This window comes from Variovorax sp. PEI5 (genome assembly GCF_056679935.1).
This window is the reverse complement of the sequence record NZ_JBWXPH010000004.1, coordinates 112,905-340,126: the sequence shown is the minus strand read 5'-3', so window position 1 is coordinate 340,126 and position 227,222 is coordinate 112,905. Positions and strand designations below refer to the sequence as shown.

At 67.9% G+C, this 227,222-nt stretch carries 196 protein-coding genes and 4 pseudogenes (2 of these 200 cut by a window edge); 106 read left to right on the top strand and 94 right to left on the bottom strand.

Annotation, left to right across the window (positions count from 1 at the left end):
- The 9 genes from AC1MLT_RS23270 to AC1MLT_RS23230 form a co-directional block, all read left to right on the top strand.
- Positions 1-757: the 3' portion of an ABC transporter substrate-binding protein gene (locus AC1MLT_RS23270; RefSeq protein WP_481036841.1), read on the top strand. Its footprint begins 584 nt before the window's first position; the window shows 757 of its 1,341 coding nt (coding positions 585-1,341); its start codon lies off the left edge, out of view; its stop codon occupies positions 755-757.
- Positions 758-776: 19 nt separating this feature from the next.
- Complete coding sequence (locus AC1MLT_RS23265; protein ID WP_481036840.1) at positions 777-1,673, top strand: branched-chain amino acid ABC transporter permease; 897 nt, start codon at positions 777-779, stop codon at positions 1,671-1,673.
- 173 nt (positions 1,674-1,846) lie between these two features.
- Positions 1,847-2,725, top strand: a complete 879-nt coding sequence (locus tag AC1MLT_RS23260) for a branched-chain amino acid ABC transporter permease (protein WP_481036839.1) — start codon at positions 1,847-1,849, stop codon at positions 2,723-2,725.
- Complete coding sequence (locus tag AC1MLT_RS23255; protein WP_481036838.1) at positions 2,722-3,498, top strand: ABC transporter ATP-binding protein; 777 nt, start codon at positions 2,722-2,724, stop codon at positions 3,496-3,498. Before AC1MLT_RS23260 ends, AC1MLT_RS23255 begins: the two co-directional genes overlap by 4 nt.
- Positions 3,499-3,517: 19 nt before the next feature.
- Positions 3,518-4,204 (top strand): ABC transporter ATP-binding protein, encoded by a 687-nt coding sequence (locus AC1MLT_RS23250; RefSeq protein WP_481036836.1) that lies wholly within the window; start codon positions 3,518-3,520, stop codon positions 4,202-4,204.
- Positions 4,201-5,877 carry a class I adenylate-forming enzyme family protein gene (locus tag AC1MLT_RS23245; RefSeq protein WP_481036834.1) on the top strand — a complete coding sequence of 559 codons (1,677 nt, stop codon included), beginning with the start codon at positions 4,201-4,203 and terminating at the stop codon, positions 5,875-5,877. The genes AC1MLT_RS23250 and AC1MLT_RS23245 overlap by 4 nt, the downstream gene beginning before the upstream one ends.
- Positions 5,878-6,107: 230 nt before the next feature.
- Positions 6,108-11,570, top strand: coding sequence for a putative Ig domain-containing protein (locus AC1MLT_RS23240; protein WP_481036832.1), 5,463 nt, complete (start codon positions 6,108-6,110; stop codon positions 11,568-11,570).
- A gap of 22 nt (positions 11,571-11,592) precedes the next feature.
- The gene (locus AC1MLT_RS23235; RefSeq protein WP_481036831.1) at positions 11,593-12,099 is read left to right on the top strand and encodes a hypothetical protein; all 507 of its coding nucleotides are present in this window, start codon (positions 11,593-11,595) and stop codon (positions 12,097-12,099) included.
- 85 nt (positions 12,100-12,184) lie between these two features.
- The gene (locus AC1MLT_RS23230; protein ID WP_481036830.1) at positions 12,185-12,760 is read left to right on the top strand and encodes an SCO family protein; all 576 of its coding nucleotides are present in this window, start codon (positions 12,185-12,187) and stop codon (positions 12,758-12,760) included.
- 45 nt (positions 12,761-12,805) lie between these two features.
- On the opposite strand, the gene AC1MLT_RS23225 is transcribed toward AC1MLT_RS23230, so the two are convergent.
- The 3 genes from AC1MLT_RS23225 to AC1MLT_RS23215 form a co-directional block, all read right to left on the bottom strand.
- A complete protein-coding gene (locus AC1MLT_RS23225; protein WP_481036829.1) occupies positions 12,806-13,990 on the bottom strand; it encodes an acetyl-CoA C-acyltransferase family protein in 1,185 nt (394 codons plus the stop codon).
- 40 nt (positions 13,991-14,030) lie between these two features.
- The gene (locus tag AC1MLT_RS23220; RefSeq protein ID WP_481036828.1) at positions 14,031-14,819 is read right to left on the bottom strand and encodes an enoyl-CoA hydratase/isomerase family protein; all 789 of its coding nucleotides are present in this window, start codon (positions 14,817-14,819) and stop codon (positions 14,031-14,033) included.
- 515 nt (positions 14,820-15,334) lie between these two features.
- Complete coding sequence (locus AC1MLT_RS23215; protein WP_481036826.1) at positions 15,335-16,018, bottom strand: GntR family transcriptional regulator; 684 nt, start codon at positions 16,016-16,018, stop codon at positions 15,335-15,337.
- A gap of 86 nt (positions 16,019-16,104) precedes the next feature.
- On the opposite strand from AC1MLT_RS23215, the gene AC1MLT_RS23210 reads away from it, so the two are divergent.
- The 3 genes from AC1MLT_RS23210 (at position 16,105) to AC1MLT_RS23200 (ending at position 19,174) form a co-directional block, all read left to right on the top strand.
- On the top strand, positions 16,105-17,055 hold the full coding sequence (locus AC1MLT_RS23210; protein WP_481036824.1) for a Bug family tripartite tricarboxylate transporter substrate binding protein: 951 nt from the start codon (positions 16,105-16,107) through the stop codon (positions 17,053-17,055).
- 81 nt (positions 17,056-17,136) lie between these two features.
- A complete protein-coding gene (locus AC1MLT_RS23205) occupies positions 17,137-17,958 on the top strand; it encodes an enoyl-CoA hydratase/isomerase family protein (protein ID WP_481036822.1) in 822 nt (273 codons plus the stop codon).
- Position 17,959: 1 nt separating this feature from the next.
- Entirely contained in the window at positions 17,960-19,174 is a 1,215-nt protein-coding gene (locus AC1MLT_RS23200) for a CaiB/BaiF CoA transferase family protein (RefSeq protein ID WP_481036821.1), read from the top strand.
- Between the two features lie 9 nt (positions 19,175-19,183).
- On the opposite strand, the gene AC1MLT_RS23195 is transcribed toward AC1MLT_RS23200, so the two are convergent.
- Positions 19,184-20,122: a LysR family transcriptional regulator gene (locus tag AC1MLT_RS23195; protein WP_481036820.1), complete on the bottom strand. Its 939-nt coding sequence runs from the start codon at positions 20,120-20,122 to the stop codon at positions 19,184-19,186.
- 123 nt (positions 20,123-20,245) lie between these two features.
- On the opposite strand from AC1MLT_RS23195, the gene AC1MLT_RS23190 reads away from it, so the two are divergent.
- Both AC1MLT_RS23190 and AC1MLT_RS23185 read left to right on the top strand, forming a co-directional pair.
- On the top strand, positions 20,246-21,283 hold the full coding sequence (locus tag AC1MLT_RS23190) for a glutamate cyclase domain-containing protein (RefSeq protein WP_481036819.1): 1,038 nt from the start codon (positions 20,246-20,248) through the stop codon (positions 21,281-21,283).
- 1 nt (position 21,284) lies between these two features.
- On the top strand, positions 21,285-22,286 hold the full coding sequence (locus AC1MLT_RS23185) for a Bug family tripartite tricarboxylate transporter substrate binding protein (RefSeq protein WP_481036817.1): 1,002 nt from the start codon (positions 21,285-21,287) through the stop codon (positions 22,284-22,286).
- A 25-nt stretch (positions 22,287-22,311) separates the two neighbouring features.
- Here AC1MLT_RS23185 and AC1MLT_RS23180 read toward each other — a convergent pair whose 3' ends face one another.
- The gene (locus AC1MLT_RS23180; protein WP_481036815.1) at positions 22,312-22,941 is read right to left on the bottom strand and encodes a DUF4142 domain-containing protein; all 630 of its coding nucleotides are present in this window, start codon (positions 22,939-22,941) and stop codon (positions 22,312-22,314) included.
- Positions 22,942-23,136: 195 nt separating this feature from the next.
- On the opposite strand from AC1MLT_RS23180, the gene AC1MLT_RS23175 reads away from it, so the two are divergent.
- Positions 23,137-23,598 (top strand): SET domain-containing protein, encoded by a 462-nt coding sequence (locus AC1MLT_RS23175; protein WP_481036814.1) that lies wholly within the window; start codon positions 23,137-23,139, stop codon positions 23,596-23,598.
- Between the two features lie 56 nt (positions 23,599-23,654).
- On the opposite strand, the gene AC1MLT_RS23170 is transcribed toward AC1MLT_RS23175, so the two are convergent.
- The 4 genes and pseudogenes from AC1MLT_RS23170 to AC1MLT_RS23155 form a co-directional block, all read right to left on the bottom strand.
- Positions 23,655-24,590, bottom strand: a complete 936-nt coding sequence (locus AC1MLT_RS23170; RefSeq protein WP_481036812.1) for an ABC transporter permease — start codon at positions 24,588-24,590, stop codon at positions 23,655-23,657.
- The gene (locus AC1MLT_RS23165; RefSeq protein WP_481036811.1) at positions 24,587-25,540 is read right to left on the bottom strand and encodes an ABC transporter permease; all 954 of its coding nucleotides are present in this window, start codon (positions 25,538-25,540) and stop codon (positions 24,587-24,589) included. The genes AC1MLT_RS23170 and AC1MLT_RS23165 overlap by 4 nt, the downstream gene beginning before the upstream one ends.
- 5 nt (positions 25,541-25,545) lie before the next feature.
- Positions 25,546-26,556 (bottom strand): ABC transporter ATP-binding protein, encoded by a 1,011-nt coding sequence (locus tag AC1MLT_RS23160; protein ID WP_481036809.1) that lies wholly within the window; start codon positions 26,554-26,556, stop codon positions 25,546-25,548.
- A pseudogene (locus tag AC1MLT_RS23155) lies at positions 26,553-27,629 on the bottom strand (ABC transporter ATP-binding protein). The gene AC1MLT_RS23160 and the pseudogene AC1MLT_RS23155 overlap by 4 nt, the downstream one beginning before the upstream one ends.
- Positions 27,630-27,927: 298 nt before the next feature.
- Here AC1MLT_RS23155 and AC1MLT_RS23150 point away from each other — a divergent pair.
- The 3 genes from AC1MLT_RS23150 to AC1MLT_RS23140 all read left to right on the top strand — a co-directional run bounded on the left by AC1MLT_RS23150 (position 27,928) and on the right by AC1MLT_RS23140 (position 33,884).
- Entirely contained in the window at positions 27,928-29,541 is a 1,614-nt protein-coding gene (locus tag AC1MLT_RS23150; protein WP_481036807.1) for an ABC transporter substrate-binding protein, read from the top strand.
- Positions 29,542-29,555: 14 nt separating this feature from the next.
- Positions 29,556-32,462, top strand: coding sequence for a DHA2 family efflux MFS transporter permease subunit (locus AC1MLT_RS23145; protein WP_481036806.1), 2,907 nt, complete (start codon positions 29,556-29,558; stop codon positions 32,460-32,462).
- A gap of 69 nt (positions 32,463-32,531) precedes the next feature.
- Positions 32,532-33,884, top strand: a complete 1,353-nt coding sequence (locus tag AC1MLT_RS23140; RefSeq protein WP_481036804.1) for an amidase — start codon at positions 32,532-32,534, stop codon at positions 33,882-33,884.
- Positions 33,885-33,893: 9 nt separating this feature from the next.
- Here AC1MLT_RS23140 and AC1MLT_RS23135 read toward each other — a convergent pair whose 3' ends face one another.
- Together AC1MLT_RS23135 and AC1MLT_RS23130 are read right to left on the bottom strand one after the other, a co-directional pair.
- Positions 33,894-34,667 (bottom strand): GntR family transcriptional regulator, encoded by a 774-nt coding sequence (locus tag AC1MLT_RS23135; protein ID WP_481036803.1) that lies wholly within the window; start codon positions 34,665-34,667, stop codon positions 33,894-33,896.
- 82 nt (positions 34,668-34,749) lie between these two features.
- The gene (locus AC1MLT_RS23130) at positions 34,750-35,256 is read right to left on the bottom strand and encodes an Lrp/AsnC family transcriptional regulator (RefSeq protein WP_481036801.1); all 507 of its coding nucleotides are present in this window, start codon (positions 35,254-35,256) and stop codon (positions 34,750-34,752) included.
- 184 nt (positions 35,257-35,440) lie between these two features.
- Here AC1MLT_RS23130 and AC1MLT_RS23125 point away from each other — a divergent pair, with 184 nt between their 5' ends.
- Positions 35,441-36,508 (top strand): SDR family oxidoreductase, encoded by a 1,068-nt coding sequence (locus tag AC1MLT_RS23125; protein ID WP_481036800.1) that lies wholly within the window; start codon positions 35,441-35,443, stop codon positions 36,506-36,508.
- A gap of 105 nt (positions 36,509-36,613) precedes the next feature.
- A complete protein-coding gene (ilvB, locus tag AC1MLT_RS23120; protein ID WP_481036799.1) occupies positions 36,614-38,479 on the top strand; it encodes a biosynthetic-type acetolactate synthase large subunit in 1,866 nt (621 codons plus the stop codon).
- Between the two features lie 60 nt (positions 38,480-38,539).
- Here ilvB and AC1MLT_RS23115 read toward each other — a convergent pair whose 3' ends face one another.
- The 5 genes from AC1MLT_RS23115 to AC1MLT_RS23095 are packed head-to-tail and all read right to left on the bottom strand — an operon-like array spanning position 38,540 to position 43,650.
- Positions 38,540-39,544: a Bug family tripartite tricarboxylate transporter substrate binding protein gene (locus AC1MLT_RS23115; RefSeq protein ID WP_481036797.1), complete on the bottom strand. Its 1,005-nt coding sequence runs from the start codon at positions 39,542-39,544 to the stop codon at positions 38,540-38,542.
- A 26-nt stretch (positions 39,545-39,570) separates the two neighbouring features.
- A complete protein-coding gene (locus AC1MLT_RS23110) occupies positions 39,571-40,434 on the bottom strand; it encodes an isocitrate lyase/PEP mutase family protein (protein ID WP_481036796.1) in 864 nt (287 codons plus the stop codon).
- Between the two features lie 5 nt (positions 40,435-40,439).
- Complete coding sequence (locus AC1MLT_RS23105; protein WP_481036795.1) at positions 40,440-41,450, bottom strand: tripartite tricarboxylate transporter substrate binding protein; 1,011 nt, start codon at positions 41,448-41,450, stop codon at positions 40,440-40,442.
- A complete protein-coding gene (locus tag AC1MLT_RS23100) occupies positions 41,447-42,454 on the bottom strand; it encodes a hydroxymethylglutaryl-CoA lyase (RefSeq protein ID WP_481036793.1) in 1,008 nt (335 codons plus the stop codon). Before AC1MLT_RS23100 ends, AC1MLT_RS23105 begins: the two co-directional genes overlap by 4 nt.
- Positions 42,451-43,650, bottom strand: a complete 1,200-nt coding sequence (locus tag AC1MLT_RS23095; RefSeq protein ID WP_481036792.1) for a CaiB/BaiF CoA transferase family protein — start codon at positions 43,648-43,650, stop codon at positions 42,451-42,453. Before AC1MLT_RS23095 ends, AC1MLT_RS23100 begins: the two co-directional genes overlap by 4 nt.
- 324 nt (positions 43,651-43,974) lie before the next feature.
- On the opposite strand from AC1MLT_RS23095, the gene AC1MLT_RS23090 reads away from it, so the two are divergent.
- Positions 43,975-44,769 carry an SDR family oxidoreductase gene (locus tag AC1MLT_RS23090; protein ID WP_481036790.1) on the top strand — a complete coding sequence of 265 codons (795 nt, stop codon included), beginning with the start codon at positions 43,975-43,977 and terminating at the stop codon, positions 44,767-44,769.
- Positions 44,770-44,781: 12 nt separating this feature from the next.
- Here AC1MLT_RS23090 and AC1MLT_RS23085 read toward each other — a convergent pair whose 3' ends face one another.
- Positions 44,782-45,645: an IclR family transcriptional regulator gene (locus AC1MLT_RS23085; protein WP_481036789.1), complete on the bottom strand. Its 864-nt coding sequence runs from the start codon at positions 45,643-45,645 to the stop codon at positions 44,782-44,784.
- 108 nt (positions 45,646-45,753) lie between these two features.
- Between AC1MLT_RS23085 and AC1MLT_RS23080 the strand changes: the two genes are divergently transcribed.
- From AC1MLT_RS23080 to AC1MLT_RS23065, 4 genes are read left to right on the top strand one after another with little or no spacing between them, the layout of a single operon-like run.
- A complete protein-coding gene (locus tag AC1MLT_RS23080; protein ID WP_481036787.1) occupies positions 45,754-46,524 on the top strand; it encodes an enoyl-CoA hydratase/isomerase family protein in 771 nt (256 codons plus the stop codon).
- A 16-nt stretch (positions 46,525-46,540) separates the two neighbouring features.
- A complete protein-coding gene (locus AC1MLT_RS23075; RefSeq protein ID WP_481036786.1) occupies positions 46,541-47,800 on the top strand; it encodes a CaiB/BaiF CoA transferase family protein in 1,260 nt (419 codons plus the stop codon).
- Positions 47,797-48,963, top strand: coding sequence for an acyl-CoA dehydrogenase family protein (locus AC1MLT_RS23070; protein ID WP_481036785.1), 1,167 nt, complete (start codon positions 47,797-47,799; stop codon positions 48,961-48,963). Before AC1MLT_RS23075 ends, AC1MLT_RS23070 begins: the two co-directional genes overlap by 4 nt.
- 51 nt (positions 48,964-49,014) lie before the next feature.
- Positions 49,015-50,010, top strand: a complete 996-nt coding sequence (locus tag AC1MLT_RS23065; RefSeq protein ID WP_481036783.1) for a Bug family tripartite tricarboxylate transporter substrate binding protein — start codon at positions 49,015-49,017, stop codon at positions 50,008-50,010.
- A gap of 34 nt (positions 50,011-50,044) precedes the next feature.
- Here the strand turns inward: AC1MLT_RS23065 and AC1MLT_RS23060 are convergent, their stop codons facing one another.
- The 4 genes from AC1MLT_RS23060 to AC1MLT_RS23045 all read right to left on the bottom strand — a co-directional run bounded on the left by AC1MLT_RS23060 (position 50,045) and on the right by AC1MLT_RS23045 (position 54,816).
- Positions 50,045-51,247, bottom strand: coding sequence for an acyl-CoA dehydrogenase family protein (locus tag AC1MLT_RS23060; protein WP_481036782.1), 1,203 nt, complete (start codon positions 51,245-51,247; stop codon positions 50,045-50,047).
- Positions 51,248-51,697: 450 nt separating this feature from the next.
- On the bottom strand, positions 51,698-51,919 hold the full coding sequence (locus tag AC1MLT_RS23055; RefSeq protein ID WP_481036780.1) for a hypothetical protein: 222 nt from the start codon (positions 51,917-51,919) through the stop codon (positions 51,698-51,700).
- 125 nt (positions 51,920-52,044) lie between these two features.
- A complete protein-coding gene (locus AC1MLT_RS23050) occupies positions 52,045-53,640 on the bottom strand; it encodes an NYN domain-containing protein (RefSeq protein ID WP_481036778.1) in 1,596 nt (531 codons plus the stop codon).
- Between the two features lie 393 nt (positions 53,641-54,033).
- Entirely contained in the window at positions 54,034-54,816 is a 783-nt protein-coding gene (locus AC1MLT_RS23045) for a DeoR/GlpR family DNA-binding transcription regulator (protein ID WP_481036777.1), read from the bottom strand.
- Between the two features lie 315 nt (positions 54,817-55,131).
- On the opposite strand from AC1MLT_RS23045, the gene AC1MLT_RS23040 reads away from it, so the two are divergent.
- From AC1MLT_RS23040 to AC1MLT_RS23010, 7 genes are all read left to right on the top strand, one after another.
- On the top strand, positions 55,132-56,124 hold the full coding sequence (locus AC1MLT_RS23040) for a Bug family tripartite tricarboxylate transporter substrate binding protein (RefSeq protein ID WP_481036775.1): 993 nt from the start codon (positions 55,132-55,134) through the stop codon (positions 56,122-56,124).
- A gap of 215 nt (positions 56,125-56,339) precedes the next feature.
- Positions 56,340-57,593 (top strand): four-carbon acid sugar kinase family protein, encoded by a 1,254-nt coding sequence (locus AC1MLT_RS23035; RefSeq protein ID WP_481036773.1) that lies wholly within the window; start codon positions 56,340-56,342, stop codon positions 57,591-57,593.
- A gap of 22 nt (positions 57,594-57,615) precedes the next feature.
- Positions 57,616-58,614 (top strand): 4-hydroxythreonine-4-phosphate dehydrogenase PdxA, encoded by a 999-nt coding sequence (gene pdxA / locus AC1MLT_RS23030; protein ID WP_481036771.1) that lies wholly within the window; start codon positions 57,616-57,618, stop codon positions 58,612-58,614.
- A 35-nt stretch (positions 58,615-58,649) separates the two neighbouring features.
- Positions 58,650-59,789: an iron-containing alcohol dehydrogenase gene (locus AC1MLT_RS23025; protein ID WP_481036769.1), complete on the top strand. Its 1,140-nt coding sequence runs from the start codon at positions 58,650-58,652 to the stop codon at positions 59,787-59,789.
- 32 nt (positions 59,790-59,821) lie between these two features.
- The gene (locus AC1MLT_RS23020; protein ID WP_481036767.1) at positions 59,822-60,715 is read left to right on the top strand and encodes a dihydrodipicolinate synthase family protein; all 894 of its coding nucleotides are present in this window, start codon (positions 59,822-59,824) and stop codon (positions 60,713-60,715) included.
- Between the two features lie 44 nt (positions 60,716-60,759).
- Positions 60,760-61,950, top strand: coding sequence for a sialidase family protein (locus AC1MLT_RS23015; RefSeq protein ID WP_481036765.1), 1,191 nt, complete (start codon positions 60,760-60,762; stop codon positions 61,948-61,950).
- Entirely contained in the window at positions 61,947-62,666 is a 720-nt protein-coding gene (locus tag AC1MLT_RS23010; protein WP_481036763.1) for an SDR family NAD(P)-dependent oxidoreductase, read from the top strand. Before AC1MLT_RS23015 ends, AC1MLT_RS23010 begins: the two co-directional genes overlap by 4 nt.
- 30 nt (positions 62,667-62,696) lie before the next feature.
- Here AC1MLT_RS23010 and AC1MLT_RS23005 read toward each other — a convergent pair whose 3' ends face one another.
- Entirely contained in the window at positions 62,697-63,725 is a 1,029-nt protein-coding gene (locus AC1MLT_RS23005) for a Bug family tripartite tricarboxylate transporter substrate binding protein (RefSeq protein WP_481036761.1), read from the bottom strand.
- Between the two features lie 211 nt (positions 63,726-63,936).
- Here AC1MLT_RS23005 and AC1MLT_RS23000 point away from each other — a divergent pair, with 211 nt between their 5' ends.
- Positions 63,937-64,719, top strand: a complete 783-nt coding sequence (locus tag AC1MLT_RS23000) for a DeoR/GlpR family DNA-binding transcription regulator (RefSeq protein ID WP_481036967.1) — start codon at positions 63,937-63,939, stop codon at positions 64,717-64,719.
- 97 nt (positions 64,720-64,816) lie between these two features.
- Here the strand turns inward: AC1MLT_RS23000 and AC1MLT_RS22995 are convergent, their stop codons facing one another.
- From AC1MLT_RS22995 to AC1MLT_RS22985, 3 genes are read right to left on the bottom strand one after another with little or no spacing between them, the layout of a single operon-like run.
- Entirely contained in the window at positions 64,817-65,533 is a 717-nt protein-coding gene (locus AC1MLT_RS22995; protein WP_481036759.1) for a Crp/Fnr family transcriptional regulator, read from the bottom strand.
- A 7-nt stretch (positions 65,534-65,540) separates the two neighbouring features.
- Positions 65,541-66,524, bottom strand: a complete 984-nt coding sequence (locus AC1MLT_RS22990; RefSeq protein ID WP_481036757.1) for a Bug family tripartite tricarboxylate transporter substrate binding protein — start codon at positions 66,522-66,524, stop codon at positions 65,541-65,543.
- Between the two features lie 38 nt (positions 66,525-66,562).
- Positions 66,563-67,333: an alpha/beta fold hydrolase gene (locus AC1MLT_RS22985; protein ID WP_481036756.1), complete on the bottom strand. Its 771-nt coding sequence runs from the start codon at positions 67,331-67,333 to the stop codon at positions 66,563-66,565.
- A 76-nt stretch (positions 67,334-67,409) separates the two neighbouring features.
- Between AC1MLT_RS22985 and AC1MLT_RS22980 the strand changes: the two genes are divergently transcribed.
- The 3 genes from AC1MLT_RS22980 (at position 67,410) to AC1MLT_RS22970 (ending at position 71,739) form a co-directional block, all read left to right on the top strand.
- Entirely contained in the window at positions 67,410-68,318 is a 909-nt protein-coding gene (locus AC1MLT_RS22980) for a LysR substrate-binding domain-containing protein (protein ID WP_481036755.1), read from the top strand.
- Positions 68,319-68,645: 327 nt separating this feature from the next.
- Positions 68,646-69,320, top strand: coding sequence for a class I SAM-dependent methyltransferase (locus AC1MLT_RS22975; RefSeq protein ID WP_481036754.1), 675 nt, complete (start codon positions 68,646-68,648; stop codon positions 69,318-69,320).
- 130 nt (positions 69,321-69,450) lie between these two features.
- Complete coding sequence (locus tag AC1MLT_RS22970) at positions 69,451-71,739, top strand: SdiA-regulated domain-containing protein (protein ID WP_481036752.1); 2,289 nt, start codon at positions 69,451-69,453, stop codon at positions 71,737-71,739.
- Between the two features lie 35 nt (positions 71,740-71,774).
- Here AC1MLT_RS22970 and leuD read toward each other — a convergent pair whose 3' ends face one another.
- The 6 genes from leuD to AC1MLT_RS22940 all read right to left on the bottom strand — a co-directional run bounded on the left by leuD (position 71,775) and on the right by AC1MLT_RS22940 (position 77,444).
- Positions 71,775-72,386, bottom strand: coding sequence for a 3-isopropylmalate dehydratase small subunit (leuD, locus tag AC1MLT_RS22965; protein WP_481036751.1), 612 nt, complete (start codon positions 72,384-72,386; stop codon positions 71,775-71,777).
- A 20-nt stretch (positions 72,387-72,406) separates the two neighbouring features.
- Entirely contained in the window at positions 72,407-73,873 is a 1,467-nt protein-coding gene (gene leuC, locus AC1MLT_RS22960; protein WP_481036750.1) for a 3-isopropylmalate dehydratase large subunit, read from the bottom strand.
- Entirely contained in the window at positions 73,870-74,418 is a 549-nt protein-coding gene (rraA, locus tag AC1MLT_RS22955) for a ribonuclease E activity regulator RraA (protein ID WP_481036749.1), read from the bottom strand. Before rraA ends, leuC begins: the two co-directional genes overlap by 4 nt.
- A gap of 19 nt (positions 74,419-74,437) precedes the next feature.
- The gene (locus AC1MLT_RS22950; protein ID WP_481036747.1) at positions 74,438-75,424 is read right to left on the bottom strand and encodes a Bug family tripartite tricarboxylate transporter substrate binding protein; all 987 of its coding nucleotides are present in this window, start codon (positions 75,422-75,424) and stop codon (positions 74,438-74,440) included.
- A 91-nt stretch (positions 75,425-75,515) separates the two neighbouring features.
- The gene (locus tag AC1MLT_RS22945; RefSeq protein WP_481036746.1) at positions 75,516-75,773 is read right to left on the bottom strand and encodes a hypothetical protein; all 258 of its coding nucleotides are present in this window, start codon (positions 75,771-75,773) and stop codon (positions 75,516-75,518) included.
- A gap of 759 nt (positions 75,774-76,532) precedes the next feature.
- Entirely contained in the window at positions 76,533-77,444 is a 912-nt protein-coding gene (locus AC1MLT_RS22940) for a LysR family transcriptional regulator (RefSeq protein WP_481036744.1), read from the bottom strand.
- An 87-nt stretch (positions 77,445-77,531) separates the two neighbouring features.
- On the opposite strand from AC1MLT_RS22940, the gene AC1MLT_RS22935 reads away from it, so the two are divergent.
- From AC1MLT_RS22935 to AC1MLT_RS22910, 6 genes are read left to right on the top strand one after another with little or no spacing between them, the layout of a single operon-like run.
- A complete protein-coding gene (locus AC1MLT_RS22935) occupies positions 77,532-78,008 on the top strand; it encodes a nuclear transport factor 2 family protein (protein ID WP_481036742.1) in 477 nt (158 codons plus the stop codon).
- Positions 78,005-79,192 carry an iron-containing alcohol dehydrogenase family protein gene (locus AC1MLT_RS22930; RefSeq protein ID WP_481036741.1) on the top strand — a complete coding sequence of 396 codons (1,188 nt, stop codon included), beginning with the start codon at positions 78,005-78,007 and terminating at the stop codon, positions 79,190-79,192. The genes AC1MLT_RS22935 and AC1MLT_RS22930 overlap by 4 nt, the downstream gene beginning before the upstream one ends.
- 43 nt (positions 79,193-79,235) lie before the next feature.
- A complete protein-coding gene (locus tag AC1MLT_RS22925) occupies positions 79,236-80,162 on the top strand; it encodes a TauD/TfdA dioxygenase family protein (RefSeq protein WP_481036739.1) in 927 nt (308 codons plus the stop codon).
- A complete protein-coding gene (locus AC1MLT_RS22920) occupies positions 80,159-81,427 on the top strand; it encodes an alpha-hydroxy acid oxidase (protein ID WP_481036737.1) in 1,269 nt (422 codons plus the stop codon). The genes AC1MLT_RS22925 and AC1MLT_RS22920 overlap by 4 nt, the downstream gene beginning before the upstream one ends.
- A gap of 28 nt (positions 81,428-81,455) precedes the next feature.
- Positions 81,456-82,478, top strand: coding sequence for a Bug family tripartite tricarboxylate transporter substrate binding protein (locus tag AC1MLT_RS22915; RefSeq protein ID WP_481036735.1), 1,023 nt, complete (start codon positions 81,456-81,458; stop codon positions 82,476-82,478).
- Positions 82,478-83,263, top strand: a complete 786-nt coding sequence (locus AC1MLT_RS22910) for a fumarylacetoacetate hydrolase family protein (RefSeq protein WP_481036734.1) — start codon at positions 82,478-82,480, stop codon at positions 83,261-83,263. Before AC1MLT_RS22915 ends, AC1MLT_RS22910 begins: the two co-directional genes overlap by 1 nt.
- A 21-nt stretch (positions 83,264-83,284) precedes the next feature.
- Here AC1MLT_RS22910 and AC1MLT_RS22905 read toward each other — a convergent pair whose 3' ends face one another.
- Complete coding sequence (locus AC1MLT_RS22905) at positions 83,285-84,580, bottom strand: GGDEF domain-containing protein (protein WP_481036733.1); 1,296 nt, start codon at positions 84,578-84,580, stop codon at positions 83,285-83,287.
- A gap of 289 nt (positions 84,581-84,869) precedes the next feature.
- Here AC1MLT_RS22905 and AC1MLT_RS22900 point away from each other — a divergent pair, with 289 nt between their 5' ends.
- From AC1MLT_RS22900 to AC1MLT_RS22890, 3 genes are read left to right on the top strand one after another with little or no spacing between them, the layout of a single operon-like run.
- A complete protein-coding gene (locus tag AC1MLT_RS22900; RefSeq protein ID WP_481036966.1) occupies positions 84,870-86,477 on the top strand; it encodes an MFS transporter in 1,608 nt (535 codons plus the stop codon).
- 14 nt (positions 86,478-86,491) lie between these two features.
- Complete coding sequence (locus AC1MLT_RS22895) at positions 86,492-87,961, top strand: HlyD family secretion protein (protein ID WP_481036732.1); 1,470 nt, start codon at positions 86,492-86,494, stop codon at positions 87,959-87,961.
- Positions 87,961-89,358, top strand: coding sequence for an efflux transporter outer membrane subunit (locus AC1MLT_RS22890; RefSeq protein WP_481036730.1), 1,398 nt, complete (start codon positions 87,961-87,963; stop codon positions 89,356-89,358). Before AC1MLT_RS22895 ends, AC1MLT_RS22890 begins: the two co-directional genes overlap by 1 nt.
- 22 nt (positions 89,359-89,380) lie before the next feature.
- Here the strand turns inward: AC1MLT_RS22890 and AC1MLT_RS22885 are convergent, their stop codons facing one another.
- Positions 89,381-90,343 carry an OmpA family protein gene (locus AC1MLT_RS22885; RefSeq protein WP_481036729.1) on the bottom strand — a complete coding sequence of 321 codons (963 nt, stop codon included), beginning with the start codon at positions 90,341-90,343 and terminating at the stop codon, positions 89,381-89,383.
- Positions 90,344-90,620: 277 nt separating this feature from the next.
- Here AC1MLT_RS22885 and AC1MLT_RS22880 point away from each other — a divergent pair, with 277 nt between their 5' ends.
- Positions 90,621-91,514, top strand: coding sequence for a DMT family transporter (locus AC1MLT_RS22880; RefSeq protein WP_481036727.1), 894 nt, complete (start codon positions 90,621-90,623; stop codon positions 91,512-91,514).
- Between the two features lie 617 nt (positions 91,515-92,131).
- On the opposite strand, the gene AC1MLT_RS22875 is transcribed toward AC1MLT_RS22880, so the two are convergent.
- Both AC1MLT_RS22875 and AC1MLT_RS22870 read right to left on the bottom strand, forming a co-directional pair.
- A complete protein-coding gene (locus AC1MLT_RS22875) occupies positions 92,132-92,914 on the bottom strand; it encodes a carboxymuconolactone decarboxylase family protein (RefSeq protein ID WP_481036726.1) in 783 nt (260 codons plus the stop codon).
- A pseudogene (locus AC1MLT_RS22870) lies at positions 92,892-93,333 on the bottom strand ((R)-mandelonitrile lyase). Before AC1MLT_RS22870 ends, AC1MLT_RS22875 begins: the two are co-directional and overlap by 23 nt.
- A gap of 148 nt (positions 93,334-93,481) precedes the next feature.
- Here AC1MLT_RS22870 and AC1MLT_RS22865 point away from each other — a divergent pair.
- A complete protein-coding gene (locus AC1MLT_RS22865) occupies positions 93,482-94,405 on the top strand; it encodes a LysR family transcriptional regulator (protein WP_481036725.1) in 924 nt (307 codons plus the stop codon).
- 139 nt (positions 94,406-94,544) lie between these two features.
- Here the strand turns inward: AC1MLT_RS22865 and AC1MLT_RS22860 are convergent, their stop codons facing one another.
- From AC1MLT_RS22860 to AC1MLT_RS22840, 5 genes are read right to left on the bottom strand one after another with little or no spacing between them, the layout of a single operon-like run.
- Complete coding sequence (locus AC1MLT_RS22860; protein ID WP_481036724.1) at positions 94,545-96,737, bottom strand: xanthine dehydrogenase family protein molybdopterin-binding subunit; 2,193 nt, start codon at positions 96,735-96,737, stop codon at positions 94,545-94,547.
- Positions 96,738-96,750: 13 nt separating this feature from the next.
- Entirely contained in the window at positions 96,751-97,743 is a 993-nt protein-coding gene (locus AC1MLT_RS22855) for an FAD binding domain-containing protein (protein WP_481036723.1), read from the bottom strand.
- Positions 97,730-98,560 (bottom strand): 2Fe-2S iron-sulfur cluster-binding protein, encoded by an 831-nt coding sequence (locus tag AC1MLT_RS22850; RefSeq protein ID WP_481036721.1) that lies wholly within the window; start codon positions 98,558-98,560, stop codon positions 97,730-97,732. The genes AC1MLT_RS22855 and AC1MLT_RS22850 overlap by 14 nt, the downstream gene beginning before the upstream one ends.
- A 44-nt stretch (positions 98,561-98,604) precedes the next feature.
- Entirely contained in the window at positions 98,605-99,066 is a 462-nt protein-coding gene (locus AC1MLT_RS22845; RefSeq protein WP_481036720.1) for a cyclophilin-like fold protein, read from the bottom strand.
- The gene (locus tag AC1MLT_RS22840; protein WP_481036719.1) at positions 99,063-100,286 is read right to left on the bottom strand and encodes an MFS transporter; all 1,224 of its coding nucleotides are present in this window, start codon (positions 100,284-100,286) and stop codon (positions 99,063-99,065) included. Before AC1MLT_RS22840 ends, AC1MLT_RS22845 begins: the two co-directional genes overlap by 4 nt.
- Before the next feature lie 195 nt (positions 100,287-100,481).
- Here AC1MLT_RS22840 and AC1MLT_RS22835 point away from each other — a divergent pair, with 195 nt between their 5' ends.
- The gene (locus tag AC1MLT_RS22835) at positions 100,482-101,381 is read left to right on the top strand and encodes a LysR family transcriptional regulator (RefSeq protein ID WP_481036718.1); all 900 of its coding nucleotides are present in this window, start codon (positions 100,482-100,484) and stop codon (positions 101,379-101,381) included.
- Between the two features lie 234 nt (positions 101,382-101,615).
- Here AC1MLT_RS22835 and lhpI read toward each other — a convergent pair whose 3' ends face one another.
- Complete coding sequence (gene lhpI, locus AC1MLT_RS22830) at positions 101,616-102,572, bottom strand: bifunctional Delta(1)-pyrroline-2-carboxylate/Delta(1)-piperideine-2-carboxylate reductase (protein ID WP_481036716.1); 957 nt, start codon at positions 102,570-102,572, stop codon at positions 101,616-101,618.
- The gene (locus tag AC1MLT_RS22825; RefSeq protein ID WP_481036714.1) at positions 102,569-103,489 is read right to left on the bottom strand and encodes a ketopantoate reductase family protein; all 921 of its coding nucleotides are present in this window, start codon (positions 103,487-103,489) and stop codon (positions 102,569-102,571) included. Before AC1MLT_RS22825 ends, lhpI begins: the two co-directional genes overlap by 4 nt.
- Positions 103,490-103,733: 244 nt before the next feature.
- On the opposite strand from AC1MLT_RS22825, the gene AC1MLT_RS22820 reads away from it, so the two are divergent.
- Genes AC1MLT_RS22820 through AC1MLT_RS22810 form a run of 3 tightly spaced genes read left to right on the top strand, consistent with a single transcriptional unit; the run spans position 103,734 to position 106,908 of the window.
- Complete coding sequence (locus AC1MLT_RS22820) at positions 103,734-104,837, top strand: TRAP transporter substrate-binding protein (protein ID WP_481036712.1); 1,104 nt, start codon at positions 103,734-103,736, stop codon at positions 104,835-104,837.
- Positions 104,837-106,000, top strand: a complete 1,164-nt coding sequence (locus AC1MLT_RS22815) for an alpha-hydroxy acid oxidase (RefSeq protein WP_481036711.1) — start codon at positions 104,837-104,839, stop codon at positions 105,998-106,000. The genes AC1MLT_RS22820 and AC1MLT_RS22815 overlap by 1 nt, the downstream gene beginning before the upstream one ends.
- A gap of 38 nt (positions 106,001-106,038) precedes the next feature.
- The gene (locus tag AC1MLT_RS22810) at positions 106,039-106,908 is read left to right on the top strand and encodes an IclR family transcriptional regulator (protein WP_481036710.1); all 870 of its coding nucleotides are present in this window, start codon (positions 106,039-106,041) and stop codon (positions 106,906-106,908) included.
- On the opposite strand, the gene AC1MLT_RS22805 is transcribed toward AC1MLT_RS22810, so the two are convergent.
- Entirely contained in the window at positions 106,797-107,369 is a 573-nt protein-coding gene (locus AC1MLT_RS22805; protein ID WP_481036708.1) for a 2'-5' RNA ligase family protein, read from the bottom strand. The genes AC1MLT_RS22810 and AC1MLT_RS22805 overlap by 112 nt on opposite strands.
- Before the next feature lie 232 nt (positions 107,370-107,601).
- Between AC1MLT_RS22805 and AC1MLT_RS22800 the strand changes: the two genes are divergently transcribed.
- The gene (locus tag AC1MLT_RS22800) at positions 107,602-108,306 is read left to right on the top strand and encodes a DUF2238 domain-containing protein (RefSeq protein ID WP_481036707.1); all 705 of its coding nucleotides are present in this window, start codon (positions 107,602-107,604) and stop codon (positions 108,304-108,306) included.
- Positions 108,307-108,378: 72 nt separating this feature from the next.
- Here the strand turns inward: AC1MLT_RS22800 and AC1MLT_RS22795 are convergent, their stop codons facing one another.
- The 4 genes and pseudogenes from AC1MLT_RS22795 to AC1MLT_RS22780 form a co-directional block, all read right to left on the bottom strand.
- Positions 108,379-109,077 (bottom strand): contractile injection system protein, VgrG/Pvc8 family, encoded by a 699-nt coding sequence (locus AC1MLT_RS22795; RefSeq protein WP_481036705.1) that lies wholly within the window; start codon positions 109,075-109,077, stop codon positions 108,379-108,381.
- Between the two features lie 128 nt (positions 109,078-109,205).
- Complete coding sequence (locus AC1MLT_RS22790; protein WP_481036704.1) at positions 109,206-109,442, bottom strand: hypothetical protein; 237 nt, start codon at positions 109,440-109,442, stop codon at positions 109,206-109,208.
- Positions 109,443-109,922: 480 nt separating this feature from the next.
- The gene (locus tag AC1MLT_RS22785) at positions 109,923-111,635 is read right to left on the bottom strand and encodes a PAS domain-containing hybrid sensor histidine kinase/response regulator (protein ID WP_481036703.1); all 1,713 of its coding nucleotides are present in this window, start codon (positions 111,633-111,635) and stop codon (positions 109,923-109,925) included.
- A 67-nt stretch (positions 111,636-111,702) separates the two neighbouring features.
- Positions 111,703-113,907, bottom strand: a pseudogene (locus tag AC1MLT_RS22780) (CheR family methyltransferase); the annotation flags it as partial.
- Positions 113,908-114,180: 273 nt separating this feature from the next.
- Here AC1MLT_RS22780 and AC1MLT_RS22775 point away from each other — a divergent pair.
- Positions 114,181-115,023 (top strand): shikimate dehydrogenase family protein, encoded by an 843-nt coding sequence (locus AC1MLT_RS22775; RefSeq protein ID WP_481036702.1) that lies wholly within the window; start codon positions 114,181-114,183, stop codon positions 115,021-115,023.
- Positions 115,024-115,043: 20 nt separating this feature from the next.
- Here the strand turns inward: AC1MLT_RS22775 and AC1MLT_RS22770 are convergent, their stop codons facing one another.
- From AC1MLT_RS22770 to AC1MLT_RS22755, 4 genes are read right to left on the bottom strand one after another with little or no spacing between them, the layout of a single operon-like run.
- Entirely contained in the window at positions 115,044-116,372 is a 1,329-nt protein-coding gene (locus tag AC1MLT_RS22770; protein WP_481036701.1) for an NTP/NDP exchange transporter, read from the bottom strand.
- Positions 116,373-116,406: 34 nt separating this feature from the next.
- Positions 116,407-117,276, bottom strand: a complete 870-nt coding sequence (locus AC1MLT_RS22765; RefSeq protein WP_481036699.1) for an EamA family transporter — start codon at positions 117,274-117,276, stop codon at positions 116,407-116,409.
- Positions 117,266-117,832: a phosphonate degradation HD-domain oxygenase gene (locus tag AC1MLT_RS22760; protein ID WP_481036698.1), complete on the bottom strand. Its 567-nt coding sequence runs from the start codon at positions 117,830-117,832 to the stop codon at positions 117,266-117,268. The genes AC1MLT_RS22765 and AC1MLT_RS22760 overlap by 11 nt, the downstream gene beginning before the upstream one ends.
- 6 nt (positions 117,833-117,838) lie before the next feature.
- Positions 117,839-118,600, bottom strand: coding sequence for a phosphonate utilization associated transcriptional regulator (locus AC1MLT_RS22755; RefSeq protein ID WP_481036697.1), 762 nt, complete (start codon positions 118,598-118,600; stop codon positions 117,839-117,841).
- A gap of 153 nt (positions 118,601-118,753) precedes the next feature.
- On the opposite strand from AC1MLT_RS22755, the gene AC1MLT_RS22750 reads away from it, so the two are divergent.
- The 5 genes from AC1MLT_RS22750 (at position 118,754) to phnX (ending at position 124,657) form a co-directional block, all read left to right on the top strand.
- Complete coding sequence (locus AC1MLT_RS22750) at positions 118,754-119,809, top strand: putative 2-aminoethylphosphonate ABC transporter substrate-binding protein (RefSeq protein ID WP_481036695.1); 1,056 nt, start codon at positions 118,754-118,756, stop codon at positions 119,807-119,809.
- On the top strand, positions 119,806-120,900 hold the full coding sequence (locus AC1MLT_RS22745) for a putative 2-aminoethylphosphonate ABC transporter ATP-binding protein (RefSeq protein ID WP_481036694.1): 1,095 nt from the start codon (positions 119,806-119,808) through the stop codon (positions 120,898-120,900). The genes AC1MLT_RS22750 and AC1MLT_RS22745 overlap by 4 nt, the downstream gene beginning before the upstream one ends.
- On the top strand, positions 120,897-122,621 hold the full coding sequence (locus AC1MLT_RS22740; RefSeq protein WP_481036692.1) for a putative 2-aminoethylphosphonate ABC transporter permease subunit: 1,725 nt from the start codon (positions 120,897-120,899) through the stop codon (positions 122,619-122,621). The genes AC1MLT_RS22745 and AC1MLT_RS22740 overlap by 4 nt, the downstream gene beginning before the upstream one ends.
- A 61-nt stretch (positions 122,622-122,682) precedes the next feature.
- Positions 122,683-123,807, top strand: coding sequence for a TIGR03364 family FAD-dependent oxidoreductase (locus tag AC1MLT_RS22735; protein WP_481036691.1), 1,125 nt, complete (start codon positions 122,683-122,685; stop codon positions 123,805-123,807).
- 28 nt (positions 123,808-123,835) lie between these two features.
- Positions 123,836-124,657, top strand: a complete 822-nt coding sequence (gene phnX, locus AC1MLT_RS22730; RefSeq protein ID WP_481036689.1) for a phosphonoacetaldehyde hydrolase — start codon at positions 123,836-123,838, stop codon at positions 124,655-124,657.
- Here phnX and AC1MLT_RS22725 read toward each other — a convergent pair.
- The gene (locus AC1MLT_RS22725; RefSeq protein ID WP_481036688.1) at positions 124,647-125,465 is read right to left on the bottom strand and encodes an NUDIX domain-containing protein; all 819 of its coding nucleotides are present in this window, start codon (positions 125,463-125,465) and stop codon (positions 124,647-124,649) included. The genes phnX and AC1MLT_RS22725 overlap by 11 nt on opposite strands.
- 159 nt (positions 125,466-125,624) lie before the next feature.
- Between AC1MLT_RS22725 and AC1MLT_RS22720 the strand changes: the two genes are divergently transcribed.
- Positions 125,625-126,035, top strand: a complete 411-nt coding sequence (locus AC1MLT_RS22720) for a helix-turn-helix domain-containing protein (protein ID WP_481036687.1) — start codon at positions 125,625-125,627, stop codon at positions 126,033-126,035.
- Between the two features lie 20 nt (positions 126,036-126,055).
- The gene (locus AC1MLT_RS22715) at positions 126,056-127,369 is read left to right on the top strand and encodes a type II toxin-antitoxin system HipA family toxin (protein WP_481036964.1); all 1,314 of its coding nucleotides are present in this window, start codon (positions 126,056-126,058) and stop codon (positions 127,367-127,369) included.
- 56 nt (positions 127,370-127,425) lie between these two features.
- Here the strand turns inward: AC1MLT_RS22715 and AC1MLT_RS22710 are convergent, their stop codons facing one another.
- The 3 genes from AC1MLT_RS22710 to AC1MLT_RS22700 form a co-directional block, all read right to left on the bottom strand.
- Positions 127,426-128,772, bottom strand: a complete 1,347-nt coding sequence (locus AC1MLT_RS22710; protein ID WP_481036685.1) for a M16 family metallopeptidase — start codon at positions 128,770-128,772, stop codon at positions 127,426-127,428.
- A 55-nt stretch (positions 128,773-128,827) separates the two neighbouring features.
- Positions 128,828-129,835: a DUF6454 family protein gene (locus AC1MLT_RS22705; protein WP_481036684.1), complete on the bottom strand. Its 1,008-nt coding sequence runs from the start codon at positions 129,833-129,835 to the stop codon at positions 128,828-128,830.
- 207 nt (positions 129,836-130,042) lie between these two features.
- The gene (locus AC1MLT_RS22700) at positions 130,043-131,332 is read right to left on the bottom strand and encodes an amidohydrolase (RefSeq protein ID WP_481036963.1); all 1,290 of its coding nucleotides are present in this window, start codon (positions 131,330-131,332) and stop codon (positions 130,043-130,045) included.
- A gap of 226 nt (positions 131,333-131,558) precedes the next feature.
- On the opposite strand from AC1MLT_RS22700, the gene AC1MLT_RS22695 reads away from it, so the two are divergent.
- Complete coding sequence (locus AC1MLT_RS22695; protein ID WP_481036682.1) at positions 131,559-131,867, top strand: hypothetical protein; 309 nt, start codon at positions 131,559-131,561, stop codon at positions 131,865-131,867.
- Between the two features lie 18 nt (positions 131,868-131,885).
- Here the strand turns inward: AC1MLT_RS22695 and AC1MLT_RS22690 are convergent, their stop codons facing one another.
- Positions 131,886-132,263: a thiamine-binding protein gene (locus tag AC1MLT_RS22690; protein WP_481036681.1), complete on the bottom strand. Its 378-nt coding sequence runs from the start codon at positions 132,261-132,263 to the stop codon at positions 131,886-131,888.
- Between the two features lie 134 nt (positions 132,264-132,397).
- Positions 132,398-132,964 carry a hypothetical protein gene (locus tag AC1MLT_RS22685; protein WP_481036679.1) on the bottom strand — a complete coding sequence of 189 codons (567 nt, stop codon included), beginning with the start codon at positions 132,962-132,964 and terminating at the stop codon, positions 132,398-132,400.
- A 286-nt stretch (positions 132,965-133,250) separates the two neighbouring features.
- Between AC1MLT_RS22685 and AC1MLT_RS22680 the strand changes: the two genes are divergently transcribed.
- The 6 genes from AC1MLT_RS22680 to AC1MLT_RS22655 all read left to right on the top strand — a co-directional run bounded on the left by AC1MLT_RS22680 (position 133,251) and on the right by AC1MLT_RS22655 (position 141,890).
- Positions 133,251-134,564, top strand: a complete 1,314-nt coding sequence (locus AC1MLT_RS22680; RefSeq protein ID WP_481036677.1) for a hypothetical protein — start codon at positions 133,251-133,253, stop codon at positions 134,562-134,564.
- Complete coding sequence (locus tag AC1MLT_RS22675; protein ID WP_481036676.1) at positions 134,561-135,949, top strand: hypothetical protein; 1,389 nt, start codon at positions 134,561-134,563, stop codon at positions 135,947-135,949. The genes AC1MLT_RS22680 and AC1MLT_RS22675 overlap by 4 nt, the downstream gene beginning before the upstream one ends.
- Entirely contained in the window at positions 135,930-138,044 is a 2,115-nt protein-coding gene (locus AC1MLT_RS22670; RefSeq protein ID WP_481036675.1) for a hypothetical protein, read from the top strand. The genes AC1MLT_RS22675 and AC1MLT_RS22670 overlap by 20 nt, the downstream gene beginning before the upstream one ends.
- Positions 138,045-138,057: 13 nt before the next feature.
- Positions 138,058-139,167, top strand: a complete 1,110-nt coding sequence (locus AC1MLT_RS22665) for an aminotransferase class I/II-fold pyridoxal phosphate-dependent enzyme (protein ID WP_481036674.1) — start codon at positions 138,058-138,060, stop codon at positions 139,165-139,167.
- Positions 139,164-140,459, top strand: a complete 1,296-nt coding sequence (locus AC1MLT_RS22660) for a hypothetical protein (RefSeq protein ID WP_481036672.1) — start codon at positions 139,164-139,166, stop codon at positions 140,457-140,459. Before AC1MLT_RS22665 ends, AC1MLT_RS22660 begins: the two co-directional genes overlap by 4 nt.
- Positions 140,460-140,552: 93 nt before the next feature.
- The gene (locus AC1MLT_RS22655; RefSeq protein ID WP_481036670.1) at positions 140,553-141,890 is read left to right on the top strand and encodes a peptidoglycan recognition protein family protein; all 1,338 of its coding nucleotides are present in this window, start codon (positions 140,553-140,555) and stop codon (positions 141,888-141,890) included.
- Positions 141,891-141,913: 23 nt separating this feature from the next.
- On the opposite strand, the gene AC1MLT_RS22650 is transcribed toward AC1MLT_RS22655, so the two are convergent.
- The 10 genes from AC1MLT_RS22650 to AC1MLT_RS22605 form a co-directional block, all read right to left on the bottom strand.
- Entirely contained in the window at positions 141,914-143,305 is a 1,392-nt protein-coding gene (locus AC1MLT_RS22650) for a sigma-54-dependent transcriptional regulator (protein ID WP_481036668.1), read from the bottom strand.
- Between the two features lie 199 nt (positions 143,306-143,504).
- A complete protein-coding gene (locus tag AC1MLT_RS22645) occupies positions 143,505-144,164 on the bottom strand; it encodes a hypothetical protein (protein ID WP_481036666.1) in 660 nt (219 codons plus the stop codon).
- Between the two features lie 469 nt (positions 144,165-144,633).
- Positions 144,634-144,834: a hypothetical protein gene (locus AC1MLT_RS22640; RefSeq protein WP_481036665.1), complete on the bottom strand. Its 201-nt coding sequence runs from the start codon at positions 144,832-144,834 to the stop codon at positions 144,634-144,636.
- A complete protein-coding gene (locus tag AC1MLT_RS22635) occupies positions 144,822-145,202 on the bottom strand; it encodes a hypothetical protein (protein ID WP_481036664.1) in 381 nt (126 codons plus the stop codon). The genes AC1MLT_RS22640 and AC1MLT_RS22635 overlap by 13 nt, the downstream gene beginning before the upstream one ends.
- Before the next feature lie 586 nt (positions 145,203-145,788).
- A complete protein-coding gene (locus AC1MLT_RS22630; protein ID WP_481036961.1) occupies positions 145,789-147,798 on the bottom strand; it encodes a TonB-dependent receptor in 2,010 nt (669 codons plus the stop codon).
- Between the two features lie 286 nt (positions 147,799-148,084).
- Entirely contained in the window at positions 148,085-148,639 is a 555-nt protein-coding gene (locus AC1MLT_RS22625) for a hypothetical protein (protein ID WP_481036663.1), read from the bottom strand.
- A gap of 25 nt (positions 148,640-148,664) precedes the next feature.
- A complete protein-coding gene (locus AC1MLT_RS22620) occupies positions 148,665-149,915 on the bottom strand; it encodes a HupE/UreJ family protein (protein WP_481036662.1) in 1,251 nt (416 codons plus the stop codon).
- Positions 149,902-151,059: a hypothetical protein gene (locus tag AC1MLT_RS22615; RefSeq protein WP_481036660.1), complete on the bottom strand. Its 1,158-nt coding sequence runs from the start codon at positions 151,057-151,059 to the stop codon at positions 149,902-149,904. Before AC1MLT_RS22615 ends, AC1MLT_RS22620 begins: the two co-directional genes overlap by 14 nt.
- Positions 151,060-151,164: 105 nt before the next feature.
- Positions 151,165-151,461, bottom strand: coding sequence for a hypothetical protein (locus tag AC1MLT_RS22610; RefSeq protein ID WP_481036659.1), 297 nt, complete (start codon positions 151,459-151,461; stop codon positions 151,165-151,167).
- A gap of 23 nt (positions 151,462-151,484) precedes the next feature.
- Entirely contained in the window at positions 151,485-153,002 is a 1,518-nt protein-coding gene (locus AC1MLT_RS22605; RefSeq protein ID WP_481036657.1) for a DUF4331 domain-containing protein, read from the bottom strand.
- Positions 153,003-153,226: 224 nt separating this feature from the next.
- On the opposite strand from AC1MLT_RS22605, the gene AC1MLT_RS22600 reads away from it, so the two are divergent.
- Positions 153,227-153,358 carry a hypothetical protein gene (locus AC1MLT_RS22600; protein WP_481036655.1) on the top strand — a complete coding sequence of 44 codons (132 nt, stop codon included), beginning with the start codon at positions 153,227-153,229 and terminating at the stop codon, positions 153,356-153,358.
- 54 nt (positions 153,359-153,412) lie between these two features.
- Here AC1MLT_RS22600 and AC1MLT_RS22595 read toward each other — a convergent pair whose 3' ends face one another.
- Positions 153,413-154,219 (bottom strand): FadR/GntR family transcriptional regulator, encoded by an 807-nt coding sequence (locus AC1MLT_RS22595; RefSeq protein ID WP_481036654.1) that lies wholly within the window; start codon positions 154,217-154,219, stop codon positions 153,413-153,415.
- Between the two features lie 245 nt (positions 154,220-154,464).
- Between AC1MLT_RS22595 and AC1MLT_RS22590 the strand changes: the two genes are divergently transcribed.
- The 7 genes from AC1MLT_RS22590 to AC1MLT_RS22560 are packed head-to-tail and all read left to right on the top strand — an operon-like array spanning position 154,465 to position 161,863.
- A complete protein-coding gene (locus AC1MLT_RS22590; protein ID WP_481036653.1) occupies positions 154,465-155,670 on the top strand; it encodes an ABC transporter substrate-binding protein in 1,206 nt (401 codons plus the stop codon).
- A gap of 20 nt (positions 155,671-155,690) precedes the next feature.
- Positions 155,691-156,551, top strand: coding sequence for a branched-chain amino acid ABC transporter permease (locus AC1MLT_RS22585; protein WP_481036652.1), 861 nt, complete (start codon positions 155,691-155,693; stop codon positions 156,549-156,551).
- An 8-nt stretch (positions 156,552-156,559) separates the two neighbouring features.
- Positions 156,560-157,567, top strand: coding sequence for a branched-chain amino acid ABC transporter permease (locus AC1MLT_RS22580; protein ID WP_481036651.1), 1,008 nt, complete (start codon positions 156,560-156,562; stop codon positions 157,565-157,567).
- Positions 157,564-158,343: an ABC transporter ATP-binding protein gene (locus AC1MLT_RS22575; RefSeq protein WP_481036650.1), complete on the top strand. Its 780-nt coding sequence runs from the start codon at positions 157,564-157,566 to the stop codon at positions 158,341-158,343. Before AC1MLT_RS22580 ends, AC1MLT_RS22575 begins: the two co-directional genes overlap by 4 nt.
- Positions 158,340-159,044 carry an ABC transporter ATP-binding protein gene (locus tag AC1MLT_RS22570; RefSeq protein ID WP_481036649.1) on the top strand — a complete coding sequence of 235 codons (705 nt, stop codon included), beginning with the start codon at positions 158,340-158,342 and terminating at the stop codon, positions 159,042-159,044. Before AC1MLT_RS22575 ends, AC1MLT_RS22570 begins: the two co-directional genes overlap by 4 nt.
- Before the next feature lie 39 nt (positions 159,045-159,083).
- Positions 159,084-160,379, top strand: a complete 1,296-nt coding sequence (locus tag AC1MLT_RS22565) for a Zn-dependent hydrolase (protein ID WP_481036648.1) — start codon at positions 159,084-159,086, stop codon at positions 160,377-160,379.
- A 2-nt stretch (positions 160,380-160,381) separates the two neighbouring features.
- Entirely contained in the window at positions 160,382-161,863 is a 1,482-nt protein-coding gene (locus AC1MLT_RS22560; protein WP_481036960.1) for a M81 family metallopeptidase, read from the top strand.
- Positions 161,864-162,022: 159 nt separating this feature from the next.
- On the opposite strand, the gene aptA is transcribed toward AC1MLT_RS22560, so the two are convergent.
- Positions 162,023-163,378, bottom strand: a complete 1,356-nt coding sequence (aptA, locus tag AC1MLT_RS22555) for an omega-aminotransferase AptA (protein WP_481036647.1) — start codon at positions 163,376-163,378, stop codon at positions 162,023-162,025.
- A 106-nt stretch (positions 163,379-163,484) separates the two neighbouring features.
- Between aptA and AC1MLT_RS22550 the strand changes: the two genes are divergently transcribed.
- Complete coding sequence (locus AC1MLT_RS22550; RefSeq protein WP_481036646.1) at positions 163,485-164,474, top strand: LysR family transcriptional regulator; 990 nt, start codon at positions 163,485-163,487, stop codon at positions 164,472-164,474.
- 134 nt (positions 164,475-164,608) lie between these two features.
- On the opposite strand, the gene AC1MLT_RS22545 is transcribed toward AC1MLT_RS22550, so the two are convergent.
- The 8 genes from AC1MLT_RS22545 to AC1MLT_RS22510 form a co-directional block, all read right to left on the bottom strand.
- Complete coding sequence (locus AC1MLT_RS22545; protein ID WP_481036645.1) at positions 164,609-165,688, bottom strand: DUF4434 domain-containing protein; 1,080 nt, start codon at positions 165,686-165,688, stop codon at positions 164,609-164,611.
- On the bottom strand, positions 165,688-168,771 hold the full coding sequence (locus AC1MLT_RS22540; RefSeq protein WP_481036644.1) for an NfrA family protein: 3,084 nt from the start codon (positions 168,769-168,771) through the stop codon (positions 165,688-165,690). The genes AC1MLT_RS22545 and AC1MLT_RS22540 overlap by 1 nt, the downstream gene beginning before the upstream one ends.
- On the bottom strand, positions 168,771-170,441 hold the full coding sequence (locus AC1MLT_RS22535) for a DUF2334 domain-containing protein (protein ID WP_481036643.1): 1,671 nt from the start codon (positions 170,439-170,441) through the stop codon (positions 168,771-168,773). Before AC1MLT_RS22535 ends, AC1MLT_RS22540 begins: the two co-directional genes overlap by 1 nt.
- Before the next feature lie 25 nt (positions 170,442-170,466).
- Positions 170,467-170,772, bottom strand: a complete 306-nt coding sequence (locus tag AC1MLT_RS22530) for a hypothetical protein (RefSeq protein ID WP_481036642.1) — start codon at positions 170,770-170,772, stop codon at positions 170,467-170,469.
- A gap of 11 nt (positions 170,773-170,783) precedes the next feature.
- Positions 170,784-172,307 (bottom strand): glycosyl transferase family protein, encoded by a 1,524-nt coding sequence (locus tag AC1MLT_RS22525; RefSeq protein ID WP_481036641.1) that lies wholly within the window; start codon positions 172,305-172,307, stop codon positions 170,784-170,786.
- A gap of 13 nt (positions 172,308-172,320) precedes the next feature.
- On the bottom strand, positions 172,321-173,529 hold the full coding sequence (gene wecB, locus AC1MLT_RS22520) for a non-hydrolyzing UDP-N-acetylglucosamine 2-epimerase (protein ID WP_296310911.1): 1,209 nt from the start codon (positions 173,527-173,529) through the stop codon (positions 172,321-172,323).
- An 809-nt stretch (positions 173,530-174,338) separates the two neighbouring features.
- The gene (locus AC1MLT_RS22515; protein ID WP_296310907.1) at positions 174,339-174,815 is read right to left on the bottom strand and encodes an RES family NAD+ phosphorylase; all 477 of its coding nucleotides are present in this window, start codon (positions 174,813-174,815) and stop codon (positions 174,339-174,341) included.
- Positions 174,812-175,393 (bottom strand): antitoxin Xre/MbcA/ParS toxin-binding domain-containing protein, encoded by a 582-nt coding sequence (locus tag AC1MLT_RS22510; protein ID WP_296310905.1) that lies wholly within the window; start codon positions 175,391-175,393, stop codon positions 174,812-174,814. The genes AC1MLT_RS22515 and AC1MLT_RS22510 overlap by 4 nt, the downstream gene beginning before the upstream one ends.
- A 388-nt stretch (positions 175,394-175,781) precedes the next feature.
- On the opposite strand from AC1MLT_RS22510, the gene AC1MLT_RS22505 reads away from it, so the two are divergent.
- The 8 genes from AC1MLT_RS22505 to AC1MLT_RS22470 all read left to right on the top strand — a co-directional run bounded on the left by AC1MLT_RS22505 (position 175,782) and on the right by AC1MLT_RS22470 (position 183,127).
- A complete protein-coding gene (locus AC1MLT_RS22505) occupies positions 175,782-176,672 on the top strand; it encodes a DNA/RNA non-specific endonuclease (RefSeq protein ID WP_481036638.1) in 891 nt (296 codons plus the stop codon).
- Between the two features lie 36 nt (positions 176,673-176,708).
- A complete protein-coding gene (locus AC1MLT_RS22500) occupies positions 176,709-176,984 on the top strand; it encodes a hypothetical protein (protein ID WP_296310901.1) in 276 nt (91 codons plus the stop codon).
- Positions 176,985-177,098: 114 nt separating this feature from the next.
- Positions 177,099-178,052: a DNA/RNA non-specific endonuclease gene (locus AC1MLT_RS22495; RefSeq protein ID WP_481036637.1), complete on the top strand. Its 954-nt coding sequence runs from the start codon at positions 177,099-177,101 to the stop codon at positions 178,050-178,052.
- Positions 178,053-178,335: 283 nt separating this feature from the next.
- The gene (locus AC1MLT_RS22490; RefSeq protein ID WP_481036635.1) at positions 178,336-178,599 is read left to right on the top strand and encodes a hypothetical protein; all 264 of its coding nucleotides are present in this window, start codon (positions 178,336-178,338) and stop codon (positions 178,597-178,599) included.
- A 159-nt stretch (positions 178,600-178,758) separates the two neighbouring features.
- Positions 178,759-180,327, top strand: a complete 1,569-nt coding sequence (locus AC1MLT_RS22485) for a recombinase family protein (protein WP_481036633.1) — start codon at positions 178,759-178,761, stop codon at positions 180,325-180,327.
- Positions 180,324-181,220 carry a plasmid partitioning protein RepB C-terminal domain-containing protein gene (locus tag AC1MLT_RS22480; protein ID WP_481036632.1) on the top strand — a complete coding sequence of 299 codons (897 nt, stop codon included), beginning with the start codon at positions 180,324-180,326 and terminating at the stop codon, positions 181,218-181,220. Before AC1MLT_RS22485 ends, AC1MLT_RS22480 begins: the two co-directional genes overlap by 4 nt.
- A 2-nt stretch (positions 181,221-181,222) precedes the next feature.
- The gene (locus AC1MLT_RS22475; RefSeq protein WP_481036631.1) at positions 181,223-182,101 is read left to right on the top strand and encodes a plasmid partitioning protein RepB C-terminal domain-containing protein; all 879 of its coding nucleotides are present in this window, start codon (positions 181,223-181,225) and stop codon (positions 182,099-182,101) included.
- Positions 182,102-182,321: 220 nt separating this feature from the next.
- Positions 182,322-183,127 (top strand): IS5 family transposase gene (locus AC1MLT_RS22470; RefSeq protein WP_481036630.1). Its coding sequence is split into 2 segments (ribosomal slippage): positions 182,322-182,652 and positions 182,652-183,127, totalling 807 coding nucleotides; the frame shifts between segments, so codons are not numbered across the junction.
- Positions 183,128-183,148: 21 nt separating this feature from the next.
- On the opposite strand, the gene AC1MLT_RS22465 is transcribed toward AC1MLT_RS22470, so the two are convergent.
- A complete protein-coding gene (locus tag AC1MLT_RS22465) occupies positions 183,149-183,388 on the bottom strand; it encodes a hypothetical protein (protein ID WP_481036629.1) in 240 nt (79 codons plus the stop codon).
- Between the two features lie 89 nt (positions 183,389-183,477).
- Positions 183,478-184,721 (bottom strand): IS3 family transposase gene (locus AC1MLT_RS22460; protein ID WP_481033218.1). Its coding sequence is split into 2 segments (ribosomal slippage): positions 183,478-184,424 and positions 184,424-184,721, totalling 1,245 coding nucleotides; the frame shifts between segments, so codons are not numbered across the junction.
- Positions 184,722-185,459: 738 nt separating this feature from the next.
- Between AC1MLT_RS22460 and AC1MLT_RS22455 the strand changes: the two genes are divergently transcribed.
- The 6 genes and pseudogenes from AC1MLT_RS22455 (at position 185,460) to AC1MLT_RS22430 (ending at position 191,177) form a co-directional block, all read left to right on the top strand.
- Positions 185,460-186,077, top strand: coding sequence for a LexA family protein (locus AC1MLT_RS22455; protein ID WP_481036627.1), 618 nt, complete (start codon positions 185,460-185,462; stop codon positions 186,075-186,077).
- Between the two features lie 232 nt (positions 186,078-186,309).
- Positions 186,310-186,453 carry a hypothetical protein gene (locus AC1MLT_RS22450; protein WP_481036626.1) on the top strand — a complete coding sequence of 48 codons (144 nt, stop codon included), beginning with the start codon at positions 186,310-186,312 and terminating at the stop codon, positions 186,451-186,453.
- Positions 186,450-187,532 carry a chemotaxis protein CheB gene (locus AC1MLT_RS22445; protein WP_481036625.1) on the top strand — a complete coding sequence of 361 codons (1,083 nt, stop codon included), beginning with the start codon at positions 186,450-186,452 and terminating at the stop codon, positions 187,530-187,532. The genes AC1MLT_RS22450 and AC1MLT_RS22445 overlap by 4 nt, the downstream gene beginning before the upstream one ends.
- 88 nt (positions 187,533-187,620) lie before the next feature.
- Positions 187,621-187,803 (top strand): annotated as a pseudogene (locus tag AC1MLT_RS22440) (hypothetical protein); the annotation flags it as partial.
- 279 nt (positions 187,804-188,082) lie between these two features.
- Complete coding sequence (locus tag AC1MLT_RS22435; protein WP_481036624.1) at positions 188,083-189,627, top strand: sensor domain-containing diguanylate cyclase; 1,545 nt, start codon at positions 188,083-188,085, stop codon at positions 189,625-189,627.
- A gap of 794 nt (positions 189,628-190,421) precedes the next feature.
- Positions 190,422-191,177, top strand: coding sequence for an SDR family NAD(P)-dependent oxidoreductase (locus AC1MLT_RS22430; RefSeq protein WP_481036623.1), 756 nt, complete (start codon positions 190,422-190,424; stop codon positions 191,175-191,177).
- 326 nt (positions 191,178-191,503) lie between these two features.
- On the opposite strand, the gene AC1MLT_RS22425 is transcribed toward AC1MLT_RS22430, so the two are convergent.
- The 3 genes from AC1MLT_RS22425 to AC1MLT_RS22415 all read right to left on the bottom strand — a co-directional run bounded on the left by AC1MLT_RS22425 (position 191,504) and on the right by AC1MLT_RS22415 (position 193,795).
- The gene (locus AC1MLT_RS22425) at positions 191,504-191,977 is read right to left on the bottom strand and encodes a metallophosphoesterase family protein (RefSeq protein ID WP_481036621.1); all 474 of its coding nucleotides are present in this window, start codon (positions 191,975-191,977) and stop codon (positions 191,504-191,506) included.
- Between the two features lie 585 nt (positions 191,978-192,562).
- Positions 192,563-193,039: a hypothetical protein gene (locus tag AC1MLT_RS22420; protein WP_481036620.1), complete on the bottom strand. Its 477-nt coding sequence runs from the start codon at positions 193,037-193,039 to the stop codon at positions 192,563-192,565.
- 333 nt (positions 193,040-193,372) lie between these two features.
- A complete protein-coding gene (locus AC1MLT_RS22415; protein ID WP_481036618.1) occupies positions 193,373-193,795 on the bottom strand; it encodes a Cd(II)/Pb(II)-responsive transcriptional regulator in 423 nt (140 codons plus the stop codon).
- A 97-nt stretch (positions 193,796-193,892) separates the two neighbouring features.
- On the opposite strand from AC1MLT_RS22415, the gene AC1MLT_RS22410 reads away from it, so the two are divergent.
- Positions 193,893-196,409, top strand: a complete 2,517-nt coding sequence (locus AC1MLT_RS22410) for a heavy metal translocating P-type ATPase (RefSeq protein ID WP_481036616.1) — start codon at positions 193,893-193,895, stop codon at positions 196,407-196,409.
- A gap of 59 nt (positions 196,410-196,468) precedes the next feature.
- Here AC1MLT_RS22410 and AC1MLT_RS22405 read toward each other — a convergent pair whose 3' ends face one another.
- The 3 genes from AC1MLT_RS22405 to AC1MLT_RS22395 form a co-directional block, all read right to left on the bottom strand.
- Positions 196,469-196,717: a hypothetical protein gene (locus tag AC1MLT_RS22405; RefSeq protein WP_481036615.1), complete on the bottom strand. Its 249-nt coding sequence runs from the start codon at positions 196,715-196,717 to the stop codon at positions 196,469-196,471.
- A 33-nt stretch (positions 196,718-196,750) separates the two neighbouring features.
- Complete coding sequence (locus AC1MLT_RS22400) at positions 196,751-198,682, bottom strand: FTR1 family protein (protein WP_481036614.1); 1,932 nt, start codon at positions 198,680-198,682, stop codon at positions 196,751-196,753.
- A gap of 353 nt (positions 198,683-199,035) precedes the next feature.
- Complete coding sequence (locus AC1MLT_RS22395) at positions 199,036-199,476, bottom strand: DUF305 domain-containing protein (RefSeq protein ID WP_481036613.1); 441 nt, start codon at positions 199,474-199,476, stop codon at positions 199,036-199,038.
- Between the two features lie 445 nt (positions 199,477-199,921).
- On the opposite strand from AC1MLT_RS22395, the gene AC1MLT_RS22390 reads away from it, so the two are divergent.
- Positions 199,922-200,356: a hypothetical protein gene (locus AC1MLT_RS22390; RefSeq protein ID WP_481036612.1), complete on the top strand. Its 435-nt coding sequence runs from the start codon at positions 199,922-199,924 to the stop codon at positions 200,354-200,356.
- Positions 200,357-200,415: 59 nt separating this feature from the next.
- Here the strand turns inward: AC1MLT_RS22390 and AC1MLT_RS22385 are convergent, their stop codons facing one another.
- Together AC1MLT_RS22385 and cueR are read right to left on the bottom strand one after the other, a co-directional pair.
- Positions 200,416-202,743 carry a heavy metal translocating P-type ATPase gene (locus AC1MLT_RS22385; protein ID WP_481036611.1) on the bottom strand — a complete coding sequence of 776 codons (2,328 nt, stop codon included), beginning with the start codon at positions 202,741-202,743 and terminating at the stop codon, positions 200,416-200,418.
- 165 nt (positions 202,744-202,908) lie between these two features.
- Positions 202,909-203,373: a Cu(I)-responsive transcriptional regulator gene (cueR, locus tag AC1MLT_RS22380; RefSeq protein WP_481036609.1), complete on the bottom strand. Its 465-nt coding sequence runs from the start codon at positions 203,371-203,373 to the stop codon at positions 202,909-202,911.
- Between the two features lie 256 nt (positions 203,374-203,629).
- On the opposite strand from cueR, the gene AC1MLT_RS22375 reads away from it, so the two are divergent.
- A complete protein-coding gene (locus tag AC1MLT_RS22375) occupies positions 203,630-203,881 on the top strand; it encodes a heavy-metal-associated domain-containing protein (protein ID WP_481036607.1) in 252 nt (83 codons plus the stop codon).
- A gap of 17 nt (positions 203,882-203,898) precedes the next feature.
- Here AC1MLT_RS22375 and AC1MLT_RS22370 read toward each other — a convergent pair whose 3' ends face one another.
- Genes AC1MLT_RS22370 through AC1MLT_RS22350 form a run of 5 tightly spaced genes read right to left on the bottom strand, consistent with a single transcriptional unit; the run spans position 203,899 to position 209,244 of the window.
- Positions 203,899-204,381, bottom strand: coding sequence for a DUF411 domain-containing protein (locus AC1MLT_RS22370; RefSeq protein WP_481036605.1), 483 nt, complete (start codon positions 204,379-204,381; stop codon positions 203,899-203,901).
- A 35-nt stretch (positions 204,382-204,416) separates the two neighbouring features.
- Complete coding sequence (gene copD, locus AC1MLT_RS22365) at positions 204,417-205,343, bottom strand: copper homeostasis membrane protein CopD (RefSeq protein ID WP_481036603.1); 927 nt, start codon at positions 205,341-205,343, stop codon at positions 204,417-204,419.
- Positions 205,344-205,346: 3 nt separating this feature from the next.
- Complete coding sequence (gene copC / locus AC1MLT_RS22360) at positions 205,347-205,718, bottom strand: copper homeostasis periplasmic binding protein CopC (protein WP_481036602.1); 372 nt, start codon at positions 205,716-205,718, stop codon at positions 205,347-205,349.
- Between the two features lie 29 nt (positions 205,719-205,747).
- A complete protein-coding gene (locus AC1MLT_RS22355) occupies positions 205,748-207,442 on the bottom strand; it encodes a copper resistance protein B (RefSeq protein ID WP_481036601.1) in 1,695 nt (564 codons plus the stop codon).
- Positions 207,439-209,244: a copper resistance system multicopper oxidase gene (locus tag AC1MLT_RS22350; RefSeq protein WP_481036599.1), complete on the bottom strand. Its 1,806-nt coding sequence runs from the start codon at positions 209,242-209,244 to the stop codon at positions 207,439-207,441. Before AC1MLT_RS22350 ends, AC1MLT_RS22355 begins: the two co-directional genes overlap by 4 nt.
- Positions 209,245-209,435: 191 nt before the next feature.
- Here AC1MLT_RS22350 and AC1MLT_RS22345 point away from each other — a divergent pair, with 191 nt between their 5' ends.
- From AC1MLT_RS22345 to AC1MLT_RS22315, 7 genes are all read left to right on the top strand, one after another.
- Positions 209,436-210,128 carry a heavy metal response regulator transcription factor gene (locus tag AC1MLT_RS22345; protein WP_481036959.1) on the top strand — a complete coding sequence of 231 codons (693 nt, stop codon included), beginning with the start codon at positions 209,436-209,438 and terminating at the stop codon, positions 210,126-210,128.
- Positions 210,125-211,480, top strand: coding sequence for a heavy metal sensor histidine kinase (locus AC1MLT_RS22340; RefSeq protein ID WP_481036598.1), 1,356 nt, complete (start codon positions 210,125-210,127; stop codon positions 211,478-211,480). Before AC1MLT_RS22345 ends, AC1MLT_RS22340 begins: the two co-directional genes overlap by 4 nt.
- A 122-nt stretch (positions 211,481-211,602) precedes the next feature.
- Positions 211,603-211,998 (top strand): hypothetical protein, encoded by a 396-nt coding sequence (locus AC1MLT_RS22335; protein WP_481036597.1) that lies wholly within the window; start codon positions 211,603-211,605, stop codon positions 211,996-211,998.
- 19 nt (positions 211,999-212,017) lie between these two features.
- The gene (locus AC1MLT_RS22330) at positions 212,018-213,307 is read left to right on the top strand and encodes a TolC family protein (protein WP_481036595.1); all 1,290 of its coding nucleotides are present in this window, start codon (positions 212,018-212,020) and stop codon (positions 213,305-213,307) included.
- Positions 213,304-214,842: an efflux RND transporter periplasmic adaptor subunit gene (locus AC1MLT_RS22325; protein WP_481036593.1), complete on the top strand. Its 1,539-nt coding sequence runs from the start codon at positions 213,304-213,306 to the stop codon at positions 214,840-214,842. Before AC1MLT_RS22330 ends, AC1MLT_RS22325 begins: the two co-directional genes overlap by 4 nt.
- Positions 214,839-218,003, top strand: a complete 3,165-nt coding sequence (locus AC1MLT_RS22320) for an efflux RND transporter permease subunit (RefSeq protein WP_481036592.1) — start codon at positions 214,839-214,841, stop codon at positions 218,001-218,003. The genes AC1MLT_RS22325 and AC1MLT_RS22320 overlap by 4 nt, the downstream gene beginning before the upstream one ends.
- A gap of 20 nt (positions 218,004-218,023) precedes the next feature.
- A complete protein-coding gene (locus AC1MLT_RS22315; protein ID WP_481036591.1) occupies positions 218,024-218,371 on the top strand; it encodes a copper-binding protein in 348 nt (115 codons plus the stop codon).
- Between the two features lie 107 nt (positions 218,372-218,478).
- On the opposite strand, the gene AC1MLT_RS22310 is transcribed toward AC1MLT_RS22315, so the two are convergent.
- Positions 218,479-218,901: a Cd(II)/Pb(II)-responsive transcriptional regulator gene (locus AC1MLT_RS22310; protein WP_481036590.1), complete on the bottom strand. Its 423-nt coding sequence runs from the start codon at positions 218,899-218,901 to the stop codon at positions 218,479-218,481.
- A 97-nt stretch (positions 218,902-218,998) separates the two neighbouring features.
- Here AC1MLT_RS22310 and AC1MLT_RS22305 point away from each other — a divergent pair, with 97 nt between their 5' ends.
- The 6 genes from AC1MLT_RS22305 (at position 218,999) to AC1MLT_RS22280 (ending at position 225,911) form a co-directional block, all read left to right on the top strand.
- Positions 218,999-221,527 (top strand): heavy metal translocating P-type ATPase, encoded by a 2,529-nt coding sequence (locus AC1MLT_RS22305; protein ID WP_481036589.1) that lies wholly within the window; start codon positions 218,999-219,001, stop codon positions 221,525-221,527.
- A gap of 150 nt (positions 221,528-221,677) precedes the next feature.
- Complete coding sequence (locus AC1MLT_RS22300) at positions 221,678-222,364, top strand: ZIP family metal transporter (RefSeq protein ID WP_481036588.1); 687 nt, start codon at positions 221,678-221,680, stop codon at positions 222,362-222,364.
- Positions 222,361-223,545 carry a phospholipase D-like domain-containing protein gene (locus AC1MLT_RS22295; RefSeq protein WP_481036586.1) on the top strand — a complete coding sequence of 395 codons (1,185 nt, stop codon included), beginning with the start codon at positions 222,361-222,363 and terminating at the stop codon, positions 223,543-223,545. The genes AC1MLT_RS22300 and AC1MLT_RS22295 overlap by 4 nt, the downstream gene beginning before the upstream one ends.
- A gap of 86 nt (positions 223,546-223,631) precedes the next feature.
- A protein-coding gene (locus tag AC1MLT_RS22290) for an IS3 family transposase (protein ID WP_481033218.1) occupies positions 223,632-224,875 on the top strand; the annotation gives its coding sequence in 2 pieces (ribosomal slippage) (positions 223,632-223,929 and positions 223,929-224,875; 1,245 coding nt in all).
- A gap of 60 nt (positions 224,876-224,935) precedes the next feature.
- The gene (locus AC1MLT_RS22285; RefSeq protein ID WP_481036585.1) at positions 224,936-225,424 is read left to right on the top strand and encodes a phospholipase D-like domain-containing protein; all 489 of its coding nucleotides are present in this window, start codon (positions 224,936-224,938) and stop codon (positions 225,422-225,424) included.
- 283 nt (positions 225,425-225,707) lie between these two features.
- Positions 225,708-225,911: a hypothetical protein gene (locus AC1MLT_RS22280; RefSeq protein WP_481036584.1), complete on the top strand. Its 204-nt coding sequence runs from the start codon at positions 225,708-225,710 to the stop codon at positions 225,909-225,911.
- A 144-nt stretch (positions 225,912-226,055) separates the two neighbouring features.
- Here AC1MLT_RS22280 and AC1MLT_RS22275 read toward each other — a convergent pair whose 3' ends face one another.
- Positions 226,056-227,222: the 3' portion of a phosphoethanolamine transferase gene (locus tag AC1MLT_RS22275; protein ID WP_481036582.1), read on the bottom strand. 501 nt of this gene lie beyond the right edge of the window; 1,167 of the gene's 1,668 nt are visible here — the last part of the coding sequence; its start codon lies off the right edge, out of view; the stop codon is at positions 226,056-226,058.

Below are 227,222 nucleotides of genomic sequence, written 5' to 3'. Positions count from 1 at the left end.
CATGATCAACCAGGACTACGCCTGGGGCCAGGACTCGCGCAAGGACTTCACGCTGTCGATGGCGCAGCTCTATCCGCAGGCCAAGCTGGGCGAGGACCTGCTGCCGAAGTTCGGCGCCGGCCAGTACGGCACTGAGATCTCGGCGCTGATGTCCAGGCGCGCCGACGTCACGCATTCGAGCCTGTGGGGCGGCGACCTGCAGGCCTTCATCCTGCAGGCCGGCCCGCGCGGCCTGTTCAAGCGCTCGCAGGTGGTGCTGTCGGCGGCCGACCACGTGCTGACCAACCTGGGCGACAAGATGCCCGATGGCGCGATCCTCGGCGCGCGCGGCTCCTATGGCCTGCTGTCGCCCAAGTCGCCGCTCAACGACTGGTGGTGGAGCATCTACCAGAAGAGCTACCAGACCTACCCGGCGCAGGCTCCCTACCGCATGGCGCAGGCGCTGCTGGGGCTGAAGATGGCGGCCGAGAAGGCGATGGCCGCCAATGGCGGCAAGAAACCCACGACCGAGCAGCTCGCCGCCGCATTGACCAATGCCGAATGGGATTCGCCCGGCGGGCGCATCCGCATGACCCTGGGCGGCGGCCACCAGGCCACGCAGGAGACCGCCATCGGCAGGACGCGCTACGACGCCGCCAAGAAGATGGTGGTGCTCGACGACATCCAGCGCTTCCCGGCCGCCTGCGTCAACCCGCCGGTCAACGTGAAGTCGGAGGACTGGATCAAGTCCGACTTCGCCGGCGCCAAGTGCAACTGACTCGATAACGCCAGGTCCCATGGCCACCGCCCTCACCATCCTGATCGACGGGCTGAGCTACGCCTCGTGGCTCTTCATCGTCGCGCTCGGGCTGACGCTGGTCTTCGGCGTGCTGAAGATCCTGAACATCGCGCATGGCAGCTTCTATGCCCTGGGCGCCTACGCGGCGGCCAGCTTCGTCGCCTGGTTCGCCAGCATGAAGTTCGCGCCCGAGTGGTCGCTGGTGGCGATGCTGTTCGCCGCCGTCGCCGTGGCGGTGCTGGTGGCGCCATTGACCGAGCGCGGCCTGATGCGCTTCTTCTATGGCCGCGACGAGGTGCTGCTGGTGCTGGTCACCTATGCGCTGTTCCTGGTGCTGGAGGACGTCACCAAGCTGCTGTGGGGCGCCAACCCGTACTACGTCTCGGAGCCCTATGCGATGTTCGGCAATGTCGAGATCGGCGACCAGGTGTATGTCGGCTACGACTTCATGCTGATGGGGCTGGCGGTCGCCGTCGGGCTGGCGGTGTGGTGGGGCCTCAACCGCACGCGCCAGGGCAAGATCGTGCTGGCCGTGATCCACAGCGAGGAGGTCGCCGCCAGCATGGGCGTCAACGTCTCGCGGGTCTACATGCTGGCGTTCGGCGTCGGCGTCTTCCTGGCGGCGCTGGGCGGGGCCTTCACGGCGCCGCTGATCTCGGTGCAGCCGGGCGTCTCGGTGGGCGTGATCATCGTCTCGTTCGCGGTGGTGATCATCGGCGGCCTCGGCAGCATCGAGGGCGCCGCCATCGGCGCGCTGATCGTCGGGCTGGCGCGCTCCTTCGCCGTCCACGTGATGCCCCAGGCCGAGCTGTTCTCGATCTACATCGTGATGGCGCTGGTGCTGATGGTGCGTCCCGAGGGGCTCTTCCAACGCATCCAGGCTAGAAAGATATGACCACCCCCAGTCTTCGCGCACTGCGTGTCGCTCCGTCAACCCCCTCGGAGGGGGCAACACCGGAGGACCGGCGCAGCCGGATCCTCGGTGTTCCTGGGCCTTCGCCGCGGCGCGGCGTCGTGCTGGGGAGTGGCGTTCTTCTGATCGTCGTGCTGTTGGTGGCGGGGGCGTTCATGCCGAAGTGGCTGACGTTCCTGCTGACGATGGCGGCGTCGCACGGGCTGGTGTCGCTGGGGATCGTGCTGCTGATGCGGGGCGGGGTGGTGTCGTTCGGGCAGGGGCTGGTGTTCGCGGTGGGGGGGTACGCGGCGGCACTGGCGTTCAACCGGCTGGGCTTCACCGATGCGCTGGGGCTGGCGCTGACGGGCGGGGTGGCGGCGACGCTGGTGGCGGCGCCGTTCGCGCCCCTGCTGTCGCGCTACCGGGGCATCTTCTTCGCCATGCTGACCCTGGCGATGTCGATGGTGGCCTATGGCGTGCTGGTCAAGACCAGCGCCCTGGGCGGCTCGGACGGCTTCAACATGGGTCGCGCGACCCTGTTCGGCCAGGCGCTGCCGGACGCGCGCTCGGGCTATGTGCTGTATGGCGTGACGATCGTCTGCGCCGGCGTGCTGGCCCTGCTGGCGCGGGTGTACTTCGATTCCACGCGCGGCCTGGTCACGCAGGCGGTGCGCGAGAACGAGCTGCGGGTCGAGTACCTCGGCGGCTCGGTGCGCCAGGCCATGAGCCTGAACTTCCTGCTCGCGGCCTTCGCCGGCGGCTGCGGCGGCGCCCTCACGGTGATGTCGCTCGGCCACATCGATCCCAACTTCAGCTACTGGACGACGTCGGGCGAGTTTGTCTTCGTCGCCATCCTGGCCGGCTGGCAGAGCGTGCTGGCGGTGTTCGTGGCCTCGACCCTGCTGGAGGTGGTGCGCTCGTTCTCCAGCCTGTACTTCCCCAACACCTGGCAGCTGTCGCTGGGCATCTTCCTGCTGCTGATGATCCGCTTCCTGCCCGATGGCATCGGCTCGCTGTGGGTCGATCGCGGCCGCAAGGGAGCACGCCGATGAGCGCCGGGCGCGAGATCCTGCTGCGCGCGAGCGGCATCGAGAAGCGCTTCGGCGCCGTGGTCGCCGCCAGCGGGCTCGACGTCGGCGTCGCCGTGGGCGAGCGCGTCAGCCTGATCGGCAGCAACGGCGCGGGCAAGACCACCTTCGTCAACATGATCACCGGCTACCTCAAACCCGACGCCGGCAGCATCGTGCTGGGCGGGCGCGACATCACCCGGCTGGCGCCGCGCGCGATCACGCGGCTGGGCGTGGCGCGCTCGTTCCAGATCCCGCAGCTGTTCACCGGCATGTCGGTGCTGGAGAACATGCTGGTGGCGCTGGCCTGCCATGGCGAGCGGCTGTCGTTCTGGCGCACCGCGCGCCAGGCCGACGCGGTGGCGCGCGCCGATGCGCTGCTCGAGCGCTTCAACCTCGCCGAGCATCGCCAGCGCCGCGTCGCCGAGCTGCCCGGCGGCGTGCGCAAGCTCCTCGACATCGCGATGGCACTGACCGGCGAGCCGCGCCTGCTGCTGCTCGACGAGCCCACCAGCGGCGTCTCGGCCGAGGAGAAGTTCCCGATGATGGAGATCGTCATGCGGGCCCTGGGCCAGGAGCGCATGGCGGTGCTGTTCGTCGAGCACGACATGGACATCGTCGAGCGCTATGCCGATCGCGTGATCGCCTTCTATGCCGGCCGCATCATCGCGGACGCCGCGCCAGGGGTGGCGCTGGCCGCCGACGACGTGCGCCGCTATGTCACCGGCACCCTGCGCGCCGACGCGCCACTCTCCTAGCCCTTCCGGAAGCATCGCCATGCTCGCCATCGAATCGATCCACGTCGCCATCGGCTCCGTCCAGGTGCTGCGGGGCCTGTCCCTCGACGTCGCCGCCGGCCGCATGGCCGGACTCATCGGGCGCAACGGCGCCGGCAAGACGACCCTGCTGCGCTCGGTCATGGGCCACCTGGCGCCCTCGAGCGGTCGCATCGCCTTCGACGGCCGGGACCTGGCCTCGCTCGGCCGCCACGAGCGCGCCGCCCGGGGCATCGGCTACATGCCGGAGGACCGGGGCCTGGTGCCGGAGCTGACGGTGGAGGAGAACATTTTGGTGCCGCTGTGGGCGACGCGCTCGCGCGCCATCGCGCAGCGGCTCGATTTCGTCTATGGCGTGCTGCCCGAGCTGGCGGCGATGCGCGAGCGGCGCGCGCTGCTGCTGTCGGGCGGCCAGCAGAAACTGGTCGCGCTGGCGCGCGCGCTCGCCGTCGGCACGCGGCTGCTGCTGCTCGACGAGCCCTTCGAGGGCGTGGCGCCGGCCCTGTCGATGCGCCTGGGCGAGGTGATCGCCGGCCTGCGCGGCGGCGATCTCGCGGTGCTGATCGCGCAGTCGGACCTCAACCATTCGCGCCGGCTGGTGGATGTGGAGTACGTGATCGAGCGCGGCGCCAACGTGGCGCCCGGGCCGGCCCCGGCCCCGGACGCGCTGCCGGAGGCGCTGGCGTGACGGCCGCCTCGCCGTGGGACGCGCTGCCCGGCGGCGTGCCGGCGATGCGCTGCGAGGGTCTGCATGGCGACCGCGTGGTGCGCTGCTTCGTCGAGCGCCCGGCCAGCGTGCATGCGCTGCTCGAGGCCGCCGTGCGGACCCGGCCCGACGCCGAGGCCGTGGTCTGCGGCGACCGCCGCTGGTCCTATGCGCGGCTCGACGCCGAGGTCGCGCGCCTCGCCGGTGGCCTGGCGGCGCATGGCATCGGCGCCGGCGACCGCGTCGCGCTGTTCATGGGCAACCAGCCGGCCTTCGTCGCCGTGCTGTTCGCGCTGCAGCGCCTGGGTGCCATCGCGGTGCCGATCGGCGAGCGCGAGCAGCGCCCGGGCCTGGCCTACATGCTCGGGCAGTGCGGCGCTCGTGCCATCGTGGCCGATGCCGCGCTGGCCGATCGCGTGCCCGATGTCGCCGAGGTGCCGGGGCTGCGCCTGCGGGTGGTGGCCGGGACGCAGGAGCCGGGAGCGGGGGTGGAGGCGGAGGCGGGGGCGGGCAGGGCGGCCTTCGTCGACCTGGCGACGCTGGCCGCGTCCGGCACGCCCCGCATCGAGCCGTGCGAGGTGCGGCCGGAGGACACGGCCTTCATCCTCTACACCTCCGGCACCACCGGCCGCCCCAAGGGCGCCATGCTCACGCACCTGAACATCGCGCATTCGGTGCGCCATTACGAGGTCTGCATGGGCCTGCGCGCCGGCGACCGCTCGGCGCTGGCGGTGCCGGCCAGCCACGTCACCGGACTGGTCGCCATCATCCTGGCGCTGGCGCACGTGGGCGGCACGGTCGTGCTGCTGCCGGAGTTCAAGGCCGCCGGCTTCATCGCCGTCATGGCGGCCGAGCGCGTGACCCACACCCTGATGGTGCCGGCCATGTACACGCTGTGCCTGATGAGCCCGGCGCTCGAAGGCGCCGATCTCTCGCGCTGGCGCGTCGGCGGCTATGGCGGGGCGCCGATGCCGGTGGCCGCCATCGACGCGATGGCGCGGCGGCTGCCCGGCCTGACGCTGGTCAACGCCTATGGCGCCACCGAGACCACCTCGCCCGCCACCCTGATGCCGCCGGGCCTGACGCGCGACCATGCCGACACCGTCGGCGTGCCGCTGCCCTGCGCCGACGTGCGCGTGATGGACGAGGACGGCCGCGAGCTGCCCGCCGGCGCCACCGGCGAGCTCTGGATCGCCGGGCCGATGGTGGTGCGCGGCTACTGGGACAACCCGGAGGCGACGGCCGCCGCCTTCACCGGCGGCCACTGGCATTCCGGCGACCTCGGCCAGGTCGATGCCGAGGGCTTCGTGCGCCTGGTCGACCGCAAGAAGGACATGCTCAACCGCGGCGGCTTCAAGATCTATTCGGTCGAGGTCGAGCATGTGCTGATGGCGCTGCCCGGGGTGGTCGAGGCGGCCGTGGTGGGGCGCCCCTGCCCGGTGCTGGGCGAACGCGTGCATGCCTTCATCCACGCGCCCGGTCTGGCGCGCGACGACGAGGCGGTGCGCGCCCACTGCCGCGCGCGGCTGACCGACTACAAGGTGCCCGAGACCCTGACCTGGGCCGAGTCCCCGCTGCCGCGCAATGCCGGCGGCAAGCTGCTCAAGCGCGAGCTGCGCGACCGGCTGGCCACGCCGGCCGACGACCGCGGCTGAGCCGCGCCGACCGCCCCGCGCGTCGCCGTCCGGCGGCTCGCCGTTCCCTTGTCCGACACGCCGTTGCATCGTTCGCCGATGGTGCGGTGACGCGCGCGCGCATCGGAAAAGTCATAAAGGCGAAAAAACAGATCATAAAGTAGTAGTTTTGTTTCCGAAACGGCCTTTTGATTTTTACAATGTCATACGTTAGTACACGTTTTGTCTGAAAAATCAAAAAAGGACGTGCCATGCACGCACAAGTTCGGGAATCCCGGGGAATTCCCTCTTACTGGATTGGGCTGATCTGCGCCCTGCTGCTGGTCTCCTGCGGCGGCGGCGACGGCGGCAATGCCACGGGAAGCACCGCGTCGACACCGGCCGTCGCATCCGTCGCCGGCGCGCCCACCCTGAGCTCCGCCGGCGCCCGCAAGCCGGCCCTGCCGAGCGCGGGGCGCTGGGGCGCGCGGATCACGCTGCCACTGGTGCCGGCCTCGGCGGCCCACCTGCCCGATGGCCGCGTGCTGTTCTGGTCGGCCAACGACCGCTTCGGCTTCACCGATGTCGGCCAGGCCTACACGGCCCTGTTCGATCCGGCGACCGGGCAGTCGACCGAACGCTTCGTCAACCTGACCGGGCAGAACATGTTCTGCCCCGGCACCACCAACCTCGCCGATGGCCGGATCCTGGTGAGCGGCGGCTCCAATGCCGACAAGACCAGTCTCTACGACCCCGCGACCGGCGCCTGGTCCGTCGGTTCGACGCTGCGCATCCCGCGCGCCTACCAGGCCAACACCCTGCTGCGCGATGGTTCGGTCTTCACGCTCGGCGGCTCCTGGGCCGGTGGGCAGGGCGGCAAGCATGCCGAGATCTGGACCGAGGCGACCGGCTGGACCCTGCTGGGCGGCGTGAAGGTCGACGATTTCGTCACCGGCGACCCGGCCGGCATCTACCGCGCCGACAACCACATGTGGCTGCTGCCGGCGGGCAATGGCCAGGTCTTCCACGCCGGCCCCAGCAGCCGCATGCACTGGATCGACACCACCGGCGGCGGCCGCGCGCAGCCGGCCGGACCGCGTGGCGACGATGCCGACAGCATGAGCGGCAATGCCGTCATGTACGACACCGGCAAGATCCTGAAGGTCGGCGGCTCGCCGGCCTACCAGGAGAGCAACGCCACGGCGGCGAGCTACGCGATCGACATCCGCGCCGAGGCCCGGGTGCGCAAGCTCGCGCCCATGGCCTACGCCCGCGCCTTCCACAACAGCTTGGTGCTGCCCAATGGGCAGGTGATGGTGGTCGGCGGCCAGAGCTACGCGGTGCCGTTCTCGGACAACACCAGCGTGCTGCCAGCCGAGCTGTGGGATCCGGTCGGCGAGACCTTCACCACCCTGGCGCCGATGAGCGTGCCGCGCAACTACCACAGCGTGGCGCTGCTGCTGCCCGATGCGCGCGTGCTCTCGGCCGGTGGCGGCCTGTGCGGCGCCGGCTGCGCCGCCAACCATGCCGACGCCCAGATCTTCTCGCCGCACTACCTGTTCAACGACGACGGCAGCGCCGCCACGCGCCCGGTCATCAACGAGGCGCCGACCAGCGCCGTCTATGGCAGCGACCTGTCCGTGGCCACCGACGGCCCGATCGCGTCCTTCGCGCTGATCCGCCTGTCCTCGGTCACGCACACCGTCAACAACGACCAGCGGCGCCTGACCCTGCGCCACGCGCCGACCGGCGACAACCGCTATGCCGTGAGCCTGCCGAGCAACCCGGGCTGGGCGCTGCCGGGTAAGTACATGCTGTTCGCGCTGAATGCCGATGGCGTGCCCTCGGTGGCCCGGATCTTCACGCTGGCGGCCGGCGGCACGCCGCGCCTGCTGCCGATCCTGGAGCAGTCGGCCACCGTCGGCCGCGCCGCGTCGCTGGCCCTGGCGGCCGCCGGCGCCACGCGCTTCGAGGTCACCAACCTGCCGCCGGGCCTGAGCTACGACAGCGCCAGCCAGACCCTGCGCGGCACGCCGACCGTGCCCGGTCGCTACACCGTCACCGTGCTGGCCGGCAATGCCGAGGGCGCCGTCAGCACCGACTTCCTGTGGCGCGTCGATGCCGCCGGGGCGGTGCGCTTCGTCAGGCTGGAGCAGCTCGGCGAGATCGGTGGCAATCCCTGGGGCTCGATGGCCGAGCTGAACCTGCTCGACGCCAATGGCCAGCCGCTGGCGCGCGGCGCCTGGAAGATCAGCGCCGACAGCGAGGAGCGCGCGGCCGAGAACGGCGCCGTCACCCGCGCCATCGACGGCGACGCCAACACCTTCTGGCACACGCAGTACGCCCCCACCTCGCCGCCGCCGCCGCACAGCGTCGTGGTCGACCTGGGCTCGGCGCAGCGCCTGGGCGGCCTGCGCTACCTGCCGCGCCCGGGCGGCGGCAATGGCACCTTCGCGCGCTTCCGGGTCTACCTGAGCGCCGATGGCGCGAACTGGGGCAATCCGATCGTCGACGGCGACTTCCGCCAGATCGCCGCCGGCACCACCGGCGAGAAGACGGTCTCCTTCAGTGCCGGCGTCACCACCAACTACGCCCCGGTCGTGGGCTCGCCGGGCGACCAGACCCACCAGCCGGGCGACACGGTGGCGCTGGACATCGTCGCCTCCGACGACCAGTCCGAGCCCTTGCGCTTTGCCGCCAGCGGCCTGCCGCCGGGCCTGACATTGCGCGCCGACTCCGGCGCCATCACCGGCCGCGTCACCACCGCCGGCACCTATGCGGTGACGGTCACGGCCACCGACCGGGCCGGCGCCGCCTCGTCCACCACCTTCACTTGGCGCGTGCGTTCGCTGGCGCCGCCGGCGCCCACCGTCGCCGCGCCGGTCATCTCCAGCGGCGGCACGGCCAGCTTCACGGCCCAGGTCGCCGGCGACACCACCGGCCTGCGCTTCGCCTGGGACTTCGGCGACGGCAGCGCGGCGACCGCCTTCTCCACCTCGTCCTCCACCACCCACCGCTACGACGCGCCCGGGCTCTACACGGTGACGGCACGCGTGCGCGACACCACCGGCCAGGAGACGGTCTACCGCTTCACCCAGGCCGTGGCGGGCACCACCACCGCCGGTGGCGCGGCGCCCAACGCCACCAGCGCCTTGGCGTGGGAGCCGGCCACCTCGACCCAGGGCGCCCGGCTGTGGGTGGTCAATCCGGACAACGATTCGGTCAGCGTCTTCGACGGCGCCACCTATGCCCGGCTGGCCGAGGTGGCGGTCGGCAAGGGACCGCGCACCGTGACCCTGCTGCCGGGCCTGCGCCAGGCCTGGGTCGCCAATCGCGACGGCGCCAGCATCAGCGTCATCGACACCGGCAGCCGCGCCGTGCTGCGCACGCTCGCGCTGCCACGGGCCTCGCAGCCCTGGGGCGTGGTGGCGGCGCCGGCCGGCGACCGCGTCTATGTGAGCCTGGAGGCGAGCTCGCGGCTGCTGCAGCTCGACACCGGCGGCGCCACCCTGGCCGCGCTCGACCTGCCCGGGGCGCCGCGCCACATCGCGGTGTCGGCCAATGGCGCGCAGCTGCTGGTCGCGCGCTTCGTCAGCCCGCCGCAGCCGGGCGAGGACACCGCCACCGTGGGCACCACGCGCGATGGCGCGGCCACCGGCGGCGAGGTCTGGGCCGTGGCGACCGCGCCGCTGGCGCGCAGGAAGACCATCGTGTTGGCGCACAGCGCCAGGGCCGACAGCACCACCCAGGGCCGCGGCGTGCCCAACTACCTGGGCGCCCCGGCCATCGCGCCGGACGGCCTGTCGGCCTGGGTGCCCTCCAAGCAGGACAACATTCAGCGCGGCCGGCGGCGCGACGGGCTCGACCTGAACTTCGAGAACACCGTGCGCGCCATCGACTCGCGCATCGCGCTGGGCACCCTGGCGGAGGACGCCGGCGCCCGCATCGACCACGACAACGCCAGCCTGGCCAGCGCCAGCGTGTTCCATCCGAGCGGCGCCTACCTGTTCACGGCGCTGGAGACCAGCCGGCAGATCGCCGTCGTCGATCCGGTCGGCCGGCGCGAGCTGTTCCGTGTCGATGCCGGCCGCGCGCCGCAGGCGCTGGCGGTCTCGGGCGACGGCCAGACGCTGTTCGTCGCCAACTTCATGGACCGCTCGGTCGGCGTCTACGACCTGCGGCCGCTGGTCGGCTTCGGCCAGACCAGCCTGCCGGTGCGGACCACGCTGGCGACCATCGCCACCGAGAAGCTCGGCGCCCAGGTGCTGCGCGGCAAGCAGCTGTTCTACGACGCCCGCGACACCCGCCTGGCGCGCGATGGCTACATGAGCTGCGCGAGCTGCCACTCCGATGCCGGCCACGACGGCCGCACCTGGGACTTCACGGGCCTGGGCGAGGGGCTGCGCAACACGGTCGCGATCCGCGGCCGCGCCGGCATCGGCCACGGCCTGCTGCACTGGAGCGGCAACTTCGACGAGGTGCAGGACTTCGAGGGCCAGATCCGCGACCTCGCCGGCGGCACCGGTCTCATGACCGACGCCCAGTTCGCCACCGGCACCCGCGCCCGGCCGCTGGGCGACCGCAAGGCCGGCGTCAGCGCCGACCTGGACGCCCTGGCGGCCTATCTGGGTTCGCTCGATACCTTCGCGCCCAGTCCGCTGCGCAACGCCGATGCCTCGCTGACCCCGGCGGCGGTTGCCGGCAAGGCGGTCTTCGCCGCCGCCAACTGCGCCAGCTGCCATGCCGGCGCGGCCTTCACGATCAGCTCCGACGCCAACGCGCTGCGCGACGTCGGCACCCTGCGCCCGAGCAGCGGCCAGCGTCTGGGCGCCACGCTCGGCGCGCTGGACGTGCCGACGCTGCGCGACGTCTGGGCCACCGCGCCCTACCTGCACGACGGCCGCGCCGCGACGCTGGCCGAGGCGGTGCAGGCACATGCTGGCAACACCGTCGCCGGCGGCGACCTGGCGAATCTGGCGGCCTACCTGCAGCAGATCGGCGCCGAGGAGGCCGCGCCGACGGCGGGCACCGGCGGCACGGGCGGCACCGGCGGCACCGGCGGCACGGGGGGTGGCACGACGCCGACCGCCACGCCACCGTCCACCGCCATCGCCTGCGGCAGCGAGGGCCAGACGTGCAACCTGCCAGCCGGCAGCACGGCCACCGTCTGGTATGGCGCCAACGACCAGTGGGCCGTCAGGACCGGCCTGACCGGCGCTGTCGCCTGCGGCAACGACCTGTTCGGCGATCCGGTCTGGGGCGTCGCCAAGTCGTGCCGCTACGTGGTCAGCACCGCCGGCAGCGCGCCGCCATCGACGGCGGTCGCCTGCGGCGGCGAGGGCCAGACCTGCACCCTGCCGACGGGCGCGACGGCCACGGTCTGGTATGGCGCCGGCAGCCTCTGGCGCAGCAAGACCGGCGTCACCGGTTCGATCGCCTGCGGCAACGACGTGTTCGGCGATCCGGTCTTCGGCACGGCCAAGACGTGTCGCTATGTGGTGACCGCCACGGCCACCCCGCCGAGCGCGCCCAGCGCGACGCCGCCGTCCACGGCCACGCTCTGCGCCGGCGAGAACCAGACCTGCGCGCTGCCCACGGGTGTGAGCGCCACGGTCTGGTATGGCGCCGGCACCCAGTGGGCCTTCAAGACCGGCCTGAGCGGTCGCATCGCCTGCTACAACGGCACCTTCGGCGACCCGGCCCCGGGCGTGGTCAAGTCATGTCGCTACCAGTGACGACGGCAGGGCGGAGCATCCCATGAAGCAGCGCCTGGTGGTGGCGATCATGCTGCTGGTGGCCGGCCTGCTGCTGGCGCCCCTCGCGCAGCGTCACCTGCAGGCGCGCCAGCGCACCGACCTGGGCGAGCGGCTGCTGCTGGGCCTCGGCGGCGCGGGTGATGCGGGCCCGATCGGCAGCGGCGACGCCGCCGCCGCCGGGCCGTTGCGCGGCCGGCTGGCTGGCCATCCGGACCTGCTGCCCGTGGTGGCCACGCGCTGCGTCAACTGCCACGCCGTCGACGGATCGAAGCGCCCGCCCAGCGCCGCCGCCTTCGGTCCGGCGCTCGGTCCCGCGACCCTGGCCCGGGCCCTGGCCCGGCGCGGCGGTCCGCCCTCGCGCTACGACGCCGACAGCCTGTGCCGCCTGCTGCGCGAGGGGGTCGACCCGGCCTGGGTGGTGATCGACGCGGCCATGCCGCGCTACGAGATCGACGCCGCGCAGTGCCAGGCGCTGTGGGCGCGCCTGTCGCATCCGCCGCCGTCCTGAATCCGCCACCGCCGCCGCCGTCGCCGTCCGGCCCACGTGCCATCCGCTTTCTCCGTTCCCGATCCATCCAGCGAGTCACATTTCCATGCAACGCCGTCATCTGCTCTGCGCCGCCGCCGTCCTGGCCGGCGCCACCCGCGTCGGACCGGCGCGCGCCCATGGCGGCCTGGTGCTGCCGCCGGAGGCGCCACCGGCGGTGCGCCTGCGGCTGCAGGATGGCCGCCAGCTGGCGCCGGCCGCGCTGTTCGGGGGCCGCGTGACGGCCGTGCAGTTGATGTTCACCGGCTGCAGCGCGACCTGTCCGATCCAGGGCGCGCTGTTCGCGGAGGCCGAGCGCCTGCTGCTCGCGCGTCGACCGGCGGTCGAGGACCTGCAGCTGGTCTCGGCCAGCATCGATCCCCTGGCCGACGATCCGAAGGCGCTAGCCGCCTGGCTCGGTCGCTTCGGTGCCGGCGGCCTGTGGCGCGCCGCCGCGCCGGCGGTCGCCGATCTCGATCGCTGGCTGGATTTCCTGCAGGGCCGGCGCGCCGGCGCCGATCGCCACACCACGCAGGTCTACCTGTTCGACCGGCGCGGCCGGCTGGCTTTGCGCAGCGTCGACCTGCCGCCGGCGGCCGAGGTGGTGCGCCTGATGACCGAGCTGGCGGCCCGGCCGGCCTAGCGCGGGCGTGGGCCTGGGCCGGACGGCGCGGCCGTCGCCCCCTCCTCAGACCCGCTCGAACACCGCCGCGATGCCCTGGCCGCCGCCGATGCACATCGTCACCAGCGCATAGCGTCCGCCGGTGCGGTGCAGCTCGGCGATCGCCTTGGTCGTGATGATGGCGCCGGTGGCGCCCACCGGGTGGCCCAGCGAGATGCCCGAGCCGTTGGGATTCACTTTGGCCGGGTCGAAACCCAGCTCCTTGATGACCGCGCAGGCCTGCGCCGCGAAGGCCTCGTTCGATTCGATGACGTCGAAGTCCGCCACCTTCAGGCCGGTGCGCGCCAGCACCTGGCGCGTCGCCGGCACCGGGCCGATGCCCATGTAGGCCGGCTCGACACCCGCGTGCGCATAGCCCACCAGGCGCGCCAGCGGCTTCAGGCCCAGGGAGCGCACCCGCTCGGCATTCGCCAGCACCACGGCGGCGGCGCCGTCGTTGATGCCCGAGGCATTGCCCGCCGTCACTGCGCCGTCCTTCCTGAAGGCCGGCTTCATCTTCGCCAGCGCTTCCACGGTGGTGTCGGCGCGCACGTGCTCGTCGGTGTCGAAGAGCGTCGTGCCCTTGCGCGTCCTGACCTCGACCGGGACGATCTGCTCCTTGAAGCGGCCCGCCGCGATGGCCGCCGCCGCGCGCTGCTGGCTGGTCGCGGCCAGCGCGTCCATCTGCTCGCGCGTGATGCCATGGCGCGCGGCCACGTTCTCGGCCGTGATGCCCATGTGGATCTTCTCCCACGGGTCGTGCAGGATCCCCAGCATGTAGTCGACCAGCACCGCGTCGCCCATGCGCGCGCCATAGCGCGCGGCGGTGTCGAAGTACGGGCCCCGGCTCATCGACTCGGAGCCGCCGCCGATGGCGATGTCGCAGTCGCCCAGGGCGATCGCCTGCGCCGCCGAGACGATCGCCTGCAGGCCCGAGCCGCACAGGCGGTTGACGTTGAACGCCGGCGTCTCGACCGGGCAGCCGGCATCGATGGCGGCGACGCGGCTCAGGTAGGCATCCTTGACGTCGGTGGGGATGACGTTGCCCATCACCACGTGGCCGATGGCGTCGGCCGGCACGCCGCTGCGCTCGATTGCGGCCTTGACGGCGGTGATGGCGAGCTGGGTGTTGGGCACGTCCTTGAGGGCGCCGCCGAAGGTGCCGATGGCGGTGCGGGCGGTGCCGATCACGAAGATGTCGGGCAGGGTCATGGGGTGGGGTCTCCAAGAAGGGTCGAGCGAAGGCGCGCGTTCAGCGGCCCGTGAAGGCCGGCGGCGTGCGCGCGCGGAAGGCGTCCACGCCGATGCGGAAATCGTCGGTGGCGGCGCAGGCCTGGAAGGCGGCGGCCTCGGCATCAAGCTGAGCCGGCAGGTCGCGGTCGAAGGACGAGCGCAGCAGCCGGCGCAGGTGGCCCAGCGCCACGGTCGGTCCGGCGGCCAGGCGGCGCGCCAGGGCCAGCGCCTCGGCCTCCAGGTCGGCGGCCGGCACCACGCGGTTGACCAGGCCGATGCGTTCGGCGGCCTCGGCGTCGAGGGTCTCGCCCAGCAGCGCGATCTCCAGCGCGCGGCGCAATCCGACCCGGCGCGGCAGCGCCCAGGAAGCGCCGACGTCGCAGCTGGCGCCGATGTTGGCATAGGCGAGGTTGAAGCGCGTGCCGGTGGCGGCGAGCACGAGATCGGCCTGCAGCATCAGGCTCAGGCCGGCACCGGCCGCCACGCCATGGACCTGGGCCACGACCGGCGCGTCGAGCGTGTCGAGCAGCGTCAGGGCCTCGTGCAGCGGACCGATCAGCTCGGCCGCGCCGCCTTGCGGGTCAGCGCTCAGCACGGCCAGGTCGCCGCCGGCCATGAAGCCCTTGCCGGACCCGCTCAGCAGCACCGCGCGCACCGTGCGGTCGGCGGCGATCTCCCGCACGGCGGCCAGGAAGGCCCGGGCCATCGGCGGATCGATGGCGTTGAGCGCCGCCGGCCGGTTGAAGCGCAGGGTGGCCACCGCGCCGTCGCGGCCCGTCAGCAGGGGGGCGTCGGTCGTCGTGGTCATGCGGGATGTCCGTGGGGGAGGGGATTCTTCGGCATGGGATTCGTCGGTTCGAAGCCGCCGGGCGGCATGGCGGGGTGCGCCGGGGCATGCCCGGGAGCCGGGCAAAGTATGAACCGCCGGATCGCGTTTGACGAGCCGGCAGCTGCACCGCCTGTCGCGCACGAGGCAGGCCGTTGAAATCGATCCGGGCCCATAGGCTCTTGTAGCGGCGTAGGTAGCCTGCGATCGTTTCTATCCTGGCCAAAGCGCGGGTTTCTCTGTGCGAGACAGCGATTTAGTTTGCGCATCCAATTAGCCGCGGATGTGCCAAGCTGAGTCAGTGAGTTTCTGAGGCCTTCTACGTCACCTATCCCCCCGTAGGTCAGAAACTTTGGTGATCTAGTTCAAAGCCTGCTTAAAAACTGCATTGGGAATGAGTCAGCAGCTAGATATGTCGACCTCAGCATCCTGAAAAGCTCACGCTGTGCGGCGCAGTGTTGTGCAGTGCGGCGTTTGGACTGCTCAGGGTTTTTGATTCAGCCGACGTAGGCCGGGGGCAGGCGACTGACGAATTCGGCGAAGTCGCGCCCGCCGATCGAGATGTGCTCCAGCATGGCGGCATGGCCGCGCGCCGGGTCACCGCTCTCGATGCCGGCGAGCAGATGACGATGCTCCTCCAGCGAGCGGCCGATGCGCCCGGGCGACTCGAAGCGGTCCTGCGTGTAGGCGGCGCAGCGCGTGCGCAGGATACGGATCTGGTGCGCCAGCATCTGGTTGCGCGCCGCCTCGTAGATCGCCTGGTGGAAGTGGTCGTTGGCGTCGTGGTAGGCGGCCGGATCGGCCGCCGCCGCCGCCACTTCGCAATGCTCGAAGGCCGCGCGCAACGCCGCGCGCGCCGGGGCATCGAGCCGGCGGGTGGCGAACTTCGCGGCCGCCGCCTCCATCTCCGCCAGCAGCTCGAGCAGTTCGCGCAGGCGCGCGATCGACAGCTTGGGGACCACCACGCCGCTGCGCGAGCCGGCCGTCACGAAGCCCTCGGCCGCCAGTTGCAGCATGGCCTCCCGCACCGGCGTGCGCGAGGCCTGGAACCGGGTGCACAACGCCTGCTCGTCCAGCGCCATGCCCGGCGCCAGCGCGCCCTGCGAGAGGTCATCGATGACCGTCTGCCGGATGTGGGCGGCGAGCGTCAGGCCGCTCTGAGGGTTTGCACTGTCATGCATACGGATGGGTCTTCGTAATATACAAATAGAACATCAAAGTATATCGAAGCATGCCATCGATCGCCTCTTTCTCCAGACGCCACGTCGTGGCGACGGGTCTCTTCCTCGCGGCCTGCGGCAGCGCCCTGGCCCAGGAGCCCTGGATGCCGACCCGACCGATCCGGCTGGTGCTCGGCTACACACCCGGCGGTTCGGCCGACCAGGTTGCGCGCGACCTGGCGCCGGTGATGGAGAAGGTGTTGGGGCAACCGGTGGTGGTCGACTACAAGCCCGGGGCCGGCGGCGCCATCGCCGCCGAGCTGGTCGCCGGCGCGCCGCCCGACGGCCTGACCCTCGGCCTGCTCGACGGCGGCCCGCTGACCATCGTGCCGAACGCGCGCAAGGTGCCCTACGACCCGGTGACCTCGTTCTCGTACGTGGGCATCGTCAGCCAGTCGCCGCTGGCGTTCCTGGTGCATCCCTCGCTGCCGGTCCGCGACATTCCCGAGCTGGTCGCGCTGATGCGCCGGTCGCCCGGCTCGCTGAGCTATTCGACCTCCGGCCTGGGCACCATCCACCAGCTCTCGGGCGAACTGCTCAAGTCCAGCACCCGGACCTTCATGGTCCACGTGCCCTATCGCGGCGCCGGCCCGGCCATGAACGACCTGATGGCGGGCGAGGTGAAGGTGTCGGTCGCGACCATCGGGCCGGCGGTGCCGGTGGTGCAGCAGGGCCGGGCGCGGGCGATCGGCGTGACCTCGCTGCGCGAGGTGCCGGCGCTGCCCGGCGTCAGGCCGGTGGCCGAGCAGGGCGTGCCGGGCTTCGACGCGCAGGGCGTGTTCGTCATCGCCGGGCCTCGGGGCCTGCCGGCGCCGGTGGTCGCCAGCCTGAATGCCGCGCTGAACGCGGCGCTCGCCACGCCGGCCGTGCGCGACCGCATGGTGTCCTTCGGCAGCGAGGTGGTCGCCGGCACGCCACAGGCCGCCGCCGACCTGATGCGGCGCGACTTCGCCCGCTGGGGCCGCCTGATCCGCGAGCAGAACCTGCGCTTCGACTGAGGCCGGCATCGCGGCCGGCGGTCCGCCACCGCCCGTGCGCGCTGCTTCTCCATTCCTTCATATTCCACCCACCCACCACCCATGACCGACTCCTCCGCCACCGATACGCCGCCCGCCACCGCCACCGCCACCGCCGCCGTTGCGTCGCAGCCGCCGGCGCTGGCCATCGATGGCGCCGTGGCGACCATCACCTTCCGCCGCCCGGCCACGCACAACCGCATCGAGCCCGACGACGTCGGCATCCTGCGCGGCTACCTGCGCGAGCTCGATGGCCGCGCCGATGTGCGCGTGATCGTCTTCGCCGGCGAGGGCCGCACCTTCAGCTCCGGCTTCGACCTCACGCGCCTGGGCACCACCGCGACGACCAACGCCGAGAACACCTTCGAGCTGCTGACCGACGAGATCGAGAACACGCGCGCCGTGACCCTGGCCCGGCTCGACGGGCCGGTCTTCGGCGGCTCGACCGACCTGGCGCTGGCCTGCGACTTCCGCATCGGCGCCGAGGGCATCCGCATGTTCATGCCGGCCGCGCGGCTCGGCCTGCACTACTACGGCCACGGCCTGCGGCGCTGGGTCTCGCGCCTGGGCCTGGGCGCGGCCAAGAAGCTGTTCCTGACCGCGCGCCAGATCGATGCCGCCGAGATGCGCGCCATCGGCTACCTCGACGCGCTGGTGCCGCGCGCCGAGTTCGACGCCGAGCTGCGGCGCTGGATCGACGAACTGCTGGCCATGGCCCCGGTGCCGCTGGTGTCGACCAAGCGCGTCCTCAATGCCATCGGCCGCCAGCAGTACGACGAGGAGATCGCGCGCGCCGACTACCGCGCCAGCCTGGCGACGGAGGACGTCGGCGAGGCGCTGGCCGCCTTCAAGGACAAGCGCCCACCGGTCTTCAAGGGCCGCTGAGATGACGCACCGCGACGAGCTGCCGCTGGCCGGCGTGCGGGTGCTGGAGCTGTCCCAGATCATGGCCGGCCCGACCTGCGGGCTGATGCTCTCGGACATGGGTGCCGAGGTCATCAAGATCGAGAAATTCCCCGCCGGCGACGATGCGCGCGGCTATGCCAAGCCGGGCGACCCGGGCCTGGCGCCGGGCTTCCTGATGCTCAACCGCGGCAAGCGCTCGGTCGCCTTGGACATCCGCAGGCCGGAAGGCCGGCGGGTGGTCGAGCGCCTGGTGGCGCGCTGCGATGTCGTGACGGAGAACTTCCGGCGCGGCAAGCTCGACGCGCTCGGACTGGGCTACGAGCAATTGCGGCTGATCAATCCGCAGCTCGTCCATTGCTCGATCAGCGGCTACGGCCCGGCCGGCCCGCTGGCCGGGCATGGCGGCTTCGACCTGGTGCTGCAGGCCTTCTCGGGCCTCATCAGCGTCACCGGCGATGGCCCGGGGCACTTCGCCAAGCCGGGCAACTCGGTCTCGGACATCAATGCCGGCATCCTGGCCGCGCTCGGCGTCGTCACCGCCTATGTGAAGCGGTTGCGCACTGGGCAGGGCAGCCATGTCGACACCTCGCTGCTGCAGGCCTCGATGCAGCAGATGTACTGGTTCGCGGCGGCCTACTTCTTCAACGGCGCGATCGCCGAGCCGATGGGCACGGCGCATCCGCTGATTGCGCCCTACCAGACCTTCGCCTGCCGCCAGGGCGCAATCGCGCTGGGCGGCGGCAACCAGGCCAACTGGAGCCGCATCGCGCAGGTCCTGGGGCATCCGGAGTGGATCGCCGACCCGCGCTTCCTGAGCGGTCGCGATCGCCTGGCCCACCGCCAGACGCTGGAGGCCATGATCACGGCCGAACTCTTGGCGCACGACGCCGAGCACTGGATCGCGGTCTTCGAGGCGCAGGGCGTGCCGGTCGGACCGGTGCACGACGTCGGCCAGGCCATGGAGCATCCGCAGGCGCGCGCCATCGACATGGTGGTGGATGTCGAGCACCCGGCGGGCGGCACCACCCGGTCGCTGGGTTGCCCGATCCATTTCGATGGCGTGGCGCCCTTCAACGGCTCCCGCGCGCCGCATGTGGGCGAGCACACGTTCGAGGTGCTGGGCGAGGCCGGCTTCGAGACCGACGAGCTGGCCGCGCTGGAACGTGACGGGGTGCTGGCGCAGTACCGCGCCTGAGTCGGAGCCTCAGGCGCCCTGCGTGCGCGCGATCTCGGCCGCGATGTCGAACAGGATCCGCGAGAAGGCGAGGGCGCTGGCGGAGCGGCCGCCGTTGTCGCGGTAGAGGACCGAGAAATTCAGCGAGATGCGCGGCACGAAGGGCTTCACCACCAGCTCCTCGCAGCCGGGGCCCCGGGCCGCGAACAGGTCCACCACCGAGATGCCGACGCCCTGCCGCACATAGCTGATGACGGTAGGCGAATGCACGATCTCCAGCCGCACCCGGGGCCGCGCGCCCGAGGCCAGCAGCGCCGCGTTGATCTGCATGCGCAGCACGCTGCGCAGGCCCAGCGAGATGAAATCCTCGCCGTCCAGGTCGGCGACCGTGACCTGCTTCCTCGACGCCAGCCGGTGCGAGGCCGGCATCACGCAGACCGCGTGCGTCACCGGGCAGGGATCGTGGTCGATGTCGTGGCGGTCCGCCGGCAGAACGCCGAACGCCAGGTCCAGCTGGCCGTGCGCGATCATCTCCACCAGGGCGAGCGAGTTGTCCGGATGTACCGAGACGACGACCTCCGGATAGGCCTGGCGGAACAGGCCCACGGCCTGCGGCAGGCAGCTCACCGCCAGGTTGGGCATCGCGCCGACGTGCAGGTAGCCGGCATTGGATTCACGGATCGCGCGTGCCGCCTCGCGGATGCGCTCGGCGCCCGAGAAATGGCGCTCGACCTCGCGATGGAGCTGCTGGCCCTCGTCGCTGGGCACCAGCTGGGAGCCATGGCGATGGAACAGCGACAGGCGCAACTCGTGCTCCAGGTCGCGGATCAGCCGCGTCACCGCCGGCTGGGAGATGCTCATGAGCTGGCCCGCGCGCGTCATGCTGCCCGAGAGCATCACGGCGCGGAATGCCTCCAGCTGGCGGAAGTTCAGGGGGCGCTGGGGTGTGGCATCGAAAGGCTTCTTCATCGATCGAAAAGCATAACATCCGCTTATTCCGACCGCCGCTATTTCGATTCGACATTATTGCGTCCCATGCCGATCATCACTGGCAGACGACCCCATCCCGGGGTCCTTTCCAGGAGCATCGAATTGGCAGACATCATTGGCGCGAACGTGGACCGGCTCGTCACCGTGGAGATGCGCAACCGTGCCATGAACCACCACATCATCGGACCGATCTACGACGAGGCACGGCGCGAGGGTGGTGGCCGTCCGATCACGGCGCGCGCCGCCGAGGCGCTGGTCGACCGCGTGCAGCCGGGCGACACGGTGCTCATCGTCACCGGCGCCGGCTATGCGCCCGAAGCGCCCAACGGCGAGAGCGACGGCCCGCCCGGTGCCGCCGCCCTGGCGCGGGCCCTGTTCTGGGGCCTGGAAGCGGTGCCGGTCTATGTCACCGAGGAATGTCATGCGCCGCCGGTGGTGGCGGCCAGCCAGGCGGCGGGCATCATGGTGCGCGACCACGAGCTGGCCAAGCAGCGGCGCATGGGCGCGAGCCTGGTCACCGCGCCGACCCGTCAGGACGCCATGGAAGCCTGGGCCCGCGAACTGCTCGACACCCATCGGCCGAAGGCCATCATCGCCATCGAGCGGCTGGGGCCGAACGACCAGGGGCTGGTGCACTACTCGACCGGCGTGGTGCCGAAGAACTATGTCGACTTCAGTCCGCTCTTCGCGGAGGCCGCACGGCGTGAGGTGCTGTCGATCGGCATCGGCGACAACGCCAACGAGATCGGCTTCGGTCGCATCCACGCCTTCATGCAGGACTTCCATCCCTACGGCCGTCGCTGCCAGTACGAAGGCGGGACCGGCGTGCCGACGGTGGTGCCGACCGACATTTTCCTGCCGGCCTCGGTCTCCAACTGGGGCGCCTACGGCATCGCCGCCATGCTCGGTTTCCTGAAGAAGAACATCGATCTGGTGCAGACGCCGGAACTGGAGCGCCGCATCGTCACGGCCTGCCTGGACGCCGGCGGCTGGGAAATGCGCTATTGCACCTCGCGCTTCATCGTCGACGGCACGGAGGGCGAAAGCTCGATGGCCATCGTGCAGCTGCTGCGCGACATGGTGCGCGTCAACATCGCGCCGCCGGACCGGGGGTTGTCGCATGGCCGGCTGGAGCGCTGAGATGGGCCCGTCCCTTCCGGGCCGCCGGCGCGTACTGGGCGGCGCTCTGCTCGCGGCATCGATGCTGGCGACGATGCGGGTCGGCGCGGCCGATGGCACCGGCGCCGACTATCCCGCGCGCCCCGTGAGGCTGGTGGTTCCGTATGGCGCCGGCGGTGGCGCCGACGTGGTGGCGCGCCTGCTGGCCGATGCGCTGGCGCCCCGGCTGGGGCAGCCGGTGGTGGTCGAGAACCGCCCCGGCGCGAATGGCGCCATCGGCACGGCCGCGGTCGCCAAGGCCGAGCCCGATGGCTACACGCTGGCCCTGGTGGTGAGTTCGCATGTCTTCGGGCGGGCCCTGGTGCCCAACCTGCCCTTCGATCCGGTCAGGGATTTCGCCCCGGTCATGCTGGCCACGCGCAGCCCGATCGTGCTGGTGGCCTCGGCGTCGCTGCCGGTGCGCAGCGTGGGCGAGCTGTTGGCATACGTGCGCGCAAGACCGGACCAGGTCGCTTTTGCCTCGGCGGGCAATGGCAGCAACGTGCACGTCTTCGCCCAGTGGTTCAACGACCTGGCGCGACTGCACATGATCCACGTGCCCTACAAGGGCAGCTCCGCCGCCCATCTCGACCTGATCTCGGGCCGCGTCGCGATGGCCTTCGACACCCTGGCGTCGGTCCAGTCGCACGTGGCGGCGGGCAAGCTGAGACTGCTGGCGGTGGCCGGGCCGCGTCGGCTCGCGCAGTATCCCGACGTGCCGACGGTCGCCGAAGCCGGTATACCCGGCTTCGAGGCCGAATCATGGACGGCGGTGCTGGCGCCAGCGGCCACGCAAAGACCGATCGTCGCCCGGTTGCAGCGCGAACTGGTGGCGGTGCTGCAGTTGCCGGCGGTCCGGGAGCGACTGCAGGGCGCCGGGGCACAGGTGGTGGGCGGTTCCTCGGACGAACTGGCGACTGTGCTGGCGACGGAAGAGAAGCGCTATGGTGATCTGATCCGCCGCCTGAACATCACGCTCGACTGACGGCGGAGCCGACCCGTCCGGACCCTTACTTGGCGGCGACCATGCCGTCGAGCTCGCGCGCGTGCTTGAGGTGGCCTTGCACCACCGGCAGCATCTTGCCGGCCAGGGCCTTCACATCGGCGTCGCGGGCGGTCGATTGGGTCTTCATGAGCAGCTTCTCGGTCGCCACGTGGTCGCCGACGCCGGCGTTCTTCACGTAGCTCTTGTCGAAGGTATTGCCGCTCATGAGCTTGAGCTTGGCCATGGAGGCCTTGTGCTTGAGGTCGGGCTCGGTCGGCAGCTTGACGTCCTTGGTCTGCGCCAGCTGGTTGACCTCGTCGAGCGCCTTGGTGTGGTCGTCGACCATCTGCTGCGCGAATTCCTTGACCTTGGGATTGGTCGCCTTCTCGGCCGCGAGCTTGCCGGTGGCGATCTCGGCCAGGTTGGCATGGGCGATGTCGCGCAGCATGCCGGCGTCGGCCCGCATGTTCTTGCCGGGCATGGCACCGGAGGTCGCGCCCATCGGCGCGGCGGTGGTGGCTCCCATCGGTGCCGCGGTGGTGGCCGCGCCGCCGGCCTGCGCCTGGGCGCCCGAGGCGAGGGTCATCAGAACGGGCAGCAGGACGGCGCCGCAGAGGGTGGCGATGCGGGTGGGACGTTGCAGAGTCTGGGTCATGATGTCGGGTCCTGTAAAAACCAAAAGACTGGTGAGCGCGCCACGGCCGGCTTGTCGGAGAGGGACTGCACCTGATGGCAGTCGGCAGGTGTCACACCCTGTGCGACACGATGCTGGCGCGGTCGTTGCATGCGTCCGGCCCGGCGCCGCTCGAGGCGCGCCTTCCGCCCTCTTCCTTCCTCCCGCATCGTCCTCATGGCCCCATCGACCCCACCCCTGATCGAGGTCCGCGCCAGTCCGGTGCATGGCCGCGGCGTCCATGCCCTGCGCCGCCTGCCCCGGGGCACCTGCATCGGCGTCTACGAGGGCCGGCGCTATGGCGAGGCGGCCTTGCTGGAAGTCGACTGGAGCCGCCGCCACCACGGCCTGACCTATCTCTTCAGCCTGTCCGATGGCACCACCATCGATGGCGGCGAGGGCGGCAACGCCACGCGCTTCCTCAACCACTCGTGCGAGCCCAACTGCCAGGCCGTCGAGGTGACGGACGCGCGCGGTCGCATCGACCTGCGGCTGGTCACGTTGCGCTCCATCGCCGCCGGCGCCGAACTGTTTCTGGACTACGCCCTGACCATCGACGAGAGCGAATCGCCCGCCGACTATCCCTGCCGCTGCGGTCGGCCGGCCTGTCGCGGCACGCTGGCCGCGCCACCGCCCTGAACGCGGCGCGCGGGCCGGGGGATGCATGCCATGGCGCCGATGGCCGGCGCGACGCCTCACTGACGGGCGTCCATGGCACCGCGGATGCCATCGCTCAGGATGTTGAAGCAGGTGCTGGTGACGAAGATGCACAGTCCCGGCAGCATCGCCAGCAGCGGCTGGGTGTAGATCGCGGTGCGCAGCGTGTTGAGCATCAGGCTCCATTCGGCCTCAGGCGGTCGGGTGCCCAGACCCAGGAAGGACAGGCCCGAGGCCAGGATCATCGATACGCTGATCAGGCTGGTGGCGTAGACGACGATCGGCCCGAGCACGTTGGGCAGCAACTGCACGCGCACAATGGTCAGGGCCGAGGCGCCGCTGGCCCGCGCCGACTCGATGTAGTCGAGGTTGCGCACGGCGGTGGTGGTCGACTCGGCCACGCGGATGATCTGCGGCACGAACACCAGGCACAGCGACAGCATGGCGTTGGCCAGCCCCGGGCCGAGCGCCCCGCTGATCGCCACCGCCAGCAGCACCGACGGGAACGCATAGAAGACATCGGTGGTGCGCATGATGGCCATGTTGACCCAGCCGCCGGCATAGCCCGCGACGATGCCCAGGGTACCGCCGATGGCCAGTGCGATCAGCACCGGCGTGATGCCCAGGAACCACGACAGCCGCCCGCCATACAGCAGGCGCGACAGCATGTCGCGCCCGAGCTCGTCGTTGCCCAGCCAGTGGCCCGGCGAGCCGATCGGCTTCAGGCGCTGTCCCATGCTGCCCTGGTAGGGATCGTGGGGCGCGATGAGCGGCGCCGCCAGCAGGGCCAGCAGCATCACGGCCAGGACGATGGCGCAGGCCAGCGTGACCGGGTCGCGCAGCACCCGGCCGGCGACGGTGCGCCAGTAACCGCGCTCCGGCGGCGCGGCGGCGCTGGTCGAGGGGATGGGGGAAAGGGCGGGGGCGGCGGTGCCGAGGGCATCAGCGTCCGGGTGCAGCACGGTGGCGTTCATTGGCGTTTGATCCGGGGGTCGAGCGTGGTCTGCATGAGGTCGACCAGCAGGTTGAGCAGGACGAAGATGAGCGCGAGCACGAGGATCGTGCCCTGCAGCACCGGGATGTCGCGCTGGAAGATGGCGCCGTTGAGCATGAAGCCGGTGCCCGGCCACGAGAACACCGTCTCGACCAGGATCGAGCCGCCCATCAGGTAGCCCAGCTGCAGGCCCATGATCGACAGCACCGAGGGCGCCGCGTTCTTCACCACGTGCAGCGCGATGCGGCCGCCGCGCAGTCCCTTGCCGCGCAGGGTGGTGATGAAGTCCTGGCCGAGGACGTCGAGCACCACGCCGCGCACGGTGCGCGCGACGATGCCCATCGGGATGATGCTCAGGGTCAGCGCCGGCAGCACCAGGTACTGCACGTGCTCCCAGTCCCAGCGCCAGGCCTCGGAGCCGCCGCCGCCCGCGCCCATCGACGGCAGCAGATTGAAGACGACGCTGAAGACGATCACCAGCACCATGCCCAGCCAGTAGTGCGGCACCGAGACGCTGGCCGCCGCCAGCGCGACGATGGACTTGTCGGGCCAGCGGCCGCGCGCCAGCGCCGCCGCCACGCCCAGCGCCGTGCCCAGCGCGAAGCCGATGGCGGCGGCGCCCAGCGACAGGCGCAGGGTGTTGACGATCGCCGGGCCCAGCTCGTCGAGCACCGGCCGTCCGCTGGCGATCGACTTGCCGAAATCGCCCTGCGCGACGCGGCCGAGCCAGAGCGCGAACTGCGTCGGCAAGGGCCGGTCGAGGCCGTACTCGCGGCGCACCTGCTCGACCACGTCGGCCGGCGTGTCGGCCGAGACGATGGCGTTGATCGGATCCCCCGGCGCCAGGTGCACCAGCAGGAAGCAGACGACGCTGACCGCCAGGGCGATCGGCACCGCGTAGAGGACGCGTCGCAGGAGATAGGACAGCATGGGGTTCAGGCCGCGAGGGCGGTGCGTGGAGGAGTGACGAGCAGGCAGCGCGCCGAGCGGTCGGCGCCGGCGGCGGCCAGCGCGGGCATGGCGTCCAGGCAGGCCGGCATCACGCGATCGCAACGCGCGGCGAAGGCGCAGCCGGCGGGCAGGCGGTCCAGGCGCGGCGGCGCGCCGGCGATGGTGACGAGCGGGCGGCCGCGCGAGCCCGCGTGCACGGTCGCGCCGAGCAGGCCCTGCGCATACGGGTGCATCGGCTGGCGCAGGAAGTCCGACACGCCGGCCTCCTCGACGAAGCGCCCGGCATACATCACGGCGATGCGGTCGGCCACCTCGCTCGCCACGCCCAGGTCGTGGGTGACGAAGATCAGGCCCATGCCCATCTCGCGCTGCAGCTCGCGCAGCAGCAGCAGGACCTGGATCTGCACCGTGGCATCGAGCGCGGTCGTCGGCTCGTCGGCCAGCAGCAGGCGCGGGCGGCACGACAGCGCCATCGCGATCATCGCGCGCTGGCGCAGGCCGCCCGAGAGCTCGTGCGGATAGGCGTCGAGCCGCCGCGCGGCCGAGGGCACCTGCACCAGCTCCAGCAGCTGCAGCGCGCGGCGGCGCGCCGCCGCCCGGTCGATGCCCTCGTGCCGGCGCACCGTCTCGGCGATCTGGGTGCCGATGCTGAAGACCGGGTCGAGCGCGGTCATCGGCTCCTGGAAGATCATCGCCACCGAGCGGCCGCGCACCGCCGTCATCTGCGCCTCGCTGGCGCCGGCGATGTCCTGGCCGGCGACCCGCACCGTGCCGGACATGCGGGTCGTGCGCGCCGGGTTGAGCCGCATCAGCGCACGCAGCGTGACCGACTTGCCGGAGCCGGATTCGCCCAGGATGCACAGCGTCTCGCGCGGCGCCAGGTCGAAGTCGACGCCATTGACGGCGGCCACCGTGGCCACGCCCGGCCCGCGCGATTCGAAGGCCACGCGCAGGTCGCGCACATGGACCAGCGGGGTGTCGGGAGCGCTCGTCATGCCAGCACCCGCGCGGCTTCGACGCGCCGCACCGGCGCGGCGCGATGGCCGCTGCCCGGGGCGTTCATCAGGCAGGCCGCCGCGTGCCCGCCCGCCAGCACGGCCAGGGCCGGCTCCTGGGCGGCGCAGACCGCCTCGGCATGCGCGCAGCGCGTGCGGAAGCGGCAGCCCGAGGGCGGATCGATCGGGTTGGGCGGATCGCCCTGCAGCGGTGGCCGCGTCCGCCGGCGCGCCGGGTCCATCGACGGCCGGCTCGCCAGCAGGGCGGCGGTGTAGGGATGCGCCGGCCGGCCATAGATGGCGTCGACCGCGCCGACCTCGGCCACCTTGCCCAGGTACATCACCAGCACGCGATCGGCCATGTACTGGACCACGTTCAGGTCGTGGCTGATGAAGAGGTAGCTCAGGCCGTAGCGCGCCTTGAGGTCGACCAGCAGGTTGAGCACCTGCGCCTCGACCGACTTGTCCAGCGCCGACACCGGCTCGTCCAGGATCAGCAGGCGCGGGCGCAGCGCCAGCGCGCGGGCGATGTTGACGCGCTGGCGCTGGCCGCCCGAGAGCTGGTGCGGGAAGCGGGCGCCGAACTGCGCCGGCGCCAGGCCCACCGCGTCGAGCAGCTCGTGCGCCCGCGCCAGCGCGTCGCGCCGCGCCAGGCCGTGCACCTGGGGCGCGAAGGCGATCGCGTTCTCGATCGACAGGCGCGGGTTGAGCGAGGCATGGCTGTCCTAGAACACCATCTGCACCTGCCGGCGATAGTCCTTCATCGGCAGGGCGCGGCCGCCGACCATCTGGCCGTCGAAGACGATCTCGCCGGCGGTCGGCGCGAGCAGCGACATGATCAGGCGCGAGGTCGTGGACTTGCCGCAACCCGACTCGCCGACGATGCCGAGCGTCTCGCCCTTGCGCAGGTCGAAGCCGAGGTCGTCGACCGCCCGCACCACGTCGCGCGAACGGCGCAGGCCGCGTCCGGCGAGGGCGAAATGCTTGGTCAGGTGGCGCACCGACAGCAGCGGCTGCGCCGGGCCGCCGAGGTCGGGCAGGGGAGGGAGATGCGCGGCGTGGTTCGTGGGCATGCCCCTGCCCAAGCAAGTCGCACGCCAGCCGGCTCCGAACCACTCAAGTTGTCTGTACTAATAAGTGGAGAACGATCATCCGGTGAGTGGGCACCCGATGCGGTCGTGGCGCTGCGTCATTTCGGTACGCGATGCACCATTCGACCGCATCGGATGCGGGCCGGCACGAAGGCGCGGCGGGCCTTGCTCCCCTGACTGGAAGGCTGCGGATCGGTCTGGCCCGCAAGTTGCATGTACAACTCGGTCGAATCCCGATCGACCTCTTCCACCGCACCACTCCCGACGGAACACCTCACCCATGCCAACTTCACTCCACCGCCGCGACCTCCTTCTCGCCAGCGCCGCCAGCTGGGGCACCTCGCTGCTGGGCCTCGACATGGCCCATGCCCAGACGCCGTCGGGCGTGCTGCGCGTGGGCATGACCGTGAGCGCGGTGCCCTCGACCAACGGCATCCCCGACCAGGGCGGGGAAGGCGCGCGGTTCATGAACGTGACGCTGTACGACCAGCTGGTGGCCTGGGACCTGTCGAGCGCCGACAAGCCGGCCAAGCTGATGCCCTGCCTGGCCACCGCGTGGAAGGCCGACGCCGCCAACCCGAAGCGCTGGATCTTCACGCTGCGCGAGGGCGTCCGCTTCCACGACGGCCACGTGCTGACCGCCGACGATGTCGTCTTCAGCTTCGACCGCGCCTTCAAGCGCGACGCCGCCTGGTTCGACCAGCGCGCCTTCAGCCAGGCCTTGCCACAGATCCCCGGTGTGGTCGCCTGGGGCGCGACCGACCCCCGGACCTTCTGGCTGGAGACGGCCACGCCCGATGGCACGCTGCCCTATGCCCTGACCTGGATGGGCATCGTGCATCGCGGCGCCTGGGAGGCCGCCGGCAAGGACTGGGTCGCGTATGCCACCAAGGCCGTCGGCTCCGGTCCGTGGAAGCTGGAGAGCTACAACCAGCGCGAGCGCGCGGTGCTGGTGCGCAACGACGCCTACTGGAACAAGGACCGCATTCCCAAGGCGGCCAGGTTGGTGCTGCTGCCGATCCCCGATGCCAACGCGCGCATCGCGGCGCTGCGCTCCGGGCAGGTCGACTTCATCGAGGCGCCGTCGCCCGATGCCGTGCCCTCGCTCAAGGCGGCCGGCTTCAGGATCGTCACCAACACCTATCCGCACAACTGGACCTGGTTCCTCTCGCAGGTGCCGGGCTCGCCCTGGACCGACGTGCGGCTGCGCAAGGCCGTGAACCTGGGCATCGACCGCCAGGGCCTGAAGGAGCTGCTGGGCGGCATGATGATCGAAGGCCAGGGCGTCGTGCCCGCCGGGCACCCGTGGTACGGCGCGCCGACCTTCAAGCTGGCGCACGACCCCGATGCCGCGCGCAAGCTGCTGGCCGAGGCCGGCTACTCCAGGAGCAAGCCGCTCAGGACCAAGGTCGCCATCTCCAGCAGCGGCTCGGGACAGATGCAGCCATTGGCGATGAACGAGTTCATCCAGCAGAACCTGCGCGAGGTCGAGTTCGAGGTCTTCGAGTGGCAGGCGCTGATCGAGTGCTGGAAGGCCGGCGCCGGCTCGCCGGCGGCACGCGGCTGCACCGCGCTGAACATCTCGCAGGGGCCGTTCGATCCGTTCCGCGCCTTCGCGCGCATCCTGCAGACCAACATGGCATCGCCCGCCGGCGTCAACTGGAGCAAGTTCAGCGATCCGGCGCTCGACCGGATCTTCCTGCAGATCCAGACCGAGACCGATGCCGCCCGCCAGGACGCGCTCCTGGCCCAGGTCCACACGCAGGTAGTCGACCGGGCGCTGTTCCTGTTCGCGGCCCACGATGTCAATCCGCGCGCCCTGTCCGGCAAGGTCAAGGGCTTCGTGCAGGCGCAGTCGTGGTTCCAGGACCTGACGCCGATCAGCGTGGCATGAGCGGGGTGACGCGCATGACTTCCGACCCCACGCCCGTCCCGTCGTCCGCCGCCGCCTGCGTCGCCGTCCCCGCAACGGCCGATCCGGACGGACCGACCGATCCGGTCGCGCGCACCCGGCTGCAGCTGGCCTTGATCGAGGCGCTCGATCCGGCGCTGCGCAGCCTGATCTCCGTCAATCCGCGGGCCCTTGACGAGGCCGGCGACGTGGCCCGGCGCCAGGCCCGGCTGCGCCTGCCGGCCCTGGCCGGGCGCACCGTCAGCCTGAAGGACAACATCGACACCGCCGGCTGGACCACCACCATGGGCTCGGCCTTCTTCGCCGACCACGTGCCGCTCGCGGACGCGCCGGTGGTGACCCGGCTGCGCGCGGCCGGCGCGGTGATCGTCGGCAAGGCCAACCTGCACGAGTTCGCCTTCGGCGGCACGACGCAGAACCCGCACCATGGCCGGGGCGGCAATCCCTGGCACGTCGATGCCATCCCGGGCGGCTCCAGCGGCGGCTCGGGCGCCTCGGTGGCCGCCGGCCTGTGCGATGTCTCGCTGGGCACCGACACCGGCGGCTCGATCCGCATCCCGGCCGCGCTCAATGGCGTCGTCGGCCTGCGCCCGACGCACGGCCGCGTGCCCAACACCGGCTGCTTCCCGGTCAGCGCCGCCTACGACACCATCGGCCCGCTGGCGCGCAGCGTGGCCGAGGTGGCCTGGGCGCACGAGGCGATCGCCGGCCACGACGCCGGCGACGACTGCTCGATCGAGCATCCGGTCGACAGCTGGAGCCACGCCTTCTCCCGGGGCGTCGAGGGCCTGCGCGTGGGCGTGCCCGGGCACTGGTGCCTGGCCGATCTCGAACCCGAGGTCGAGCGCCGCGTGCGCGAGGCCATCGACACCCTGCGCACGCTGGGCGTGGTGGTCGAGGAGATCATGCTGCCCGATGCGCACCAGGCCCAGGCGCGGCTGATGCCGATGGTGCATGCCGATGCCGCCGCGGTGCATGCCCGGCGCCTGGAGGAGCAGCCCGGGCGCTTCGGCGCCGATGTGCTCGACCGCCTGCGCCACGGCCAGGCCGTGACCGGCCCGGCCTATGCCGAGGGGCTGCGCTTCAAGGAGCGCTGGCTGCGCCAGCTCGACCGCGCCTTCGAGCGCGTCGATGTCATCCTGACGCCGACCTGCCCGGTGACGGCGCCGCTGCGCATCGACACGGCGCGCATGCTCGAGACCACGCGCGCGCTGTCGCGCTTCACCTATGCCTGGGCCCTGGCGGGCACGCCGGCGCTGTCGGTGCCCTGCGGCTTCGCGGCCAACGGCCTACCGGTGGGCCTGCAGCTGGTCGCGCCGTGCTGGCACGACGCGCGCGTGCTCGCGCTCGGCGCCCACTACCAGGGCGCGACCCGGCACCACCTGCGGGTGCCGGCGCTGGTCGAGGCCGCGCGCGCGGCTGGCGGCGGCCGGCGCCAGAGGCTGATGCCGGCCACGGATGCCGCACAGGCGCGCTATGCCTGGCGCGTGCTGTCGGTCACGGCGCTGGGCGTGATCCTGTGCTTCGTCAATGCCAGCACGCTCGCCGTCGCGCTGCCGGTGGTGGCGCAGGACCTGGGCGCCAGCCCGATGCAGGCGAGCTGGGTGCTGCTGTCGTACATGCTGGTCACGACCGCGCTGATCCCGGTGTTCGGCCGGCTCGCCGATCTGTTCGGTCGCCGCCGGCTCTACATGACCGGGCTGGCGCTGCTGACGCTGGCGAGCGTCGGCTGCGCCCTGGCGAGCGATGCGCCGACGCTGCTGGCGTTCCGCTGCCTGCAGGCGCTGGGCGCGGCCTCGGTCATCACCAACACCACCGCCCTCATCGTCGATGCCTTCCCGGCCCGGATGCTCGGTGTCGGGCTGGGCCTGAACTCGACCATCTCGGCCGCCGCGCAGAGCGTGGGTCCGATGCTGGGCGGCGCGCTGGTCGGCGGCCTGGGCTGGCGCGCGGTGTTCTGGATCAACCTGCCGATCGGCCTGTTTGCGTTGGTCCGGGCCCACCGCACCCTGCGCCGCACGCCCGGGCGGCGCCACGAGCGCTTCGATGTCGTCGGCGCCGGGCTATCGATGGTCGGGCTCGGCGGGCTGGTCTACGGGTTGTCGATGACCGGGCCGCTGGGCTGGGCCAGTCCCCAGGTGCTGGGCGGGGCGGCGGTGGCCGTCGTCGGCCTGGCGGCCTTCGTCGTCAGTCAGCGGCTGCGACGCGACCCATTGATCGACCTGGCGCTGTTCGCCGACCGCGAGCGCGCGGCGGCCTATGCAGCGGTGCTGCTGGTGTGCATGGCGCAGACCGCCAGCGTGCTGCTGATCGCCCTGTTCATGCAGGGCGTGGGTGGGCTCGACGCCTTCCAGGCCGGACTCTGCGTGGCGCCGGTGCCGCTGGGCATGATGCTGGCGTCGCCGATCGCCGGCCGGCTGATCGGCCGCTTCAGCGCCGCGACGCTGTCGACCTTCGGCGCCCTGCTGGTGGCCGTGGGGCTGGCGGCGCTGGTGGCGCTGCTGCAGCCGCGCATGCCGCGCGCCGAACTGGCGGTGGCGCTGCTGCTCGTCGGGCTGGGCACCGGCTGCTTCCTGACCTCCAACAACAGCGCCATCATGGCCAGCGTCGGGCCGCAGCGGCGTGGCATCGCCAATGCGGTGCGATCGACATTGCAGAACACCGGGCTGGTGGTCGGCGCCGCCCTGGGCATGAGCATCGCCATCGCCGGCCTGTCGCCGGCCAGCCAGCGCGCGGTCTACGAGGGCCGGCTCGCGCTGGCCGCGCCGGCCGACATCGCATTGTTCGTGGCCGGCTGCCGGCATGCCTTCGGCGTCCTCACCCTGGTCTGCCTGCTGGGCATCGGCGTGGCGCTGCTGAGCGGCCATGCCGCGCGCGCCCAGCGCGCCGGCCAGCCCGGCTGAGGCCGCCGCGCCCGCCATCCCTCCGCGTCTTCCTTCCTCCACCCGTTCCCACTCCACCAGGATCCCGCCATGACCTCCACCTCCGCGTCCGCCATCGCGCTGACGGAAGCCCACCTCGCGCAAGCCGAGCGGCTCAACCCGACCCTGCATGCCCTGATCGCCATCCGCCGCGAGCAGGCGCTTGACGAGGCCCGGCGCGCCGATGCGGCGGCCGCGCGCGGCGAATGCCTCGGCCTGCTGCATGGCATGACGATGACCATCAAGGACAACATCGACATCGCCGGCGAGCCGACCACCGCCGGCGCCGCCTTCCTGCGCGACAACGTGCCGGCCGAGGACTCGCCGGTGGTGGCGCGGCTGCGTCGCGCCGGCGCGGTGATGGTGGCCAAGGCCAACATGGCCGAGCTGGCCTTCGGCTCGCGCTCGTTCAGCGCCGTCGGCGGCCAGTGCCGCAACCCGTGGGACCTCGACCGCATCCCGGGCGGCTCCAGCGGCGGCTCGGCCGTCAGCGTCGCCACCGACATGTGCGTGGGCTCGCTGGGCAGCGACACCGGCGGCTCGGTGCGCCTGCCGGCCTGCTACAACGGCGTCGCCGGCCTGCGACCGACGCACGGCCGCGTGCCCAACCGCGGCGGCGTGCCGGTCAGCGAGCACAACGACACCATCGGCCCGCTGGCGCGCAGCGTCGGCGACGTCGCCCGCATTTTCGCGGTCATCGCCGGCTTCGATCCGCTCGACCCGTCCTCGGTCGACATGCCGCTCGCGAATTTCCTGCCGACCCTGGGCGACGGCATCGCCGGGCGCCGCATCGGCATCCCGAGGAACCACTATTTCGAGCGCTGCGAGCCGGCCGTGGTCGAGGCCGTGATGGCCGGGGCGCGCCGGCTGGAGGCCGCCGGCGCCGTGCTGGTGGAGGTCGACGTGCCGCTGGCCGGCGAGGCGCACCTGATGCAGACGCGCTCGGTGTTCGCCGATGTCTGCCATGTCTTCCACGACCGATTGCGCGACCGGCCGGAGACCATCACCGCCTCGGTGGTCGAGCGCATGCGCCACGGCTTCGATGTCACCGGCATCCAGTACGCCGAGGCGATGGCCTTCCGCACGCGCTTCCGGGTCGTGCTGCGGCAGCTGTTCTCCCAGGTCGATATCCTGCTGTCGCCGACCGCGCCGGCGGTGGCGGCGCCGATCGAGGATGGTGCCAACCTGCTCGAGGCCACCAAGGCCTCGACGCGCAATACCTATGCCGGCGCCATCGGCTCGATCCCCGGACTGTCGGTGCCTTGCGGCCTGTCGCCCGAGGGCCTGCCCATCGGCATGCAGCTCGAGGCCGCGCCCTGGCGCGAACCGCTGCTGCTGCAGGCCGGCGTGGCGTTCCAGGAGCGCAGCGACTTCCACCGGCTGCGGGCCCCGCTGGCGGGCTGAGCCGCCGCCCTAGGCCGGCCCGGCGCGGCGGCGCAGCTTCATGCCCAGGTTGAAGTTGTCGATCGGATAGAGGTTGGTCGACAGCTCGACCACCTTGCCGTCGTCGAGCCGGTAGGTGCGCAGGACCTCGATCACCGCCGCCTCGCGGCGCAGGCCGAGCAGCGGCGCCACCTCGTCCGGCACCGCGCGGCCGCGCACGCGCTGCTCGACCTCGCCGATGCGCACGCCATACATGTCCTCCATCAGTTCGAAGATCGGCGTGGTGCGGCGGTCCAGCAGGCGCGCGATGCCGGCGTAGTCGCTGTGGATCCAGGCCTGCGTCCAGTAGACCGGGCGCGGTTCGGCGCCGGCATAGCGGCAGCCCTCGAGCCGCAGCCAGCGCTGGCCCGGCGCCACCCCGAAGCGTGCGGCCAGCTGCTCGTCCATGGCTTCCAGGCGGGTCGTGTAGTCCCAGCGCGTGGAGGTGGCGTACTGCGTCAGGTCCTCCAGCGAGCCGCTCTCGTGCAGGTAGTACTGGGCGCTGTCCTGGCGCGCGACCGTGGTGCCGGAGCCCCGGCGCGAGGTCACCAGGCCGGCCTGGCGCAGTTCGCGCAGGGCCTCGCGCACAGTCTGGCGGCTGACGCCAAAGCGCATGGACAGGTCGTTCTCGGTCGGCAGGCGCTCGCCCACCGGGTGGATGCCCTGCAGGATCTCCTTGCGGACGATGTCGACGACCCGTCGGAACAGGGGGCCGTGGCCCTCGACGGCGAGGCCGTCGGGAACCGGGGTGCGCTTCGGGTTCATGCGTGGTGTCTCCGGCACGGATCTCTATTTGTACGTACACATTCTCACGCAGCGGCGCGGGCTGTCGGCCGGCGCGCGGCATTCACGGGTCCTGGCCGAGCAGCGGCACGCTGGCTTCCTTCAGCACGCGCAGCACGAAGCTCGACTTGCTGTGCCGGATGCCGGGGATCTTGTAGAGCTTCTCGCGAAGCAGGCGCTCGTAGTCGCGCGTGTCGCGCACGGCGATGCGGATGTAGTAGTCGTAGTCGCCCGAGACCAGATAGGCCTCCTGGATCTCCGGGATCGTCGCCAGCACGCGGCCGAATTCGTAGAGCGTCTCGTCGGTGTGACTCTCCAGGGTGAGCTGGACGATGACGAAGTCGTGGTAGCCGAGCCGGGCCGGATCGAGGTCGACGGTGTAGCGCCGGATCACGCCCTGGGCCTCGAGCTTCTTGATGCGCGTCCAGCAGCTGGTGGCCGACAGGCCGACGATCTGGCCGATCTCCTGCAGGGTGCGGCGCGAGTCCTGGGTCAGGACCCGGAGGATGGCCAGGTCGATCCTGTCCGACGATTCTTCGGGGCGATCGGCATCGGAGCGAATGGTTTTCATGGCGGAGGGCGCGATGGCGAAACCATGGAGCCTAGCGCGCGCGGCCGGCGAACGCTGGCGCCGGGGCGACCCGCCGCGGAGGCCGATGAAGGAGCACTCCGGTAGCCACACGCTGCGCTCTCCCACGCGCAGGCGTCGGCTTCGCGCCGCCGCGGCATCGGCCGGGCGGCTTCCAATGCAATGCATGAACACCACTCCAGACACTTCCCGTTGCGCCTCCGCATCCTCCACCCACCCCGGGGCGCCCGACGCATCCGGACGGCGCACCGTCGTCGTCACCGGCGCCTCCGCCGGCGTCGGCCGCGCCGTCGCCCGGGAGTTCGCCCGCCACGGCTGGCGCGTGGCCCTGCTGGCGCGCGGCGCCGATGGCCTGGAGGGCGCGCGGCGCGATGTCGAGCGCCTCGGCGGCGAGGCCCTGGTGATCCCGACCGATGTCGCCGACGAAGCCCAGGTCGAGGCGGCGGCGGCCCGCGTGGAAGCGGCCTGGGGCTCGATCGACGTCTGGGTCAACGATGCCATGGCGACGATCTTCTCGGATGTCATGGACATCGCGCCCGAGGACTTCCGGCGCGCCACCGAGGTGACCTACCTGGGCGCCGTGTGGGGCACGCTGGCCGCGTTGCGTCGCATGAAGCCGGTGGACCGGGGCTGCATCGTCCAGGTCGGCTCCGCGCTGGCCTACCGGTCGATCCCCATGCAGGCGCCCTACTGCGGCGCCAAGGCCGCATTGCGCGGCTTCACGGACTCGCTGCGCTGCGAGCTGGCGCACGACGACAGTCAGGTGCACGTGACCATGGTCCAGCTGTCGGCCTTCAACACGCCGCAGTTCGGCTGGGGCCGCACCACCATGGCCCGGCGGCCACGGCCCATGGGCAAGATCTTCCAGCCCGAGATCGCCGCCCGCGCCGTCTACTGGGCCGCGACCCACCGCCGGCGCGAGCTGTGGGTCGGCTGGCCGGCGGTGCAGGCGATCCTGGGCACGCGGCTGCTGCCCGGCCTGGCCGACCGGCTGCTGGGACGCTCGGCGGTCGAGGGCCAGCAGACCGACGAGCCCGTGTCCGCCGACCGCCCCGACAACCTGTATGCGCCCGTGCCCGGCGACCACGGCGCGCATGGCCATTTCGACGACGAGGCGCTGCCGCGCAGCACGCAGTTCTGGCTGACCACGCATCGCAAGACGACGGCGCTGGCGGCGCTCGCCACCGCGGGTGTCGCCTGGGGGATCGCGTCGCGGCTGCTGCGACGCCGGTGATCTTTCGGCAGAAAGCATCGACTGGACCCATGGCATTCGGAATTCGAGCCACGAAGGGCGAAAAAACGAAGCCTATTCGGTTCGTTTCACTGAAGAATCGAGTCCATGGAACTGCTCGACTCCGAATCCCCTTCTTCTTCTTCCGTCTCCTCTTGCGCCGACGCGTGGGCCGGCACCGGCCTGCCGGCCGGCACGCCGGCGCGGCCCGTCAATGGCGCGGTGGCATTGCTGGAGACGCTCATCGAATGCGGCGTCGACACGATCTTCGGCTATCCCGGTGGCGCCGCCCTGCCGCTCTACGACGCGCTGCATGGCGAACCCCGGCTGCGCCACGTGCTGGTGCGCCATGAACAGGCCGCCGTGCACGCGGCCGAGGGCTATGCGCGCACCACCGGTCGCGTCGGCGTCGTGCTGGTGACCTCCGGGCCGGGGGTGGGCAACACCATCAGCGGCCTGCTCGACGCCATGAGCGATTCGATCCCGGTGCTGTGCATCAGCGGCCAGGTCGCCACCGGCGTCATCGGCACCAACGCCTTCCAGGAGAGCGACGCGCTGGGCATGTCGCGCCCGGTCACCAAGTGGAACCAGCAGGCCCGCGCGGCCGACGAGATCCCGTCGCTGGTGCGCCGCGCGCTGGCGATCGCCGCCGGCGGGCGGCCCGGGCCGGTGCTGCTGGACGTGCCCAAGGACGTGCAGCAGCAGGTGGTGGGCGCGACGGCGCCGGCCGTGGCGCGGAGCCGGCGCCGGGCGGGCTGCGGCGTCGGCGCGCCGCCGACCGGCAGCCTGCAGCGCGCCGCCGACCTGATGTCGACCGCGCGCCGGCCGATCGTCTATGGCGGCGGCGGCCTGGTGAACTCCGGTCCCGCGGCCTGCGAGGCCTTCACCCGGCTGGTGCGCCGGCTCGACGCGCCCTGCACCCTGACCCTGATGGGCCTGGGCGCGTTCCCGGCATCGGATGCGCGCTTCGTCGGCATGCTGGGCATGCATGGCGCGCTGGAGGCCAACCTGGCGATGCACGAGGCCGACCTGGTGATCTGCATCGGCGCGCGCTTCGACGACCGCGTGACCGGCAAGCTCGACGAGTTCTGCCCGCACGCCCGCAAGATCCACGTCGACATCGACCCCGGCAGCATCAACAAGATCGTGCGCGTCGACGTGCCGATCGTCGGCGACTGCGCGACGGTGCTGGAGGCCCTGCTGGCGATGCCGCAGCTGGCGGCGCCGGCGGCGGGACGCCTGGCGCCATGGTGGGCGCGCATCGAGCGCTGGCGCGCCGAGCGCTGCTTCGACTTCGCGCCGCGCGCCGATGTCATCCTGCCGCAGCAGCTCATGCGCGGCCTGCAGGCGGCGGTCGAGGGCCGCGACGCCATCGTCTCGACCGATGTCGGCCAGCACCAGATGTGGGCCGCCCAGTACCTGCGCTTCGAGCGGCCCGGCCGCTGGCTGACCTCCGGGGGCGCCGGCACCATGGGCTATGGCCTGCCGGCGGCGATCGGCGCGCAGGTGGCGCATCCCGACGCGCTGGTGGTGTGCGTGAGCGGCGACGCCTCGGTGCTGATGAACATCCAGGAGCTGTCGACGGCGGTGCAGCACCGCACGCCGGTCAAGCTGGTGCTGTCGAACAACGGCTACATGGGCATGGTGCGCCAGTGGCAGGAACTCAACCACGGCAACCGCCTGAGCCACAGCTGGAACGAGGCCCTGCCGGACTTCGTGGCCCTGGCGCGGGCGTTCGGCTGGGGCGCGCGGCGCGTGTCCGATCCGGCCGAGCTCGACGCCGCGCTGGCCGAGTGCCTGGCCAGTCCGGGGCCCTTCTTCCTCGACGTCCAGGTGGCGGCGCAGGAGAACTGCTTTCCGATGATGCCCTCGGGCCATGGCCACCATCGCGTGATGCTGGCCAAGGATCGCTGGTACGACGACGACGAGGCGGGCGGCCTCGCGGCCGAGGCCGGCGACGACGCGGCGCGCTGAGGCGCGTCGATGCCGGGCCGCCCGGCCGGCCTGGCGGGTGGCCGGAGCCGGGGAGCGGATTCAGTCGATCCGGATGCCGGCCGCCTTCACGACCTCGGCGTACTTCTTCAGGTCGGCCTGGATCTGGGCTGCGAACTCGGCCGAGGTGTTGCCCACCGCCGCGATGCCCAGCTTGGCCAGGCGCTCGCGGATCGGCGTCTCGCGCACCACCGCCGCCAGCTCGCGCTGCAGGCGCTCGACGATCGGCGGCGGCGTGCGGGCCGGCGCGAGGATGCCGATCCACGAGCTGGCCTCGAAGCCCGGCAGCGACTCGGCCACGGTGGGCACGTCGGGCATCGAGGCCAGGCGCTGCGCGCTGGACACCGCGATGGCCCGCACCTGGCCCTTCTCGATGAAGGGCGAGGCGCCGGCGACCGCCGTGTAGAGCATCGGCAGCTGGCCGCCGACGACATCGGCCAGGGCCTGGCCGCCGCCCTTGTAGGGCACGTGGACGAAGTTGGCGCCGGTCCGCACCTTGAGCATCTCCGCCGCGACGTGCGGCGTGCCGCCGGTGCCGGAGCTGCCATAAGACACGCCACCGGGATGGCTCTTCGAATAGGCGATCAGTTCGGGCAGGGTGCGCGCCGGCACCGAGGGATGCGTGACGATCACCAGCACGGCGTCGCCGATCTTGCCGACCGGGACGAAATCCCGGATCGGGTCGAACGGCACCTTGGCGAACACGTGCGGATTGATGACCAGCGTGCCGTCGAAGCCGACCACCAGCGTGTAGCCATCGGGCGCGGCGGCCGCCACCATCTGGGTGCCGATGTTGCCGGAGGCGCCGGGCCGGTTGTCGATCACCACCTGCTGGCCGAGCCGCGCGCCCAGGCGTTCGGCGACGACGCGGGCGCCGGTGTCGGTGACGCCGCCGGGCGTGAAGGGCACGATCAGGCGGATCGGCTTGTCGGGGTAGTCGGCCTGCGCGCGCGCGGCGGGTGCGATGCCGCCCAGCACCAGCGCGCCGGCGCCGCCCAGCGCCAGCGACAGGACGCGGCGGCGCGGGAGGGGGGAAGTCGGTCTCATCGTGTGTGTCTCCATCGTTCTTCTTTTCAGCGCGCCCAGCGGCGCTCGAAGTCCCAAACCTCATGGAAGCCGATCCGGCCGCAGAACTCCTGGAAGTCGAACAGCGGCACCTCGGCGCTCCGGCTGTCGCCGGTGGCTTTCAGGCTGGCCAGCGCGCGCTCCATCGCGGCGGCCGCGCTTAGGCTGGTGAGCGAGGGATAGATCGCCAGCGCGAAGCCGATCTCCTCGAGCACCCTGGCCGGCAGGATCGGCGTGCGGCCGCCATCGGACATGTTGGCCAGCATCGGCAGGTCGAAGGCCTCGCAGGCCCGACGCATCTCGTCCTCCGACTGCGGCGCCTCGAAGAACAGGATGTCGGCGCCGGCCTCGGCATAGGCCTCCAGCCGCCGCAGGGCCTCGTCGACGCCGAGCTCGGCGCGCGCGTCGGTGCGGGCGATGATGAGGAAGTTCTCCCGGTCCTCGCGCGCCTCGACCGCGACCTTGATCTTGTCGACCATGTCGCGCGTCGGCACGCAGCGCTTGCCGGGCGTGTGGCCGCACTTCTTCGGGAACTCCTGGTCCTCCAGCTGGATGGCGGTGACGCCGGCGGCCTCGTAGCCGCGCACCGTGTGGTGCACGTTGAGCAGGCCGCCATAGCCGGTGTCGGCATCGGCGATGACGGCGCCCCGGCTGGTGCGCACCAGGGTCGCCATGCGCTCGAGCATCTGGGTGTACGTGGCGATGCCGGCATCGGGCAGGCCCAGCGCCGAGGCGGTGAGCCAGTAGCCGGTGCCATAGACGATGTCGAAGCCGACCTTGTCGGCCACGGTGGCGGCGATCATGTCGTGCAGGCCGGGGGCGACGATGAACTCGCCGCGGTCGAGCTTCTGGCGCAGGATGGGATGGGCCATGCCGCTCACTCCGCCGTGATGCCGCCGCGCTGCGCGACGCGGGCCCACTTGGTGGTCTCGCTGGCCAGGAAGCGCTGGAACTCGGCCGGCGGCGTCAGCATGATCTCCGCGCCCTGGTCGTGCATCTGCTTCTGCACCACCGGGTCGTCGGTGACCTTGCGCAGGGCCTGGTTGATCTGCGCGACGATCGCCGGCGGCAGCCCGGCCGGGCCGAAGAGCCCGTACCAGCTGAGCGACTCGACGCCATCCAGGCCGGCTTCCTTGAAGGTCATGGCCTCCGGGAACAGCGGCATGCGGCGGGCGTCGGCGACGCCCACCACCCGCAGCGCGCCGGAGCGCACGTGGGGCAGGGCGGTCAGCACGCTGGTCACGCCCATCGGCAGGTGGCCGCCGATGATGTCGACCATGATCGGCGCGCCGCCCTTGTAGGGCACGCCGGTGAGCTTGAGGTCGCCGACCTGGCGGATCAGCTCGGCCGTCAGGCGGGTCTGGCCCTCGGAGTAGCCGCAGCCCAATTCCTCCTTGCGCGCGGCGGCCAGCAGGTCGGCCAGGGTCCGGTAACGGCCCTGGGCCTGCACCACCAGCACGCAGGGCGAACTGGCGATGTTGGTGATCGGCGTGAAGGCCCGCGTGGTGTCGTAGGGCATCGACTTCATCAGCACCGGATTGACCGCGTGCGAGCCCACCACCAGCATCAGCGTGTGGCCATCGGCCGGCGCGCGGGCGACGCTGCTCGAGCCGATGACGCCATTGGCGCCGGTGCGGTTGTCGACCACCACCGACTGGCCCCAGGCCTCCGACAGGTGCTGCGCCATCAGGCGGCCGACGATGTCGGTGCCGCCGCCGGCCGAGTAGGGCACGACCAGCGTCACCGTCTTGCTGGGGAAGGCGGCGCCCTGCGCCAGGGCGGGGCCGGCGGCGGCCAGCGCGGCCAGGCCGCCCAGGCCGGTGAGCAGCCGGCGGCGGCCGAGACGGCCGGCGGATGTCGTCGGGATCGAGGGGATCGATGGGTTCATGGGAGTCTCCGGGTGTCGTTGTCGTTGTCGTTGTTCGTGGCGTCGTCGACCCGCTCGGCGCCGCGCCGCGCCTTGTCGCGCTCGCGGCGCAGCCAGGCGATGGACCGCCCGCCGAGCGGGCGCTGCAGGGCGTCCTGCGCGAAATCCACCGCGTCGAGCAGGCCGGCCAGCGAGATGCCGGTGGCCAGGCCGCTGCGCTCGGCCATCAGCACCAGGTCCTCGGTGGCGAGGTTGCCGGCCGCGCCGGGCGCGAACGGGCAGCCGCCGATGCCGCCGACGCTGGCGTCGAAGCGTCGCACGCCGGCCTCGATCGCGGCCCAGGCATTGGCCACGCCCATGCCGCGCGTGTCGTGCAGGTGCGCCGACAGGCGCGCGGGCGGCACCACCTCGCGCAGCGCCGCGAAGCGCTCCTTCACCTGGCCGGGCGCGGCCGAGCCGATGGTGTCGGCGATGACGATCTCGTCGGCCGCCGCGGCGTCCATGCGCCGCGCCAGGCGCAGCACGGCATCGAGCGGGGTCTCGCCCTCGAACGGGCAGTCGAAGGCGACCGCGACATAGGCGCGGGTGCGCAGCCCCAGGGCGCGCGCCGCCGCCAGGGTCTGCTCGCAGACCTCGGTGGCCTGCTCCAGCCCCATGTTGATGTTGCGGCGGTTCATGGTCTCGGTGGCCGAGAGCACCACCGCGATCTCCCGCGCGCCGGCCGCGTGGGCCCGCTCCAGCCCCTTCAGGTTGGGCACCAGCACCGAGGTGCGCAACGCGGCGAAGCGCGCCTGCACGCGCGGCACCAGCTCGGCCGCATCGGCCATCTGCGGCACCGCCCGGGGCGAGACGAAGCTGGTGGCCTCGATGCTGCGCACGCCGGCGCGCACCAGCAGCTCGACCAGGCGCAGCTTGCCGTCGGTGTCGAGATGCACCGCCTGGTTCTGCAGGCCGTCGCGCGGCGCGACATCGGTGATGTGCAGGACGGCGTCGCCATCGAGCGCGGTGTCGGTGGCGGCGCTCATGCGATGACGCCCTCCGCGCGCAGGGCCTCCAGCCGCTCGGGCGGATAGCCCACCAGGTCGCCCAGCACCTGTCGCGTGCTCTCGCCGAGCGCCGGCGGGCAGGTGAAGGTCGCCTTCGGATCGGCCGCCGACAGCTTGATCGGATTGCCCGGCATGCGCACGCGCTCGCCGGTCTTCAGCGCCACCTCCACCACCATGTCGCGCGCCAGCACCTGCGCATCGTTCAGGGCCTGGGCGAAATCGTTGACCGGCGCGCACGGGATGCGCGCCTCGCGCAGCCGCTCGAGCCAGTGGGCGGTCGGCCGCTCGCGTAGCTTGTCGCCGATCAGGGCGTCGATCTCGGCCTTGGCCGCGAAGCGCACCGGCTGCTGGCGGTAGTCGCTGCGGCGCAGCTCGGGCAGGTCGATGAACTCGACGAAGCGCTCGAAGAAGGGGTCGCCGATGCAGGCGATGATGACGTGGCCGTCGGCGGTCGGATAGCTGTTGTAGGGCACGTGCACGAAGTGGCCGTTGCCGATGCCCTCGGGCACGTGGCCCGACAGCAGGTGCATCGTCGCCATGTAGTTGAGCAGCGAGATCTGGGCGTCGAGCATCGAGATGTCGACATGCTGGCCGACGCCGGTGCGCTCGCGCTCGACCAGCGCCGCCAGCACGCCCATGGCGCCGAACATGCCGCCGCCGAGATCGCCGATCGGGATGCCGCTGCGGGTCGGGCCGCTCTGCGGCGTGCCGGTGATCGACATGCCGCCGCCCATCGCCTGCACCACCTGATCGAAGGCCGGGCGCTGGGTGTGCGGGCCGGTCTGGCCGAAGCCGGTCACCGAGCAGGTGACGATGCGCGGATTGACGAGGGCGAGCGCGGCGTGGTCGATGCCCAGCCGCTCGGTGACGCCGACGCTGAAGTTGTCGAACACCACATCGGCCTTGCGTACCAGGTCCAGGAACACCGCCTTGCCGGCCGGCGTCTTGAGGTCGATGCACACGCTCTGCTTGTTGCGGTTGAGCGTGAGGTAGTAGGCCCCCATGCCGTCGCGGGAGTAGTGCGGGTCGTGTTCCAGCAGGCGCCGGGTGCCTTCGCCGCCGGCCGGCGGTTCGACCTTGATGGTGCGCGCGCCGAGGTCGGCCAGCAGCATGGTGCCGTAGGGACCGGACAGCATGTGCGTCAGGTCCAGGACGGTGATGTGTTCGAGTGCCACGTGATGTCTCTCTTGATGGGGGTCCTGCCTTGGCATTGCAGAGCGCGTGCCAGGGCCTCGGACGCGCGCAAGTGGTTGATTCCAAAGGGCATCGCGGCCGTGCGTCGGATGGCGCACGTCGCGCTGCGACGGTCCTGAGACATCCGGACGTCTCAGTGCGACACGGAGTGCGAGCCGACCGCGCCGCAGGGTCGGCATCGCGTCGGCCGGCCGGGCGGTCGCGAGGTGACGTACATTTTTCGGCTCGCGGGGGTCGCGGCCACATGCCGCGCCCCGACCGATCGACTGAACGAGGGCGCGTCCAGGCGCCCCACGGAGACATCCATGGATCTGCGACTCAAGGACCAGCACGTGCTCGTCACCGGCGGCAGCAAGGGCATCGGCCTGGCCTGCGCCCGGGCCTTCCTCGCCGAGGGCACCCACGTCACGCTGATGGCGCGCAACGCTGAATTGCTCGAGCGCGTGCGCGCCGAGCTGCAGGCCGCCTTTCCGGATGCCGGGGTGCGCGTGGTGGCGGTCGACCTGACGCAGGCCGAGGCGGCGGCGGCGGCGGTCGCAAGCGCGGAGGCCGCGGGCGGCCCGATCGACGTATTGGTCAATTCGGCCGGCGCCGCCCAGCGCACCGCGCCGGCCGAACTGACGCCGCAGCACTGGCACGCCGGCATGGACGCCAAGTACTTCTCGTACATCCATGTCATCGATCCGGTCGTCAAGGGCATGGCCGCGCGCGGTCGCGGCACGATCCTCAACATCGTCGGCATGGGCGGCAAGATCGCCACGCCGACGCACCTGCCCGGTGGCGCCGCCAATGCCGCGCTGATGCTCGCCAGCGTCGGCCTGGCGTCGGCCTATGGGCGCCAGGGCGTGCGCGTCAACGTCATCAATCCGGGCATGACGCGCACCGAGCGCATGGAGGGCGGACTGGCCGCCGAGGCCCGCCGCACCGGCCTGAGCCAGGACCAGGTGCTGGCCCAGGCCAGCGAGCGCATGCCGCTGGGCCGCCCGGCCAGTCCGGAGGAGATCGCCGATGCCGCGCTGTTCCTGTGCTCGCCGCGCGCCGGCTATGTCTCCGGCGCGGTGCTGTCGATGGATGGAGCGGCGACCGCGACCGTGGTCTGACGGCCGGCGTCCTCAGGCCGGCGGCATGGCGCGCGCACGGGCCGTCCAGCGCGCGCCGATCTCCGCCACCAGTCGCAGCAGCATCGGCGCGTGGCGCGCCACCAGTTGCGCCTGCTGGTGCTCGGCGGCGTGGAAGCCGATGCTCAGGGCATAGAGCATCTGGTCCGGACCGCGCAAGGGCGCGGCCACGACCGTCAGCCCGGGCTGCCAGCTGGCGACGCAATAGCCGTCGCGTCCGATGTCGAGGCGCGCCCGGTCGATCCGCTGGCGCAGCGCGCGCCAGTCCGGACCATGCCTCGGCGCCAGGCGGGCCAGCAGTTCCTCGCGCGCCTCGCGGTCCATGCCGGCCAGGTAGGAGCGGCCGCCGGCGGTCAGCTCGATCGGGAAGCGCGAACCGCGCGCCGCCGTGCGGAACACGCCGCGCCGGCTCTCGCGCACCGACTCGAGATAGACCATCTCCAGCTGGTCCGCCGCCGCCAGCCCGACATTGATCCGTTCGCCCTCGGCCATGCGCTTCATCGGCTCGGCGGCGGCCTCCAGCACCGGCACGTCGTAGCGGAAGACATTGGCCAGGCTGGTCACCACCAGCCCCAGCCGGTAGCCGCGGCGCTCGATGTCGTGGACCAGGAAGTCGGCATCGACCAGCGAGCGCGTCAGCCGGCTGACGGTCGGGCGCGGCAGGCCGGTGCGCTCGGCCAGCTCGGCATTGGTCAGCAGGGTGGCGCCGGGGCGGAAGGCGCGCAGGATCAGCAGGCCGCGCTCGAGCGACTGGCTGCCGGGCGTGGCGCGCACGAAGCGGCCGGTCTCGCGCGTCTGGCGGCGGGTCGAGGCGGAGGGTGCCGACGATGTCGGCGGGGCGGGATCTCTGGCGGCCATGGGCACTATTTCGGAGAACGAAATTGCACTGTAGCGCGCGCCGGCCGCGCGGCCGAAGATGGACCTTCCACCACGAGACCCGCCGGTGCCCCGCGCCGGACCGCCGCCATGAACCAATCCGCCGACCTGACGGTCGAGAGCGATGGCCACGTCGCCGTCGTCACGCTGAAGCGTCCGCCGCACAACCATGTCGATGCCGATCTGATGCGGCGGCTGGCCGATGTCCTGGCCGAGCTCGATGGCGACGATGCCTGCCGCGCCATCGTGCTGCGCTCCGGCGTCCGGGCGTTCTGCGCCGGCGCCGACTTCAGCGGCGTGCGCGAGCAGGGCGCGCCGATGGATCCGTCGCCGTTCTACGCGCAGGCCATGCGGCTCTTCGGCACCCGCAAGCCGATCGTCGCGGCCGTGCGCGGCGCCGCGGTGGGCGCCGGTCTGGGGCTGGCGTTGGTGGCGGACTTCCGCGTCACCTGCCGGGAGGCGCGCTTCAGCGCCAACTTCACGCGCCTGGGATTCCACCCGGGCTTCGGCCTGAGCCTGACCCTGCCCCGGTTGATCGGCGAGCAGAAGGCCGCCCTGCTGTGCTTCACCGGCCGCCGCATCGATGGCGCCGAGGCCGTGGCGATGGGGCTGGCCGACGAGCTGGCGCCGGCGGAGGAGGTCGATGCCCGGGCGCTGGCGCTGGCGCGCGAGATCGCCGGCTCCGCGCCGCGCGCGGTCGAGAGCATCCGGGCCACGCTGCGGCGCGACCTGCACCAGCGCATCGTGGCCGCCAACCGGCACGAGCTGGCATTGCAGCTCGACCAGTTCCGCAGCGCCGACTTCCGCGAGGGCGTGGCCGCGATGGCGGAACGTCGGGCGCCGGTCTTCGAGCGGCGCTGAAGGCGGGCCGGCCATCATGACCACTCCCACTTCCACTCCCACTGCGCAGTCCTCGAGCGATCCCACGCCCGGCGCCTCCCCGGACGCCGCGCCAGCCACCGCCGCCGAGGCCCGGCCGGCGCGCACCGGTCCGCTCGACGGCATCCGCGTGCTCGACCTGACCTCGGTCGTGCTCGGTCCGCTGGCGACCCAGGTGCTGGCCGACTTCGGCGCCGACGTCATCAAGATCGAGGGCCCCGAAGGCGACCTGATGCGCGCCAATGGCGTGTCGCTGCATCCGGGCATGAGCTCGATCTTCATCGCCCTGAACCGCAACAAGCGCTCGGTCGTGCTCGACCTCAAGCGGGCCGAGGACGCGGCGGCATTGCGGCGGCTGATCCAGGGCGCTGACGTGCTGGTGCACAACATGCGCGTGGCGGCGATCGAGCGCCTGGGCTTCGGCTACGCGGCGGTGCGCGCGCTCAACCCGCGCATCGTCTACTGCGCCGCCACCGGCTTCGGCCAGGATGGTCCGGATCGCGACCGGCCGGCCTTCGACGACATCATCCAGGCCGCCTGCGGACTGGCGAGCGTCAACTCCCAGGGGCGCGAGGACACCGACTATGTCGCCAGCCTGATCGCCGACAAGACCACCGGGCTGGCGGTCTCGAATGCCGTGCTGGCCGCCTTGCTCCATCGCGAGCGCCATGGCGAGGGCCAGGCGGTCGAGGTGCCGATGCTCGAGACCATGGCCGCCTTCACGCTGGCCGAGCACATGGGCGGCCTGACCTTTCCCGGCTCGACGGCCAAGGCCGGCTATGCGCGGCTGCTGGGGGGCGGGCGACGGCCGGCGCGCACGCGCGATGGCTGGATCGGCCTGCTGCCCTACACCGCCCGGCACTGGGAGGCCTTCTTCCGCGTCGCCGGTCGCGAGGACCTGTGCGCGCGCTACGACGTCGCCGACCGGCAGGCGCGCAACCGCGACATCCAGGCGCTCTATGGCCACCTGCTGGAGATCCTGGCGACGCGCGACACCGACGAATGGCTCGCGCTGTGCGACGAGCTCGACATCCCGGCCACCCGCATCTACACGCTCGACGAACTGCCCGAGCATCCGCAGCTGCGCGCCGTCGGCCTGTTCCAGGACAGCATGCACCCGACCGAAGGCGCCCTGCGCGAGCTGCGGCCGACGACCCGCTTCGACCTCACCCCCACCTCCATCCGGCGCCCCGCGCCCACGCTGGGCCAGCACACCGCCGAAGTGCTGGCCGAACCCGGACCCCAGGAACGACCATGAACTTCCAACTCGACGACGAGCAGCGCATGCTCAAGGACCTGGTCGGGCGCTTCGTGCGCGACGACCTGCTGCCCCTGGAGGCCACCGTGCTGGCCCGCGAGGCCGAGAGCGGGCGCTGCGTGCTGCTGCCCGAGGAGCAGGAGCGGCTGGACCGGCGCTCGAAGGAGCTCGGCCTGTGGGGCCTCGACGCCCCGGCCGAGCTCGACGGCTTCGATCTGCCGGTGAGCACCATGGTGGGCGTCAACGAGGAGCTCGGCCGGACCATCACGCCCTACGACCTGCCGCCCGACTCGCCCAACCTGCGCATGCTGCTGGCCGCCGCCAGCCCGGCCCAGCGCGAGCGCTACCTGGGGCCGTACGCGCGCGGCGAGACGGTCTCGGCCATCGCGATCTCCGAGCCCGGCGCCGGCGCCGATCCGGCCGCCCTGGGCACGCGCGCCGTGCGCGATGGCGACGACTGGGTGCTCGACGGCCGCAAGATCTGGATCAGCCGCGCGGCCGCCGCCGACTGGACCATCGTCATGGCCGTGACCGACCGCGCCAAGGGCCCGCGCGGCGGCATCTCCGCCTTCATCGTCGATCGCGACACGCCCGGCTTCCGGGTCGAGCGGCGCATCCCGATGATCGGCGGAGCCTCGACCTACGAGGTGCTGCTGGAGAACTGCCGGGTGCCGGCATCGCAGCTGCTCGGGGTCGAGGGCGCGGGCTTCGGGCCGATGCAGACGCGGCTGTCGAGCCGGCGCGTGCAGATGGCCGCCTGGTGCATCGGCCGGGCCCAGCGCGCGCTGGACATGATGTGCGAGTACGCCCCGCAGCGCCGCACCTTCGGCGCGCCGCTGGCCGATCGGCAGACCGTGCAGTGGTGGATCGCCGATGCCGCCACCCGCATCCATGCCTGCCGCCTGATGACCTACGAGGCCGCCGCCCGCGTCGATCGCGGCGAGGAGGCGCGGACCCAGATCTCGATGATCAAGGTCTTCGCCACCGAGATGGCCTGGGATGTCATCGACCACGCCATGCAGACCTTCGGCGCCATGGGCATGACCAAGGAGATGCCCTTGCAGCAGATGGCCAACGAGACCCGGCTGATGCGCATCTACGAGGGCCCGACCGAGGTCCACCGCTGGGTGATCGCACGCGACCTGCTCGGGCTCAAGCGCTGAGGCCCGCCGAGCCCCCGAATCCCCGAATCCCCAAAAAGAAGGAGACATGAGATGACCGTGGACACGAGCACTTCGTCGCAGCGGCGCCGGCTGCTGGCGGCGGGACTGGCGCTGGCCGCCGGCCTGCCCGCGCCGGCCCGGGCGCAGGCCGAACCCTACCCGTCGCGACCGATCCGGTTCGTCGTGCCCTTTCCGCCGGGCAGTGGCACCGATGCCAGCGCGCGGCTGTTCGCCAAGGTGATCGGCGAGCTGTCGGGCCAGCCGGTGGCGGTGGAGAACAAGCCCGGTGGCAATGGCTTCATCGGCGTCCAGACGGTGCTCAACGCGCCGGCCGATGGCTACACCGTCTTCGTCGGCAGCAATTCGACCCTGTCGACCAATGCGGCCACCTTCAAGTCGCTCCCGTACGACCCGATCGCCGACTTCAGGCCGATCACCCTGCTGTCGCGCGGGCCATGCCTGATCGTGGTGCCGCCGGGCTCGCCGCACACGACGCTGGCCCAGCTGGTGGCCGAGGCGCGGCGCCGACCGACGGCCCTCAACTACGCCAGCGGATCGATCTCCTACACCCTCTACACCGAGTGGCTCAACGAGCTCTCCGGCATGAAGACCACCGGCGTCAACTACAAGGGCGCGGGGGATGCCATCAACGTGACGATGGCCGGCACGGTCGATTTCGCGGTGGTCGATGCCAGCGGCGCGATCGAGCTGGTCAAGGGCGGCCGGCTGCGCGCGCTGGTCTACACCGCGCCCGAGCGCTCGCCCCTGCTGCCCGACGTGCCCACGTCCGCCGAGGCCGGCGTCCCGGAATTCCTGGCCTACAACTGGGTGGCGGCGGCCCTGCCGGCCAGGACCCGGCCGGAGATCGCGACGAGGCTCGGCGAACTGTTCGCCAAGGCCGGAGCCAGCGCGGAGGTCAAGGCCTACTACCAGCGCCAGTCGACCACCCTGCTGCTGAGCAGCGCGGCGGAGATGCGCAAGTACCAGCTCGACGAGATCGCGCGCTGGAAACGGCTCGCCATGGTCGCGGGGCTGGAGCTGCAGTGACCACCGCCGGGCCGGTGCCGCCCGCCGGCGGCGCTCAGGCCGCGCGCGGGGCGCCGCTGCCCTGGGCGTCGCGCTTGATCTTCTTGGCGAGCGACCACTTGTGCACCTCGGTCGGACCGTCGTAGATGCGGAAGGCGCGCACCTCCCGGAACACCTGCTCGACGATGGTGTCGCCCGAGACGCCGGCGCCGCCCATCACCTGCACGCAGCGGTCGGCGACGCGGAACAGCGCATCGGCGACCGCCACCTTGGTCATCGAGCTCTCGGTGGTGGCCTGCGAGCCGCCATCGAGCACGCCGGCGCACCAGTCGATCATCAGCGCGGCCTGCTGCAGGTCGATCAGGTTGTCGGCCAGCATGAAGCCGACGCCCTCGTGATCGATCAGCGGCTTGCCGAAGGCCTGGCGCCGCACGGCATAGGCGGTGGCGATCTCGTGCGCGCGCACGGTCGAGCCGAACCAGCGCATGCAGTGCGACAGGCGCGCCGGCGACAGCCGCACCTGCGCATAGCGGAAGCCCGCGTGCAATTCGCCCAGCACCTGGTCGTCCGACACCCGCAGGCCGTCGATGGCGATCAGGGCGTGGCCGCCGGGCATGGAGCTGTCGATGGTGTCGAGCACGCGCTCGATGCGGATCGCCGGATCGGGCAGGTCGACCAGGAACATGGTCGCCTTCACGGGCTCGCCCTCGGCGCTGGTGCGCGCCATGACGATGCCGACCTCGGCCCCGTCGGCACCGGTGATGAAGTTCTTGCGGCCGTCGATCCGCCAGCCGTCGCCATCGCGCACCGCCGTGGTCCGCAGCATCGACGGGTCCGAGCCGGCGCCGCCCTCGGAAGCCGGCTCGGTCATGAAGAAGGCCGAGCGCGCATGGCCGCCGACCAGCTTGTGCAGGAAGCGCTCCTGCTGCGCCGGCGAGGCCGCCTTGCCGAGCAGGAACATGTTGCCCTCGTCGGGCGCCATGGTGTTGACGGCCACCGGACCGAGCGGCGAGAGGCCGGAGCGCTTGAGCACGGCGGCGGTCTCGAGCTGCGTCATGTGGCTGCCGTCGGGCAGGATGTGCGGGGTCATGAGACCGGCCTCGCGGGCGAGGGCGCGCATCTCGGCGACCAGGTCCGCCGACGGACCGTGCGGGCCGGCGCGCGGGTCGCGCTCGTAGGGCGCGATGACGTCGCGCACGAATGCCTCGACGCGCTCGGCCACGAGGCGGCTGCGTTCGGTGGGGCAGGGGGTGAACATGGGAGGCATTCCTTGTGACTGGAGGGGACGGGCGATGTCCCGCCATCTTCCGATGATCGGCCATCGAGGCCCTGTCACCTCCGGGGCTCGTCGGCCGGGAAGGGTCGTGGCTTGCCGATGGGAGCACGACGTGCGCGATGCTGTCGGCGGCATCGGCTCCATGCGAGGGTGAGCATGCAGATAGCCATTGCACCATTAACCGCTAACGCCATAACGACCGATCAGGAGACATCCAGTTGGCAATCAATAGAATCCCTGAATCCCTGAATCAATTCCTGGTGCCAATCCCGTTAGCAGACTACAAGTCCGGGAGTCATCGGGAGTCCCGAATGAGCAATCGGATGCGTCGATCCGACGTCCTCAAGGAAAAGGGACAGCCACTGTTCAATGGCTGTCCCCGGATGGACACCAGCGTGGCGTGGCGCGGCGCGATGCGACGCGCCCATGGACTCACTGGCCGGCGTCGTTCTCGCGATGATCCGGCTTCACGGCGGTGACATCCTCTTCCGCGTCCTTCTCGCGCTGCTTCAATGGCGTGTCGACACCGCGGCTCGCCTGCGACATCCCGTCCTTGAGTTGCTGCGGATCCGGTTCGCCGAGTTCGGCGGCCTCGCCGGACACCACCGAGGGGTCGTCGACGCGTTGGCCTTGGTCCGTGGGATTGCGATTCATGATGATGTCTGCCTGTCTGGAGTTGGAACCGGATCATTCTTTCCGGCTCGTCCGCCCGCCCTTGTAGGACGTCCGGCGAGTCGGCCGGCGCATCGCGCGGCGGCCGGCGACGGCCGAAGGCTCCTTCAGGCGTCCAGTCCCAGCCATTCGACCAGGCGATGGCGCGTGTCCTCGTCCGGTGGCGTCAGGGTCTCGCGCTCCCAGGCCGAGAGGATGACGCCCAGTGCGGCCGCCAACAGGTCGGCATCGTCGGCATAGGACCGGTTGGCATCCAACCCGCCGAAGATGAGGGCCTGCAGGATGACCGCCACGCGACGCGGCGAGATGCCCCGGTCCCGCGCCGCCATCGCCTCGACCACCGCGCGCGTCACGCTGGCGATCTCGAAGCGATCGGTCGTGCCCATGAAGGGACGCACGGCGGCGAGCAGGCCGACCAGTTCGGCGCCCTGGAGCTCGGGCAGCTCGGCGGCGCGCAGCATGCCGACGACCAGCCGATCGCCCACCACGCCCAGCGGCACCTCGTTGCGCGCCGGGTCGTAGAGCACGGCCGTCTTGCCGTTCTCCAGCACCGCGCGCCGCAGCGTGCCCAGGTCGAGCCGCGTCAGGAAGGCCGCCAGGGTCGGCGCGCCGGCCCAGCCATGCTGCAGCGCCGGGATCTCGCGACGCAGCACCTGGGCGATGGTGGCGAGATGCACCGGCTCCGGCGCGCCCTCGACCATGCGTCGGACGATGCGGCCGGCGTCCTCGTCGAGCGACCCGGGTCCGGATCCGGATGCCGGCGCGGTGTCGGGCGGGTGGCGCTCGGTCGCGGCATCGGAGCGTGCCGGGTCGCGCTCCGCCCACGTCGGCGCCGTCGCCATCGGCGGCGGCGGCGATCCGGCGGCCGGGCGGTCGGCGCCGCGTCGCGAGTCGATCGCCACGTCCTGCTGGAAATCGAACACCACGCCCGGGATGACCAGCTGGCGCATCAGGCCGGCGAAGGATCCCATGCCATCCCAGCGACTCTCGCGCAGACCGCCGATCCGGCGCTGCAGCGCCTGCGCGAGGAAGGGCAGCGGCACCGGCGCCATCGCATGCGTGACGATGCGATGGACCTCGTCGCCGCATTGCTGGCGCAGATCCTCGCCCGCGCGGCCGGCGCCGGACCCGACACCATCCGGCCCGAGCGCCGCGTCGCCATCGTCGCCATCCGCCATGACGTCGATCTCCAGGGCATCGCGCAGGAAGGTCTGCAGATCGACGACCCGGTCGGCCGAGGCCTTGTACGACTCCGACATCGCGCCCGCCGCGAAGACCACCGTGCGGCGGTCGTGGCGCCGCAGCCGGCGCAGCAGCGGCGAGAAGTCGGCATCGGCGGAGAAGACGATGAACTCGTCGAATCGCGTGGCGTCCAGCAAGGCATCCATGGTGTCGAGCACCAGGTGGATGTCGGTGGAGGTCTTGCCGGTGGCCGTCATGGGCGGGCAGTCGACGATCTCGAAACCGGCTTCCTGGAAGGCGCGGCGATAGGTCTGGTACATGACCGGATTCAGATAGCAGCGCCGCACCAGTACGCGGCGCTGGTCGGTCCCGACGTCGCCCGCCACGTCGGAGCCCAGGCCGTCGGTCAGCCATTGCAGCCAGCGCAGCGGCTGGCGGGAGAAACGTTCGGCCGCCTCGGCGCTGAGGCGCCGCAGGCCCGAATACACATTGTCGAAGTCGACGAACAGGGCAATCTTCATGTCGAGGGGAAATCGTGGTCGTGGTCGTGGTCGTGGTCGTCGTCGTGGACGTGGGCGCGATCCGGGTCGCGGAGATGGCCGGCGGGGTCCCGGCGCGGGTCGCCACGCGGGACGACGATCCGGCGTGGCCCGGGCGGTGCCATGGCCGCGGCGAATGCCGACGGACTTGCGCGACAGGCCCGGAAGGGTCCGCTCCCGCGGCGGCGGCCAGGGCTGTATCCAGGCGCAGACTGCAATCCTGGCCAGCATTACACCAGCAAGTCCGCCGGGATCGCCGCGATCCCGCCTCAAAGCGGGAAAAGATACGTCTCGCCAACTGCAACACAATAAGATTTATGTTAATTCAAAAGCATGGTCGGCACGGGCGATCGCGCCGCCAGCCGCAGCGCGGGCTCAACCGCCGTCTACCGGCGCCTGCCCCGCCACCACCTGGATCAGCACGTGGTTCATGAACGGCTGCAGCTGGTGATGCTGCGGCGGCGCATCGGTGACCAGGGTCCAGCTGCGGTTCAGGGGCGTCCAGTACATCTGCGAGCGCCGGCTCAGCTTCTCGGCGGTGGCCAGCACCACGAGTTCACGCGCCCGGCGGAACACCTTCTCCTTGAACCAGGCCTGCTCGGCCGAGCCCTCGCACAGTCCCAGTTCGGCATCGACGCCATCGGCGCTGGTGAAGACCTTGTCGAAGGTCAGCCGCTCCAGTGACAGGTCGGCCAGCGGCCCGAACACGCTCATGCTGCCTGCGCGCAGGTCGCCGCCCAGCAGCGACACCGACATGTTGCGGGCCGCGAAGACCTGCACCGCCAGCAGGTTGTTGGTGAAGATGCTGGCCTTCGAGTCGGCGCTGATCTCCCGGGCCAGGAACTGCGCCGTGGTGCCCGCGTCGATGAAGATCGTGTCGTCTTCGGACACCAGCCGGGCCGCCTGGCGGGCGATCTCCGCCTTCGCCACGTGGTGGTGCGACTGGCGGGATTCGAGCGACTCCTCCGGCTCGTGCTGGATCCGGTTGGCCACCGCGCCGCCATAGGTCCGCAGCAGGCGGCCCTCCTGCTGCAGGACCTGCAGGTCGCGCCGTGCCGTGGCCTCGGAGACCCCGAACTTCTCGCAGAGCGATCCCAGGTCGGAAATGCCCCGATGGACGGCGTCCAGGATGGCTTCTCGGCGGTTGGCGACTTTCATGCTTCGGATGGCTTCGGTGGAATGTGGAACGCGGGCGATCGACCGCGTGGTGGGTGCATTGTCACAGCGCCGCGCGTTCCTGCACGTCGCTGACGCTCGATGTCGTCATATCGGCTCGCTTTCATCGGTTCGATCATCAAAGGAAGGGAAACTACGGATTTTTTGCTCGAATAACTCATGATTTGATCGATGCAATCATTGATTGATCGAAAGCTGCAGCGCTCGACGAGCAATCCATGAGCCGTGGCCCGACCCTCGCCGCTCCTGTCTCAGGGCGGGCCTGTGTTCCGAGATCCTTTCCAACAGCCATCCACCATGACTCCGAACCGCTCCTCGAAGCGCCGCCTCCTCTCGGCGGGACTCCAATTCGCGCTGGCCGCGACGCTGGCCTCGGCCGCCCCGTTCGCGGTCGCCGCCGAGGCCTACCCGGCCCAGACGATCAAGGTCATCATCCCGTTCCCGCCCGGCGGCACGCTGGACGCCGTCGGCCGCGCGCTGGCGCAGCGCCTGTCCGAACAGCTCGGAAAGCCCGTCATCGTCGACAACCGCCCGGGTGGCAACGCGACCATCGGCCCGGTCGCCGTGGCGCGCGCCCCGGCCGATGGCTACACCCTGCTCTTCAACGCCTCGACGTTCCTGAGCGGCCCGATGATCTCCAGCGCCGTGCCCTACCGGATCGAGAAGGACTTCCAGCCGATCGCCCTGGTCGCCAAGGCGCCGCTGTCAGTGGCGGTCAACAAGAACCTGCCCTTCAACGACATTGCCGGCATGGTCCAGTACGCCAAGGCCAATCCCGGCAAGATGACCTTCGCCGTCGGCTCGATCGCCTCAGCCGGTCACCTCTCGACCGAGCAGCTCAAACGCTCTGCGGGCATCAACGCGCTGATCGTTCCGTACAAGGGCACCGCCCCGGCGTTTCAGGACCTGATCGGCGGGCAGATCGACGCCTTCGTCGATCCGGTGCTGGGCTCGCTCCAGTACCAGAAGGCCGGCATGCTGAAGGTGGTCGCGACGACGGCGAAGAGCCGCGTCGCCTCGCTGCCCGACGTGCCGACCGTGGCCGAGACCATTTCAGGTTTCGAATTCTTCAGCTGGTATGGCCTGTGGGCGCCAACCGGCACGCCCGCGGCCGTCGTGGCGCTGCTCAACAAGGAAGTGAACGTCGCCCTGAAATCCGAGGCGATGGCCAAGTTCTCCGCCCAGGGGCTGGAACTCGAACCGCAGTCGGTCGACGCCTTCATCCGGTTCCAGAAGGCCGAGATGGACAAGTACCAGAAGATCGTGACGGAAGCCGACATCAAGCTCTGAGGCGCGGATCCGGGCGGCATGCCCGGCACCGACGCGATCGATCCGTTGGAACGTAGGCCGGTGCTCCCGGCCTTTTTCCATGGCGCGACGGCGGGCGAAACCACGTCCTCATCGTACAAACCCTGAACATGATCGATTCAGTCGCAATGTATGATCGATTCAATCAAAACGACAGTCTTTCCACGGTTTTCCACCCGCCCCGCTCGACCCATCCCGTGACGCACCACTTCCTCATCATCGCGGACGACCTGTCCGGTGCCGCCGATTGCGCCGCCGGCTTCGTCTCGGCCGGCTTCGACGGCGCCGTCCTGCTCGGTGGGGCGGTGCGCGAGCCCACGCCCTCGGCGGCGGTGGTGACGGTGGACACCGACAGTCGGCGCGATCCCGGCGCGGCGGCGGCGGCGAAGGCGCGCGCCGCGCTCGAGCACCATGGCGCGGGGCGTCGCGTCATCAAGAAGATCGATTCCACCCTGCGCGGCGGCTGGGCGGCGGAAGTCGCCGCTTTGCAGCCCCTGCTCGGCCTGGCCCTGGTGGCGCCCGCTTTTCCCGGCCTGGGCCGCATCGTGCGCGACGGCATGGTGCGGGTCGATGGCATTCCGCTGGCACAGACATCGACCTGGAAACTGGAGCACGCGGGCCGCGAATCACGTCCGGCGAGCATGCTGGAAGCTGCGGGCCTGCGCGCCGGCTCGGTCCCGGCGGAACTTCTGGAGGGCCCGCCGGAGGCATTGCTGCGGCACATCGCGCGAGCCCGGGACCAGGGTTGTCAGGCACTGGTCGTCGATGCCGAGCAGCCGGCCCACCTGAGGGCGCTCGCCAGCGCGACGCGCGACCTGGCCGAGGTGTTCTGGGTGGCGTCGGCGGGCCTGGCCCACGAGATCGCCCGCTGCGTCACGCCGGCGCGGCCGGCCCGGGACGCGCTGGCGCCGCCGGTCGCGGGCCGCGGCGTGCTGACCATCGTCGGCAGCCTGTCGCCCATCGCCACGCAACAGATCGCCTGCCTGGGCGCGCGGCCCGGCTGTTCCATCCACACCATTCCCGCTCGCCTGCTGCGCACCGCGCCGGTCGACGGCGCCGGCGCGCCGTCATGGGCCGAGGCGGTCCACGCCGACCTCGCGCGCGGCCTCGATCCGGTGGCGTGCATCGGCGCCGATGTCGACCTCGACCCCGCCGAAGGCCCCCTGCTGGCCCGCCATCTGGCGCTGCGGCTGGCGCCATCGCTGCGCGCCGCCGGCGGCCTGGTCCTGACCGGCGGCGAGACGGCGCGCATCATGCTCGAGCAGCTGGGCATCGCCCGCCTGCAGGTGCTCGGCGAGAGCGAGCCTGGCGTGGTGCTGCTGCGTAGCATGGCGGACCGGCCGCAGTGCATCGCCACCAAGGCGGGCGCGTTCGGCGATGCCGGCTCGCTGGAGCGAGCACGGCAGGCCCTGCGTTCGCGCCTCGCCTGCGACGCGCCGGCCCATTCCTGAATCACCCCTTCGAAAGACCACCATGAGTGCTTACGTCCCCGCCATCGGCATCACCATGGGCGATGCCGCGGGCATCGGCCCCGAGATCATCGTCAAGAGCTTCGCCCATCACGACCTCTCGACCATGGCCCGCGCCGTGGTCATCGGCGATGCCGGCCGGCTGCGCAAGGTGGCCGACCTGCTCGGCCTCGACGTCCGCGTCCATGCGATCACCTCGATGGAGGAGGCCCGCTTCGCGCAGGGCGTCATCGACTGCTTCGACCTGCACCTGATCCCCGACGACCTGCCGTTCGGCAAGCTGTCGGCGGTGGCGGGCGACGCCGCCTTCCGCTTCCTCGAGAAGGCGGTCGACCTGGCCAAGGACGGCCGCATCGACGCCATCTGCACCGCCCCGCTCAACAAGGAAGCACTACACGCGGGCGGCCACAAGTTTCCCGGCCACACCGAGATGCTGGCCCACCTGACCGGCGTCGAGGAGGTCTCGATGATGCTGGTGGCGCCGAACCTGCGCGTGATCCACGTCACGACCCACATCGGCATCATCGACGCCATCCGCAGGATCGAGCCCGGCCTGGTCCAGCGCACGATCGAGCGCGGCTACGAGACCCTGCGCAAGGCCCGCATCGAGAACCCGCGCATCGCCGTCTGCGGCATCAACCCGCACGCCGGCGAGAACGGCCTGTTCGGCTACGGCGAGGAGGAGGAGAAGATCCTGCCGGCCATCGAGGTGCTGCGCGCGCGCGGCCTGGACATCGAGGGCCCGCTGCCCGCCGACACCCTGTTCTTCCGCGCCGGCCGGGGCGACTTCGACCTGGTGGTGGCGATGTACCACGACCAGGGCCACGGCCCGGTGAAGGTGATGGGCCTGGAAGCGGGCGTGAACATCACCGTCGGCCTCGACGTGATCCGCACCTCGGTCGACCACGGCACCGCCTTCGACATCGCCGGCAAGGGCATCGCCGACGAGCGCAGCCTGCTCGAGGCCCTGCGCCAGGGCGCCGAGCTCGCCACCCGCCGCTGATCCCCCGCACCCCACTCTCCCGGAGCCTTTCCATCATGCACATCCACAGCACCGTCCTCGCCGGCGTCGGTGTCCTCGACGACATCGCCTACCTGATCCGTGGCAAGCAGCGCGTCCTCTTCGTGAGCGACGCCAACATCATCCGCATCGACGGCGTGCAGCGCCTGCTGCAGCAGGTGCGCGGCCTGGCCGCCGAGGTCCAGGTGATCGACTCGGTGCCGCCCGAGCCCAGCGACGCCGACGTGCGCGCCATCCTGCGGGACTACCACCTCGACGGCCTGGACCTGGTGGTCGGCGTGGGCGGCGGCAGCGTGCTCGATGTCGCCAAGCTGCTGTCGGCGCTCGCCGCCCCGGATTCGCCCACGCTCGACGATCTGCTGGCCGGCGGCGTCAAGGTCACGCGGCGCATCGCCTCGATGCTGGTGCCGACCACCGCCGGCACCGGCTCGGAGGCCACGCCCAACGCGATCCTGGCGATTCCCGAGCGCGAGACCAAGGTCGGCATCATCTCGCCGGTGCTGCTGCCCGACTTCGTGGTGCTGGCGCCGGAGCTGACGACCTCGATGCCGCACCGCATCGCCGCCTCCACCGGGGTGGACGCGCTGTGTCACCTGATCGAGTGCTTCACCTCCAACATCTCGAATCCGGTCTGCGACAACTACGCCATGATCGGCCTGAGGAAGCTGTTCGGGAGCATCGAGCGCTCGGTCGCCGAGCCGGGCGACCTGCATGCCAAGCTCGACATGCTCTGGGCTTCCTACTATGGCGGCGCCTGCATCGCGCATGCCGGCACGCACCTGGTGCACGCCATGTCCTATCCGCTGGGCGGCAAGTACCACATCGCGCATGGCGTGGCCAACGCCATCCTGCTGGCGCCCTGCTTCGAGTTCGTGCGCCCGCTGGCGGTCGAGAAGCTGGCCCGCGCCTACGACCTGGTGCCCGGTGCCGACACCGGCCTGGACGTCGAGGCCAAGTCGCATGCGCTGGTGGCGTACTTCGCCGATCTGGTGCGGCGCCTGGAACTGCCCACCAGCCTGCAGCAGCTGGGCATCGCCCCGGACCACCTGCCCACGCTGGTGCAGGGCGCGCTCGACGTCCAGCGCCTGATTAAGAACGTGCCCGGCCCGGTGGCCGCGCCCGACATCGAGGCGGTCTACCGCCGTCTCTTCGCCTGACCCCGATACCCGACCCCCAAGGAGACGACCCCATGTCCAACAAGAAGATCGAAGGCGTGCTGACCGCCATCGTGACGCCCGTCGACGCCGACGACCGCTTCCACGAGAAGTCCTTCCGCGAACAGGTCGAGCGCCAGCTCGCCGCCGGCAACGGCATCTTCTGCGGCGGCACCAACGGCGAGTTCTTCGCCCTGACCGAGTCCGAGCGGCTGGCCGTGGCCGAGACCACCGTCGACCAGGTGCGCGGCCGCGCGCCGGTGGTCGGCCATGTGGGCGAGAACTCCACCGCCGAATGCATCCGCATGGGCCGGCGCATCGCGGCCATGGGCGTGGACGCGGTCGCCGCCATCACGCCGAACTTCGTGCCGCTGTCGCAGGACGACCTGGTCTGGCACTTCACGGCCATCGCCGACGCCCTGGAGCTCCCGGTCTATCTCTACAACATCCCGGCGCGCACCGGCAACACGATCGCGCCCGAGACCGCCCTGCGCCTGGCCGCCCATCCCCGGATCGCCGGCATCAAGGACAGCGCCGGCACCTACGAGAGCCTCAAGGGCTTCATCGACGCCGCGCGGCAGGCCGAGGACTTCGCGGTCTTCAACGGCCCCGACAGCCTGATCCACCAGGGCTTCGTCGAGGGCTGCGCGGGCGCCGTCTCGGGCCTGGCCAATGTCGCGCCGCGCGAGATCAACGCCATCTGGAGCCAGTTCAGGACCGGCGACGTCGAGGCCTCCCGCCAGGCCCAGGAAGTCGTGACCCGCCTGCGCGAATCGCTCTACAAGGTGGCCTTCGCGCCGGCGGTCGTCAAGCGCGCGGTGCGCCTGCTGGGCTTCGACGTCGGCAACAGCAAGTACCCGGTGCGACTCTCCGCCGAGCAGGACGACGCCATCCGTCAGGTGCTGCGCGACTGCGCCATCCAACCCTGAGCGACATCGGCCCGCCGCCCTGCATCACGACCACGAGCACGACCATGACCGAGACGAGCACCACCGAAGAGATCCGACGCGACGGCATCCTCGCGCCCCATCCGGACGACATCGCCCGCCAGCAGGCGATGCTGCCGACCGACCGGCCGCAGAACCATGCGTCCAACCTGCTGCCCCTGCCCGATGGCGATCTGCTGTGCGTGTGGTTCGCGGGCACCCAGGAAGGCGTGGCGGACATCTCCATCTTCATGTCGCGCCTGCCGGCCGGCGGCACGCGCTGGACGCCGGCGGCGCAGCTGTCGGACGACCCCGACCGCTCCGAGCAGAACCCGATCCTGTTCCTGGCCGGCGACGTGCTGTGGTTGATCTGGACCGCGCAGGCCTCCGGCAACCAGGACACGGCGGTGGTGCGCCATCGCCAGTCGACCGACCTCGGACGGACCTGGAGCGAGATCGGCACGCTGTTCGCGACGCCGGGCACCTTCGTGCGCCAGCCGCCGGTGGTCACGGCCAGCGGCCGGTGGCTGCTGCCGATCTACTACTGCCGCACCCGGCCCGGCGAGAAATGGAGCGGCAACCACGATGTCAGCGCCGTCAAGATCTCCGAGGACCAGGGCCGCAGCTGGCGCGAGGTGCCGGTGCCCGCGAGCACCGGCTGCGTCCACATGAGCATCGCGCCGCTGGCCGATGGCACCCTGCTGGCGCTCTATCGCAGCCGCTGGGCTGACTTCATCCATGCCAGCCGGTCGGACGACGACGGCGAGACCTGGTCGGCGCCGGTGCCCACCGAGCTGCCGAACAACAACTCCTCGATCCAGGTCACCACGCTCGCCAATGGCGACCTGGCGCTGATCTTCAACGCGAGCAGCGCCGCGGATGCCACCGAGCGGCGCGAGTCGCTCTACGACGAGATCGAGGACGAGAACCGCCACAATGACGAGTCCAACGTGCTGACCGAGGCGCCGGTGGTCGAGCGCGCGGCCTTCTGGGGCGCCCCGCGCGCGCCGATGACGCTGGCGATCTCGGCCGATGGCGGCCGGACGTGGCCGTGGCGGCGCCACCTCGACGAGGGAGACGGCTACTGCATGACCAACAACTCCGAGGCCAAGCTCAACCGCGAGTTCTCCTATCCGAGCATCAAGCAGTCGGCCGATGGCGCCCTGCACATGTCCTACACCTACTTCCGCCAGGCCATCAAGTACGTGCGCGCGGACGAGGCCTGGGCCAAGGCATGAGCGTGGAAGCATCGACACCGGCGCCCGCGCCCACATCCGGGCCACGGCGCGCGCTGGTCACCGGGGCCAGCTCCGGCATCGGCCAGGCCATCGTCCGCGCGCTCCTGGCGGCCGGCTGGTGCGTCGACGGCATCAGCCGCTCGGCGGTGGACGGCCTGGGCGAAGGCTTCCAGGGCCACCAGGTCGACCTGGCCGACCATGCCGCTCTCGCATCGCGCCTGGCCGGACTGGCGGTGCCCGACGCCCTGGTGCATGCCGCCGGCATCATGCACGCGGCTCCCCTGGGCGAGCTCGATCCGGCGGCCGGCGCACGGCTGTGGCATCTCCACGTCGTGACCGGCGAACTGCTCGCCGACACCTTCGCACCCCGAATGCGCGCGGGCGGGCGCATCGTGCTGGTCGGCAGCCGCACCTCGCGCGGCGCGGCGGGCCGCAGCCAGTACGTCGCCACCAAGGCCGCCATGGTCGGCATGGCGCGCAGCTGGGCGGCCGAGCTCGCGCCCCGGGGCATCACGGTCAACGTGGTGGCGCCCGGCGCCACCGAGACGCCGATGCTGACGCAGCCCGGCCGCGTGAGCTCGCCCCCCCGCCTGCCGCCGATCGGCCGCTACATTCAGCCCGGCGAGGTGGCCGATCTGGTGGCCTACTTGCTGTCGCCTTCGGCCGCCGCCATCACCGGCCAGGAGCTGGTGATCTGCGGCGGGGCTTCGCTCTGAGGTCACCGGCACGGGCGCCGGCGCGGCCGCTCAGTCGGCCCGGATGTCGGCGCGCTGGATGACCTTGCCGTACCTGGCGTACTCGGTCTGCGTGAAGGCGGCCAGTTCCTGCGGCGTGCCATAGGCCGGCGTGACCGCGAAGCCCTTGAGCTTGTCGATGACATCGGGCGACATCATGGCCTTGCCGAGTTCGGCGCTCAGCCGCTCGACGATCGGCGCCGGCGTCCGGGCGGGCGCGTAGAGGGCGTACCAGGCATTGACCGCGAAGTCCGGATAGCCGGCCTCGGCGAAGGTCGGCACGTTGGGCAGCTCCGCCAGGCGCGCCGGCGCGGCCACCGCGATGGGCCGCAGCTTGCCGCCCCGGATCAGCGGCATCGCGCTGGTGGTGGTGTCGAAGATCACCGACAGCCGTCCGCCCATCAGGTCCATCGTGTGGGCATTGCCACCCTTGTAGGGCACGTGCGTCATCTTCGTGCCGGAAGCCTGGGAGAACAGCTCGCCGGCCAGGTGCAGCGGCGAGCCGTTGCCGGACGATCCGTACATCACCTCGCCCGGCTTCCGCCGCGCCGTCTCGACCAGCTGGGCCAATGTCGTGTAGGGTGAATCCATGGCGACCGTGGCGATGGTTGGAGCCAGCCCGATCAGTCCGATCGGCGCGAAGTCCTTGCGCGCGTCGTAGGTGACGCCCGGCAGCAGCTGCGGACTGACGGCGTGGCTGGCGAGCGAACCCAGCAGCAGCGTGTAGCCATTGGGCGCCGCCTTGGCGACCAGGCCCGCGCCGATGGTGGTGCCGGCCCCGGGACGGTTGTCCACGACCACGCTCTGGTTCAGGGCTTCGCCCAGCTTCTGCGCCACCAGTCGCCCGATGGCGTCGTTGGCGCCGCCGGCCGGGTACGGCACGATCAGGGTGACCGGATGGTCCGGATAGGGAGCCGACTGGGCCTGGACGCCGGTCGCGGCGCACAGGCCCAGCGCCCACGCGACGGCCGCCGCCACGCAGGCGCGGCGGGAGACCGGCAGAGAATCGCAGGGGCGGAACGAGGTCCGGAGGGCGGGCATGGAAGGTCTCCTTTGTTATGGGTCGTTCTGGGTCGATCGGTGGCCGATGGCAACGGCTTGCACGACATTCCAAATTTTTTCACAATCGATCATCTTCAAGCAACATGCATCTTGCTATCTGGCGCCCTCATTGGTGGAAACACCTACCAATATCTACCAATCTCTACCTTGATCGATCATGGTCGCTCCCGTTTCCCTGTCCAGCGTGAGCATGCTGCCAGTGCAGCGCCGCGAGCGGATCGTCGCCTTCCTGCAGCGCCACGGCGCCGTCACGCTGCAGCAGCTCGCGCAGGCCCTGGATGCCTCGCTCTCCACCCTGCGGCGCGACCTGGACGGACTGGAGGCAGAGGGCGTGCTCGATCGCACCCATGGTGGCGCGATCCTCCGCCAGCAGCACTACAGCACCTTCGAACCCGATCCGCAGGCTGCGGCGGAACTCTCCCCGCGCGAGAAACGCGCCATCGGCCTCGCCGCCGCCGCGGCCCTGCAGCCTGGCCAGAGCGTGATCTTCGACAGCGGCAGCACCGTGCTCGAGGCCGCGCGCGCCGCCATGGAACGCCGCATCCCGCTGGTGACGGTGACCAACGACCTGGCCATCGGCCAGGTGCTGGGCGCCAGCCCGCTCGTCAAGGTCCACGTGCTGGGTGGTCACCTGCGCCCCGGCAGCCACACGCTGACGGGGGACGGCGTGATCGAGAGCGCGCGCGCGCTGCAGGTCGACGTGCTGCTGCTGGGCACGCACGCGCTGACCGGGGGCGTGCTGTCGGAGACCGATGCCGATGTCGCCGCCGTCAAGCGGGCCCTGTTGCAGGCGGCGCGCAGTCGCCGTCTGCTGGCCGATGCCTCGAAGTTCCGCCCACGCGCCTTCATGCGCGTCTGCGCCACGAGCGACCTGCACGAATTGATCACCGATGCCGGAGTCGATCCGGCCGAGGCCGAGGCCCTGCGCCGCGCGGGCCTGGTGGTGACGCAGGTGCAGGTGGGACCGGCCTGAGGGAGGCGCCCCGCCCGAGGACCGGCGCGACGGGGATGCACCGGGGATCCGATGGGGATGCGACGCGGATGCGGCGGCGAAGGTGCCTCGGATCGGACTACGGTCGATAGCCCCGATGGCTGTGGTCGAACAGCGCCGCGTAGTGCTCGATGTCGCTGCGATAGCAGTCACAGGTGGACTGCTCCAGCGCGCTCCGGTCGAGCACCCGCAGGTCGCCCCGGCAATAGGCGATGGCACCACGATGCTGCAGGGCCCGCGCCGCGGTGGTCACGCTCACGCGGCGCACGCCCAGCATCCGGCCCAGGGCCTCCTGAGTCACGTGGAAGCGGTCCGAGCCGGTCCGGTCCCGGCCCATCAGCAGCCAGCGCGCCAGCCGTGGTCCCACCTCGTGCTGGCACAGGCATTGCGCCCGCACCGCGAGCTGGTTGATCCGGAACGTCGCATAGCGGTCCAGCAGCCGCTTGGTGGCGGGATGACCGGCCAGGTGCTGGCGGAAGACATCCGTGGCCACGCGCCAGGCCCGGCCTTCGCCCTGCACCATGGCCTGGAATGGCGTGCTGCTGCAGCCCAGCACCGTCTGGATCCCCAGCATGCCCTCGCGGCCGACCATGGCCACCTCCAGGCCCGCCTGCGCGGGGCCCGGCGCGATCAGGCAGACCAGGCCGCTGGTCGGGAAGTAGACGTGGTCGATGGCCTCGCCGGGTTGCCACAGGACCTGCGACGCCGCCAGCGGCACGTCCTGCGCGCAGCGCACGAGATCCATGCGGTCGGGCTCGGGCAGCCGGGCGACCAGGGTGTTGACGGGAGCGTTCAAGATCGGATCACTGGCGTTCGATGCCGGCCAGGCGGATCCATTCCGCCCAGCGGTCCACGTCCTCGGCCACGAAGCGCTCGAACGCCGGGCCGGTCAGGCTCCGGGTCGTCAGGCCGCGCGCCTCCAGGGCACGGCGAAATACCGCGTCCTCCAGCGCGTCCCGCACCAGTCGCGCCATCCGGGCCACCACCTCCGGCGGCGTTCCGGCCCGGGCCGAGAGGCCGAACCAGCCCTGCACCTCGTAGCCGGGCAACGCGCTGGCGACCGGCGGCACCTGCGCCAGGCTCGGCAGCGCGCGCCCACTCGTCACGGCGAGCGCCACGAGCCGGTCGTTCTGCAGGGCCGGCGCGGCCGAGAGCGTGTCGACGAAGACGAAGTCGAGCTGTCCTCCCATGAGGTCGGTGAGCATCTGGGTGATGGCCTTGTAGGCGGCGCCGGAGAACCGCAGGTTCGCGCGGGTGCGCAACAGCTCGGCCGGCACCTGCGACGAGGAACTGTAATACCCGTAGTTGAGCCGGCCCGGATGCGCGCGCGCGAAGTCGATGAATTGCGCCAGGCTCCGATAGGGCGCGTCCCTGCGCGCAACCAGCACCGACGCGTAGGTGCCGAAGAGGCCGACCTGCGCGAAATCCGTCAGCGGGTCGTATCGCAGGTTGCGGTAGAGGCTGACATTGGCCGCGTGGGTCGAATTGGTCGAGACCATGAAGGTGTGGCCATCGGCCGGCGCCGCCTTGGTCGCCAGCGTGCCGATGATGCCGCCCGCTCCGGCCTGGTTCTCCACGATCGCGCTCTCGCCGGGCAGGACCGTGCCCAGGTACTGCGCGAAGCTGCGTCCCACGAAATCGGCGGCGCCGCCCGCCGCCGATGGCACGATGATCGTGAGCGGCCGGGACGGCCAGGCCTTGGCCGCCTGCTGCGCACGCGCCGCGAGCGGCAGTCCCGCGAGAACGGCGAGCGCGTCGCGCCGCCGCAACCGGACCGGTGTCTGCATGTTCGATGTCCTCCTGCGTGTCTGGCAATGGGTGGTGCTCAGGATGCGGCGCGCGCCGTCCGCGCGGTCGTCGCGGTCGTCGCGGGGCCGAGGAACTCCGCGACGGCGGCGCAGTACTCCGCCGTGCAGTCCACCATCGGGGTGTGGCCGCCCGGCAGCAGCGCGACGCGCGAGCGCGCGATGCCGGCGGCCAGGTCCTGGGCATCGCTCACCTGGCGCCGGATGTCGAAGCGCCCGTGCGCGATCAGGGTCGGGACCGCGATCCGGCGCAGGTGCAGATCCAGGTCCAGGGCCCGTAGCCCCTGGACCGCTTCCAGCAGCGCGGCCGGCGGAATGGCCGCCAGGTAGGCGCGCATGGCGTCCCACAGGGCACTCGGCGGACGATGCAGGAAGCACATCTGCAGGAAGGCCTCCTGCTCGTCCCCCGACCAGCGTTCCATGACGCGCCGGGCGAACCCCGGATCGCCATGGTTGCGGCTGTGCACCCCGGTGTTGCTCATCACCAGGGCCGTGATCGGCGTGTCGGCGCCGGCCATCGATGCCACCAGGGCCGCGATGGCGGCGCCGGTCGAATGCCCCAGCAAGGCGATCGGACCGGTGAACCGCGGCAGCACGTCCAGCACCCGCCGGGCGACCGACAGCGGATCGATCGGCCGGCCCGATCCGGACCAGTCCACGCCCAGCACCCGCCAGCCTTCGAGACGCACCGCGTCGTAGATGGCCGGACTGCAGCCGGTTCCAGGCAGGGCGAGCACGACGGGACCGTCATGGGGCGGCACGGATTGATCCAGCGGGATGAGCATCGACATGGGGAAAATTCTAGGAATGGCCATCCGATTCGCCAACATAATTAGACTAATCGTCCGATGAGCAAAGGTAATCGCCATGCCGAGCGAGCTGTCGATGGTCCAGGTCCGCCACTGCGTGCTGGTGGCCGATCTGGGAAGCTACCACCTCGCCGCCGCCAAGGCCACGCGCTCCCAGCCTGCGATCACCAAGTCGATCCAGGCGATCGAGAACCGGCTGGGCGCGGCCCTGTTCGAGGAAGGGCGGCGCACCGAGCTGACGCCCTTCGGCGCCGCCTGCATGCCGCGGTTCCGGGAACTGCTGGCCCATCACGATCGCACCGCCACCACGCTCGCCGACCTCGTCCGCAAGGACCAGGGCTCGCTCGCCATCGCCGCCATCGTGGCGGTGGCCGGGCACTGGCTGCCTTCGATCATCCGCATCTATGCCGCCGATTTCCCGGGCGTGCAGTTGCGCCTGCTCGACGACAACTCGCAGAACGTCGAGCGGATGGTCCTGAACCACGAGGTCGACTTCGGCATCGCCAGCCAGATCAGCGCCGACGACGGCCTGCTGTTCGAGCCGCTCTGGGAGGACAGCTTCGGCGTCGTCTGCAGTCGCGACCATCCCCTGGCGGCGCGTCGATCGATCGGCTGGGCGGAGCTCGCCGACCTGCCGCTCATCGGCACCGTCGCCCATCGGCAGCTCGATGGCTATCCGGAGAGCAGCTACCTCGCCCACCCGTCCATGCATGTCAGCACGATGCTGTCCCTGCTGTCGCTGCTGCAGGAGAACGTCGGCGTCACGGTGCTGGCCCGTTGGGCCATTCCGCGCCTGGCCGAGCCGGCGCTCAGCTATGTGCCCCTGGTGCGTCCCACGCGCACCCGGACCATCGGCATCGTGCGGCTGGCGCACCAGACCCCGAGTCCGGCGGCCGCCGAGATGCTGGAGCGGCTGCGCGTCGCTGCGGCGGCCGGCACGCTCCGCTCCCGCGCGATACCCGGGTGAAGGCCGGGCGGTCCGCCCGCGAGCGGACGTGATGGTCATCCCTTCGAAGACGAGATCGCCGCGCGGTCCGTGTTCGGCCGCCGACATCCGGAACAGTGCCGGCGATGCGTGGCCGGGTCGAGCCGAACCGCCTCGGGGTCGGATGTCGCATGCGCGGTGCCTGGGCCGATGCCGCCGACGTCGATCGGGTGCTGGCCCGGACGTCGCTTTCAGACGGATGGGGGACTGTTGCTCGATGTAAGAAGATACTATTAATAAAATTGGAGGCATCCCATGGAAATGGCTTCGATCCCCACGGGCATGACATGCGCCGGCGTGCATCGGGCCGTGATCGAACACCTCCTCCAGGAGGATGGGCCGGCCTCCGAGAAGCGCATCCTCGACATCCCCTGCGGCAATGCCGACCTGATGTGGTCGCTGCGTCGCTTCTTCCCGGGCGCCGACGTGCGGGGATGCGACCTGGCCAAGCCACCGACGCTGGACGACAGCGATTTCTCCGAGGTCGATGCCAGCCGGCCGTTCCATGTCTTCCCGGAGGGTCGGTTCGACCGCATCCTCTCGGTCAGCGGCGTCATGGAGTTCGACAACACATTGCAGTTCTTCGAGACCTGCCATGCCCACCTGAACGAGACCGGCCATCTGGTGGTGACCAACGACAACGTCGTGGCGATGCGCGACCGCATCATGTATTTCCTGCTGGGCAAGACCCGGCGCTTCCAGATGTTCGTGGACATCGATGCACCGACCTGGAAGGTCATCCCGCTCTACAACCTGATGCGCATCCTGACCATGGCCGGCTTCCGGATCCGACGGCTGCAATATGTCTCAGCGGGCTGGAAGGACTGGTTGCTCCTGCCCCTGGCCCTGCTCGTGTATCCCCTGCAACTGCTCTACATCAGGCTGACGCGCAATCCCATGCCACTGTCGCAGAAGCACCGCATGTATCCCTTCCGATCGCTGCTGTGCTCCCATTACGTCGTGGTCTGCGACAAGGTCGTCTGAGTCCCTTCGTCCGATCCGCCGCGCGAGGCTGGCGGATGGGTGCGTGATCGCGCGGTGCTGCATCGGTCGTGTCACGGCCCGGACATCCTTCGGTCATAACCTGGCGCCCCCCCCGGAAACCGATACCCACATGTCCATGCCTCCAGCCGATCGCCCATCGTTCGCCAGACAAAGGGCCCTCGGCCTGGCACTCCTCCTGAGTGGCGCCCTGGCCATCGCCGCCTGTGGCGGCGGCGACGACGCCACCACCACCGGGGCGACGACGCCGCCGGTCGCCCCGCCCGCCACGACGCCGGTCGCCCCGCCCACGACCGCGCCGGTCGCAGCGACGCCCTTGGGGACCCCGACCCTGTCCTTCGTGTCACCCCGCGAGAGCCTGGACCTGGCCAACTACACATTGACGAGCCGGGTCACCCTGCCGGTCAACCACGCCCCCGGCGCCAACCAGATCGCGGCCGAGGTTTCCGCCGTCACCTACAACGAGCAGACCGACAGCCTGTTCATCATCGGCGACGAGGGCACCTACATCACCCAGCTCTCCAAGGCCGGTGCGGTGATCGACACCATGAACCTGCCCTCGGGCCTGTTCGGCGATCCGGAAGGTCTCACCTGGGCCGGCGGCAACACCTTCGTGGTGGCCAACGAACGCGAACGCACCGCCAGTCTGGTGACCTACACGGCCGGCACGACGCTGAGCGCGAGCAGCGTGCGCACCGTCAAGCTCGGGACCACCGTGGGCAACATCGGCCTCGAGGGCGTCACGCGCGATCCGGCGACGGACGGCTACATCTTCGTCAAGGAAATGACCCCGCAAGGGATCTTCCGCACCGGCATCGATTTCGCCGCTGGCACCGCCACCAACGGCTCGCCCACCACCGCCAACCCGACCAACCTGTTCGATCCGGCCCTGCTGGCCATGGACGACATCGCCGACGTGCACGCGCTGTCCAACACCCTGGCGAGCACCGCGCCGGACTACCTGCACCTGATGGTGCTCGGCCAGGAGAACGGCCGCATCCTGAAGGTCGACCGCGCGGGCAAGGTGCATGGCCGTCTCGATCTGCCCAATGCCCCGCTGAACCTGGGGCACGAAGGCATCACCTTCGACAAGCAGCTCAACATGTACGTGACCAACGAGGCGGGCGGCGGCAGCCAGTCGCTGCCGCAGCTGTGGGTCTACACGCCCACCCGCTCGGCCGCGCGCGTCGGCCTGTCGAGCAACCTGTACCTGAACTTCACCGGTGCCGTGGCCGCCGGCACAGGCAACATCGTGCTGACGGGCAGCAACGGCGACACCCGCACGATTCCCGTGACGGATGCCACCCAGGTCAGCATCGCCGATGGCACGGTCAGGATCGACCCCAAGGCCGACCTCGACGCCAGCGTCACCTACGGCGTGCAGTACGCCGCCGGCGTCTTCAGGGATGGCACGGGCGCGGCGGTCGACGGTGCCCGGGGACTGAGCTTCGCCACCGCGCCCGACACCACGGCGCCGGTGCTGCAGGGCGCGACGCCGGCCGACAACGCCATGGGCGTCGCGCGCAGCGCCAACCTCAAGCTGACCTTCAGCGAAGCCATCCGCGCCGGCACGGGCACCATCACCCTCACCAATGGCTCGAACGACACGCGCGTCATCGACGTGGTCGACACTTCCCAGGTGAGCATCGACGGCGCGACCGTCACCCTCGACCCGGCGCTGGACCTCGTCGCCGGCTCGCCCTATGCCGTGCGGATCTCGGCCGGCGCGCTGGTGGATGCCGCCGGCAACGCCTTCGCCGGCATCCTGGACAGCACCACGCTCAACTTCAGCACCGAAGGCACCTCGGCAACGCCGGCTCCCCTGCTGCTGATCACCGAGGTCAACTCCAACGCGGCGGCCGGGCCCGACTTCTTCGAGATCTACAACTACGGCGCCACGACCGCCAACCTCATCGGCTGGAAGTGGGACGACGACTCGGCCAGCACCACCGATGCGGCCAGCGTCGCGCTGCCCGACATCACGATTCCCGCTGGCTCGCGCGTGGTGGTCGTGGCCGATGCCGACAGCGCGGCCTTCCTCGGCGCCTGGGGCCTGCCCGCGACCTTTCCGGTCGTGGCGGCCGGCGGGCCGGGTCTGGGGCAGAGCGACGCCGTCGTCCTCTTCGACGCGGCCGGCATGGTCGCGGCCGGCTTCAGCTACAAGGCCACGGCCATCACCGCGACCGATGGCACGGTGATCAACCGCGCCGCGGCCGCGACCGGCGTCACGCCGCTGGCGGCCGGACATGCCGGCGCGGTCTTCGGCGGCAACGCGGCCTCGTCGGCCGTGTGGGATGGCGTATCGACTTCCGCGCCGGCCTATCGCGCCGCCACGATCGGGGTGGCGGGCGGCTTCGCGCAGCCAGCATCGCCCACCTCCGTCGGTTCACCCGGCCAGTGAGCAGCGGCCGCCTCCTGCGACGCGGCTGACGCCGCTCAGGCCAGCCAGGGCTGGCGCGCGAGATGCCCGCGCTCGAAGCGCCGGATGTCGTCGGCATGCAGCAGGGTCAGCCCGACGGCGTCCAGGCCGTTGAGCAGCATGTGGCGGCGCAGCGGATCGAAGTCGAACGACAGCACCCGGCCATCGGCCGGCGTGGCGATGGTCCGCGCCACCAGGTCGACCGTCATGCGGCAGCGCGCCGGGTCCTGCGCCAGCGCCATCAGCCGTGCCGCTTCCCCGGCCGCCACGCCGATCGCCGGCACGCCGTTGCGGGCGCAGTTGTCCGCGAAGATGCCGCCGAAGGTGGTGCCGATGACGCAGCGCAGGCCCAGCTCGCGCAGGCCCCACACGGCATGCTCGCGGCTGGAGCCGCAGCCGAAGTTGGGGCCGGTGACCAGCACCTCGGCCTGGCGCCAGGGCGCGCGGTTGAGCACGAAGTCCGGACGCGGCCGGCCCGGCGCCTCGAAGCGCAGGTCGAACAGGAAGCCATCGCCCAGGCCCTGGCGGTCGACCCCGCGCAGGAACTGCTTGGGCATGATCTGGTCGGTGTCGAGATGGGCCTGCGGCAGGGCCGCCGCGATGCCGGTGAGCGTGGTGAAGGGTTCCATGGCGCGATGTCGTGTCGGTCCTAGCGCGGCAGCAGCCGGCGCACGTCGGTCAGGGTACCGGTAACGGCGGCGGCCGCGACCATCGCCGGGCTCATGAGATGGGTGCGCGCGCCGGCACCCTGCCGGCCCTCGAAGTTGCGGTTGGTGCTGGAGGCGCAGCGGTCGCCCGGCAGCAGGTGGTCCTCGTTCATCGCCACGCACATCGAGCAGCCGGCCTGGCGAAAGTCGAAGCCGGCGTCGCGGAACACCTGGGCGGTGCCGTCGGCCTCGGCCTGCCGGTGCACCGTGGTCGAGCCCGGCACCACCATGGCCCGCACGCCGGGCGCCACGTGGCGCCCGCGCAGCACCGCCGCCGCCGCGTGCAGGTCGTCGAGCCGGCCATTGGTGCAGGAGCCGATGAAGGCATGGCTGATGCCGATGCCGTCGAGCCGCTGGCCGGGGCGCAGGTCCATGTAGTCCAGCGCGCGCACCATGCCGCGCCGCCGGGTGGCGTCGGGCTCGGCGTCCGGATGCGGCACCACGGCATCGATCGTCGCGCCCTGGTCGGGACTGGTGCCCCAGGTCACCATGGGAGCGATGGCCGAGGCGTCGAGCTCGACCTCGGCATCGAAGACGGCCTCGTCGTCGCCGCGCAGCCCGCGCCAGGCCGCGACGGCCGCGTCCCAGGCCGCGCCGGCCGGCACGCGCGGGCGGCCATGCAGGTAGTCGAACAGGCGCTCGTCCGGCGCCACCATGGCCCCGCGCGCGGCGGCCTCGACGCTCATGTTGCACAGGGTCAGCCGGCCCTCGACGTCGAGGGCCGCGATCGCCGCTCCGGTGTATTCGATGACGTGGCCGCTCGCGCCGTCGGCGCCGATCCTGCGGATCAGCGCCAGCACCAGGTCCTTGGCGCTGACGCCGAAACCCAGGCGGCCGTGCACCGTCACCCGCATGTCGCGCATCACGCCATGGACCAGGGTCTGCGTCGCCAGCAGGTGCTCGATCTCGCTGCTGCCGATGCCGAAACCCAGCGCGCCCATGGCGCCATGCGTCGTGGTGTGGCTGTCGCCGGCGGCGATCACCATGCCCGGCAGCACCAGGCCCTGCTCGCTGGCGACCACGTGCTCGATGCCCTGGCGCGCATCCAGCATGTCGAACAGGTCGATGCCATGGCGCCGGCAGTTGGCCGCCAGCGTGTCCACCTGCAATGCGCGCCCGGCATCGGCCAGCCGCATGGTGAGGACGTCGCGCCGCGGCGTGGTCGGATTGACGTGGTCGACCACCGCCAACGAAGCCGCCGGGCGCCAGACCGCGCGACCGGCGGCATGCAATGCCGCGAAGGCCTGCGGGCTGGTGTATTCGTTCAGGACCTGGCGATCGACATACAGCAACACCTGGCGACCCGCGCCGCCGGCGCCGTTTTCACCGCCCTCCCCGCCGGCGCCGTCGTCCAGGACGCGCACCGTGTGGTCGTCGACGATGCGCCGGTAGAGCGTGCGCGCCGTCACCGCGCGGGCTCCGGCGTCGCGGCATAGGCCGCGGTGGCGGCCAGCGCATCCGCCGTGGCGATGTCGCGCTCGGTGACGCCCTCCGGCAGCACGATGACGCCGTCCTCGTCGGCCACCAGGCGCCGGCCCGGCGTGAAGACGACACCGCCGAACTCGACCGGCACGTCGATCTCGCCGGCGCCGGCACGCTCGCCCCGGCGCGGCACGGTGCCCAGCGCCTGGACGCCGATGTCCATGCCGTCGATCTCGACGGCATCGCGGATCGCGCCATGGATCACCAGGCCGGCCCAGCCGTTGCGGCTGGCGACGGCCGCCATGACGTCGCCGAACAGCGCGCGCGCCAGTGAGCCGCCGCCGTCGATGACCAGCACCTGGTCGTGCCCGGGCTGGTTGACCACGCCGCGCATCAGGCCGATGTCCTCGAAGCAGCGAATGGTGCGGATGGTGCCGGCGAAGGCGCGGCGGCGGCCGAAGCCGCGCCAGGGCAGCGCGCAGGCAAGCGCGCCGTCGCAGGCATCGCAGAGGTCGGAGGTCTTGAGGGTCATCGGTGCGGATTCCGGACGGCTAGTCGACACGGATGTCGGCCTGCTTGATCAGTTGCGCCCACGCGGCGACATCGCGCGGCAGGAAGGCGGCGAACTCGGCCGGCGTGCCGCCGATGATCTCGCCGCCCTGGGAGGCGATCTTCTCGACCACGTCGGGCTGGCGCAGGATGGCGACCAGCTCGCCATTGAGGCGCTGCAGGATCGGCGGGGGCAGGCCGGCCGGCCCCAGCACGGCGAACCACTGCAGCATCTCGGCATCGCGCACCCCCGCCTCGGCCAGGGTCGGCACATCCGGCAGCAGGGGCGAGCGCTGGGTGCTGGTGATGGCCAGCGCCCGCAGCTTGCCGGACTGCAGGTGCGGCAGCACGTTGGGCGGACTCTCGAAGTTGAGGTCGACGGTGCCGGCGAGCAGGTCGACGATGGCCTGGCCGCTGCCCTTGTAGGGCACGTGGGTCATGCGCGTCCCGGTGGCCAGCATGAAGCGCGCGGCGGCCAGGTGCTGCGAGCTGCCATTGCCCGACGAGGCATAGGAGAAGCCGTTCTGCCGCGTGCGCGCCAGGGCGATGAAGGAGCGCACGTCGGTGGCCGGGATGGCGGGGTTGATCGTCAGCAGCAGGGGCGTCGTCGCCACCCGCACGATGGGCGTGAAGTCGCGCACCACGTCGTAGGGCAGCTTCGGATAGAGCGCCGGGGCGACGGCGTTGGAATTGCTGTGGCCCAGCAGCAGCGTGTGGCCGTCGGGCCGGGCCTTGGCCACCTGGTCGGCGGCCAGCGTGCCGGCGGCGCCGGGCTTGTTCTCCACCAGCACGGGCTGGCCCAGGCGCTCGGACAGCTTCTGGCCCAGCAGGCGGGCCAGCACGTCGGTGAAACCGCCGGGCGCGAAGCCGACGATCAGGCGGATCGGCTTGTCGGGCCAGGCCTGCGCCAGCGCGGGCGCGGGCCCTCCGATGGCCGCGGCCAGCAGCAGGGCGACCGCGTCGCGGCGGGTCGGCTTGAATCGGGTCATGGTGTCTCCACGCATCGTTGTCGTGGCGCCATCATGGCGACGCGGGCCGGTGCCGGGTACCGGCGATTCCCTGAGACGCGTCGCGGCGGCGTCAGTCGTCGTTGTCGGCGTCGTCGGCGTCGTCGCTGCCGCCGTTGCCCACCGGGCCCACGGCCTCGTCGTCGACATAGGCCATCAGGGCCTCGTTGCCGGCCTCGTGGGCCTCGATCCAGGAGTCGTAGGTGTTGTCACCGGTCTCCAGGTCGAGCCAGACGGAGGGATCGTCGGTGCTCTCGATGATGACCCACAGGAAATGGTCCTTGCTCGGGTGGTCGACGAAGACGGCGAGACGGCGGTAGGGATCGTTCATGCGACCCAGCGTACCCGTAGGGGCCGGCAAAGACCAGCGGCGTTTGCGGCGGCTGGCCGCGCACTGGAACTCCGGGGCCTGGCCCGAGAGGACGGTGGAGGTTGGAGTGACGGACGCGCCGGTCTGGGCCGAAAAGAGCGCAGCGCCGCCGTCTCCGATGATCTGTTGGCAGGCCAGCTGAGGCGTCGCGCGGGTGCCATAGGGCAGCAAATAGGCCGACGCATTGGCCGCCACGTTGCCCGGCACCTTGCCCAGGAGGACCGAGAGCTTGGTGGGGTAGTTCGCGAAGCCGTCCGTGGGCGCGGGCAGGGCCCAGGCGGTGGGGGATCCGCCGCAGGTGAGCAGGGGCAGGGCGAGAAGGAGGGCGCGGGGGCGAAAGAGAAAAAGAGCGCGAAGGGAAAGAAGGATCGAGACAAGGAAGTGCGGAAGAACGGAGCTGTTTGCAAAAGAGCTCCTTGCAAAAGAGCCACTTTTCAATGAGCCGTTCGATGAGCCATTTATTCTTCCAAGAAAACCCAATCTCCTTTTTTCTATAAATAAAAACTTATCAACCCACCGCCATCCCGCAACTCTCAATTCATTCATTCTGTTGTCCGTCACGCCCAAAAGATTCATCGGTATTCCGATGCCGTAGCGGAGGTTTTTAGGCGCAATGCTCAAGAATGAATTTGAACAATTGGCAATTGCGGAACTTCGCCGATCGGCCATGGCGAATTTGCAACTCACCCGTCGGGTGGAAGAAATCGACTCGATCGTCTGCTATGGCTCCCGCGCCGCCCAGGCCGGCGGATGGCGGGCCCACTCCTTCAGGAATTCCAGCAGATGCCGCACCCGCGTGGGCATGTTGCGACGGGTCGAGAAGACGACGTGGATGTCCATGGCCTCGGGCTCCTGGCCGGGCAGCAGGGCATCGAGGCTGCCGGCGCGCAGTTCCTCCGACACCATGTAGTGCGGATGCACCGAGATCCCGGTGCCCAGCAGGGCCGCCTGCTTGAGCGCGTCGCCCAGGTTGGAGCGCACGGTGCCGCGCACCCGGATCTCGCGCGGCGGCTCGCCCTGGAACTTCCACAGGCCCGATTCCGACTTCACGGTGTGCACCAGACAGTTGTGGCGCGCCAGCTCCTCGATCGACTGCGGCCGGCCATGGCGGCGCAGATAGGCCGGCGCCGCCACCACCACCTGCGGCGAGCGCATCAGCAGCTGCGCCACGTAGCTCGCGTCCTCCAGCGAGGCGGCGATGCGGATCGAGAGGTCCAGCGCCTCGGCCACCAGGTCGGAGCGGCCGTCGTCGTGCACCACCGTGACCTCGATGTCCGGATAGCGGGTCGTGAACTCGGAGACCAGCCGCATCAGGTGGTGCGTGCCGAAGGACGGCGGCGTGCCGACCCGGATCGCGCCGCGCGGCAGGTGGACGGCGTCACGCACCTCGCCCTCCATGGCCTCGTAGCGCTCCAGCAGTTCGCGCGCCGAGGCCAGCACGCGCGCGCCGGCCTCGGTCAGGGCGACCTGCCTGGAACTGCGTTTGAGCAACTGCGCGCCCATCTCGGCCTCCAGCGCCGCGATCTGCTTGGTGATCGTCGCCTTCGACAGCGACAGCTGCATCGCCGCTCGGGAGAAGCTGCCGCAGCGGGCGACTTCGGTGAAGACCTGGAGGCATCGCAAGCGGTCCATGGCGTCGGTCTTGGTTTCGAGAATGGAAACCCCGGATTCTCGTATCGGGTGCTCAGCCTGCCAAGCGCGTTCCTAGACTGGGTTCCGATGCAACAAGCCCCCACCCCCGACACCCCCCGCCCACCGTGGAGCAGCGCCGCCGCCGCCGTGCTGCCGGCGCTGACCCAGCAGCTGCACCGCTTCTTCCACGGCATGGACACGCGCCGCTACGAGGACATGCTGGCCCTGTTCACCGACGACGCCCGCTGGCTGCGCCAGGGCCAGTGGCTGGTGGGCAAGCCGGCCATCGAGGCCGCCCTGCGGGCCCGGCCGGCCGACCAGGACACGCGCCATCTGATGAGCAATGCCCACGTGGCCGAGCTCGATGGCGACCACGCCGTGCTGGAGGCCTGCATGACCGCCTACCGCTACCCGGCCGCGACCGAGGGCGTGCTGCCCACCAGCACCGGACCGCTGCGGCTGAACCGGACCACCACCGTGTTCCGGCGCGATCCGGGCCAGGACTGGCGCATCGCCGAGCAGCGCCTGGTGCCGGCGCTGGACCTGGCGGGATCGGCCTCGTGAACCTCATCCCCGCCCTGCCCCCGGCCTTCGCGCACCAGACGCCGGCGACCCGCCTGGTGCTGGGCGATGGCGCCATCGACGCCCTGCGCACCGAGCTCCCGCTGCTGCACATCCGCCGGCCGATGCTGCTGGCCGGTGCCCGCACCCAGGCCTCGGCCCTGTTCGCCCGCGTGCTGGCGGCCCTCGACGGCCCGGCCTGCGTGCGGGCCGATGCGGTGCCGGCGCATTCGAGCAGCGGGCTGGTCGAGCGCCTGGCATCGCTGGCGCGCGAGACCGGTGTCGATGGCTTCATCGCCGTCGGCGGCGGCAGCGCCTCGGACACCGCCAAGGCCGTGGCGCTGCTGCTGGCCGAGGGCGGCCGGCTGGCCGACCACGCGGTGCGCTTCACGCCGCCGGCGACGCTGGTGGTGCCGCCCTTGCGCGCCGACAAGCTGCCGATCGTGGCCGTGCCCGGCACCGCCTCGGGCGCCGAGGTCACGGCCAGCCTGGGCGTGCGCGACAACGAGCTCGGCGCCAAGCTGCTCTTCACCGACCCGCGCCTGGCCGCGCGCCTGGTGCTGATCGATCCGCAGGCGAACCTGGAGGTGCCGGCCGCGCTGATGTGCGCCACCGGCATGAACGGCCTGGCCCACTGCATCGAGGGCCTGTACTCGCGCGAGCGCTCGCCACTGGCCGAGACGCTGGCGCTCGATGCCGCCGCCCGCTTCGCCGAGGCGCTGCCGGCGGTGCACCACGACCCCGCCGATGCGGCCGCGCGCGCCCGCCTGCTGTATGCGGCGCACCTGTCGGGCCGGGTGCTGCTCAACGCGCGCACCTGCCTGCACCACGCCATCTGCCATGCCATCGGCGCCGTCGCCGGTGTCGGGCATGGCGATGCCAACGCGGTGCTGCTGCCGCACAGCGTGGCCTTCAACGCCGATGGCGCGACCGCCGACACCGCCCGGGCCCTGGCGCGCGCCGCCGCCAGCCTGGGCGCGCCGGCCGAACCCGATGCGCTGGCGCCGGCCCTGGTCGCCCTGCAGGCGGCGGCCGGCGTGCCCACCCGCCTGCGCGACATCGGCGTGCCGGCGACCTCGCTCGACCGCATCGCCGCCAAGACGATGGGCGAGCGCGGCCTCCACTACAACCCGCGCCCTGTGAGCGGCGCGCACGAACTGCGCGCCCTGCTGGACGCGGCCTTCTGATCCACCCCCGTTCCCGACTCCCCATTCCCCGAGAGAGGCATCCATGACCTTCCGCATCGTTCCCTCCGGCGCCACGCTCGGCGCCCGCATCGAGGACCTCGACCTGTCCCGGCCGCTGTCGGACGAGGATTTCCAGGGCCTGCTGCAGGCCCTCGGCCGTCACGGCGTATTGAGCTATCCGAGGCAGGACCTGACGCCGTCGCAGCTGCGCGACTTCTCGCGCCGCTTCGGCGAGCTGGAGATCAACGTCTCCGGCCTCTACCAGGAAGCCGGCCTGCCCGAGGTGATGGTCCTGTCCAACATCGTCGAGGACGGCAAGCCGCTGGGCCTGTCGGATGCCGGCCAGGACTGGCACACCGACATGTCGTACAGCCGCATGATCGCCTTCACCAACGTGCTCCATGGCCTGCGCATCCCGCACCGCGACGGCCAGCCACTGGGCAACACCGAGTTCTGCAACATGCACGCCGCCTACGACGGCCTGCCGGAGGAGTTCAGGCAGCGCCTCGACGGCATGACCGTGCTGCACGACTTCGACAAGTTCTGGGAAATGATGCGGCGCGAGCGCGGCAGCACCCGCCCGCCACTGACGGCGGCGCAGCGCGCGGCCAAGCCGCCGGTGCCGCACCCGCTGTTCCTGACGCACCCGATCACCGGGCGCAAGGTGCTGTACTGCAACCCGGGCTATGCGGTGCGGATCCAGGAGCTGGACGAGGCCGAGAGCCAGCGCATGCTGGACTTCCTGTTCGAGCACCAGACCCGCCCCGAGTACCGCCATGCCCATCGCTGGCAGGTCGGCGACGTGCTGATGTGGGACAACATGGGCACGATCCACAACGCGATCCCCGACTACCGCCCCGACGAGCCACGGCTGATCAAGCGCTGCCAGGTCATGGCGACCCGCTTCTTCCACGACGACGGCACGCCGCGCGCCCAGGGCGTGACGCAAGCCGAGGCCCAGCCCGCGTGACCGCCCGCCGGACCCCGACGCCGCGCGACCCCGCCGGCTGCTACAGCATCGACGACCTGCGCGCCCTGGCGCGCCGGCGGCTGCCGCGCGCGGTGTTCGACTTCTACGATGGCGGCGCCGAGGACGAGCTGACATTGAACGAGAACCGTGGTGCCTATGGCGACTGGCGCCTGGCGCCGCGCGTGCTGGTCGATGTCTCGGAGGCCCACACGCGCTGCCAGCTGGTCGGCGCCGAGGCCGGCATGCCGGCGGTCATCGCGCCGACCGGCGCCGCGGGCTTCGGGCACCGGGGCGCCGACCTGGCGCTGGCGCGCGCGGCGGCGCGCATGGGCCTGCCCTACACCCTGTCGAGCAGCGCCACCACCGCCATCGAGACCATCGCCGACCAGGCACCCGGACGGCACTGGTTCCAGGCCTACGTGCTGCGCAACCGCGAGTTCTTCTGGCAGCTGGTTGAGCGGGCCCGCGCGGCCGACTACGAGGCGCTGGTCATCACGGTCGACCTGCCGGTCGGCGGCAAACGCGAGCGCGACTTCCACAACCACTTCTCGATCCCGTTCCGCTTCTCGGCGCGCAACGTGCTTGATTTCGCGTCGCGCCCGCGCTGGGCGCTGGACATGCTGCGCCACGGCATGCCGGTGATGGAGAACCTGCGCGGGCTGGAGGCCACGGCCACCAGCGCCACCGCCATCGCATCGTCGGTCGGCCGCAGCTACGACCCGTCTTTCGACTGGGCGCGCCTGGCCGAGGTGCGCAAGCGCTGGCCGCGCAAGCTGATCGTCAAGGGCGTGAGCAGGGGCGACGACGCGCAGCGCCTGCTGGCCCTGGGCGTCGATGCGATCGTGGTCTCGAACCACGGCGGCCGCCAGCTCGATGGCGCCATCCCGACCCTGCAGGCCCTGCCCCAGGTGCTGGCCGCCGTGGCCGGCCGGCTGCCAGTGCTGGTCGATGGCGGCGTGCGGCGCGGCAGCGACATCGCCAAGGCCCTGGCCCTGGGCGCGCAGGGCGTGCTGCTGGGCCGCGCCACGCTGTATGGCGCGGTGGCGGCCGGCGAGGCCGGCGCGCAGCGGGCGCTGCACATCCTGCACGACGAGCTGCTGCGCACCCAGCGCCTGTGCGGCGCCCCGACCCTGAACGACCTCGGCCCCGAATTGCTGCGGCCCTGGCCGGCGGTGCCCGCGCTGCCGGTGGTGCCGGCCCTGGCAGCCGCGCCGGCCGCCGAGGCCGAAGCGCCGCGCCGCGCGGGACTGTTCGTCGCTTCCTGATCCACCCATCCCCGAGGAGACACAACCCATGAGAACAGATCGCACATCCCCCGACGCTCCCCGCCACGCCTCGCGCCGTGCCGTCCTGCGCCTGACCTGCCTGGCGAGCGCGCTGGTGGCCGTTGCACCGCTGGCGCTGGCCCAGCCGGCCTATCCCGACCGCCCGGTCCGGCTGGTGGTCGGCTACAGCGCCGGCGGCCCGACCGACGTGCTGGCGCGCGTGCTGGGCCAGGACATGGCCCTGGCGCTCGGCCAGCCGGTGGTGGTGGACAACAAGCCCGGCGCCAACGGCAACATCGCCACCGAGTTCGTGCAGCATGCCGCGCCCGATGGCTACACGGTGATCATGAACACCATCTCGCACAACGTGAATCCGCTGCTGCAGCCCGAGCGCGTCAAGTACGACCCGGTCAAGGACTTCACGCCCATCGCGCAGGTGGCGGTGCTGCCGCAGATCATCGTGGTGGGGGCCGACTCGCCCTACAGGACGCTCGACGACCTGGTGAAGAAGGCGCAGGCCCGGCCCGAGGCGGTCACCTATGGCACCGCCGGGGTCGGCGGCTCGGCCCACCTGGCGGCCGTGCTGCTGGAGCAGCGCAGCAAGGCGCGCATGAACCACATCCCGTTCAAGGGCAACGCCCCGGCACTGACCGAGGTGATGTCGGGCCGGGTCGACTTCATGTTCTTCCCCATGATCGGCGCGGCCGAGTATGTCAACGCCGGCAAGCTGCGCGTGCTGGCCGTGGCCGCCGCCAAGCGGCATCCGGACTATCCGGGCGTGCCGACCACCACCGAGCTGGGCTATGCCGGCTTCGAGGACTATGCGCAGCCGATCGGCTTCATCGGCCCGGCCGGCCTGCCGGCGCCGGTGGTGGACAAGCTCGACAAGGCCATCGCCGCCGCGCTCGCCAGGCCGGCGACGGAGGCGCGCCTCAAATCGCTGGGCGCGGAGGTCAGGTACCGCGGACCGGCCGACTACCGCACCTGGCTCGGCCAGGACCGCGCCCGCTGGGCCCAGCTCATCCAGAGCGCCAACATCAAGGCCGAGTGATGCGCTGGATCCATTACGCCATGCGGGACGGCCAGCCGGGCGGCCATGCCCGGCTCGACGACGACGACCGCGTGCACGCCGTGCGCGGCACGCCCTGGGGCGCGCACGAGGACAGCGGCCAGGTGCTGCGGCTGGCCGACGTGCGCATCGAGGTGCCGCTGCTGCCGCGCACCTTCTATGCCGCCGGCCTGAACTACGTGAAGCACATCCACGAGTACGCCGCGCAGAGCGGCACCACGGTGGCCGTGCCGCAGCAGGCCGACATCGGCTATCGTGCCGTCAACGCCCTGGTGGCGCACGGGGAGGACGTGGTCATCCCGGCCGATGCGCGCCAGGTCGAGTACGAGGGCGAGGTGGTGGTGGTCATCGGCCGCCCGGCGCGCGACGTCAGTCCGGCGCAGGCGCTGGACTGCGTCTTCGGCTACACCATCGGCAACGACGTCAGCGAGCGGCTGTGGCAGAAATCCGACCGCACCTTCTGGCGCGCCAAGAACAGCGACACCTTCAAGCCGATGGGGCCGTGGATCGAGACCGACTTCGACCTCGGACGGGCCGAGACCACGGTGCGCCTCAATGGCGAGATCCGCACCCGGTTCCACACCGCCGACATGCTGTTCGACATCCCGACCTTCATCAGCCGCATGAGCCGCTACCTGACCCTGCATCCGGGCGACGTCATCTGGATGGGCACCGACGGCCAGTCGCCGCACCTGCGCGCGGGCGACGTGGTGGAGATCGACATCACCGGCCTGGGCCGGCTGCGCAACGCCTTCGTCGCCGCGTAGCGTCGGCGGGCCCCGACCGGCTCAGGCCGCGCGGACGCGGTTGCGGCCGTCGGCCTTGGCCTGGAACATCGCCAGGTCGGCGGTCCGCACGGTGTCGGTGACGGCGACGTCGCGCGCCATCGGCGCCAGGCCGATCGACACCGTCACCCGGACCACGCCACCGCGCCCGTCGCCGCAGGCCAGCGCCTCGACGCGGCGGCGCAGGTCCTCGGCGCGCTCGAAGGCCGCGCCGCCATCGACATCGGCGAGGACCACGCCAAACTCCTCGCCGCCCAGGCGCGCCACCACGTCGCCGGGCACCAGGCCCTGGCGCAGGCAGCGCGCGACCTCGATCAGCACGCCATCGCCGATGTCGTGGCCGAAGCGGTCGTTGACCGACTTGAAGTGGTCGACATCGACGATGCCGACGACCCGGCCCGCGCCGTCGTCGACCCGCGCCTGCGCATCGGACAGCACGGCATCGAAGCGGCGCCGGTTGGGCAGGCCGGTCAGGCTGTCGGTCTCGGCCCGGTCGCGCAGCTGGATGTTGAGCGCCATCATGTCGGCATAGGCCGCCTTCAGCGCCTGCTCGCGCTCCAGCAGGTCGGTGACATCGGTCCAGACCGAGGCGATGCCGCCGCGCCAGGCCTGCTCGGCGATGCGGAACCAGCGACCGGTGCGCGCCTTCAGCGTGGCGGGCGCGGCCAGGGCGCCGGCGTCGGGCCGCTCGCAGAGGGCGCGATAGTCGGCCGCGTCGTCGAACATCTCGTGGAAGCGCGGCCAGTAGGTCGCGTGCGCATCGCGCTGGCGGATGTCCGGCAGGGTCGTCAGCACATGCAGGAACATCTCCGAGAAGTAGCGCGAATTGGTGTAGACCAGCCGGCCCTGCGCGTCGTGGACGATCAGCCCGACATGGCCGACGGTCAGCAGCTCCAGCATGCCGAGGTCCTCGGACGGCGCCATCTGCGCGGTCGTGACGTCGTTCCAGATCTTGATGCGGCTGCCATCGGGCTGCGGGAACATGCGCAGTTCCAGCCAGCGCCCGTCGTCGCCACGCTGGTAGCGCAGCGGCCCCTCCAGGCGCCGATGGCGATCCAGCGCGGCGGCCGCGCCGGCCTCGATCTCCGCCGCGTCCACGTCGGGGTGCTGCACGCGCAGGAACGCGGTCACGCTGTCGAGGAAATGCATGCCGACCCGCAGGTGGGCGGCCACTTCGGGAAAGAAGGCGGGATAGGCGGCGTTCCAGAACAGCACGCGGTCACCGGCGTCATAGCAGCACAGGGCCGCCTGCGCGTGCTGGAACAGCAGCCCGCAGGCCGCCCGTCGCAGGGCCTCCATGTCGACTCCCTGGGCGGCGCCGGAATCGGAAAGAAGCCTTGTAGTCAATTTTTTCGCTCGCTGATTCGAGTCGCGACGACTCTTTTTAAGACCGTTCCGATGGACGCGATTCTAGTCATGGGTCATGGCCGCCGAGTGCCCCGCATCGCACGGCGGAGCGTCCGCATTGCTAGAGTCGGCGCCGATGCCGACCGCTCCGTCCTCCCTTGCGCCGCCCTGGCGCCGCCGCCGCGACCCGACCGCCCCGGCGGCGCCGGCCTATGAATTCAAGCCGCACGAGCGCGCGGCCATGCCGGGCTCGCCGGCGACGCCGGAACACCCGACCGGGCGGCGCGTCGCCTATTTCCTGGTCGCCATCCTGGTCGGCCTCACGGGTGGCTTCGGCAACGCGCTGATCGCGGCCAACCTGGTCAACGTGCAGGGCACGCTGGGGCTCTACAGCGACGAGGCGGCCTGGCTGGCGACGGCCTACCTGATGACCAACGTCTGCATGAACATGCTGCTGATCAAGTTCCGCCAGCAGTTCGGATTGAACGTGTTCATCAGGATCTTCCTGGGCGCCTATGTGCTGCTGACGCTGGGGCACCTGTTCGTGCACAGCTTCGCCAGCGCCATCGCGGTGCGGGCGGCCAGCGGCGTCTCGGCCGGCGTGCTGAGCTCGCTGTCGCTGTTCTATTTCATCCAGGCGCTGCCGGCGCGCTGGCGCATGAAGGCCATCGTGCTGGGCGTGGGCGTGCCGCAGCTGGCGACGCCGATGGCGCGCCTGTTCTCGTCGGACCTGCTGGAGTTCGGCGGCTGGCGCTCGCTCTACTACTTCGAGCTGGGGCTGGCCATGCTGTCGCTGGCAGCGGTGGCGCTGTTCCGGCTGCCGCCGAGCGAGCGCATCAAGGTCTTCGAGAAGCTCGACCTGGTGACCTTCGCGCTCTTCGCGCCCGGCATGGCGCTGCTGTGCGCGGTGCTGGGCCAGGGCCGCATCGTCTGGTGGACCGAGGTGCCATGGCTGGGCTGGGCGCTGTGCGGCGCCATCGCGCTGCTGTCGGTGGCGATGGTGATCGAGCACAACCGGGCCAATCCGCTGCTCAACACCCGCTGGCTGGGCAGCGGCGACATCGTGCGCTTCGCCCTGGTGGCGACATTGATGCGGCTGCTGCTGTCGGAGCAGAGCTTCGGCGTGGTCGGCCTGCTGACCGCGCTGGGCATCAACAACGACCAGCTGGTGGGCCTGTTCACCTGGGTCACGCTGGCCACGCTGGCCGGCATCGTGGTCAGCGCGCTGACCATCGACCCGCAGAAACTGGGCACGCCGATCGTGGTGGCGCTGGTCTGCATCGCGGTGGGCAGCTTCCTGGACACCCGCGCCACCAGCCTGTACCGGCCGCAGAACTTCTTCCTCAGCCAGTCGCTGCTGGGCTTCGCGGCCGCGCTGTTCGTGGGGCCGGCATTGCTGTTCGGCCTGACGCAGGCGCTGCGCAAGGGGCCCTCGCACCTGGTGAGCTTCTCGGCGCTGTTCGGCATCACGCAGAGCCTGGGTGGGCTGGCCGGCAGCGCGCTGCTGGGCACCTTCCAGGTGACGCGCGAGAAATTCCATTCGCACGAGCTGGTGCAGTCGATCAGCCTGGTCGATCCGCTGGTGGCCACCCGGGTGCAATCCGGCGCCGGCGCCTACGGCCGCGTGCTGGGAGATACCGCTTTGCGGCAGGCCGAAGGCGGGGCATTGTTGGCGCAGCAGGTCACGCGCGAGGCCAACGTCCTGGCCTTCAACGACGTGTTCCTGGTGGTGGGCGTGTTCGCCTGCGTGGCGGTGCTGTGGCTGAGCTTCCTGGTGGTGCGCAGCCGGCGCCGGGCGGCCGCCGCTCCCGCTGCCGCGCCCGCGCCCGCCGCCGCGCCCTCCCGTTGATGCTTCCGACTTCCATGCCCGATCCGAGCCCGCCTTCAGCTTCCACCCCAACGCCCCCGCCGACCCGCCGCCTGGAGGATCCGGTCGAGAGCGCCATCGACCGCGCGGCAGACGTGCGTGAACCGGTCGCCCCGGCGCCGGTGGCCGCTTCGCCAGCCACCTCGGCCGCGACGCCAGCCACCGCGTCATCGGTCGCCGCATCCACGGGCGCACCTGCCGCCGCCCCTGCCGCCCCGGTCGCGCCGACGCCGGCCGCGCCCACCGGCTGGGCGCCGCCGCGCAACGGCTGGATCGGCACCACGGTGACTCTGCTGGTCGCGCTGCTGGGCATCGGCGTGGTGCTCTATGCCTGGCAGCTGCCGCCCTTCACCAGCGCCATCGAGAGCACCGACAACGCCTATGTGCGCGGCCAGACCACGGTGGTCAGCCCGCAGACCAGCGGCTACGTGGCCCAGGTGCCGGTGCAGGACTTCCAGCGCGTGCGCGCCGGCGACGTGCTCGCGCGCATCGACGACCGCATCTATCGCCAGCGCGTGGAGCAGGCGCGCGCCACGCTGGCCGGCCAGCAGGCCAGCCTGGCCAACTCGGCGCAGACCCGGCGCTCGCGCGAGGCCACGGTGCTGGCGCAGGAGGCCGGCGTGGCCAACGCCCGCGCCCAGCTCGCGCGCGCCCAGGCCGACATGGACCGCGTCGACGTGCTGGTGGCCGAGGGCTCGGTCTCGTTGCGCGAGCGCGACCAGACGCGCGCCGCATTGCGCCAGGCCCAGGCGGCCGTTGAGCAGGCCCGCGCCGCCTCCGAGATCGCGCGGCAGGACGTGCGCTCGGTGGGCGTCAACCGCGCCGGGCTGGAGGCCGCCGTCGAGAGCGCCCGCGCCGCCCTGCAGCTGGCCGAGATCGACCTCGCAAACACCGTGATCCGGGCGCCCAACGACGGCCGGCTCAGCGAGGTCGGCGTGCGCGCCGGCCAGTACGTGACGGCCGGCACGCAGCTGATGTTCCTGGTGCCCGACCGGCTCTGGATCATCGCCAACTACAAGGAGGCGCAGACCGCCGGCATGGCGCCGGGCCAGCCGGTGAGCTTTCGCGTCGATGCGCTGGGCAAGGCGCGGCTGACCGGCCGCGTCGAGCGGCTGGCGCCGGCCGCCGGCTCGGAGTTCGCGGTGCTGAAGCCGGACAACGCGACCGGCAATTTCGTGAAGGTCGCGCAGCGGATCTCGGTGCGCATCGCCATCGACCCGGACCAGCAGGGCGTGGAACGGCTGCGGCCGGGGATGTCGGTGGAGACGCGGGTAGATACGACGGCGGGCCGGGGCGGGTCGGGTGACTCCGGCGCTGCTGGCGCTCCAGGTGTCGCTGGTGCCACCGGTGCTGTTGGCGTGACTCCCGGTCAGGGTGGCCAGGGCGGCAGTGCAGGCAATCCGGACGCGCAGGGCGCGCCGCAGTCACAGGGCACCGGCACGGCGCCCGCCGAGGGAGCGCGCTGATGCGCCGCGCCATGCGGGCGATGGCATCGACCATCGTCGCGAGCCTGCTGCTGTCCGCCTGCGCCGCCCCGCCCTCCCCGCCGCTGCCCGATGCCGCCGCCGTCACGCCGCCGATCGCCTGGCGCGGCGCCTCGGACGTCGTCGGCCCGCCACCCGATCCGCAGTGGTGGCGCGGCTTCGGCGATGCGACGCTGGCGCAGCTGGTCGAGCTCGCCATGGCCAGCAACACCGACATCGCCACCGCCGTCGCCCGCCTGGCCGAGGCCCGCGCGCAGGCCGCGCTGGCCCGCGCCCAGCTCAACCCATCGCTCGACGTCGGCGCCACGGCCAGCCGCACCCGCACCCTGAGCGCCGTCACCGGCCAGCCGGTGGAGAGCTCGTCGGCCCAGCCGCAACTGACCCTAGCCTACGAGATCGACCTGTTCGGCCGCCTCGCGGACCTCAACGAGGCCTCGCGCGCTGCCTACCTGGCCAGCGCTACGGCTCGTGACGCCACCGCGCTGGCGGTCGCGGCGTCCACGGCGGGCGGCTACCTCACCCTGCGCGGCCTCGACGCCCGGCTGGAGATCGCCCGCCAGACCCTGGCCGCACGCGTCGAAGCGCTGCGTTTCGCCCGCTCACGCGCGGAGGCCGGCTACACCTCCCAGCTGGAACTGCGCCAGGCCCAGGTCGAATACGAAACCGCCGTGCAGCTGGTGCCCCAACTGCAACTGGCCGTCGCGCGTCAGGAGAACGCCCTGCGCCTGCTGCTGGGCGACGTGCCCGGCGACATCCCCCGGGGCGCCACGCTGCTGGCCATGCGCCTGCCCTCGGTGCCCGCCGGCCTGCCCGCCGACGTGCTGCGCCGCCGCCCCGACCTCGCCCAGGCCGAATACACCCTGGCCGCCACCGACGCCACCCTGTCGGCCACGCGCAAGCAGTTCCTGCCCACCGTGCGCCTGACCAGCACCGCCGGCGTGCTGCTGCTGAATTCGCTCTCCGACCCGACGACCCTGTGGACCCTGGGCGGCAGCGTGCTGGCGCCGCTGTTCTCCGGCGGCCGGCTGCAGGCCCAGGTCGACACCGCCGTCGCCCGCCGCGACCAGGCCGCCCTCGCCTACCGGCGCACGGCACTCATCGCATTCAGGGAAGTAGAAGATGCGCTGGCCGGCGTGGATCGCCTGGCCGAGCAGAGCGCCAGCCTCGTGCGGCAGCGGGATCTGCTGAGCGACACCTTGCGGCTGGCGACCAGCCGGTATCGGGCGGGGTATGCGACCTACCTGGAGCAGCTGGATGCGCAGCGCGGGTTGCTGGGCGCGGAGTTGTCGCTGCTGCAGGCGCGGGCCGACCTGCTGAACGCGGCGGTGTCGCTGTATCAGGCGATGGGTGGGGGGTGGATGGCGAGCGGCGGGTCCTGATCGGACCGCCCGGCCCGCTCGTTCACTGGAGCACCAGCTCGACCCGGCGATTCTTGGCCCGGCCGGCATCGGATGCATTGCTGGCCAGCGGCGCGAGACTGCCGACGCCGCGCCCCGCCATCCGCTTCGCATCGATCTTGTAGCCACCCGACAGGGCATTCACCACCGCCGTCGCTCGCTGCTGCGACAGCGTCATGTTCGATTCCAGCGCGCCCTGGTTGTCGGTGTGGCCGACGATGTAGACGCGCAGCGCGGGTTGCGCCTGCAGCAGCTTGGCCATCTCGGCCAGCTGGTCCTTGGATTCGGGCTTGATGTCCGCCTTGCCCGTGTCGAAATAGAGCCCGTAGAGCGCGATCCTGCCGTCTGCCTTCAAGCCCTGGTCGAGCGCCTGGGCGTCGACCTTGACCTGCCCGGTGGGCATCGCCTTGGGTTCGACGATCTGCAGATAGGTGGCCGCCATCTGGGTGGTCTCGTTGCTGGCGGCGGCGGTGTAGACGAGGACATGGACCTCCTGCCCATCGCGCGGCAGCGTGCCGTACCAGAAGCGACCCTGTTCATTGCTGACAACGCCCGCGTCCAGGCTGTAGCGGCTTCCACCCGGATTGACGACGCTGCCATCGGCCCACTGGAGCCCGGAGGCATAGCGATCGCCGCCACGCATGGCCGAGTAGATCGGCCCGCACTGGCTCTCGCAGGAGAAGCGGCGCTGGAAGCCCGCGCCGACCAGCGCCTGCTCGTAGTTCCGGAACACCTCGAGCGGCGACTTGCCAGCGGGCGCCACATAGATGGCTTTGGTCAGGCGGCCCTCGACGACGACCGGATCGACCCACTTGCCATCCTTGACCGTCGCGCTCGCCGGAAACCGCGCCTGTTCCCAGTCGTTGGCCTTGTAGCCGACCAGCCAGGAGCCAGTGAAGCGTTGGACCAGCGGATGGTCGCGGCCTCCCTTGACATCGACCTGCGGTGCCGCTGCGGCGGCAGGCATGGCGGTCAGCAGCCAGACCATCGAAGCCGCCGTTGCGGCCGCCACCCTACTCAACCCACGTTGCCAAACCTGCATGCGTGCTCCGAAGCAAAGGGTCGCATCATAGGCAGGACGTCTGGTGGGCATGTCGGCTCATACGTCCGGCATATCAATCCGCATGCCAAATGCGATTGGATGCAATGAGACCCGCGCTCGATACTCGTGCATCCCGCACCAGCGCTCCCACGATATCGATCCTGCGAGTGCGATGCTGCGGCTTCAACGCGGGGGTGTTCCAGTGGGCGAAGGTGCAGGTGTTCTGGCGGCCGTGCTGTCGAGCGGCATCGGCGGTGCGTCGGTCGGGGTGACGCGATTCATCGCCGGGAGCCTGGATCCTCTTGCCATCGGCGCCTTTCGCTTCGGCATCGGCTTCGTGCTGCTCCTGCCGATCGCCTTGGCAGGCCGGCGAGCCTGGCCGGGACGGGACGACTGGCTTGGCGTCGCCATGCTGGGGCTCCTCTTCTTCGGCGGATTCCCGGTCCTGTTCAATGCCGCGCTCACCTACACCACCGCCGTGCGCGGCGCCCTGGCACTGTCCACGCTGCCGCTGCTGACGATGGTCGTGGCGGCGGTGTTCAAGGTCGAGCCCTTGACCCGGCGCAAGTCGCTGGGTGTGTTCATCGCCATGGCGGGTGTGGCCCTGGCGCTTCTCACCGGCTTTGCGGCTGCGCCTGCGGATGCCTGGCGCGGCGACGGGCTGATGGTGCTGGCTGCGCTGTGCATGGCGGTCTACAGCGTGGCCTCCCGGTCTTTCATCCGTCGCTCGGATCCAATCTCGTTCACGGTGATGGCGATGGGCGTGGGGGCGCTGGCGTTGGTGCTAATCTCGCTGGGGCGTGGCAGCTTCGAGCCGGTCGCGAGGCTGGGGCTGGGTCAGTGGGCGGCGTTGGGGTTTCTGGGGGCGTTTGGTGGGGCGCTGGGGTTCTTCTTGTGGGCCTTTGCGTTGCAGCGCACGACACCGACGCGGGTGGCGATCTCGATTGCGGTGAACCCTGTTGCTGCTGCGATTGTCGGTGCGCTTCTTGTCGGGGAGATGCTTCGGTGGAATGTGTGCATCGGCGTCGGTGCAGTGATTGCTGGGATCTGGATAGCGACGCGGGCGAATGACGTGGCCGCCCGTAAAGTGCCATAAGCGCGTTGATCCAGCGTTGCCGTGGCGCTGGTGACGGCACAACGATCAGACGGTGCAAGTTGCTGCCCAAGGGAATTGGGCATACCGCCGGTATCGAACACAAAGCTGCTCTAGGTCAACCATGACCGGTGTCTGCTTTGCAGCGGTAGCTGTCGTTGAAGTCGCCCTGATGAATGACTCTGAGCAGCCTGCAACCGGACATCCGTGAGAACCAAGGTCACCGCCGTTTACGTGCGGTCACTGAGCGTCGCAGACGCGGTCTTCTTTACACCTCGGGCATGTTCACCGCCCAACCCACGCGACGGCTGGGCGATCAGCAAGAGCATCGACCCAGCCCCCAAAAGTGGCAGAGAGGACCGTGGCGAGGGTTTCGGCTGCCCGAGCCGCCACAGCTCCATTCTGGCCCGCCATGGGCAGTCCGGGAGCCGCCTGCAGGCTTTTGGAGCTTTGACCAAGCTTGTATCTGCCCCCCATCGTTACCGGCGTTCGGTACGACCTGCCACTGCTTTAGTGCAACAGGTGTACGCCTGCCGGCAGATCTGATCACAGCGCCTGCTGCCCTATGAGGGTGTCTGAGCAAGCAGCATGCCGAAATCTGTCCGCAAGTCCTTCGCCAGTCAGCGCGGTAGCGCCTGAGACCGCGATGCCAACTGCCGGGCCAGTGCATCCCGAGCCCGACTTGCCGATCCTGCATCGACCTTTTCAACCAGAACTTGCGTCAACTGCTTGAGCTGCGCAGTGGTGATGCCGACGTTCATGCTAAAGCCCAGGTGCGCCTGAAGCTGCGCCTCGACGCCAGGGAGCGCGGACAGCATGCCAACGGTGGCGAGCTCGCGACTTTGCCAGTCGAGATTGTCACGTTCGAAAATAGCACCGAAGAGATGCTGCTTCAGATACTGGTCCACCGCAGGCACGAATTCATAAACGGCCGACTTCGAAGGGGCCCCCAAAATTCGGGTCTGGTTGGCGGTACCTGCTGCCAGCAGTGCGTCGCCCTGCGGAATGGGTCGTGACGGCGTTTTGCCCAGCTGATCCTGCACGCCACGTTGCTTGCGTGCTTCGAGCACATTCATCAACTCGTTCAGGGCGTTCAAGCTGCGTGGAAATCCTGCGTAGGCGTACAGCTGAAGCAACACCTCCTTAATGTCATTCACAGTCAGTCCTGCATCCAACCCTTGGTTCAGCGATGTAGAGAGACCGGCCATGTCACCGGCTGCGCCGAATGCCGCGATCGGGACGATGGTCTGCTGGCGAACGGACAGGGTTTCCGATGGCGCCTCTTGCCGTGGCGCGGCCGTGCCCTGAGCTGACGCAACGGTGGTGGCTTGAGCAGCCAGAAGACCGAATGCCATTGCCACGCCAACCTGGGTCAAGCGCTTAACGTGCCGTGAACTGTTCATCGCTGACTTTCTCCATCCATTCCACATTTTTCCCATCGAGCGACCCCGACACAGCAAGGTGTGTCATCGCGGTCGTGGGCGCGGCGCCATGCCAGTGTTTCACCCCGGGGGGGACACCACACGACATCACCAGCACGAAGTTCCTGAACAGGCTTACCCCATTCCTGGATGCGACCGACACCCGACACCACCACCAGACGTTGCCCGGCCGGATGCGTGTGCCATGCAGAGCGGGCACCGGGCTCAAAAGTGACATATGCCCCGCTCGCAGTAATTTGCGGATTGGCAGGCCACAGTTGCTCGACTCGCACACGACCCGTGAAAGTTGCGTCGGGTCCGACCGCAGCAGGTGTGCTGCCTGCTCGAACGAGCTGCTGCCCGCCAGACTGTAGAGCGGCAGGTTCGGTTGCGCCGGCCATACAAGCCTGCGCGATCGCGAGGCTGCCAACAACCCGCCGTAAACATGTTTTCACATCAACTCCTTGCATCAGTGCCTGGACTTTATGGAGAACTGATTCGTTCGAGAAGATGGCAAAATCGGGATGCTCATGTGCAAACCACTCACCAATGCCCAAAGCAAACCTCAATGACCTGCAGGCCTTCGTGGTGGTCGCGCGCGAGCGCAGCTTCACCCGAGCCGCTGCGCACCTTGGCCTGTCGCGTTCGGCGTTGAGCCACGCAATGTTGACGCTGGAGGCGCGCTTGGGGGTACGCCTGCTCACACGCACCACTCGCAGTGTTGAAACCACCGAAGCCGGCGCCAAGCTGCTCGCCACAGTCGCGCCATGCCTGCAGGAGATCGAGGTAGAAATTAACCAGCTCAGCGCGATGCGCGACAAGCCGGCCGGCATGGTGCGCATCACCGCGCATGACCACGCCATCGGCACCGCGCTTTGGCCCCGCTTGATGCCCTTGCTCAAGCAGTACCCCGACATCCAGATTGAGTTCAGCGTCGATTACGGCTTCACCGACATCGCGGCACAGCGCTTTGACGCCGGCGTGCGCGTGGGCGACCGCATCGACAAAGACATGGTGGCCGTGCGCATTTCGCCAGACATGCGGATGTCGGTGGCAGCCTCGCCCGACTATTTGCAGGGCAACACGCCGCCCAGGAAGCCGCAGGACCTGACCGAGCACCGATGCGTGAACCTGCGCCTCCCAACACGCGGCAACCTGTACGCATGGGATTTCGAAAAGGGCAAAAAGTCGGTCAACGTGAAGGTTGAAGGGCAGACCGTCTTCAACAACACGGCTCTGATGCTGCAGGCAGCGCTCGACGGCCTGGGCTTTGCCTACGTCCCCTTCGACCTAATGAAGCCGCACATCGACGCAGGGCGCCTAGTTCCGGTGCTGGAGGACTGGTGGCCGACCTTTCCCGGTTATCACCTCTACTACGCGAACCGGCGACAGATCGCGCCGGCGTTGACGTTGGTCATCGAAGCGCTCAGGTACCGCCCCCCTGAGCGCCTCTCTGCAACAGCGAAGCGCTGAACCGCCGCGCCTCCAAGGAGTGAAGCGGCTCGCCGCAGGTGACGACGTTGAGCGCGCAGTTCGGATGATGACGCAGTAGCTGTAGCCACTCAAGTTCCAGCGAGTGGCAACCCTAGGCTTCGCTCCAAACTGCGCACTGCTACAAGAGTTTTTCAGGTGTAATCGGCAGATCGCGCACCCGCTTTCCGGTCGCGTGATAGATCGCGTTGGCGATGGCGGCGGGAATCCCCACCATGCCCAGCTCGCCCATGCCCTTCACGCCAAGCGGATTGACGATGGTGTCTTCCTCCTCGACGAAGATGGTTTCGATGGCGTGAATGTCGGCGTTCACCGGTACGTGGTAATGCTGCAGGTTGGCGTTCATGATGCGGCCGTAGCGGTGGTCGATCTCGGTCGCTTCTTCCAGCGCCATGCCGATGCCCCAGACCACACCGCCGATTTCCTGGCTGTGGGAAGCGAGCGGATTCAGGATCTTGCCGCAGGCCGTGACCTCGATCACGCGGGTGACCTTCACGGTACCCAGGTCCGGGTCGACCTTCACTTCGACGAACTGCGCGCCGTGCGCGAGCGAGGCGTACTTTGCGCGCTCGGGGGAGGGCGTCGAATCGTAGGTCTCGGTGATCTCTCGGGTGCCGGTGCGGCGCATGACGTCGGCGATGACGACCGAGCGCGACGGATCGCCATTGCGGCGCAAGACGCCATCGAGCATCTCCACATCCGTGGCGCTCGAGCCCTTGAGCGGTGACGCGGGGTCCTGGTTCGCCAGATCGAGCAGCTTCGCGACGATGGTGAGCGCCGCACCGAGCACCGCCGAACCCACGCTGGAGGTCGTCCATGAGCCACCTTGCGCCGGCGCCTTCGGCTGCCTCGTATCGCCCAGCTCGAACTGCACCTGGTCCAGCCGGAGACCGAGGAACTCGGCGGCGATCATGGTCATCACCGTGTAGGTGCCCGGCCCGATGTCGCTGGTTGCGCTGGTCACGCCCGCCGTTCCATCGGCGCGGAAGGTGATGCGTGCGCTGGCGGGCATCTGCATCGCGCCCCAGACGCTCGAGGCCATGCCCCAGCCGACCAACAGACGACCGTCGCGCATGGACCGGGGCTCGGCCTTGCGGTGCTTCCAGCCGAACTTCTCGGCGCCCAGGCGGTAGCACTCGCGCAGCGCCTTGCTGGAGAAGGGCTTGCCGCTCTCCGGATCGACTTCGGCGTAGTTGACAAGGCGAAGCTCCATCGGATCGATCTTGAGCGCGTACGACAGCTCATCCATCGCGCATTCGAGCGCGAACATGCCGCTCACCGCACCCGGCGCGCGCATCCAGGTGGGCGTGGCTAGGTCCGTCGCCGCGACCTTGAGCGGCGCGTGTAGGTTTGGGCAGGCGTAAACCTGCCGCGTGAAGCTCGTGGTCGCGTCCGAGAAGACCTCGAACGACGAGGTGTTGTAGAACGCCTCGTGGATCATCGACGACAGCTTGCCGCTTCGATCGGCGCCGAGCGCGATCTTCTGGATGGTGTGTGGCCGGTAGCCGTGCCCGGTGAACATCTGCGTGCGCGTGTACACGACCTTGACCGGGCGCTTGAGTTCGCGTGCCGCCATCGCCGTCAACGAAGGGTAGTAGTTCGGCTTGAGCGACGCACCGAACGCACCACCGACGAATGGCGATACTACGCGGATGTTCCCGGCCGGCACGCCCAGGCTTTCTGCCAGATGCTTCTGCACGCCGAAGACCTCCTGGGTCTTGTCGAAGATCGTGAGCTGATCGGCCTGCCAGAAGGCGATGGCCGCGTGCGGCTCGATCGGGTTGTGGTGGTTGATCGGAATGCGGTACTCCGCTTCGACCTTGACCGCCGCGGCCTGCATCGCGGCGACAGGGTTGCCTCGGGGTGCGCCTTTCGCCGTGGCGGGGTCGGGCTTTGCGCGCGCCAGCACCGTCGAGAAGTCGGTGTTGTGCGGCTCGGTCTCGTAGGTGGCCTTCACCAGCCGCGCTGCGTACCGGGCCTGTTCGTAGCTCTCAGCCACGACGAGTGCGATCGGCTGAACGTTGAAGAACACGCGGTCAGATTGCAGTGGCCACGACCATGCCGGCAGCGCGCCGGTTGCAGGGGCCGGGCCGAGCTTGCCGCCGTTCAAATGCGTAAAGACGCGGATCACGCCGCCTGCCTGTTCGGCTTCGCGCGTGTCGATGGCCGAGATGTGGCCCTTGGCCACCGTGCTCAGCACGATGAAGCCGTAGGCGACGTTCGGGATCTGGAACTCGGCGGTGTACTTCGCCTTGCCGGTGACCTTCGCGAGCCCGTCGACCCGGGTCGTTTCCTTGCCTAGATAGCGTGCCATCTGATCTCCTTTCTCACGCCAGGCGCGAAGCGCACATCAGCGCCCGCACCACAGCACGATGACCAAGTTCTACTTTGTGGGCGTTGTGCGCGAGCGGTCGCGCATTGCGCAGCGCGGCTTCGACGGCGCGTTGAAAAGTCGCTTCGTCGGCACGCTGGCCCACGAGCAACGCTTCGGCCTCGGCACTGCGCCAGGGCTTGTGCGCGACGCTGCCCAACACCACGCGCGCCTGACGGATCTTGTTGCCGTCCATGTCCAGCGCGGCGGCCACGGACACCATGGCGAAGGCGTAGGAGGCACGGTCGCGGACCTTCAGGTAGTGCGAGTGGCCCGCGAAATCGCCTGAAGACACGGGCAGCTCGATTGCGACGATGAGGTCGCCATGTGCGAGGTTGTTGTCGTGCTCGGGCGTGTCGCCCGGCAGACGGTGAAAGTCGGTGATGACGATGAGCCGCTCGCGGCCGTCCGACGCGCGCACGCGCACCTTGGCGTCGAGTGCGTACAGCGCGGTGGCCATGTCGCCGGGGTAGGTCGCGACGCAAGCTTCGCTCCAGCCGAGGATCGCGCTGATCTTGTTGAGGCCCTCGCGCGCCCCGCAGCCGCTGCCGGCCTCCCGCTTGTTGCACGGCGTGGCCGTGTCGTAGAAGTAGTTGCAGCGCGTGCGCTGCATCAGGTTGCCGCCGTTGGTCGCCATGTTGCACAACTGCCCCGAGGCACCCGCGACGATGGCCTGGGTGAGCAACGGATAGTTCTCGCGGACCAGCGGGTGATTGGCCGTCTCGGTGTTGGTGGCCAACGCGCCGATGGACAGGCCAGCGCGCGTGCGCTGGATGTCCCGCAGCGGCAGGCGGGTGATGTCGACCAGGCGCGTCGGGCGCTCGATGTCTTCCTTCATCAGGTCCAGCAGATTGCTTCCGCCTGCGAGGTATTTGGCTTGCGGCATGGCCGACATGGCGGCGGTCGCGGAGGCTGCGTCCGTCGCCCGGACGTATTCAAACGGTCGCATGGCCGTCCTCCTTCTTGCCATCGATGGTCGTGGCCAGTTGCGTCTCGGTAGCGAAGCCCCAGGTCTGCGCGGCCTGGCGGCCCGAATGCACTTCCTGGATGGCTGCGACGATGCCCGGGTACGCACCGCAGCGACAGATGTTGCCGCTCATGCGCTCCTTGATCTCGTCGTCGCTCAGCCGCGTGGTGGTCTTGCCGACGTTTTCGGTGACGTGGCTGACCTGGCCGCGCTGGGCCTCGCCCAGCAGACCGACGGCCGAGCAGATCTGGCCCGAGGTGCAATAGCCGCACTGGAAGCCTTCGTGCTTGATGAACGCCGCCTGCATCGGATGCAGCTGATCGCCTTTCGCCAGTCCTTCGATGGTCGTGACCTCGCGGCCGTCCAGCGTCGCGGCCAACGTCAGGCAGGAGAGCACGCGTTGTCCGTCCACCAGCACGGTGCAGGCGCCGCACTGGCCCTGATCGCAACCCTTCTTGGAGCCTGTCAGCGCAAGTCGCTCGTGCAACGCATCGAGCAGCACGACGCGTGAGTCGATGTCCAGCGCAAGCGGTGTGCCGTTGACCCGGAAGCTGATCGTCACGACGTTCTGCGCCACGAAAGGTGCCGAGGCGGCGCCGGACACGGGCGCCAGCTGCGCGAGCGCGGACTCGGTGGCCAGCAGGTTCGCGGCAAAAAGGCCGATGCCGCTGCCACCGGTCTGCATCATGAAAGTGCGGCGCGCGTGCCCGACGTCGCTCAGCGCGGGCATTTCTCGCAGCAAGGCCGCTTCGTCGGCACTGAGCTCGGCCGGCGTGTCGTTCTGGATGTCGTGGGGCATGGACGGTGTCCTTTCAAAAAATGGGGATGCTTGGCAACTAGCGTTCAGTCCCTTGAGAACCGAACCCATGCGCTGCCCTGTCCAAGCGCTTGCGCCAGACCGTTCGGGTCATCCACCCGACCGAGGCGCGTGTACGCATACGGCGAATCGAAGGTCAGATAGAAAAGAACCACGGTGTTCGCGCCGAACAGCATGAGGTCACCGTTGCGGATCATTCCCGGTCGGCCGGGGTTCGCAGGCAACTCCCTCGGCAAGTCGAACTTCTTTTCGTTGCTGTTGAGATCGGTCATGTCGAGCGTCATCGGCAGTCGCGCAGTGAACGCGCGCGCGGCCTCCGTGTCGGCCAGGGTCACGGCCATGCGCCGTTCGCCGACGGTCATCCACAGGCGTGATTCGGCGTGGCTAGCGCCGACGGCGAGCAGGCCGATGCACAAACCCGCGAGGTGCAGGCGCCACGGCCGGCGAGGTTTGACCGTCGAGGCAGAAGGATTTCGGCTGGGGGTCATGTCGATGTCGTGCGGTCGGCACGCGCTGTCAGGAAAACCAGGAACGCGCCCACCAGCAACAAGCCGGCGCTGAAAGCGAAGGTGCCCCGGTAGCCGCTGCTGTCGAACAGCAAGCCGCCCACCGTGGAGCCGAGCGCGATGGAAAGCTGCACCACTGCCACCATGAGCCCGCCGCCGGCCTCGGCGTCTTGCGGCAGCGTGCGTGCGATCCACATCCACCAGCCGACCGGCGCTGCGGTGGCCACCAAGCCCCAAACACCCAGCAGGACCGTAGAGGCGGACACTGAGCCGCCGACGGCGATCAGCGTCACCGCGATGGCCGCCATCAACATCGGAATGATCGTTAGCGTTCGATAGAACCCCATCTTCAGAAACCGACCGATGACCGTGGTGCCGACGAAGCCCGCGACCCCCAACGTCAGCAGCACGAGCGACAGCGTCGAAACATCGATCCGCGTCACTGTCTCCAGGAAGGGCCGCAAGTACGTGAAGAGTGCGAACTGCCCCATGAAGAAGACGCCCACCGCCAACATGCCGAGCACGATCAGCCGGTTCTTTAAGAGCCTGAACACATTGCCCGAGCCCTGGGCACGTGTCTGCGCCTTCATGGCCGGCAGACTGAACCACTGCCAGACGAAGGCGATCACAGCGACCGGCACGAGACAGAAGAAGGCACCCCGCCAGCCGATGATCGAGGAGAGGAAGCTGCCGAGCGGAGCTGCCACAACGGTGGCCAGCGCGTTGCCGCCGTTGAAGATCGCGAGTGCACGCGGCACTTTGGACGGCGGCACGAGCTGCATAGCAGTGGCCGCCGACATGGACCAGAAGCCACCGACCACGACACCGATGAGCGCCCGGCCCGCCATGTAGGTCAGGTAGTTCGGCGCGAGCGCGACGATGGCCCCGGACAGGCACATCAGCGCAGTCAGCGACAAGAGAAGTTTCTTGCGGTCGATCCTCGTGGCGATCGCCGCGACTGACAGGCTGGTGAGCACCGCGAAGACACCGGAGATTGCGATGCCCTGTCCGGCCATGCCTTCGGTGACATGGAGGTCGGCGGCCAACGGCGTCAGCAGGCTGACGGGCATGAACTCCGAGGCGATCAGCGCGAAGACGCACAGCGTCATCGCGAAGACACCGCCCCAGTGGGCAGGCTGTGCGTCGCGTCGTTCGTCGATGACGGCGCTGCCCGCCAGCGTACCAATAACTTGTGCCGTCATCAGGCGCTCCTCGCGGCGACGTGCATTTGGAAGAACGAGGAAGGGTTCTCGCTGTAATCGGAGAGGGTGCCTGCGTCGGTGTTCATGGTCGATGTTCCTTGAGAGCAAGTCTGCCGACCAAGGAGGAAATTGACTAGGTAATGAATACTTAATAAATTTATTAGTTACACTAATCAATCAACGCTGGAGATTCACATGCCAAGACGCAATCTCAACGACCTTCTGGCCTTCGTGACGGTAGCCCGCGAAGGCAGCTTCACCAAGGCGGCCGGCACGCTCGGCGTCACGCAGTCGGCGCTCAGCCAGGCGATCCGCGGGCTGGAAGAAGGGCTGCAGATCCGGCTGCTTACGCGCACCACGCGCAGTGTTGCGCCGACCTCGGCTGGCGAGCGGCTCATGAAAGCGATCGGCCACCGTTTTGACGAGATCGAGGCCGAGCTCGATGCGCTGACAGAATTGCGCGACAAGCCCGCAGGCACCGTGCGCATCACCTGCGGCGACAACGTGCTGCACACCGTGCTGCTGCCCAAGCTCACTCCGCTGCTGCGCGAGTACCCGGAGATCAAGCTGGAATTCGACATGAACTACAGCTTTCGGGACATCGTGGCCGACCGCTTTGATGCGGGCGTGCGCATGGGCAACACGATCGACAACGACATGATCGCGGTGCCGATCGGGCCACCGTTGCAAATGGCGGTGGTGGCCTCGCCCGGCTACTTCGCTGTGCATCCCATCCCCAAGACGCCGGCCGATCTGACGAAGCACGCCTGCATCAACCAGCGAATGCCAACATCGGGCGGACTCTATGTTTGGGACTTCGAGAAGCGTGGTCGCAAGGTCAACGTCCGCGTGGATGGGCCGCTCATTTTCAACACGGCGCCGCCGCAAGTCGACGCATCGCTGGCTGGGCTCGGCATCTCGCTGCTGCCGGAAGATGAACTGATGGCTCACGTGGATGCGGGCCGGCTTGTCCGCGTGTTGCAGGACTGGTGCCCAAAATTTGCCGGCTACCACCTGTATTACCCCAGCAAGCGCCAGCCTTCTCCGGCCTTCTCGCTGGTAGTGAAGGCATTGCGCTTCAGCGCTTCGCGGTAGCGTCAACTTGCTCGGGTTTGCTGTACGCGACCACGCGAGCAGTGTCAGACTTGATACCACCGGCCGTCCGCTTTTGACCGCAGCGGTCGTTCATTGACCGACGGTGACCGGAAGCTCTCAGTCTGAAGCAGTCATCGAAGCTCAACACCAAACGTCTGTTTAGGTAAGACAACCACCGTGGGTTGGTTTCAGACAAGCTCATGAAGCCCCGTGCGAATCCAGATAGGTTAATGCTCACTCCACGTGCTCTACGACCAACCGCGCCGCCACGAGATCCTCCAGCGCCGTACCGACCGACTTGAAAACCGTGCGACGTATTCCCTCGCGATCGTGGACACTTCCTACCGCCATCCGCACCAGATCTGCGAAGGTGCCACGCACGTCCCCTGCCGAAAACACCTCCCGAGACATCGGCCCTAACAGATCACCGCTCTTCATCAACGCCTCCCCCGTATCAACCCATAGACCGACATCCCAGCCAAAGCAAGCATCGTCCGCCTCCCGCATCGCCGGCGTGAAGCCACCGATCAGATCCAAATGCGTCCCGGCGCGCAGCAGCGCACCGTGGATCAGCGGCTCCGTCGCCAACGTGGCCGTGCTGACGATGTCCGCCTCTCTCACCGCCGATGACAGATCGATGGCGGCATCGACAACACCCTCGAACCCACCCGCGCGCAACTCATCGACCAGCCCACGCGCAGCCTCCGGGTTCCGACTCCACACCGTGACCCGCTCGATCCCCGGCCGCACCACCTTGTAGGCTGCCGGCAGCAACCGCGCCACGCGTCCCGCCCCCACCACCAGCAGATGCCGCGCATCTTTCGGCGCGAGGTAGCTCGCCGCCAACGCCGATGCGGCAGCCGTGCGGCGCGACGTGATCTCGTTACCATCCATCATCGCCAGCGGCATGCCGGTACGGGCGTCGTACAGCAGGTAAGTCGAATGCAGCGCGGGCAGGCCCTGGCTCGCATTGCCAGGGAAGATGCCGACGGTCTTGATGCCAAGGTAGGCGCCGGGCTGCCACGCCGGCATGACGAGCAGCGTGCCGGCAAGCTCGCCATCGGCGCCAGCGACCGCGTGCACGTGCCGCGATGGCACTTCGCACCCGCTCTCGAACATGGCGCGCAGTGCCGGAATGAGCCGTTCGAATGGCAGCGCATCGCGGGTGGCGGCGGCGTCGATGACCCTCATGAGGAAGCCGCACCCTCCTGCTTCCCCGTCTGCTGTCCCGTCTGCTTCCCCTCCAGCAACTTCACCAACGCCCACAGCGTCCGGTTCACCGGCGTCGCGATCCCCAATGCCTCGCCCCGTCGCACCACCAGCCCGTTGAGGTAGTCGATCTCCGTCCGCTTCCCGCGCGCCAGGTCCTGCGCGGTGGAGGAAAACTGCGCGGGCATGCTCTTCACCAGTTGCGCCACGCCGGCATGGGCGTCGCCGGGCAGCGTCACGCCATCGGCGGCGGCCACGGCCAGCACCTCGTCGACCACGTCGCGCATCACGTCCTTCGCGCCCTCGCCTTCGACCACGCGGCCATAGGGCAGCTGGGTAATGGCGGACAGGGCGTTGTAGGCGCAGTTCATGATCAGCTTCATCCACAGCGCGCCGCGCACGTTGTCCGACACCTGGGTCGGCATGCCGGCGGCGGTCAGGGCGGCGGCCATGGCGTCGCTGGTGGGCGAGGGTTCGATGACCAGCTCGCCGCGCCCATGGTGGCGGACGTGGCCGGGGCCGGCCATCTCGGTGGCGACGTAGACCACGGCGGCGGCGACGTGCTCCGGCGGCAGCACGGTGCGCAGCCGGTCGGCGTTGTCGACGCCGTTCTGCAGGCACAGCACCAGCGCGTCGGATTTCAGGTGCGGGCGGATGTCGGCGCCGGTGGTCTCGGTGTCGCCGGACTTGACGCTGAACAGCACCAGGTCGGCGCCGGCCACGGCCTCGGGCTCGGTGCTGGCTTCCACCTTCACGTGCTCGTCGAAGGCGCGGGTCTCGATGCGCAGGCCGTTGGCCCTCATCGCCTCGACGTGCGCCGGCCGGCCGATCAGCACGACATCGTGGCCGGCGCGGGCCATGAGGCCGCCGTAGTAGCAGCCGACGGCGCCAGCGCCCATCACGGCGACTCGGAGACGGTGGGACGGGGAAGGAGCAGCAGCACCAACAGCCATGGCGTGGGAGTGATCGCGTTCGATCGTGGAGACGGAGGATTTCGATTATGGGGAGCGACCCCACCGGAGCGCCATGGCGGATTGACACCTTGACGACTCGAAAGATCGGGCCACGGACACGCGTCTCCCTACAATTTGATCGGCAGATCCTTGCCCCTATCAAGTTCGAAGAAGAACGACGGAGACATCCATGCAGAGACGCAATTTGCTGCGGCGCGCGGTCGCGGGCGGCGCCGTGGCGGCGGTGACGGCACCGGCCCTGGCGCAGTCCTCGGCCACGCCGGAGATCCGCTGGCGCATCGCCTCCAGCTATCCCAAATCCCTCACCTCCATCTACGCGGCCATGGACATGGTCACCAAGCGCGTGGGCGAGCTCACCGGCGGCCGCTTCAAGGTCTCGCTGCACGCGGCGGGCGAGCTGGTGCCGGCGCTGGGCGTGTTCGACGCGGTGGAGACCGGCACCATCGAGGCCGGCCACAGCGCGAGCTACTTCTACATCGGCAAGGACCCGGCCTTCGGCTTCGCCACGGCGCTGCCTTTCGGCCTCAGCCTGCGCGGGCAGAACGCCTGGCTCTACCAGGGCGGCGGGCAGGCGCTGATCGACCAGTTCATGGAGCGCTATGGCGTCTTCGCGCTGCCGGTGGGCAACACGGGCGCGCAGATGGCCGGCTGGTTCCGCAAGGAGATCAAGAGCGCGGCCGATCTCAACGGCCTGAAGTTCCGCGTCGGCGGCCTGGGCGGCATGGTGCTGTCCAAGCTGGGCGTGGTCACGCAGCAGATCGCCGCCGGCGACATCTATCCCGCCCTGGAGAAGGGCGTGATCGACGCCGCCGAGTTCGTCGGCCCGCTGGACGACGAGAAGCTGGGCCTGAGCAAGGTCGCCAAGTACTACTACTACCCCGGCTGGTGGGAAGGCTCGGCCACGCTGTCGCTGCTCGTCAACCAGAAGGCGTGGGCCGCCTTGCCGGCGCAGTACCAGGCGGCCATGAAGGTCTCGTCGGCCGAGGCCAACCAGTGGCTGACGGCCAAGTACGACGCCGAGAACCCGCAGGCCCTGCGCCGGCTGGTGGGCGCAGGGGCGCAGCTGCGCGCCTTTCCCAAGGACGTGACGCAGGCCTCGTTCAAGGCCGCCACCGAGCTCTACGACGAGCTGTCGACCAAGAGCCCGGCCTTCAGGAAGATCTTCCAGGAGTGGTCGAAATTCCGCAGCGAGCAGGTGGTGTGGCAGCAGTTCTGCGACCTGCCCTTCGACAACCTGATGGCCTCGCTGGTGCGCCCGCCCAAGAGTTCCTGATGACCGCCGCGATCGACCGGGCGCTGTCCATCGCGGACCTCCGCGAACTGGCGCGCGGCAGACTGCCCCGCTTCGTCTTCGAGTTCATCGACGGCGGCGCCGAGGACGAGATCACCCTGGCGCGCAACCGCCGGGGCTTCGAGGAGATCGCCTTGCTGCCGCGCGTGCTGGTGGATGTGGCGCGGCCGTCGCTGGCCACGTCCATCCTGGGCCGCCCCAGCGCCGCGCCGATGGTGGTCGCGCCGATGGGCTCGTGCGCGCTCGGCTGGCCCGATGCCGACGTGGCGATCGCCCGCGCGGCGGCGGCCCACGGCATCCCCTACACCCTCTCGACCATGGCCACGACATCGCTCGAGACCCTGGCCCGCGCGGTGCCGGGCCGGCTGTGGTTCCAGCTCTACACCCTGCGCGATCGCGCCTTCACCGCCGCGCTGGTGGACCGCGCCGCCGCCGCCGACTACGAGACGCTGGTGGTGACCCTGGACCTGGTGACCGGCGGCAAGCGCGAGCGCGACCTGCGCAATGGGGTCTCGGTGCCATTACGGCTGGGTCCGCGCCAGCTGCTGCAGATGCTGGCGCGCCCGGGCTGGACCTGGCGCGCCGCGCGGCAGGGCTCGCCCCGCTTCGAGAACGTGCGCGACCTCGCCGCCGATGGCGATGCCGGCCTGACCATCGCGGCCAGGGTCGGGCAGATGCTCGATGCCGCCTTCACCTGGGACGACCTGGCGCGCATCCGCGACCGCTGGCCGCGCCGCCTGGTGGTCAAGGGCGTGCAGCACCCGCAGGACGCCGACCGCCTGGCCGGCATGGGCATCGATGGCATCTGGGTCTCCAACCATGGCGGGCGGCAGCTCGACGGCGCCGCCGGCGCGGTCGACTCGCTGCCGGCGCTGGCGCATGCCGTGCGCGGCCGCGCGGAGATCATGATCGACTCGGGCATCCGGCGCGGGGTCGACATCGTCAAGGCGCTGGCGTCGGGCGCAGGCTGTGTCGCGTTCGGCCGGCCGGTGTTGTTCGGTGCCTGCGCGGCCGGCGAGCGCGGGGCGCATCGCGCGATCGGCATCCTGGTCGACGAACTGGAGCGCGCCATGAAGCTGTGCGGCACGCCGGACATCCCGGCCATCGACCGATCGCTCCTCCGGATGCCGGGCCGCCCGGTCTGAGGTGCCAGGCGCTCTTCCACAACTACAGACTCGCGTCAATGACCGACGAACCCAACCCCGACACCGCCACCGACGACCCGTCTCCCGCCGCCGAGGCATCCGGCGGCGGCGCCGCCACCAGCGGCGTCGCGGTGCTCGACCGCGCCTTCGCGCTGCTGGGCGCCTTCGGCAGCGCCGATGTCGGGCTCAGCCTGACCGAGCTGGCGCGCCGCACCGGCCTCTACAAGAGCACGGTGCTGCGGCTGCTGGGCGCGCTGGAGCATGGGGGCTACATCCGCCGCACCGCGCAGGGCCTGTATGCCATCGGCCCCGAGCCCCTGCGCCTGGCCGCGATCTACCAGGGCTCGTTCAGCGTCGCCCACGTGGTCGAGCCGCTGCTCAACCAGCTGAGCATGGGCCGGGGCGAGACCGCCTCGTTCTACATCCGGCGCGGCGACCGGCGCGTGGTGCTGTTCCGCGCCGAGCCGCCGCGCGCCATCCGCTTCTCGATCCGCGTGGGCGAGGAGTTCACGCTCGACCAGGGTGCCTCGGGCAAGGTGCTGGTGGCCTTCGAGCGCGGCATGCCAACCAGCGGCGGCCCGGAGCCGCTGTGGCGCGTCTCGCATGGCGAACGCGATCCGGAGACCGCTTCGCTGGCCGTGCCATTGTTCGGCGCTGGCGGCGGGCTCCAGGGCGCACTGACCCTGTCCGGGCCGGCCTCGCGGCTGGGCGGCGCCGAGGCGCTGCGCGATGGCTGCGCGCTGCTGCTGGAAGCCGCGCGCAAGGCCAGCGCCGCGCTGGGCGGCGGCGAGGCGGTCTACGACGCGGCGCTGGAGCGGCTGGCCGGGCTGGGCGCCGGCGCGTTCGCGGCCGCGCCGGGTTCGGCGAAGGGAAACGTCGCGACGTGCTCCCACGGGCCGCCGACGTAGTACCAGACCTGCAGGCCCGTCGCCTGGACGGCATGGGGCACGAACTCCAGCGCCAGCTCGGCATGCAGCTGCCGCGCGACGGCGGACTCGACCTTGTTCTGCACCGTCACGTGCAGCGGCCCGTGCCAGGCGCGGTCCTGCCGGCCGAGCAGCGGCGTCCAGCGCACGACCAGCGCATCGCGCAGTGCCAGGCCCGGCTCGGACGTCATCGCATAGGCCACGCCGCCGCCCAGGAACAGCACGCGATCGACCGCCAGCGCGAAGGCCTCGGTCCGGCCGGCCAGGTCCGCGACATCGGCCAGCACCTCGTCGAGCGCGGTCACCGGCAGGGCATGGAACAGCGTGACGTGGGCATCGAGCCAGTTGCGGTGGGCCGGGAAATGGGCCTGGCGCAGTCGGGTGAAGTGCTCGGCCGCCGAGTCCTCCATGCGCAGGGTGATGATGAGAGCGGTCGGGTCCATGGGTGCGTGGTCGTGACGGAGCATCGATTCTGCGGCCGGAACGGGCCCCGATGCCGCGCCGCCGGTGGGACGGACGTCCAGACGAGCCCCTGTCCGGCGTGGCGTGCGCTCGCTTCCGGCAAGAAAAGCGAAACGACGTCATGTCGCGCGGCCCCGGCGCCATCGATCCGGCGCCGCGGACACCGCGTCCGACCCGCAACCCCTCCCTCCGTCCGTCCGTCCGTCCGATCCCATGAACCCACTCGATGGCTCGTCTGCGGCACGCATGCCGCGCCCCCTGGTCTTTCTCAACGCCGCGGTCCTGGCGGCGATCCTGCTCTCGAGCATCGAACCCCACGACCGGCTGACCTGGCTGATGGAGATCGCCCCGCTGGCCTTCGTCCTGCCGCTGCTCTGGCTCACCTGGAAGCCGTTCCCGCTCACCACCGTCCTCTACCTCGGCATCGCGATCCAGTGCGTGGGGCTGGTGGCAGGCGCGGCCTACACCTTTCCGCGCGTGCCGCTCGGCCAGTGGCTCGTGGAAGCCTTCGACCTGGCCCGCAATCCCTACGACCGCATCGGCCACTTCGTGCAGGGCTTCGTGCCCGCGCTGGCGGTACGCGAGTTGTTCGTCCGCCGCACGAACCTGCGCTCGCGGTACCTGCTGCCATTCCTGACGGTGTGCGTGGTCATGACGTTCAGCGCCACCTACGAACTCGTCGAATGGATGGCTGCCGTGACGGTGGGCGCGGGCGCGGAGGACTTCCTGGGCATGCAGGGCGATCCCTGGGATGCGCAGGCCGACATGGCCTGCGCGCTCGTCGGCGCGATCTGCATGCTGGTGGCGCTGCCCCGCTTCCATGACCGGCAGATCCAGCGGCTCGCGGCATCGACACCGCGCGCGCAGGCGACGCCGGCGGGTCGCGGACTGTCGTCGCAGCGGCCGCAGGGGCGTTGATCACCGCTTTCTTCGTTCTGCTTTCTTCGCCTGCGTCTTCGTCTTCGTCTTTGTCCGCGACGGTTCAGTCCGTCACGGGCGTGTCGAAGCCTGACTCGCAAGCCACCCGGGCCCGCCAGTCCTGCGGTACCCGCTGGGCCACCGGCCAGCCCATGAAGTGCCAGGTGACGAAGTAGTGCGCCGTGTCCTCGTGCGGGATGTTGGTGTGACGAACTCGAAATCGCTCTCGTTGTACTGGACGGTGTAGTCGCGGCGCGGATACGTCTCGATGAGCCGCCGGTCGGCGGCGAAGGCATAGCGCGCGAGCACCGCCTCGATGATCTCGACGGGGCTCTGGTCCTGATAGACCCGGCAGTCGGTCGTCAGCGTGGCCAGATGCAGCCAGGGCCGCAGCGTGAGTTCGTACAAGGCGTGGCGGCTGCTCTCGCCGATGAAGCGAGCCCGCGTGATGAGCCCGGAGATCTCACGCTCGCCCGCCCCCTGGTTGGCACCAACGCCACCGGGCATCCCGGGCACGAAGCTGCCATGGCCTTCGAGCTCGATGCCGCAGGTGAGCTCCAGGCCGATGAAGCCATCCAGATCGAAGTTCGCCCCCTCGCCAGCCTTGAAGTTGTACGCGTCGGGCGTCTGCAGGATCAGTCGGTACTCGAACAGGTTGTTGACGCCCTCGCGGCCCTGCAGCTTCAGCGGCACCAGCGCCGGCGTGCCAGCCACTTCGGGGATCGCCGCGCTTCGCACCGTCAAGGCTCGGGGGGCATGGAAAAGAGTCATCTGCATCTCCTGAAGACCCATAAGTCAGCAATTGCCATTGCCTTCAAGACAACGTTTCCACAATGATCCTGGATGAGTGGATTCGCATCGAATTTCGCTCGTCCTTCGAGATGCAATTCCATTGCGACTCATGCGCTGCCTCTCGATCGATTGCATTCCATCGCCCAGCGACCCTGATCGAACCACATGCGCTTCTTGCCGCATGCCGACCCATCGATGGTTGATCCAGCATCGATGATGGGTGTCGTCGTCGCGGCAACCCGCACGCCCATGGGGCCGACGCCCGGAGCCGCCCTGGTCATGGTCCCGCAACGAATCTCGGAAAAGACCCAGGCGCACAGGAGATCAGCCGCAATGGATTTCATGAGGACGTTGCATTGACTCCACATAGCCGCAGTCCGACATTCATGTTTCTCAACCAAAGTATTCTTTTATTGAAATTCACTTACTCGCCCTCTCCATAAGTATTAATTTATCGAGATCAAGGATGTGGCATTGATGCACGTCCGAATTGAATTGCAGGCATTTTACGTGATGGATGCGGGCATGCATCCTGACAATGCTGCCGGTCATTGAAATTGCCGATGACTCTGGCGACATGCCCGACCTGAACCGGCATTCGCTCGCCGCGAGCATTGCCTCGCGATTCGTCGGTCGATCACCAATGACCGGACCCCCCCGTCACCAGGAAGTGATGCGGGATTCGCCCAGCCATGCAATGACCGGCGAGCGATGCCGCCGGCCTGTCGTGGTGCCGGCGGCGGGCCGGGGCAGCGGTGGTGACGCCAGCCTGGATGCGTGCACTCTTGCGATTCGTCCCGAGTGGATCGCCACCCGTGGAAGCCTCACGCCTGGCGCGGACTTCCCAGCACGCCGACCAGCGTCTCGGCCAGCAGGCCGAGGTCGACGGGCTTGTCGAGATGGGCATCGAAGCCCGCCGCCTGCGCCTCGGCGCGATCGACATCGCGCGTCATGCCCGACACCGCGATCAGCGCCAGCTGCCGCGTGGCATCGTGCCGGCGCAGCTGCCGGGCCAGCCAGTGGCCATCGCGCTCGGGCATGGCGAGGTCGGAGATGACGGCATCGAAGCCGCCCGCCAGGGCCAGCCGGACCGCCTCCTCGGCATCCCCGCACAGCGTCACCCGTGCGCCCTCGCTTTCCAGCAGGGCACCGAAGGCCTGCAGCAGCTGCGGTTCGTTGTCGACCACCAGCACGCGCAGGTCGCCCAGGAGATGATGGGCCCCGCGCTCCTGCGCCGCGATGGCCGAAGGCGAGTCTTGGAGCGGCAACCAGACCTTGAAGCACGCGCCCCGTCCCAGCCCGGGCGACTCCGCCGCCACCCGCCCGCCATGGAACTCGGCCAGCTGCTTGACCAGCGCCAGGCCGATGCCCAGGCCGCCGGTGCGGCGGTTCAGGCCGGTGTCGACCTGCCGGAACATCTCGAAGACGCCCTGCAGGTGCTCCAGGTCGAGGCCGATGCCCGAGTCCCTGACTGCGAGGCAGGCCATGCCGTCGGCGGTGGTGAGCTCGACCTCGATCGTGCCGCCCGGTGGCGTGAACTTGACCGCGTTGGTGACCAGGTTCCAGACGATCTGCTCGACCCGCACCGGATCGGCATGGATGGTCGCGGGCACGGTTCTCACCCGCAGGTGCTGCGACTTCTGCGCCGCGTCGTCGCCGATCGCCTCGACGATGTTGGCGATGGTCTCGGCCCAGTCGAAGAACGACGGCGTCAGCACCAGCTTGCCCATGTTGGCGCGCGAGAACTCCAGCAGGTCGTTGATGATGTGCAGCTGGCTGGTCACCGCCGTGTCGATCGACGCCGTCGCGCGCAGCGCGCGCTCGTGGCCCTGGAGCGCCGGCAGGCGGGCCAGCAGCTGGGCGTTCATCTTGATGACCGACAGCGGGTTCTTGAGCTCGTGCGAGACCACCGCCAGGAACTCGTCCTTCATGGTGCTCACCTCCTGCAGCCGGTCGCGCGTGGCGCGCTCGGTCTGCAGCGCGATCTCGCGCTGGCGCTCGCGCAGCTCCTCCTGGGTGAAGTTGCGGCAGATCTTGGCGAAGCCGACGATGCCGTCGCCCTCCAGTGGCACGGTGATGCCGCTGCAGAAGACCTTCTCGCCATCCCGGCGGACGTGCCAGTGGTCGTCCTCGGCGCGACCGGACTCGCGCGCGCGCTGCAGCTCGCGCTCCGGCAGCCCGGCGCGCCGGTGCTCCTGCGAGAAGATCAGACCGAAGGACTGGCCGATCGCCTCGTCGGCGGTGTAGCCCAGGATCTTCTCGGCGCCGGGACTCCAGGTGACGATGACGCCGGCGCCGTCCATGGTGATGATGGCGTAGTCGCGCATGCTCTCGGCGACCAGCCGCATGCGCTGTTCGCTCTGCCGCAGCCGGTCCTCGACCAGCCGGCGCAGGCTGATGTCGAAGAACGCCAGCACGGCGCCTTCGATGCGGTCCTCGGTGGTGCGGTAGGGCACCACCCGGGCCAGGAACCAGCGGTTGTCGTTGCTGCGCACCTCGCGCTCGCTGCGCGTGAGGTTGTGCAGCACGTTGCGCACGTCCCGCGCGCGACAGCTCCGGATAGTCCAGCCGATGGGTGATGTCCAGCAGCGGCCGCCCGATGTCGGCGATCAGCAGGTTGAACAGGGTCGCGGCCTGCGGCGTGAAGCGCTTGAGCTTCATGTCGCGGTCGATGAAGATGGTGCCGATCTCGGCCGAGTTCATCAGATTCTGCAGATCGTCGTTGAGCTTGGTGCTGTCCTCCACGCGCAGCGTGAGCTCGGTGTTGACGGTGGTGAGCTCCTCGTTGACCGACTGCAGTTCCTCGCGGCTGGTCTCCAGCTCCTCGGTGGTCGAGCGCAGTTCCTCGTTGATGGTCTGCAGTTCCTCGTTCGAGGCGCGCAGCTCCTCGGTGAAGGCGGTCGATTCGCCGACCGTGTTGCGCAGGCGGGCCTCGAGCTGCAGCAGCTCGGCCTCGAGCGCCTCGACCACCGGATCGCGTTCCGCGCGCTCGACCAGCGGCAGATTGAGGCTCTTGCGCACCTCGTTGAAGACGATCAGCATCATCCGCCCCGGCGCTTCGTCGAGGGCCGGCCGCACGGTCATGATCACGGCATGCGGCACGCCGTTGACGACCAGGCGCACGCGCGAGGCCTCGATGCTCGAACCGGTCTGCGCGGCCCGGTGGATGGCGGTGCGCAATTCGACCCGCAATTCCGGCCGGATCAGCTTGAGCAGCTTGTTGGTCGGCGCGCCCTCCGGCACGCGCAGCAGGTGCGACGCCCGCTCGCTGACGTGCAGCACGGTGTCGTCCTGGTCGACCAGGACGGTCGGCGGCGAGTACTCGCGCAGGATGCGCTCGTGCAGCATCTCGAGCGGCGGCTTCGGCGCCACCTCGCGCACCAGGCCTACCGGCCCCACGTAGACATCCGGGATGCGTGTCGGGATCGGCGGCAGCACGCGCGCCTTGGTCGACTTGGCATTGACGCGGTAGATGCGCCGGATCTTGTCGACGTCCTCGAAGTGACCCTCGGCGGCATCGACGGTCTCGGAGCTGCCCATGAACAGCAGCCCGTGCAGCTTCAGCGCGAAGTGGAAGCTGCGCAGCGCCTGGGCCTGAGCGGACCGGTTGAGGTAGATCAGCACGTTGCGGCAGCAGATCAGGTCCATCCGCGTGAAGGGCGGATCGCTCAGCAGGTTGTGCGCGGAGAAGATGACGCTGTCGCGCAGCTCCTTGTTGATGCGCAGGCCGGCGTCCTCCTGGATGAAGAAGCGCTGCAGCCGGCTCGGCTCGACGTCGGCCGCGATCGACAGCGGGAACACGCCGGTACGCGCCGACGCCACCGCGCGCTCGTCGATGTCGGAGGCGAAGACCTGGATCTGCGGCCCGTGCGGACCCAGCAGCTCGTGCAGCAGGATGGCGATGGAATAGGCCTCCTCGCCGGTGGCGCAGCCGGCCACCCAGGCGCGGAAGGGCTGGATGCCGGGCCGCTCCTCGATCAGCCGGCCCAGCGCCTTGCGCAGGGCCTCGAAGGCGTCGGGGTCGCGGAAGAAGTTGGTGACGCTGATCAGCATGTCCTGCAGCAGCGCCGGCGTCTCGCGTGGCTGGGTGTCCAGGAGCTTGCGGTAGGTGGGCAGGTCGGGGACGGCGTTGACCTGCATCCGCCGCTCGATGCGCCGCAGCACCGTGCCGCGCTTGTAGTCGGAGAAGTCGTGCCCGGTGCGCTCGCGCAGGATCGCCTTGATGGAGACCAGCGCCTCCTCGGCCAGCACCTCGGCCTCGCCGGTCGAGGACAGCACTTCCAGCTCGGCGGGCGGATGCGGCAGCTCCAGCCGGCGGGCGTTTTCCCAGAGCAGCACCAGCTGGGCCGGCATCTCCTCCAGCGTGAGCACGAAGTCGATCACGCCGGTCTGGATGGCGGCGCCGGGCATGCCGTCGAACTCGGCGTCCTCCAGGCTCTGCGAGATCGCGACGCCGCCCAGCTCCTTGACCCGGCGCAGCCCCTGCGCCCCATCGCTGCCGGTGCCCGACAGCACGATGCCCACGGACCGCTCGCGATGCGCCTGCGCCAGGGTGCGGAAGAACAGGTCGATGGAACTGCCACGCGCCTGCAGCGTGAGCAGGGGAGCGACGTGCAGGTGCCCGTCGCTCATGATCAGCTTGAGCGCGGGCGAGATCACGTAGATGTGATCGACCTCGATCCTCACGGATTCGGTGACGGTCCGGATCGGCAGCGCTGTCGCGCGCTGCAGGATCGCGCCGAGCATGCTCTCGTGCTCGGGGCTCAGATGCATCACGACGACGAAGGCCATGCCCGGCGCGGGCGGCATCCTCTGCAGCAGCTTCTGCAGCGCGCCCAGACCGCCCGCCGAGGCACCGATGCCGATGACGGGGAAGTTGAGATGGCTCTTGGCGACGTCGAATTCTTCGGGATCTGCTGTGCTTGAGAGCATCATGTTCTATAAGGGCCAAACAACGTCCGGACCCGAGTTTGAACCAAGAGGTCCGGCGATTCCCATCGAGGTCGGACGCAATTGAAACGTCGTGTTACGCGTCGTCGCGCCCGCCGCGATCGACGATATGACCGAAGGATATCCATGCCCATGCCCCATCTCCAGCGGGATCGCCCGGAGACCGCCGACGTGCCGCTCGCCATCTCCGGCGGCGCTACCCGCCTGTACGTCATCCTGGGAGATCCGGTGGCGCAGGTGCAGGCGCCGCGTCTCATGAACCGCCTGTTCCACGACGAGCACCGCGACGCGGTGATGCTGCCGGTGCATGTCGGCCCGTGCGAGCTGGCGAGCGTGATGCGCGGGTTGCGCGACATCCGCAACCTCGATGGCATCCTGGTGACCATTCCGCACAAGTTCGCGGTCCGCGAATTCGTCGACCGCCCGAGCGACATGGTGCGCCTCACCGGTGCGGTCAATGCGCTGCGGCGCGACGCCGACGGTGGCTGGTCCGGCGAGAACTTCGACGGCCGCGGCTTCGTCGCCGGCCTGCACGACCAGGGCCATGCCACCGAGGGCCGGCGCGCGGCGCTGGTCGGCACCGGCGGCGCGGGCGTGGCCATCGGCGCGGCCCTGGTCGCGGCCGGCGTGCGTTCGCTGGCGGTCACCGACCTGGCGCCCGACAAGGCGATCGAACTGGTCGCGCGCCTGGACACCCTGCGCCCGGGCGTGGCCCGCTTCGAGCCGGTGATCGACTGGCGCGAGGTCGACCTGGCGATCAATGCCACGCCCCTGGGGCTGCGGGCCGACGATCCCCTGCCCTTCGACGTGGCGGCCCTGCGCGCGGACGCGCTGGTCGCCGAGGTCATCATGAAGCCGGCGCGGACGGCGTTGCTGGAGGCGGCGGCCCGGCGCGGCCTGGCGACGCAGCCGGGCCTCCACATGCTGGCGTCGCAGATCGCGCTGTACCGGACCTTCTTCGGACTCGACGGCTGACCGGTGGGGGGCTCGCGGGTTCAGGCCCGCGGATCGGCGGGCCGGTCGCGCAGCCGCCGCTCCTGCTCGCGCGCCAGCCACAGCGACAACAGCGCCCAGGCCGCCGACAGCGGGATCGCGATCGCGGCCAGGCCGGCGAAGCCGATGCCGAGCGCGCCCAGGCCGCTCGACAGCCAGCCGCTGGCGGCATCACCGCCCCGGTAGACCACGGTCTCGATCGCGTTCTTGGCCTTGTACTTGGCCTCGCGCGAGACCACGGTGAACAGCACCTCGCGCGCCGGGCGCGCGATGGCGTAGTCGCAGGCCCGGCGCAGCGCCTGCGCGCCTGCCAGCACCAGCAGCGCCGGCGACCAGGCCACGGCGACGAAGGCCAGCGCCGAGGCCACCGGCAGCAGCAGCAGCGCCGTGCCGAGGCCCAGCCGCTTCATCAGGCGCCCGGTGACGAAGACCTGCAGCAGCAATGTCGACGTCGACACGCCCAGGTCGACCAGCGCGAAGAAGCGCGTGCGCGATGCCGTGTCGGCGAAGGCGTCGGCCACGATGCGGCCCTGCTCGAAGTACAGGAAGGTCGACGCCGCCGTGTGCAGCAGCAGGTAGCCGCACAGGCCCAGCAGGTAGGGCGAGCGCACGATCAGTCCGAGCCCGGCGAACACGCCGCCGCCCAGCGGGCGCGCGGCATCGCCCTCGCCCTCGCCCTCGCCCGCCCCCCGACCCGCGTCGAGGGCCGCCGACCCCGTCGCTCGCGGATGCAGGCCATGGAAGCACCGCAGCGCGGCCTCCAGCAGCAGCGCGGCGCCCAGCGTGAGCGCGACCGGTCCCACCGTCGAGACCAGCGTGGCGGCCAGCGCCGGACCGGCGAAGGTGCCGGCGGTGCCGCCCGCCGCGATGAAGCCGAACAGCCGGCGGCCCTGCGCGTTGCTGAACCGGTCGGCCAGCACGCTCCAGAAGATGCTGACCACGAACAGGTTGAAGACGCTGATCCAGACGAAGAAGACCCGGCCGACCCACACGCTCTGCACGTCCCGCGCGATCAGCACGCCGAAGACCACGATGCTGGCCGTGAAGAAGCGATAGGCCAGCGGCACGAAGCGCCGTGGCGGCAGGCGCGCCACCAGCGCGCCGAACAGCGGCACCAGCATCAGCATGGCGACGAAGGTGCCGGAGAACAGCCACTGCAGTTCCTGCGCCCCGCCGGCCAGGCCCAGGGCATCGCGCAATGGCCGCAGCAGGTAGTAGCCGCCCAGCAGGCAGAAGAACCAGCAGAAGCCGAGCAGCGTGGCCCGCACCTCGCCGGCCTCGACGTCGACGCAGCGGCGCAACAGGCGGTGCAGCGGCAGGCCGTGATGCATGGGAGGACGTTCCACCTTGGCGCGGCGAACGCGGCTAGCTGAAGCGCAGCGTGACGACGCCGGCCAGCACCAGCGAGGTGCCGGTGGCGCGCGACCAGCCGAAGCGCTCGCCCAGCAGGAAGGTGCCGATCAGCGCGGCGAACACCACCGAGGTCTCGCGCAGCGCCGCGACCAGCGCCACTGGCGCCTGCGTCATCGCCCACAGCGCGATCGCATAGCTGCCCAGCGATGCCGCGCTGCCGCCGAGGGCCAGCGGCACGCGACCCCGCATGTAGACCAGCGCCTGCCGCCGCCGTGGCCCGGCGCGCCACAGCACCAGCGCCAGGTAGGGCAGGCCGTCGAACAGGAACAGGGTCGCGACATAGGCGAAGGCCTCGCCCGCGACCCGCACGCCCAGGCCGTCGACCACGGTGTAGGCGGCGATGATGCAGGCATTGGCCAGGGCGAAGGCCAGCGCCTTGCGGCGCCCGGCGGCATCGGCCGGCGGGCCGCCGGCGCGCGCCAGCCCGACCAGCAGCACGCCGGCGCACAGGATGCCGATGCCGGCCCAGGCCTGAGACGAGAGGCGTTCGCCCACCAGCGCCGCGCCCGAGACCGCCACCAGCAAGGGCGCCGAGCCGCGCATGATGGGATAGGTCAGCCCCAGGTCGCCATGCCGGTAGGCGCCGGCGAGCGCGACGTAGTAGCCGACGTGGATCACGACCGAGGCCGCGAGGTACGGCCAGGCCGCGGGCGGCGGCGGGCCGAACCACAGCACCGCCGGCAACGCGAACAGCGCGCCCAGGCCGTGGATCAGGGCGGTGTCCAGGGCCTTGTCGCCGCCGGACTTGATGAGCGCGTTCCAGCCGGCGTGCAACAGGGCGGCGAACAGGATCGCCAGCAGGATCGGCGGGCTAAGCGCCATCTCGGACGCGCCGCGCGTGGCAGCGTCGGGCGATGGCGAGGTAGTGGTCGAGCCCGGGCGTGCGCAGGTCCCTGACCTTGGCCTGGTCGTCCCACAGGCGCAGCCGCACGGCATCCGACGCGTGCGGCCGCTCGATGAAGGCGCGCGCCTGCCGGGCCGTGAACTCGCCGCCCTGCAGCGCCAGGCTGCGCCTGGAATCGGCCGACAGCGCGGCCGTGTAGCCCGGCCGGGTCGCGCACAGGTAGCGCTTGGCATCGACATGCCAGCGGATGGCATCGAGCACGCGCTCGGAGAACAGCCCGCGCAGGAAGGGCACGACCGCGAACTGGTGGCGGTCGTCGATGCCGCGCTCGGTCGGCGTGCCGTCCAGGTCGTGCAGCAGGTGGCCGAGATCGTGCAGCAGGGCCGCGCAGACCAGGTCCTCGTCGGCGCCCTCGCATTCGGCCAGCCGGGCGCTCTGCAATGCGTGCTCGGTCTGGGTCACGGGCTCGCCGCTGTACTGGCCGCCGCCGCGCCGCTCGAACAGCCGCTCGATGTCGTCGAGGGAGAGCGCCATGGGGACTCAGGCCTCGGCGGTGGAGCGGCTCGCGCGCCGGCTGGCGGGCGCGATGGGCGCGGCACCGGCAGCCAGCGGCGCCACGGCCGGTGCGCCGCCATCGTTGTGCAGGGTGCGTTCACGACTGTTCATGACGTGGTCGAACATGGCCTGGCCGGCGGCCTCGGCATCGCGCGCCGCGATCGCCTTGACGATCTGGCGGTGCTCGCGGGTGTAGATGGCCATCGACTCGACGGTGAGGTTGCGGCGCCGGATCAGCGACAGCTCCTTGATCAGGCGGCGATAGGTGGCGGTGAACTTGGCATTGCCGGCCAGCCGCAGCAGGGCATCGTGGAATTCGAGGTTGAAGCGGTGGAATTCCTGGCCGTCGCCGGCGCGGGTCGCGCCATCCATGGCGTCGACCAGCTGGCGCAGTCCCTTGACCTGGGCGGCGGTGCAGGTCTCGGCGAGCTTGCGGCCGATGTACATCTCCATCACGGCGCGCAGCTCGAAGATCTCCAGCGCCTCGTGCAGCTCGACCGCGCGGACGAACACGCCCCGGTTCTTCTCGGTGCGCACCAGGCCGGCCTCGTCGAGCATGCGGAAGGCCTCGCGCACCGGGCCGCGCGAGACGCCCAGCCGCGTGGCGAGCGTCGCCTCGGTCAGCTTGCTGCCCGGCGGCAGTTCGCCCGACAGGATCATCCGCTCGATCTCGTTCTGCACCAATCCGGCCAGCGAGTTGCCCTGGAGTTGTGCGATGGCCAGGCTGGCGGGTGTCTCGATGCTCATTGGGGGCTCCCTGAAACAGGCAATTTTCCAGATTGTCTACGATCTGGAAAAAACAATCTACCAAAGCTGGCCTCCATTTTGCTTGCGGTCGATGTCACGCGGATGACATCTGCGGCCACCACAGTCCCGCCCGTCCCCACTTGGAGTAGTTCAATGAAACGCACGACACGGCAGCTTCTCGCGGCCATCTCCGGACTGGTCCTCGCCGCCACCACGGCCGCTCCCGCATGGGCGCAGAAGCAGCAGCTGATCGTCTACACCGCCCTGGAGACCGATCAGCTCAAGGCCTACCAGGAAGCCTTCAACGCGGTGAACCCCGACATCGAGATCAAGTGGGTGCGCGACTCCACCGGCGTCATCACGGCCAAGCTGCTGGCCGAGAAGGCCAATCCGCAGGCCGACGCGATCATGGGCGTGGCCGCCACCAGCCTGGCCCTGTTCGACCGCAACGGCATGCTCGAGCCCTACGCGCCGATGAACCTCGACGCCATCATGCCGGCCTACCGCGACCGCAAGAGCCCGCCGGCCTGGTTCGGCATGGATGTCTTCGGCGCCACGGTCTGCTTCAACACCGTCGAGGCGAAGAAGCGCAACATCCCCATGCCCACGACCTGGAAGGACCTGACCCGGCCCGAGTTCAAGGGCCAGGTCGTGATGCCCAATCCGGCCTCCTCCGGCACCGGCTACCTCGATGTCGTGTCCTGGCTACAGCTGTGGGGCGACGAGGCCGGCAAGGGTGGCGGCTGGAAGTACATGGACGCGCTGCACGAGAACATCGCCCAGTACACCCACTCCGGCTCCAAGCCCTGCAACATGGCCGCGGCCGGCGAATACGTGGCGGGCATCTCGTTCGAGTACCGGGCCCACGCCAACAAGGCCAAGGGCGCGCCGATCGAGCTGGTGTTCCCCAAGGAGGGCCTGGGCTGGGACCTGGAGGGCTTCGCCATCTACAAGGGCACGCGCAAGCCGCAGGCGGCCCGCCGGCTCGCCGACTGGGCCTCGTCGAAGGACGCGATGCGGCTGTATGGCAGGAACTTCGCCATCACGGCGCAGCCGGGCATCGCACCCAAGCTGGCCGGCATCCCGGACGACTACGAGGCGCGCCTGATCAAGCTCGACTTCGACCAGGCCGCCGCCAGCCGCGAGGCGACCCTGGCCGAATGGTCCAAGCGCTACGACGGCAAGAGCGAGGCGCGCAAGCAGCCATGAGCGACGACGCCTACCTCGCGCTCAGCGGCATCCGCAAGCGCTTCGGCGCCTTCGATGCGCTCGGCGGCATCGACCTGTCGATCCGCCAGGGCGAGTTCGTCTGCTTCCTGGGCCCCTCGGGCTGCGGCAAGACGACCCTGCTGCGCATCATCGCCGGGCTGGAGACGCAGAGCGCCGGGCGCATCGTGCAGGCCGGGCGGGACATCTCGGTGGCGCCGCCGGCGCGACGCGACTACGGGATCATGTTCCAGTCGTATGCGCTGTTCCCCAACCTGACGGTGGCGCAGAACGTGGCGTATGGTCTGGTGAACCGGCGCGAGGGACGGGCCCGGATCACCGCGCGCGTCGACGAGCTGCTCGGCCTGGTGGGCCTGCCGGGCAGCGGCGGCCGCTTCCCGGCGCAGCTCTCGGGCGGCCAGCAGCAGCGCGTCGCGCTGGCGCGCGCGCTCGCCACCTCGCCCGGGCTGCTGCTGCTGGACGAGCCGCTGTCGGCGCTCGACGCCACGGTGCGGGTCCACCTGCGCAACGAGATCCGCGCGCTGCAGCGCCGGCTCGGCGTGACGACCATCATGGTCACCCACGACCAGGAGGAGGCGCTGTCGGTGGCCGATCGCATCGTGGTGATGAACCAGGGCGTGATCGAGCAGGTCGGCACGCCACTGCAGGTCTATCGCGAGCCGGCGTCGCCGTTCGTGGCCGGCTTCGTCGGCAAGGTCAACCGGTTGCGGGCGGTGGCCGATGGCGACCACTGGTTCCGCTGCGGCGACAAGCGCCTGCGCTGCGCGCCCGGCGCCGGTGCCGACTTCCGCTCCGGCAGCGCCGTCGCGCTGTACCTGCGACCCGAGGACCGGGTGGTCGGCGGCGCGTCGGCGGGCGATCCGCTGCATTGCACCGGCACCGTGCGCCACATCGAGTTCCTGGGCGGCAACTGCCTGGCCGAGGTGGCGGTGGAAGGCCTGGACGGACAGGCCTTGCAGATCCAGTACTCGCTCAACCAGATGGACGAGTTCGGCGTCCGCGAAGGCGCCGCCGTGAGCTTCGCCCTGCGATCCGACCGGCTGCGGGTCTTCGCCGCCGGCGCCGCCGCATGAACACCGTGGCGGCGACCCTGCGCCCCCGGCCGCCGTTGCGGCGGCCGGCGCAGGCATCCGGGCGCCTGGCCGGCCTCGGCCTGCTCGGCGTGCTGCTGGTGCTGGGGCTCGGCCTGGTGGCACCCCTGGCGCTGATCCTGTCGAAGGCGCTGGATGCGCCGACGGGCTCGGCGGTCTCCGGGCCGGGCGCCTTCGCCGCCTACCTGGGCTCGACAGCGCTGCGGTCGAGCCTCTGGAACAGCATCCGGGTCTCGCTGACGGTGACGGCCATCGTGCTGCCGCTGGCCTTCGGGTTCGCCTATGCGCTCACGCGCAGCCGCATGCCGGCCAAGGGGCTGCTGCGCACCGTGATGCTGCTGCCGCTGCTGGCGCCATCGCTGCTGTCGGCGATCTCGCTGATCTACTGGTTCGGCAACCAGGGCCTGGCCCGCGACGTCTGGCTGGGCCTGGGCTTCTCCGGCATCTATGGCGCGCCGGGCATCGTGCTGGCCGAGTGCTTCGCGGTGTTCCCGCACGTGCTGATGATCCTGGTCACCGCGCTCTCGCTGGCCGACGCGCGGCTCTACGAGGCCGCCGACGCGCTGGGCACGGGCACGGTGCGCAAGTTCCTCACCATCACCCTGCCGGGCGCCAGGTACGGCCTGATCTCCGCCGGCCTGGTGTGCTTCACCCTGGTCATCACGGATTTCGGCATCCCCAAGGTGGTGGGCGGCAACTTCAACGTGCTGGCGACGGATGTCTTCAAGCTGGTCATCGGCCAGCACGACTTCCAGCGCGGCGCCGTGGTGGCGCTGCTGCTGCTGGCGCCGGCGGTCCTCACCTTCGCCATCGACGGCCTGGTGCAGCGCCGGCAGACCGCCACGCTGACCGCGCGCGCGGTGGCACTGGTGCCCCGCCGCTCGCCCGGCTTCGATGCTGCCATGACGCTCTACGCGCTGCTGCTGGTGGCGCTGGTGCTGGCGGTGTTCGGCATGGCGGTGTTCGCCTCCTTCGCCAGGCTGTGGCCCTACAACCTGACGCCGGGCCTGGACCACTATGTCGCCGGCCTGATCGACGCCGCGCTGGCCGAGGCCCTGGTCAACAGCCTGAAGCTGGCCGCCGGCACCGCGCTGGCCGGGACCGCCGTGGTGTTCGCCGGTGCCTACCTGCTGGAGAAGACCCGGGGCTTCGACGCGCTGCGGCCGGTGGTGCGCCTGGTGGCGATGCTGCCGATGGCGGTGCCGGGCCTGGTGCTGGGCCTGGGCTACATCTTCTTCTTCAACGCGCCGGGCAATCCGCTCAACGGCCTCTACCAGACCCTGCCATTGATGGTGCTGTGCACGGTGGTGCATTTCTACACCACCGGCCACCTCACCATGGTGACGGCGCTGAAGGCGCTGGATGCGGAGTTCGAGGCGGTGTCGGCCTCCCTCAAGGTGCCGCTCTACAAGACCTTCTGGCGCGTGACGCTGCCGATCTGCCTGCCGGTCCTGCTGGACGTGTCGCGCTATTTCTTCATCAACGCCATGACGACGATCTCGGCGGTGGTGTTCCTGTATTCGCCCGACACCCGGCTGGCCTCGGTCGCCATCCTGAACCTCGACGAGGCCGGCGACACCGGTCCGGCCGCGGCGATGGCGGTGCTGATCGCCGGCACGTCGGCGGTCGTCACGCTGCTCTACCTGGTGGTCGGCCGGCTGGTCGAGCGGCGCACGCAGGCCTGGCGGGCCCCGGCCCGCTGAACCCGCGCGACCACGCGAGCCGTGCCTCCCGCCCTCGTTTCCCACTTCCTTCCCGCGCTCCATGGACACCCGCAACTCCTTCGACCTGATCGTGGTCGGCGCCGGCATCGTCGGCCTGGCCCATGCCTACACCGCCGCGCGGCGCGGCCTGAGGGTCTGCGTGGTCGAGCGCGACGCCGCCTGCGTCGGCGCCTCGATCCGCAACTTCGGCTTCATCACCGTCACCGGCCAGGGCGCCGGCGACACCTGGCGCCGGGCCCGGCGCGCGCGCGAGGTGTGGGGCGAGGTGGCACCCCGGGCCGGCATCGAGACGGTGCACCACGGCCTCTACCTGACGGCCTTCCGGCCCCGGGCGCTCGACGTCCTGCGGGAATTCATGGGCACCGAGATGGCCGAGGGCTGCGAGCTGCTCGACGTCGCCGAGGCCGCGCGCCGCGCGCCGGCGCTGCGGCTCGACGATGCCCGGGGGGTGCTGTACAGCCCGCACGAGATGCGGGTCGAATCGCGCACCGCCATCGGCCTGCTGACACGCTGGCTGGCCGAGGCCCATGGCGTGGTGTTCCGCTTCGGCGAGGCCGTGCTGGAGGTCGCCACGCCGCGCGTGCGCACCTCGCGCGCCGTGCTGCACGCCGAGCGCGTGGCGGTCTGCACCAACACCGACCTCCACGGCCTGTTCGCCGAGCGGCTGACGCCCCACGACCTGCGGCTGTGCCTGCTGCACATGCTGCGCGTGCGGCCGCAGCCGGGCTTCCGGCTGCCGGGCTCGGTCATGGCCGACCTCAGCCTGGTGCGCTACCACGGCTACAGCCGGCTGCCGGCCGCTGCCGCGCTGCTGGCGCAGATCCGGGAGGAGGAGGCGGAGTCGCTGGCCCACGGCATCCACCTGATCGTGGTGCAGAGCGCCGACGGCTCATTGGTGGTCGGCGACTCGCACCACTATGGCGCCGCGCCCGAGCCCTTCGCGCAGGAGCGGGTCGACGACCTCATCCTGCGCCACCTGCGCGAGACCCTGCGGCTCGACGCCGCCACGGTGACCGAACGCTGGGTCGGCATCTATCCCTCCTCGGACCACGCCGACTGCCTGATCGACCGGCCCGACGATGCCACCCGCCTGGTGCTGGTGACCAGCGGCACCGGCGCCAGCACCGCCTTCGGCATCGCCGAGGACACCTTCGCCGGCTGGTGACCGGCGCCTCCTGCCCACATCTTCTCCAATGACCACGCCACCCTCCCCCACCCGACTCTCGGCCGTCGTCTTCGACTGGGCCGGCACCATCCTCGACTTCGGCTCCTGCGCGCCGATGGGCGCCTTCGTGCGTTTGTTCGAGCAGTTCGGCATCCACATCGACATCGCCCAGGCGCGCGGGCCGATGGGCATGGCCAAGTGGGACCACATCCAGGCCCTGGGTCGGCTGCCCGAGGTCGCGGCGCAATGGGAACGCCGCCATGGCCGGCCCTTCTCCGATGCCGACGTCGATCATCTCTACGAGGTCTTCACGCCGCTGAACGCGGCGGTGGTGGCCGACTTCGCCGACTTCGTCCCCGGCGCGCTGGAGACAGTGGCGGACCTGCGCGCGCGCGGACTGGCGATCGGCTCGACCACCGGCTACAACCGGCCGATCATGGAGGTCCTCGGCCCGCTGGCCGCCGCCGCCGGCTACCGGCCGGACAACCTGGTGTGCGCCGGCGACCTGGTCGCGGGTCGGCCCTCGCCGCTGATGATGTATCGCTGCTTCGCGGATCTCGGCGTCTGGTGGCCGGCGACCGTGATCAAGGTCGACGACACCGGGGTCGGCATCCTGGAAGGCCGCCATGCCGGCACCTGGACCGTCGGCGTGGCGGTCAGCGGCAACGCCATGGGGCTGCGGCTCGACGAGTGGAACGCGCTGCCGCCGGCCGAGCAGCAGGCGCGCCGCGAGGCCGCCGGCGCTGCGCTGCGCGCCGCCGGCGCGCACTATGTCGTCGACTCGGTGGCCGACCTGCCCGGCGTGGTCGACGACATCGCCGGCCGGCTCGCGCGCGGCCTCAGGCCCTGACGCCTCGGCACAGCGCGACCGCCACGGCGGCCTCCAGCGTCAGCTCGCCGGTCGCCACCATGCGGTCGATCCCGGCGTCGGAGACGCATTCGAAGCGCAGCACCTCGCCATCCTGGTTGCGCGGCAGCTGGCCGGGCGCCAGCGCGCAGACGAAGGCGAACACGGTCTCGACCAGATAGCCGTGGCTGCCGGCATCGTCCACCGGCCGGCGCACCGTGAAGCGGCCGGCCGCCACCGGCGCAGCGGCGAGCTCGCGCAGGCGCACGCCGGCTTCCTCCCAGCTCTCCCGCTCCAGCGCCACCTCCACGGACTCGCCCGCCGCCACCAGCCCGCCGGTGATGGTGTCCCACTTGCCGGGATCGGTCGCCTTGTCCAGCGCGCGCTGCTGCAGCCACCAGCCCCCGCCATGCGGTTCGCGCGCGTGCAATTGCACCGCCCGGGTGTGGATGCCGAGGTTGCGCACCGCAGCGCGCTCGACCACCGCCAGCACCGGGCCCTCGACGTCGGCCATGGCGCGCACGGCGATCGGCTCGTCGCGCCAGCGACCGGCATGACCAGCCCGGTGCAGCCATGCGGCCACCTCGCCCAACGCGTCCGAGGCATCGCCGCGCGGCGCGACATGGCCCGCGCGATGGTCGACCACCAGCGGCAGCCCGGCCTCGACCAGAAGCTCCACCAGGGGCCAGGCGACGGAGCCGGCGACCCGGCCATCGACCCGCAGGTCGGCGCGGGGCGAGGCGGGTTGCTGGTGGGCGCGATCGCGCAGGGATGGCCACCAGGGGGGCGAGCTGGAGAGCGGTTGCGACATGGGCATGAGCGTACGTCATCGACCGCGCGACCCGGCGCATCCATCGGATGCCAAATCGGCGATATCCGATATCTCGCATTCATGTACCAAAGCCGTTATCCTGCAATAATCGGTCCTGGCATATATCTCGGCACCGCCGCTCCTCCTTCCGATCTCTCCATGGACTTCCCCCTGCACCTGACCCGCCAGCTGCGCGAGCACCTGCGCTCGCTGCGCAAGGCGCGCGGCCTGACGCAGGCCGGGCTCGGGCGGCTGCTCGGCGTCGGACAGGCGCGCATCGCCGAGATCGAGAGCAACCCGGGCGCCGTGAGCGTCGACCAGCTGATGCGACTGGTCTCGGCGCTGCAGGCGACGCTGGTGCTGCGGGACGAGGCGACCGGTGCGGCCAGCGGCCCGACCGACCCCGATGCGGCCGCTGCGGCCGATGCGGCTGGCGTGCTCCGCGTGGCCGAGGCGCCGCCCACGCGGCGGCGGACGGCGCCCGCGTCCCGGGAAGCGGCTCCCGGCGCCGATGCCGCCCCGGCGGGTGGTCGAGGCTTCGTCATCCCGCCCAGGAAGGGCTCGTGGTGACGGCGGGCCTGGATGCCTGGATGAATGGCGAGTTCGTCGGCACCTGGCGCGTGCGACGCGGGGTGCATGCCTTCTCGTATGCCGCGTCGTGGCGCGATTCCGGCAAGTCCCGGCCGCTGTCCCTGTCGCTGCCGCTGACCCGCACCCTGGAACTGCGCGGCGAGGTCGTGGCCCACTATTTCGACAACCTGCTGCCGGACAACGAGCGCATCCGCGAACGCATCGGCCGGCGCTTCGGCACCCGGACGCTGGATGCCTTCGCCCTGCTGCGGGCCATCGGCCGAGACTGCGTCGGTGCCGTGCAGCTGTTGCCCGAGGGCGCGGCGCCCGAGGGCTGGGACCGCGTGGACTGCGAACCGCTGACCGACACCCAGGTTGCCGACGCCCTGCGGGCGGTGCCCGACGATCCATTGGCGCGTGCCGGCGACGACGCGCCGCCATTCCGCATCTCGCTGGCCGGCGCGCAGGAGAAGACCGCCTTCGCGCGCGTCGATGGCCGCTGGTGCCGGCCGCTCGGCGCCACCCCGAGCACCCACATTTTCAAGCTGCCGCTGGGCGTGATCGCCAACACGACCCGGGTCGACATGTTCGATTCGGTCGAGAACGAGTGGCTCTGCGCGCGCATCGTCCGGGCGCTGGGCCTGCCGATCGCCACGAGCGAGATGGCCACCTTCGGCGACCAGCGCGCCCTGGTCGTGGAGCGCTTCGACCGCGCCTGGATGGATGACGGGCGTTGGATCGCCCGGCTGCCCCAGGAGGACTTCTGCCAGGCGCTGGGCCTGCCGCCGCATCTCAAGTACGAGAGCGATGGCGGTCCGTCCGTCGCCGCCGGGCTGGCGTTGCTGGCCGGCAGCACGGATGCCGGGACCGACCGATTGGCCTTCCAGCTCGCCCAGCTGGCGTTCTGGCTGCTGGCGGCGCCCGACGGCCATGCCAAGAACTTCTCGATCTTCCTGCGCCAGGGCCATGCCTACGAGCTGGCGCCGCTGTACGACGTGCTGTCGGTCTGGCCGTATGTGGGGCGGGGCCGGGGCCAGCTGCATGCGCGCCAGGTGCGGCTGGCGATGGCGCTGCGCTCGCGCAACGCGCACTATGAGATCCGCACCATCCGGGCCCGCCACTGGCACGACCTGGCCCTGCGCCAGGGCGGACCCCGGGTCTGGCAGGCCATGCGGGAGCTGGTCGAGCGGGTCGCGCCGGCCCTCGACCGCGTCGGGCGCGAGCTGCCCAAGGGTTTCCCGGAGCGCATCCGGGCACCGATCTTCGAGGGCCTGCGCGGCCAGGCGGCGCTGTTCCTGGCGGATGCCCGAGGCATGGACGACAGGGCGGACTGACCGGGCCCGGCCCGGCGCGCCGGGGCGGATGTCGCCGACCCCGGCGCTCGACGCCGCTAGCCGGCGGCCAGGGTCGTGGCCAGGCGCCGCGCGGTGCGCGCGCTGGCGCCCTTGCCAGTGATCGCCAGGGCCGGCGGATGCGCCAGCATGCGCTCGAAGACCGCCCGCACCTCCTGCGCGTCGATGGCGTCGATCAGTGCCAGCGCCTCGGCCAGCGGCGTCACGCCGCCGCTGGCGAACAGCTCCTCGACGGCCTGCTCCATGGTCGCGTAGGTCCGTTCGCCGGCGCGCACGCGGGCGACGCTCAGCTGGTTCCTGGCGCGCTCCAGGTGCACCGGATCGATGGCGCGGGCCTGCTCGCGCAGCAGCGTGCCGGTGGCCGCCACCAGCGCGTCGAGCTTGTCGGGCGTGGTGACGGCCTGGACCATGAAATGGGCCCAGACGTCGCCGCTGTCCATCAGCGAATGGGTGGTGTAGGCCAGGCCGAGCCGCTCCCGCACGGTGTCGACCAGCGGCGAGGACATGCCCTCGCCGAACACGTGGGCCGCCAGCGCGGCCGCCACCCGCCAGCGTCGCTCGGGCAATTGCTCCGGGGACGACGGCGCCAGGGGATAGGCCAGGTTCAGGAACACCTGCGAGACCTGCGTGAAGCGCTGCGCCAGGGCCTGGCCGACATAGGGCGCCGGCACCGGCGCCGGCGGCGCCGCGCCCAGTGCGGCCGGATCGGCCGCCGCCGGCATGGCCGCGAACAGCTCGCCCGCGAGCGCCAGCCAGGCCTCGACATCGAAATTGCCGGCCGCGACGACGACGGTGTGCGACGCCACGTGGTGGGCCCGGACGTGGCGCACCAGGTCCTCGCGCGTGAAGCCCTCGATGTTGCCGACGGTGCCGATCACCGGCATGCCCATCGGGTCGTCGCCCCAGATGGCCCGGTCGAGCAGGTCGCTGGAATGGTCCTGCGGGTCCTCCTCGTACTCGATCGCCTCCTGGCGGATCACCTCCAGCTCTCGTCGCAGCTCGGTTTCCGGGAAGGTGCTGTCGAGGACGATGTCGGCGGTCATGCGCAGCAGCTGCTGCGCGTGGCGCCCCAGCCCGGTCATGAAATAGCCGGTCATGTCCTTGCCGGTGAAGGCATTGACCTCGGCGCCCAATCGTTCCGCGTCCAGGTTGATGGCCTGCACCGAGCGCGTGCGGGTGCCCTTGAACGCCATGTGCTCCAGCACGTGGCCGATGCCGTTGGTCGCCGGTGTCTCGTCGCGCGAGCCGACGCGCAGGAACACGCCCACGCTGACGCTGCGGACCTGCGGCATGGGAATGGCGAGCAGCCGCGCGCCATTGGGCAACGCGCGCAGTACCGGGGTGTCGTCGATGATGTCGTTCGAGATGTGTGTGCCATGGACCATGACGCGATTGTCACGGGCCCGGCTCGACGGGTCCACGACGCACGCCGGGGACCTCCTACACCGTGACTTCGTAGATGTGGACCCAGGCCACATCGTCGTCGGGCACGAAATGGGCGCGCACGCCGGTGGCGATCGACTCGAACCAGGTGGCGTTGGTGGTCATGGGCCGGCGGCTCGCGGCCCAGAGCTTCACGGGCACCTGGTGCACCGGCAGGCCCGTCTCGAGATTCACGATCTCGAAGCCGCCCAGGGCGAAGGCGTTGCTGTTGGACGTCGCGGCGAAGGACGTGAGGCCGGTGTAGAGCATCTCGTGGTTGCCCAGGTACTGGTTGTCCTGGTAGTCGACATAGAAGGCGTGGTTCAACCGGCGCAGGTCCTTGGTCGGAACGAGCGCTTCGGGGCTGCCGGTCTGTCTGGCGTCCAGGGAGAAGCGATAGAAGCGTCTGGACCCCCAGCTGATGCCATGCAGCGAGTTGTCGTCGGTGTTGCGCGAGAGCCCCCCGATGTGGTCGCCAAAGCCGAACACCTGGGTCGCCCGCATGGCGGCCGGATCGATCTTGTAGAGCAGCGCCCGGCTGTCGGGGCGGTACTCCGCCACCGGCACCCAGAGGTGGGTGCCATCGAAGTCCATGCCGCCGGGGTGATAGATGGTGCCCTCGCCGATCTGCAGGTCGGCCAGCAGATTGCCATTCAGGTCGAACTTGAGGACGTGGCCCTTGCCGGTTCCAGGCGTGCGGTCGTAGCCACTCACCAGCGGATCGAGTTTCGTCGGCGAGGTGAGGATCTCGACCGTCGAGACATAGTAGGCATCCCCGATCCGCACCAGGCCCTGGGGATGGTAGGCGGCACCGGCCAGTCGGGTCTCGCCCACCTTGGTCCAGACGGTGGATGCGTTGAATTGCTTCAACTGCGCGCCGAGCGGGCTGGGCCGCGTGGCGGCGGTCGCTTCGGACATCACGCCGTTGCCGCCGCCATCGCCCCCGCATGCGGTCAGGCCGTGCGCCATTCCAAGGGTGGCGGTGGCAGCCAGGGAGCTGCGGAGAAAATTGCGTCGATCGTTCAAGGGGGTGATCCTCGGGACAGGGGGGGTCGGGCCAGCGACCCAGCTTAGGCAGGCTTTGTGAAAGCCGCGTGTCCGGTCCAGGGATCGAGGGCGCCCTGGATCGCGCCCGTCCTCACCCGCCTCGACGATGTCCGGCAGCATCCGGTGGGGTGCATCGGGCGCATCGGGCGCCGTCGGCATCGCATGGCGAGCCGTGGGCGGGCGGCCCTACGGGGTCGAGGTCGTCAGGTAGTCCACCGTGAGATGGGCCAGCGCGCGCACGCCGTTCACCAGAGCCGGTTCGTCGACATAGAACTCCGGCGAATGGTTGGAGGCCGCCTTGGTCACGTCCACGCCCTTGGGCGTCACGCCCAGGTTGAAGAACAGGCCGGGGACCCGCTCCTGGTAGAACGAGAAGTCCTCCGATGCCGTCGCCTTGGGGCCCAGCATCCAGTTGCCCTCGCCGGCCACGCGCTGCAGGGTGGGCGCCATCCGCGCCGTCAGCGCCGGCTGGTTGACGGTCGCGTTGTACAGCTCCACCACCTTGAATGTCGCCTCGGCGCCCGCGCTGGCGGCGATCGACTCGGTCGTGCGCTTCATGCGCGTGTGGATGTCCTTCTTCATGCCTTCGTCGTAGGTGCGCACCGTGCCCATCATCTCCACCTTCTCGGGCACGATGTTCATGCGGTTGCCGCCGTGGATCGTGCCGACGGTAATCACCGACGGTTCCAGCATGGCGTTGACCTGGCGGCTCTGGATCGTCTGCAGCCCCATCACGATCTGCGACGCCACCACGATCGGGTCGATGCCGCCCCAGGGCCGCGCGCCATGCGTCTGGCGGCCCTTCACGTCGATCCAGAACTGGTCGGCGGCCGCCATCGCCGCGCCACTGCGCCAGGCCAGCTTGCCCGACTCGATGGCGCTGCTCACGTGCAGGCCGAAGATGGCGTCGACCTTCGGGTCGTCCAGCACGCCTTCGGCCACCATCTGCTTGGCGCCCCACATGTTGCTGCCGTCGGGCTCGATGTCGGCCGGCGTCTCCTCGGCCGGCTGGAAGATGAACTTGACCGATCCCGGCAGCTGCGCCTTCATGCCCGCCAGCACCTCGGCCGTGGCCATCAGGATCGCCACGTGCGTGTCGTGCCCGCAGGCATGCATCACATCGACCTCCTTGCCGAGGAACTGGCCCTTGGCCTTCGATGCGAAGGGCACGTCGACACGCTCCTTCACCGGCAGCGCGTCCATGTCGGCGCGCAACGCGACCACCGGCCCGGGCCTGGCGCCCTTCAGCAAGCCGACCACCCCGGTCTTGGCCACGCCGGTCCTGACGTCGAAGCCGAGCTTGCGCAGGTGGTCGGCCACCAGCTTCGCCGTGCGCGTCTCGTAGTTGCCGAGTTCGGGGTGCTGGTGGATGTCGCGGCGCCAAGCGATCAGCTGGGCCTCGACCGCCTTGGCGCGCGTGTCGATCTGCGCCTGCAGCGATGCCGCGGCATCGGTGGCGCCCGCGCCCTGCGCCATGGCGGCCGTGGCGCACGACGCCAGGGCGACGGTCCACAACGGGCGCAGCAGGCTGGCGGGGCGGCGGGATGTGGCAGGTTATCTTGTCATGTCTTCCTTTCGAATGGGAGGGGGTCCGGTGTCCGATCCCGGCTCGCGTCACGTCCCGGCAACGCGATGCGTCGCCGGAACGGGCGCCTCTTATGATCGACCTTTTTCACAATCGAGGGACCCCATGTCTGTTTGGATGAAAGCGTTGCGCGTGGTGGCCATCGTCTGGGCACTGGCCGCGGTCATCGGCATGGGACAGGCCGTCCGTCCCTCGATCGAGGGCCAATCCATGCTGGCCGACTGGGCCAAATCCTTCGGCTGGCTGGTGGGCCTGCAGCTGCACTGGACCGGCAGCGAGACGGCCGAGGGCATGCGCGCCCTGCTCATGCGCAGCGTGCTGCAGGTGCTCTTCTACTTCGGCTGGATCGGCGCGCTGCTGGTCACGCGCGCACGGCGCAAGGAGGGCGACTTCGGCGTCTTCGAGCGGCACACCGGCATCCGGTAGAACCGCCACGGCGCGCGATCAGTTCCTGAACTTGCGGGTCAGGTCCTCGACGCGGGGCCCGCCGGCCTCGGCGCCGCTGGAGACCTTGATGATGCTCAACGTCCGCTCGGCGCCGGCTTCGAGCGTGGCCTGATGGACCGCCTGCAGGAGCGGCCAGATCCTCTCGGGCGGGCCCTCCACCACCGTGCCCAGGCCATGGACTTCGTAGCGCAAGCCGGACGACTGGATGACGGCGATGGCGGCATCGACATGCTTGTAGCGATCGGCGGCGGTGCCCGCCGGCCGGGGAATCACCTGGATCTCGGCCAGCACATGCCCGCTCGGGGTCGGTGCCACGGGCGTGGAGGGCGCGGGCTGGGCCCAGCTCGCGCCACAGGCCAGGAGCGACAGGGACACGAGCGCGGGGCTCAGACGGCGCAGAGGCGAAGACAGTGGATACGTCATGGAAGAACTCATGGGGGGCACCGGGTGGGCGAGCACTCGAGGCTCGCTTCCCCGGGCAGGGATCGCCCGGATCGGGTCCGGGGAGACTATCTCAGTCGGCGTGCCCTGCTACGCCGGATCCTCGCCAGCACCGCACGGGTCGGATGCCTTCCCCGTGCGACGCTCACCGCCAGGTCGAAGCCCCGCTGAGCAGCCGCGCCTCCCGGCCATGACGAGCGGACCGCGGCCAGGCCGATGTCCTGGAGACGCCGGCCCTGGCCGATGGCCAGCGCGGTGTCGAAGGCGGCACGCGCCAGCGCGCCCCCCGGCAACGCGCAGCGCGCGGCGGCCACCACCGCGTCGGTGATGGGACGGCCGTCGGCGAGGGCATGCGCCGCACCCAGCGCGGCGGCGACCCCCGTGCCGACGCCGGGAACGAAGGGCGCCACCATCTGGACGAACCGCAGCTGGTCGCGCACGTCGGCGATGCCCGCCCGCGCCGCGCCGTCGAGCGCGCTGGCGAGCCGGTCCCCGCGCAACACCGACCGTCCGGCATCGAAGGCGAACCGGCCGAGCGCCGTGGGCAGTGCCGCGCGCGATGCCACGGCCGAGGCCGCCCAGGAACAGGTCGGGTTCGAGCTCGGCCTGGTCGAAGGGCGGGTGGTGGAATCCATCGTCGAGCCGGGTCGTGGAGTTCATGGCGCGCATCCTTGGTCCTCGGGGGCCTTCGCAACGTTCGTACCCGAACGCCCTGCGGCAAACGGATCGCGTCGAACACTCCCGGACGGGCTTCGCGACAACGCTCGACGCTCGTCCGGCGCGGGGCCGCGCCGCCGAAGCATGCTTCGCCGCCACGATCCCGCGCCGGCCACGCAACGAAGCGCCCTTCGCTGCGAAGCACGGGTTTGCCGGCATTCCGGACGCATCCGCGCATGGCATGGCGATTGCGAAGGAAAGCCCATGAACACGGCTTCCATGAACCATCGACTGGTGCAGTACAGCCCCGAGCTGGAAGGCGGCGAGGACGCTTCCGACCATCCACCCAGCGCGGTGGCGATCCGGTTCGCGTCCGACGCGGAGACCTTCAACGAGGGGCTGGTGATGGAGTTCGCCGCCGAGCTGCTGGAGGCCGGCAGCACCCCGGCGTTCGACGACGCGCTGCGGCGCCTGATCCTGCGCGCCACCCCGTCCTCGTCGCGCTCACCGGCGCCCGGCGTCACGCAGGCGCTGCGGGGCCGGCTGCTCGAGGTCGCGCTGGGTGCGTTGCCCTTCGCGGGCCGCACGCTCGGCGTGCCGCCCGGCGACCCGATGCCATCCGGGTCGTCCGGGCCCGTCGCGCGACCCGCGGGCCAGACCATCGCCGGCGCCGCGCGGGCCTTCGGTCTCGAACTCGAAGGCCTCAGTCCCGAGGACAAGGAGTTCGAGCTCGCCAAGGCCTTCGTGCGCCTGACCTCCGACGCGGTCGCCCAGGCGGCGGCCGCGCCGGGATCGCAGCGACCGCGCGACATCGCGTCGCGGGCCGTCGCCAGGGCCGCTTCCCGTCACGCCCCGGGCCTGCTGCGCCCGGCGCTCGACCCTCGCCATCCTCTTTCCAACCACCGCAAGGAGCCCACCATGCACGACATCGATCGGACCCAGCTGGAGCACGCGAACGAACAGTCCGAGTTCGGAGAAAACGAATGGTCGCCCGAGGGCACGTTCAGCGAGAACGAGGAGGCCGAGCTGGCCACCGAACTGCTGTCGGTGAGCAACGAGGGCGAACTCGACCAGTTCCTCGGCGCCCTCCTGAGCCGCGCCACCCAGGCCGCCGACGGCTTCGTGCGGTCGCCCGCCGGACAGGCCGTCGGCGGCGTGCTCAAGGGCGTCGCCAAGAAGGCCTTGCCACTGGCCGGCACGGCCATCGGTTCCTATTTCGGCGGACCGCTGGGCGCCAGGATCGGCGCGGGCGTGGCCAACGCGGCCGGCAACGCGCTCGGACTGGAGAGCGAGATGGCGAGCGAGGACCGCGAGCTGGAAGGCGCCAGGCAATTCGTCCGCATCGCGGGCCAGACCGCGGCCGGCGCCGCCGGCGCGCGACCGGGCACCGACCCGCGCGCGGCGGCCCAGCAGGCCGCCCTGGCCGCCGCCATGCGGCATGCCCCGGGCCTGCTAGGCGCCGGTGCCGGCACGCCGTCCAGGCCGCCGTCCCCCGGCGCGGGCGCCGGTGCGGCCGGCGGCGCGAGCTCGGGCCGCTGGCTGCGGCGCGGCAACAAGATCGTCCTCTACGGCGCATGAACGCCATGGCCATCGGCGCCTACCCCACCTCGATGCTGTCGCAGGAAGCGCATGCGCTCCTCACGAGGCTCGCCCGCGTCCGGCCCTTCGCGCTGGTCGAGCCGATGGTGCCGGCGGCCAACCTCCTGCCGGCCGCTCAGATGGCCATCGACACCCATCTCATCAGCGGCCGGCGCGAGTTGCGCCGCATGGTGCGCGCCTTCATCGCCTGGCTCCACGGCCCGGCGGCGGGACGGGCGACGGCGGCCGAGGCGCAGCGCCGCTTCACCTACCTGCGGCTCAAGTTCAATGCGGTGCTGACGCAATTCGACCTGTTCAACGACGTCATCACGCAGCGCAGCGAGAGCGAGAGCGGCGTGTGGCTGTCGGGACTCGACGTGGTGTCGGCGGATGCGCTGTCGCTGCCCGGCGCGTACTACGAGGCACCGCCGATCGTCTGCTACCTGGATCGTGGGCCGGGCGCGGCCATCCGCCGCGCGCGCACGCGCCTGCCCGGCGGCGGCGAGAACCCGGTCGCGGTGATCCGCGTGCCGCGCGAACGCATGATCGGCAGCGGCATCGCGTCGTCGCTGGTCCACGAGGTCGGCCACCAGGCCGCCGCCCTGCTCGACCTTGTGGCCTCGTTGCGGCCGGTGCTGCGCGGCCTGCAGCACGGCGCCGGACCCAACGCGCTGGGCTGGCAGCTGCTGGAGCGCTGGCTGTCGGAGATCGTCGCGGACTTCTGGTCGGTGGCCCGCATCGGCATCGCGGCACCGCTTGGCCTGATCGCCGTCGTGAGCCTGCCGCGCGCCTTCGTGTTCCGGCTCAACGTCGACGATCCGCATCCGGTGCCATGGATCCGCGTGAAGCTCAGTTGCGCGATGGGCGAGGCGCTCTATCCGCATCCGCAGTGGGGGCGGCTCGCCGCGCTGTGGGAGGCCTTCTATCCGCCGCGCGGGCTCGACGCCGGATCGCTGCGGTTGCTGGAGCGCCTGCAGGCCATCCTGCCGGCCTTCGTGACGGTGCTGGCCGAGCACCGCCCGGCCGCGTTGCGCGGCCGGACGCTGACCCAGGCCCTGCGGGTCGGCGAGCGCCAGCCCGCGCGCCTCATGGCGCTGTACCGGCTGTGGTGCCGCGCTCCCGAGCGGATGTACGACGCGCCACCCACGCTGGTCTTCGCGGTGATCGGCCAGGCCCGCTCGGACGACCGGCTCAGTCCGCAGGACGAGGCGGTGCTGCTAGGCAGATTGCTGACGCACTGGGCACTCGCCAGCACGCTCGACACCTCGTCGGCCTGCGCCGCGGCGACGGGAGCCGGTCGCGCAGGCCCGACGCCCGACCTCTTCCATCCCGATCGTCGATCGACCCCCACCCAAGGAGAACGCCATGAGCACGCAATTCGATAATCCCGGCGACGAGCGCAAGGCATCCATCGTCGTCCAGGTGAACGACGGCAACGAACAGGGCGCGGCCGTCAGGCATGCCCACATCGCGCTCCACCAGGCGCCCAGGGACTTCGATCCGGAGGGCTTCGAGGCGGCGGGCGGCCTGCCGGCCGGATTCAAGCTCCTGGACCAGCAGCCGACCGACGAGCACGGCCGCCGCTCGTTCGGCGGCCTGCGCGGTGGCCACTACCTGCTGACGTACCTGCACGTGCCCACGACCGCCGGCAGGCTGGTGCGGGTCGATGCCGGTGGCACGGCCACCGTGCATCTCGCGCCGGACATCCGCGCCAGGGTCGCGACGGCCATCGAGTCGGAGGAGGCCGAGCGGCTCTCCCGGCCGCCGCGGGCCGGCGATGTCGCGGTGTCGACGCTGGACATCGCGCGAAACCTGCATGCGACGGTGCTCGTCTCGCCGCCTCCCGGGGCCGTGCGACTGCAGGAGGGCTGGCCGGCGCATTACTCGTCCTTCCTCTTCAATGCCGGGCACCTGCGTCGCACGTGGATCTTCCGGCTGCCCCTGGACCGCGGGCACCACCCGGCGAAGGACTACGGCACGCCGCCGACGAACGCGCTGGCCGAGATCGAGCACGACGACGACCTGCACGTCGCGCAGAAGCTGCCCGTGCCCATCAGCGGCCACATCGGCGTCTCCCTCACGCGGACCGAGACCGCGTCGACCGGCGACCTGTCGCTCTGGACGGCCATCCGCAGCGGCACCGAAGCACTGCAGTTCAACAACTACCTGCACTTCATGGACCTGCTGTTCGGCGACGACCGGCAGGCCGCACCGGGGCGTTTCTCGGCCGAGAGGAAACTGTTCCATCAGATCAAGAACAAGCGACTCCTGCCGTTCTCCGACACCGATGCCTACCGGGTCCTGAAGGCGGCGACCGAGGCCTTCGTGATGGTGAACTGCGCCGTGCTGCGGTCGCCGGATTTCGATCAGGTCGACGACAACGACTACCTCGCCCGCCGCGACCTGCCCGGCTTCGAGGAGCACGGCGGCATCGACGCCGCCTTCGAGCACTACCTCGAACCCCTGGGCGCGCAGGGCCGGCGGCGGGTGTTGCCCTACCTCGCGCTGGTACGCCGCAAGCTGCCCGACATCGCCGTCCTGCAGGACGACCAGGATTCGGACAACCTGCGCGTGGGCTTCCTGCAGGACAAGCTGGGCAACCCGTGCCTGGTCGAGCTGATCTGGTCCTACTGGCTCGAGGAAGGGATGCTGGTGCAGACCATGAACGCGGTCACGCGGCGCTTCCAGAACATCCGCTCGCCGTCCACGCCCGACCCACTGGCCAACCTGGAGATCGATCCGCTGCGGCCGCTGAACAACATGCTGTGGGGCTACCTGCAGGACGAGCAGCACCGCCTGACGGTCAACCGCCGCAACTACGAGTACGACCACCACTACGGCATCCGTCTGCAGGGCCGGGCGATCCGCACCATGCGCATGGCCGACACGCGCTCGCAGTTCCTGGAGTCCTTCCACCACCTGCTGCGGCTGTGCACGGTGTTCTTCAAGCAGGACGACGACACCACCGTCAAGGCCGATGCCTTCCCGGTGCTGAACGCGCTCAAGGAGGTCCATCTGGTGATGTCCCAGGGCGCCCACAACCAGTTCGGCGACCTGCCCTCCACCGCGCGCATCGAGATGCTGATGCAGCAGTGGCTCCTGGCGCGCCCGGAGTTCCGCGAGTTCCTGCCGACGCGCATCATGGTGGCCTATCCGGAACCCTGGATGGACCGCGTCGACGCCATGAAGAAGCTGCAGGGATGGACCGACACGAGCGTGGTGCACTTCCGCAACCTGGCGATCTTCGGCGAGCAGCTCCTGCTGGGCATCCGCTATGGCGCCTGGAGCGAGGTCTTCGAGTCGAGTCAGGCGTTCAACTGGGCGCGCTTCTGGCGGCCGCAGATCCAGGGCTACAACCACGCCTACCGGGCCGCCACCGGGGTCGAGCTCAGCGGCGAGACCAGCGACAAGGAGGCGGATGCGATGCTGCCCTCCCTGCTGCTGCAGAAGCGCCTGGCCGCCCAGCAGCGCAGTGCCTGAGGCGGGCCGTGCCATGCTCGACTTCACCTCCTCGCTGTACCTCGGGTTGCGCCACCCGAGCGCCGGTCTGCGGCCCTGGGAGGCCCTGACGCTCGGACGTCCGGCCGCCCTGCGCCCGCCGCCCGGCGCCGCCGAGGTCGGCATCCGGCTCGCCGACCTGCAGGGCTGCGAGGCCAGCACGCTGCTGCCTTCGACCCTGCACCTGTTCTTCGACCTGTTCGGCATGCTGGGCCGGCAGGACACCACCATCTACATCGAGGCGACGACCTATCCGATCGCGGAGTGGGGCGTCCAGCGCGGGGCGCCCGCGGGCACGCCGGTGCGGACCTTCCCGTCCGGCGACGCCATCGAGCTGGAACGGCTCATCACGCGCGCGGCGGCGCGGTGGCACCGGCCGCTGATCGTGTGCGATGCGATGCGGCCGGGTTGCGACCGGCAACCGCCCCTGGCGCGCTATGCCGCGCTGGCCGCGCGCCACGATGGCTTCCTGGTGATCGACGACACCCAGGGCCTGGGCGTGTTCGGACACGGGGCCCGGCACGGCTGCCCCTGGGGCATCGGCGGCGGCGGATCGTTGCGCCACCACGGCCTGGCGGGGCCCCGGATCATCGTGGGCGCGTCGCTCGCCAAGGGTTTCGGCGTGCCGATGGCCGCACTCTCGGGCAGCCGGGCGCTGGTGCGGTTCTTCGAGGCGCGCAGCCAGACCCGCGTGCACACCAGCCCGCCCTCGGTGGCGATGATCCATGCGGCGTGGCACGCGCTGACGATCAACCGGCGCTGCGGCGATGCGCTGCGGCTGCGGCTGCTGCAGCGCGTGCGCCAGTTCCGCGAGCGGATCGCCCGCCTCCCGCTGTCGGCGACCGGCAACGAATTCCCGGTCCAGTCGCTGGTCGCCGCCCGGGGCATCGACGCGGCGGCACTCCATGCGGGATTGCTGCGGCGCCGCGTGCGCACCGTGCTCCAGCGCGATGCCGACACCGGGGCCGCGCGTCTGGGCTTCATCTTCACCGCCGCGCACACCAGCGACTGCATCGACCGTGCCGTGGACGCGCTCGCGCAAGCCCTGCGGGCCCTGCGACCCCCCGCCCTCGCCAGCGCCGGCACCTTCCTGGAGACATCATGAACGCACCCACCGCCTTCGATCCGATGCCCGTCGGCGCCGAGTTCGAGACCGCGACCGAGGAATTCGAGCGGACCGGGTTCCGCCGTGGCGCTGCGTCGCGCCAGGGCCGGGCCCGCCAGGGACCGCCGCGCCGGGCCGCCACGCCACTGCGCCGGGCCCCGCCACCACGCGGAGGCCTGCCCGACACCCCGCCCCCGAGGCGCGCGCGACCACCGCGATCCCCGCGCTCCCGTGGCGCCCATGCGGCATGGTGGCCCTGGGGCATCGATCCGATGCCGTTCGGCCAGGGCGCGCTCTATCGACGTTGCGTCCAGAGCTGCCTCGCGGCCGGCGCACCGGCGAGCGCCGCGGCGCCGCCGGACGCGCCCGTGCCCGAGCCCGGACCCGCGGCGACGGCCGCGACCAGCGACGGCGCCACGGACGACGCTGCCGATTCCAGTTCCCCAGACCAGGAGATGACCATGCACAAGCCGAGTTGCCAATGCCCCCGATGCGCTCCGGACGCGCGGGCATTCGAGTTCATGAATTTCGAGCCGCGCCGAGCCGGGACCTTCGAGGGCGAAGGCGGGCAGCAGGAGTTCGAGGAGGAAGGCGAGCAAGCGTTGGCGGACGAGAGCCAGTACGAGGGTCCTGGCGAACAGGAAGGCGGATACGAGGGAGAAGCCCAGGCAGAAGACGAGGAAGAAGGGGAAGACGAGGGCGGAAGTGAATACGAAGGTGGCTTTCCCTGGCGGGAGGCGGGGCGGCCCGAGGGCCTCTTCAGCGAGAGCGAGGAGATCGCGCTCGCCGCCGAGTTGCTCTCGGTCACCAACGAAGCCGAGTTCGAGCAGTTCATGGGCAGCCTGTGGAAGGGGATCCGGAAGGTCGGCTCCACCGTGGCACGGGCCGCCAGGCCGTTCGCGGGCGTGCTCCGCTCCGTCACCAAGGCGGCGCTGCCGTTCGTGGGCGGCGCGCTCGGCTCGCTGATCCCGATACCGGGTGTCGGCACGGCCGTGGGCACCGCGCTCGGCGGCGCGCTGAGCAAGGCCCTCGAACTGGAATACGGCACGCTCGAAGCGGAGGACAGGGAGTTCGAGATGGCCCGCAGTGTCGTGCGCATCGCCGGCACCGCGGCCCGCAACTTCCAGCCGCCGCCCCCCGGCGGCGACATCCAGGCGGCCGTGCAGTCGGCCATCACCGACGCGGCACGCCAACACCTCCCCGGCTTCCGGTCGCAGCGCGGATCGCCAGCGGCGGCCATGAGCGGAACCTGGGTCCGCCAGGGCGGCAGGCTGCTCGTGCTGGGCGCCTGAGCGGCGAGCGGCACCTCCACCCCGTCGAAGGGAAACATCATGATCGAGAAACTCAACTCGCCGGACACCCGCTTCGAGATCCTGCCACCGGCCATGCCGCCCCTGCAGGGCGAGTCGGGACCGGGCGATGCGATGGGACGCATCGGCGACGGCATCGTCGACCTCACCGCCGGATCCGACAAGTCCGTGCGCAAGGGCGCGCGCGACATGACCAAGGTCCGGGCCCTGGTGCTCCACCAGATGGCGTGCTGCTTCCAGCGCAAGCAGCCCCTGCGCGACTACCTCGGGCTCAAGGCCCATTTCGCGATCCTCCCGGATGGCAGGATCCTCAAGATCCATCCGCTCGAGCAGCTGATCTGGGCGTCGAACGGCTTCAATGCCGCAAGCGTCGCCGTGGAGTTCGCGGGCAACTTCCCCGATGTCCGGGGCCGGTGGTGGCAGGGCGACAAGTACGGCCGCAACCGCGTCACGCCCGCGCAGATCGAGGCCGGTCGGCGGCTCGTGCGGCACCTGGTCCGCACGATCGGCCTGCACACCGTGCTGGCGCACCGCCAGTCGAGCGCAACGCGCGAGAACGATCCCGGGCCGGACATCTGGTCCGGCGTCGGGCAATGGGCGGTCGATACGCTGGGCCTGAAGGACGGTGGTCCCGGCTTCAAGGTCGGCAATGGCCATCCGATCCCGGACGCGTGGCGCACCTGGGGCCGCCCCGGGCTCGCGGCGCCGGCGAAGGAAGCCGAGTCCGGCGAGTCGGCCGAAGCGGGTGAATCCGGTGCATCCGGTGAATCGGGCGAGTTGGGCGAATTGGGCGAATTGGGCGAATTGGGCGAATTGGGCGGATCGGGCGGATCGGGCGAGACCGAACAGGAAACCTGGCTCGGCCCCGTCACTGCCACGCTGCGGTGGTCCGACCGGCCGCTGACCTACGCCCAGGTCGCCCGGGTTCGCGACCATGGCGGCGTCTACATCGCGCTGCTCAAGCCGCCGGGCGGAAGGATCAGCATCCTCAAGGTCGGCCACACGGGCACTTTCGCGCGCCGCATGACGGATCGGCAGTATGTCGAGCTCAACCGCCAGCACCCGCGCGACCTGCATTTCTACCTCGCCGAAGTGCGCGGCACACGCGGCGCGAAGGGCATCGGCGGCGTGGTCCAGATGGTCGAGCTCGCGCTAGCCCGGCTCCTGCGGCGATCGGGCCACCTGACGGGCCGACAGTTGCCCAGGGCGCCCGTGACGACCAGCGGCCCGGTCCGGATCGCCAACGTCCTGCCGCCCCGGCTGCCCGGCCTGCTGAAGGCGGACCTCCTGACCACCGCATTGCGCGCCAGCAAGGACCAGGGCGATGCCTTCCCATCGGCATCGACCATCGCGCCCGGGCGGCTCGAGCTGCCGTCGAACTTCAAATGGGAGGCCGAAGGCGCCTGGACCTGAAGCGCGCGACGGCCGCGGACCGCTCAGTCCGGGGGGCCCGATGCGCCCACCTCGCGCTGGCTCGCGCGGCGCAGCTGCAGGGCACGGTCGGTGACGCCCAGGCGCGCCGCGGCACGCTGCAGGTTGCCGCCCTCGCGCTCCAGCGCCAGTTCGATGGCGAGCTCGGTCGCCGCCTGGCCGATGTCCTTCATGCCGATGCCCAGTTCCACCGCCACGCGCACGGCGGTGCGAAAACTGCTCTCCGGCCAGGGCCGGGTCGTGCCATCGTGGCCGACACGGTCGTCCTCGGGAATGTCGCCGATCGTCAGGGGACCCCTGCCGGCATGGCGATGGCAGATGCGCGTCACCAGTTGGCGCAGGTCACGCACGTTGCCCGGATAGTCGCGCGTGAGCAGGAACTCCCGCACCGTGTCGTCGATGGCGATGTCGGCACCGGGTGGGAAATGCTGCTCGACGAAGTGTCGCGCCAACGGAAGGATGTCGTCCCTGCGCTCGGACAGGGTGGCGGTCCGGCATTGCCAGCCCGCGATCCGGTAGAAGAAGTCGGCGCGGAAGCTGCCATCGACCATGCCGCGTTCGAGATCGCGATGGGTCGCCGACACCAGTCGGAAGTGGGTGGTCTGCCAGGTGTTGCTGCCCACGCGCTTGTACTTGTGCTCCTGCACCACGCGCAGCAGTTGCGCCTGCAATGCGGGACTCAACTCGCCGACCTCGTCGAGGAACAGGGTCCCCTTGTCCGCCAGTGCGAACGCGCCCTCGCGCGCGTTCATGGCACCGGTGAAGGCGCCGCGATCATGACCGAAGAATTCGCTGCCGGAGAGCTCGGGCGACACCGTCGTGCAGTCCACCACGACGAAGTCGCTCTTGTCCTCGCGGGTGTCCAGATCATGGATCAGGCGGGCGACCAGTTCCTTGCCGGTGCCGCTCTCGCCGGTGATCAACACCGACGAAGAGGTGAAGGCAGCCACCTCCACGATGCTCCGCACGATGCGACGCCATGCCGGACTCGAACCGATGAGGGTCTCGCGCACGCGCACGGAGTCGAGCACCTGCGCCACGGCCGACCAGCGTCGGAGACGGCAGGCGACATCGTCGGCCGCCCTTGGCAGGCAAGGCCACTGCAGGACGTCGAGCGCGCCCGCGTCGATGATCGACCAGATCACCGGACTCGGCAGACGGCCGGGTCCCACCGAGAGTGCCAGGACGCCCGCGCCCTCGTCGGCACGGCGCACCGTGGCGAGCACCTGCTCGTCGACGACATCGAACACTACGACACCCAGGGGACCGGTGCCTCCACCCGGCGAACTGCCGGGCGCGCAGAGGCCGATGCCCGCCTCCTCCAGCAGAGAGATGATCCTCGCGCGCGGCCCGGGTCCGACCGCCGCGGAAAACTCGATCCATGTCCGCAATGACATCGACTCCCTCCTCCGTCCGCACTGCGACCCTCCACAGGCGCAGGTACAGCCTCAGACGATGGATGGCACCGCCGTGCCAGGACGGATCGGATCCGTGCGGGTGGCGATGCATGGAGAAGGACATCAGTCTAATTGCATCCGATGCGACGACACATCATCTGAAGAGTGGAGTGCCGCGTGATCGCGGCATGGTGTCGCACTACCTGCCGCGGTTGTCACGTCCATTGTCGTCATCGCGATGCTGGACATTCTTCAGGACGCCCGCCGCGAACCACGCGCCGGGCGCCGCCGGCGCGCCGGTGCCGGCATTCGCGGCCGTGACGGTGCGGACCAGCAATACGGGCCGATTGTCGATCGAGTCGCCGCAATTGGCCTGCGGGGTGGCACCACTCGCATTGGTCAAGGCGCTGTCCAGCCTGAAGTTTCCATCCGGATCCAGTTCGACGAACTCGGAGTTGTAGGGAATGGTCTGCAGCGCACCCGCCACCGCGCCCGGAGCCGGGGCATCGCGGCAGAACAGCGAGATCACCATCCGCCTCGGACCACCGCGCGTGCCGACGTTGTCGGTGCCACCCAATACCAGCCCCTGTACCACCGCGCGGATGCGACCGTCGTAACCGATGTCGACCTTGAGCGATTCGACCGGCCAGGGCGCGCCTCCAGGGGCGACACCCGCGACCACGTTGGCCACGGGTGATGGATTGGGCACCGGTGGCACGCCGGCGGGACCGGCACGCAATGGCTCGGAGCCGATGCCTCGATCGAACCTGAACATCTCGACGGCGGTGGCCGGCGTGGCGGCGAGCAGCAATGTGCAGGCAATGGCCGCGGCGGTGAGGGCGTGTGTTTGATGGAGCATGGCTTTTCCTGATTGCGATGTTGTCTCAGATTTTGAGGAAGGCACTCTTGCATGCCAATGCGTATTCGATTGGCAGCGAATTGCTTATACGCGCCATGCTTCCAGTGCATTGTCACTGCTCGTAAGGTCATGCAGCATTCCCGCACGGGAGTTCCGCGATGACTCCATGGCCGACTGCTACAGCATCGGAGCGTGTCTCCTGGATGTAACGAGCCCATGAGTGGGCCGCCGGCACGCTTACCATTATCGAAAAGATCTCATTCTTTCTGATGATGAGTCATCGAGCGAATCATTCAATGACTGCATTCGAAATCAATGAGTTCTTGGGCTCCATGCATTGACTCGGTGGTCATCTCGATGTGTGGGGCTTTACGATGTAACCATCGATAGGCTCTCGGTCCATTGGACGGCCTCGTGATTCTTCAAGCCGAGTTTCTTCGGCTCGACCATTGGGATCGCAGGGGCAGGCTCAGCTGCCGACAGCTTGACCGTCCGTGCGGTGGTCTGATCCCGCCTCGCAAGCCACTGCGGCGCCATCGAGCCGGCGGATGAGTCGCGCGCCGCCGAAGTCCAGGCTGTCGGCCGCTGCCACCTCGGGTTGGTGCCCCATCCGCCGCAGTTCCTCGACCACGTCGGCCGGCACGGTGTGCTCCATCGTCAACACGGCCATCGCCGTTGATGCGCCAGCGCGGCGCATCGGAGCAGGCCTGCGGGTTGAGCACCCATCACGCCGAAGGCCATGTGCGGACGACCCGCACGCATCATGAATGCCGTGATGATGCCGGGCATCGGCCGCTTGCCGCCGGCCACTTCAGTGGAATGCCTGCGGTGGTGACGAATCCCATGCCCCGGTTGGGCAGCGAGATGCCGGTACCCGGGCACGCTCGGTTCGTCGGCGATCGAAGCCAGCCCGCACGCGATCCTTTCACACTCGATGGTGATGACACCGGTCGCCGCATCGATGGTGCCGAATTCCGCGTGACCGACGTGCAGGCTCTCGTCCAGCGGGGTCGCCGCCGCGTCGCCGATGCCGGCCACCGAGTCCCCAGGGCGTCGAGCATGTCGGCAAGGTCGACGAGGGCCACCCTGAGGCGTTCGGCCGCTCGGCGTCGCATGCACGGCATCGCGCGATCCGTCGGCCGCGAAGGGCGCTCTCGGTCGCATGGACCCGCTCGAACAGGTCGACACAGCCCTGGTCCTGGGCGTCGAGCAAGGCATCGGCCACGGTGCGGCCGTCAGGACTCGGCGGAGCACGTCGGCGTTGAAGTCAGCGGCTTTCGGCGCGGCGCCGCGCACCGGCAACTCCAGGGTGGCGGGTTGCGGGATCCAACCGCCTCCGCACAGGCGGCTCCATTCGAGACCCGCGGTGAGTCCGGCCACCGGGGATCGGCGCGCGAGACTGATAATGGCGGACAGCTGATTGAGGGTGGGCATGGGTTGGCAGGCTCACTTCTACTCGTTGATGTGGCGTCGGCCGAGCATCCGTCCGGGCGCGAGGGCGCTCGTTTCGTCGGCATCTCGCGCCCACAGACGGCTCAGTCGCGGGCCTGGGCGACCGGATCAGATCGACGGCCCCGGGGCGGCGGCCCGGCGGCGGTGCCGCCATCGCACCGCGGGGTGGATGTCAGTTGAATCGCGTGACGAGGGTCACGCGGAACGAGCGGGGCTCGATCGGATGGAAATGGACATCGCCGACGGCGGCGGTCTCGTTCCTCAGACGCGACTCGTAGTAGTAGTCGATGGCCGAATTCCTCCGGTTGGTCAGGTTGAAGCCTTCCAGCTCGATGCGGGTCGACCTATCGATGCGCCAGCCGATGCGGCCGTTGAGCGTTGCCGTGCCTGACGAGCGCACGCTGTCGTCCTCGACCAGCGGACGCGGCCCGAAGTAGCGCAGCTGCAGGGCGCCGTAGAACGGACCGACGCGGTCGACGGCCAGCGCGATCGACGCCACGCCCTCCACGGCGCCGGGGATGTGGTCGCCGGCCGGGTCGAAGCCCCGGAAGCGAGCCTGCGCGAAGGCCACGTCGGCATCGACGGTGAGCCAGTCGGTCGGCTTGTAGTAATTGGAGAACTCGACGCCCGTGCGGCGGCTCGGGCGGCCCGCGAAGGTCGTGCCGGCGTCGCCCGCGAACACCAGCTCCGAGGCAAAATCCAGCCGGTAGAGCGAGAACGAACTCTGCAGGCCGCGCACGAACTCGCTCCGCACGCCGACCTCGGCGCCGCGCGAGCGCACCAGCGGCGGCACGCGATCGGCCGGATCGCCGGTCTTGGGGTCGACGGCAATGGTGGTGCCACGGGCGTCGTTGCTGTGGAACCCGGTGCCGGCATTGAGGTAGTACTCGGTCTTCGCCCATGGCCCGAAGACCAGGGCAAGCTTGGGACTGACGATGCCATCGCGCGCCCGGCCGGAATTGAGCGCCTCGTCGCTGGCGACCTTGAAGCGATAGTGGTCCGCGCGCAGGCCGGCAACGGTGCGGAACCAGTCGCTCCAGTAGGTGGTGTTGTCGGCGTAGACGCCCAGGCTGCCCTCGACGATGTGGTCGCGCCGCGTGGTCGACAGGCGCTCGCGCGCCACGGTCGAATGCAGCGCGTTGCGGATGTTGTCGTTCTCCAGCTGCAGTCCGACCGTGGTCTGCGAGGCTTGCCCGATGCCATGCGCCTGCCAGCTGTGGGCCACTTTCAGGCCGGTGGTGAGGCGCCGGTCGGGCTGGTTGAACTGGTCGCCGTTGACCGGATCGTCGAGGAAGTAGGTGAAGTTGGAGTACAGGTCCAGTCGCTGTTGCACCACGTAGGCATTGACGCGCGTCGTGCCGGCCGCTGTGGTGCCGCGCCACTCGCCCGAGAGGCTGTGACGGCTCGCCGTGCCGCCGTCGGTCGGGTCGACCGCGCCGAAGCGCGACAGCGCGCCACTCGCCACCGCGCGCGCCGGGATCTGGTCGGTGGCATTCCATTTCGCGCCATAGGCCATAGCGGTGACGTTGAAGCCGTTGGCCGCGTCGCCCCGGCTGTAGCGCAGCACGCCGTTGAGCTTGCGGTAGTCGTCCGGATGGACGAAGGGCCCGTCGTTCTTCATCACCTCCAGGGCATAGAGCAGGCGGCCGTCGCCGGGTCCGACCTGGGGCGAGTCGGCGATGAAGGCCCGCCGATGGCCGCGCTGGCCGAAGCCCAGGCTGGCGATGCCGCGGTCGAGCCGGTCGGCATAGCGCAGCGACACAGCCCCGGCCGAGGCGAAATCGCCATCGGACGCGTCGTATGGCCCCTTGCGATAGCCCAGCGTCGTGACCAGCTCCGGCATCAGGAAGTTCAGGTCGGTCCAACCCTGGCCATGGGCATGGCTGCGCTGGTTGACCAGCACGCCATCCACCGTCGTGCGCAGATCGGTGCCGTGATCGAGGTTGAAGCCGCGCAGGTAGAACTGGTTGGCCTTGCCCTCCCCGCTGTGCTGGCTGACGATCAGCCCCGGCGTGACCTCCAACAATTCAGCCGCCCGATAGACGGTGCGGGCCTCGAGCTGCTCGCGCGTCACGATGCCGACGTTGGCGGAATCGGCGATGCCCAGTTGGCTGGTCCGCGAGCCCTCGACGTCGACCGCGGACAGGGTCGCGGGCTCCGCGCCATCTGCCGGCCGTGGCATCTGCGCCTGGGCCGCACCGGCCAGTGCCATGGCGACGAGCGCGGCGGCCGAGGCAGCGCCGGGTGTGGGACCGGCCCCGCGGCGGCGGTGGATGCGGGTATGGATGCGGGACGTGTTCGAAGGCATGGAGGTTCTCCGGAAGGCGGCCACGCGACGGCCGGCTTCGATCGATGAGGCGATGGGATGATGGGGGGCGAGCAGGGCTCGGACGCGCCTCGAAGGACGCGATGCGGCGATGCGGCGCCAGGGCGAGGCGCCTCGATACCCGCGCTCGGGCGGGTACGGATCAGTCGCGGCTCGGCGGCCGCTCGATGCGGCGCGGGAACGGCGTGGCGAACGACCGGGCGCTGGCCGTGCGCCAGACCTCGTCGCCTGCCACCGCGCGCCGTGGCGACGGCTCGAGGCGACTGGCCTCGGCCGCCGGGGCGAATGCCACGCCGGTGGCCGACGATCCGGTCGGCACGCCGTCGCCATCCGCCGGTGCCTCGAGGTCGACCACGTCGGCGTCGTCCGGGCCATGGCGATGGCGCAGGCCGGCCTCGTGGGCACGGCGATGCGTCGATGCGTCGGATGACGCCGCCGCCCTCGCCGCTTCCGGGTGCTCGTAGTTGGCGCGCCGAAAATCCGTCCAGCCTGCCATCGGATCGTCGGACCGGTGCGGCGACGGCGAGGACGCCACCGCCTGGTGCGCGTGCCTCGACCCGAGCATGGCGGCCAGCGTTGAGGACAGCGCCTGCAGCGGCAGACCGAATGCCAGGCCCACGAGCAGCGCCCACGACGCCACCCAGCGCAGAGTGCGCGCCAGGGCCTGCGGCAGGTCGGTGGACGGTTCCAGTGGCATCGGCGGCATCGGCGGCGGTGGCCGGTCAGGACGAGATCAGCCGCAGGTCGAACACGCGCTCGACTAGCCATAGCGTGGCCAGCGCGATCGCCAGCACCGAGCCGCCGCCGAGCACCATGGCCGGGTAGGCACGCCAGCGCCGCAGCATCAGCAGGAGCGCCAGCACTACGCTCACGATCAGCAGCTGCCCGGCCTCCACGCCCAGGTTGAACTGCAGCAGCGCCGAGGCGAAGCCCAGCGCCGGCAGGTCCAGCTCGCCCAGCACGCTGGCGAAGCCGAAGCCGTGGATCAGGCCGAACAGGAACGAGAACAGCCGGCGCCGGCCACGCAACACCGGATGGAGGTTGTCGAGCGCGGCGACCATGATCGTCAGCGCGATGGCGGGCTCGACGACGCGCGGCGAGATCGTGACCAGCTGGAAGCTCGCCAGCGCCAGGGTGATCGAGTGGGCGATGGTGAACATCGTGACCAGTCCGACCATCGGCCAAACGGCCTCGCACCAGTGCGCGACCGGCTCGCGGACGCCATCGGCGCGACGGCGCAGGACGGCGGGCAGCAGCAGGCAGACCAGGAACAGCACGTGGTCGTAGCCGACCAGGATGTGATGGACGCCATCCCGAAAGAAGCCGGCGCCGGGGGCGCGGGTCGCGGCCGACGGCGCGGTCTCGGTCGCCGGGGCGGCGGTCGCCACGCCGGGCCAGTCGACGACGACGGCGGCGGCGGCCGGATCGAGCGATCGCAGCGACGGCGCCGCGCCGCCCGCTGCGGCTTCGGTGCCGGCGACCCGCATCAGGCCGCGGTGCGTCGGATCGACCTCCCGGAACAGCCGATACTCGATCTCCAGCGTCGATGCCGGTTCGCACCGCGACCGGAATGCCAGCACCAGATAGGCGCCATCGACCCGGTCCTCGACCGCCGCCGGTGCGCCGGATGCCAGCGCGCAGCGTCCCTGCTGCAGACGCAGCCGCGCCAGCGCGTAGGTCTGGATGTCGTCCAGCCGGGTGCGCACCTCGCCCCAGCTCAACCTGCGATCGCCATCGCGATCGAGGTCGAGCACAGCGTCGAGATCGCGCAGGGCGATGTCCAGGCGCAGGTCGAGCGTATCGCCGCCGGTGCCACCGGTGCCACCAGCGACCACACGGCCGATCTGCAGGTAGGCGTCGCTCGCCTTGTGCGCTAGGGCCGGCACCGGCGCGAGGCCGAGCCAGGCGAAACAGACGGCCCAGGCCACGCAGGCCCACCAGCGCGCGAGACGTCGCGGCTCAAAGGATGGCATCGATGCGTGCATCCCGCAGTCCGATGGTCTTCATCAGCGTCCCGACATCCCGCCGTGCCGCATCGTCCCGCGCCGCGACGGCCGCGCGCGCGAACAGCAGCAGGTCGATCGGCTCGCGCTGCAGTCCGACGTTGGCGCGGGCCAGCGCCAGCGCGCGGGTCGCATCGCCCTGCACGTCGAGCGCGAACATCGCTTCCTCGCGCGCATGCGCTGTGGTGGTGCCGGGGCGCAGTGCGGCGGCCTTGAAGCGGGCGCGCAATTCGATGGCTTCGGGCGTTTCGGCCCGGCCCGAGGCGGCATCCGGGGGCCGGGGCCGCGCGCTTGCCAGGCGCAGCAGCACGGCGTCGCTGCGCGGTTCGCGCGCGAGCAGTCCCGCGACCTCGCCCGGACGGTCCTGGCGCAGCAGGAAATCGCTCAGCGCCAGCAGGACGTAACCCGAGCGTTCGGCCTTCAGTGCCTCACGGTAGGCGGCTTCGGCCGCGGCCGGGCGACCGGCGAGCTCCTCCACCTCGGCGATGCTGGTCAGCAGCCACTGGCGCGTGCCGGCGTTGCGCGAGCCCTGCGCCGCGGGCGAGGCGAGCAGGCCCTGCAGCGCCGTGCGGGCCTCCTCGTGCGCGCCGCGCAGGCCCGCGTTCTCCGCCAGGCAGGCGACCTGGTACAGCGGCTGCCCGGCAGGGCCCAGGGCACGGCAGGCCTCGTCGGAGGCGGCATAGCGACCCCGCACGCGCAGGATCGTGGCCAGCGTGATGATCGCCTGGGGGTTCTCGGGCTCGCGCCGGAGCGCCGCCCTCAAGGTCGCTTCGGCGCCATCGAAATCGTGCAGGAACTGGGCCACCGTCGCGTGCATGACCATGACCGAGGCTGGCGTCCCTGGCGCCGTGATCGGCTGCCAGGCCTGCAAGGCGCCGATCGCGTAGCCGGCATAGCGCGCATCGCCCTGCGAGCGGGCCAGCTCCAGGTAGGACCGGGCGACGGCGATCGCGGTGTCGGGATCGCGCGGGCGCTGCGCCAGCTCGCGGCGCAGGCGACGCTCGTCGTTGGCCCAGCCGGCCACGAAGGGCAGCTTCTCGACCACGACATCGTCGCTCGCGGGCACGAGTGGCAGCGCATCGGCCGGCCCGACGAAGGCCAGCCAGACGAGCATCCACGCACGCGCATGACAAAGGAAAAGGGGCCACGCGATTGGCATGGCCCCGGGGCGGGGTCGCACTTTCGGAATGTGAGGATCGATGATCCGGAGGGACCCCGACTAGATCCCGACCGCTTCGGCGGTGTCGTTCTTGGGCGCGACCACGTTGCCCAGCTCGATCGGCTCGCTGGTGTCGAACTGGTTCGCCACCACCTGCTTCACATAGGCGATGAAGCCGTCGCTGCTCTGCAGCGCGGAGGCCGGGATGGTGCCGCCACTGGCAGCCCCGCCCGAGCCGCCGCCGATGTTCGTGGGGCCGCCATCGCCGCCGCCCCCGCCGCAACCCGCGAGCGCCAGCACGCCGGCCGTGGTGATGCAGGCCGCGACGGAGCGCAGTGTCTGAAGTCTGTTGGTCATGATGATCCTGCCGTTCCTTCTGCTCACGGGTAGGTCGTGCCGGCGGCGGCCACCGGGTTGGAATTGCCCGTCAGCGGTGTCGTCAGGTACGGGAAGGTGGTGCCGTAGTTGGCCGCCGTCTTGCGCACGCCATCGGTCAGCGCCAGGCCACCGGCCGGTGCGTCGGCCGGCTTGCAGCCCACCTGCAACGCGTCGGTCGCGCCGGTCAGCACGCACAGCGCGCCCATGCTCACGCGCAACGACAGGTCGACCACATCGTCGGCCGGACGCCGGCCGTTGGGGAATCCGGCGTTGTCGCCACCGGCCACGCCCAGCGGGTTCTGCGCGCCAGCTGCCTTGGCCGCGATCGAGGTGTTGAGACGGAGCATTTCAGCCGGCACCACGTTGGCCGGGCGGTTCAGTCCGGCGATGCCCTGCAGGAAGGCCGCCAGCAGGTCGGTGCGCGGGAAGTTCGTCGGCGCCTTGGCGCTCGGGAACAGCGTCTCGATGACGGCCGGCAGGGCCGGGTTGGTCACGTAGTCGGCGAAGTTGGCGACGTCGTCCTTCGGCTTGGAGGCATTGAAGCGATCCTTGTCGTCGATGCCGATGATGACCTCGTTGACCAGCGGCATGCCCAGGCGCGACACCTGCGCCCACGGGCCACCCTCGATGGAGGCCTTGCCCAAGCCGGTCGCCGGCTTGCCGTTGATCAGCCGACCCTGGCGCACGCTGGCGGTGGTGAAGGCGCCGATGACAGGATCGTTGCCGGCGGTGACGCAGGCGATGGGCAGTTCCATGGCCAGCGTGCTGACATTCTTGCCTTCGAGGTCGTTGTTGTTGCCCCCGGTTTCCGTGCCCAGCGGGTTGAGGTTGATCAGATCGAAGATCTTGCCCACGGCGATGTAGAACGGCTCCTTGCGCTGGCCGACGAAGACGCGACCGGGCGTGGTGCAGCCGGGGATCGCGACGTTGTAGACATGCTGGGCGGCATAGGCGGCATAGCCACCGGCGCCGCCGAACACCTTCTCGCCGATGTTGTCGACCGGCTTGTCGAACTGGGCCTGGCCATTGGCGGCGTTCGTGATCGACGTCCGCGTGCCGCCGCGGCGATCGCCGCGCACGACGTCGACCGTGAAGGTCTCGCGCACATTTAGCGCGGCCGGGTTCACGCCATTGATCGGACCGCTGTTGATCAGCGGGATCTTCACCGACTTGCCGCCGACGTTGAGCGCGGTGGTCTTAGAGGTATTCTGGAACCGGAACTGGAAGGTCAGGTCCTCCACCCCGTCGCCGTTGTTGTCGATGTGGATCTCGTACTGGGCATTGGGATCGAACATGTAGAAGTTCGGGCCGCCCTGCGGGTCCTGGAAGGGCTGGTAGTTCGCCAGCACGGTCACGAAGTCCTGACGGCCGGCTTCGTAGCTCTTGAAGAGATACAGGTCGGTGGCGTCGACCTTAGCCTGGCCGGAGATGAAGGGTGCCTCGCGATGACTCGATGCCATGACCGCTGTGGCCACCAGGGTCAGGGCGAACGCCGCCAGCGTACGGATTTTTCGGGTCATGCTCGATCCAGTGTTGTTGTCGATATGGGGTGCGCACTCACATCCATCATCCCTGCGCGTAGGCCAGGTGTCCGGAATGCCAACAGACGATTCTGATTGCAACATTGAAAGTTTGTAAGCCATCTTCGCTTCTCGATGTCAGCCTAGTGATGACAGGCCACAGGTCGTGCGGACGGCCGTGTCGGGATCCACCATGCCTCACGAAATGGTCTGGAACGAAGACCGTGCCTATCGGACCCAACGACGAGCCGCCTCGCCGATCGCCGCCCTCCTCTGCGCTCCGATGCTCGGGCAACCGCATCGAGGGCGACATCAACAAGGCGCGTGCCATCGTCGCGGCGAGCAAGGCACTCTGAGCCTCCGGGCGGTGCGGGAGCCTCGTTCGACCGGCACCGACGACCAGGACCGCCTCACGGACGCACGTGCGTCGAGCGTGGCCGGCGCAACGTGTCGGCATCCAGTATCAGCTTGCCCTGGAGGCGGCCTTTCATGCGCTTGACGTTGTTGGCCGCGTCCTGCATGTGCAGGGTCATCAGCTCGCGAACGCGCACCACGTCGTGGGCATGCGCGGCCAGCACGATCTGCCGGTGGAAATCGGCGTTCACCTCCCCGAAGCGTCGATGCTCGGCCTTGGGCGTGCGATTGCCGTAGACGATGAGCTGGCGCAGCATCTCGTTGATCAGCTCGCAGGTGAAGCGCAGGAACGGGTTCGGATTGGCGGCAGCCAGGATGTCGTGGAAGTTCACGTCCTCGCGACGCTGGCTGACCAGGTCCTCGCTGCTGGAGGCTGGATTGCAGCAGGCGATGCTGTGCTCGAGCGCCTCGAAATCCGCCTCCGTCAGGTGCGCCACGGCGCCGGCGGCCAGTTCGGGCTCCAGCAGCTGGCGTACCGCATAGATGCTGTCGATCGTCACGTCCTGGAAGAACAGGTAGTTCTGCATGAACTGCAGCGTGCGATCCAGCGGCACCTCGACGATGGTGCCGCCGCCCGACGGGCCGGTGGAGATGGTGATCAGCCCCTGCACTTCGAGCGACTTGAGGGCTTCCCTGATGGTGCCCTTGCTGACCTCGAACTGCGCCTGCAGCTCGCTCTCGCGCGGCAGCCGATCACCGGGACTGAGGTTCTTCTCGGTGATGAGTCGCTTGATTTCCTGTGCCACCAGGTCGGGCCGCTTGAGGGATCGGATCGGCTTGCCGGCAGACGGTTTCGTAGCCATGGTGCGTTGTTGGGTTGGACGGAGGACGCCAGGGACTGCCGGATGGCCCGGCAGTCGCTTCGCGGTGCAGTGTATGCACCAGGGCCGTGCGATGGTGCACGACACAGGGTTTCCGCGCGAATCGTTTTTCATATTTATCACTATAAATAGAAGGAATCCGATGGCACGCCCTGTGCTACGTACCCGCCGTATCCGTCATCCCCGCCACGGCCTCGCGGCCCCACACATCCAAGGAGCCCCCTTCCATGCATCGTCGTCAACTCCTGCAACTCTCGGCGCTGGGCGCGCTCTCCGCCTCGCTGGGAATGAACCGCGACGCCTGGGCGCAGGCCTCGGGTGCCATCCAGTTCGGCTGTCCGGTGCCCATGTCGGGCGCCTTCGCGGCCAATGGCAAGTTCGCCGACCTGGGCATGAAGCTGGCCATCGAGCAGTACGGCACGGCCCTGAACCGCCCGCTGGCCTACACGCTGCTCGACACCGAAGGCAAGCCCGCCACGGCCGTGCGCAAGGTGCAGGAGGCCTCGCAGCAACAGGGCACGCGGTTCTTCGCTGGCGGCATCCTGTCGTCGGAGTCGCTGGCCATGGGCAAGGAAGCCGAGAAGGCGGGTGGCATCTTCATCACGACCGCCGGGGCCGACGAGATCACGGGCAAGGATTGCAATGCATCCACCTTCCGCTGGTCGGTGCCGACCTTCGGCGCGATCGAGCAGACGGTGCGTCCGCTGATCGATGCGCACCCCAAGGCCAAGCGCTGGTACACCATCACGCCGCAATACGTGTTCGGCGACGGTCTGCTGTCGGCGGCCAAGAACATCTTCAAGGAGAAGGGTCTGGAGCATGTGGGCAACAGCTACCACTCCCTGACCGAGAAGGAATTCAGCGGCTACCTCACCAACGCGATGGCCGCCAAGCCCGATGTGCTGCTGCTGCTCAATTTCGGCTCGCAGTCCTCCGATGCGCTGCGCCAGGCCGTCAGCTTCGGCATGAACAAGAACATGATCGTGCTGGTGGCCTGGGCCTCCGGCCTCGAACAGTTCGAGTCGCTGGGCGCGGACCTGTGCGAAGGCGTGTACTTCGGCGCGCAGTACTGGCATGCCACCCAGGCGCCGCTGAACCTGGAGCTGGTCAAGCGCAGCAACGACAAGTTCAAGTCCAACCCCAACTACAGCCTCGCGGGTTCGTACATCTGCACCAAGCTGCTCATCGACGGCATCGTCAAGGCCGGCACGGCCGAGCCCAAGGCCGTGGTCGCGGCACTCGAGGGCATGAAGTACGCGGGCCTCACGGGTGACGAGGAGATCCGCAAGGGCGACCATCAGGTGCTCAAGAACTACTACCTGCTCAAGGGCAAGGCCAAGGCGAAGATGGCCAACAAGGACGACTACGTGGAGGTGGTGAGCTCCGGCAAGTCCTTCCTGCCACTGGACCAGACGGGCTGCAAGCTCGCCTGAGCGGCCCCATCGCCCGCGCCATGAGCATCTACCTCCTCCAGGTCATCAACGGCATCGGCATCGGCATGCTGTATTTCCTGCTGGCCGTCGGCTTGTCCATCGTGTTCGGCCTGCTGCGCTTCGTGAACTTCGCGCATGGCGCGTTCTACCTGCTGGGTGCCTACTTCTGCTTCCAGATGATGCGCTGGGGCCTGAGCTTCTGGCTGGCCTTGGCGGTGGTGCCGCTGGTGGTGGGTGCGCTGGGATGGCTGACGGAGAAACTCGTGCTGCGCCATGTGTATGCCAAGGCCCACGAGTTCCACATCCTCGTGACCGTGGGCCTGGCCCTGGTGATCCAGGAACTGGTGATCCTGCAGTGGGGGCCGCTGGGTGAGAACGTGCCGGTGCCCGACATGCTCCAGGGCGTGGTGATGTGGGGCGGCTTCGTCTATCCCAAGTACCGGCTGTTCGTGATCGGCTTCACCGCCGTGCTGGCGCTGGGCCTCTGGTACGTGCTCGAAGGCACGCGACTGGGCAGCGCGGTGCGCGCGGGCAGCGAATCGACCGAGATGGTGTCGCTCCTGGGCATCGACGTGTTCCGCATCTTCAGCCTGGTGTTCGCACTGGGCGCGGCCACGGCCGCAATCGCCGGGGTGCTGGCCGCGCCCATGCGCGGTGCCGAGCCCTTCATGGGCATCGAGGCCCTCGGCGTGGCCTTCGTGGTCGTGGTGGTCGGCGGAATGGGCAGCTTCAGCGGGGCCCTCATCGGCGGCCTGCTGATCGGCGTGGTGCAGAGCGTGATGAGCACCGTGTGGGCCGAGGGCGCGCGCCTGATGATCTATGTCGCCATGGCGGCCGTGCTGCTGCTGCGCCCGCACGGACTGCTGGGTCGCAAGGGATGAACACTGCCATGACGACGAAGACGACGACGCCGCTGCGCCGGCACTTCCACCTGCTCCTGGCGCTGGCCGTGGTGCTGGCCATGCCACTGACCATGCAGTCAGGTTCGCTGGCCAGCGAGGTGCTGATCTACGGCCTGGCCGCGATGGGCTGCAACCTGCTGCTGGGCCACACGGGACTGCTGTCCTTCGGGCAAGGCATCTTCTTCGGCCTGGGCAGCTACACCATCGCGCTCACCCTGACGCGTTGGCCGCTGCCCATGCCGCTGGCGCTGGCGCTGGCGATCGGGATGGGTGCGCTGGGCGCGGCGCTGGTGGGCTGGGTCGCCATCCGCCAGCGCGGCACCTATTTCGTGATGCTCACGCTGGCGTTCGCCCAGATGTTCTATTTCATCGCCTACTCGATGCCGGGCCTCACCGGTGGCGACAACGGCCTGATGGACATCCCCAGGCCCTCGCTGGCCGTCGGCAAGGTCACGCTGTGGCCGCTGGCGTCGCCGTGGCAGTACTACGGCTTCGTGGCGATGGTCTTCCTGGTGGCCTTCTGGCTGCTGCAGCAGGTCTCGGCCTCGATCTTCGGACGGACCCTGCTGGCCGTGCGGGACAACGAGGAACGCGCCGGCGCCATCGGATACGACCTCCGGCTGCTCAAGCTGCAGGCCTTCGTGATCTCCGGCGCGGTCACCGGGTTGGCCGGTGCGCTGCACGCGATGATGACCGGCATCGCCCCGCTGGCCAACGCCGAGTACCACACGAGTGAGATGATCCTGGTGATGACCGTGATCGGTGGGACCGGCAACCTGCTGGCATCGTTGCTGGGTTCGGCCTTCTACCTGCTCGTGGGCGACTGGCTGTCGACCCTGTGGCCGCGCTGGCTGCTGATCCTGGGCGTGGTGCTGATGGTCGTGAGCCTGGGCCTGCAGCGCGGTCTCTGGGGCCTGGGCGAATCGGCCTGGAACCGCCTGACCGGCAGGCGCCGCGCTGGCGACGACGCGGCCTCGCAGGGAGGCCGGGCATGACCACGCAGGCCTTCCTGCTCGAGGCCATGGGCATCGAGAAGCGCTATGACAAGTTCGTGGCGCTCGCCGGCGTGGACCTGCGCGTGCGTGCCAACACCGTCCATTCGGTGATCGGCCCCAACGGCGCGGGCAAGACCACGTTGTTCCACATGCTCACGGGCACCAAGCACGTGAGCGGTGGCCGCATCGTGTTCGATGGTCACGACGTCACGCGCGAGCCCGACCATCGGCGCGTGCAGCGCGGCATGGCACGCTCTTTCCAGGTGACGAGCCTGTTCCCGACCCTGCCGGTGCGCGAGAACCTCCGCCTGGCCGCTCAAGGCACCCGTCCCCGCCAGGCCTTCGACGCCTGGCATCCCCCGGTGGGAGCGCGAGCGCGCGACGAGGCGGTCGCCCGCGTCCTCGCGCGGCTGGGGCTCGAGCGCCACGCCGACACGCCGGCGAGCAACCTGTCGCACGGCCAGCAACGCCGCCTCGAGGTCGGCATGGCGCTGGCCGCGGGACCCAAGGCGATCTTCCTGGACGAGCCGACCTCGGGCATGGGCATCGACGACCTCGACGACATGAAGCGCCTGATCCAGGGCCTCAAGGACGAGCACACCGTGGTGCTGATCGAGCACAACATGAACATCGTGATGGACATCTCCGACACCGTGACCGTGATGCAGCAGGGTCGCGTGCTGGCGGAAGGGCACCCGCACGCCATCCGCAACGACGACCGGGTGCGCAGCGCCTACCTGGGCAACATGATCACCGGAGGCGGCGCCGCGTCATGATCCTGGACATCCAAGGGCTGCACGCCCACTATGGCAAGAGCCACGTGCTGCAGGGCGTGAACCTGCACATCGGCGACGGCGAGCTGGTCACGCTGCTCGGGCGCAATGGTGCGGGCAAGAGCACCACGCTCAAGAGCATCTGCGGCGTCGTGCCGCCCACGCGCGGTCGCGTCGTCTTCGACGGCCAGGAACTCCAGGGCATGCCCGCGCATGCCATCGCCCGGCGCGGCGTGTGCCTGGTGCCCGAGCACCGCGGCATCTTCAAGCTGCTCACGGTGGAGGAGAACCTGCTGCTCGGACAGCGCAAGCGCTCACCCTGGCAGCTCGCCGACATCTACCGCATCTTCCCGCGCCTGCAGGAGCGGCGTGGCAATGGCGGGGGCCAGCTCTCCGGCGGCGAACAGCAGATGCTGGCGATCGGCCGCGCGCTGATGAACGCCCCGCGCCTGCTGATGCTCGACGAGCCGGTGGAGGGCCTGGCGCCCGTGATCGTCGAGGAGATCGTCGCCCAACTCAAGACCATCAAGGCTGCGGGCGTCGCGATCCTGCTGGTCGAGCAGAACCTGGAAGTCTGCACCCAGCTGGCCGAACGGCACTACGTGATCGAGCAGGGCAGCATCGTGCACGAGGCCGACAACGCGACCTTCCTGGCCGACGATGCCGTCAAGGATCGCTATCTGGGCGTGGGTCTGGCGACCTGAGCACCTCCAGGACCCCCTTCACTTCAGGACCCATCCATCGTGAACACGACGACTTCCCCGCGCCCCTCGCCCTCCCCTGCCGATCCCACGAGCCGCGCGCGCGCATGGCCTCGCGTCGACGGCGACCGCTTGTGGCGGTCCCTCATGGAGCTGGCGCGCATCGGCGCCACGCCCAAGGGCGGCGTCTGCCGCCTGGCGCTGACCGCACTCGACGGCGAAGCGCGTGACCTCTTCGTGCGATGGGCACGCGAGGCCGGCTGCACCGTGCGCGTCGACGCCATCGGCAACATCTTCGCGCGTCGCGCCGGACGCGACGACACCCTCGCTCCCGTGATGACCGGCAGTCACATCGACACCCAGCCCACGGGCGGGAAGTTCGACGGCAACTATGGCGTGCTCGCCGGCCTGGAAGTGCTGCGCAGCCTCGACGACGCCGGCATCGTGACCGAAGCACCGCTGGAGGTCGCGGTGTGGACTAACGAGGAGGGGTCGCGCTTCGTGCCGGTGATGATGGGCTCGGGCGTCTTCGCCGATGCCTTCACCCTGGATCATGCGCTGGCACAGCGCGACGCCCAGGGCGTGAGCGTGGCTGATGCGCTGGCTGCCATCGGCTATGCCGGCGCGGCTGGCGTCACACCGCCCGTGGGCGCGTATTTCGAAGCCCATATCGAGCAGGGGCCGGTGCTGGAAGCCCACGACCGCGTGATCGGCGTGGTGCAGGGCGCGCTGGGCCAGCGCTGGTACGACGTGACCGTGCAGGGCATGGAGGCCCACGCCGGCCCGACGCCGATGGCGCTGCGCCGCGACGCCTTGCTCACCGCCAGTGCGCTGGTGGCCGAGGTGAATCGCATCGCACTGGACCATGCGCCGCATGGCCGGGGCACCGTGGGCGTGCTGGAGGTGTTCCCGGCGTCGCGCAACGTCATTCCCGGCAGCGTGCGCATGACGGTCGACCTGCGCGCCGCGGACGACGCCGTGCTGCTGGCGATGGACGCCGCCCTGCGCGCCACCTGCGAGCGCCTCGGTACGGCGGGCCGCACACCCATCGCCGTGGAACAGGTCGTCTATTTCCCGCCGCAGCCGTTCGACCCGGCGCTGGTGGACGGCGTGCGCGACGACGCGCGGGCCTTGGGATACACCGCCATGGACGTGGTGAGCGGTGCCGGCCACGATGCCGTCTACCTCGCGCGCTTGGCGCCCACGGCCATGATCTTCGTTCCCTGTGCCGACGGCATCAGTCACAACGAGATCGAGGATGCCCGGCCCGAACACCTGGAGGCCGGCTGCAACGTGCTGCTGCACGGCATGCTGCGCAGCGCGGAGGTGGCGGCATGACGATGCGTCTCCTGATCGCCCGGCTCAACCACGAGACCAACACCTTCTCGCCCGTGCCGACGCCGCTGGAGGCGTTCGCCCCGACCTATGGCGAGGCGGCCCTGCGCGAGCAGCAGGGCATGCGCACGGCCATGTCGGCCTTCATCGACCTGGCGCACCGCCTGGGCGCGACGCCGGTCACGCCCGTGTCGGCCACCGCCAACCCGAGCGGTCGAGTGCATGCCGCCGCCTATGACGAACTGACGCGCCGCATCGTCGAGGCCGCGTCCGGCTGCGATGCCATCCTGCTGGACCTGCACGGCGCGATGGTGGCCGAGAACAGCGCCGACGGCGAAGGCGACCTGCTCGAACGACTGCGTGCGGCCGCGCCCGGCGTGCCGATCGGCGTGGCGCTCGACCTGCACGGCAACATCACCCCCAGGATGATCGCCAACGCCGACGTGATCGTGGGCTTCAAGACCTATCCGCACATCGACATGTACGAGACCGGCGAGCATGCCGGACGCCTGCTGCTGGCCATGCTGCGGGACGGCGAGCGTTACGCGGTGCGCTGGCATCAGCTGCCCATGATGGGCCACACCCTGCGCAGCACCACGCTGCAGGGTGCCATGCTGCGCGCGGTGGATGCGGCCCGCGCGGCCGAAGCCGAGGGCATGCCGGCGGTGACGGTGTTCGCGGGCTTCTCGCTGGCCGACATCGAGGCACCGTTCATGAGCGTGGTGGTCACGGGACGCGCCGACGACCCGTCAGCGGCCCAGGCCACGGCCGACGGCATCGCCGCCGCGATCTGGCGCGAGCGCGCCGAATTCGTCTACGACAGCGAGCCGCTGGACGCGTCGCTGCGGCGTGCGCTGGCACTGGCCGAGGACGCCAAGGAAGCCGACGACCGGCCGGTGCTGCTGCTCGACCACAGCGACAACTGCATGTCCGGCGGCACCTGCGATGCGATGGACGTGCTGCAGGCCGCGCTGGCCGCGGGGCTGTCGGACATCGCCGTGGGGCCGCTGTGCGACCCCGAAGCCGTGGCCGAACTGGTCGCCGCTGGCATCGGCGCGCGGTTGAGCGTGCGGCTGGGCAACAAGGTGCCGCTGACCCAGCTGGCGGTGATCAAGGAGCCGGTCACACTGGAAGGCACGGTGCGGGCCATCAGCGACGGCGAATACACCGTGACGGGTCCGATCTACACCGGTCAACGCTGCGCGATGGGCCACACCGTGCTGTTCGACACCGGCCATGCCCGCATCGTGGTGACCGAACGCACGCACGAGCCCTGGGACCTGGGCGTGTTCTCGTGCGTCGGGCTCGATCCGACGACCCACCGCTTCATGCTGCTGAAGTCGCGCATGTACTGTCGTCCGGTGTTCGCGCCGTTGTCACACGCACTGGTGGAATGCGACAGCCCCACGGGCGTGACCACCTCCAACTACGCGCTGTTCCCGTTCCGGAACGTGCGCCGGCCCGTGTTTCCACTGGACCCGGTCTGATCGGTCTGATCGGTCTGATCGGTCACACGGCTTCGCCTTCGGCATGACGAACTCGGCGCCATCACGGGGACGTGGCACGGCGCGATGCCCGCGACCACGCCCGGCGGCCGGCTGGAAAGGGGTCATCGGCGGGCGACGCGGAGATCCGCAGGGCGAGGATCAGGCGGTCTCGGCCAGGGCATCGACCACGGCGTTGACCAGACGGTCGATGTCGGCCTTCTCGGTGTTGAAGGCGGGCGCGAGCTGCACGGTGTCACCGCCGCTGCGCACATAGAAGCCCTTCTTCCAACACGCCATGGCGACCTCGAACGGACGACGCGCCGGCTCGCCCGGCACGGCGGCCAGCGTGATGCCGGCGGCGAGACCGAAATTGCGGATGTCCGTGACATGCCGGCTGCCTCTGAGGTGATGCACGGCGTTCTCGAAGTGCGGCGCGAGGGCCCGCACCTGGCCGACCATGTCCTCGCGTTCCAGCACGTCCAGGGCGGCCAGGCCGGCCGCGCAGGCGACCGGGTGGGCCGAGTAGGTGTAGCCGTGCGGGAACTCGACCATGTGGTGGGGACCGCCGGCGTCCATGAAGGTCTGGTAGATCTCGTCCCTGACCAGCACCGCGCCCATCGGCTGCGCGCCGTTGGTGATCTGCTTGGCCACGTTCATGATGTCCGGCACCACGCCGAAGGCATCCGCGCCGGTCATAGCGCCGCAGCGACCGAAACCCGTGATGACCTCGTCGAAGATCAGCAGGATGCCATGCGCCGTGCAGATGTCGCGCAGGCGCTGCAGGTAGCCCACCGGCGGCACCACGACGCCGGCCGAGCCCGACATCGGCTCGACGATGACGGCGGCGATGTTGGAGGCGTCGTGCAAGGCGATGAGGTCGAGCAGGCGATCGGCCAGGTGGGCGCCATGCGCGGGCATGCCGCGGCTGAAGGCGTTCTCGGCCAGTTGCGTGTGCGGCAGGTGGTCAGCCTCGACGCCGGAACCGAAGAGCTTGCGGTTGCCGCCGATGCCGCCCACCGAGATGCCGCCGAAGTTGACGCCGTGGTAGCCCTTCTCCCGACCGATCAGGCGCGTCTTGCTGGCCTGGCCCTTGGCGCGCCAGTAGGCGCGCGCCATCTTGAGCGAGGTGTCGGCGGCGTCGGAGCCGGAGTTGGTGAAGAAGACCCGGTCCAGGCCCGCCGGAGTGAGTTCCTTCAGGCGCTCGGCCATCTCGAAGGCCAGCGGATGGCCGAACTGGAACGCCGGTGCGTAGTCCAGCTTGGCGATCTGGCGGCTCACCGCTTCCGTGATCTCCGGGCGGCCATGGCCCAGGCCGCTGCACCACAGGCCGGACAGGCCGTCGAACACCTTGCGCCCGTCGGCGTCGGTGAAGTAGGAGCCCTTGGCTTCCACGATCATGCGCGGGTCGGCCTTGAAGTGGCGGTTGCCGGTGTAGGGCATCCAGTAGGCGTCGTGGCGGGCGGCGCCGGCGGCCGGCGTGGCGGAAGCAGCGAGGGTGTCCAGGGAAGCAAGCATGGGGCGGTGCGCGGGAAACGCGGTCGGGTGGGTTGCGATGGTGCCGATTCTTGGTGCTGCCCTCAGTGTTGCAAATGGCGCGATGTCGTTGTTTACTTGCCGCTTCATGAAAGTAAGGAACACCATCGAGAAGCGCTCCGTCCTGGGCCAGCTCAGCGACATGGACCTGCGCCTGCTCAAGGTCTTCAAGAGCGTCGTGGAATGCGGCGGCATGGCCGCGGCGGAACTCGAGCTCAACATCGGCACCTCGACCATCAGCCGGCACGTGAAGGACCTGGAGACCCGCCTGGCACTGGTGCTGTGCCGGCGTGGCCGGGCCGGCTTCGCGTTGACGGCCGACGGCCAGCAGGTCTACGAGCAGACGCTGCGCCTGCTCGCGTCGGTGGATGAGTTCCGCAGCGGCATCGACGACATTCACCATCGGCTGGGCGGACGGCTGGACATCGCGCTGTTCGACAAGACCATCACCAACCCGCAGGCGCGCGTGAGCGAGGCGGTGGCGTTGTTCGCGCAGGCGGCCCCGGGCGTGGACCTGCACCTGCACGTGGCGAGCATCAATGCCATCGAGCGCGGCGTGCTCGATGGCCACTTCCACATCGGCGTCATTCCCTCCCATCGCACGTCGAGGACGCTGGCCTATGCCGACCTCTTCGGCGAGACGATGCTGCTCTACTGCGGCATGCGTCATCCACTGTTCGCGGCACCGGACACGGGCCTGACCTGGGCGAAGCTGCGACTGCATGCGTTCGCGGGACTGGGCTACCACTCGCCCAACATGGAACTGAGCCATCGGGCCGGCTTGCTGCGCAGGGCCACCGGCTACGACCAGGAGGCCATCGTCACGTTGATCCTGTCGGGCGGCTTCCTCGGCTTCCTGCCCGACCACTATGCGAGCGGCTTCGAGGCGCGCGGCCAGCTGCGCGCCATCTCGCCGCGCCGTTTCCACTACGCTTGCCGCTTCGTGAGCCTGCTGCGCCAGTCACCCCATCCCTCGCGCACGACGCAGCTGTTCGCGGACTGCCTGGTAGCGGCTCACGCAGGGGTGGCGCCCATCACCGCCACGACCGACGACCGCGTGGCTGCCGTCGGCGTGTGACGTGCGCCGGAGGTCGATCGTCAAGAAAGATCGCCACGCCAGGGCGTCGGGACAGGCGGGCAGCCGGGTGCGGCTGAAGATGACGATGGGACGCCGCTGGCCCGCCGCCGCGAGCGATGGCAACGAAGACATCCTTACGGGACGATGCAATCGCTCTCCACGCAGGCGCGCCGGTACTGTTCGAAGAGCCGGGCCTTGGCCGCCGTATCGCCGGGGCTCATGTAGTCGGGCACGGTGAAGGCGAGGAGATCGGCCGAGAAGGCCCGTCCGATCGCGATCTGCTGGCGCAGGCGCTCGATCGATGCCGGTTCGGCCGCGAACGGTCGGGTGTCGATCGGCGCGCCCGCGGTCTGCCGGAACACCTCGACGATCACGCGCAACTCGCGCTGCCGGCCGTCGACCGCCCTTTTCACCGCCGCCAGCACCCCGGGCAATTCCTCGAGCGAGAGCTTGCCCACGCCCACGCCGTCCTGGAACATGACGATGCCCAGTTCCGGAGCCTCCGTGAGCAGATCCTCCCAGAACGCCTGCAGCACGACGCGATCGGTGCCGGCGTTCGCGAAGCCGGAGATCGCGATGCGCGCGCGCGCATCGAGCGTGCGCAGTTCCGAGGTCAAGGCCTTGAGGTGCGCCGAGACCATGGCGTGGCGCGCCGGATCGCGCCAGTTCAGGTCGTCGATCTCCTCGCTGAGGTACCAACCCTCGAAGGCGCGACGATGCGCCAGGCGTGGCACGAGTTCGCGCGCCACGCGCAGGGAACGCGATCGCAGTTCGCCCAGGTAGCGCGCCACCTGGTCCGGTTCGCCGGCGATGCGCGACCAGTACATCGGGTCGTGCGACAGCCCGACCAGCACGCGCATGCCGGCCGCCTCGGCCAGGTCCACCAGGGTGTCCAGCGGCGGCATCGGACCCGTGCGCAGGCGCTGCGAGGGGTAGTACGCCGCTTCGCCATCGGCGGTCCATTGCAGGACGACCTGCGTCATGCCCAGCGCGCGCAGGGAGCGGAACGACCGCGCCCAGTCGGCGCGCGTGCGCAGGTTGTCCGACGGCTTGAACTGGACGATGGTGCCGCCCAGGCGAGGCGCGACCCGCGGCGGGTCCTGCGACGCGGTCGACGCGCAGCCGCCCAGCAGGCAGCCCGCCGCCAGCAGGCAGGCCCTCGCCGTCGTGCGCCATCCCCGATCGCTCGCGCCGAGAGGGCCCGGGCTCCGCATCAGAACCTCAGCACGGTGGTGAGCAGCCAACCGCTGCGCGCGGCCTCGAAGCCCTTCTTGTACTGCAGCAGGATCTCGGCGCTCGAGCGCGGCGTGGTGTAGCGGGTCTCGTTGAACACATAGCGCGCGGAGACGCCGCCGCCGACCTCGGCATAGTTGAAGCGGCCGGGGTCGGGCCATTGCCGCCGGGCGTCGGCCACGACATGCGGCGTCAGGATCCAGCGATCGCCGATGCGGAAGCTGCGGCCCTGCCGTCCTTCGACATAGAGCGCCCGGGTGTGGTCGCGGTCGCTGAAGGCGCCCAGGTCGACGAACAGCGTCGTGTAGTTCCATGAGGACTGGTTGGCGCGCATCTCGTAGCCATGGCTCCATCCATAGGAGGCGCGCACCAGCCAGTCGTTCTGCGCGTTGTCGCCGATGGCCACCAGCTTCTCGGCCGAGAGATAGAACGACTGGTCGCGCAGCGGCTTGTAGCGCACGCCGATGCCGCCCTGCCGGCTCGCGTTGTCGACGCGCAGCGAGCCCGGCTGGTTGGACCACAGCACGCGCGCGAACACATCGAGCGTGCGCTCGTCGCGCAGGCCCACCACCGGCGGACGCCACGACACCTCGACGCCACCCTGCGACGGGATCAGGCCGGTCGACTCGGCGCCGGCGATGGTGCTGGCGCGATCGGCGTTGCCGCCCCGCAGCGACTCGTAGGCGCTCAGGCTCCAACGCTCGGAGAGCTTGCGCACCTCGTCGCGCATCGCGCGCAACTGGTCGTCCTCGCGCCGGGGCTCCAGCGCCGGCAGCGGCGCGCCGGGCGCCTGCACCAGCTTCACCGTCTCGTCGCGCTCGATGCGCCGGTCGATGGCGCGCTTGAACCATTCGGCCGCGCGGTCGTTGTCGCCGGCGCGCATGTAGGTGTAGGCCAGGTCCGCATAGAGGGCGTCGCGTCCGGGCTCGCGCAGCAGCAGGGTCTCGAAGACGCGCGCGGCCTCGAGGTAGGCGCCGGCGGCGCGATGGCCATAGGCCAGGGCCTCCAGGTACTCGGCGCGGTCGTCCTCGGCGACGGCCTGCTCGAACCGCGCCACGGCCTGCGGCAGGCGACCGAGTTCGCGCTCGGACAGTCCGACGTGGAACTGCCGCAGGGCCGAAGGCCGCAGGACCAGGGCCTGCTCGGCCGCATCGCGCGCGGCCGCGTGACGGTGCGCGGCCGTCTCGATCCGCCAGTGCATGTCCAGCCGCTCGGCCCGCGCGTCGTCGTCCAGGGGCACGGCGGCCGCCAGGGCGTCGAGCGTGTCGCGCGCGGCATCGCCCCGGCCCTCGCGCAACTGCACGTTCGCCAGCGCCAGGGCGATGCGCGCATCCGGCGCCAGCGCCAGCGACTCGGACCAGGGGGCGGCGGCGCGTGGCAGGTCGACCTTCGCCTCGTACAGGTAGCCGAGCTCGTCGAGCACCTGCTTGCGCAGCGCCAGCGGCGTCACGGTCGCCGTCGCCGCGGCGCCGCGCACGCGCTCCAGCAGGTCGATCGCCGCCGCGCTCCGTCCCTGGGCCTTCAGGCCACGCGCCAGCTCCAACGCCGCGACGGCATCGCTGCCGTCGCCGAGTGCCGCCGTCAGGTGCGGTTCGGCCTCGCTCCACCGATCCTGGCCGCGCAGCAGGATGCCGAGCGCGAGGTGCGCCTGCGCATCGCCGGGTTCGCGCTCGAGCAGGGCGCGGTGGGTCGCGATGGCGTCCTCGGTGCGACCCAGCGTCTGCTGCAGCATGGCCAGACGACGCGCGAGCGACAGCCAGTCGGCGGCCGGCCAGCCCGGCGCGGCCAGCGCGCGCCGCTGGGCTCCGGCGACGTCTTCGGACCTGCCGGCCTGCGCATAGGCATGCGCCAGGCGTTCGTAGGCGCCCGGGGTGGCGCCATCGGGCTCGGCGACGACGCGCTCCAGCATCGCCGCCGCGTCGTCGTGACGGCCGAGCTGGCTCAACGCATAGGCACGCTGGCCGAGCACCTCGATGCGCTCGGCGGCCGGCAGGCCGGGCCGGGCCAGCAGGCGTTCCTGCGTGCCGGCGGCGGCGGCCCAGTCGCCCGCCTTCGCCTGCGCGAAGGCGAGCCGCCGCGCCGGGGCCGAGGACGACGCGGCATCGCGCGCCGGCATCCGCCTCACCGCGGCCAGGACGGCCTGCGGATCGGTGGCCATCGCCGCCGGGGATGCCGGGGATGCCACCGTGGTCGGCAGGTTGAGCGCGAAGGCGACGGTCCGCGCATGCCGGGCCTCGGCCATGGTGCTGGCGACGCGCGCGGCATCGCTCCACTGCGCGCGCCGCGCCGCCGCGTCGGCGCGCGTCGCCGCTTCGCCATAGGCGGCGGCGGCTTCGTCGAAGCGCTGCATCTTCTCGTAGACCAGCGCGCGCCGCAGCAGCGTGGGCGTGTCGTCGCGCTGCGCGACCGGGAGGCGGTCGAGCGCGGCCAGGGCCTGATCGAAATGCTCCAGACGCAGCTGCAGATCCGACACCGTCTCCAGGGCGAAGCGGCGCTCGGCCGCATTCGCCGCCGGATGCGCGCAGACGACCTCCTGATCGGCGATGGCAGCAGCCAGCTGGCCGGCGGACGCACGCATCTGGGCGCGCAACTGCAGGGCCGGCAACGCGCGGGCGTCGCGCGCGGGCACCGCTTCGAGTTGCGCCGCCGAGGCCGCATACGCCCCACGCTGGCCGAGCAGCTGGGCATAGCCCAGACGCGCGGCCAGGTGGTCGGGCTCCAGCGCCAGGCCGTCGGCGAACTCGCGCGCCGCGGCATCGAGCTGGTGACTGGCCAGCAGCCGGAAGGCGCGATCGAAGCGCGCGTGGGCCCGGAAGCGGTTGAACTCGCGTCCGATGAAGCCGACCACATCCGCCGGCGAGATCGGGGCGGTACTGGCACCGACACCGGCGCCGGGCGTCTCGGTCGCACCCGGGGTGCCGGGCGCGGCCGTCGCGGACGCGGCGACGAGCACCAGGCACAGCGCGCAGGCCGCCGCGACCTCGCGCCGCGCCGCCGGCGGCGCCGCGTGGCGGCGCGTGGGGGCGCGGGACGCCGATCGATGCGGAGGGAGTGGCGTCGGCATCACAGCGTGCTTGCGTCGGCCCACTGGTAGCCGAGCGCCTCGATCGCGTTGATGATCGACTGCAGGTCCTGGAAGCCCGGCTTGTTGATCTCCGGCTCGAGCCAGAACGGATGGAAGAAGAACGACGCAAAACCATCGCGCACCACCTTGGCGTTCTCGGCGTTGAGCTTGAGGTCCTGCCAGGTGTAGTTGAAGTTCGACGAGGGATCGACCTCGCGGATGTCGTACTCGATGTTGCCGAGGTTCTCCGGCAGGATGCGCTGGCCGTAGTGGTCGCGCTGGATGATGTAGGGGAAGAACTGCCCGACCGCGAAGTCGCGGTTGGCCGCCGTCGGGCTCAGGTTGGGCGTGGTGGAGGTGTAGTAGACCGCGCGCTGCCAGGTGGTGAAGTTGGTCGGCTTCAGCGGATTCATCGGCACCTGCGATGCCGCCGTGTAGGCGTTGGGCGACATCTGGTAGTGCGGCGGCTCCCAGGCGAAGGCGGTGAAGCCGCCGCGCCTGAGCTCGTCGACGCCGGCCTGGATGCGGGCCTTGTGGGCGGCCACCGTGTCGATCGGCAGCACCCGGTTGTTGACGATGTCCCAGAACTCGTAGTCGTCGCCGCTCACGCCGGTGTGCGGGTTCTTCCAGTTGCTGTACTGGTGGGTATAGCCGTGCAGCACGATCCTGCCGCCATTCTGGATCGCGTAGTTCAGCGAGCGCGCGAGCACGCCGGTGGGGGTCATGCGAACGGTCTGCGACACGCCGCCGTTGTAGGCGCCCAGTGGGTCGTAGTAGTAGGGGATGGTGGCGACGCCGAAGGGGATCGACTTCGACTTCAGGTAGTTCGACAGCACCGTCATGCTGTTCTGGTTGACCAGCGCGCTGACATCCTCCAGCCGCACGAGCGCGCGCTGCCGGGTGGGGGTGTCGACGCCGAGGATGTCGTGCAGCATGTCGCAGATCACGAGATAGCGGTCGCGCGGGCCGATGTACGAGAACGGCAGGTCGGCGAAATACCAGAAGTTGCCGCCCTTGACGACATAGGGCACCACCTCGCCGGTGCGCGAATTGCTGATCGGCACGAGCTGCTGCGCCTTGGCCGTGTCGAAGATCTGCACGACGCCGACATCGGGGTCGGCATTGACGGCGCCAGTCGCCGCGTCGTAGACGTAGTACTTGGTCAGGGGCCGCGTCTTGTAGGTCACCGTGTCGAAGAAACCCGGCTTCGGGTTGGTCGCCGTCGGCGAGGCGTCCAGCCCGCGCAGGCTCGCGAAGGTGAAGCCGTATTTGGCGGTGAAGCCCGCGTAGCTCGGATGCCACGCCAGCTGCCACAGGTTGTTCTTGAACCAGACAATCTTTCTGGTGGTGCCATAGGCGTCGGCCAGGAAGGCGGGCGGGATCGGCAGGTCGTAGTACGAACCGAGGTAGAAGGTGACGCTGTACTGCTCGACCTGACCGGCCGTGTAGCTCTGCACCGACTTCATGTCGACCGTGGTGTTCCAGTGACCCAGCAGGTTGCGCAGCATGATGGCGTAGGCCATGCCGAGCTTGGCATAGGGCCCGCTGTCGGGCTGGTCGTAGAGCACGAGCGCGCGGATCGGCGTCGTCTGGGCCTGGGCGCCGGCGCAGAGGCCGAGCGTGAGGGCGAGCGCACACAGCAGGCGCCGGATCCAGTTCGAATGGGTCATGGTGTCGTCTCCCGGAAGTTGGATCTCAGTCGGCCGTCACGCGATCGGAACGTCCGGCGCGCTTGCGGGCCTTTAGCACGTCCGTGAGGCGTTCGTGCTTCTCGATCTTGTGCAGGCCGGGCTGCACGACCGTCTCGACCAGGGGCCGGGGCGGCGCCACGACCGCGCGCACGGGCGGCGGCTCGGGTCGCCGCAGGGCCGCGGCGGCATCGACGTGGGCGTCTTCGACCTTGGGCGCCCGGGCCGCCTGCGAAGGCCCCGGTGCGGCGACCGCCGCGTGCAGGGCCGACAGCGAGAGGATCGCCACCGCGAGCAGGTTTCGTTGGTTCATGCCTATCTCCTTCAAGGATGCTGGGGATGCGAGGTGAAGGTGGCGGCGTCGACGATCGCCGCCGTCGGGAGCCCGGCTTCGGGCGGCAGGTCGTCCTCCGACGGGAAGGTGTGGGTGGTCTTGTCCCATGCGATCAGCTTGCCGGTGCGCAGGAAGCGCAGGTAGAGCCGCAGCGCGCGCCCGGTGGCGGCGAAGTTGATGAAGTTCCCCCAGACCATGCGCGGAATCGACCAGAAGGCCTGCGCCCAGCCATAGAGTCGCTGCACGAAGTAGGCGCGCTGGGCGACGCGCCATCCCAGCAGCGCGGCGTTGGCGAGCGTGAGGTCCCACAGCCAGCTGCCGGGCTCGACCACCGGCGGGTAGTGCAGCGATTCGGGCACCATCGCATTGAGCAGCCAGAGCGCGGCGACGCCCAGCACCACCACATAGCCCAGCACGTTGCAGAAATTGGTCACCAGGGCGCGGCGGTCGCGGTAGAGCATGTACTTGGTGGAGAGGCCGCCGCGCCAGCGCAGGCTGCTCCAGCCCTGCAGCGTGATGCCCACCACCCAGCGCCCCTTCTGCCGCACAGCCACGCCGAAGCCGGAGGGAAAGTACTCGCGGATCGCCACGTAGTCGCGCAACGTGGTCTCGCGCGGCCGTCCGGTCAACCAGTGCCGGCGCACCACGCGCCGCTCGACGACGAACTTGGCGAACACCTGCTTCATGCCCAGCGTCTTCATGCGGAAGCCGAAGTCGTAGTCCTCGGTTAGCGAGTCGATGTTGAAGAGCTCGTTGCGGTTGCCCGCCGCGGCGGTCTCGAAGGCCCGGCGGCTGAAGGCGCAGCCCACGCCCGCAGCCGGGATGCTGCGGTCGAGCATCTCGCGCACCACCAGGTCCTTGGAATGGAGCTGCGCGAACTCGTCGAGATAGTGCCCGCCAGTGAACTCGTTCCATTTGCGGTCGAGCGACAGCACCGGCAGCTGCACCATGTCGTTGGCCGGGATGAGGTGGTTGAAGACCTTGTAGGCCAGTCGATGGATCACGTCCTCGCAGTCCTGCATGACGAAGATCTCGAAGCGGATGCCCGTCTCCTTCTCGTGGCGGCGGATGCCCTGGTAGATCCAGTTGAGGCAGTCGGCCTTGCAGGTCGGGCCATTCGACGGCGTGCACACGCGGTGCACCCGGTCGGAGACCGCGCGCACGTGCTCCACCTCCACGTGCGTGGCGACGTCGTTCGGGTACGTGCCCACGAAGACGTGGTAGTTGCCGTAGTTGAGCGTCTTGAGCAGGCGCAGCAGCATCGGCCGGATGACCGCCGACTCGTCCCAGGCCGGCAGCATGATGGCGATCGGCTGCTCGGGCCGGTCCTGCAGCTGCCGCTCGGTGGGTTGCGCCGCGGCCATGCCGGACCAGCGGCGGCGCGCCAGCCAGATGCCATAACAGGTGTCGATGAAGAGATCGTCGAGGCCACAGGCCAGGAAGACCAGGCTCACGAAGACGAACAGCAGCTTGAGCGCGACCAGTGCCGCCGCGATGACGTCGACCCATTCCATGGCGGCATCCCGCTCAGGACATGCCGGCTTCGGCGGTCTCGACCGCCGCCACGGGTGCCGGCGCCAGCGCCGGTGCCGGTGCTGGCCGCAGCGCGGGCAGATCGCGCAGCAGGACATCGACGATGCGCGCGGCGGCGTGGCCGTCGCCGAAGGGATTCCTGGCCTTGCGCATGCGCTCGTACAGATCGCGGTCGTGCTGCAGCGCGAGGAACTCCCGGCACAGCCGGTCGGCGTCGGTGCCCACCAGCTTGCCGGCGCCCGCGGCGATCAGCTCGGGCCTCTCGGTGGTCTCGCGCAGCACCAGGATCGGCACCCGGGCCGACACGGCTTCCTCCTGGATGCCGCCGGAATCGGACAGGATCAGCCACGACCTCGACATCACCCACAGCAGCGCCGGATAGTTGAGGGGGTCGGTCAGCAGGAGCCGGGACCCTTGCCCGCACACCAGCCCCTCGAAGACGCGTTCGACGACCTCCTTGACCAGCGGGTTGCCATGCACCGGCCAGACCACCACCAGGCCGGATTGCGACTCCAGCAGCCGCCGCACGCCGCGTGCGATCGATTCGATGCCATGGCCCCAGTTCTCGCGGCGATGGGCCGTGACCAGCACGATGCGCTGATGCCCGACCGCCGCCGGCAGAGTCGCGAGGCCGGGCGGCAGCACGGCCGTCGCAGCGTCCGGGAGCGCCTTCAGGTAATCCACGCCCCAATGGGTGGCATCGACGATGGTATTGCCGGTGGGATGGATGGTCATGGGCGCGATGCCTTCGCGGCGCAGGTTGGCCGCGGCGATGCGGGTCGGCGGGAAGTGCCATCGCGCCAGTCGGCCGATGAGCTGGCGGTTGGCCTCCTCCGGGAACGGATCCTGGATGTCGAAGGTGCGCAGGCCGGCCTCGATGTGCCCGACCGGCACCCTCAGATAGAAACTGGTCAGCGCGCCGACCAGCGCGCTCGTGGTGTCTCCCTGCACCAGCACGGCGGCCGGCCGCATCCCGGTCAGCGCGCCATGCAGCTGCTCGACCAGCACCGCCGTCAGATGCGCCAGGGAGTCGGACTTGCGCTCCAGTGGCAGCACGTGATCGGGTCGCATGCCGAAGAACTCGTAGAGCGGCCAGGCCATCTGGTCGTGCTGGCCCGTGTGGAGCACCAGCGTGGGCACCCGGGAAGCCCGCAACGCTCGATGGACCGGTGCCATCTTGATGATCTCCGGGCGCGTGCCCATGCAAAGGACCACTGATCGAGCCGCCATTTCCACCTCCTAGCGTGGTTGTGAGAATTTACGGCCAATTTAGTACGAAAGGTTTACTTTTGAAAGATCTGTAGGAGAGTAACTGTGTGTGTCTTAAGACAGCGTCCATATTCCAGCCACAGGCACATCGGCGGCGGCGATGCACGCCTTTCAAACTGCGATGCACGCACTCCTTTGCGATCGGTATTCTTTGTTACGCGAAAATTCCCGACGCTCAAGCACAGGCGCGTGGGTCCTTTCGTCGAATCATGTTGGCGAGGACGCGGCAGCAATGTGCAATGTCAGATCCGACCTGTCATCCTCACATTGACGGTTGCAGAATGCGTCCCTTTGCACTGCAACACCGAAGCCCGGCACAAAGTAACGATAAATAAACACTTTTTTGTGAACTGAGAGTTAGTCAGAACTTTGCGTTTTGCTCTCCGTGTACCCACGCTTAGATTCAATGTCGACGGTACTTCTATCTGCGATTGGCTGTGCGTCTAGACGCCATTCCATCCGATGGCCGATTCGCCGAAGACGAACAGCACGCCAGTAACCAGCACGGTAGACACCGAGGGATACAGCAATGCGGTCGCCAGAGCCGAGGCGCTCATCAAGGCACCCAGGACCATGAACATGCGTCGGGCGCCAAGCCACCGATCGGATACATAGCCCCACCAGACGCAACCTAGCACGCCGCCCGATTGCGATATCGCAAAGATCGCGCCGGCATCAAGACCGACTAACCTTTGTCATTCGGGACGCTGGTCGGATATCCCCCATCGTCGGCCGTCTCGCTTTCAATCAAACATCCGTGGATCGAACGCAAAGGGATCGCGCACGACTGTCAGGACGATCGACCCGTATGCCGGATGAGACGGATTGAGAATCAGGTTGAGCTCGTCGGGCTCGACAGCCGAAGGCACCCACAGTCCCAGCCCCGACCCAGACTTACGCCAGGCGACCCCGATGTCCTGGGTCGAGGTCGGCCGATCGATCCAGTCGATCAACAACGCCGTATCCAGGTCCGTTAACGTCTGCAACGGGGCGCCCGCGGGCAATTGCAGCGCCAGCATGATCAGGTTGATCGGTGGCACTCCATTGCAGTGCACACGTTTTTCCAGCTGGCAGATGGCACGCGAGCCTCCGGCATAGACCACCGGCAAGCCATCGGGCGCGGTAAGGTGCCAGCGCCCCGCTTCGAGCGTCGATCCGTAGCTGAGGTCTTGCAGTGTGCGGGCCTTGTTCGTGCCGATGCGGTAGACGGTGGGCGTCAAACGACGCCCCCATGCTCGATCGCGTTGAGGATCTGCCGCACCTTGACGCCGCCATATTCGTTCGATGCCGCATCCAGCGGCGTGCGGCCTTCCAGCAGGGGGTGCGCCTTGGTCATCCATGTGCCCGCACCGTCACCGAACACCTCGGCGGCTTTCACCATGAGTTCCGACTGGCGCACCAGACGCTCGGTGACCGCGGCGTCGAGCGTGTCATCCTTGTTTTTCCTCGACAGCGTGGACGGCGCTAGACGCAATCCGCCATAGAAGCCCTGCTTGGGCAGGTTCGCCACCTGCAACCAGTCTTCGACCGCCTGCACCTTGAGCCCATGATGGGCCACAAAGGCGGCGGCCTGTGTATCGAGTCGGGAACTGCTACCAACCATGCGGAAGATGTGCACCGTGGCACAGGTGGTGTCCACCATGTTGGTCTGCACCACCTCAGCAATGCCTCGAGCCAGTGTTTGCGCAAAGGTGTCCTGCGACCTGGACTTTTTCGTTGCGCCGGCGACGGCGCCCATGCCAGGACGGGCGGTGACGTTGCTGGCCTTGCGGCCTGGAAGGGTGGGGGTGGATGCCATGGCGGCAACTTAGCATGTTTTTCATTTTCATGCTGAAGGCATTGCAAATGCAATGTCTGCAAGACTGTCTCTGATAAACCCAGGGCGCGGGGCCATAGCCCGGTGTGTGCAGCGCCTGCGAAGGGGCACGATGTCGGGTAGATGTGAAGATCCACCCGGCGAGCGACCATCCGCTGGGAGGAAACTGCTGCTGACCGAGCCGTTGTTGCAAGCGACGCCGATGATCGACTTTTCGACGCGCGAAACCGACCTTAGCTTGGCGCGGCACAGGGCAGCCCCAAGGGGGGTCACTGTCGCTCGGACCCACCATCGAAGCATCCGCAACCAGGTCCGGAACAACCGCCAGGACGTTGGAGCACGGTCCCCGCAATCCCCGATACTGCGCGCCATGTCTCGCTTTCTCGTCCTCCTGTCGGTCATGGCATGTGCCACACCCGCCTGGGCCGTCACTGCCTGCCCGCAGCACTTCGCTCTCGGGGTGGCTCCCCTTCTCACGAATGCGCAACTCCAACCCCGTATCCGCAAACTGTGCTTTGAGGCTTATGCCGTACTGCACTCGGGCGTGAGCCGCACGCCGGTCTACGCCGCCGAGCATCTGACGCGGTCGAACCTGCTAGAGGCCCGCACGCTCTCGCGCAAGGATGCATTCCATCCCGAGGCCTCCCTGCCAGTGGCCGATCGGTCTGAACTCGGCGACTACGCCCGCTCGGGCTACGACAGGGGCCACATGGCCCCTAATGGGGACATGCCCACTCGCAAGGCCCAAGCCCAGTCGTTCTCACTGGCCAACATGGTGCCGCAGCTCCACGCCAACAACGCGGGCGTCTGGGCTGGCATCGAGATGGCAGTGCGCGAACTCGCCGTGACCGAGGGCGAACTCTACGTGGTCTCCGGCCCCGCCTTCCTCGGCGCTGACATCCAGCAGATCGGCCGTGGGGTCCTGGTGCCCACTCACTTGTGGAAGGTGGTCTACAGCCCCAGCCAGCAACGCGCCGGCGCCTATGTCATCACCAACGACGAAACCCGCGCGTACTCGGCGATCAGCCTGCGCGATCTGGAACGCATGGTCGGCGTGCAGGCCCTGCCAACCTTGCCTGCTCAGGTGCAGCAGGCCGGCATGGCCTTGCCACTGCCGCGGGCCCAGGGAAGCAGGAACGCCCAGCGGCGGGAGGCGCGCGATGACGGCGCCGCTGGCGCCAAGGCGGCCGGGGAAGGCGGCTTCACGTTGCAGGATCTTGCCCGCAGTGTCGACAAGGCGCTGCGCCGAGCCACCCACTAAAGCTTCTTTGATTCCTCCACCCTCCAGTCAACGACCATGACCACCACACACGCAGAGTCAGCTGCCGCCTTTGAGCCCTATGCCAACGAGAGCGCTGTGCTGCGCATCGGACACCTGGAGATCGAGAACCGTGTCGACCGGGTCAGCCTCACGGGCGACGTGGTGCTCACCCGGGACCAATTGGGCTTGGCGCTGGCGAAGGACCTGCAGGCACTGCTGGCCAGCGTCATTCAGACGCTTGAGTCCGACAAGGCATTGCCCGAAGCGATCGAGGTGTTGGCCGCCAAAACAGTCAAGAATCCCTTCGCCTGACCGGCCACGCAACCCCTGCCCGGTCATGGCCGGACCGTCCTGACATCGGACCGGTCGAGCCCGATACCGCATTTGCAGTTTTTTCTTCCTTGTTGTTAGCCTTTTGCTTTTCTCATGATCGATCTGTTACGCCCGCTTTCCCAATGCTCCGGATTCACTATCCGGATCCCAAGCTGGCGTCTGTGCAGCGTGGTCGCTGCGGCTGTCGTCTTCGTGACCGGATGCGGTGGCGGCGGGAGCGACAGCCCGGGCGGCACCGCACCTGGCACAGGCTCGACGACGCCGGCTGCTACCGCGACGATTCCTGCAGTCGCCCCGTCCGCCGATGCCACCTCGGCGACGCCAGCGAGCTCATGCCCGCAGCATTACGCACTGGCCACGACACCGGCCGTTACTCGCGAGAGCCTTCGTCCGCTGACCCGCGAACTGTGCTACGACGCCTTCGCCATTCTGCACTCGGGCGTGAGCCGTACGCCGCTCTATGCCGCCGAGCACCTCACGCGGTTCAACCTGGCCTTAGCCGCCACGCTTGAGCGGGTCGACAACTTCCATGCCGAGGTCGGCCTACCCGTCACAGAGCGCGCCGAGCTCACTGACTACGTGCGCTCGGGCTATGACCGCGGCCACCTGGCACCCAATGCAGACATGCCCACTCCCGCTGCACAGGCCCAGTCCTTCAGTCTGGCCAACATGGTGCCCCAGGTGCATGCCAACAACGCGGGCATCTGGTCGAGTATGGAGCAGGTTGCTCGGCGCTTGGCCACTGACGATGGAGAGGTGTATGTGGTCTCGGGACCAGCCTTCCTCGGCAGCGATATCAAGCAGATTGGGCGCGTACTGGTGCCTACACACCTGTGGAAGGTCATCTACCGGCCGGCCACCCAGCAGGCCGGAGCCTATGTGATTCGCAACGACGACTCAGTGGCCTACCAGGTCGTAAGCATCGCTGCGCTCACACAGACCGTGGGCATCGATGTGCTGCCTAGCTTGCCTGTGGTCGTACGCGAAACAGCCATGGAACTGCCCCAGCCCACCAGCGTATCCACACGAGTGGCACTGTGGCCTTGATGTGATCTGTAGGTTTGGCGGCTCTGGGCATCGGCATTAAGTAGGAGAGGCAGACCCCATCAGCCCTTGAATTTGCCGAGACCACGCGCCATGCTGTGACCGCACGCGTCTTTCAAGGCAGGCGACATTGGTTGCTGGGCCTGCCATGGTGACATCGACCGCGCTGGAGGAACCGATGACTGCTCGATGGTGCGCATGTTGCGCGAGGGCATTCGACCCAGCCCCGCAGGTTCCCCGACAGACCTACTGCAGCGATCCAGCTTGCCAGCGCGAGCGTCGACGCTTGTGGCAAGTCGCCCGTCGTCTCTCCGATCCGGACTACCTGAAGAACCAAGCCGATGCGCAAAGCGCCTGGGCACGACGAAATCCGGACTATTGGAAAGCCTACCGGGAATCCCATGAGGACTATGTCGAGCGCAACCGCGATCAGCAGCGGGTCCGCAATGCCCGGCGAAACCGTAATGCTCTGGCCACGATGGCTGTTGCCGACCTCCATGAAGGCCTGGATGAATTGCAACCGATCCAGAACGGCAAGATTGCAAGATGACCGTTTGGACCGTCCATCTGCAAGTCATCTCTGACCATTCGACCAAGCCGTGAATCATTGCGTGGATTGCAAAGAGACGACCTGATCGTTGGTCGCTACCGATGCTGATAGCTTCAGGCCATGCACGCAGGCAAGTCCTGACACCGTGTGCGAGGCATCATGAAGTACATCGATTCAATGGTTCCGACATGTGGAGATGGCGAACTCGTTCGCCGGGCGGCCCAGTACGTTCGCATGTCGACCGAGCACCAGCAGTACTCAACGTCGAATCAGGCCGAGAAGATCAAAGAGTACGCATCGCGTCGCAACCTTGAGATCGTTCGTACCTACGCTGATGAGGGAAAAAGCGGGCTGCGCATCGACGGCCGGGCTGGACTGCAACAATTACTTCGGGATGTCGAGTCGTACAGTGCCAATTTCTCAGTGATCCTGGTCTACGACGTCAGCCGATGGGGGCGGTTCCAGGATGCTGACGAGAGTGCCTACTATGAGTATGTGTGCCGACGCGCCGGCATCCAAGTTGCCTACTGTGCCGAGCAATTCGAAAACGATGGTTCTCCCGTCTCGACCATTGTGAAGAGCGTCAAACGTGCCATGGCAGGGGAATACAGCCGCGAGTTATCGGCTAAAGTCTTCGCAGGCCAATGCCGCCTCGTGGAGATGGGGTTCCGCCAAGGCGGTCACGCAGGCTTTGGCCTGCGTCGGGTTCTGCTGGACCAGGCCGGCACCATGAAGGCTGAACTGAATTACGGGGAGCACAAGAGCCTGCAGACCGACCGGGTCATCCTGAAGCCTGGACCCCAAGAGGAGCTGGACATCGTGCAACAAATCTACCGGTGGTTCACGGACGACGGTTGGAATGAAGGGGCGATTGCCATGCGTTTGAATGGCATGGGTATCGCCAGCGATCTCGGCCGGGCCTGGACGCGAGCCAGCGTGCACGGCGTGCTGACCAACGAGAAATACGTAGGCGCCAATGTCTACAACCGCTGTTCTTTTAAACTAAAGAAACTGCGTGTGTCCAACACACCAGACATGTGGATTCGCAAAAGCGATGCGTTTGAAGCGGTGGTACCTCAGGCACTTTTCTACACCGCGCAAGGCATCATTCGGGCACGTTCAAGACGCTTCAGCGACGTCGAATTGGTCGAGCAGCTTCGAAGCCTCTTCAAGCACCGGGGCTACCTTTCTGGCCTTGTCATCGACGAAGCCGAGGGTATGGCCTCATCCAGCGTTTACGCACATCGTTTTGGCAGCTTGCTTCGCGCCTATCAGTTGGTCGGATTCACGCCTGCGCGCGACTTGGGCTACATCGAAACCAACCGCTACCTGCGGCGGCTACATCCAAAGATCGTGGCCGATGTGGAAGCCCAGATCGAGCATTTGGGAGGACGACTTTATCGACGGAGCGACACCGACCTGCTTGATGTCAACCACGAGTTCAGTGTGTCCCTTGTGCTGTCCCGCTGCCAACTGCTCGACAGCGGCTCTCGACGCTGGAAAGTTCGCCTAGAAGCCAGCCTGACACCTGACATCACGCTGGTCATCCGACTGTCCCGCAACAATGAAAGTCCGCTGGACTACTACCTGTTGCCTTCATTGTGTTTCGAACAGAACAAGCTCAGCCTGATGGAACAAAATCCGATCGAGCTGGAGAGTTTCCGTTTTGACACCTTGGACTATCTCTATGGCATGGCGGAGCATGTACGACTGAGGAAAGCAGCATGACCGAAAGCACTCGAGAGCTTCGTTTGATCCCAATCGATCGGATCGAGGTCTTGAATCCACGCGAACGTAATGAAGAGACGTTCGACGAGATTGTTGACAACATCGCAAAGATCGGGTTGAAGAAGCCCATCACTGTGTCGCCCCGCCAAGGCGAAGATGGCAATGAATGCTTTCTCCTGGTCTGCGGGGAGGGACGGCTCAAGGCCTTTAAACGACTGGGAGAGAGTCGCATTCCCGCCTTGATTGTGACAGCGACCGATGATGACGCCTTCATCATGGGTTTGATCGAGAACGTCGCGCGACGACGCTATCGCCCCATGGAGTTGGTCAGCGGTATCGCCGCACTTCAACAGCAAGGATTAGGAGGTCGGCAGATCGCTGCGAAGACCGGATTGAGCGAAGACTATGTCAGAGACATCGGACTGCTGCTGGAAAAAGGCGAAGAGCGACTCATCGGCGCCGTGAAGACTGGTGCCTTGCCAATGCGCGTGGCTTTGTCGATTGTGCGGGCAGGTAATGACGACAAAACGGTTCAGACGACCTTGCAGCAGGCCTACGAGGCAGGAGATCTGCGAGGTCAACAACTCATCCAGGCTAACAAACTCATTCAGAAAAGGATGACGTACGGCCCTGCTCTGAAAAATAACACCAATTCCAAAACTTCGCGCGATGCCGCCGTGACACCGGGGTCCATGATTCGGGTTTATCAAAAAGAAGTTCAGCGACAAAAGTTTCTGGTGCGGCGCGCATCCTGGTCACAGCAGCGTTTGCTTTTCGTGCTGGGTGCCTTGCGCAACTTGGCAACCGACGAGAATTTTTGCAACCTGCTGCGTGCCGAAGGACTGGACACCGTTCCCAAATACTTGGCCGACCGACTGATCGTGGGAGCGTAGCCATGGCCGTTACCCTGGCATTTCTGATGAAGCCGCTTTCCATTGCAGTCGACAATATATTGCCATCGCGATTGTGGCGGGACTCTGTGATAGAGACTAAGAAGGTCCAGAAGATCAGGGCTTCCATAGAAGAGATCGACATCATTGAGCCGTTGTCGGTCTGCGCCGTGGATAGACATACGGGCCGGCATCTGTTGCTAGACGGTCATCTGCGACTGCTGGTGCTTCGGCAGTTGGGTCGACTGGAAGTGCCGTGCATCATCGCCACAGACAATGAGTCCTATACCTATAACAACCGGGTCAACCGGTTGTCGACGATCCAGGAGCATTTCATGATCTTTCGGGCGATCGAGCGCGGGGTGTCGAAGGAGCGCCTAGCGCGCGCGTTGTGCATGGATCTTTCCTTGATCGGCAAGAAATTGCGTTTGCTCGATGGCCTGTGCGAAGAAGCCACCATGCTTCTCAAGCAGCATGAATTCTCTCCCGAGGTGTGTTCAACGCTCAGGAAGATGAAGCCGGCGCGACAGGTCGAATGTGCCGAATTGATGCTTGCTGCCAACATGTTGACGGTCAACTATGCAAAAGCCTTGCTGGTCGCCACGCCAGTCGAGTTCCTGATAAGTGGCATGAAACCGGCGCCTTCGAGGCACATTACACACGAACAGATCTGCCGCATGGAACGGGAGATGTCGAATTTGCAAGACCAGTACCGTTCGGCTGAGCGGTCGTTCGGTGAAGACACGCTGAACTTGGTGTTAGCACAGGGCTATCTGCGCAAGTTGGTTGAGAATGAGCGGGTGCGCAAATACCTCGGCACACATTACGAAGAGGTGTTAAAGGAGTTCGAAAGCATTGTCGCGATCAGCTCAATGCAATCTTGACAAACGACTGACTTTCTCCTGAGGCAGTTTTACGAGTCAGTACCATCCCTTGTTTATCATCGAGCTCAATGCCAAAAGCATGCTGTCATGCCTGCGACCGATCGGATCGCGCGCGAGATTTTGAACCGATGGACATGGAGTGGCACGCGTTTTCCTTTTGACTTAGAGCGGCCTAACAATACCTGTCATCGCATTGAGCGGGTGATGCGTTCGACGTCGCATGAGCAGGAAGAAAGAGATTAACTCAGCGTTATGGAAACGGCTACAGCCTTTGTTGCCGGTAGTGAAGCCCTCACCTCAGGGAGGACGTCCCCGCCTGGATGACGAGCTTGCCCTCAACGGCATCCTCTTCGTGCTGCGCACAGGCATCGCCTGGGAGGACCTGCCCCAGGAACTGGGTTTTGGCAGCGGCATGACGTGCTGGCGCCAGCTGCGCGAATGGCAGGCTGCGGGGGTGTGGCACCAACTGCACCTGATGCTGCTGGCCGAGCTGCGAGGCGCAGGCCGCCTCGATTTCAGCCGCGCGAGCATCGATGGGGCCAGCGTGGCCAGCCCCCGGGGGGCCCGCACACGGGCCCCAACCCGACCGACCGTGGCAAGCTCGGCAGCAAACGCCACGTCGTGACCGACCGAGCGGGCATTCCGTTGGTGTTCTGCGTCACGGGAGCCAACCGGCACGACTTGGTCGTCTTCGAAGAGCTCATCGACGACTTGCCTGCTGTCCGAGGCCTACCGGGCCGGCCACGGCGTTGGCCTGAGCGGCTGCATGCCGACAAGGGCTACGACTTCCATCGCTGCCGGGACCATCTCAAGCGCCGTGGGATTCAGGATCGCATTGCTCGCCGGGGCATCGAGCGCAATGACCGGCTCGGGCGTCATCGCTGGGTGGTGGAGCAAACGCATGCTTGGCTGGCGGCATTCGGCAAGTTACGTGTGCGCTTCGAGCGCAGCATCCAGACTCATCTTGCATTGCTCAGCCTGGCTTGCAGCGTCATCTGCGTCCGCTCATTGGCACAGTTTTGTTAGCGACTCTTAACTCTCGCAGGTTCAAAGCTCAAACAAGCGTGCGCGCAGCACATCTCCCACCGTGTCCTGGACACGTCCGGGATCAGGGAAGCAGTCGACAATCTGTGCACACAGCGTGACGATCTCGATGGCAAAGTCGACCTGCATCTGATTGAGAGGGTCAGCCGAGCGACTGAGACCCGTGCGCACGGCCGCGTCGGTGAACAGAGCGCGTGGATTGCCCATCGGAATGTCGATCGAATCACTGTCTGAATCTTGCATAGAAAAAGTAACTCGATGAGGAAAATTGAGTAGGAAGGAACGGAGCACTGGACGATAACTGATCTTGCCCCCGTATTTCAGGACACGGTCTATTCGCAATGTAGCGTCTGCTCGACTTGAGCAGAACACTGTTGGGCAGCACGATGCTGCCTGAACTCCCTGGGTGATCTCATCTTCAGCGCCGAGTGCGGATGGACTTCGTTGAAGTGCTCGAAGGCCGTGGCCATCTGCGCCATTACCGTCCTTGCATCGACCAGGTCCATGCGGCTGACGTAGTCGCGCTTGAAGGTGTTGACGAAGCTCTCGGCCATGCCATTGCTTTGCGGGCTGCACACGGGCGTGTTGACCGGCCGCAGGCCCAACTGCCTGGCGATCTGCCGCGTCTCGGCGGCAATGTAGGCACCGCCGTTGTCCGAGAGGAACTCCAGAGCGTGCCCCTTGGGAATGCCTTCTACATTGCCGAAGCGTTTTTCCACCGCCTCGATGAGCATCTCGCGCACCGGCTCGCCCGGCAGACCTTTGCCTTCCCAGGCCCGGTAGGCCAGGATCTCCCGATCGCAGCAGTCTTTCGTGAAGGTCGCCGTCACGGTCTGACCCGAGTCGCACCTGATCTCGAAGCCGTCCGAGCACCAGCGCACGTCGCTGTGCGCAACTGCCACTTTCCCTTCATGAGGCCGACTGGACTGGCGTCGTCGGGGTGCTTTGGGAAGCAGCAGTGCATGACCGGCCATCACGCGGTAGACCCGCTTGGCGTTGACTCGCGGCGCGCCGGCGTCGGCCCGCTGGCGGTTCACCAGCGCGCAGGCACGGCGGTAGCCGTAGGTCGGCAGCTCGGTGATCTGCGCCCTGATCTCGTCGAGTAGCACGGCATCATCAGCCCGCGCGGTACGGCAGGTCCGGGCGTCTATCCAGTCGTCGCTGCGTGCGCGCAGCCGCTGAACGTTCGAGCGCGCCAACCCCAGGGCCTCGCAGGCGGCCTTCACAGGCCATCCCCGTCCAGCCAGGGTGAGCGCGCAATCCACTTTTTTTCGGCGGCATAGCCCACGGCCTCCTTGAGGATCTCGTTCTCCAGCGTCTTCTTGCCCAGCACACGCTGGAGCTTGGCAATCTCGGCCCGGGCCGCGGCGAGCTCGGAGGCCGGCACCACGGCCTCGCCGGCGGACACCGCAGTCAACGCGCCTTGGCGCTCGAGCTTGCGCCACTGGAACAGCAGACTGGCCGACACACCCTCTTGGCGAGCAACGAGCGATACGCTCATGCCCGGCTCGTAGCTGCGTCGAACCAGCGCGGCCTTCTCTGCGAGGGACCAGCGCCTGCGGCGCTGGTCCCTCATGATCACCTCGACGGTGGTATCCGTATTCCTAGTCGTATTCACAGTCCTACTCCTATCCTGAAAGATAAGCGACAGACCGTGTCCTGTCATTCAAGGGGCCAGCTCATAACCGCCAAGGTGATGCCAGCGTAGGGCAAATTCGCCGTTGTCGTGCTTTTTCAGACTTCGGCCTAGTCGGGCTCTCTTTACCGCAGTGACACCGGTGAACAGGTTGCACACAACATGACTGCCGGCAGCTCTTGCGACTGGCCATGCCGCCACGCTGTGACCTATATAAACAACCTCAATCAATGCTCCCGCGAGGACTTGTGGAAGATGACCATGGCCTACCGACCCCGGTCGTTGCACGGTAGTCGGACAGTCCATAAGCCCATGCATCGCTGCGAGGCCGCCAGACCGTCGGTGACCCTGCCTCAACTGCACTTACAGCAAGAAGTTGAAAACTTCATCTACACGAAAAATCGAAATGCAAGAAAACAACTTGCCAAGCCTTGTAGAGACTAAGATGGGCTGCTTCAAAAGATTGGGTGAGCGGGTCTAAGCTCACCATGTTATTCGATGTGTCCGGGAAACCGGGGTAAGCCCAGACAGTAACAGCCAGCACGGAGAGACTAAAACTCTTGAACTGGATGTTGATAAACCACAACGTCAAGAATTTTTGGTAAGGTCCGCCAGCTTGGAGTGATTCGCTATCCATGCTCAGATTTCTGGCATCCCGTCGCGCTTAGCCTCATGGCTATGAGCATTCATCGACTGATCAAGGAAGGACGACTGAGCCTAGGGTTGAGCGAGCGTGAGTTCGCCGACGCTGTCGGGGTCAGTCGAGGAGCCGTACAGCAATGGGAAAAACCAGGTGGCACTGCGCCCAGGCGCAGTTCCCAGCACCGCGTCGCTCAGGTGCTCGGAATCTCCGTGGCAGAGCTTGTCTCGGGTGGCTCCAATACCAGCCCGGGGTACGAAATGCGTGCTGAAGTGCCGCTGGTCTCCCAGGTTGAGGCGGGCAACTACACAGAGGTTGACAACTTCAAGCGCAAGGGCGACTACGAAATGGTCGCCGTGTCCATCCCTGTCAAACGCCACACCTACGCGCTGCGTGTGCATGGCGACAGCATGGTCAGCGAAGTGGCTGACTCCTTTCCCGGAGGCTCCATCGTTATCGTCGAGCCGGAAATGGAGGCGCTTCCTGGCGACTATGTGATTGCCGTAAATGAGCAAGGCGAGACCACCTTCAAGCAACTCATTAAGGACGGGGGAGACCTTTACTCGAAGCCGCTGAACACGCGCTACCCCATCAAGTTGCTGGATCAGGCCCAGGTGATCGGTGTTGTGCGCGAGTTCACCAAGCGCTTTCGATAGAACTGCAAAAAAATCCTAGGTAAATCGGATGGATTTGGCATAGTAGCTAACTTTTCTATCTGTCTCGCTGTTCCTGCGTCAAGGGTCTGGAACTGCAAGCTTTGCCAAGGATGGCGACATGCGGACTCATGCACAGCTTCGTGCCCAGCTAATTTGGAAGACGACCAGCAAGCGCCTGCGACATGACCTGCATCCCGATGCAATCAGACCATGCCGCACATCCGATGACTTGATGGTCTCCTACCTGATGGCTTATCAAGCGCTGGAGGGACTTGGTCAGGCCTTTGGCCTGGGCGTGAGCCTCCTCAGAGCACTCGATCTGGTTGCCCGCGATGCCGCAACCCGAACGCAGAGCTTGATGAAAAGCTCGGTGTGAGCACGCCGTGCAACGTAGTCGTCATTGCAAGTTCAGTCGAAGGCATTGATGCTTTAGCACGTGTAGCCAACCAGTTGCCCGCGTCTTTCCCCCTGCCCGTGGTCGTGCAGTTCCACGGGTCCCGGCGACAGTCCATCCGCCGGCTGACCCGCAGCCGATGGCAGCTCACTTCCAAAGTGGATGTGGCGTATGCCCTGGACGGAGAGCACCTTGAAGCGGGCTGCGTTTACGTGATCCCAGCGGAAAATGGCTTAGTATTCAAAGCCCGTGGGGTGTTGGGCTATGGATCGGACGGTTCAAAGTCCAGCGCTGACGATCTGTTCAAATCTGCAGCACTTTGGTATGGCGCCGGGGTTATCGGTGTTGTGCTTGATGGGCTGGGCACGGATGGCACGATCGGTTTGCGAGCCATTACGGATGCCCAAGGCATACGCATAGTTCAGAGCCCAGTCGAAGCGACCTTTGCTGGCATGCCCTCGAGCGCCTTGCGAGGTGACCATGTCCAATACTCGGTCATGATCGACCAGTTGGTGCCGCTTTTGAGAGCCCTGACTGCTCGACCCGATCCAGCAGCATCACTGTCTTCCGAAGTGCAGGCCGAGCTGATACGACTGCTGTCAACTTCTAAAGAGGACAGGACCAAGTCGCTGAACCGCAGCGTCGTTGACATCCTAGCGCTCATGCGGATGGAACTAGCCATGGACATCGTGTTCGTGTCAAAAGCAGTGGGTGATGTTGTGATGACTACTCACGTAGCCTCCACCCCCGGCGGGATTGATATTCAAGGCATGTCACTTCCCAAGGACCAAAGCCTCTGCCAACGTGTGCTGGACGGGCGCCTCCCCGCGGTCATCCCGGACGTTGCAACCTTGCGCGTGACCCACGAGGTGCCCATCATATCTGTCGCTCCCGGCGCCTACATGGCCGCGCCAGTCTGGCTTCGCAGCGGCACGCTGTATGGGACTTTGTGTTGTCTTAGCTGGGCCACGTCACCCGAGCTCGGTCAACGCCACTATGAGCGCTTGCAGATGTCGGCACGCCAGATCGCACGGTTGGTCAACGACGCGGGGGAAAAGTGATGGGTTGCCATTCCTGGTTTTATCACCAGCCTGACACTCCGGAACTGCCCATTGCGATAGTGGGCCGTGAAGGCATGTTCGATCCCCGTGCGACCTTGCCCCTGGATTGCGACCGCAGTATCACATGCATTATTACGGCGCATATTTCCGCGATCTCGACGGAAAGAAACTTGGCATTGCGTGTCATACGCCTGTGCCTTTAACGAATCGGCGGATACTCACTTTGGCTGTTCAAGCGACAGCTGACCGTTCCATTGAAATTCTCAGATAGTCATCCACTGCTGTTATGCCCCAAGATTAGTCTCATTAGGTATCGGGCTGTTCCACCGCTGGTCCGTTTAGCACCGCGGCAACTTGGCTTGTACTTCGAAGAACTGCCGTGCCGAACTCACTGTATTTAGAGCTTTGGATCCTGCAGCAACGTTTACCGTCACAAACGGTTCTTTTCGTTCGACAGCACTGGGTACGAACACATCATCTGTGCGTTGGAAAAAATTGGGAACCTTTTTCCTGATCCTCCAACTTTTCTTACTCAATCAAGATTTCTCCTATGTATCGCCGCAGTGCACAAGCAAGGTCTATCCAATATCGGACGATCCGCGCTACGACTCTCTTCGTCGTGTTCGTCTGCGTTTCGCTTCTGGCCGTAGATGCCTGGCTTGCATGGAGAGTGCGGGAGCAGCAACTGCGCCAAGCCGTCGTCAGCAACACCAACCTGGCTGCTGCAGTGGCTCAGCAGGTCGACGGCATGGTGTCGGAGGTCGGGTACCTGCTCGACAGCATTGCCTTCGAACTGCCGACGGGTGGCATGGACAAACGGGAATTGAGCCACCTGCAACCTATCCTCAAGAACCATGCCGACTCCAACCAACATGTCCATGACCTCTTTGTATACAGCGCGCAGGGCGCGTGGCTGATCAATTCGCAGGGCGTTTCACCCCCAGGCGCCAACAACGCCGACCGCGAATACTTCATCCACCATCGTGATCACCCCTCGCTGGCGACACGCGTGGGCAAGCCGATCGTGAGCCGTTCAACCGGAATCTGGATCATCCCGGTGTCACGCCGCTTCAATGATGCAAAGGGCCAGTTCGCCGGAGTGCTGCTGGCGACGATCGACCTCGACCATGTCCGGCGCATGCTTGACCACTTCCAGATCGGGGATAACGGATCCCTCAGTGTGGCCCTCGCGAGTACGGCGATTCTTGTGAGACGCCCGTTTTCCGAGAAGAACTTGGGCAAGGAAATACCGCCCAGTGCGTTGAAGGAGCAGCTCACTTCCCAAACTTCGGGCAATTTCGAGTTTGCCTCGCCTATGGACGGCATTCAACGTGTCGGCAGTTTCCGGTATACCGACAGTCACTCACTGATGGTGGCGGTGGCGCAGTCCAAACATGAATTGCTTGGCGACTGGCGCGAGACGACCTGGATACAGACTTTTTGGATTTTCCTGCTGTGCGCTATCACCGCTCTAGCAGGAAGCCTCGTCGTTCGACTTGTTCGCCAACGGGTGAAGGTGGAGTTCGACCTGAGTGAAACCCGCGACAAACTCACCAAGGCCAATGAACGTCTGGCGCTATTGGCAAATCTGGATGGGTTGACCGGCCTGGCCAATCGAAGGTCTTTCGACGAGACCCTCGAGCGCGACTTCGAGCAGTCTTGCAGGTCAGGCCAACCGCTGAGCCTAGTCATGATCGACGTCGATCATTTCAAGCAGTACAACGACCTACATGGCCATCCGGAAGGTGATCGATGCCTGCAGCAAGTCGCTATGGCCATTGAATCGGCGGCACGTCGGCCGCTGGACTTTGTGGCAAGGTATGGAGGCGAGGAGATGGCGATGCTGCTGCCTCAAACCGATGCCACGGGCGCGCTGGTAGTTGCCGAACTGGCACGCAGTGCGGTCGAAGCACTCCAACTCACGCACTCCTCCGATCGACCGCTTCGCAAGGTGTCAATCAGCGTCGGCGTCGCGTCTCACACATCGGACAACATTCACGAGAGCATGCAGTCGCTGGTGAAGCGTGCGGATGTGGCGCTGTATCAAGCCAAGGCTGCGGGCCGCGACCGGGTCGTTGCCTATGGAAGCAGGTAGCGATCCAGCATAGAACGGCGCAGAGGCCCTAAGATTATTCACATCAGCCATCTGTTCGGCGTGACCTATATGAGGTTCACAAAGGCGCGTCGAGCTTCAGGTCATGCAGCATTGCACGCCAGGACTCTGGCAAGCAGGTGCCACGCGACCAGCGGCAGTGCATCGACGTCCCAGGTACACACGACCAGCGAACTCGTCGCTCAGGCATTCTCGAGCCGCATCGCCTTCGCCCCAACGGCACGCCCGTAAAGCATGGCGGCCGACCGCGTCAACATGCCAACCCCGACCAGCCGGACGCTCTCTGGAAGAGATCGTGGAGGTTGGTGCGACAGGATGCGAAGCGTCACAGGTCAGGCGCTGTACCCAAACGCGTCTGAAGCAGCCAGCGCTCGAAAGCCTCAAGACCACGTTTGCGCACCCGTATCCGCATCCAAGCTGAAAGTGCTGCCGCTGGACAGCAGCACCGCATGCACTACTGAAGCAAACTGCCTTGATACGAGCACAGTTTGATCTTTATGCGAGCTTGATTAGCATTTGGACGTGGATCCAACATTTGCAAATCATGCTGTACAAAATACAACTTTAATTATGTTAATTTCGAGGACAAGCCAAAGGGCTTTTTCTTCGTTCGAGGGTGAATTGGGATAGCCATTGAACCTGCTCGGACACGACGTCAGATGCCTGCACCAAGAGCCAGTCAACGACCGTCAGCAAGCTTTCAGTGCTTGCCTGGGATGATCATCGTCCTTTTCCATCGCACCCCACCAGTGCGCTTTCCACTTTAAGGAAACAGCATGATCGTGTTCGTCACCGGCGCCTCTTCAGGGTTCGGCGCGGCCATCACCCGGCGCTTCGCGGCGGCCGGCCACCGCGTGATCGCGGCCGGGCGCCGCAAGGAGCGTCTCAACGCCCTGGCCGACGAGCTCGGGCGAGCTTGCGTGCTGCCCTTGGTCCTGGACGTCCGCGACCGGGATGCCGTGTCCGCTGCCGTGAATGGTCTTCCCGCGGACCATCGCGACATCGACCTGCTGGTCAACAACGCCGGTCTGGCGCTGGGCCTGGAGCCAGCCCAGAAAGCCGACCTCGCCAACTGGGACGCCATGGTCGACACGAACGTGAAGGGGCTGATGTACATGACCCACGCGGTGCTGCCCGGCATGGTGGCGCGCAATCGCGGCCACGTGATCAACCTGGGCTCTACGGCGGGAGCGTATCCCTACCCCGGCGGCAACGTGTATGGGGCCACCAAGGCCTTCGTGCGGCAGTTCTCTCTCAACCTGCGCGCCGACCTGCTGGGCACGGCCGTGTGGGTGATCGACATCGCGCCGGGCATGGTCGGCGGCACGGAGTTCTCGTCGGTGCGCCTCAAGGGCGACCAGGCCCGGGTGGAGACGATCTACAAGGACGCCAACCCCCTGACCCCCGACGATATTGCGGAAGCTGTCTTCTGGACCGGGACACTGCCCGCGCGCATGAACATCAATTTCCTCGAGGTCATGCCCGTGACGCAATCCTTCGGGCCACTGGCCATCCACCGGCAAGCCGTCTAGTGCTGCTTGGCAGATCGATCCAAATGCGTTCTGCACTGGCTGGACATCGATCAGATCGTGGGCCTCCGCACCTTCGACGGCTCGGTCTGCTTCAAACCGCCACCTGCCGCTCGAGCCGAGCGAGAAACGCGGTGTCCTGTGTGCGCTGCGCGCAGCCAGTGAAGAACAGCGTGGCCACGGGTATGAGGAAGCGCCATGCCACGGTCAGCAAGAAGACCTCGGCAAGGTCGGCTCGAACGGTTTTTCCAGTGTCATGCGCGCGTCCAGTCTGTGTGTTGTTTGCTCCGAGGGTCCCAAAGCAAATACGAACGCTGCCGACCGTTGGCTCAACGTGGAGGCGAACCGTCCAGCGTGACCAGCCGCGGCGTCACCTGGCCGTCGTCGATCCACAGTTCGCCCACAGAAATCGGCAGGCTGAAGCGACGCGGTCCCGCGCTACCCGGGTTGATGAACAGCACCCCATCGCGCTCGGCCATCGACGGTTTGTGCGAGTGGCCAGACACCACCACACGCACGTTCGTACCAGCCGCAGCCAGATTCAGATCGGCGATGTCGTGCACCGCGTGCACCGCGACGCCGTCCAGCACCACCGTCAACGACACGGGAATGTCGGCCGCCCACGGCGCATGGTCGTTGTTGCCGCGCACCACGCTCATGGGCGCGATCGCCGACAGTCGCGCCAGGATGTCCGACCCGCCGATGTCGCCGCCATGGACGATGTGATCGCAGCCGGCGAGGAAGGCCAGGGCTTCGGGGCGCAGGAGGTCGTGGGTGTCGGAGATCAGGGCGATGCGGGGCATGGGATGAAGCGCCACGCGCTAGAAGGCTACAACCTTGACCTTAACTCGAACACGCAAGGTAATCGGCTGTTCAAACCAACTTAGTCCGATACCGCACTGCGTCCCGTCACAAACCTATTCCCCTAAGAATATAAAGATAATCTTAAGGCACTACAGCAATAAATGATCAGCCACATTTTGCTGATTTGTCATCAAAAATAAGTTGAACTCCGCTGCGCCTTGAAATAAAAACGGCATGAGAATGCCGGTTTTTTTATTTGCCAGTCAGGCTGGCTTTTCCGCTGCTTACTCGCAGCAGGGCATCGTGACCTCGTCGCAGCAGTCCTCATCGCACCAGGGTGCGGCGGCGAGTGCACCGGTCGAAGCAAAGGCAAAGGCCAGGATAGCCAGAAGTTTCTTCATAGGGGTGCTTGGTGGGTGACTCGGTGGGCTGAAAGACGGTTGTAGCTTACGCCATTGGTCTTCGCAAGGCAGGATGTCTCTTCATGGCGGCGCACGGGGCCAGTCGCGCTGATATAGACCCTGATCAGTTTGCAAGCCGTGTGACTTGCCTTTTGGTCTCATTTTTACTTTGATTTATTATCTTCAAACCGCTCTTAGGGCATGAAAGTTTATTTTCATGGGCATGCTGCCTACATGCGCATCTAGAGAGTCAAGCGGAAAATTCTCAGGAATCAAAAGGATGTGCGCGCGTACTTCAATTTCAAACTCTTTCGAAGTTTCTAAATATTTTCCACTTTTATCAACGCACCCCGTAATCATTGCATTCACTGCAAAATTGACAATCCAGTCCTCATTTATATCCTGAAAAATCTCGTCATAAGCAATTGGCTTTACGAACTTGATTTTTTTGCATTCGATGTTATCGCTGATGGCGCGAAGCAATCTTGAATCCCAATTCTTGCTGGCCATCATCCTATCGAAAATTGTCATAACTAATACTGGTAGAAAAAAGCTATTTTTCAGGTTTGCGGTGCAGTGGAAGGCACGCAAACTTGCAGGGTGTTGCTGGCTTTTTCGTGTGCCAGTGAGGGGTGCTGTGATTTTGTTTGCTCCCAGCAAAGCATCTTGTCCTCATCGCAGCAACTGTTGCATAGAGGTGTGGCTGCGCGGCCTGCGGTCCAAACCAGTGCAATGGCCAGAATCGCCAGCAGTCTTCTTATGGGGGTTCTTATGAACTGCTTAAACAGCAAAAAGGTGCCTGCAACGCATGTCAATAACCCTGGCAATGCACGATGTCTCTAAGTTTCTGTCCATGAGACTGCGTTTCATGGTCGCAAATTTTTACTTGGTCAAAAAATTTGTCATTTTCCACACCTGAACCGATTGGGAAGCTCAACCTATAAAGCCGATGGAGTCTGAGCTTCAAAAACAACGTGTTTTTGCGTAATCGCCTTAAGGGTGGCACACACAGGCTTCGCCATGCGCGGCAGACACCAGTTCGCCCAAGATGCCGCACTCGTTGGTCTGATGATGGTCAGTGCACTTGGCACGCAACACCGTCAGCTGTTTTTCCAGCGCCTTCAGGCTCTTGATGCGCGCGCGCACGCGCCCGATCTGGTCATCCACCAGTTCGTTGACGTTGCCGCAGTCCGCAGTGGGCAAGGTCGCAAGGTCCAGCAGGCGCCGGATGTCGGCCATGGGAATGTCGAGGGCACGACAGTGCCGCACGAACGCAAGACTTTCCAGGTGCCGGGGTCCATAGCTGCGGTAGCCATTGGGCAGGCGGTCGGGCAAGTCGATGAGGCCCGCGCGTTCATAGAACCGGATCGTGCCCACTTCGACGCCTGTGGCCTTGCTCAAGTCGCCAATCTTCATGTCATTCCCCTGTCTGCTTCGCGGACACCCATCGTAGCCGCTTGACCCTGCAGCAGGTGCAAGGTGTCCAATCGTCCTCAGAAAGCGAACAACACCCATGGCCAAACTCCCCGACGACGACCGCACGAGCTGCTGCGCTGGCACCTCGACCTGCTCGACCGCGCCCACCCGCCAGGCTCCTGTCATCGACCTCGACACGCAAGCGGTCGGTCCGGTGATCGAAACCAAGGCGTCCAGCTGCTGTGCTGCAACGCCTGCCAAAACCGTAGCAGACGCAGGATGCGCCGGGTCAACCGCCAAACAAGCCGTTGATGCGTGCGGTGTGCCCAGCCCGGCTGCGAAGGCGGAAAGCGCTTGCTGCGCACCGGAGGCATCGGCCAAGGCCGACGACACGTGCTGCGCGAGCGCAGCGACCGACACCACGGGCGATTCGTGCTGCGCACCCCCGTCGTTCTCGGCGGCCAAGGACAGTACGCCCGAGGTCGTCGCACCCAACACCTTCCGCATCTCGACCATGGATTGCGCGGTGGAGGAGTCCGAGATCCGCCGCGCGGTCGAACCCATCGACGGCATCCGTGGCCTGCACTTCCGTCTCGCCCAGCGCAACCTGCGCATCGATGGCACCGACGCGGCCGTGGAAGCCGCGCTGGTGGCGATCCGCAAGGCCGGTTTCGCGCCGGAGCCGGTGGCGGCGCGCGCTGCCACCGCAGCGGGTGCCACCGACGACCATGGGCATGACCATGCCGAGGGTCCCAGCTATGTGCGGCTGGCCGCAGCGCTGGGTCTGGCGATCGTGGCCGAGGGCATGGCGTACTTCGCACCTGACACGATGGTGTGGAAGGGCCTGGGCATGGCCGTCGCTGCCGTGGCGATCTGGCTGGCGGGCATCGAGACCTACACCAAGGGCCTGATCGCGCTGCGGCGCGGCAAGCTCAACATCAATGCGCTGATGTCGGTGGCCGTCACGGGCGCCTTTCTCATCGGCCAGTGGCCCGAGGCGGCCATGGTCATGGCGCTGTACGCCATCGCCGAACTGATCGAGGCACGCGCCGTGGACCGGGCGCGCAACGCCATCAAGGGCCTGGTGGACCTGGCACCGGACGAGGCCGACATCCAGCAAGCCGATGGAAGCTGGCAACGCATGAAGGCCACGGACATCGCCCTGAACGCCATCGCCCGGGTCAAGCCCGGCGAGCGCGTCGCGCTCGACGGCCGCGTGACCAAGGGCAACAGCAGCATCGACCAGTCGCCGGTTACGGGCGAGAGCATTCCGGTGGACAAGGAACCGGGCGATCTGGTGTTCGCGGGCACCATCAACCAGAACGGCGAACTCGAGTTCCAGGTGACGGCAGCGGCCAGCAATTCGACGCTCGCACGCATCATTCATGCGGTCGAAGAAGCGCAGGGCACCCGCGCGCCCACGCAACGCTTCGTGGACCGCTTCGCCGCGATCTACACCCCGGCCGTGTTCGCACTGGCGCTGGCGGTGGCGGTGCTGCCGCCGCTGCTGCTCGACTGGGCCTGGATGACGGCCATCTACAAGGCGCTCGTGCTGCTGGTGATCGCCTGCCCGTGCGCGCTGGTCATCTCCACGCCGGTGACGGTGGTCAGCGGGCTGGCCGCCGCCGCCCGGCGCGGCATCCTGATCAAGGGCGGCACCTACCTGGAGGAAGCCAGGCACCTGAAAGCGATCGCGCTGGACAAGACCGGCACGCTGACCGAAGGCAAGCCGAAGCTCGTGGCGTTCGTGCCATCGAGCCCATCCACCGAAGCGCAAACGAAACGCTGGGCCAAGAGCCTGGCTTCGCGCTCGGACCACCCGGTTTCCCAGTCCATCACGGCCGGCCTCGACGGTGCGGTGGCGGACGTGGACGCGTTCCAGGCGCTGCTCGGCCGTGGCGTAGAAGGCGTCGTCGAAGGCAAGCGCCTGGTGCTGGGCAACCACCGCCTGATCAAGGAGCGCAAGCAATCCGATGCCCGCCTGGAGAGCGAACTCGCCGGCCACGAAGCGCAAGGCCGCACGGTCACCCTCCTGGCCGATGAGGACAGCGTCCTGGGCATCTTCGCCGTGGCCGACACCATCAAGGCCAGTTCGATCGACGCCGTAAAGCGCCTTCAGAAGCTGGGCGTCGTGCCCGTGATGCTCACGGGCGACAACGTTGCCACGGCACAGGCCGTGGGCCGCGAGGCCGGCATCGCCGAGGTGCGCGGTGGCTTGTTGCCCGAGGACAAGCTCGCGGCGATCAAGGAACTGCGTGAGCGCCATGGCGCCACCGCCATGACCGGCGACGGCATCAACGATGCGCCGGCCCTGGCCCAGGCCGACATCGGCTTTGCCATGGGCGGCGCCGGCACCGATACGGCCATGGAAGCCGCCGACGTGGTGATCATGAATGACGACCTCGGGCGCATCGCCGAGACCATCGGCCTGAGCCGTCGGACCCATTCAGTGCTGATGCAGAACATCACCCTGGCGCTCGGCATCAAGGCGGTGTTCTTCGTGCTGGCGGTCTTTGGCAGCGCCACCATGTGGATGGCCGTCTTCGCCGACATGGGCGCGAGCCTGCTGGTGGTGGGCAACGGACTGCGGCTGCTGCGCAAGCACAAGGACTGATTCCTGACGGGTTCAGCGCGGGTGTCGCGCGGATCGCCGAGGAACGTCCAGGTGGCTGGTCAAAGTCCGAAGTGGGCGCGCAGCGAGGACTTCAGGGTCTCGATGCTTACCCGATCTGGATCGTCGGGTTGGGCATTTTTCCCAGCCACGCCAATGCATTCCTCGATCATGAGCCGTGCAAAGGTGTCGAAATTGATCTCGGTCCAGGTCTCGGTCTTGCCGGTGCAGTGGTCGCTGGATTCCTTGAAGTCCATGGCGCGCGTGGCCAGCGCCTTGATCTTGGGATTCGTGGAGTTGATGGCTTGCATGGGAAGTGGTCGCGCTTGATGCGGGTATGAAGGTCAGGCCGCCTGCAGGCGACGGCCTCGGTAGGCGTTCATGGCGTAGCCGGAGAACGCCACCAGCAGGATGATGACCTGCGCCATGACGGTCTCCATCGACGGGTAGATGCCCAGCAGCTCGATGCGTGGCGCCAGGATGGGCGTCGCACCCACCCAGCCGGCTTCCTGCAGGCCCGCCACGCCCTTGCCCACCAGGACCACGGCCAGCAAGGCGACCAGCACGGACGTGATGCTGAAGAACTTGCCAATGGGCATGCGCGCACTGGTCTTGAGCAGCACCCACGTCAGGACGGCCAGGAGCGCGACGCCCACGCCCAGGCCCGCGAGCAAGGCGTTGCCGTTGCCATCGGCCGAGAGGGCCGAGTAGAACAACACCGTCTCGAAGACTTCGCGGTAGACCGCCACGAACGACAGACCGAACAAGGCCCAGGCCGAGCGCTTGGACAGCGCCGAGGACAGCTTTTCCTTGAGGTAGGCCTGCCAGCGGCCGGCCGCGCTCTTCTGATGCATCCACATGCCCACGCTCAGCAGGACCAGCGCGGCGAACAGCGAGGACAGGCCTTCGGTCACCTCGCGGCTCGCACCGCTGATGTTCACGAAGTAGGTGGCCACGGCCCAGGTCAGTCCGCCCGCGGCCAATGCCACGATCCAGCCGCCATGCACATAGCGCAAGACGTCCGGGCGCTTGGCCTTCTTCAGGAAGGCGATCATGCCCACGACGATCAGCAAGGCCTCAAGGCCCTCGCGCAGCAGGATGGTGAGCGACCCCAGGAAGGTGGTGAGCGGTTCGGCCGCCTTGCCGCCCAGTTCGCGCTCCACCTCGGCAAAAAGATAGTCCAGCCGCTGCGCGGCGCTCTCGCTTTGGGCTAAGGTCCCGTTGGCGATGGCCGAGCGATAGGCCAACATGCCGTTTTCCACTTCGGTCAACAGTGCCTTGTTGCGCGCGCCCAGCGAAGGCTCCAGCGGCTCGAAGCCGTCCAGGTACGCCGAGAGGGCGAGGCGTGTGGCGGCAGACTTGTCGCCTTGGTGGAGGGCCTTCAGGCTCTCGTCCAGGCGCTGGCGCGACAGGGCCAGGCCGTTGCTGTTGCCGCTGGCCGCGGCCACCGCAGGTTGCGAGCGCACATAGGCGGTCACGTCTCGGGCCGACTCTGCGCCGACTCGGGTGGCTATCGACGCTTCGGTGAGCGTGGTCACGGCGGACAGGTCCGCAAACTCCCTACGGGCGGGCGCGTTGCCCTTCCAAAGTTGCTCGCCACGCTCGCGCATCGCGTTGTCATGGGACAGCGTGCCGGCGAAGAACGCCACGGCCCACTTGTCTTCCTCCGACAGCGCGGCAAAGCTCGGCATCGAGGTGCCCTGCACCCCTTGAGAAACGACTTGGTAGAGCGCCATCAGGCTGCGCGAGCCAGCACGTTCCCGGTCGGTGAAATCGATCGGTGGCGGGTCCATGTTGGCGGCCAACGGGCCGTTGCCGCCGCCCGTGGTGCCGTGGCACGACGCGCACTGGGCCTGGAAGAGCGCGGCACCGCGCTGCAGGTCAGGCAGCGCCTTGGGCGCCACAGGGATCGGATAGGCGGCCACGAGCAGGGCTTCGGCTTGGTGAGCCAGACGGGCCACTTGGGCGCCATCGACCTTGCCGGCGACGGCTTGCTGCAGCTGGACGGCCGCATCGACCACGGCTTGCTTGGACGCATGGGGAGGCAGCGCCTGCGCCTGGGTGACCGCGTTGGCGGTGAAGTCGCGCATCTCGGCGTACTCGGACTCGCTGACGACGGCGCCCTTGTCCACGGCGCCGCCATAGTCCACGGCCACGTAGTCGAGCAACTGCCACAGCTGGCGTGGCCCTTCCTCCGTCTGCCCAGGCGCAGTTTGCGCGACTGCAGAACCCCAAACACACACACTCAACCACAGCACCCAGACCAGACGTTTCATCACACGACTCAAACAAGAACAACACTCATTTTCGTTCATTCAGGCAGTCTGAGCTGACCGAGGTTCGCACTCCCTTTGCCAGGCGCCAGGGCAACGCCCCCCAGCTTAGAGACAGCAGCTTTCGAATGTCGGAAAAGCGTGGTTGATCGTGAAGCCACAGCAGCTGGCATCGCGGTCAATGCCGCGTCCGATTTGCATGTTGTTCGTCTCGCCAAGCCAAATAAGAAAAGCCGGCGTCGGACGCCGGCAAGTGGTCATGCTTGCCCACTTCGATAAAAGTCACCCAAGGGCGTTGGCAGCACAGCGTAACGATTTGACTGTGCTCGCCGAGCTTGCGGTTTTGAAGATCTGGATCAAGAACCTTTGGTAGAAACGCCGTTTTTGGCCAGATAACGATCAATGGTCGCAATTTCCTTCTTCTGCGCCTTGATGACTTCCTGGGCCATCTTGCGCATCGAGGCATCCTTACCGTTCTTCAGTTCCATCTCGGCCATGTCGATGGCGCCCTGATGATGGATGCGCATCATCTGCGCAAAATCGACATCGTGATTGCCAGTCATCGTCATGCCGGCCATCTTGTCGTTCATGCCCTTCATCATGGCTTTCATGTCACCGCCGTGATTCATGCCACCAGCGGACATGGTATGACTGGCCATGGGTGCCTCGGTCTTGGCGGGTTGCGCATGAACGGCCAACGGCACGACCAGACTGCCGAGCAGACCGGCCGCACACAAGACGTTCAAAAACCCGGCGCGAAGGGTCTTGGGCTGGCGCGCATGGGAGGTGAGGTTCATGAGGTTTCCTTGATAAAGATCGAAGTGACAGGTTGAGTAGCCTCTAGCAGTGCTTTCAGATCTACCTGACTGCGCCGCGTTGCGGTGTAAGAAATACAGACTGACGTTTGGTGCGATAGAGAGGCGCTTTAGCAAGTGGAGGTGCACGTCCTCTTTCGCGATGAACCTTGGCCTACTGCGTCATTTTGAGAAGTCGCAGGCCCTACTTTGAACCTGACGAACTTGTTGGCACTTTTCGACATGCACATGCTACCAAGTCGGCATGTTTGCCATGACGCGTGGCGCAGTGATGTACCCGATCGACCATGACGAATTTGTCATCCCCCCGTCAGCCTCCGGACGTCGACAGGTTTTTAAAGTTCACCCCATGACGCGATGAGGTGCTTGAACAAGGTACCGACGTCATGGACATCTTGAACATTGAACTAACTAGGAATTCACTCTCATGAACCGCATTACGTCCCTCGTGTCCTTGGCTCTTCTGAGCAGCTTCGCCGGTCTGGTCATGGCCGATGACAAGGCGCCCGCCGCACTGCAGCCTGCGCCGTTTGCCTCCACCTTGAGCCGGGCCAGCGTGTCCGGTGAGGAGCCGCAGTCCAATCTGTGGACACGGTTGGAGCACTCCGACGGCACAGCCGCACCCGCTCCCGCCGTCAGCGCGAACAGCCGGGCGTTCGTTGCCGCCGACACGGCGGTGTGGATGCGTTCCGGTCTCGCGACCCTGCAGGCCGGTGAAGCAGGTGCTGGCACGTCGAGCCCGGCTTACCGCCAGGCCACGGCAGCCTATGCCACGGCACGCTCCGGTGCTGAGTTCAACGCAACGGTGGAGCGTATGGAACGTGCGCAGCAAATCCGTGGCGTGAAGGCTGCACAGCGTTGAGCATTCAGGAAGCAATTGATGCTTCCTTCGCAACGGTCCGGTAAATTTCGGCCGCCAGCTCATGCCTTTGGATGTGCATGATCTGCGCGGCCGATTTCTTTGACACGGCTGGACCTCAGGCGCAAGGCGTTGGTGATGACGGAGGCTGAACTCAGGCTCATCGCCAGCGCCGCAATCATGGGCGAGAGCAACCATCCAGTGAACGGGTACAGCACCCCCGCCGCCAGCGGGATGCCCAGCGCGTTGTAGAGAAAAGCAAACATCAGGTTCTGCTTCATGTTGGCGATGGTTTGCTCGGAAATCAGGCGGGCCTGCGCGATGCCGCGCAGGTCGCCCTTGACCAAGGTCACCTGAGCGCTGTTCATGGCCACGTCGGTCCCTGTTCCCATGGCGATGCCCACATCGGCCTTGGCCAGTGCCGGCGCGTCGTTGATGCCGTCGCCTGCCATGGCGACGATGCGGCCTTCCTGCTGGAGCCGAGTCACCAAAGCCAGCTTGTCGGCGGGTTTGACTTCGCCGTGCACCTCATCGATACTCAGTCGTTCAGCGACGGCCTTGGCCGTCGTCAGGCCATCGCCCGTGGCCATGATGACGCGCAGACCGGAGGCTTTGAGGCCGGCCAGTGCCTCTAAGGTGGTGGCCTTGATCGGATCGGAAACCGCTACCAGACCTGCAGGCTGACCCCCGACCGCCAGGAACATCACGCTGGCGCCTTGCGTGCGCATGGCCTCGGCCTGCGACTTCAGGTCATCGACCGGCACGTGCAGTTGCGCCATCAGCGCGGTGTTGCCCAAGGCGAGCTTTTTGCCGTCCACGCTGCCGCTGACGCCGATGCCGCTGCTGGACTCAAAACCCTCGGGCGTGGTCAACGTCAGGTTTCGTTCGCGCGCCGCCCGGACAATGGCGTCGGCCAAAGGATGTTCGCTGCCCTGATCCAGGCTGGCGGCAAGACGCAGAACCTCGTCCTCTGTGAAACCCTGCACAGGCACGACCCGTTCAAACACGGGCCGGCCCTCCGTGAGCGTTCCTGTCTTGTCGACGATCAGCGCATCGACCTTGCGGAAGTTCTCGATCGCTGCCGCATCTCGGAACAGCACGCCCTGGGTAGCAGCCTTGCCGGTCGCCACCATGATCGACATCGGCGTGGCCAGACCGAGGGCACAGGGACAAGCGATGATGAGCACGGCCACTGCATTGATCAGACCGTAGACCCAGCTGGGTTCCGGGCCGAAGAACCCCCAGGCCAACAACGTCAAGACCGCTACGCCAATCACGGTCACGACGAAGTAGCCGGCAACATGGTCCGCCATGCGCTGCATGGGTGCTTTCGAGCGTTGGGCCTGCACGACCATCTGCACGATGTTCGCCAGCACGGTCTGCGATCCGACCTTCTCCGATCGCATCACCAGCGCACCGTTGGTGTTAAGCGTCGCGCCGATCAGCGGGTCGCCCACCCGCTTGGTCACGGGTAGTGGCTCACCCGTGAGCATGGATTCGTCGACCGCGCTGCCGCCTTCAAGCACCACGCCGTCCACCGGCACTTTTTCGCCGGGCCGCACGCGCAGGCGGTCGCCCACGTGGACGTGCGTGATCGGCACATCCTCTTCGGCGCCGTCTAGGTTGATCCGACGGGCTGTCTTGGGTGCCAGGCCAAGCAGCGACTTGATAGCGGCCGAGGTCTGCGAGCGGGCCTTGAGCTCCAGGATTTGTCCAAGCAGCGTGAGCGAGATGATCACAGCGGCTGCCTCAAAGTAGACCGAAACCCTGCCCATGGAGACGAAAGACGCGGGGAACACGCCCGGCGCCACCGTCGCCACAACGCTGTAGACAAAGGCTGCGGCCGTGCCCAAGCCGATCAGCGTCCACATGTTGGGACTGCGGTTCGTCACCGACTGCACGGCACGCACGAAAAACGGCCAGCCTGCCCACAGCACGATCGGCACCGTAAGGACCAACTCGATCCAGCTCTGGGTACCCATCTCGAACCACTGCAGGCGGTGGCCGGCCATCGCCAGCACGGTGACGACGACGGTCAGCGGCAAGGTCCAGAAGAACCGGTGCCTGAAGTCGCGCAGTTCCGGGTCTTCGCCCTCATCGAGCGTCGGCATCTCCGGCTCCAGCGTCATGCCGCACTTGGGACAGTTGCCCGGATGATCCTGACGGATCTCCGGGTGCATGGGACAGGTATAGATGGCACCGATGGCATCTGGCTGTGCCATCTGGGACGAATGCGCAGCTCGGACATCGACGGTCGGAGCCGACACCGGCGAAGGCTTCATGTACTTGGCCGGGTCGGCCTGGAACTTGGCCTTGCATCCTGCACTGCAGAAGTAGACCGGCCGTTGTTCGTACTGCAGGACATGAGGCGACTGGACAGTGACGCTCATGCCGCACACCGGGTCCTTCAGCGGCGGGTCCGTGTGAGGGGAGGATGCCTTTTCACCCAGGACTGAAGGATGCGAGCCGTCAGTTCCGCGAGGACCCCCATGGGAAGGTGAATGTGTGTGTTCCATGCGGTTTGTCCAAGCGGTGGGGGTTGCAAATGCAGTGGATCAGTGCCGACCTGGCTGGAGGCCACTGCCACGAAAGCGATGCGGTGTCGCATCGGGGATTGGACGCTGCTCGTCTGCCAAGTTGTCGACGATCGGACAGTCGAGTCGGTCATCGCCATGGCAGTGGTCCACCAGATGCGCCAGCGTGGCCTTCATGGCCTGGAGTTCCTGGAGCTTGGCGTCGAGTTCCTGGAGGTGGGCCTGCGCCAGCACCTTGACCTGTCGGCTGGGACGTCGCTGGTTTTGCCACAAGCCCAGCAGCTCGCGGATCTGCTCGATCGAAAAACCCAGATCGCGCGACTGGCGGATGAACCGCAGCGTGCTGACTTCCTTGTCGGTGTACTGGCGGTAGCCGGCCTCGGTGCGCAACGCCTCGGGGAACAGACCCACCTTCTCGTAGTGACGAATCATCTTGGCTGACAGGCCCGAAGCCTTGGCCGTTTCGCCGATGTTGAAAGGACCCATGCGTCTTCTTTCTTGAAAGTGATGCTTAGCAACGCGGACTGCCAGTGGCACCGAAGGCAACGTTGCCAAGATTTGGTCAACGGATCACATCAACCTGCCCGGTTCAACAACGAATCTTCAAGGTTCACACAATGGCAAGGTCAAAGCTTGTGTGCATGAACATTTCGGGATCAGGGACAAGACAGCTTTTTTGTTGACCTTGCCATTGAGGCAAGGATGAACATGAGCTTTTCAAACCCTTCTGTCAAAAGAATCCATGATCACATTTGAAGTCAACGACATGACCTGCAAGCACTGCATCGCCACCATCACCCAAGCGGTGGCGAACGTCGATCGGCAAGCAGACGTTCGCATCGATCTGGCGAGCCACAGGGTGGAGATCGAGTCCAGCACGGCCAGCGCAGAAGCCTTGAGCCGATGTATCCGAGACGCCGGGTACAGCCCTTCCATCGCCAGTTCGGCAGCAGTGGCAACGGCACCGAAAAAAGGTGGCTGCTGCTGCGGCTGACGAGGGGACACCTGCGCTTACCGGTAGGCTCGATAGACGGTCGGCGCGCCCTGTTTTGAAACCAACAAGACATCGAAACGGGGTTGTGGTTGAGCGGTACCCGGGGGGCCTTCCATGCCGGGGGACCCCATGGGCATACCTGCAACGGCAAGTCCGACCGCCTGAGGGCGCTCAGCCAGCAAACGCTTGATTTCCGAAGCCGGCACATGCCCTTCCAGGGCGTACCCAGCGACCTCGCCGGTATGACACGATGCCAATGCGAGCGGAATGCCTTTTTTGGCACGAATCGCAGACGTGTCTTCAACATCGTGCACCGTTGTTTTGAAACCCGCACGCTCCAAATGCGAAACCCACTCCTTGCAGCAACCACACGTTGGCGTTTTCCACACCTCGATCAGCGGGCCTTTCGCCTCTGTGGCTGCCAGCACAGGCAGCGCTAGAGCGGAAAAGGCGCCTGCCACCATGAAGTCGCGGCGCGTAGGGTTGATTTCATTTGGCATGTTTGAGACCGTGTTGAAAGCTGAAAGGTTGTTTTCTACTTTGGAATTTCAGGCGACAGCAGGCCGAAAATAGCCACCAGAAAAAGTATGGCAACAGCCAGTGAAAATTCGATGTTGAGGCTGCGCTTGAGAGTTATGCACGCCGCTTGCGTATCACCCGAAAAAACAGCTGCTTCAATGCGTGGCGCGAGGCGATAGCGATTGAGGGCGGCCATCAGTAGCATGCCGGCAAACAATGCCAACTTGAGCAGCAACAACCTGCCATAGGCACTCTGGAAAAGCAGGTTCAGGTTTGTCCCAGCAATCAGATAGAAGTTGATGATTCCGGTCACGAGCAGCGTGACCACAATGATCGTTCCGACCATGGCAAAACCCACGGACGTTCTAGCAAGAACGGCAAAGTGCTTCTCGCTTGAGCCTGGCTTGGCCAAGGCAACGAATGAAGCGAGAGCACCCACCCAAGCGCCAGCGCTCAGCAGATGAAGAATGTCGGCCGTAAAGTGCAGAAAGCCGCGCACCCCTTCATCCATGGCGCCGTGACCACCCCACGCCAGTGAACCCAGCGCGACGGCACCGCCCAAGGAAACAATGAAACAACCTTGCGTGGGTTCGTTGCGAAATCTCATCAGGCCAATCAGACATGCAGCCAGCGCGATCATGCGAGAAATCCAAGCGGTACCGAAATAAGTCTCGCCAAGAATCATTCCAAACGCATGGCTCTCGATCGTTTTAAAATCAGTTGCGCCGGTCATGTTCTTGGTCATTAGAACCAAACTTGCCACCGACAACGCCATGCCCAATAAAATGCTTGCCAGAATGATTGTTGGCAGGACTCGACCCGGAAAAGTTGAGCGCTCGTCATTTTTCAAGGCATAAATGCTGAACAATGGCATTCCGAACAGAACCATCAAAGCAGCATACAGCCCGAATCTGAGAAGAACACTCGACCAGTCCAGATCCATGACTTACTTGACCTTGAAGCTGAAGTTGCCGGTGATGGGGTGCGTATCGCCCGACACCGCACGCCAGTCGACTCGATAGGTCCCGGTTGTCAGAGGTTGCGTGGGAGTGATCAGCATGACCTTGGGATCTGCTGCAGATGAAACGGAAGCGGGGGTTTTCATGGTGCCTTGCATTCCAGGCATCTCAGTCATTGTCAACGTGGCGCCAGAAAACTGCTTGACCAAATTCTCAGAAAATTCTAGTTCGATTTTCTGGGGAGCTTCTCCCATGGCGCCCTCGACCGGGGTGGAAGACAACAATTTCGGATGCGCGAAGGCTGCGGCACTTGCCATGACCATCACCAATGCGCTTGCAGCGCGGACAACGTTACGCATTTGAACCATTTTGACTAACTCCATTTAAATTAAAACCACATCCGAACACCGGCAACGACACGCGTCTCACTTGCGCGTCCCCCTGAAGCACGCACCAAGTCCGCCGTTTTCCCGAAAGTCGAGTACTTCTCAAGTCCGATATAAGGAGCGAATTGCCGACTGAATTCGTAACGCAGCCGCAAGCCTGCAGAGGCATTGGCAAGTCCACTGCCAATTCCCGCGTCCGGGTCATTTTTTGAATAGATGTTTGCTTCTACGCGCGGCTGCAAAATCAAGCGCTGAGTCAGAAGCAATTCGTATTCGGCAGCAAATCGGGCGGCGGCCCGGCCATCTTGCGAAACATATCCTGTCGCCTCAACTTCAAACCAGTAGGGCGAGAGTCCTTGAATACCAAACGCCAACCAATTGCGCGACGGTCGGCCACTGCCCGAATCATTTCGAATACCAAGCTGGGTGTCGAAATATGTGGATACGGCGCGACTCCAGAGGAGTTCGTTTCTGGCTTCATGGACCCGGCCTTTTTCCACTTCCCCTTCTGTCTTGATCACCAGTTTGTTGTATGAGTTACCAAACCAGGCCTGCGCTTCGTAGGAGGTAGAACGACCTGAATTTGTGTCGACGGCTTCCAGACGGTCCACCAGCACCGTGGCAAAGCTGTGTTCGTCGGCCATGTGGAGGCTACGGTTCGGACCGATGGCATACAAACCGCTGCCGATGACAAAGCCGTCCGCGTAGGCGTGGGGATCACGTGCGTCCGGCGGCGCCGAGCCACCCTGCATCTTCATGCCTCCCGCCCCGTGATCCATGCCCTGCATGCCGCCCTGGTCCATGCCTTGCATCTTGCTGTGGTCCATGCCCTGCATGCCACCCTGGTCCATGCCCTGCATCTTGCTGTGATCCATGCCCTGCATGCCGCCCTGGTCCATGCCCTGCATCTTGCTGTGATCCATGCCCTGCATGCCGCCCTGGCCCATGCCCTGCATCTTGCTGTGATCCATGCCCTGCATGCCACCCTGGTCCATGCCCTGCATCTTGCTGTGATCCATGCCCTGCATGCCGCCCTGGTCCATGCCCTGCATCTTGCTGTGATCCATGCCCTGCATGCCGCCGCCCTGGTCCATGCCTTGCATCTTGCTGTGGTCCATGCCCTGCATGCCGCCCTGGCCCATGCCCTGCATCTTGCTGTGATCCATGCCCTGCATGCCACCCTGGTCCATGCCCTGCATCTTGCTGTGATCCATGCCCTGCATGCCGCCCTGGCCCATGCCCTGCATCTTGCTGTGGTCCATGCCCTGCATGCCACCCTGGTCCATGCCCTGCATCTTGCTGTGGTCCATGCCCTGCATGCCACCCTGGTCCATGCCCTGCATCTTGCTGTGATCCATGCCCTGCATGCCGGCTTGGCCCATGCCCTGCATCTTGCTGTGGTCCATGCCCTGCATGCCGCCCTGGTCCACGCCCGGCTTCTTGCCAGGTTCCATGCATTTCATCTTGCTTGAATCCATGCCCTGCGCTTTGCAATAAGCCATGCACTGTTGCATGTCACCTTGAGCCATGCATTGCATCTTGCTGCCTGGAGCTGCGTCTGCCACTGGCGGTTTGACCATGCCGTGCCCGCTATGCGACTGGGCAAAAGCGGGCAACGCGCTACCTGCAGTAAGGAGGCCAACGAGAATCGAGACAGCGTTTTTTTTCATGTTCATTCCTGGTTGCTTGGCGCTCATGCCACGATCGCCTCGCGGAACATGCCCGCATCCATGTGCATCATGAGGTGGCAGTGCCAGGCCCAACGTCCGAGCGCGTCGGCCGTGACGAGAAAACTGATGCGTTGCGCAGGCTGAACCGGAATGGTGTGGCGGCGTGCCTGGAAGGCTCCTTCAGGTGTTTCCAATTCGCTCCAGACACCGTGGAGGTGCATGGGGTGGGTCATCATGGTGTCGTTGTGCAAGATCACCCGCACCCGCTCGCCGTATTTGAAGTGCACAGGCGTGGACTTGCCGTACTCCACCCCATCAAACGACCACGAGTACCGTTCCATGTTTCCGGTGAGATGGAGTTCAACCTCACGGCCAGGGCCGCGTGCATCCAACGCGCCACCGATCGTGTGAATATCGGCAAGGGTGAGCGCACGCCGGCCGGTATCGCGCAATCCGATGCCCGGGTCGTCCAGATTCGTGCGAGCCATGTCAACCCGCATGTCGGTGCTGGGACCGTACTCGGTTCGGGCATGACGAGCCTGCGTGCTTGGCGTTGCCAACATGTTTTTGGCAGGTGCACCATGGCCCATGGCCGCATGATCCATGCCTGCCATGCCACCCATGCCACCCATGCCACCCATACCACCCATACCACCCATACCACCCATGGCCGAATGGTCCATGCCACCCATCATGTCCTTCATGGTCAGCCACTGGATTTTGTCCAAGGCAGGCACCGGCGCTTCCAGTCCTGCACGGACCGCCAGCGTCGCGCGGGCATAGCCTGTGCGTTCCATCGCCTGGGCAAAGATCGTGTGCGCATCGTCGCTGGGCACCACGAGGACGTCGCAGGTCTCCCCCGGCCCGAAGCGGAACTCGTCCACGCTGACCGGCTCGCAATTCACCCCATCGACCTGGACCACCTTGAGCTTCACGCCCGGGATGCGAACGTCATAGAACGTATTGCCCGATCCGTTCACGAACCGCAGACGAACGGTTTCACCCTTGGAAAAAATGCCCGTCCAGTTACCGGCCGGCGTTGTGCCATTGGCCAGGTAGGTCAAGGTCGCCGAGGAAAGATCGGCCAAGTCGGTGGGACTCATGCGCATTTCGTTCCACATCTTCCGTTTGTCGATCGCTGCGCGAAGACCGTCCTTGGAAACATCCCGGATGAAATCCGGCACGGTGGGCTGGTTGTAGTTGTAGACGTCGCCTTGAACCTTCAACTTCTTGAGAACGCGCATCGGATCTTCATCGGTCCAATCCGAGAGAAGCATCGTGTAGTCACGATCTGCACGAATGTCCTTGCTTGCATCGGCAGGATCGATGATGAGGCTGCCGTACACCCCGGTCATCTCCTGGAAGCCCGAATGCGAGTGATACCAGTAGCTGCCGTGCTGCTTGACTTGGAACCGGTACGTGAACGTCGCCCCCGGTGCGATGCCGTCGAAGCTGATGCCCGGAACCCCATCCATCTGAAACGGCAGGATGATGCCGTGCCAGTGGATGGACGTGTGTTCCTGCAGCCGATTGGTCACGCGGATCGTGACCGTGGTGCCTTCGCGCCAACGCAGCGTCGGCCCGGGCAGGCTGCCGTTGATGGTGGTCGCAGTCGTCGGCTTCCCCGTGAAATTCACTGGGGACTCGTCGATGACGAGGTCAAATTCAGTGCCTGACAGCACGGGTGGCGACTGCGTGCCGGCGCTCGCGTTCGCAGCGCTCCACGCCCATGCGGGCAGCGCGGAAATCACACCGCCGGCCACCAGACCTTGCACAAACCGACGACGAGGCAAGGGCGGCAGCGCAGAAGCGACAGAGTAACGATTCATAGGGCTCTCAGGTGAGGGTTCGGCTGGCCGGTGAGACACCGGTTGGGAGAATGGCTGTAGCGTAGAAATCCCGCACGAACAGGCGTCTGACGGCTTCATTACATTCGTGTAATGAAGCCGTCATGTTGACGTTGGCTGGGTACGTCTACAGTGACCCGAACGCCCAAGCACTGGGCAATCAAGGCGATGCGATGAAGCTGCTGGTGGTCGAGGACGAGGTCAAGACAGGCGAATATTTGCGTCAAGGCCTGGCCGAAGCAGGCTTCGTCGTGGACTTGGCAACCAACGGACTGGACGGTCACCATCTGGCCATGAGCGAGGCCTACGACCTCATCATTCTTGACGTGATGCTGCCCGACGTGGACGGCTGGCGAATCCTGGAGACGCTGCGCAAGACAGACAAGTCGGTGCCGGTGCTTTTCCTGACGGCGCGCGACAGCGTGGCCGACCGCGTCAAAGGGCTGGAGTTGGGAGCGGACGACTACTTGGTCAAACCGTTCGCCTTCGCAGAACTGCTGGCAAGGGTGCGTACCTTGCTGCGTCGAGGCAGCCAGGCCGTTGCACCGGACCGGGTACAGGTGGGAGACTTGATCTTGGATCTTTCCCGCCGACGTGCTTCGCGAGCGGGCAAACGGATCACGCTGACCAGCAAGGAATTTGCCCTGCTCGAACTTCTGGTCCGTCGGCGCGGTGAGGTGCTGCCGCGCTCGCTCATCGCGTCTCAGGTGTGGGACATGAATTTCGACAGCGACACGAATGTCATCGATGTGGCCGTTCGCCGGCTGCGGGCCAAGATAGACGATCAGTTCGAGACCAAGCTCATTCAGACGGTGCGCGGCATGGGGTACCTCATCGACGAACCAGAGATCGATGCGCCCGCATGAGAAAAGTCTCAATCACCACTCGGCTGACGCTTCTCTTTGCCGGAACATCGGCAACTGTGCTGCTGGGACTGGGCATTCTGATTTCGAAGTCGCTCGATGCACATTTTGCAAGTGAAGATTATTCGGCACTGGAAGAACGTATCGAACTCATTCAGACAACCAGCATTGAGTCGACAGCTGAAACGCTCCCCGCGAAACTGGAAACAGCGCTCAAAAATTATCCGGGTTTCATTGCGCAGGTCACCTCTCGCGACCACGGCATTGTCTATGCCACTAAAAACTTTGATTTCGTCCTGCCGAACGCAATAGCCAAAACCAATAAAAGGTTTGAATGGACTGAAAACGGCCAGAGGTACCGAGGCGTCCTGTACCGCAATCCACCTGGCTCGCGTAATCCGGGAGATCTCACCATCCTGGTGGGATTGAGTACCTTGATTCACGAGCATTTCATGGGAAGCTTCACGTACACCCTGTTTGCGTTTGTTTTGGGAGCCACCGTCCTTTGTGGTTTATTGGGATGGTGGGCGGCAAGAAGAGGCTTGGAGCCGTTGCGAGCCATGTCCAGTCGTGCAAAAACAGTCACGGGCAGTCATCTGCATGAACGCATGCCAGTCGAGTCCGTGCCTGTAGAAATTGCAGACTTGGCCCACACGCTCAATGCCATGCTGGCACGGCTGCAGCAAGATTTCCAAAGGCTGTCGGACTTCTCATCGGACATTGCCCATGAACTGCGCACACCCATCACCAACATGATGACGCAGACGCATGTGACATTGACACAACCTCGATCCAACGAGAAATACCGGGATATCATGGCGTCGAATGCCGAGGAGATGCAGCGGCTGGCGCGGATGATCTCGGACATGCTGTACTTGGCCAAAACCGAAAACGGATTGAATCTTCCCAGTTCCGAAGATGTTTTTCTGGCCAAGGAGATTGACGCTCTTTTTGAATTCTACGAGGCGCTTGCGGAAGACAAAACCGTCACTTTGAGTGCAACAGGAGCCAGTGTAATTCGTGGCGACAAACTCATGATTCGACGTGCAATCAGTAATGTGCTTTCCAATGCGTTGCGTCACGCCCACCCGCACACATGCATTCAAGTTAAAATTTTTGAAGAAAATTCCAAGTCGATTGTCAATATCACCAATGCAGGTGATGCGATTCCGATGGATCAAATCGCGTCGATATTCGATCGTTTTTTCAGGTCAGACAAATCGCGCACGCGACCAGATTCAGATGGCGTTGGTTTGGGCCTGTCCATAACCAAGGCAATTATGCTCGCACACAATGGAGCAATTAAAGTAAAATCCAACAAGGGCGAAACCACGTTCACCTTGATATTCGGATAGCAATTTGCAAATGTTGAATAAAAAATCACAGGCATTTGTGAAATATTTGAATATGTACGTGCAAGCCGGCCAAGCGCTGCAAGCGCCGTGACATCGGTTGTCCAGGGTTCGCGGATACACTGATGGTTCACATGTTCGGCCGTCGCCATCTCCATCGTTGCACTACCGCGTTTTTCGTGGTCTTGGCGCTGCTGTTCTCCCAGTTGGCGCTGGCCAGTTACGTGTGTCCGGGCACGCCGAGTGCCGAATTAATGGCAGAGAAGATGGCCGTTGGCACGCCCTGTGAGAGCATGGACATCGTGCAGCCTGTGCTGTGCTTTCAGCATGCTGCGGACCTCTCGCTGTCCTTTGAGCCTGTCAAGCTGGCCACTCCCTCGCTGCCTGCGATCGTGCAGCTTGTGGTGATGCCTTTGGTTCTTGTGTCGGAGGGTCATGCCTTTCCAGCGCAAGCCGTGCCTGAGCGGCAACATCCGCCGCCTAATCCTGTTTTTCTCGCCACACGCCGATTTCGCGTCTGAAATTTCCGTCGACTGACCGGTGCTGGTGCGGCTCGTCCGCTGGCCAGCGATCCACTCGTTCGTCTTCGGAGTTTTGATGTCCTTCTTTTGTTCTCGCGCGGTCGCATGGACCGTTGTACTGGCGCCCTGTGTGGCGACAGCGGCTCCCTTGTCTCTGGAGGCGGCACTTCAGCTCGCTGCCCAGCGTTCGCAAACCACGCGCAGCGCCCGTGCGGGCGTCCTCAGCGCTTCCGAGGCGGCGCAAACAGCGTCTCAGCTTCCCGATCCGATGTTGCGCATGGGCGTCGACAATCTGCCGGCAACAGGTCCTGACCGCTTCAATGCCAATCGCGACTTCATGACGATGAAACGCGTCGGGATCAGCCAGGAATGGCTGTCCGCCGACAAGCGCGACGCGCGGCAGGCTGCCGCCGACGCCTCAGTCCGCCGCGAGATGGTGCAGGTACAAGTCGCCGCGGCCGATACCCGCCGGCAAACCGCACTTGCCTACCTGGATGCTTTTTACCTCGGCGAGAGCCTGAAGCTTGCGAGACTCATGGAACATCATGCGCATGAGGAACAAGAGGTATCCCGTGCACGTTTTTCCTCGGCCACGGGAAGCAGCCAAGAGGTGCTAGCGCTCACCGGTGCTCGAGGAACTTTGCAAGACGAGACGGCCGACCTCCTGCAGCAGCAAGGCAGCGCTGGCATCGCTTTCCAGCGCTGGGTCGGCAGACCGCCCGAGGATTTGATGCCGCCTGATGCATTCATGCTTCCAGCCGAAGAGACCTATGTGGCCACACACCCCACCGTCGCGGCCATGCAGCGCGACGTGGAGGTGGCCAAGCAGACGGCAAGCGTTACCGCGTCCAACCGCAAGCCCAACTGGACCTGGGAGGTCGCTTATGCCCAGCGCACGGGCTACTCGGACATGGTGTCGGTGGGTGTAAGCATTCCCCTGGCCATCGCGCCCGGGGACCGTCAGGACCGGGACACAGCCGCCAAGCTGGCGCTGACTGAGAAAGCGGAAGCCGACTTGGCCGAGGCGATCCGCGCGGCCACCGCCGAATACCGTTCACTGCACGGTGAAGCGCAACGGCTGGTGCAGCGCATCGATGGCTACCGTTCTGCTGTCGTCGCACCGGCCAGTCAAAGAACAACTGCCGCCATGGCGGCATTCCGATCCAACCAAGGCGGCCTTGCCGTCGTGTTCGAAGCGCGGCGTGCCGAGGTCGAAGCGCAGCGCAAGCTCTTGACGTTGCAACGTGACCTGGCCCGAACCCAAGTCCAACTGGCCTTTCGGCCGCTCACCGCCGAGGTGTCGCCATGAACAGGACCCATGTGATCACCCTTTCCGTGCTGAGCGCCCTGTTGCTTGCCACCGGTGCCTTCTACCTGGGACGCAGAACGGGTCCGTCCACCGAAGCGCCGATGGCTGCTTCCGCCACTGCAAGCGCCATTGAAGCCCGCAAGGTGCTCTACTGGCACGACCCCATGGTCCCTGGCCAGCGCTTCGACAAGCCCGGCAAGTCACCCTTCATGGACATGCAGCTGGTCCCGGTGTACGCAGACGCTGCAACGGGCACCCCCGGCGACACGGGCGTCAAGGTCAGTCCCACGGTTCAACAGAATCTGGGCATCCGCCTGACTTCCGTCAGAAAGGCCGATATCGCCGCCTCCTTCGACGCCCTGGGCAGCGTCCAGTTCGATGAACGGCTCAGTGTTGCCGTGCAGACGCGGGTGGCGGGCTATGTCGAGCGTCTGTCAGTACGCGCGCCAATGGAGCGGGTGCGCAAAGGCCAGGCCTTGGCCACGGTCTTTGCGCCGGAATGGCTCGGGCCGCAGAACGAGTGGCTGGCGCTCCAACGCTCTGGCGTTTCCTCAGACCTCGTCACGGCGGCGCGCGATCGCATGCGTGCCATGTCCATTCCGGCAGAACTGATCCGACACAGCGAAGAAACAGGGACTGCACAAGCACGCTACGTTCTGGTGGCGCCGGCCGATGGGATCGTGGCCGAGTTGAACGTGCGCGAGGGTGTTGCGGTCACGCCTGGCACAACGCTGTTTCGCATCGCTGGCCTGGGCAAGGTTTGGGCGGTGGCTGAGATTCCCGAAGCGCAGGCCGTGCGCTTGGCGCGTGGCCAAAAGGTCCAGGCCATGCTCCAGGCCGACGCGACGCAGGCCTTCGATGGCGCCCTCGACGAGATCCTTCCCGAAGTCAATACCGCCACGCGTACCCTCAAAACACGCTTCGAAGTCGACAACAGGAGCGGCAAGCTGGTGCCGGGCATGCTGCTGCGGTTGCGTGTGACCGGCGCCAGCAGCTCGCGGTTGGTGGTGCCTGCCGAAGCCGTGATCCGCACTGGCAAGCGCGCGGTCGTCATCGTGCGCCAGGCCAATGGCGCGTTCGAACCGCGCGAGGTGTCACTCGGCGCGGACATGGGAGACGACATCGAAGTGGTCTCGGGCCTGAGCGATGGAGAGCAGGTCGTGGCCAGCGGGCAGTTCCTGATCGATTCGGAAGCACGGCTGCGCTCGGTGTTGGGCAGCATGTTGCCGTCTCCTTCAGCCTCAGCCTCAGCTTCAGCCGCACCGTCATCCGCCGCGGCCGTGCCAGCGGCCACCGTGCTGCATACCGCTGAAGGCAAGGTCGAGAGCGTGGCGCCCGATGGCCTCACGATCTCGCACGGCCCAGTCGCCACGCTCAAATGGCCTTCCATGACGATGGGCTTCGCTAAGGCGGCGCCCGATGCTTTTCCAAGCATCAAGCCGGGCGAGACGGTTCGTTTCGTCTTCAAGGAAGGCGGTCCCACAGGCTACGAACTGGTCTCTGTTGAGCGCGTGCAACCAGGCGCCAAGCCATGATCGCCGGCCTGATCCGCTGGTCGGTCGGCAACCGCTTTCTGGTGCTGATCGCGACCCTGTTCCTGGTGATCGCTGGCGGGTGGTCGGTTGCCCGGACACCGCTCGATGCGCTGCCCGATCTTTCGGACACGCAGGTCATCATCCGCACGCCGTTTCCCGGCAAGGCCCCTCAGGTCGTGGAGGACCTGGTCACCTACCCGTTGACCACCACCATGCTCAGCGTGCCCGGTGCCAAGACCGTTCGCGGCTACTCGTTCTTCGGCGATTCGTTTGTCTATGTGCTCTTTGACGACAAGACCGATCCTTATTGGGCGCGTTCGCGCGTGGTGGAGTACCTCAACCAGGTTCAAAGCCGCCTGCCCGCAGGCGCCAATGCCTCACTGGGTCCGGATGCGACCGGTGTGGGCTGGGTCTACGAATATGCGTTGGTCGACCGCACTGGCACGCGCGACATCGGGCAGTTGCGTGCGCTCAACGACTGGTTTTTGAAGTTCGAGCTGAAGACCGTGCCCGACGTGGCCGAAGTGGCCAGCATCGGCGGCATGGTGCGTCAGTATCAGGTGGTGCTGGACCCCGACCGCATGCGTGCCCTGGGGATCACACAGTCGATGGTGTTGAAGGCCCTGCAAGCGGCCAATCAGGCCTCGGGCGGCTCGGTCGTCGAATTCGCCGAGGCCGAGTACATGGTGCGTTCGCGCGGCTACCTGCGCTCCCTGGATGATTTCCGCACGATTGCCTTGAGCACGACAAACGCGACGCCGGTGCTCCTGCGTGACGTGGCAACGGTGCAGATCGGCCCGGAAATGCGTCGCGGCATCGCCGAGCTGGACGGCGAAGGCGAAGTGGCGGGTGGCGTCATTGTCATGCGCTCGGGCAAGAACGCCCGCACGACGATCGAAGCCGTCAAGACCAAGCTCGCAGCGCTCACGTCGAGCTTGCCGCCGGGCGTCGAGATCGTGCCCACCTACGACCGCTCGCTGCTCATCGATCGGGCCGTGGAAAACCTGCGTGACAAGCTGATCGAGGAATTCGTCGTGGTGGCGCTGGTCTGCGCGGTCTTCCTGTTTCATCTGCGCTCGGCGCTCGTGGCCGTGGTGGCGTTGCCGATCGGCGTGCTGTCGGCGTTCATCGTCATGCACTGGCAGGGCGTCAACGCCAACATCATGTCGCTAGGCGGTATCGCGATCGCGATCGGTGCCATGGTGGACGGCGCCATCGTGATGGTGGAAAACGTCCACAAGCACATCGAAGCCTTCGAGACGGCGCACGACCGGCCACCCACGGTGGCGCAGCGGTGGCAACTGGTCACCGAGGCGTCCGTGGAAGTCGGGCCGGCCCTGTTTTTCTCGCTGCTGGTGATCACGCTGTCCTTCGTGCCGGTGTTCTCGCTCGAAGCGCAGGAGGGCCGGTTGTTCGCGCCGTTGGCGTTCACCAAGACCTACGCAATGGCGGCGGCAGCGGGCCTGTCGGTGACGCTGATCCCGGTGCTCATGGGTTACTTGATCCGCGGACGCATTCCCCACGAAGCCTCGAATCCTGTGAATCGTTTCTTGACGGCGGTGTATCGGCCCGCGCTGGAGTTGGTCCTGCGTTTTCCCAAGGGCACGCTGGCCATCGCGGCCGTGCTGCTCGCGCTGACGGCGGTGCCGCTGATGCGATTGGGTGGCGAGTTCATGCCACCGCTCGACGAGGGCGACCTGCTCTACATGCCCTCGGCCTTGCCCGGTCTGTCGGCATCGAAGGCCGCCGAGCTGCTGCAGCAGACCGACCGCTTGATCAAGACCGTGCCGGAGGTCGCGCGCGTCTTCGGCAAGGCCGGCCGTGCGGACACCGCCACCGACCCGGCGCCGCTGGAGATGTTCGAGACCACCATTCAGTTCAAACCGAAAGCGCAGTGGCGTGCGGGCATGACGCCAGACAAGCTGGTCGAAGCGCTGGACCGTGCCGTCAAGGTGCCGGGCCTGACTAACGTGTGGGTGCCGCCAATTCGCAACCGCATCGACATGCTGGCCACCGGCATCAAGAGCCCGGTGGGCATCAAGGTGGCAGGCGCTGACCTGGCCACCATCGATGCGCTGACCACGCAGATTGAATCGGCGGTCAAGGGCGTGCCCGGCGTGTCGTCGGCGTTGGCCGAGCGCCTGACGGGCGGGCGGTACATCGATGTCGATGTGGATCGGCTGGCCGCCGCACGCCATGGGCTTTCGGTGGCCGACGTGCAGTCGGTGGTCGCCACGGCCATCGGTGGCGAAAACGTCGGCGAGGTGATCCAGGGCCGGGAGCGTTATCCGATCAACGTCCGCTATCCGCGCGAGATCCGCGATTCGCTGGAACGGTTGCGGCAGTTGCCCTTCGTGACCGACAAGGGCGCGCAGCTGCTGCTGGGTGATGTGGCAAAGATCGCGATCGAGGACGGGCCGCCGATGCTGCGCAGCGAAAACGCACGGCTGTCAGGTTGGGTGTATGTCGATGTGCGCGGTCGCGACCTGCGCTCGGCCGTCAACGACATGCAGGCGGCGGTCGATCAGGCCGTGAAGATGCCTTCGGGCTATGCCGTGTCGTGGTCCGGTCAGTTCGAGTACCTGGAGCGTGCGACCAAACGGCTGAAGCTGGTGATCCCCGGCACGTTGGCGGTCATCTTCGTGCTGCTTTACCTGCTGTTCAAGTCGTTCGGCGATGCGGCGCTGGTGATGGCGGCGGTGCCGTTCTCGCTCATCGGCGGTTTCTGGCTGGTTTGGGTGCTGGGTCATGCCATCTCGGTAGCGACGGCCGTTGGTTTCATTGCGCTGGCCGGGGTGGCCGCCGAGTTCGGGGTGGTGATGTTGGTCTACCTGAAGAACGCGCTGGCACGGCGTCTCGAGGCAGGCGAGCCAATGAATGACGACACCCTGCTCGCGGCAATCCGCGAAGGTGCGCTGCTGCGCGTGCGACCCAAGGCCATGACGGTGGCTGTGGTGATGGCGGGCCTGCTGCCCATTCTGTGGGGAAGCGGCACGGGCTCGGAGGTGATGACCCGCATCGCCGCGCCGATGGTGGGCGGCATGGTCACCGCGCCGCTGCTGAGCATGCTGGTCGTCCCTGCCGCCTGGTATCTGATGCACCGCCGCAAGCAAAGCCCACGTTCCCCTTCCCGTTCCCTTTTTCCTCAGCATTCCGCCTAACGTACCCAAGGAGTTGATTCATGAAAATTTTGCCTTCCCTCACATTGGCCATGCTCGTTACATCCGCAGTGGTGTCGCACGCGCAGACCTCAAAAGACGCCATGTCGGGCATGAAAATGCCTGCCGCAAGTCAGCCGTCAGCGGTTGCCTGGACCGACGCAGTGGTTCAGAAAATCGACACCAACAAGCAGATGATCGTGCTCAAACATGGCGACATCCCCAATCTGGCCATGCCTGCCATGACGATGGGTTTTGACGTGGCGGACAAAAACCTGCTCAGCGTGGCCAAGGCGGGAGAGGCGGTTCGATTTCAAATTCAACTCATGAATGGCACACCGACCGTGACGCACCTTCAGGTCAAGCGTTGAACCAACCATCGTGGTGGTTCTGACGGTTGCTGGCTCGCCTTTGATTGCTTAACGCCGGCTCGGGTCGGCCTGGCGTCTTGGGAGCAGCTTGAAGCTGTCTTGTGGCCTCAGGGATGGCACACACAGGCTTCGCCATGGGCAGCCGACACCAGTTCGCCTAGGATGCCGCATTCCTTGGTCGGGTGGGTCTCGGAACACTTGGCACGCAGCACGGTGAGCTGCTTTTCCAGCGCTCTCAGGCTCTTGATGCGCGCACGCACGCGCTCGATCTGCTCATCGACCAGCTCGTTGACGTTGCCACAGTCCTCCATGGGCAGCGTCGCCAAGTCCAACAGGCGCCGGATGTCGGCCATGGGAATGTCCAAAGCCCGACAGTGCCGCACGAACGCGAGGCTTTCCAGGTGCCGGGGTCCGTAGCTGCGGTAGCCGTTGGGCATGCGGTCGGGCAAGTCGATTAGGCCCGCACGTTCATAGAAACGGATCGTGCCCACTTCGACGCCCGTGGCCTTGCTCAAATCGCCGATCTTCATGCCATGCCCTTGTTTGCTTCGCGGACACCCAGTTTAGGCGCTTGACCCTGCAGCAGGTGCAAGGTGTCCAATCGTCCTCAGAAAGCGAACAACATCCATGGCCAAACTCCCCGACGACGACCGCACGAGCTGCTGCAGTGGCACCTCGACCTGCTCGACCGCGCCCGCCAGCGCGTCGCGCCTTCAAAGTCCCGTCATCGACCTGAACCCGCGCGTGGCCAGTCCTGCGCCTGACCCTGCAGCATCCAGTTGCTGTGCGGTGAAGCCGGCCCAACCCGTGGCAGGCGCCGCCTGTGCTGGGCAAGCCACCCAGCCCGCCGTGGACGCGTGCTGCGCGCCCAGTCCGGCTGCGAAGGCTGAGAGCAGTTGCTGCGCGCCGAAGGCATCCGCCAAAACCAACGACGCGTGCTGCGCGAGCGCCGTCACCGAAACCGCTGGCGACTCGTGCTGCGCGCCACCGTCTTTCTCGGCGACCAAGGACGCCCAGCCCGAGCTTGTCGCGCCCAACACCTTCCGCATCTCGACCATGGATTGCGCGGTGGAGGAGTCGGAGATCCGCCGCGCGGTCGAACTCATCGACGGCATTCGTGGCCTGCATTTCCGCCTCGCCCAGCGCAACCTGCGCATTGATGGCACCGACACGGCGGTGGAAGCCGCGCTGGTGGCGATCCGCAAGGCCGGTTTCGCGCCCGTGCCGGTGCCCGTGCGTGCAGCCGCCGCAGCCGGCGCTACCGAGGACCATGGGGACGACCACGCTGAAGGTCCGAGCTATGTGCGGCTGGCTGCCGCACTGGGTCTGGCGATCGTGGCCGAAGGCCTGTCCTATTTCGCACCGGACGCGATGGCGTGGAAGGCGGTGGGCATGGCCGTCGCCGCTGTGGCGATCTGGCTGGCGGGCATCGAGACCTACACCAAGGGCCTGATCGCACTGCGGCGCGGCAAGCTCAACATCAACGCCCTGATGTCGGTCGCCGTCACCGGCGCCTTCGTCATTGGTCAGTGGCCCGAGGCGGCCATGGTCATGGCGTTGTACGCCATCGCCGAACTCATCGAGGCACGCGCCGTGGACCGGGCGCGCAACGCCATCAAGGGCTTGGTGGACCTCGCGCCGGACGAGGCCGATGTTCAGCAAGCCGATGGCCGCTGGCAACGGGTAAAGGCCACGGACGTCGCCCTGAACGCCATCGCCCGGGTCAAGCCCGGCGAACGCGTCGCGCTCGACGGCCGCGTCACCAAGGGCAACAGCAGCATCGACCAGTCGCCCGTCACGGGCGAGAGCATTCCGGTGGACAAGGAACCGGGCGACCTGGTGTTCGCCGGCACCATCAATCAGAACGGCGAACTCGAGTTCCAGGTGACTGCGGCGGCCAGCAACTCGACCCTGGCACGCATCATCCATGCGGTGGAGGAAGCACAGGGCACCCGGGCGCCCACGCAGCGCTTCGTGGACCGTTTCGCCGCGATCTACACGCCGGCCGTGTTCGTGTTGGCGCTGGCAGTGGCGGTGCTGCCGCCCTTGCTGCTGGACTGGACGTGGATGACTGCCATCTACAAGGCGCTCGTGCTGCTGGTGATCGCCTGCCCGTGCGCGCTGGTCATCTCCACCCCGGTGACGGTGGTCAGCGGGCTGGCCGCCGCCGCACGGCGCGGCATCCTGATCAAGGGTGGCACCTACCTGGAAGAAGCCAGGCACCTGAAGGCCATCGCGCTGGACAAGACCGGCACGCTCACCGAGGGCAAGCCGAAGCTGGTGGCGTTCGTGCCGTCGAACCCATCGACAGAGGCGCAAACGAAGCGGTGGGCCAAGAGCCTGGCCTCGCGCTCGGACCACCCGGTCTCCCAATCCATCGTGGCCGGCCTCGACGGTGCGGTGGCGGAGGTGGACGCGTTCCAGGCGCTGCTCGGACGCGGTGTGGAAGGCGTCGTCGAAGGCAAGCGCATGGTGCTGGGCAACCACCGCTTGATCAAGGAGCGCCAACAATCCGATGCCCGCCTGAAAGCCGAACTCTCCGGCCATGAGGCACAAGGCCGCACGGTCACCCTGCTGGCCGACGAGACCGGCGTGCTGGGCATCTTTGCCGTGGCCGACACCATCAAGGCCAGCTCGATCGAAGCCGTGGCACGGCTTCAGAAGCTGGGCGTCGTGCCCGTGATGCTCACGGGCGACAACGTCGCCACGGCGCAGGCCGTGGGCCGCGAGGCCGGCATCGCCGAGGTGCGCGGTGGCTTGCTGCCCGAGGACAAGCTGGCAGCGATCAAGGAACTGCGCGAGCGCCATGGCGCCACCGCCATGACGGGCGACGGCATCAACGATGCGCCCGCCCTGGCCCAGGCCGACATCGGCTTTGCAATGGGCGGCGCCGGCACTGACACCGCCATGGAGGCCGCGGACGTGGTCATCATGAACGACGACCTAGGCCGCATCGCCGAGACCATTGGCCTCAGCCGCCGCACGCATGCGGTGCTGATGCAGAACATCACGCTGGCCCTGGGCATCAAGGCGGTGTTCTTCGTGCTGGCGGTCTTTGGCAGCGCCACCATGTGGATGGCCGTCTTCGCCGACATGGGCGCGAGCCTGCTGGTGGTGGGCAACGGGTTGCGGCTGCTGCGCAAGCACAAGGACTGACTGCGACACCAACTGGACCGCAAGGGATCGCAAACTGCAAAAGTGGCCAGTTAGAGTTGAAGCTCACGCATCGATCGTGCGAAAGGTGCGATCGCGCAAAATCACTTGCAACAATTAAATTGCAAAAAATCAGTTCGAGATCAATTTCGCATGCAAGCGCTTAGCTTTACCCTGGTTCCTTTCGCCGCCATGATCATTGGTGCATTTGCCAATGTCTGGTTCAAACCCGGCCCGTTGTTTAAAAGTGCGGTACAGCATTTTGCAGCCGGCGTCGTCTTTGCCGCAGCGGCCAGTGAAATACTACCCAGTCTCAAGCATGATGGCGCGGCATGGTCGGTGTTCATAGGAGGCATGGCAGGCCTCTTGGTCATGCTGATGATCAAGCATTTCAGCAGCCGCGTTCAAGGTCCTGTTTCGATTGCCGCCATCACTGGCGTCGATATCTTGATCGATGGCCTGGTGTTGGGCATCAGCTTTGCAGCAGGGGCACGCCAAGGACTGCTGCTGACCATCGCGCTCACGATCGAAGTGCTTTTCCTGGGACTTGCCCTGTCTTCCAAACTGGCTGAATCTATGAAATCGCGCTGGCGAGTGATCGGCCTCACTGCAGCCATCGGGCTGGGATTGCCATTGGGTGCCTTGCTTGGTGGGCCGATCGGCATGCTGTCCCCTGCAGTGCTGACCGCCTTCTACGCATTCGCATTGATTGCTCTGCTCTATCTTGTCACTGAGGAATTGCTTGTCGAAGCCCATGAGCAACCTGACACGCCGCTGGTTGCATCCATGTTCTTTGTCGGTTTCCTCGCATTGTTGATGATTGAAGAGTCGATGCTGTGAGAGCGGGTCACTTTGCAGCAAGCATCTCCAGTATCAATATCAAATCGAACGAAAATCGATCTGCAAAAATTCTGTTTTTATATCGAAAATTGAGGGCGCAGGCATGGGTTGCGACAAGAGCCATGACCTGTGTCCTGGGCACGTTCGTGACGATGGTGATGGTCGGTTGTGCCAGCTTGCCTGACGTTAAAGAGCGACCCGCTTCTTTTGCGATCGACAGTGGCGCAACGACATCACTGGGCGCACTGGCTGCCAAAGGCATGCCCACTGATGCCCAATCACTGTCAGGCTTCCGGCTATTGCCTGAAGCAGAATTCGCATTTGAAGCGCGGGTTGCATTATTGCGTCATGCCGAGCGAACCATCGACATGCAATATTATTTGATTCGCAATGATGATGCGGGTCTGCTACTTCTCAAGGAATTGCGGGATGCGGCAGCCCGAGGTGTCAGGGTCCGTTTGCTGGTCGACGATCTCTATGCAGGAGGAGAAGACAGGCTTTTTTCCACACTGGCTGCATTCCCCTTGGTCGAAGTACGACTGTTCAATCCGTTGCCCTCGCGTGTCCGCTCATTGTCGATGCGGCTGGCACTGTCTTTTTTCGAATTGCTGAGAATCAACCATCGCATGCACAACAAGCTGCTCGTGGCTGACAACAGTTGGGCCATCACCGGTGGGCGCAACATCGGCAACGAGTATTTCATGCGCGATGCGGCAGCAAACTTCATCGACTTGGACATACTGTCGAGCGGTCCCGTGGTTCACGACATGTCCCGATCGTTTGATCAATTTTGGAACAGCGATCAGGTCCGGCCAATCCAAGAAATTGTTTTGAATGACGAAAATCCACAACTTGCTCAGCGTGAGTTTGATGAGCGGGTTCGTGCTGCAGTGCCCGACATGGCCACCGGACCTCTCGATGTTTTCGGGCGACCCCCGGTAGGCCAGGAGATCTTGAAAGGCACCCTGGATCGTCATTGGGCATCGGCGCGGTTCTTTTCCGATATTCCCCAGAAACTGACCATGCAGCACGATGCAGCGTACCTCGGAAGCGTGTCCGAGGGAGCCCTCTCCAGCATCGCTGCATCTCGTCGCGAAGTCAAAATCCTGTCCCCTTACTTTGTGCCTGGTCCGCAAGGCATGGCCATATTGGAAAATTTTGTGAGCTGGCCCCTTGAATGACAGGACACGGTCTGTCGCTTATCTTTCAGGATAGGAGTAGGACTGTGAATACGACTAGGAATACGGATACCACCGTCGAGGTGATCATGAGGGACCAGCGCCGCAGGCGCTGGTCCCTCGCAGAGAAGGCCGCGCTGGTTCGACGCAGCTACGAGCCGGGCATGAGCGTATCGCTCGTTGCTCGCCAAGAGGGTGTGTCGGCCAGTCTGCTGTTCCAGTGGCGCAAGCTCGAGCGCCAAGGCGCGTTGACTGCGGTGTCCGCCGGCGAGGCCGTGGTGCCGGCCTCCGAGCTCGCCGCGGCCCGGGCCGAGATTGCCAAGCTCCAGCGTGTGCTGGGCAAGAAGACGCTGGAGAACGAGATCCTCAAGGAGGCCGTGGGCTATGCCGCCGAAAAAAAGTGGATTGCGCGCTCACCCTGGCTGGACGGGGATGGCCTGTGAAGGCCGCCTGCGAGGCCCTGGGGTTGGCGCGCTCGAACGTTCAGCGGCTGCGCGCACGCAGCGACGACTGGATAGACGCCCGGACCTGCCGTACCGCGCGGGCTGATGATGCCGTGCTACTCGACGAGATCAGGGCGCAGATCACCGAGCTGCCGACCTACGGCTACCGCCGTGCCTGCGCGCTGGTGAACCGCCAGCGGGCCGACGCCGGCGCGCCGCGAGTCAACGCCAAGCGGGTCTACCGCGTGATGGCCGGTCATGCACTGCTGCTTCCCAAAGCACCCCGACGACGCCAGTCCAGTCGGCCTCATGAAGGGAAAGTGGCAGTTGCGCACAGCGACGTGCGCTGGTGCTCGGACGGCTTCGAGATCAGGTGCGACTCGGGTCAGACCGTGACGGCGACCTTCACGAAAGACTGCTGCGATCGGGAGATCCTGGCCTACCGGGCCTGGGAAGGCAAAGGTCTGCCGGGCGAGCCGGTGCGCGAGATGCTCATCGAGGCGGTGGAAAAACGCTTCGGCAATGTAGAAGGCATTCCCAAGGGGCACGCTCTGGAGTTCCTCTCGGACAACGGCGGTGCCTACATTGCCGCCGAGACGCGGCAGATCGCCAGGCAGTTGGGCCTGCGGCCGGTCAACACGCCCGTGTGCAGCCCGCAAAGCAATGGCATGGCCGAGAGCTTCGTCAACACCTTCAAGCGCGACTACGTCAGCCGCATGGACCTGGTCGATGCAAGGACGGTAATGGCGCAGATGGCCACGGCCTTCGAGCACTTCAACGAAGTCCATCCGCACTCGGCGCTGAAGATGAGATCACCCAGGGAGTTCAGGCAGCATCGTGCTGCCCAACAGTGTTCTGCTCAAGTCGAGCAGACGCTACATTGCGAATAGACCGTGTCCTGAAATACGGGGGCAAGATCATTTGTTGCAAGCGGTGGACATGCGTTGGTCGTGACCAACTCTCTGGGCTCCACAGACGAACCGCTGGCGTATGCCGGGTATGAAAGATACCGCACTGAAATGCTGAAAATCGGAGTTGTTGTATATGAGATAGCGCCCAGTGGGTTGCCCAGCAATGAAAAGTTCCGAAAGTTTGGCAAATCGATCAGCCGGCTTCATGCCAAAGTTGCCCTTTTGGACAACAGCAAGATCTTCATCGGCTCCATGAACCTTGATCATCGTTCCGCTGCCATCAACACCGAGCTTGGCTTGCTCATCGAAAGTCCTGCCATGGTCGAGGAATTCAATTCCTTGATTGCTGCTGAACACATCGAACTCAGTTATCGACTGCGTCTCACAGAAGATGGCAAGCGGACTCAGTGGGTCATACCTGGCATTGATGGAAGCCAGATCGTGCATGAAGATGTTCCCGGAAAATTTCTTTGGTTGCGTTTGAAGAATTGGCTGATTTTGCCCATCATGGGCGAAGAATTGCTTTGATCTTACGGACGCAGGCGATCTTCAGTGGAGGTGGAAGTAAGGCGGTGCGCTGACGAATGCGCCGTGGCAAATCAAGCCAAGAAATGTTTGCTTGATGCAACCCGCGAGCAGCCGCCGTCATCGGCCATCGAGTTCAAGTCAACCTGATTTTCCCGATGTTCCGACAATGCTGCCGGCTTAGCCGAAACCTAGGGACTTTGCCTTCCCTGTGCTCAAGGAGACATCCTACGGCCACACCGGTCACCGCCACGAACATGAAGTCTTCAACCACTGGAGACAATTCATGAGCACGCAGCAACCTGTTGAAAAACCCGGTCCCCATCATGATCACAAGGGACACGTCCCGGGAGATCTGGACGAACATGGTCATCGCGACACCTCGGTGCCTACAAAGCAGCAGACCGGTGAGCACCATGCGCATGAAGGCCATGTCCCGGGCGACAAGGATCAACACGGCCATCAAGACACGGCCGGCAAGAAAAAGTAAGTCCAAGTACCGCTGAACACCTGAATAAAGGCTGATTTGATATCAGCCTTTACTTTTGTCTTTGAAAAAGGTCGCATTGCTTTGATCAGACAAAAACTGTCGTCGTTGCCGATTTTTCCAAAGCATTGGGACAAAAACGTTAAATCAATCGATCAGGCAAGCTGGGTTTGACCGCGCGTTTGCGAACACGTCCAAATCAGCCTGGTAGGCACGCGTGATGACAGCATGCATGCCCAGCAGCGTGTGAAACAAATTATCGTGTGAATAGGGTGCATCGATGATCGCAGCCATGCATTTCTGAGTCAATTTCATCCGTGCACTTGCTCCCGGCGAAAACCAGGCAATCATGGGGACCAATCGCTGCTCGGAAGGCGCCAGCATTGGCGGCAACCCATGAAGATAGAGACCTTTTTCACCCAGACTTTCTCCGTGGTCTGAAATATATAACAAAGAGATATCAAAAATAGACTGTTTCTGACGAGCGACTTCGATGGCCTGAGCCAAAACTTGTGTCGTATAGTCGATCGAATTGTCGTAAGTGTTGACAAGTGCTTCGCGTGAGCAAGTCTGGATGCGGTTCGTGTCGCAGGTTGGTTGAAATCGACCCGGCGGCGGGTATCGCTTGTAATACGATGGCCCATGGCTGCCGAGTTGATGCAGCACAATCATCATGTCCTGGGTGACATTGGCCAACTTGTTCTCAAGGGCTTTTATCAGAATGCCGTCCTGGCAGGCTCCATCCCTGCACAAGTCGGGCTCCCCAATGGTTGGCATTTGCGTCGAAGGGATGCGGTCGCAAACACCTTTGCAGCCGGAATTGTTGTCATACCAAGTCACGTCAACGCCGGTTTTCTTGAGAACATCCAGTGCGTTTTCTCTTGCTTGTGCCGCGCTCACCGAAAATTTGTTCGCACCGAGGTTTGAGAACATGCAGGGCAGCGACGTTGCTGTGTCCGTTCCACATGCCGTGACGTTTTTGAAATAAAAAATATCTTTGGCAGCGAGCGCCGCATTGGTGTCACGCAGATAGCCTCCGAGCGAAAAGTTTGCGGCACGGGCTGTTTCGCCCACAACAAGAATCGAAACGCGCGGTTTTTGGTTTGGCGCAGGTTCGCGCATCGCATCGTCGGCAACCGGCGCAATTGCCAATGTCGCTGCGCTGGTTTTTTTTGTTTTCAAGAAGCCGTAGACTGCATTGACATAATTGCTTGGCACGAGTTGAAATCGGAGCTCTCGGTGAACCCGGAATGTGGTGGCCAAGGTCCCGTAGAAGACGAAAGCAACGATGCCTGTCAGTACGGCGGCGCTGGC

What these genes read in the sequence shown, in the direction of transcription:
- AC1MLT_RS22695 (WP_481036682.1), top strand. Translation starts at nt 131,559, where the DNA reads ATGAAAGCGTTGCGCGTGGTGGCCATCGTCTGGGCACTGGCCGCGGTC.
- AC1MLT_RS22450 (WP_481036626.1), top strand. Translation starts at nt 186,310, where the DNA reads ATGGTCTCCTACCTGATGGCTTATCAAGCGCTGGAGGGACTTGGTCAG.
- AC1MLT_RS22855 (WP_481036723.1), bottom strand. Translation starts at nt 97,743, where the DNA reads ATGCGACCGTTTGAATACGTCCGGGCGACGGACGCAGCCTCCGCGACC.
- AC1MLT_RS22540 (WP_481036644.1), bottom strand. Translation starts at nt 168,771, where the DNA reads ATGCCGACGCCACTCCCTCCGCATCGATCGGCGTCCCGCGCCCCCACG.
- AC1MLT_RS22675 (WP_481036676.1), top strand. Translation starts at nt 134,561, where the DNA reads ATGAACGCCATGGCCATCGGCGCCTACCCCACCTCGATGCTGTCGCAG.
- AC1MLT_RS22320 (WP_481036592.1), top strand. Translation starts at nt 214,839, where the DNA reads ATGATCGCCGGCCTGATCCGCTGGTCGGTCGGCAACCGCTTTCTGGTG.
- AC1MLT_RS22570 (WP_481036649.1), top strand. Translation starts at nt 158,340, where the DNA reads ATGATCCTGGACATCCAAGGGCTGCACGCCCACTATGGCAAGAGCCAC.
- AC1MLT_RS22315 (WP_481036591.1), top strand. Translation starts at nt 218,024, where the DNA reads ATGAAAATTTTGCCTTCCCTCACATTGGCCATGCTCGTTACATCCGCA.
- AC1MLT_RS22715 (WP_481036964.1), top strand. Translation starts at nt 126,056, where the DNA reads ATGAATGGCGAGTTCGTCGGCACCTGGCGCGTGCGACGCGGGGTGCAT.
- copD (WP_481036603.1), bottom strand. Translation starts at nt 205,343, where the DNA reads ATGGATCTGGACTGGTCGAGTGTTCTTCTCAGATTCGGGCTGTATGCT.
- AC1MLT_RS23130 (WP_481036801.1), bottom strand. Translation starts at nt 35,256, where the DNA reads ATGAAAACCATTCGCTCCGATGCCGATCGCCCCGAAGAATCGTCGGAC.
- AC1MLT_RS23055 (WP_481036780.1), bottom strand. Translation starts at nt 51,919, where the DNA reads ATGAATCGCAATCCCACGGACCAAGGCCAACGCGTCGACGACCCCTCG.
- AC1MLT_RS23025 (WP_481036769.1), top strand. Translation starts at nt 58,650, where the DNA reads ATGCACATCCACAGCACCGTCCTCGCCGGCGTCGGTGTCCTCGACGAC.
- AC1MLT_RS22640 (WP_481036665.1), bottom strand. Translation starts at nt 144,834, where the DNA reads ATGGCCGTGTTGACGATGGAGCACACCGTGCCGGCCGACGTGGTCGAG.
- AC1MLT_RS22485 (WP_481036633.1), top strand. Translation starts at nt 178,759, where the DNA reads ATGAAGTACATCGATTCAATGGTTCCGACATGTGGAGATGGCGAACTC.
- AC1MLT_RS23060 (WP_481036782.1), bottom strand. Translation starts at nt 51,247, where the DNA reads ATGTTCACCCCCTGCCCCACCGAACGCAGCCGCCTCGTGGCCGAGCGC.
- AC1MLT_RS22810 (WP_481036710.1), top strand. Translation starts at nt 106,039, where the DNA reads ATGACCGACGAACCCAACCCCGACACCGCCACCGACGACCCGTCTCCC.
- AC1MLT_RS22660 (WP_481036672.1), top strand. Translation starts at nt 139,164, where the DNA reads ATGAACGCACCCACCGCCTTCGATCCGATGCCCGTCGGCGCCGAGTTC.
- AC1MLT_RS22710 (WP_481036685.1), bottom strand. Translation starts at nt 128,772, where the DNA reads ATGGTCCATGGCACACACATCTCGAACGACATCATCGACGACACCCCG.
- rraA (WP_481036749.1), bottom strand. Translation starts at nt 74,418, where the DNA reads ATGACCCTCAAGACCTCCGACCTCTGCGATGCCTGCGACGGCGCGCTT.
- AC1MLT_RS22350 (WP_481036599.1), bottom strand. Translation starts at nt 209,244, where the DNA reads ATGAATCGTTACTCTGTCGCTTCTGCGCTGCCGCCCTTGCCTCGTCGT.
- AC1MLT_RS22750 (WP_481036695.1), top strand. Translation starts at nt 118,754, where the DNA reads ATGAAACGCACGACACGGCAGCTTCTCGCGGCCATCTCCGGACTGGTC.
- AC1MLT_RS22390 (WP_481036612.1), top strand. Translation starts at nt 199,922, where the DNA reads ATGAACCGCATTACGTCCCTCGTGTCCTTGGCTCTTCTGAGCAGCTTC.
- AC1MLT_RS22990 (WP_481036757.1), bottom strand. Translation starts at nt 66,524, where the DNA reads ATGCAGACACCGGTCCGGTTGCGGCGGCGCGACGCGCTCGCCGTTCTC.
- AC1MLT_RS22760 (WP_481036698.1), bottom strand. Translation starts at nt 117,832, where the DNA reads ATGGCGCTCTCCCTCGACGACATCGAGCGGCTGTTCGAGCGGCGCGGC.
- AC1MLT_RS23135 (WP_481036803.1), bottom strand. Translation starts at nt 34,667, where the DNA reads ATGAACCCGAAGCGCACCCCGGTTCCCGACGGCCTCGCCGTCGAGGGC.
- AC1MLT_RS22575 (WP_481036650.1), top strand. Translation starts at nt 157,564, where the DNA reads ATGACCACGCAGGCCTTCCTGCTCGAGGCCATGGGCATCGAGAAGCGC.
- AC1MLT_RS23175 (WP_481036814.1), top strand. Translation starts at nt 23,137, where the DNA reads ATGGCCCCATCGACCCCACCCCTGATCGAGGTCCGCGCCAGTCCGGTG.
- AC1MLT_RS22625 (WP_481036663.1), bottom strand. Translation starts at nt 148,639, where the DNA reads ATGCCACTGGAACCGTCCACCGACCTGCCGCAGGCCCTGGCGCGCACT.
- AC1MLT_RS23090 (WP_481036790.1), top strand. Translation starts at nt 43,975, where the DNA reads ATGGATCTGCGACTCAAGGACCAGCACGTGCTCGTCACCGGCGGCAGC.
- AC1MLT_RS22595 (WP_481036654.1), bottom strand. Translation starts at nt 154,219, where the DNA reads ATGGCTACGAAACCGTCTGCCGGCAAGCCGATCCGATCCCTCAAGCGG.
- AC1MLT_RS22385 (WP_481036611.1), bottom strand. Translation starts at nt 202,743, where the DNA reads ATGAGCGTCACTGTCCAGTCGCCTCATGTCCTGCAGTACGAACAACGG.
- AC1MLT_RS22510 (WP_296310905.1), bottom strand. Translation starts at nt 175,393, where the DNA reads ATGGCATCCACCCCCACCCTTCCAGGCCGCAAGGCCAGCAACGTCACC.
- AC1MLT_RS22535 (WP_481036643.1), bottom strand. Translation starts at nt 170,441, where the DNA reads ATGACCCATTCGAACTGGATCCGGCGCCTGCTGTGTGCGCTCGCCCTC.
- AC1MLT_RS22580 (WP_481036651.1), top strand. Translation starts at nt 156,560, where the DNA reads ATGACGACGAAGACGACGACGCCGCTGCGCCGGCACTTCCACCTGCTC.
- AC1MLT_RS23085 (WP_481036789.1), bottom strand. Translation starts at nt 45,645, where the DNA reads ATGGCCGCCAGAGATCCCGCCCCGCCGACATCGTCGGCACCCTCCGCC.
- AC1MLT_RS22735 (WP_481036691.1), top strand. Translation starts at nt 122,683, where the DNA reads ATGGACACCCGCAACTCCTTCGACCTGATCGTGGTCGGCGCCGGCATC.
- AC1MLT_RS23160 (WP_481036809.1), bottom strand. Translation starts at nt 26,556, where the DNA reads ATGACGAGCGCTCCCGACACCCCGCTGGTCCATGTGCGCGACCTGCGC.
- AC1MLT_RS23250 (WP_481036836.1), top strand. Translation starts at nt 3,518, where the DNA reads ATGCTCGCCATCGAATCGATCCACGTCGCCATCGGCTCCGTCCAGGTG.
- AC1MLT_RS23140 (WP_481036804.1), top strand. Translation starts at nt 32,532, where the DNA reads ATGACCTCCACCTCCGCGTCCGCCATCGCGCTGACGGAAGCCCACCTC.
- AC1MLT_RS22400 (WP_481036614.1), bottom strand. Translation starts at nt 198,682, where the DNA reads ATGAAACGTCTGGTCTGGGTGCTGTGGTTGAGTGTGTGTGTTTGGGGT.
- wecB (WP_296310911.1), bottom strand. Translation starts at nt 173,529, where the DNA reads ATGGGCACGCGCCCGGAGATCATCAAGATGGCACCGGTCCATCGAGCG.
- AC1MLT_RS22605 (WP_481036657.1), bottom strand. Translation starts at nt 153,002, where the DNA reads ATGACCCGAAAAATCCGTACGCTGGCGGCGTTCGCCCTGACCCTGGTG.
- AC1MLT_RS22340 (WP_481036598.1), top strand. Translation starts at nt 210,125, where the DNA reads ATGAGAAAAGTCTCAATCACCACTCGGCTGACGCTTCTCTTTGCCGGA.
- AC1MLT_RS22620 (WP_481036662.1), bottom strand. Translation starts at nt 149,915, where the DNA reads ATGCCATCCTTTGAGCCGCGACGTCTCGCGCGCTGGTGGGCCTGCGTG.
- AC1MLT_RS22915 (WP_481036735.1), top strand. Translation starts at nt 81,456, where the DNA reads ATGAGAACAGATCGCACATCCCCCGACGCTCCCCGCCACGCCTCGCGC.
- AC1MLT_RS22345 (WP_481036959.1), top strand. Translation starts at nt 209,436, where the DNA reads ATGAAGCTGCTGGTGGTCGAGGACGAGGTCAAGACAGGCGAATATTTG.
- AC1MLT_RS22765 (WP_481036699.1), bottom strand. Translation starts at nt 117,276, where the DNA reads ATGGCGCTTAGCCCGCCGATCCTGCTGGCGATCCTGTTCGCCGCCCTG.
- AC1MLT_RS22700 (WP_481036963.1), bottom strand. Translation starts at nt 131,332, where the DNA reads ATGGCGCAGGGCGCGGGCGCCACCGATGCCGCGGCATCGCTGCAGGCG.
- AC1MLT_RS22860 (WP_481036724.1), bottom strand. Translation starts at nt 96,737, where the DNA reads ATGGCACGCTATCTAGGCAAGGAAACGACCCGGGTCGACGGGCTCGCG.
- AC1MLT_RS23200 (WP_481036821.1), top strand. Translation starts at nt 17,960, where the DNA reads ATGACGCACCGCGACGAGCTGCCGCTGGCCGGCGTGCGGGTGCTGGAG.
- AC1MLT_RS22645 (WP_481036666.1), bottom strand. Translation starts at nt 144,164, where the DNA reads ATGCTCCATCAAACACACGCCCTCACCGCCGCGGCCATTGCCTGCACA.
- AC1MLT_RS22355 (WP_481036601.1), bottom strand. Translation starts at nt 207,442, where the DNA reads ATGAGCGCCAAGCAACCAGGAATGAACATGAAAAAAAACGCTGTCTCG.
- AC1MLT_RS22755 (WP_481036697.1), bottom strand. Translation starts at nt 118,600, where the DNA reads ATGAGCATCGAGACACCCGCCAGCCTGGCCATCGCACAACTCCAGGGC.
- AC1MLT_RS22395 (WP_481036613.1), bottom strand. Translation starts at nt 199,476, where the DNA reads ATGAACCTCACCTCCCATGCGCGCCAGCCCAAGACCCTTCGCGCCGGG.
- AC1MLT_RS22475 (WP_481036631.1), top strand. Translation starts at nt 181,223, where the DNA reads ATGGCCGTTACCCTGGCATTTCTGATGAAGCCGCTTTCCATTGCAGTC.
- phnX (WP_481036689.1), top strand. Translation starts at nt 123,836, where the DNA reads ATGACCACGCCACCCTCCCCCACCCGACTCTCGGCCGTCGTCTTCGAC.
- AC1MLT_RS23015 (WP_481036765.1), top strand. Translation starts at nt 60,760, where the DNA reads ATGACCGAGACGAGCACCACCGAAGAGATCCGACGCGACGGCATCCTC.
- AC1MLT_RS22925 (WP_481036739.1), top strand. Translation starts at nt 79,236, where the DNA reads ATGACCTTCCGCATCGTTCCCTCCGGCGCCACGCTCGGCGCCCGCATC.
- AC1MLT_RS22310 (WP_481036590.1), bottom strand. Translation starts at nt 218,901, where the DNA reads ATGAAGATCGGCGATTTGAGCAAGGCCACGGGCGTCGAAGTGGGCACG.
- AC1MLT_RS22805 (WP_481036708.1), bottom strand. Translation starts at nt 107,369, where the DNA reads ATGGACCCGACCGCTCTCATCATCACCCTGCGCATGGAGGACTCGGCG.
- leuD (WP_481036751.1), bottom strand. Translation starts at nt 72,386, where the DNA reads ATGGAACCCTTCACCACGCTCACCGGCATCGCGGCGGCCCTGCCGCAG.
- AC1MLT_RS22970 (WP_481036752.1), top strand. Translation starts at nt 69,451, where the DNA reads ATGTCCATGCCTCCAGCCGATCGCCCATCGTTCGCCAGACAAAGGGCC.
- AC1MLT_RS23220 (WP_481036828.1), bottom strand. Translation starts at nt 14,819, where the DNA reads ATGACCACGACGACCGACGCCCCCCTGCTGACGGGCCGCGACGGCGCG.
- AC1MLT_RS22525 (WP_481036641.1), bottom strand. Translation starts at nt 172,307, where the DNA reads ATGGAATGGGTCGACGTCATCGCGGCGGCACTGGTCGCGCTCAAGCTG.
- AC1MLT_RS23075 (WP_481036786.1), top strand. Translation starts at nt 46,541, where the DNA reads ATGACCACTCCCACTTCCACTCCCACTGCGCAGTCCTCGAGCGATCCC.
- AC1MLT_RS22950 (WP_481036747.1), bottom strand. Translation starts at nt 75,424, where the DNA reads ATGACCCGATTCAAGCCGACCCGCCGCGACGCGGTCGCCCTGCTGCTG.
- pdxA (WP_481036771.1), top strand. Translation starts at nt 57,616, where the DNA reads ATGAGTGCTTACGTCCCCGCCATCGGCATCACCATGGGCGATGCCGCG.
- AC1MLT_RS23230 (WP_481036830.1), top strand. Translation starts at nt 12,185, where the DNA reads ATGCAACGCCGTCATCTGCTCTGCGCCGCCGCCGTCCTGGCCGGCGCC.
- AC1MLT_RS22325 (WP_481036593.1), top strand. Translation starts at nt 213,304, where the DNA reads ATGAACAGGACCCATGTGATCACCCTTTCCGTGCTGAGCGCCCTGTTG.
- AC1MLT_RS22405 (WP_481036615.1), bottom strand. Translation starts at nt 196,717, where the DNA reads ATGCAAGCCATCAACTCCACGAATCCCAAGATCAAGGCGCTGGCCACG.
- AC1MLT_RS23170 (WP_481036812.1), bottom strand. Translation starts at nt 24,590, where the DNA reads ATGAACGCCACCGTGCTGCACCCGGACGCTGATGCCCTCGGCACCGCC.
- AC1MLT_RS23045 (WP_481036777.1), bottom strand. Translation starts at nt 54,816, where the DNA reads ATGAAAGTCGCCAACCGCCGAGAAGCCATCCTGGACGCCGTCCATCGG.
- AC1MLT_RS22615 (WP_481036660.1), bottom strand. Translation starts at nt 151,059, where the DNA reads ATGCTCGTCTGGCTGGCCTTCGTCGGGCCGGCCGATGCGCTGCCACTC.
- AC1MLT_RS23000 (WP_481036967.1), top strand. Translation starts at nt 63,937, where the DNA reads ATGCTGCCAGTGCAGCGCCGCGAGCGGATCGTCGCCTTCCTGCAGCGC.
- AC1MLT_RS22545 (WP_481036645.1), bottom strand. Translation starts at nt 165,688, where the DNA reads ATGCGGAGCCCGGGCCCTCTCGGCGCGAGCGATCGGGGATGGCGCACG.
- AC1MLT_RS23040 (WP_481036775.1), top strand. Translation starts at nt 55,132, where the DNA reads ATGACTCCGAACCGCTCCTCGAAGCGCCGCCTCCTCTCGGCGGGACTC.
- AC1MLT_RS22850 (WP_481036721.1), bottom strand. Translation starts at nt 98,560, where the DNA reads ATGCCCCACGACATCCAGAACGACACGCCGGCCGAGCTCAGTGCCGAC.
- AC1MLT_RS22720 (WP_481036687.1), top strand. Translation starts at nt 125,625, where the DNA reads ATGGACTTCCCCCTGCACCTGACCCGCCAGCTGCGCGAGCACCTGCGC.
- AC1MLT_RS22335 (WP_481036597.1), top strand. Translation starts at nt 211,603, where the DNA reads ATGGTTCACATGTTCGGCCGTCGCCATCTCCATCGTTGCACTACCGCG.
- AC1MLT_RS22895 (WP_481036732.1), top strand. Translation starts at nt 86,492, where the DNA reads ATGCCCGATCCGAGCCCGCCTTCAGCTTCCACCCCAACGCCCCCGCCG.
- AC1MLT_RS22550 (WP_481036646.1), top strand. Translation starts at nt 163,485, where the DNA reads ATGAAAGTAAGGAACACCATCGAGAAGCGCTCCGTCCTGGGCCAGCTC.
- AC1MLT_RS22415 (WP_481036618.1), bottom strand. Translation starts at nt 193,795, where the DNA reads ATGAAGATTGGCGACTTGAGCAAGGCCACAGGCGTCGAAGTGGGCACG.
- AC1MLT_RS22500 (WP_296310901.1), top strand. Translation starts at nt 176,709, where the DNA reads ATGACCACCACACACGCAGAGTCAGCTGCCGCCTTTGAGCCCTATGCC.
- AC1MLT_RS23070 (WP_481036785.1), top strand. Translation starts at nt 47,797, where the DNA reads ATGAACTTCCAACTCGACGACGAGCAGCGCATGCTCAAGGACCTGGTC.
- AC1MLT_RS23125 (WP_481036800.1), top strand. Translation starts at nt 35,441, where the DNA reads ATGAACACCACTCCAGACACTTCCCGTTGCGCCTCCGCATCCTCCACC.
- AC1MLT_RS23240 (WP_481036832.1), top strand. Translation starts at nt 6,108, where the DNA reads ATGCACGCACAAGTTCGGGAATCCCGGGGAATTCCCTCTTACTGGATT.
- AC1MLT_RS22425 (WP_481036621.1), bottom strand. Translation starts at nt 191,977, where the DNA reads ATGCCCCGCATCGCCCTGATCTCCGACACCCACGACCTCCTGCGCCCC.
- AC1MLT_RS23050 (WP_481036778.1), bottom strand. Translation starts at nt 53,640, where the DNA reads ATGAAGATTGCCCTGTTCGTCGACTTCGACAATGTGTATTCGGGCCTG.
- AC1MLT_RS22985 (WP_481036756.1), bottom strand. Translation starts at nt 67,333, where the DNA reads ATGTCGATGCTCATCCCGCTGGATCAATCCGTGCCGCCCCATGACGGT.
- AC1MLT_RS23195 (WP_481036820.1), bottom strand. Translation starts at nt 20,122, where the DNA reads ATGAAGAAGCCTTTCGATGCCACACCCCAGCGCCCCCTGAACTTCCGC.
- AC1MLT_RS22430 (WP_481036623.1), top strand. Translation starts at nt 190,422, where the DNA reads ATGATCGTGTTCGTCACCGGCGCCTCTTCAGGGTTCGGCGCGGCCATC.
- AC1MLT_RS22410 (WP_481036616.1), top strand. Translation starts at nt 193,893, where the DNA reads ATGGCCAAACTCCCCGACGACGACCGCACGAGCTGCTGCGCTGGCACC.
- AC1MLT_RS22370 (WP_481036605.1), bottom strand. Translation starts at nt 204,381, where the DNA reads ATGCCAAATGAAATCAACCCTACGCGCCGCGACTTCATGGTGGCAGGC.
- AC1MLT_RS22790 (WP_481036704.1), bottom strand. Translation starts at nt 109,442, where the DNA reads ATGAAATCCATTGCGGCTGATCTCCTGTGCGCCTGGGTCTTTTCCGAG.
- AC1MLT_RS23255 (WP_481036838.1), top strand. Translation starts at nt 2,722, where the DNA reads ATGAGCGCCGGGCGCGAGATCCTGCTGCGCGCGAGCGGCATCGAGAAG.
- AC1MLT_RS22375 (WP_481036607.1), top strand. Translation starts at nt 203,630, where the DNA reads ATGATCACATTTGAAGTCAACGACATGACCTGCAAGCACTGCATCGCC.
- lhpI (WP_481036716.1), bottom strand. Translation starts at nt 102,572, where the DNA reads ATGAGGGTCATCGACGCCGCCGCCACCCGCGATGCGCTGCCATTCGAA.
- AC1MLT_RS23080 (WP_481036787.1), top strand. Translation starts at nt 45,754, where the DNA reads ATGAACCAATCCGCCGACCTGACGGTCGAGAGCGATGGCCACGTCGCC.
- AC1MLT_RS22825 (WP_481036714.1), bottom strand. Translation starts at nt 103,489, where the DNA reads ATGGGCGCTGGCGCCGTCGGCTGCTACTACGGCGGCCTCATGGCCCGC.
- AC1MLT_RS22905 (WP_481036733.1), bottom strand. Translation starts at nt 84,580, where the DNA reads ATGGAGGCCCTGCGACGGGCGGCCTGCGGGCTGCTGTTCCAGCACGCG.
- AC1MLT_RS22945 (WP_481036746.1), bottom strand. Translation starts at nt 75,773, where the DNA reads ATGAACGATCCCTACCGCCGTCTCGCCGTCTTCGTCGACCACCCGAGC.
- AC1MLT_RS23150 (WP_481036807.1), top strand. Translation starts at nt 27,928, where the DNA reads ATGCCAACTTCACTCCACCGCCGCGACCTCCTTCTCGCCAGCGCCGCC.
- AC1MLT_RS23100 (WP_481036793.1), bottom strand. Translation starts at nt 42,454, where the DNA reads ATGAGCGCCGCCACCGACACCGCGCTCGATGGCGACGCCGTCCTGCAC.
- AC1MLT_RS22680 (WP_481036677.1), top strand. Translation starts at nt 133,251, where the DNA reads ATGAACACGGCTTCCATGAACCATCGACTGGTGCAGTACAGCCCCGAG.
- AC1MLT_RS22800 (WP_481036707.1), top strand. Translation starts at nt 107,602, where the DNA reads ATGAACCCACTCGATGGCTCGTCTGCGGCACGCATGCCGCGCCCCCTG.
- AC1MLT_RS22840 (WP_481036719.1), bottom strand. Translation starts at nt 100,286, where the DNA reads ATGACGGCACAAGTTATTGGTACGCTGGCGGGCAGCGCCGTCATCGAC.
- AC1MLT_RS22480 (WP_481036632.1), top strand. Translation starts at nt 180,324, where the DNA reads ATGACCGAAAGCACTCGAGAGCTTCGTTTGATCCCAATCGATCGGATC.
- AC1MLT_RS22435 (WP_481036624.1), top strand. Translation starts at nt 188,083, where the DNA reads ATGTATCGCCGCAGTGCACAAGCAAGGTCTATCCAATATCGGACGATC.
- AC1MLT_RS22900 (WP_481036966.1), top strand. Translation starts at nt 84,870, where the DNA reads ATGCCGGGCTCGCCGGCGACGCCGGAACACCCGACCGGGCGGCGCGTC.
- AC1MLT_RS23065 (WP_481036783.1), top strand. Translation starts at nt 49,015, where the DNA reads ATGACCGTGGACACGAGCACTTCGTCGCAGCGGCGCCGGCTGCTGGCG.
- AC1MLT_RS22455 (WP_481036627.1), top strand. Translation starts at nt 185,460, where the DNA reads ATGAGCATTCATCGACTGATCAAGGAAGGACGACTGAGCCTAGGGTTG.
- AC1MLT_RS22505 (WP_481036638.1), top strand. Translation starts at nt 175,782, where the DNA reads ATGTCTCGCTTTCTCGTCCTCCTGTCGGTCATGGCATGTGCCACACCC.
- AC1MLT_RS22610 (WP_481036659.1), bottom strand. Translation starts at nt 151,461, where the DNA reads ATGACCAACAGACTTCAGACACTGCGCTCCGTCGCGGCCTGCATCACC.
- AC1MLT_RS22725 (WP_481036688.1), bottom strand. Translation starts at nt 125,465, where the DNA reads ATGTCGCAACCGCTCTCCAGCTCGCCCCCCTGGTGGCCATCCCTGCGC.
- AC1MLT_RS23105 (WP_481036795.1), bottom strand. Translation starts at nt 41,450, where the DNA reads ATGAACCCATCGATCCCCTCGATCCCGACGACATCCGCCGGCCGTCTC.
- AC1MLT_RS22495 (WP_481036637.1), top strand. Translation starts at nt 177,099, where the DNA reads ATGATCGATCTGTTACGCCCGCTTTCCCAATGCTCCGGATTCACTATC.
- AC1MLT_RS22865 (WP_481036725.1), top strand. Translation starts at nt 93,482, where the DNA reads ATGCCCAAAGCAAACCTCAATGACCTGCAGGCCTTCGTGGTGGTCGCG.
- AC1MLT_RS23215 (WP_481036826.1), bottom strand. Translation starts at nt 16,018, where the DNA reads ATGCATGACAGTGCAAACCCTCAGAGCGGCCTGACGCTCGCCGCCCAC.
- AC1MLT_RS22300 (WP_481036588.1), top strand. Translation starts at nt 221,678, where the DNA reads ATGCAAGCGCTTAGCTTTACCCTGGTTCCTTTCGCCGCCATGATCATT.
- AC1MLT_RS23225 (WP_481036829.1), bottom strand. Translation starts at nt 13,990, where the DNA reads ATGACCCTGCCCGACATCTTCGTGATCGGCACCGCCCGCACCGCCATC.
- ilvB (WP_481036799.1), top strand. Translation starts at nt 36,614, where the DNA reads ATGGAACTGCTCGACTCCGAATCCCCTTCTTCTTCTTCCGTCTCCTCT.
- AC1MLT_RS22685 (WP_481036679.1), bottom strand. Translation starts at nt 132,964, where the DNA reads ATGGATTCCACCACCCGCCCTTCGACCAGGCCGAGCTCGAACCCGACC.
- AC1MLT_RS22845 (WP_481036720.1), bottom strand. Translation starts at nt 99,066, where the DNA reads ATGACCCCCAGCCGAAATCCTTCTGCCTCGACGGTCAAACCTCGCCGG.
- AC1MLT_RS22815 (WP_481036711.1), top strand. Translation starts at nt 104,837, where the DNA reads ATGACCGCCGCGATCGACCGGGCGCTGTCCATCGCGGACCTCCGCGAA.
- cueR (WP_481036609.1), bottom strand. Translation starts at nt 203,373, where the DNA reads ATGGGTCCTTTCAACATCGGCGAAACGGCCAAGGCTTCGGGCCTGTCA.
- AC1MLT_RS22465 (WP_481036629.1), bottom strand. Translation starts at nt 183,388, where the DNA reads ATGCAAGATTCAGACAGTGATTCGATCGACATTCCGATGGGCAATCCA.
- AC1MLT_RS23165 (WP_481036811.1), bottom strand. Translation starts at nt 25,540, where the DNA reads ATGCTGTCCTATCTCCTGCGACGCGTCCTCTACGCGGTGCCGATCGCC.
- AC1MLT_RS22775 (WP_481036702.1), top strand. Translation starts at nt 114,181, where the DNA reads ATGCCCCATCTCCAGCGGGATCGCCCGGAGACCGCCGACGTGCCGCTC.
- AC1MLT_RS22875 (WP_481036726.1), bottom strand. Translation starts at nt 92,914, where the DNA reads ATGAACAGTTCACGGCACGTTAAGCGCTTGACCCAGGTTGGCGTGGCA.
- AC1MLT_RS22590 (WP_481036653.1), top strand. Translation starts at nt 154,465, where the DNA reads ATGCATCGTCGTCAACTCCTGCAACTCTCGGCGCTGGGCGCGCTCTCC.
- AC1MLT_RS22980 (WP_481036755.1), top strand. Translation starts at nt 67,410, where the DNA reads ATGCCGAGCGAGCTGTCGATGGTCCAGGTCCGCCACTGCGTGCTGGTG.
- AC1MLT_RS22910 (WP_481036734.1), top strand. Translation starts at nt 82,478, where the DNA reads ATGCGCTGGATCCATTACGCCATGCGGGACGGCCAGCCGGGCGGCCAT.
- AC1MLT_RS23205 (WP_481036822.1), top strand. Translation starts at nt 17,137, where the DNA reads ATGACCGACTCCTCCGCCACCGATACGCCGCCCGCCACCGCCACCGCC.
- AC1MLT_RS22835 (WP_481036718.1), top strand. Translation starts at nt 100,482, where the DNA reads ATGCCAAGACGCAATCTCAACGACCTTCTGGCCTTCGTGACGGTAGCC.
- copC (WP_481036602.1), bottom strand. Translation starts at nt 205,718, where the DNA reads ATGCGTAACGTTGTCCGCGCTGCAAGCGCATTGGTGATGGTCATGGCA.
- AC1MLT_RS22650 (WP_481036668.1), bottom strand. Translation starts at nt 143,305, where the DNA reads ATGTCATTGCGGACATGGATCGAGTTTTCCGCGGCGGTCGGACCCGGG.
- AC1MLT_RS22655 (WP_481036670.1), top strand. Translation starts at nt 140,553, where the DNA reads ATGCCGCCCCTGCAGGGCGAGTCGGGACCGGGCGATGCGATGGGACGC.
- AC1MLT_RS22740 (WP_481036692.1), top strand. Translation starts at nt 120,897, where the DNA reads ATGAACACCGTGGCGGCGACCCTGCGCCCCCGGCCGCCGTTGCGGCGG.
- AC1MLT_RS23010 (WP_481036763.1), top strand. Translation starts at nt 61,947, where the DNA reads ATGAGCGTGGAAGCATCGACACCGGCGCCCGCGCCCACATCCGGGCCA.
- AC1MLT_RS22745 (WP_481036694.1), top strand. Translation starts at nt 119,806, where the DNA reads ATGAGCGACGACGCCTACCTCGCGCTCAGCGGCATCCGCAAGCGCTTC.
- AC1MLT_RS22560 (WP_481036960.1), top strand. Translation starts at nt 160,382, where the DNA reads ATGCGTCTCCTGATCGCCCGGCTCAACCACGAGACCAACACCTTCTCG.
- AC1MLT_RS23005 (WP_481036761.1), bottom strand. Translation starts at nt 63,725, where the DNA reads ATGCCCGCCCTCCGGACCTCGTTCCGCCCCTGCGATTCTCTGCCGGTC.
- AC1MLT_RS22795 (WP_481036705.1), bottom strand. Translation starts at nt 109,077, where the DNA reads ATGACTCTTTTCCATGCCCCCCGAGCCTTGACGGTGCGAAGCGCGGCG.
- AC1MLT_RS22770 (WP_481036701.1), bottom strand. Translation starts at nt 116,372, where the DNA reads ATGCATCACGGCCTGCCGCTGCACCGCCTGTTGCGCCGCTGCGTCGAC.
- AC1MLT_RS22890 (WP_481036730.1), top strand. Translation starts at nt 87,961, where the DNA reads ATGCGCCGCGCCATGCGGGCGATGGCATCGACCATCGTCGCGAGCCTG.
- AC1MLT_RS22940 (WP_481036744.1), bottom strand. Translation starts at nt 77,444, where the DNA reads ATGGACCGCTTGCGATGCCTCCAGGTCTTCACCGAAGTCGCCCGCTGC.
- AC1MLT_RS22670 (WP_481036675.1), top strand. Translation starts at nt 135,930, where the DNA reads ATGAGCACGCAATTCGATAATCCCGGCGACGAGCGCAAGGCATCCATC.
- AC1MLT_RS22530 (WP_481036642.1), bottom strand. Translation starts at nt 170,772, where the DNA reads ATGAACCAACGAAACCTGCTCGCGGTGGCGATCCTCTCGCTGTCGGCC.
- AC1MLT_RS22820 (WP_481036712.1), top strand. Translation starts at nt 103,734, where the DNA reads ATGCAGAGACGCAATTTGCTGCGGCGCGCGGTCGCGGGCGGCGCCGTG.
- AC1MLT_RS22665 (WP_481036674.1), top strand. Translation starts at nt 138,058, where the DNA reads ATGCTCGACTTCACCTCCTCGCTGTACCTCGGGTTGCGCCACCCGAGC.
- AC1MLT_RS22935 (WP_481036742.1), top strand. Translation starts at nt 77,532, where the DNA reads ATGCAACAAGCCCCCACCCCCGACACCCCCCGCCCACCGTGGAGCAGC.
- aptA (WP_481036647.1), bottom strand. Translation starts at nt 163,378, where the DNA reads ATGCTTGCTTCCCTGGACACCCTCGCTGCTTCCGCCACGCCGGCCGCC.
- AC1MLT_RS22585 (WP_481036652.1), top strand. Translation starts at nt 155,691, where the DNA reads ATGAGCATCTACCTCCTCCAGGTCATCAACGGCATCGGCATCGGCATG.
- AC1MLT_RS23185 (WP_481036817.1), top strand. Translation starts at nt 21,285, where the DNA reads ATGGGCCCGTCCCTTCCGGGCCGCCGGCGCGTACTGGGCGGCGCTCTG.
- AC1MLT_RS23260 (WP_481036839.1), top strand. Translation starts at nt 1,847, where the DNA reads ATGCCGAAGTGGCTGACGTTCCTGCTGACGATGGCGGCGTCGCACGGG.
- AC1MLT_RS22885 (WP_481036729.1), bottom strand. Translation starts at nt 90,343, where the DNA reads ATGCCTGCCGCCGCAGCGGCACCGCAGGTCGATGTCAAGGGAGGCCGC.
- AC1MLT_RS22305 (WP_481036589.1), top strand. Translation starts at nt 218,999, where the DNA reads ATGGCCAAACTCCCCGACGACGACCGCACGAGCTGCTGCAGTGGCACC.
- AC1MLT_RS22630 (WP_481036961.1), bottom strand. Translation starts at nt 147,798, where the DNA reads ATGCCACGGCCGGCAGATGGCGCGGAGCCCGCGACCCTGTCCGCGGTC.
- AC1MLT_RS22280 (WP_481036584.1), top strand. Translation starts at nt 225,708, where the DNA reads ATGAGCACGCAGCAACCTGTTGAAAAACCCGGTCCCCATCATGATCAC.
- AC1MLT_RS23020 (WP_481036767.1), top strand. Translation starts at nt 59,822, where the DNA reads ATGTCCAACAAGAAGATCGAAGGCGTGCTGACCGCCATCGTGACGCCC.
- AC1MLT_RS23235 (WP_481036831.1), top strand. Translation starts at nt 11,593, where the DNA reads ATGAAGCAGCGCCTGGTGGTGGCGATCATGCTGCTGGTGGCCGGCCTG.
- AC1MLT_RS23115 (WP_481036797.1), bottom strand. Translation starts at nt 39,544, where the DNA reads ATGAGACCGACTTCCCCCCTCCCGCGCCGCCGCGTCCTGTCGCTGGCG.
- AC1MLT_RS23110 (WP_481036796.1), bottom strand. Translation starts at nt 40,434, where the DNA reads ATGGCCCATCCCATCCTGCGCCAGAAGCTCGACCGCGGCGAGTTCATC.
- AC1MLT_RS23145 (WP_481036806.1), top strand. Translation starts at nt 29,556, where the DNA reads ATGACTTCCGACCCCACGCCCGTCCCGTCGTCCGCCGCCGCCTGCGTC.
- AC1MLT_RS23180 (WP_481036815.1), bottom strand. Translation starts at nt 22,941, where the DNA reads ATGACCCAGACTCTGCAACGTCCCACCCGCATCGCCACCCTCTGCGGC.
- AC1MLT_RS23265 (WP_481036840.1), top strand. Translation starts at nt 777, where the DNA reads ATGGCCACCGCCCTCACCATCCTGATCGACGGGCTGAGCTACGCCTCG.